The organism is Flavobacterium sp. HJJ, from assembly GCF_015351475.1.
In the GTDB taxonomy this organism is placed as follows: domain Bacteria; phylum Bacteroidota; class Bacteroidia; order Flavobacteriales; family Flavobacteriaceae; genus Flavobacterium; species Flavobacterium marginilacus.
Genome location: NZ_JADKPR010000003.1, coordinates 57,672 through 288,357, shown reverse-complemented (window position 1 = coordinate 288,357; position 230,686 = coordinate 57,672). Strand labels below are relative to the sequence as shown.

130 protein-coding genes and 3 pseudogenes (2 of these 133 only partly in view) are annotated in these 230,686 nt (G+C 35.9%); 23 read left to right on the top strand and 110 right to left on the bottom strand.

Annotation, left to right across the window (positions count from 1 at the left end; genetic code table 11):
• The 4 genes in view from IRZ80_RS04365 to IRZ80_RS04350 are tightly spaced (at most 4 nt apart) and all read right to left on the bottom strand, a layout consistent with a single transcriptional unit that may run on beyond the window.
• Positions 1-399, bottom strand: the 5' portion of a protein-coding gene (locus IRZ80_RS04365) for a hypothetical protein (protein ID WP_194640339.1). Its footprint begins 375 nt before the window's first position; only the first 399 of its 774 coding nucleotides appear in the window; its start codon is at positions 397-399; its stop codon lies off the left edge, out of view.
• Positions 399-5,333, bottom strand: a complete 4,935-nt coding sequence (locus IRZ80_RS04360; protein WP_194640338.1) for a fibronectin type III domain-containing protein — start codon at positions 5,331-5,333, stop codon at positions 399-401. Before IRZ80_RS04360 ends, IRZ80_RS04365 begins: the two co-directional genes overlap by 1 nt.
• 3 nt (positions 5,334-5,336) lie before the next feature.
• Entirely contained in the window at positions 5,337-10,403 is a 5,067-nt protein-coding gene (locus tag IRZ80_RS04355; protein WP_194640337.1) for a T9SS type A sorting domain-containing protein, read from the bottom strand.
• 4 nt (positions 10,404-10,407) lie between these two features.
• A complete protein-coding gene (locus IRZ80_RS04350) occupies positions 10,408-12,396 on the bottom strand; it encodes a fibronectin type III domain-containing protein (protein WP_194640336.1) in 1,989 nt (662 codons plus the stop codon).
• A gap of 480 nt (positions 12,397-12,876) precedes the next feature.
• Here IRZ80_RS04350 and IRZ80_RS04345 point away from each other — a divergent pair.
• The 6 genes and pseudogenes from IRZ80_RS04345 to IRZ80_RS04320 form a co-directional block, all read left to right on the top strand.
• A pseudogene (locus tag IRZ80_RS04345) lies at positions 12,877-13,258 on the top strand (conjugal transfer protein TraG); the annotation flags it as partial.
• A gap of 312 nt (positions 13,259-13,570) precedes the next feature.
• Entirely contained in the window at positions 13,571-13,948 is a 378-nt protein-coding gene (locus IRZ80_RS04340; protein ID WP_194640335.1) for a hypothetical protein, read from the top strand.
• An 80-nt stretch (positions 13,949-14,028) separates the two neighbouring features.
• Entirely contained in the window at positions 14,029-14,943 is a 915-nt protein-coding gene (locus IRZ80_RS04335) for a M48 family metallopeptidase (RefSeq protein ID WP_194640334.1), read from the top strand.
• Between the two features lie 5 nt (positions 14,944-14,948).
• Positions 14,949-15,479 (top strand): stage II sporulation protein M, encoded by a 531-nt coding sequence (locus IRZ80_RS04330; RefSeq protein WP_194640333.1) that lies wholly within the window; start codon positions 14,949-14,951, stop codon positions 15,477-15,479.
• A gap of 9 nt (positions 15,480-15,488) precedes the next feature.
• Positions 15,489-16,046, top strand: a complete 558-nt coding sequence (locus IRZ80_RS04325) for a hypothetical protein (protein ID WP_194640332.1) — start codon at positions 15,489-15,491, stop codon at positions 16,044-16,046.
• Positions 16,047-16,351: 305 nt separating this feature from the next.
• Positions 16,352-16,471, top strand: a pseudogene (locus IRZ80_RS04320) (N-6 DNA methylase); the annotation flags it as partial.
• Between the two features lie 153 nt (positions 16,472-16,624).
• Here IRZ80_RS04320 and IRZ80_RS04315 read toward each other — a convergent pair.
• The 5 genes and pseudogenes from IRZ80_RS04315 to IRZ80_RS04295 form a co-directional block, all read right to left on the bottom strand.
• Positions 16,625-17,070 (bottom strand): annotated as a pseudogene (locus IRZ80_RS04315) (ORF6N domain-containing protein); the annotation flags it as partial.
• Between the two features lie 225 nt (positions 17,071-17,295).
• Positions 17,296-19,032, bottom strand: a complete 1,737-nt coding sequence (locus IRZ80_RS04310) for an alpha-amylase family glycosyl hydrolase (protein ID WP_194640331.1) — start codon at positions 19,030-19,032, stop codon at positions 17,296-17,298.
• Positions 19,033-19,039: 7 nt separating this feature from the next.
• Positions 19,040-19,966: a carbohydrate kinase family protein gene (locus IRZ80_RS04305; protein WP_194640330.1), complete on the bottom strand. Its 927-nt coding sequence runs from the start codon at positions 19,964-19,966 to the stop codon at positions 19,040-19,042.
• Positions 19,967-20,001: 35 nt separating this feature from the next.
• Positions 20,002-21,306 (bottom strand): MFS transporter, encoded by a 1,305-nt coding sequence (locus IRZ80_RS04300; protein WP_194640329.1) that lies wholly within the window; start codon positions 21,304-21,306, stop codon positions 20,002-20,004.
• A gap of 93 nt (positions 21,307-21,399) precedes the next feature.
• Positions 21,400-24,021: a TonB-dependent receptor gene (locus tag IRZ80_RS04295; protein ID WP_194640328.1), complete on the bottom strand. Its 2,622-nt coding sequence runs from the start codon at positions 24,019-24,021 to the stop codon at positions 21,400-21,402.
• A 155-nt stretch (positions 24,022-24,176) separates the two neighbouring features.
• On the opposite strand from IRZ80_RS04295, the gene IRZ80_RS04290 reads away from it, so the two are divergent.
• The gene (locus tag IRZ80_RS04290; protein WP_194640327.1) at positions 24,177-25,205 is read left to right on the top strand and encodes a LacI family DNA-binding transcriptional regulator; all 1,029 of its coding nucleotides are present in this window, start codon (positions 24,177-24,179) and stop codon (positions 25,203-25,205) included.
• A 345-nt stretch (positions 25,206-25,550) separates the two neighbouring features.
• On the opposite strand, the gene IRZ80_RS04285 is transcribed toward IRZ80_RS04290, so the two are convergent.
• A complete protein-coding gene (locus tag IRZ80_RS04285) occupies positions 25,551-25,970 on the bottom strand; it encodes a winged helix-turn-helix transcriptional regulator (RefSeq protein WP_194640326.1) in 420 nt (139 codons plus the stop codon).
• A 101-nt stretch (positions 25,971-26,071) separates the two neighbouring features.
• On the opposite strand from IRZ80_RS04285, the gene IRZ80_RS04280 reads away from it, so the two are divergent.
• The 4 genes from IRZ80_RS04280 (at position 26,072) to IRZ80_RS04265 (ending at position 29,932) form a co-directional block, all read left to right on the top strand.
• Positions 26,072-26,869, top strand: coding sequence for an SDR family NAD(P)-dependent oxidoreductase (locus IRZ80_RS04280; protein ID WP_194640324.1), 798 nt, complete (start codon positions 26,072-26,074; stop codon positions 26,867-26,869).
• A gap of 16 nt (positions 26,870-26,885) precedes the next feature.
• Positions 26,886-27,890 (top strand): NADP-dependent oxidoreductase, encoded by a 1,005-nt coding sequence (locus tag IRZ80_RS04275; RefSeq protein ID WP_194640323.1) that lies wholly within the window; start codon positions 26,886-26,888, stop codon positions 27,888-27,890.
• A 126-nt stretch (positions 27,891-28,016) separates the two neighbouring features.
• Positions 28,017-29,054 (top strand): SDR family NAD(P)-dependent oxidoreductase, encoded by a 1,038-nt coding sequence (locus IRZ80_RS04270; RefSeq protein ID WP_194640322.1) that lies wholly within the window; start codon positions 28,017-28,019, stop codon positions 29,052-29,054.
• A 56-nt stretch (positions 29,055-29,110) separates the two neighbouring features.
• Positions 29,111-29,932, top strand: a complete 822-nt coding sequence (locus IRZ80_RS04265) for a helix-turn-helix domain-containing protein (protein ID WP_194640321.1) — start codon at positions 29,111-29,113, stop codon at positions 29,930-29,932.
• Positions 29,933-29,972: 40 nt separating this feature from the next.
• On the opposite strand, the gene IRZ80_RS04260 is transcribed toward IRZ80_RS04265, so the two are convergent.
• From IRZ80_RS04260 to IRZ80_RS04230, 7 genes are all read right to left on the bottom strand, one after another.
• Positions 29,973-30,713 carry a DUF5131 family protein gene (locus tag IRZ80_RS04260; RefSeq protein WP_194640320.1) on the bottom strand — a complete coding sequence of 247 codons (741 nt, stop codon included), beginning with the start codon at positions 30,711-30,713 and terminating at the stop codon, positions 29,973-29,975.
• A 19-nt stretch (positions 30,714-30,732) separates the two neighbouring features.
• Positions 30,733-31,083: an MmcQ/YjbR family DNA-binding protein gene (locus IRZ80_RS04255; RefSeq protein ID WP_194640319.1), complete on the bottom strand. Its 351-nt coding sequence runs from the start codon at positions 31,081-31,083 to the stop codon at positions 30,733-30,735.
• A 26-nt stretch (positions 31,084-31,109) separates the two neighbouring features.
• Positions 31,110-31,478 (bottom strand): MmcQ/YjbR family DNA-binding protein, encoded by a 369-nt coding sequence (locus IRZ80_RS04250; protein WP_194640318.1) that lies wholly within the window; start codon positions 31,476-31,478, stop codon positions 31,110-31,112.
• An 82-nt stretch (positions 31,479-31,560) separates the two neighbouring features.
• On the bottom strand, positions 31,561-32,457 hold the full coding sequence (locus IRZ80_RS04245) for a helix-turn-helix domain-containing protein (RefSeq protein ID WP_194640317.1): 897 nt from the start codon (positions 32,455-32,457) through the stop codon (positions 31,561-31,563).
• An 8-nt stretch (positions 32,458-32,465) separates the two neighbouring features.
• The gene (locus tag IRZ80_RS04240) at positions 32,466-33,323 is read right to left on the bottom strand and encodes an SDR family oxidoreductase (protein ID WP_194640316.1); all 858 of its coding nucleotides are present in this window, start codon (positions 33,321-33,323) and stop codon (positions 32,466-32,468) included.
• Between the two features lie 18 nt (positions 33,324-33,341).
• Positions 33,342-34,448, bottom strand: coding sequence for an alkene reductase (locus tag IRZ80_RS04235; RefSeq protein WP_194640315.1), 1,107 nt, complete (start codon positions 34,446-34,448; stop codon positions 33,342-33,344).
• A 448-nt stretch (positions 34,449-34,896) separates the two neighbouring features.
• Positions 34,897-35,790, bottom strand: coding sequence for an SDR family oxidoreductase (locus IRZ80_RS04230; RefSeq protein ID WP_194640314.1), 894 nt, complete (start codon positions 35,788-35,790; stop codon positions 34,897-34,899).
• 178 nt (positions 35,791-35,968) lie between these two features.
• Between IRZ80_RS04230 and IRZ80_RS04225 the strand changes: the two genes are divergently transcribed.
• From IRZ80_RS04225 to IRZ80_RS04190, 8 genes are all read left to right on the top strand, one after another.
• The gene (locus tag IRZ80_RS04225; RefSeq protein ID WP_194640313.1) at positions 35,969-36,301 is read left to right on the top strand and encodes a winged helix-turn-helix transcriptional regulator; all 333 of its coding nucleotides are present in this window, start codon (positions 35,969-35,971) and stop codon (positions 36,299-36,301) included.
• Positions 36,302-36,460: 159 nt separating this feature from the next.
• Entirely contained in the window at positions 36,461-37,078 is a 618-nt protein-coding gene (locus tag IRZ80_RS04220; protein WP_194640312.1) for a TetR/AcrR family transcriptional regulator, read from the top strand.
• Between the two features lie 52 nt (positions 37,079-37,130).
• Positions 37,131-38,468 carry a TolC family protein gene (locus IRZ80_RS04215; RefSeq protein WP_228520800.1) on the top strand — a complete coding sequence of 446 codons (1,338 nt, stop codon included), beginning with the start codon at positions 37,131-37,133 and terminating at the stop codon, positions 38,466-38,468.
• Positions 38,469-38,479: 11 nt separating this feature from the next.
• On the top strand, positions 38,480-39,520 hold the full coding sequence (locus IRZ80_RS04210; protein ID WP_194640311.1) for an efflux RND transporter periplasmic adaptor subunit: 1,041 nt from the start codon (positions 38,480-38,482) through the stop codon (positions 39,518-39,520).
• A gap of 12 nt (positions 39,521-39,532) precedes the next feature.
• A complete protein-coding gene (locus IRZ80_RS04205; protein ID WP_194640310.1) occupies positions 39,533-42,598 on the top strand; it encodes an efflux RND transporter permease subunit in 3,066 nt (1,021 codons plus the stop codon).
• Between the two features lie 69 nt (positions 42,599-42,667).
• The gene (locus IRZ80_RS04200) at positions 42,668-43,438 is read left to right on the top strand and encodes an SDR family NAD(P)-dependent oxidoreductase (RefSeq protein ID WP_194640309.1); all 771 of its coding nucleotides are present in this window, start codon (positions 42,668-42,670) and stop codon (positions 43,436-43,438) included.
• Positions 43,439-43,742: 304 nt separating this feature from the next.
• Positions 43,743-44,561: an SDR family NAD(P)-dependent oxidoreductase gene (locus IRZ80_RS04195; protein WP_194640308.1), complete on the top strand. Its 819-nt coding sequence runs from the start codon at positions 43,743-43,745 to the stop codon at positions 44,559-44,561.
• A 60-nt stretch (positions 44,562-44,621) separates the two neighbouring features.
• Positions 44,622-45,518, top strand: coding sequence for a helix-turn-helix domain-containing protein (locus IRZ80_RS04190; RefSeq protein ID WP_194640307.1), 897 nt, complete (start codon positions 44,622-44,624; stop codon positions 45,516-45,518).
• A 227-nt stretch (positions 45,519-45,745) separates the two neighbouring features.
• Here IRZ80_RS04190 and IRZ80_RS04185 read toward each other — a convergent pair whose 3' ends face one another.
• From IRZ80_RS04185 to IRZ80_RS04030, 32 genes are all read right to left on the bottom strand, one after another.
• A complete protein-coding gene (locus IRZ80_RS04185; protein WP_194640306.1) occupies positions 45,746-46,936 on the bottom strand; it encodes a glycosyltransferase family 2 protein in 1,191 nt (396 codons plus the stop codon).
• A gap of 10 nt (positions 46,937-46,946) precedes the next feature.
• The gene (locus IRZ80_RS04180; protein WP_194640305.1) at positions 46,947-48,146 is read right to left on the bottom strand and encodes a glycosyltransferase; all 1,200 of its coding nucleotides are present in this window, start codon (positions 48,144-48,146) and stop codon (positions 46,947-46,949) included.
• A gap of 3 nt (positions 48,147-48,149) precedes the next feature.
• On the bottom strand, positions 48,150-49,313 hold the full coding sequence (locus tag IRZ80_RS04175) for a glycosyltransferase family 4 protein (RefSeq protein ID WP_194640304.1): 1,164 nt from the start codon (positions 49,311-49,313) through the stop codon (positions 48,150-48,152).
• A gap of 106 nt (positions 49,314-49,419) precedes the next feature.
• A complete protein-coding gene (locus IRZ80_RS04170; RefSeq protein WP_194640303.1) occupies positions 49,420-50,616 on the bottom strand; it encodes a glycosyltransferase in 1,197 nt (398 codons plus the stop codon).
• 50 nt (positions 50,617-50,666) lie between these two features.
• Positions 50,667-51,605: a phosphoribosyltransferase family protein gene (locus IRZ80_RS04165; RefSeq protein WP_194640302.1), complete on the bottom strand. Its 939-nt coding sequence runs from the start codon at positions 51,603-51,605 to the stop codon at positions 50,667-50,669.
• A gap of 66 nt (positions 51,606-51,671) precedes the next feature.
• Positions 51,672-53,153, bottom strand: coding sequence for an O-antigen ligase family protein (locus IRZ80_RS04160; protein WP_194640301.1), 1,482 nt, complete (start codon positions 53,151-53,153; stop codon positions 51,672-51,674).
• Positions 53,150-54,541, bottom strand: a complete 1,392-nt coding sequence (locus IRZ80_RS04155; protein ID WP_194640300.1) for a lipopolysaccharide biosynthesis protein — start codon at positions 54,539-54,541, stop codon at positions 53,150-53,152. The genes IRZ80_RS04160 and IRZ80_RS04155 overlap by 4 nt, the downstream gene beginning before the upstream one ends.
• 15 nt (positions 54,542-54,556) lie before the next feature.
• Positions 54,557-56,932, bottom strand: a complete 2,376-nt coding sequence (locus IRZ80_RS04150) for an exopolysaccharide transport family protein (protein WP_194640299.1) — start codon at positions 56,930-56,932, stop codon at positions 54,557-54,559.
• A gap of 4 nt (positions 56,933-56,936) precedes the next feature.
• Positions 56,937-57,686: a TolC family protein gene (locus IRZ80_RS04145; RefSeq protein ID WP_194640298.1), complete on the bottom strand. Its 750-nt coding sequence runs from the start codon at positions 57,684-57,686 to the stop codon at positions 56,937-56,939.
• 33 nt (positions 57,687-57,719) lie between these two features.
• A complete protein-coding gene (locus IRZ80_RS21200) occupies positions 57,720-58,919 on the bottom strand; it encodes a sugar transferase (RefSeq protein ID WP_194640297.1) in 1,200 nt (399 codons plus the stop codon).
• Between the two features lie 47 nt (positions 58,920-58,966).
• Entirely contained in the window at positions 58,967-59,353 is a 387-nt protein-coding gene (locus IRZ80_RS04135; RefSeq protein WP_194640296.1) for a PleD family two-component system response regulator, read from the bottom strand.
• A 42-nt stretch (positions 59,354-59,395) separates the two neighbouring features.
• Positions 59,396-60,334, bottom strand: coding sequence for a UDP-glucuronic acid decarboxylase family protein (locus tag IRZ80_RS04130; RefSeq protein ID WP_194640295.1), 939 nt, complete (start codon positions 60,332-60,334; stop codon positions 59,396-59,398).
• Between the two features lie 4 nt (positions 60,335-60,338).
• Positions 60,339-61,679, bottom strand: coding sequence for a UDP-glucose dehydrogenase family protein (locus IRZ80_RS04125; protein WP_194640294.1), 1,341 nt, complete (start codon positions 61,677-61,679; stop codon positions 60,339-60,341).
• A 687-nt stretch (positions 61,680-62,366) separates the two neighbouring features.
• On the bottom strand, positions 62,367-64,292 hold the full coding sequence (locus IRZ80_RS04120) for an alpha/beta hydrolase-fold protein (protein WP_194640293.1): 1,926 nt from the start codon (positions 64,290-64,292) through the stop codon (positions 62,367-62,369).
• 32 nt (positions 64,293-64,324) lie between these two features.
• Entirely contained in the window at positions 64,325-65,494 is a 1,170-nt protein-coding gene (locus IRZ80_RS04115; RefSeq protein WP_194640292.1) for an alpha/beta hydrolase-fold protein, read from the bottom strand.
• 183 nt (positions 65,495-65,677) lie between these two features.
• Positions 65,678-68,221, bottom strand: coding sequence for a glycoside hydrolase family 9 protein (locus IRZ80_RS04110; protein WP_194640291.1), 2,544 nt, complete (start codon positions 68,219-68,221; stop codon positions 65,678-65,680).
• A gap of 33 nt (positions 68,222-68,254) precedes the next feature.
• On the bottom strand, positions 68,255-69,379 hold the full coding sequence (locus IRZ80_RS04105; protein WP_194640290.1) for an alpha/beta hydrolase: 1,125 nt from the start codon (positions 69,377-69,379) through the stop codon (positions 68,255-68,257).
• Positions 69,380-69,833: 454 nt separating this feature from the next.
• The gene (locus tag IRZ80_RS04100; RefSeq protein ID WP_194640289.1) at positions 69,834-71,123 is read right to left on the bottom strand and encodes a glycosyl hydrolase family 8; all 1,290 of its coding nucleotides are present in this window, start codon (positions 71,121-71,123) and stop codon (positions 69,834-69,836) included.
• A 42-nt stretch (positions 71,124-71,165) separates the two neighbouring features.
• Positions 71,166-72,089, bottom strand: a complete 924-nt coding sequence (locus tag IRZ80_RS04095) for an alpha/beta hydrolase (RefSeq protein WP_194640288.1) — start codon at positions 72,087-72,089, stop codon at positions 71,166-71,168.
• A 53-nt stretch (positions 72,090-72,142) separates the two neighbouring features.
• The gene (locus tag IRZ80_RS04090) at positions 72,143-72,991 is read right to left on the bottom strand and encodes a sialate O-acetylesterase (RefSeq protein ID WP_194640287.1); all 849 of its coding nucleotides are present in this window, start codon (positions 72,989-72,991) and stop codon (positions 72,143-72,145) included.
• A 58-nt stretch (positions 72,992-73,049) separates the two neighbouring features.
• Positions 73,050-74,600, bottom strand: a complete 1,551-nt coding sequence (locus IRZ80_RS04085) for a carboxylesterase/lipase family protein (protein ID WP_194640286.1) — start codon at positions 74,598-74,600, stop codon at positions 73,050-73,052.
• Positions 74,601-74,695: 95 nt separating this feature from the next.
• Complete coding sequence (locus tag IRZ80_RS04080) at positions 74,696-75,934, bottom strand: SGNH/GDSL hydrolase family protein (protein WP_194640285.1); 1,239 nt, start codon at positions 75,932-75,934, stop codon at positions 74,696-74,698.
• A gap of 14 nt (positions 75,935-75,948) precedes the next feature.
• On the bottom strand, positions 75,949-78,909 hold the full coding sequence (locus tag IRZ80_RS04075; RefSeq protein ID WP_194640284.1) for a glycosyl hydrolase 115 family protein: 2,961 nt from the start codon (positions 78,907-78,909) through the stop codon (positions 75,949-75,951).
• Between the two features lie 137 nt (positions 78,910-79,046).
• Complete coding sequence (locus IRZ80_RS04070; RefSeq protein WP_194640283.1) at positions 79,047-80,780, bottom strand: glycoside hydrolase family 43 protein; 1,734 nt, start codon at positions 80,778-80,780, stop codon at positions 79,047-79,049.
• Positions 80,781-80,839: 59 nt separating this feature from the next.
• A complete protein-coding gene (locus IRZ80_RS04065) occupies positions 80,840-82,192 on the bottom strand; it encodes a family 43 glycosylhydrolase (RefSeq protein ID WP_194640282.1) in 1,353 nt (450 codons plus the stop codon).
• Positions 82,193-82,294: 102 nt separating this feature from the next.
• Positions 82,295-83,650, bottom strand: coding sequence for a glycoside hydrolase family 43 protein (locus IRZ80_RS04060; protein WP_194640281.1), 1,356 nt, complete (start codon positions 83,648-83,650; stop codon positions 82,295-82,297).
• Between the two features lie 45 nt (positions 83,651-83,695).
• Positions 83,696-85,009, bottom strand: a complete 1,314-nt coding sequence (locus IRZ80_RS04055; RefSeq protein ID WP_194640280.1) for a glycoside hydrolase family 43 protein — start codon at positions 85,007-85,009, stop codon at positions 83,696-83,698.
• Positions 85,010-85,023: 14 nt separating this feature from the next.
• On the bottom strand, positions 85,024-87,618 hold the full coding sequence (xyl3A, locus tag IRZ80_RS04050; protein ID WP_194640279.1) for a xylan 1,4-beta-xylosidase: 2,595 nt from the start codon (positions 87,616-87,618) through the stop codon (positions 85,024-85,026).
• A 49-nt stretch (positions 87,619-87,667) separates the two neighbouring features.
• Complete coding sequence (locus tag IRZ80_RS04045) at positions 87,668-89,236, bottom strand: glycoside hydrolase 43 family protein (protein ID WP_194640278.1); 1,569 nt, start codon at positions 89,234-89,236, stop codon at positions 87,668-87,670.
• A 29-nt stretch (positions 89,237-89,265) separates the two neighbouring features.
• On the bottom strand, positions 89,266-90,225 hold the full coding sequence (locus IRZ80_RS04040; RefSeq protein WP_194640277.1) for a glycoside hydrolase family 43 protein: 960 nt from the start codon (positions 90,223-90,225) through the stop codon (positions 89,266-89,268).
• 54 nt (positions 90,226-90,279) lie between these two features.
• Entirely contained in the window at positions 90,280-92,871 is a 2,592-nt protein-coding gene (locus tag IRZ80_RS04035; RefSeq protein WP_194640276.1) for a TIM-barrel domain-containing protein, read from the bottom strand.
• 247 nt (positions 92,872-93,118) lie between these two features.
• Entirely contained in the window at positions 93,119-95,575 is a 2,457-nt protein-coding gene (locus tag IRZ80_RS04030) for a glycosyl hydrolase family 95 catalytic domain-containing protein (RefSeq protein WP_194640275.1), read from the bottom strand.
• 529 nt (positions 95,576-96,104) lie between these two features.
• Between IRZ80_RS04030 and IRZ80_RS04025 the strand changes: the two genes are divergently transcribed.
• Positions 96,105-96,770, top strand: coding sequence for an NrtR DNA-binding winged helix domain-containing protein (locus IRZ80_RS04025; protein ID WP_194640354.1), 666 nt, complete (start codon positions 96,105-96,107; stop codon positions 96,768-96,770).
• 685 nt (positions 96,771-97,455) lie between these two features.
• Positions 97,456-101,532 carry a hybrid sensor histidine kinase/response regulator transcription factor gene (locus IRZ80_RS04020; protein ID WP_194640274.1) on the top strand — a complete coding sequence of 1,359 codons (4,077 nt, stop codon included), beginning with the start codon at positions 97,456-97,458 and terminating at the stop codon, positions 101,530-101,532.
• A 381-nt stretch (positions 101,533-101,913) separates the two neighbouring features.
• Here IRZ80_RS04020 and IRZ80_RS04015 read toward each other — a convergent pair whose 3' ends face one another.
• The 27 genes from IRZ80_RS04015 to IRZ80_RS03885 all read right to left on the bottom strand — a co-directional run bounded on the left by IRZ80_RS04015 (position 101,914) and on the right by IRZ80_RS03885 (position 162,490).
• The gene (locus IRZ80_RS04015; protein ID WP_194640273.1) at positions 101,914-102,471 is read right to left on the bottom strand and encodes a transposase; all 558 of its coding nucleotides are present in this window, start codon (positions 102,469-102,471) and stop codon (positions 101,914-101,916) included.
• Between the two features lie 454 nt (positions 102,472-102,925).
• Entirely contained in the window at positions 102,926-104,164 is a 1,239-nt protein-coding gene (locus IRZ80_RS04010) for a cellulase family glycosylhydrolase (RefSeq protein ID WP_194640272.1), read from the bottom strand.
• A gap of 6 nt (positions 104,165-104,170) precedes the next feature.
• Positions 104,171-105,844 carry an endo-1,4-beta-xylanase gene (locus IRZ80_RS04005; protein ID WP_194640271.1) on the bottom strand — a complete coding sequence of 558 codons (1,674 nt, stop codon included), beginning with the start codon at positions 105,842-105,844 and terminating at the stop codon, positions 104,171-104,173.
• Positions 105,845-105,988: 144 nt separating this feature from the next.
• A complete protein-coding gene (locus IRZ80_RS04000; protein ID WP_228520799.1) occupies positions 105,989-106,999 on the bottom strand; it encodes a DUF5627 domain-containing protein in 1,011 nt (336 codons plus the stop codon).
• A 71-nt stretch (positions 107,000-107,070) separates the two neighbouring features.
• Positions 107,071-108,807 (bottom strand): RagB/SusD family nutrient uptake outer membrane protein, encoded by a 1,737-nt coding sequence (locus tag IRZ80_RS03995; protein WP_194640269.1) that lies wholly within the window; start codon positions 108,805-108,807, stop codon positions 107,071-107,073.
• A gap of 29 nt (positions 108,808-108,836) precedes the next feature.
• The gene (locus IRZ80_RS03990; protein ID WP_194640268.1) at positions 108,837-111,860 is read right to left on the bottom strand and encodes a SusC/RagA family TonB-linked outer membrane protein; all 3,024 of its coding nucleotides are present in this window, start codon (positions 111,858-111,860) and stop codon (positions 108,837-108,839) included.
• A gap of 45 nt (positions 111,861-111,905) precedes the next feature.
• Positions 111,906-113,795, bottom strand: coding sequence for a RagB/SusD family nutrient uptake outer membrane protein (locus IRZ80_RS03985; protein WP_194640267.1), 1,890 nt, complete (start codon positions 113,793-113,795; stop codon positions 111,906-111,908).
• A gap of 10 nt (positions 113,796-113,805) precedes the next feature.
• The gene (locus tag IRZ80_RS03980) at positions 113,806-117,009 is read right to left on the bottom strand and encodes a SusC/RagA family TonB-linked outer membrane protein (protein ID WP_228520798.1); all 3,204 of its coding nucleotides are present in this window, start codon (positions 117,007-117,009) and stop codon (positions 113,806-113,808) included.
• A gap of 2,055 nt (positions 117,010-119,064) precedes the next feature.
• Positions 119,065-120,261: a DUF4861 domain-containing protein gene (locus tag IRZ80_RS03975; RefSeq protein WP_194640266.1), complete on the bottom strand. Its 1,197-nt coding sequence runs from the start codon at positions 120,259-120,261 to the stop codon at positions 119,065-119,067.
• A gap of 339 nt (positions 120,262-120,600) precedes the next feature.
• Positions 120,601-122,619, bottom strand: a complete 2,019-nt coding sequence (locus tag IRZ80_RS03970) for a DUF2264 domain-containing protein (RefSeq protein WP_194640265.1) — start codon at positions 122,617-122,619, stop codon at positions 120,601-120,603.
• Between the two features lie 25 nt (positions 122,620-122,644).
• Complete coding sequence (locus tag IRZ80_RS03965) at positions 122,645-125,080, bottom strand: sugar-binding domain-containing protein (RefSeq protein WP_194640264.1); 2,436 nt, start codon at positions 125,078-125,080, stop codon at positions 122,645-122,647.
• Positions 125,081-125,644: 564 nt separating this feature from the next.
• Entirely contained in the window at positions 125,645-126,769 is a 1,125-nt protein-coding gene (locus IRZ80_RS03960) for a glycoside hydrolase family 43 protein (protein ID WP_194640263.1), read from the bottom strand.
• Between the two features lies 1 nt (position 126,770).
• The gene (locus tag IRZ80_RS03955) at positions 126,771-127,625 is read right to left on the bottom strand and encodes a family 16 glycosylhydrolase (RefSeq protein ID WP_194640262.1); all 855 of its coding nucleotides are present in this window, start codon (positions 127,623-127,625) and stop codon (positions 126,771-126,773) included.
• A gap of 129 nt (positions 127,626-127,754) precedes the next feature.
• On the bottom strand, positions 127,755-131,645 hold the full coding sequence (locus tag IRZ80_RS03950; RefSeq protein ID WP_194640261.1) for a glycosyl hydrolase: 3,891 nt from the start codon (positions 131,643-131,645) through the stop codon (positions 127,755-127,757).
• 407 nt (positions 131,646-132,052) lie between these two features.
• A complete protein-coding gene (locus tag IRZ80_RS03945; protein ID WP_194640260.1) occupies positions 132,053-134,035 on the bottom strand; it encodes a RagB/SusD family nutrient uptake outer membrane protein in 1,983 nt (660 codons plus the stop codon).
• Positions 134,036-134,046: 11 nt separating this feature from the next.
• Complete coding sequence (locus tag IRZ80_RS03940) at positions 134,047-137,394, bottom strand: SusC/RagA family TonB-linked outer membrane protein (protein WP_194640259.1); 3,348 nt, start codon at positions 137,392-137,394, stop codon at positions 134,047-134,049.
• Positions 137,395-137,856: 462 nt separating this feature from the next.
• Entirely contained in the window at positions 137,857-139,542 is a 1,686-nt protein-coding gene (locus IRZ80_RS21195; RefSeq protein ID WP_194640258.1) for a S41 family peptidase, read from the bottom strand.
• A 407-nt stretch (positions 139,543-139,949) separates the two neighbouring features.
• Positions 139,950-141,173, bottom strand: a complete 1,224-nt coding sequence (locus IRZ80_RS03930; RefSeq protein ID WP_194640257.1) for a DUF4998 domain-containing protein — start codon at positions 141,171-141,173, stop codon at positions 139,950-139,952.
• A 115-nt stretch (positions 141,174-141,288) separates the two neighbouring features.
• Positions 141,289-142,488, bottom strand: coding sequence for a DUF4959 domain-containing protein (locus tag IRZ80_RS03925; protein ID WP_194640256.1), 1,200 nt, complete (start codon positions 142,486-142,488; stop codon positions 141,289-141,291).
• 19 nt (positions 142,489-142,507) lie between these two features.
• The gene (locus tag IRZ80_RS03920) at positions 142,508-144,478 is read right to left on the bottom strand and encodes a RagB/SusD family nutrient uptake outer membrane protein (RefSeq protein WP_228520797.1); all 1,971 of its coding nucleotides are present in this window, start codon (positions 144,476-144,478) and stop codon (positions 142,508-142,510) included.
• A gap of 41 nt (positions 144,479-144,519) precedes the next feature.
• On the bottom strand, positions 144,520-147,783 hold the full coding sequence (locus IRZ80_RS03915) for a SusC/RagA family TonB-linked outer membrane protein (protein WP_228520796.1): 3,264 nt from the start codon (positions 147,781-147,783) through the stop codon (positions 144,520-144,522).
• A 1,018-nt stretch (positions 147,784-148,801) separates the two neighbouring features.
• Positions 148,802-149,956, bottom strand: a complete 1,155-nt coding sequence (locus IRZ80_RS03910) for a glycoside hydrolase family 88 protein (protein WP_194640255.1) — start codon at positions 149,954-149,956, stop codon at positions 148,802-148,804.
• 47 nt (positions 149,957-150,003) lie between these two features.
• On the bottom strand, positions 150,004-154,038 hold the full coding sequence (locus tag IRZ80_RS03905) for a two-component regulator propeller domain-containing protein (RefSeq protein WP_194640254.1): 4,035 nt from the start codon (positions 154,036-154,038) through the stop codon (positions 150,004-150,006).
• Positions 154,039-154,206: 168 nt separating this feature from the next.
• On the bottom strand, positions 154,207-157,323 hold the full coding sequence (locus IRZ80_RS03900; protein WP_194640253.1) for a glycoside hydrolase family 2 TIM barrel-domain containing protein: 3,117 nt from the start codon (positions 157,321-157,323) through the stop codon (positions 154,207-154,209).
• Positions 157,324-158,522: 1,199 nt separating this feature from the next.
• Positions 158,523-158,858: an L-rhamnose mutarotase gene (locus tag IRZ80_RS03895; protein ID WP_194640252.1), complete on the bottom strand. Its 336-nt coding sequence runs from the start codon at positions 158,856-158,858 to the stop codon at positions 158,523-158,525.
• Positions 158,859-158,879: 21 nt separating this feature from the next.
• Positions 158,880-160,799 (bottom strand): glycoside hydrolase family 97 protein, encoded by a 1,920-nt coding sequence (locus IRZ80_RS03890; RefSeq protein ID WP_194640251.1) that lies wholly within the window; start codon positions 160,797-160,799, stop codon positions 158,880-158,882.
• Between the two features lie 44 nt (positions 160,800-160,843).
• Positions 160,844-162,490 (bottom strand): alpha-L-fucosidase, encoded by a 1,647-nt coding sequence (locus tag IRZ80_RS03885; protein ID WP_194640250.1) that lies wholly within the window; start codon positions 162,488-162,490, stop codon positions 160,844-160,846.
• Between the two features lie 244 nt (positions 162,491-162,734).
• Here IRZ80_RS03885 and IRZ80_RS03880 point away from each other — a divergent pair, with 244 nt between their 5' ends.
• Both IRZ80_RS03880 and IRZ80_RS03875 read left to right on the top strand, forming a co-directional pair.
• Positions 162,735-163,613 (top strand): AraC family transcriptional regulator, encoded by an 879-nt coding sequence (locus IRZ80_RS03880; RefSeq protein ID WP_194640249.1) that lies wholly within the window; start codon positions 162,735-162,737, stop codon positions 163,611-163,613.
• 226 nt (positions 163,614-163,839) lie between these two features.
• On the top strand, positions 163,840-165,783 hold the full coding sequence (locus IRZ80_RS03875) for a glycoside hydrolase family 97 protein (protein ID WP_194640248.1): 1,944 nt from the start codon (positions 163,840-163,842) through the stop codon (positions 165,781-165,783).
• Between the two features lie 215 nt (positions 165,784-165,998).
• On the opposite strand, the gene IRZ80_RS03870 is transcribed toward IRZ80_RS03875, so the two are convergent.
• From IRZ80_RS03870 to IRZ80_RS03705, 34 genes are all read right to left on the bottom strand, one after another.
• A complete protein-coding gene (locus tag IRZ80_RS03870; RefSeq protein WP_194640247.1) occupies positions 165,999-168,899 on the bottom strand; it encodes a sugar-binding domain-containing protein in 2,901 nt (966 codons plus the stop codon).
• Between the two features lie 176 nt (positions 168,900-169,075).
• The gene (locus IRZ80_RS03865) at positions 169,076-170,359 is read right to left on the bottom strand and encodes a bile acid:sodium symporter family protein (RefSeq protein ID WP_194640246.1); all 1,284 of its coding nucleotides are present in this window, start codon (positions 170,357-170,359) and stop codon (positions 169,076-169,078) included.
• A gap of 79 nt (positions 170,360-170,438) precedes the next feature.
• Complete coding sequence (locus tag IRZ80_RS03860) at positions 170,439-171,101, bottom strand: aspartate/glutamate racemase family protein (protein WP_194640245.1); 663 nt, start codon at positions 171,099-171,101, stop codon at positions 170,439-170,441.
• A complete protein-coding gene (locus IRZ80_RS03855) occupies positions 171,098-172,480 on the bottom strand; it encodes a four-carbon acid sugar kinase family protein (RefSeq protein ID WP_194640244.1) in 1,383 nt (460 codons plus the stop codon). The genes IRZ80_RS03860 and IRZ80_RS03855 overlap by 4 nt, the downstream gene beginning before the upstream one ends.
• Positions 172,480-173,721: a ribulose-bisphosphate carboxylase large subunit family protein gene (locus IRZ80_RS03850; protein ID WP_194640243.1), complete on the bottom strand. Its 1,242-nt coding sequence runs from the start codon at positions 173,719-173,721 to the stop codon at positions 172,480-172,482. The genes IRZ80_RS03855 and IRZ80_RS03850 overlap by 1 nt, the downstream gene beginning before the upstream one ends.
• A gap of 243 nt (positions 173,722-173,964) precedes the next feature.
• Positions 173,965-174,507, bottom strand: a complete 543-nt coding sequence (locus IRZ80_RS03845; protein WP_194640242.1) for a PIN domain-containing protein — start codon at positions 174,505-174,507, stop codon at positions 173,965-173,967.
• A gap of 2 nt (positions 174,508-174,509) precedes the next feature.
• Positions 174,510-174,857, bottom strand: coding sequence for an STAS-like domain-containing protein (locus IRZ80_RS03840; RefSeq protein WP_194640241.1), 348 nt, complete (start codon positions 174,855-174,857; stop codon positions 174,510-174,512).
• 4 nt (positions 174,858-174,861) lie between these two features.
• Entirely contained in the window at positions 174,862-175,719 is an 858-nt protein-coding gene (locus IRZ80_RS03835) for an ATP-binding protein (protein WP_194640240.1), read from the bottom strand.
• A gap of 85 nt (positions 175,720-175,804) precedes the next feature.
• Positions 175,805-178,216, bottom strand: coding sequence for a sugar-binding domain-containing protein (locus IRZ80_RS03830; RefSeq protein ID WP_194640239.1), 2,412 nt, complete (start codon positions 178,214-178,216; stop codon positions 175,805-175,807).
• A 118-nt stretch (positions 178,217-178,334) separates the two neighbouring features.
• A complete protein-coding gene (locus IRZ80_RS03825; RefSeq protein ID WP_194640238.1) occupies positions 178,335-181,832 on the bottom strand; it encodes a malectin domain-containing carbohydrate-binding protein in 3,498 nt (1,165 codons plus the stop codon).
• A gap of 92 nt (positions 181,833-181,924) precedes the next feature.
• Positions 181,925-184,657, bottom strand: a complete 2,733-nt coding sequence (locus IRZ80_RS03820) for a glycoside hydrolase family 20 zincin-like fold domain-containing protein (protein ID WP_194640237.1) — start codon at positions 184,655-184,657, stop codon at positions 181,925-181,927.
• A 76-nt stretch (positions 184,658-184,733) separates the two neighbouring features.
• A complete protein-coding gene (locus IRZ80_RS03815; protein WP_194640236.1) occupies positions 184,734-185,627 on the bottom strand; it encodes a sugar phosphate isomerase/epimerase family protein in 894 nt (297 codons plus the stop codon).
• Positions 185,628-185,728: 101 nt separating this feature from the next.
• Positions 185,729-186,877: a sialidase family protein gene (locus IRZ80_RS03810; protein ID WP_194640235.1), complete on the bottom strand. Its 1,149-nt coding sequence runs from the start codon at positions 186,875-186,877 to the stop codon at positions 185,729-185,731.
• A 142-nt stretch (positions 186,878-187,019) separates the two neighbouring features.
• The gene (locus IRZ80_RS03805) at positions 187,020-189,776 is read right to left on the bottom strand and encodes a glycoside hydrolase family 78 protein (protein WP_194640234.1); all 2,757 of its coding nucleotides are present in this window, start codon (positions 189,774-189,776) and stop codon (positions 187,020-187,022) included.
• Positions 189,777-189,804: 28 nt separating this feature from the next.
• Complete coding sequence (locus IRZ80_RS03800) at positions 189,805-190,503, bottom strand: HNH endonuclease (RefSeq protein ID WP_194640233.1); 699 nt, start codon at positions 190,501-190,503, stop codon at positions 189,805-189,807.
• A 110-nt stretch (positions 190,504-190,613) separates the two neighbouring features.
• Complete coding sequence (locus IRZ80_RS03795; RefSeq protein WP_228520795.1) at positions 190,614-192,350, bottom strand: MGH1-like glycoside hydrolase domain-containing protein; 1,737 nt, start codon at positions 192,348-192,350, stop codon at positions 190,614-190,616.
• 260 nt (positions 192,351-192,610) lie between these two features.
• Positions 192,611-195,070, bottom strand: a complete 2,460-nt coding sequence (locus IRZ80_RS03790) for a glycosyl hydrolase family 95 catalytic domain-containing protein (protein ID WP_194640232.1) — start codon at positions 195,068-195,070, stop codon at positions 192,611-192,613.
• A 74-nt stretch (positions 195,071-195,144) separates the two neighbouring features.
• Positions 195,145-196,572 carry an acetylxylan esterase gene (locus tag IRZ80_RS03785; RefSeq protein ID WP_194640231.1) on the bottom strand — a complete coding sequence of 476 codons (1,428 nt, stop codon included), beginning with the start codon at positions 196,570-196,572 and terminating at the stop codon, positions 195,145-195,147.
• A gap of 66 nt (positions 196,573-196,638) precedes the next feature.
• The gene (locus IRZ80_RS03780) at positions 196,639-199,419 is read right to left on the bottom strand and encodes a glycoside hydrolase family 78 protein (protein ID WP_317174718.1); all 2,781 of its coding nucleotides are present in this window, start codon (positions 199,417-199,419) and stop codon (positions 196,639-196,641) included.
• 123 nt (positions 199,420-199,542) lie between these two features.
• Entirely contained in the window at positions 199,543-201,420 is a 1,878-nt protein-coding gene (locus tag IRZ80_RS03775) for a six-hairpin glycosidase (protein WP_194640229.1), read from the bottom strand.
• A 132-nt stretch (positions 201,421-201,552) separates the two neighbouring features.
• The gene (locus IRZ80_RS03770) at positions 201,553-202,527 is read right to left on the bottom strand and encodes a glycoside hydrolase family 43 protein (protein WP_194640228.1); all 975 of its coding nucleotides are present in this window, start codon (positions 202,525-202,527) and stop codon (positions 201,553-201,555) included.
• A gap of 115 nt (positions 202,528-202,642) precedes the next feature.
• On the bottom strand, positions 202,643-204,217 hold the full coding sequence (locus IRZ80_RS03765) for a glycoside hydrolase family 28 protein (RefSeq protein WP_194640227.1): 1,575 nt from the start codon (positions 204,215-204,217) through the stop codon (positions 202,643-202,645).
• 132 nt (positions 204,218-204,349) lie between these two features.
• Entirely contained in the window at positions 204,350-205,741 is a 1,392-nt protein-coding gene (locus IRZ80_RS03760) for a glycoside hydrolase family 140 protein (protein ID WP_228520794.1), read from the bottom strand.
• Positions 205,742-205,864: 123 nt separating this feature from the next.
• Entirely contained in the window at positions 205,865-209,017 is a 3,153-nt protein-coding gene (locus IRZ80_RS03755; protein ID WP_194640225.1) for a DUF6298 domain-containing protein, read from the bottom strand.
• Between the two features lie 129 nt (positions 209,018-209,146).
• Positions 209,147-210,808, bottom strand: coding sequence for a polysaccharide lyase (locus IRZ80_RS03750; protein ID WP_410504212.1), 1,662 nt, complete (start codon positions 210,806-210,808; stop codon positions 209,147-209,149).
• A gap of 79 nt (positions 210,809-210,887) precedes the next feature.
• Positions 210,888-211,559 carry a DUF3826 domain-containing protein gene (locus IRZ80_RS03745; RefSeq protein WP_228520793.1) on the bottom strand — a complete coding sequence of 224 codons (672 nt, stop codon included), beginning with the start codon at positions 211,557-211,559 and terminating at the stop codon, positions 210,888-210,890.
• 80 nt (positions 211,560-211,639) lie between these two features.
• Entirely contained in the window at positions 211,640-213,349 is a 1,710-nt protein-coding gene (locus tag IRZ80_RS03740) for a polysaccharide lyase family 1 protein (RefSeq protein WP_194640223.1), read from the bottom strand.
• Between the two features lie 98 nt (positions 213,350-213,447).
• A complete protein-coding gene (locus tag IRZ80_RS03735; RefSeq protein WP_194640222.1) occupies positions 213,448-215,433 on the bottom strand; it encodes a RagB/SusD family nutrient uptake outer membrane protein in 1,986 nt (661 codons plus the stop codon).
• 19 nt (positions 215,434-215,452) lie between these two features.
• Positions 215,453-218,836, bottom strand: coding sequence for a SusC/RagA family TonB-linked outer membrane protein (locus IRZ80_RS03730; RefSeq protein ID WP_194640221.1), 3,384 nt, complete (start codon positions 218,834-218,836; stop codon positions 215,453-215,455).
• 409 nt (positions 218,837-219,245) lie between these two features.
• Positions 219,246-221,267, bottom strand: coding sequence for a glycoside hydrolase family 127 protein (locus IRZ80_RS03725; protein ID WP_194640220.1), 2,022 nt, complete (start codon positions 221,265-221,267; stop codon positions 219,246-219,248).
• 93 nt (positions 221,268-221,360) lie between these two features.
• Positions 221,361-223,811 carry a polysaccharide lyase family 1 protein gene (locus IRZ80_RS03720; RefSeq protein ID WP_194640219.1) on the bottom strand — a complete coding sequence of 817 codons (2,451 nt, stop codon included), beginning with the start codon at positions 223,809-223,811 and terminating at the stop codon, positions 221,361-221,363.
• A 6-nt stretch (positions 223,812-223,817) separates the two neighbouring features.
• Positions 223,818-226,148, bottom strand: coding sequence for a DUF5703 domain-containing protein (locus IRZ80_RS03715; RefSeq protein ID WP_194640218.1), 2,331 nt, complete (start codon positions 226,146-226,148; stop codon positions 223,818-223,820).
• Positions 226,149-226,322: 174 nt separating this feature from the next.
• Positions 226,323-227,756: a sialate O-acetylesterase gene (locus IRZ80_RS03710; protein WP_194640217.1), complete on the bottom strand. Its 1,434-nt coding sequence runs from the start codon at positions 227,754-227,756 to the stop codon at positions 226,323-226,325.
• A gap of 226 nt (positions 227,757-227,982) precedes the next feature.
• Positions 227,983-230,686 carry the 3' portion of a glycosyl hydrolase gene (locus IRZ80_RS03705; RefSeq protein WP_194640216.1) on the bottom strand. Its footprint extends 689 nt past the window's final position, so the window shows 2,704 of its 3,393 coding nt (coding positions 690-3,393); the start codon falls outside the window, past its right edge; the stop codon is at positions 227,983-227,985.

Here is a 230,686-nt window from a genome sequence, read left to right as displayed (position 1 = left end):
ATAATAACTTTCTAAGAATATTCCATTGATATCAGCAATTTTAGCAAAAAATTCTAATTCTTCATTTATTGATCCTATTATTTCATTTTTATCATTCTTAAAAAAAATGAAAGATGTTGTGATATATTTGTCAAACTTATCAGAATAACTCTTTTTAAGTAAGAGATCTATAAATACCTCATTACTTTTGTTATATTTTCTTTTTAAGAAACTCATATCAAAAGTATTATTTTCAGCAACTAATGATGGTAGATTAATACCATATTTTATTGCAATAGAAAGATATTTATCAACAAATAATTGAATATTTTCTTTTAAGTAGTTATTATCCTTAAAATAATATCCCCATGCAGCAAATAACTCTCCATCAATCCAATATTCATTAGAAATATTTTCCATTACCAATCTGTAGGTTTAATAATTATTCTTTTACTATTAACAATAATATGCAATTCTTCTAAACTTTGAAGCTCTTCTAATGTGAACATTTTTCCATCTCCGAGACCTATTAAACCTTTGTTTTTAATGGCATCCACAAATTCTTTCGCAGAATTTAAATTAGAAAATGATCCATTTGCTATTTCAATTTGCCCAAATCTTTTTGGATATAAATCTTTCCAGTTCTGAGTTAATTTTTTTACGTCTTTAAATTTCTCAATTATTAATTTAAGATTAGCATAAACATTATTTTCAGCATTTGGACCAGGTGTAGCAGGTCTCTTACATTCTAAAATTCCCTTGTTATAACCCGAAGAAAATACTACATCTACTTCGTTTGGAGGATTTTTTCCTGGCGTTAACTCTTTTGAGACTATTACTTCTTCCCCTCTATTCAACCAATATTTCCCTTCATTTAACTCGTTCATTAAAGATAAAGCCTTATCACTTTTAACAGTATTTTTGGTAAAGCAACCATTTAAATTCTTTAATAAATCTTCCGGATTTTTAAACTTGGGATTTTTTGCCAAATCATCTATCATTTTCATCATTTGGTTGTTTCCAATTTCATTATCTATTAACATTGCCTTTTTAATAATTTCATCTACATCAGACGCAGAAACTTTTAAATTAATTAGATTTTTTGTAACTGAATTATTAATCTCATTAGCAACTTCCCCCACTTCATTTACAACACTAGCACCTTCTGCTTTCTCTGCTTCTTTAAACAAAGTTTCCATTTCATTTTCTAAACGACCAGCTGCAGAAGGATTTAAAGATTTGAAATTAAGAAAACCTCCAGAACTTTTATACGATTGCCAAGAAGTTTTAAACGTATTTATTGAAACTTCGAATGTGGCGGCACTTAATTTTAAAGCCATATATGCCAAAAACACCTTGTTAAAAGTTTCCCATCCGTGTAGGAAAGTTTTTCCCGCTTCCGTACCTTCTATTTGTGTTCTATAACTGTCAACTGTAAGTGCCGTAGCAGAGAATGCAATATCAAATGTTGCCCAGGCTGTAGCTGCTCCTCCTTCTGCCAAGTCACCAGAACCAGCTGTACCAACAATGACAGCAACGTTTACTGCATCGGCTGCTTCTTTATTAAATTTTTCATTTACTAAAAAAGGTACCATAAAAGCCGGAGCATACAATTTGTCTCCTTTTTTTGCAGATAAATTTGGTTCATCACTTGCTAATTCAAAACTCAAAATACTGAAAGGTTTAATATCAGTATATTTTGCAATCCCTGAACTTAATAGGAAATTTGACCATTCTGTTTCAAAACTCACTTCACCTTTATCATTAAAAACGGCTTCATCATTTGCAAAATGAATACTATTTAAATCAAATTCGGCAAGACGTTCGAGAAATCCTTTGTTTAACCAAACAACTGACTTTAAAGCTGGAAGATCTGAATAATAAATCTTTTGAGTACCATTTTTAGTTTCATCATTATAAAGTTTCTTTATTTCTTCAATTTGATTTTTAATCACTATTGGATCTGAACCTTCATAAAATATTTTACTCAACAATCTATAAATTTCTCTGTAATTGCCTAATTGGAATCCGTTTTGAATATCTTTTAACAATCCCGTTTCATCTTTAGAAAAAAGATTTAATAGATTCTTAGATTGTTCAACTGGTGCTGTTTGTAAAACTCTTATAATTAAATTTTCTTCTTTATTTGTGACTACTCCTTGTAAAATACATTTCATCAAATTATACCTATCATCTGCAGACAGGTATTTTTTAGCATCTTCATCAGAAAAATTTGTATTTACTAACGAAGGACTACAATTTTTAATTTGAGCTAACAAAGTATTAATACCAATACTAATTTCATTGAGTGGGATTTGCCCATTGTTTTCACAAACAATTATAGGCTTAGCTGCATTAGGTATACTTAAATCTAGTTTTGCATTTGTATCATTTATTTTTTTCGCAATTAAATAATAGTTACAGTCATTCGTCTGAGATTGAACTATTAATCGGAAACTGTTTTTACTGTCAGCAGCTTTATAATTATTATAATAAGCAGGGACAAAAATTTTAGTATCTGTATCGTATTTATAATCTATGCTATTAATTCTAAAAGAATATAATGTCCCATTAGGAAAACCACCATTATTATTTGAAGTAACAAGTATTACATCGCCTGCTTTTTTTCCGTCAATATCGCTAAATTTAAAAGGTTGATTATTTGGAAGAATATAATTACAAACTGTCGTGATTTGCTCCCCACTCTCTTGACTCTGAAACGCATACAGCTTAAACGCAGGATCATTAACCTGTTTCCAGTCCTGATGACTTAAAACAGTTCCTGAACTATAATCCATCAATAAATCGGTGCTTGATTCAGTTGTTTTATACGTTTCAAAAGGATGTTCTAACTTGAAAATTCCGTGACCTAATTCGTGTGCAGGAGTTTTGGTTAATCCCGATTTAAATACATACCCAAACTGCCCGTTTAACCTCATATACCCCTGCTGCCCGGTACTTGAGTTTTTATCGGTTACAAAAAGTACATAACTTGACTCTGTGCTTTGATACAAAGCATTTATTTTTTGCTGGTCTGTACTATAAGTTGATGTAAGTGTATTTTTCTCAGTCTGAATTGTGTTTCCTGAGACAACACTATCAATGTTTAAGATACCCTCTTTTTTGAAGTTTACTTTTACACCAATTTTATCATAAATTGCCTGTGTATTAGTAATAATTCCGTCAAGTTTGCTTTGCGAAACTGCATCTGTAGGCACTAAAGCTACATTGACTTCTTTTGACGAAATATGCACCAGCATAAAAGCTCCTATAACTTTCCATCTATCACCTTGCTTTATAGTGGCCAATATTTGCTCTTCGGCATAACTCAGCTTTCCTTTTACTGTTAATACAAATACTTTATCGGTTCTTTTAAAGTCTATATTTGCTCCGTTTTGGGTTTTAAAAACGATACTGTCCAGTTGTATATTTATATCTGTAAGGGTTACTGTAGCCAATACCGTATCTGAGTAACCGTTTAAAACGGCTTTATAAGGCAAGACAACGTCCCCTACTTTTTTGTAAAGCTTTTCTAAAGCAGTTGGTGCTTTGTCTGGTATTACATCAAAAGCATATTTACTGCCATTACCGCTAAATGCAATCGAAATTCCTTTTGCCGTGAATTCTGTTGCCTGACCGCTTTCATCTACTCCATCGGTATTTTCAGGTGTTGGTTTGCCTCCTGCTGCGGCTATTGCAGGTTCGTTGCTTCCGTTACCGTCTTTATCTACATTGTAAATATTTCCTTTACTGTCTGTAATAACGGTATCTTTTCCACCAGGAATGGTTACCTGTTCACCATCTTTACCGTTTACTATAATATCGCCATTAGGATTGATTACAATTTTATCAACCTCAAACGGAACGGTTTCTTCAATCTGCCCGCCCTGACCTTCGCCAGTAAAATCTTCTACATCGGTAATATTCTTCCAATCCGGATTATAACTTGTCTCTACAACACCGCTAATTAATTGATAATCGGTATTGATCAAAATATTTTTAAACTCAACAGCAATTTTAGTATCAGCTAAGTAAGGCACTATTATGTAACCGTGTCCAGAATACGGGCTGTGTTGTTTCTCCAGCTCTAAAACAGTTACTGGAAAATCTCCTGCTTTAAAGGTTTCGCTTTGTATTAAGTTATCTAGTACTTTTTGATTTTCAATATTGATTTGAGGAATGATACCACAATTATAGGCAGCAACGCCACTGGTCTCTGTAGGTATTGTAAAGGTGCTGATTGCTGAATAGGTAAACGACTGTACTCCTTCGGTTGCGGGATCACAGCTTGAACCTACCCTAAACTGATAGGTGACACCCGGCTCTAAATTGTTAATTAAACTTTGTTTGTTTAAACTATTGGCCGAAAACCATTGTGCATTGCGAACATCCTGTTTTTTGTATTGTACCTGATAGCGTGTATGTTCCGGTGTTCCTTCCCAAGTAATTTTTACACTTTTAGAACTCTGGGATTCGCTTAATAAAAAGGTTGGAGCAGCACAGGACGATGTATATTTAAACGAATAGATCTCGCTGTAGCCATCATTTTTAAAAATGGCATTTTCTGAAAGCCCTGTCGTAGAAACCGCTTTTACCCGCCATGCATAGCGCAATCCCGGGGTAAGGATGGGCATGCCTAAATTATACAGCAAAGCAGTTCCAAAAAGTGTTTCCTCATATAAAATGGGAGACATTTGAAACGCAAATTGTGGGTCTAATGCAGGATCTATGAGCTGTTTTAACTCAAACTTATACGATACATTGGTTGCGTTGATCTGACGCGGAGTCCAAGTAAATAAAATATTAGGAAACTCTGTCGAAGCAATTTGTTCGTTTTTTTGCGGTGTATTTAATATGGGAGGATCATTTAATATCAAATATAAACTGGCACAGCTCTTTTGAGATATTTTTTGATTGGTTACAAAATCATACATCTCAAAACAAAAATTGTACATTCCCTCTGGCAACGGATTTGCATACTGTGCCGGAGTGATTCCTTGCAGGTTTTCTAACCTGAAAAGGGCTGCAATATCAGTGTTGGTTAAGGTTTGTAATTCACCTCCATTTATAAAAATCGGCCTTTGTTCTTGTGCATAATCAGAAGTTTGGATATTTAGTCCGTTACCTTGAATATACAATTTTAAACGTACTCTTCGCTGTGATATCGAAATATCGGTTGGATTAATCAGCAATTTCATCTTAGTATCCATGCTTGTCGCATAATCGGATATTTTGACACTGTATGGACTATTGAAAACTGGCGTTAATTGAACTGGATATAATTGTGCATATCCAACTGCATTAAAAAACAGAAATAGAACAAAGAAATATATGTTTTTTAAAAAGTTCTTCATTTTTTAATTGATGATAATTTTTTTAACCAATGTTTGCTGTCCTGTCTCTAATACCAAAATATAGATACCTGATTGTAATGAAGTATTAAAATCTACTTCATACTTTTTCTTCCCGGATTCTTTTTTCTGAATCATCGTATTTTGCCCGGTTGTTGAGAATAATCTTAAGTTTATGTCACTATTATTTTCTAAAGTTACAAGTGCTTTAAAATTACCATTACTCGGATTTGGCGTTACAATAAAATCTACAATGAATTGCGATGTTGTGCCTGTGTCAGGTAATGTACTTCGTTGCTCCACCGTAATGTTTTTACTGTATGTCGCATAACATTCTCCCTGCGTTTGCTGTAAGCCAATTGCATAAACTCCTGCGGCATCAAACTTTAATGTTATGTATTTTTCTTTTTGTTCTACAATTTTTACTCCGTTAGGGATTATCCAGTTTGTGTTTTCTCCAAAAGGATTACTGGTATTCACTAATATCACTTCTTCATCGGTGTAAGCCTGTGAGCTCAATAAAAACTCTGAGCTAATTAGTGCCTGACTTGTTTTTATTACAATTTCGTCTTCGCCAATACAGCCTAAAGCTGAAGTAACTTTTACATGATAGGTTCCAGCTTTTGATACACTTACTTTTGGCTGGTTTGATGTAAATCCGTTAGATGAAGTCCATGTATATTGTGCAGTATTTTCTGCAATTGTTGCATTTAGTTCTAAAACCTGATCGTTGCACAGTGTTCTGTCTTTTCCTAAATCGACTATAATTGGGTTGGGATCTTTTAGAACAAATTTCTTTTTATACACACAACAATCTGGGCAGGTTATGGCTACTTCATAATTGCCTGCTGTAAGATTGTTTAAATCTTTGGTAGTAGCGCCAGTGTTCCATAAATAGCTGTAAGGTAAATTACCGCCTGTAACATTTAATTCTATCGAAGCATCAGTTCCTTTATAACAAGTTGGATTTTTTACAATTTCAGTTGTGAAAATTCCTTTAGGGTCACCCACAAAAATACTTCCCTGTACGACACACCCTTTGGCATCTGTGGCGATTACAAAATAATTGTTTGTGGTAATATTTTCTATTTTTGCAGTTGTTTCTCCATTTGTCCACTCATACGTATAAGGTGGAGTTCCTCCTGAAACGTGAGCTTCAGCCCAACCATCATCTCCGTTGTTGCAACTTGCATTTAGTTTTGTAAAAGTCAAATTCAGTTTTGTCGGCTGCGGCATATTCTGAGTCACGTCAATTTCTTTGACCAAAACATTATTGGTATATGTCCCAAGTCTTATACCGTTGGCATCTTCAATATTTAAGGCGTACGTTCCGTCAGACAGATTTTCGGCAGTTTCATCATGCTCGTTCCAGATTGCCCACGAACCGTCTTTTTGTTTCTTCTTCCAGGCATAAAAATAAGGCAATCCGTTGTTTTTAGTGTTTTGTAACTGAATACCGCCGGTAACATGAGCCACTAAAATTCCGTCTTGCGATTCATCTCTTTGGCTGTCCAACGGGTTGGCATCGGTCTCATTTCCAAATTCATTGCCTGCATTACAAGAAATAATGCGAACTACCTCAAAAGTAACTTTAAGAGGATCAGGATCGTCTAAGGCTGTAACAGCATTTGCCACGGTACAACTTGTTTTATTTGTGGCAGGATTATAATTGGCATCACGAACTGTTAAACTATACATTTCCTCTGGAAGCCCGTTTAACGAAATGGTATAAACTCCGTTACTGAAATTAGTTGTGGTTGTAGTTTGTATTATTCCTTTACTATTTTTCCATTCAAACCAATAGGTGTTGTCTGAAAAAATGGTACCACCGGTAACATCAACTACAATTTTCCCGTTTGTTGCTTTGTAAAAACCAGGATTAAGAACCTCTGTATATTTTATTGCAAGTGGTGCTTTTGGTTCTACAATCTCAACACTTTCTTGTGTGGTACAGCCTTTTGCATCGGTTACAAACACCCAATATTTGCCTGCTTTTAAAATGGTATTTTTATCAATTTCTACTTCATTCGACCATTTATAGTCATACGGAGGTGTTCCTCCTGTAACATTTGCTGTTGCCCAACCATCGTTTCCGCCGTTGCAAAAAACATCTCCTTTGGTTATACTTACTGATAATTTTGGAGGTTCCTGCATCAATTGGGTAACGTCAATTTCCTGTGTAATCACATTATTGACATAAGTCCCGAGCATAATCCCGTTTCTGTCTTTTATATTTAACGCATAATTTCCATGGGAAAGATTTGAAGCTGTTTCACCTTTAATGTCAGTTAAAGCTGTCCAAGTGCCATCTGCCTGTTGCTTTTTCCAATAAAAATAATAGGGTAATCCATTGTTTTGAGAAGCTAATAAGGTTACTCCTCCTGTAACGTGTGCTACTAAAATACCATCTTGCGATTCGTCACGCTTTCCGTCTTTTGGAGTTGTATCTGTATCAGTCCCAAATTCGTTTCCTGTATTACAAGAAATAGTTCGAACTATTTCAAAAACAACTTTTAAAGGATCTGGTTCATTCAGTGTTACTTTTGACTCTAATACAGAACAATTAATTATTTGATTTTCCGCTTCGTTATAATTTTTATCAGTAATCGTTAAAAAATAGTCATCTGCCGGAACACCATTTAGTGTAATGGTATAAATGCCGTCTTTTATTTGAGCTGTTGCCGTTTGTAATACTCCTGCTGCATTTTTCCACTGATAATTATAGGATTGATCATCCTTTGGTGTTCCTCCTGTTATCCTGGCTATAATTCTTCCGTTAGTCGCTCCTGAAAAAGTAGGTGTAAAAATTTCTTCGTAGTCAATTTTCACCATTTCTGCTGGCTCACTAATGATGATACTACTTTTTATAAAACAGCCCTTTGTGTCTGTTACCTCTACAAAATATTCCCCTGCTGTTAACTGAGCTATTTTGTTTTGGTCAATAGTTCCGTTACCTGTATTGTACCATGTATACGTATAAGTACCTGATCCTCCTGTAACATTGGCTGTTGCCCAACCGTTATTGCCTTCATGGCAGGAAACATTTCCTGAAGTAAATGATAATTCTAATTTTGCTGGCTCTGCAATTTCTTTTGTTGTTGGAACTGCTGTTACTAAATCTATAGTATTGTAAGTTCCCTGCACTATTCCATTGGCATCTATAATGTTTAGTGAATAGTTTCCTTTTGAAAGATTCTCTGCGGTATCTGTTTTATAGTCTGTCAATACTTCCCACATGTTTGTTGCTGCATTATATTTTGACCAGATAAACTTATAGGGCAAACCATTGTTTGCGGGTGCTACAAAAGGAACACCACCAGTAACTGTTGCTTTTAAAATTCCGTCTGAGAACTTATTTACATCCGAATCTAAATTAGCAGTATTACAAGAAATAGCTTGTGCTACTGTTAAAGCAATTAGAATTTTGTCTGGCTGAGATAGCATTTGAGAAGATTCAATAATAGAACATGCTGCTTTATTACTGGCATTATTATAATTTTTATCTTTTACCGTTAGTTTGTATTCTCCCTCAGGAGCATTTTCTAATGTAATATTGTATGTTTTATCAGCAGTATTATATTGGGCTGTTGCTGGCATAACATCGCCAAAACTGTTTTTCCATTCATAATCATACGATTTATCATCATTGATCGTTCCGCCGCTTATTGAGGCTGTTAATTTCCCGTTAGCAGCTCCGTAAAAAGTGGGATCTTTTTTGAATGTGTAATGGAGTGTTAATGGTGATGCGGGTTGCGAAATTGTTTTTTCCAGTACTTTATCATCCCCAAGTTGAATCTTTCCATTAACTACTGTTTGAATTTTGGCAATACAGCCATTCATGTCTTTTACTTTCACTTTGTATGTATCGGGTGCCAAGCTGATAATAGTGTATGGTTTATTATTAGGGAAAGGAATCCAACTGACTCCATTATCCAACGAATAATAATCATTGCCTGATACAGTACGGGTTCCTCCGGTTGGTGCGATAGTTATAGTACCATCCTGAGATCCGTAACATTGCACATTGGTACTGTTTAGTGTAAAATCTAATATAGGAGGAGATGTTATAGTAAAGGTTGTAAGTGCAAATAAATCTTGAGGAACGACAGAAGTGTTCAGTCCATCCTTAAATCCTATTAATTGCAGCATATAATTACCTTTTCTTAAACCCGAAATAACAAAAGTTTTATCTGCTGCAATAGATAATGTGCCATTATAATTAGCAGGCATACCTGTATCCACATCAAGCAGCGTATAATTTAATTGTTCACCCGAAAATAGTGTTCTGTTAAATACAAGTTTTACAGATCCATCTTCAGAATCACTGCAAGTAGGTTGAACTCGTGTTAAAGAATTAATTTTTGGTGCAGATAGACGTACATCGTATTTTACATGGCTTGATACAGTACTACATGCCTTCTGCCTAAAGTAAATTGGCTTGCCTACATAACTTATTACATTAGATCCTAAAATATCAACTGCATTAGCTGAAAAACTTGACATTCCTTTATATTGGGGCAAATCTGTCCAACTGGAAGGATCCGATGTTGGATCTAATGAATATTGCCAATTATAGTAACTGCTGTTAAACCCCGGAATACTTGCAATCGTAATACGCTTGTCTGTTGGCAAATCATATTCTGTCTGAATAATTTGTAGATTAGGTCTAATATCGTATTCGAAAGAAACATCCATTCCATCATAAGCTTTAGAAAAAGATTTAGCTGTAATGCAAGGATAAGTAGAAATATCGAAATTTTCACCTATATTGGATGTACTAGAAAAATTTACAAATAAATCATAGTTGATAGATTTAGGAATTTTTTCAGTGGTGAAAGTATTTATAGAATAATCACTTGTACTCGAGTTATCACCAATACCTGCTCCATAAAGTTTTGTGGTTGTACCGTCCGTATATTTTAATGTCAAATCGAAATGGGAAGAAGTATGATTTTTTACATTTCTATAAACTCTATAATCTAAATTTTTAAATTCAACGGTATAAGTTGCTTTGGTTTGCCCAAAGCCAAATCCCGAAACCAATAAAATTATCAATACGTAAATTTTCTTCATAAGCTCAATAAACAACGGTTAAAACTTCTTCTTTTGCAGGGCTATTACTATCCAGATCGGGAATCAAGTGATACTCGTATTCCATATTTATCTTTAAATTCTTGTCTTCTAAAGTAAAAACATCACCATTTAATTCTCTCCACAATGTTGGAGGCGATCCCTTTACATTTTTATAAATACTCAAGCCCTTAATTTTACCTTTGTTTTTGGTATAGCTCCACGTCAGGATTATTTTTTTGTTTTCCCTGTCCGGTACTCCTTGTAAAAAAGTAATTATTTTAACTGGGGTAAAATCTAAAACCTGTACTGTTATGACAGAATGGTCTAAGGATGACCAAAGATTACTTTTATCCTTTGCCAAAATAGCATACTGATATGTTTTCTTGTTCTCTACCTTATCATCTGTAAATTCTTGAATAGTATCATTAATTTGCTTAATTTCCAGCCACTTTTCTTGTCCTTTTTCTCTTCTTCTTAAGCTATATCCTACTACATCTTCACTGTAACTTCGTATCCATTTTAGATGTACTTTGCCATCTTTATTATCGTAATCTTTGAAAATAGGTGCTGCTGGCGGAATTTTATCTGGCTTGTCCAATATTAAAACATCAGATGGATCTGAAATATTAAAACGCATATCTTCGGCAGCAATTCTATAATATACCTTACTGTTTGTCATCTTCAGACTTACACTGTCTTTATAGTCATTACCAACATAAGATTGATGATAAATATCAACAAACTCTTCATCAGGGTTATTGGCTTTTAAAATTCGATATCCTCGCAAATCTTTTTCCTGATTAGGTTTCCATTTTAATCGAACAACCCCAAGGCTATCAATTACACCTTCAAGTCCTATTGGTTTTGCCGGTGGTATTGAATCTATAGGCTGGACTAACATACTTTGAGATGTTAATCGCTGGTTATTTTTACCAACAACAGATATGGTGAAATAATTTGATGGATATAAATTTTCCTTGTAATTTAATTTTCTTACTGATGGAGGAATAATTTTAGAAACTACTTTATAAGGTCCTTTGTCATTATCTGCCATGTTAATTTCATATCCCTGAATAAAACTTTCTGAAGCTACAGGATAATCCCATTCAAGGTTAACTTCGTTTGAATTAATGATATTATAATCTACAAGCCTTGCCGCAGTAGCTATAGCGGCTACTCCTGTTGCAGTAATTGGTTTTGTTATTTCTCCTTTTTCTCCAAATGAAGTGATGCCGTATAATCGATATTGATAGGTTTTATCGTTTACACTAAGTGTATCAATGTAATACATTGTTTTTGACGGATGTTCGTCTTTATCATTTAAGTTTACTAAAGGCGTAGTTGCTATGGGGCTAAAATTGATTCCATCAGAAGATTTTTCGACCATATAAGAAGTATAAATTCTTTTGAAGGTTTCGTAATCCCAGGAAAGCAATACCTTTTTATCATCTGGAACTGCAATAAAATCAGTTGGAGCTGGAAGTATACTATAGTCTTTTAAACTAATCATATATGATGATTCTTTAACTTTTGGGCTTTCAAAAACACTTACCTGATAAGCATAGACTTCATTCGCTTTTACATTGGTGTCAACTAAACCCCAACCCGCTTTTACTGCACCTGTAAAACTCATATCGGCTGCGTATAAAGCAAAGGTGTAGCGCTGATCCAGTTCATCAGCCATGTTTACTATTTTTGAAAGCTCTCCTTCCTTAGCTGAAGTTATCTCAAAGCTTTCTCCATAAATAGATTGTGCAATTATAGCAGCATTATTATCTTTTTGTACCAAATCCATCCAGGCATCTAGCGGTTCTGGAAGTAATGGCTTTGGAGTAAGCAATATTTTTTCAGGTTTTGGCAGAATTTTGCCATCTCTAAACACTGTACTTCTGGTAATAACAAATCCTTTTTTATTTGCTTTTTGCCATTCACTTGGGGAATTAACTGCCCATCGAATCAAAATTTTGTCTTTCTGGGCTCTGGCGTTGACCATTACTGCAGCCCGTTTGGTTTGTGAAAATCCCAGTGAAATAGATAAAAGAAGTAAAAAAAAGAGTCTAATTTTAGGCATTTAAATTATGTACTTATTTCCGTGTTAAAAAAGAGCAAAAATAATACTTTATATGGACTGACAACTATAAATTGTTAATATTTATTTGTTAAAATGCATTCAAATTTCACCTCCAATGTGAGTACTCAATTGTCCTTACAATTTTTCAAGTTCAACTAGGCTTTTTGTTCCTTTTATTTAGTCTAGTGAGTTGTCGCTTTACTTTGACGGCTACACTGCCGGGAAAGATTTTTCATTCAAAGGATGTTTTTTCTCAAACACTTGTCTTTAATGCTTTCGATAATCTATTCCACTCCCGTTTTCTTACCAATTAGGAATAAGTAATTAATCATTTCATTACAAAGATGTAGGTATAGCCGTAGATCGTGTTACTTATATTGTATCCTTTTTTTTGGGCAATACCATAATAAATCAACTTCAATATCCACACAGTTAGATAGCCTTATACCTGCTTCCCAAATATCTACGCTTACTCAAGGTATGTTTGTGGGTGCTGTTTCACATAATTTTGATGAACGTATCCAGCAGAAAATATTCCACGCTGAAATTGTTATGGATAACGAAAAAGTAACTGCCGAAACCAAGGCATATCAAAAAATACCGAAGATTTTATCCTTTGTAGATGCACAAGGTAAAGACAATATGAAACAGGAAATCGAAGCTAATTTATAGAGAGATAAAACTGGATATCTTACAAGTTATAGTAAATGAACTTGAAAGAATCAAGAATGATCCTGACTTACGGCACTTAGTACAAAAAGATAAGCCCTTAGGCAATGTATAAATATGAATATATCTTTAGTTCGCAATAAGGTTTTACACGTTTTCCTCGTACAAAGATCTTTAAATGATTTACAAAAAAGAGTGTGTTTTTCCACTCAATAAGCTTACACACATACAAAATCCACCAAACCTAATTTTAGTTTATTGAGACATTTTGCAAGCGATACAAACTCATTGCGCTCTGGGCAAAACTGGGAATGCAAAATCAAGCTTAAGCATCATTTTAAAAACATTTTGATAAGATTTTGTAGTGATCTTTGATCAAAGGTGACCACTTGTAAGACTTATATTTGGAGTGTAAAAAATGATTCAAATGTTAAAAACCAAGTTGTTATTAGTTGATGACCATCCAATGACTGTTGATGGGTATGTCAGCATACTTTCTAAATTAGAAAGTAATGATTTTTTGATAGATGCTACTACCGCATTTTCTTGTAAGGATGCATACATAAAAATAATAAATGCATATAAAATTCAAAAACAATTTGCAATTGCATGCTTAGATATTAGCTTGCCGATTTATGAAGAAAAATCTATATATTCTGGAATCGATTTAGCACTTCTAGTCAGAAAGTATTTTCCTTATTGTAAAATAATACTAATAAGCATGCATAGTGAAACGCTACAAGTACAGCTATGTAGGCATGGTCTTGGGTGCTGGTGCAGGGGCATATTAATAAAAACTCTTTAATTGAACTTAGATAGAGCGAATATAATCTTCTTCTTGAAATCTTCGCTCTATTTATTTCAACAAATCTAAAATCATAAAAAATGAATGAAGCAATATTAACCTTGCTAATAAAATCTTTAAAAATAAGTTTCGCTTTTACTTTTCTACAAGTTATCGTAATTTATATTCCTTATCTTTTTGTTGGTAAAATAAAAAGAAAGATTATAAGTCAACTACTATTTTTTAATGTTTTTGATTTTATTCTTTCAGGTATTTATCTTTTTATTGTGATTTTTATTTTTCAACTATTAGGAATTGTGGATGATAATAGTTTGTTCAAAACTCAGCACCCCGTTTTATATTTTATAGTTGGAGGTTTCGCTATGACATTGGCTAATAGCTTCTTTGCACTGCTGTTTCCAATAATATTGAAAAATCAAACCAATCGATTAGAGTCATTGCCAAAATATAGTCAATTGCTGCAAAACAAATTTGGCGTAGATATTCCCGTTTATACGACTAAAAAAAAATGCATTAATGCCTTTGCGATTGGTTTTTTTTCAACAAATAAGATTATTGTATTAGGAAATGAGCTTATAGCTAATTGTAATGAAGATGAAATTGAAGCAATTTTATTCCATGAATATGCACATCATAAAAACAAAGATTTAATACATTTTTATTTGCTTCTTATTACATCATGCTTATTTTTTTTATTTTTCAGGGAAAATTTTATGATGTTCCTGAAAAGTATGCTGCCTTTAATTAATGATGGGCTCGCGATTGCAATTTATGGAGGACTTTATGGCTTAATTTTTAGTATAATTTTTTCTCGTATAAGCCATAATGCAGAATATAACGCAGATTCTTTTAGTGCACAAAACACGAGTAATAGTTCAATGGTTGAAGCTCTAAGAAAAATATCGTTTTTCACCGAACATTTTATTGATAAAGGAGGTATGACACATCCGAGTCTTATAAAACGTATTGATAATATAATGGCAACTAAAAAGTAAAAAAAATGAAGGTCTTAATATGTTTACTTGCTTGGATGTTAGGAGTCTTTATAGCTTTTAATATGCATAATTCTTTTATGAAAAGCAGTGAAAATAAGCAACTAATATTTAATGGACAAAACCAAAATGGGGTTTGTGCTAATATGAATAACCCAACTGAATATCCTTATTTTAAGCAAGTTTCTGACCTTTTTGTTCATAATCTTTGTGTTGCTTTTCTTTTGTCAATTGGAGGCTTGTTTACGGCTGGCAGTTTAAGTCTTTTAGTACTTATATATAATGGCTTTTTAGCAGCATCAACAATACTTTATGTCTCTAATTACCAAAATTTAACTTTTATTTTGTCAAGGCTTTGGCACGCCCCATTTGAAATTGTCGCTCTTATTTGGTTTGCTAGTTTTGGACTATCCGGAGCAACTTTATTCTCTCGTTTCTTGAAAAAAGAAAAAAATTTATTCTATGATTTGTATCTATTTAAAAGCCTTTGGAAACCCATAATTTTACTATTTTTAGCAGCTTTAATTGAAGCCATTTAATACTTTGTTATGCAAAATGAAAGAAAAGGATTAACAATAGTTCTTGTTGGATATATTTTATTGTTATTGATTGACGGCATTATTAGAAATTATATGATTTCGAAAATCCTTCCAGAATCTTACCAATCAATATCAAATGTTATAAATGGATTTAGTTTGTTTTTCTCCACAATATTTATGTCTATAGTAGTCATGTTATCGATGACTTTTACATTTTTATATATTGCGCTTTTTAAAGATGATTTTGGTTATTCTTTTCTAATTAAGGCATGGGTAAATTTATTAACGGTTGATATTATTTTTGGAATTGCTAAATTTTCTTTATTATGGATATTATTGGATAATGAACTTTCAGATGTAGTACTCAATGATTCTGTTCCCTTGACTTTATCTAGGTTGCCTTATACAATTGTTTGCTCACATATTGATATGATAACAATTTATATTTCAATTGCTGTTTTTTTAATTACATTATATCAATCAAATAAAAGAAATCACTTACAATCAATAATACTAAGTTCTTTATTGTTGTCAATGATGTTGCTACTATATTATAAATTTATTTAGGCTAATCAAAAGGATGTAAAGGCAGATAATATTACTCATGAAACAATGATAGGTTTCTAAATGCCGATTAAAATTTGAATATTTAATCAATTTACTAGATAATGTTCTTTATTCATCACAAAATATATCATTATCATATAAAAAAAATTATAATTGCACTAATTTATTTCATATATTTTAAACATTAAAAAATCTTAAACATTCTGTTAATATTATTCGAAGCTGGAATAATGGACTTGGCTTTATATCCTGAGAAGATAAAACTTAGGTATTGATTAGAAAAACCTTAAAGATATGCTCGTAGGGTTTCAATCGATGAGATCGAAAAGAATAATTACAATTTGAACATCTCCCGTTACGTAAGCACATCAGAAGATGAAATACAGATTGATTTGAAAGACGTTAATATCAATTGGCTTCAATAAATGAAAGTATTAAAATAAACACTGATAAACACAATGAATTTTTTAAAAGAATTAGGTTTAGTTAACATTTAATTTCATTAATGTTTGCGTCCAATCTCGATTAAAAATGTGAATCAATATCAATTAATAAGCCCTCTGAAAATTCTAGAGGGTTTATTGTTTATGCAAGATTTGAAGCATCTTACCATTCTCAATATCCATTCTCGAAAAAGCAAACCATTTTTTGCCCAAATCTTTTAGAGATGCTCCAATATGATAAAGTTCTGTATTGTCAAGAATTAAAAATCGGTCGTGAGCATCGGGAAAAATATCAATCTCAATTGGCGGATATTGGCTGTTGTACCGTTGCACATCCAGCTTTAACTGGTTGCAGATATTTTTGGTATAAATGGTTGCAGTAACATCATAATTCCGGTTACCTAATAAGGTCAGCACGGTATCATCCACATAATTATCTAGCAAGATAACGGAGCTTTTGGCATTTCGGATAATATCCGAAACCAAGGTATAAGCATCGAAAATCTGCCCATTGTAGAAAACACCTTTTCACTATGTAATTTATCCGTTTCGAGTGCCTTGAAAATCTCTTCAAACTTTTGGTAATCGAGTAGACGGCTCCGCCCCTAAAAGAACGGAGTGCGCCTCTCACACCACCGAGCATACCGGGTCACGTACTCAGCGGTTCGCAAAGAGATGGGTTAAGCTCGATATAAACATCGGTAAAATATTGATAATCATGTTTTTACAAGCAATATTTTAAACAAATCACTACCTTTTCCCAAAAAACCTCAGCATTGCTTCCATTTACCGCTTAACATAATCTTTTAAAAAATCATTTTTTTAGTAATTTGATTTTCGGTATGATGTATTGTGAACATATTGGTTTTAAGGTCGGCTTCTAAATACGCTATAGTATTATTGTTGGTCCATTTGATAGCTATTGAATCATCAGTCGATGGATTTATTTCAACTTTGCCCAAAAAAGCACTTGAGGTGTTTCTTAAACGAATAATCTCCAACTGTTTCTTTACAACATCAGTTTTTAATCCACGCTCTATGTCTTGCAAACTTAATGTGGTGCGGTTAATTTCTTTGTGCCCTGCACTGCCGCCATGATCTGCTGCTTCATAATTATTCTTTCCTGCAAAAATATCCAGATACCAAACCTGAGGTATTCCTGGCATAAACATTTGGATCGCTCTGGCCAAAAGTAATTTTTGTTCGTCTTCACCTAATGCACTAAAGAAAGTGGCATTTACTTGGTAATAAGAAATTTTTTTCCCTGATGGATCATAAAGATTTTTTACACGGCCTCCACGCTCGATGATTGTACTCATGATGGTTTCTATTTCATCATCTTCTAACAAGCCTTTGTTGTAAACACCATTAATTTCTTTTCCTTTTAAATCTAAAACTGGAATACCGTCGTGACAACCCAGCATGTTTACTGTTTTGTATCCTTTATCAAGAATTTCCTTTGCCCAGTTTAGTAGAGCTTTACTCGATTTGTTTTCAATAGTGTGGATAGTCAAACCAGGTAAGAAAAAATCATAAATAGTATAACCTTCGTTTGCTACTTCGTCATGTAAATGAAGTCCATATTCTGCATGAATTTCAGGCAAGAGCATTAAACTGTTTTTGTTTGCAATTTGCTTGATACGCTCTAAATATTCCCAAGTGCCGGGTTTGTTGAAAAAGTTTGATTCGCCAATTTGCTTATGCAAATAAGCAAAAGCATCCAAACGAAGAATATTGCAGCCATAACCATTTAGTTTTTTTAGGGTCTCTTCATAAAAATCCCATACTAATGGAGATGCTGCATTGACATCCATTTGCCCTAAATAGGAACGATTTTGTTCAGCGATCTGTAGAATTTCTGTTTTGAAAGGAATACAATCTTCAAATTGTATACTGCTAAAATCTTGATTTTGTTCTATTGCATCGTTGATTTTTTCACTTACAATGATGCGCTGCTCTGCTGTTAATTGTTTTATATTTTGTAAATCAGCAGCAGCAATTTTTTTATACGTTATTTGCTGATAAAAGGTGTTCCAATAAGGTTGTTCGGTGCCATCTGGGAAATGCACTTTTAATATGGGCAAACCAGATTTTCTCATGAAAAGTTTGTTGAGAAATTCTTCTTTAGGAATAATGATTCCTTCTTCATTTTTTTGGCCATTGCCCTTCCAGAATTCATTCCAATTGATAAAAAAATCTTTGTATTTCGATTGATTTCCTTTTTTTAGCAAATCTTTAAATTGTGGTGATGCAACGGAGAGATGATTTAATACAATGTCAAATTTTAATTTAATATTGAGTCCATTCAAAGCATCTAAATCTGCTGTAGTAACTAAATCGTCATTAATATTATAATCAATAATAGAAAAACCTCTGTCTAAATCGCTATTAAAAAATGTTGGCAGCACATAGAATAAAGAAAAAACATCCTTAAATTCTGGTTTTTTAAGCATGCTTATTGTGTCACACAGCTTGGTTCCAATACTGTCAGGATAGGCGTTAAGCATTACACCATTAGTGATTGTTTTGTTATTTTGCTCCATGATGATTTTATAATAGTTGAGATAAGATATTGATATTGTCCGGTAAACGACCTACATTTTGCAGTTTTAAAGCAGCTAATTTTAAAGCAATATCCAGACATTCCTGAATTGTTTTTTTCTTGATATAAGCAAATAAAAACCCAGACCAAAAAGCATCGCCAGCACCTGTGGTATCAACAACTTTATCTATTTTAACAGCAGGCAGTTGTATAAGGTTTTTTCCTTTTTGAGATAATTTCACTCCTTTGCTGCCCAATGTAAGACAAACGATATCAACGCCTTCGTTATGGAAAAAATTAAATATTTCTTCATGAGGAAGTTCTTTTTCAAAAAGGCGTAACATGTCATCTTCACTAATTTTTATCAACGGATTGAACTTGCAATACGTTTTGATTACTTGAATCGCTTCGTCTTGACTGTTCCAAAGTTTTTTGGCATAATTGACATCGATACTTAATCGACAGCCTAAATTATATGCTTCTTCAGCTTTTTTTAAAATGGTGTCCTGTGCTGGTTTTTTGCTTAAAGCAAAACAAGTAGTGTGAAATATTTCAGTTTTGGATAATGTTTCTTTTGATATTTGTTCCTCATCAATACAATAATCGGCTTCACGGTATGGAATGAAGTCCGGTGTACTCTCAGATCTTGAAACAAAAATAACGCTGGTAGATTTGCTATCCAGACACTTTATATGATCTGTATTTAAGCCAACACTGGACAGCCTGTCTAAAATATAAGTTCCAAAACCGTCATTTCCTACTGTTGCTACCATAATGGTATTTAATCCTAATCTTGAAGAGTTCATAGCAACATTAGTAGGCGACCCTCCTAAATAGCGATGATAATCTCTAGTGTTGTCAATAAAAACTCCTGATTGATGTCCAATGAAATCTATAAGGACTTCACCAACACAAAGGATATCTATGTTATTCATAATTGTTGTTTTTTAATGGTTTATCGAACCAATTTTTACATCGTCTGCGGTTTTTTACTTTTAATAAAAAGTGTTGCTATTGCGCTTAATATTAAAAGTACTCCCGCAAAAGTGACGGCTAAACGTGCATCATTATTTAAAAAATGTTTTAAGATAAAACCAAAGGATAAATTTTGTAAAATCATTGGTATCACAATCATCATATTAATTATTCCCATATAAACTCCGTATCGTTCTTTAGGGATATTGGTAACAACCATCAGGTAAGGAATTCCCATCATGCTTGCCCATGCGACCCCATAGCCAATGATTACCGGAAGGAATAAATACTGATTTTGTATTATTGGGAAAAAGAAAAAGGAAATTGCCCCAAACAAAAGACAAACAAAATGCACCATTTTGGGACTGTGTCTCTTGGCTAATTTTGCCAGATAAAAAGCTACTGAAAAGGTTATAATAAATCCGAATGCACCAATCAATCCCATCCATTCTACCGCTTTTTCATAAATTTCTTTGTTAGAAGGAGTAACATTCCATACTGACAAAGCAATGCTTTTGGAATTGTTTTGCCAAAAACACATTAAAGCATACCATTGAAATAAATACACTAAAAAAAGCTGCCACATTACTTTTGGCATTTCCAATACAGCATGATAGATATCAACAAAAGGAGAAAGGAGGTTTAAGGGTTCTGATTTTATTTTTTCGATTTCTTCTTTTGCAGGTGGTATTTCTGCTGTTTTTTTCATGCTCCACCAAATCGACGTTATTGAAAGTACTGCTCCTAGAAAGAAAGAGGCATAAATCCAGTTGGGCAATTCCCCATTGTAACCTGTAAAAACGATGGGAAACAGGAATAATGAAATATAGGATAAGAATTGACCAAATCCGGTAAAAAAACTTTGTGCTTGAAAACCTGTCGGCTGCTGATCTTCGTTAAGAGTGTCGGCAATAAAAGCCCGATACGGTTCCATGGCGGTATTATTACCCACATCTAAAATCCAAAGCAGACCTGCTGCCATCCATAGCGAACTACTAAATGGGAAAAGAAATAAGGCAATACTACAAATCACAGCTCCAATAAAAAAGTAAGGTTTTCTTCTTCCCCACCTCGGATGCCAGGTTTTATCGCTCATTGCCCCAATTATGGGCTGAATCAATAATCCGGTTAGAGGTCCGGCTAAATTTAATATTGGAATTTGATCCGGACTGGCGTGAAGAAAATCATAGATAGGATTTACAGCACTTTGCTGCAAACCAAAACTGTATTGGATGCCAAAAAAGCCGACATTCATATTGATTATTTGCCAAAAACTAACTTTAGGTTTAGAGAGTACCATAATTATGTGTTTTTTATGATTTTAAAATCAATTCCTGTACTATAAAAATACAGGAATTGAAAACCAACCAACATTTATGCAATATCTATTTAATTAAAACTTATAGGATAATGCCATAGAAAGGGATCTTCCGGTCATTGATCTTGCTCTCACATAGTTTACTTTGTTTTCAGTGATGCTGCCTTCTTCTGCTTCAGTGATAGCAAGTGTGTTGAACAAGTTGTTTCCTGAAATATTTAAAGACAGTCCTTTTGCAATACCTACTTCTACAAATCCATTTACAATTACAAATCCATCCATCACTAATTGATTGGAATCTTGAGCAAAAGCTTTTGACTGACCAACAAAACTTAAGCCAAGTGTGTTTTTATTCATGAATTTATAAGTAGGGATAAAACTGTACATTAATTTTGGCTGTCTTCTAGGCTGATTTCCATTGTTGTCACCAGAAGTAATTTCAGCTTTTGTGTATGTTAATGAACTTCTAAGGTTTAAATTATCGGTTACATTATAGGCTGATTCTAATTCCAGACCCAGAGATTTATAGTTGTTTTTGATAATGCTGTTTGAAGTAGCTTCGTAACCGCCCTGCTCATCTGTTTTAGAATGGAAGGCTGTGGCGTAGAAATATCCTCTATTAAATTTTTGTTTGTATCCAATTTCAGATTGTTGTAAAAAATCTAAAGCGTTGATTTTATTTCCATCCAAATAATTCAAACCACTAAATAGAATTCTGTCCGCTTTAGCTGAAGCACCTTTACTGATACGTGCGAAAACAGACTGTCTGTTATTAATTAAGAAATTGGCTCCTAAAGTATAAGAATAATAATCGTAATCATAATTTACCGGCGTAGCATTGGCATTATCAATCGCATAAACATTTTGTTCCGGTACTGATATTTTTCCGTCATTGTTGATGTCATAGGTTGTTGAAACGCCTCCGGCAAATGAACCCGTTACTTTTCCTTTGTCATAACGTAAACCTCCTTCAAATGATAATTTTTCAGTTGCATCTACCGTAATATTGATATATGGTGCCGAAACATTGTATTGTGTATCATAATTTCGGGCTAAATTTCCCCAAGCCGGAGTTCCATAAGCATAAAGACCATTTTCTGACAATAATGTACCGGCTGCATTTTTAACGTTTATCAAACGAGGATTCGCATCTGAAACTTCTTGTAAATATGAATTCCACAGCCATGACATAGATACATTTTGCATGGATTTAAAAAATCCGGCTGTTATTCCTATTTTGTCCAATTTTTTCGTCAACCTCAAATCATTCATAAAATTCCCCATGTTGTTTAATTGAGTGTCGAACATGTGAATTCTGGCAACTAAACCATTTGGAGTATTAAAAGCGGCTCCATTATCAGCATAGCTTAAAGTTGATCCAGCTCCAAACGAATTTGCAATTGTTGAAGCTGTGGCTAATTCAGCAGGGAATGGAGAAATAAAACCACCTGTATTTAATGTTAATCGGATGTTGTCATTAATTTTCCAGCCGTCGCCTAAGTCAAATGAAGCATTGGCTCCTATCGATTTTGAAATTGGATGCATTCCATTAGCAACTGCTTCTCTGCGCACATTTCCGTCAGGCCCAAGTCCAAGATTATGAGTTAAGTAGATAGATTGTAAAGCACCAGTTGTGGCATCATAACCGTCAACACTTTTCCAATTTGGGTTGGCATTTGTTCCAGAAACAGCTACTGGCATTGGCATATAAGCGACCGCCCTGTCATTTAAGAATTTAGCGTAAACCGTAATAGAACCATTTTCAAATTCTTTAGTAATATTAAATTTAAATTGTCCACCATTATTGCTGTTAAATCCTGTATTTCTAATTCCTTCACCAGTTCTGTAAAAACCACCGGCGTGAAAGTACAATCCTTCTCCAATTTTTCCGCCATAATCCAAATCGGTTCTAAAATTACCATAATCTAAACCAAAAGCAGTGCTCAAATTACCACCTTCTGTTTTTCCTGTTTTGCTGATAAAGTTGATTATCCCTCCCGGAGAATTAGTTGACAAAGTAGAAGCCGAACCTCCACGAATAGCTTCTATTCTAGCAATATTTCCATCAAATCTTGTAAAAATATCTGCTGTTGCAAATGCAATATCACCAAATAATAATACCGGTAATCCATCTTCCTGAAGTTGTAAATATTTGGATCCGCCAGATGAAATTGGAACTCCACGAACAGAAATATTTGAATTTCCTTCACCTCCTGAAGATTCTGAACGAATACCGGGAATGGTACGGAAAATTTCAGCTGTCGATCTAGGTGCGGATTGTGTTATCTGTTCTGTCCCCAATGAAGTTATGGAAACACTTGATTTTATTTTTGCTTTCGGATTTACAACTCCAGTGATCACCACATCATCTAAAACATTTGCATTTTCTACTAAGGATATGTTTTGTATGGTGTTGCCATCTATAGATACTTTTAATTCGACTGATTTAAATCCGATATAAGCAGCAATAATGTTTATCGTTTCATTTTTTAGATCTGAAAATGAATATTTTCCGTCTGAATCAGTTGCGGTTGCTTTATTACTGTTTTTTATCGTAATATTTACTCCTTGAAGTGGATTCCCCGAAGCATCAGATACTGTCCCCGATAAATTTGAGTTTTGTGAAAAAGAGAAGTTAAAAAGCAATAATGCCATAACTAATCCCATTTTTTTTAATAACGAATTTGTTGTTTTCATGGGTTAAAATTATTTGATTAATAATTTGTTTGGTTATTTTTTATCAAATCTATTTTTAATTTCACAAAACAAGTTAGTGTTTTTAACCGAAAACGTTTTCGAAAACACCGAAAACGTTTTCGGTTTTGTAATTTTTTTTTTCGATATTTGTTTTTATGAGAGAGACGACATTAAAAGAAATAGCCTCAGCCTTAGGCATATCCATTACCACTGTTTCAAAGGCGTTAAAAAACTATCCTGATGTTAGCGAAAAAACAAGGAAAGCAGTAATTGCTCTAGCCGAAGAATTAAGCTATACACCTAACAGTTTTGCCGTAAATCTGAGAACTAAAGAATCTAAAACCATTGGTTTGATAATTCCAGAAGTGGTGCACCATTTTTTTTCCGGAGTTGTTAATGGCATTATCGCTGAGGCAGAACGGCATGGCTATTTAGTTATTATTCTTCAGTCTAATGAATCTTTAGAATTAGAGAAAAAACAAGTAGCCCTTTTAATAAATAAAAGAGTTGATGGAATTATAATGTCGCTGTCCAACGATTCGAATGATGACATTCATCTGAAAGAAATTCTTAGAAAAGAGATTCCGTTTGTGCAATTTGATAAAATTTCCAAATTGATTCCGAGTTCAAAGGTTATCATTAATGACCAGAAAGCAGCAATGGAAGCTGTCCAGCATCTAATTGATATGGGATGCAAAAAAATCGCTCATATTCGTGGTCTTGAAAATCCGCAAAATGCCATTGATCGTTTTTTGGGGTATAAAAAAGTATTGGAAAAAAATGGAATTCCGTTTGATTCTTCATTGGTTTATTCTTGTAAAACGATCACTTTTGAGCAGGGAGTCGAATTCGCAAAACAAATTTTGGAGGAGGACAAAGGGATTGATGGAATTTTTGCCATCACGGATTTAGTTGCTGTTGGGGTTTTGGCTCATTTTAATGAAAAAGGAATTCAGGTACCTGATCAAATTGCTGTAATTGGTTTTAGCAACTGGTTAGTCTCACAGGTAATCACACCAAAATTAAGCACAGTTGATCAGCCTAGCTATGAAATGGGTGTTGCTGCTTTTAATTTATTATTAGAAGAAATCTCATGCCGAAAAGAAGGAAAGTCTTTCGAACCTAAAATAATTGAATTGAATACTGAGGTAATTCCCCGTGAATCAACACTTAAAAAGCGATAAAAAGAGACTAAAAAAAAACAAGATCACTAAAATAGTACTTTATACCAGACGCAAATATAAAATAGTCACTTAGAATAACCTCACCCCTTCCCTCTCCAAAGAGGGCAATAGTGAAATACAAGTATTAGCTGCCATTACTTTCGCTATGAAGAGTTTGCGAAAAATCACCCTCAATTTATCCAACGTTTTTCACAGCATCTTATTGCTTCTTTTTTAGGAATTACTAAAGAAACCTTGAGCCAAATAAAAAAACAAGCCCTCAGGTAAACATCCCTTTTTAGACTAAAAATCGAAACCGCTGACAATTGTCAACGGTTTTTTCACACCCGAATATCCTTTCCTTTTTTAGGCGCTTATTTGCTTCTTTAATAGATTTGCGGTTGCTTTTATAAATTCTTCTTTCCCTTTTTTGGCTTCATTTATCAGTACTTTAATGTCAGCTGGAATCTCAAAATATTTATCAGCCCACAAATGCATTTCTACAATAATGGGCAATAAATCGATTGCTTTTTGGGTGAGTTTATATAAAACTTTTGCCTTACTTTCCGGGTGTTCTAATTTTTCGATAAGTTTATTTTCTTCTAAATTTTGAAGTCTTGATGCTAAAATATTCGTAGCAATTTTCTCTTCCGATTTCAAAAACTCGCCATAAGTTGATTTTTGACGAAACATCATATCTCTAATAATCAGCAGCGACCACTTGTCTCCAAAGACATCTAACGTACAGCTAATAGGACAATCCGATCTTTTTTTTATTTCTTTCATAAAATTATTTTTAAAAAACACTTGCGTATTGAAAGTAATTTATATATTTGCACTTGCAATATGCAAGCAAAAATATGAATTAATTTTTAAATACGATTAAAATGAAACAAAATATTTTAGTAACAGGAGCCTCATCAGGTTTTGGTTTGTTAATCGCAAACAAGCTGCATCAAAATGGCTACAATGTAATTGGTACCAGCAGAAATCCTGAAAAGTACGGAGCAACAGTACCATTTAAAATGATAGCTTTAGATTTGGATTCGGAGCAGTCAATTAGTTCTTTTTCCGAAAGACTATTTAAAGAAATACCAAAATTGGATATTTTGATTAACAATGCAGGCTTTTTAGTAGCAGGTATTGCTGAAGAAATTCCTATTGAATTAGGCAGACAGCAATTGGAAACTAACTTTTGGGGAACTATTAAAGTAACAAACGCAATATTACCACATTTTAGAAAACAAAAATCCGGTAAAATCATTACCGTAAGTTCTATTATAGGGCTTGTTTCTTTTCCTAATACTGCTTACTACGCCGCTTCTAAACACGCTTTAGAAGGGTATTTCAAATCATTGCGATATGAATTGAATGAGTTTAATATTAGTGTTGCAATGATCGAACCAGCTGCATTTAAAACAAATGTTATAAATAATTCAATTGCCACTATAAATAGAATTCCCGACTATGACTCTTTAAGAAATAAAATTCAAAAATTCTCTGACGAATTATTAAGTAAAGCCGAAGATCCAAAATTAGTTGTCGAAAAAGTGATTAAAGTAGTTCTAACAGACCAACCTAAATTCAGAAATATTGTTGGTAAGGGTACTTCAGTTATGATTAATCTACAACATTTTGCTTATGGAATTTTAGAAAAAAATGTTCTTAAGCAATTAAATAAATAAAATATAGAAAATAAATATGAAAGCATTCATAGTAAAAAAATACAGCAAAAAAGAAAAATTGCAACTGACTCAAGTGGCTGACCCCAATATAACCGAAAATCAAGTATTAGTTCAAATTCATAGTGCCGGTGTAAATTTATTGGATTCACTTATTAGAAATGGCAATTTCAAACTATTTTTACCTTACAAAGCTCCTTTTATAAACGGACACGATATGGCGGGCGTTATCACCAAAGTAGGAGCAAAAGTTTCAAAATTTAAAGTCGGCGACGAAGTATATTCCAGAGTTGGCGACCACAGAATAGGCACATTTGCAGAACAGATTGCCGTAAACGAAGGCGATTTAGCATTAAAACCCAAAAATATTACAATGGATGAAGCTGCTTCTATTCCATTGGTTGGATTGACAGTCTGGCAAGCTCTTGTTGAAATTGCCAATTTGAAAAAAGGGCAAAAAGTGTTCATTCAAGCGGGTTCCGGAGGCGTGGGTACTTTTGCCATTCAGTTAGCCAAACATTTGGGTGCATTTGTAGCCACAACAACCAGTTCGGCAAATACGGCTTTGGTCAAAAGTCTCGGTGCCGATTTGGTTATTGACTACAAAACACAAGATTTTGCTGCTATTTTAAAAGATTATGATGTGGTATTGCATAGCAATAGAGAAGCAAAAATCCTTGAAGATTCGTTAAAAATTTTAAAACCAAGAGGTACAGTTGTTTCTTTGACTGGTCCGCCTACTCCAGAATTTGCAAAAGAAATTGGGTTAGCCTGGCCTTTTCGAATACTGATGGGACTATTGAGTAGATCGGTAAGAGGAAAAGCAAAAAAGTTAGGTGTTAATTTTAACTTTTTGTTTATGAGGGCCGAAGGAAGCCAATTACAACAAATTACCCAATTAATAGAATCAGGTATTATAAAACCAGTTATAGATAGGGCGTTCCCATTTGAGCAAACCAACGATGCTATGACTTATGTAGAATCAGGACGTGCCAAAGGTAAAGTTGTCATTAAAATCAAATAATCAGAACAAACAAAATCAATAAAAAAAATGACCTTTTAAACAAAGTAATTCGGACTTTTGAACAAAACGCACTGGCGATACGCATTCTATCTTTGTCTCAATAAAAATTTAAAATGAATTTAAAAAATGGGACAAAAAAATTACAGCGGAGCCTTGCAAAAACCGATAGGTTCTGGCTTCAACGCAACATCAACAACAAAAGATGTTATCAAGGGAATTGACCTTACAGGAAAAACCGCTATCATTACAGGTGGTGATGGAGGTTATGGTTTAGAAATCACCAAAGCGTTAACATCGGCTGGAGCAACAGTTATCATTCCGTCTAGAAATGTAGAAAAATCAAAAGAAATTGTAAATGGAATTGCCAATGTAGAAGTAGAAGCATTAGACTTGGCAGCACCTGCTTCTATCAACGCTTTTGGAGAGAAATTTATAGCCTCTGGCAGATCATTGCATTTGCTTATTAACAATGCGGGCATTATGTGGACGCCACTACATCGTGATTCCAAAGGTAACGAAGGACAGTTTTCTACCAATCATTTAGGTCATTTTCAACTAACGGCCAAACTTTGGGATGCATTAAAAAAAGCAAATGGAGCAAGAGTGGTTAATGTTTCGTCATCATCACATCATTTCTCACCAATTCTTTTTGATGACATAAACTTTAACCAAAGAGAGTACGATAAATTTGTGGCTTATGGACAATCTAAAACTGCAAATATTCTTTTTGCCGTAGAATTAGACAAAAGAGGACAACAATTTGGCGTTCGGGCTTATGCTCTGAATCCTGGTTTGAGCTTGGAAACCAATTTGGGTAAGCATATGACATTTGAAGATTTTGTTACTTTAGGTATATTACATCCTGACGGTACTCCGAACAAAGAGGCAGAAGCATCAATGGATAAAATAAAAAAAACTAAAGAACAGGGAGCTGCAACAGCGGTTTGGGCTGCAACGAGTCCACAGCTTGAAAACATTGGAGGTGTGTATTTGGAAGATGTTGAAATTGCTCAATATGATGCGGCTAATTATGACAGCATTGCAGCAGCCTATAAAAATCCTGCGGGATTTCCTGGTACAGCACCGTTTGCATTGGATGCAGAATCAGCTCAAAAACTTTGGACACTGAGTGAAGAATTAACGCAGATAAAATTTGACATTTAATTAATTGAAAAAAATAAGGTTCACGTCGTTGAGCCTTATTTTTTTACCTTTGTATTATGGCAACAAAACAAATCAATAAAAACGCTGAAATTGTTTTCAGCTGCAGCGGATCTACTCGAAACAATACCGAAATGATTGCGGAGGAACATTGCGTTGTTCGGGTGCTGTCGGGCGAATTAAAAGTTATTCAGTTAAATAAAACCTATGTTTTTGGGTTGGGCGAAACGCTTCTTTTCCCAAGAAATCAACTATCTACATTAATAAAATCCGATAAAGACGGCCTGCCTTACAGAGCCATTGTGGTAAAACTGACACAGGATGTTTTAAGGGCATTTTACGAACAAAAAAAATTGCAAGCCACTCTGGTTTCTAAAACCGATTACATCATTCCGTTGTCCCAAAGTCCTTTGCTTGACAGTTTTTTTGCTTCGATCTTGCCGTATTTCGACCTAAACTACAAATTGCCGCAAGAGCTTTCCCAATTGAAAATTCAGGAAGCGATTACCGTTTTGCGCTCCATAAACAAAGATATCGACAACATTTTATCTGACTTTTCAGAACCTCATAAAATCAACCTTGTCGAATTTATGGAACGTAATTATATGTTCAATATGCCAATAGAAAAATTTGGTTACCTGACCGGGCGAAGTTTGACCACTTTTAAACGTGACTTTAAAAAGGCTTTCAATACAACACCACAAAAGTGGATTACCCAAAAGCGACTGGAACTAGCCCGTTTTCAAATAACTGAAAAAAAGAGAAAACCTATTGATGTTTTTTATGAAGTGGGTTTTGAAAACTTATCCCATTTCTCATTTGCCTTCAAAAAACAATTTGGTAAAAGCCCTACGGAGTTTTTAAATAGCAATCTGCGATAATCAGTTAAAATCAGTTTAATTTGTCTGCCAATCTCAATGATTAAACACTTAAATTGGATTCTGAATTGAAGTTTAATTTTGCTTTTCGAGCTTGAGAAGATTGAAGTTTTCTTGGTATTTTATAGCTTTTACTTTCTTTTACAAACAAGGTACCTGTTTGTTTAAAAATGAAAGAAACATTATTTTCTACACAGGCATTTCTAATTTCGATTATCCAATTATAATTGCAAACACGAGCATTATCACCAGATTCGCCCCCCACAACAACTTGTTCTATCCAATCGCCTTTTAAATGCTGTGAGAGATCGATAGTTCCTAAAAGAGGTTCACAAATGATTCCCTTTTTTGCGAAGGGTAATTTTTTAAATGTTGGGAGCCGTAGTTCTGCCTGTTTTTGGTTTTCAACAGAACAATAAAGCTTTACATTGTCATAACCAGAACCCCAATCATTTGGAAGGCATTGTTGTACTCGGTCTATCCGTTTTGTTGCCATTGAAAAAGTGAGGTCTTGGCGAAGTTTTATCATTTTCCAAGCCTCATCACGCCAATCGTCTGCTTCTTCTATAAAAAAATCAGAAGTGAAGCAAGTCCACACGTGTTCGCCAGAAGGTATTTTGTAGCTTTTGTCCCTTTTTCTTTTTAAAGGTAAATCAAAATTTCGGGTCTTGTACACATTTTTACTGTCGATACCGTATAAGGCATCTCTCCGAAAAACGTAGCAATTTTTACATCCTTCAGTGATTTTAATGCATCCGTGCCATAAATTCCAGATAACCGACATAATTTATTATTCTCTAATTTTATTTATTTCCCTTTGCCCCGCCTTTTGCAACTAATTGATATGATTTTTCAACTAAATCCTTTATAATTTCGTCAGGAACATTGCCTTCAAGACTAACATTAATCCAATGTTTCCAACTCAGATTGAATGGTTTTTCAAAACCTTCCTGTTCTCTGAGTTCTTCAATAGTTTCAGGATTACATTTTATAGTGCAATAATCGAATCTATCAATATCAAAAAAACAAAACATTTTCTTTCCTGCATAAAACACTAAGATAGCTCGTGAATTCTTAAAAAAACCTTGAAAAGGCATTCCGTCGTGCGTATCAGGAAAGGATAAACAGTATGCTCTAAATGTTTCTATATCCATTATTATTTGACTTTTGCTACATTAATCTAATTTAAGCTTTCTTTTTGCTTTTTTGATAGACCATCAATTATAAGGTTATGTGATTTTTGTACCAACTCTTTAATTTTGTTATCTGGAACATCTGTATTGAAATATACTGAAATCCAATGTTTGTGATTCATATGATAGCCGGGGCGGATGCTGTCGTATTGAATGCGTAATTCTTCAATTAAATCGGGTTCTGATTTTAGAACGCAGAAGTCAAAAATCTCAATATTTACAAGGCAAAACCATTTATCACCAATGGAGAAGACAAGTAAATTACGATCGTATTGACTTGTTGCTTTTCCAAATGGCATTTTTTCAGTCACACCATTTAGAGATAGACAATATTTTCTAAAATCCTCAACATTCATATCTTATTGCTTTTAGATTTAAACTACTTCTTTGACAGCACTTTTTTTCATAAATATGCTACAAATGACCGCTACATTTTGTTCAATTCAAAAACCGCTCTCTGTATTCGGTGGGCGTTTGTCCTACTTCTTTTTTGAACAATCTTGAAAAATACGGAGCATTTTCAAAGCCCAATTGATAGGCTGTTTCTGCTACGGTTTTATCGGTACTCATTAATAAATTTTTGGCTTCCATAACCAATGCTATGTGTATGTGTTCCAAAGCTGTTTTGCCTGTTTCCTGTTTCAGTAAATCGCTCAAATACCTTGGCGATAAGTTTAATTGTCCTGCCATATATTTTACGCTTGGCAAACCGTTTTTTTGAAAACTTCCATTTTCAAAATAAGCAGTCAAAACATTTGTAAATTTTGAAACCGTTGTGCCTGAAAGAACTGCTCTGTTTAAAAATTGCCGTTTGTAAAACCGCTGCGAATATTTCAAAATAGAATCAATATGAGTAATCATTATATCTCTACTAAAATCATCCTGATTATTGTAATATTCCGATTTTATTTTATTGAACAAGTCCCAAATAATTTCCTCCTCTTTTGGTGATAAATGAAGGGCTTCGTTTACTTCGTAATCAAAATATCCGTATTTTTTTATTTCGGAATAAAGATTAGAATTGAATAAAAAATCCTCGTGAATATATAGTAAAAATCCTTTTTCAGCATTTTTTAAATTAGCCATTTTTATTTTCTGATGAGGCTTTACAAATGCCATTGAACCATTGTCGTGGTCATATTTAGTTTTGCCATAAGAAAGAGTACCTGTTTCAAATTTATTATATGAAATGCCATAAAATGCCATTGTAAACTCTTTTTCCACAAAGGGGCAATCTTCGGCTTGTTCAAAAGTTAATACCCCCAATAACGGATTTTCTGGAGGCGAGAATCCGTTAGCTTTAAATAATTCACTTATGGTTTTATAATGTGTCATAGATTTTATTATTTTTTTGCAAATTTCGCTACCGTTATTGTTGGCTTGCCCAATTCGTCCCAAGTTTTTTGAGCTTCAAAAATTTCTTTGTTGCTGTTCATTACCGATATTAATGGCACAACATATCGTAAAGGCTTTATAAACAAAGATAAAAATTTAGCTATCCCGATTGGTAATTTTGCAATCGTTAATTTTTCTTTGGTATGGTTTTCTACAAAAATTTTGGCTGCTTCTGTTGTAGTTAAAGGTTCCAAGCCTTGTACAGCATATTCTCTATTCAATGATTTTTCAGTTTTAAAAGCATTTGCTACTTGTTTACCAAAGTCTTCGGCATCTATCCACCATGATTTTTCATTGGATGTTCCGATGATGTTTACCTTATTTCCATCTCTCATTCCGCCATTAAAATTTTGCATAAAATTGGCAGGATAAAATATGGTATATGGAATACCCGCATTTTTAATTTTTTGAACCGCTTGTTTTTTGGCATTCATCACCCACCAATCGCCTTTGTAGTTTCTTGCCAAAAACGAGGATAAAAATCCAACTCGTTTTACAGATGATGTTTTAAGGGCAGTAATAATATTATCCACGCCACCTGCTTCAGGATTAAATCCGTTTTCGGTATCGTTAGGACCTGAAGATATACTGATGTAAACCGCATCTGCATCTTTTATTGCTTTGGAAATGTTCGATACGTTTTTGAGGTCGCCTTGCACAAAATGTACACCCGATGGAAAAATATGTTTTTCTTTTTCAATGTTTCTTACAAAAGCTGTTACTTCAAAGCCTGCTTTTATCAATTCTTTGGTTACAGGAGTACCTATCATTCCTGTTGCTCCAATTACTGTTATTTTCTTAATCATTGTTTAATTTTTTAAAATTTAGATGGAGTTAGAAACTTCAGTCATTTTCGGATAATCAGTATACCCCTTTTCTCCGGAAGTATAAAAAGTGTTTGGGTCAGGTGCATTAAGTACAGCATCGGCCTTAAAACGTTCAACTAAATCAGGATTCGCGATAAAGGGAACTCCAAACGCTGCTAAATCTGCATCGCCAGATGCTATAACTTTATTGGCAGTTTCTTTTGTATAGCGGACATTTGTGATGATAGTACCTTTGTAAAATCCACGGAAATGTTTTGCTACGTTTTGAATAGCTAAACTCACATTAGATACATCTGTAAAAGGCTCTGTAAGATGGATGTATGCTAAATTATAATCATTTAATCGGTTTGCAATATAGTTATACAAAGCAATAGTCTCATCATCAGCTTCAATGCCCATAATTCCGTGAATTGAAGGGTTAAAACGTATTCCTGCTTTTGATAGATCAATTACGGTTTTTAATTCGTCTAGTATTTCAAAAATTATACGAGCTCTGTTTTCTATAGACCCTCCATATTCATCTGTCCTATGATTTGAGTTTTTATGTAAAAATTGCTGTAACAAAAAACCATTGGCACTGTGTATTTCAACACCATCAAATCCAGCCTCAAAAGCATTGATTGCTGCTTGTTTGAAATCTTTTATGGTTCTTTTAATATCGGCAATGGTCATTGCCTGTGCTTCTACCGTATCCTTAAACCCCTCAAAAGTAAATACCTGTTGGTTGGGATTAACAGCCGATGGTCCAAGTGGTTTGTTCCCGTTTTGCAAATCAGGATGGGAAATAGCCCCTGTATGCCATAATTGGGCAAAAATACTTCCTCCTTCTTGGTGTACAGCTTGGGTAGTTAATTTCCAACCTTCTATTTGCTCTTTTGAATAAATGGCAGGTACATTTATATAACCAACGGCTTCGGGACTGATGAAAGTTCCTTCTGTAATGATTAATCCTGCCGATGCTCGCTGTCTGTAATATTCTGCGATAAGTTCTGTGGCAGCGTTTCCTTCATTATCAGCTCTAGAGCGGGTCATAGGTGCCATTACGATACGATTTCTTAATTGTAACCCATTTAAATTGTATGGTTCGAAAATTGTCTTGCTCATTATTTTATTTTTTATGATTATTTAATGTTGCAAAACTACTATCGAAGTTATTCTGGCTAGTTATACAAAAGTGGGAAGGTGTGATACGTTTTTACGGAGGTTTTGTAGGATGATGATTTTGGTCGCGAAGTTTGTAATGTTAACGCTAACACCCAAAATATTATGCACGGCTCAAAAACTTTAAATTAATTAGCTGGCAGAATAAGACCTATACAAATTACAATGCTATGTAAAAAGGCTGACTTTACCTTGTTCCAAGATTTCAAAACAAGTTGCTTACATTTATTTCAGGCATAAAATAATCAAGAATAAATATTCACCCCTACAATTAAAAAGGTGGTCTTGATTTTACAATCCAATAGAATTGAAAAAATCAAAATCACCTTTGCTATCAAGTTAAAATTTGCATTAACTTTAATTGTTACCTCTACAAAAGTTATTACCTTTTTTAGGAAAAATACGCTTTATTCTCATTTGCCCATTGCACCAAAGGTGTCATTTGCACGGGCAGTTTCTCTAAAATCTCATTCATCTTTGGATTGAATTTTGGAGGAAACTCTGTTGCATTTTGAAGGCTTTCATAGTACGAAGTTACTCCTGCTGCACCTGCTTCACCTACAAATGGTTTTAATATATCACCAAATTCTTTGGCAGGTTGCGTATAATAAACAACGTTTTTACCCAAACCTTTAGAAAATTGTTCAGCCAAATCATTCCCTTTTAAATTTTCTAAACCACTTATTTGGAATGTATCCGCTTTTAGTTTGTCATTGTAAACTGCTTCTACAACAAAAGCACTTACATCTCTAGATGCTATCCAACCAATAGGCATAATCTCTGGAGTAGGATAAGCGAGTTTCATTTCGTTTTTTATAAAAGGTGCACAAAAAGGCCCCATCATATTTTCCATATAAATAGTGGGTTCAATTATCACATACTCCAATCCACTATTTTTTAGATACTCTTTTATGTCCAACTTTACATCTTCGCCAGGGATTCCTATTTTTTGCGGAGCTAACCAACCACTTGTGTTCCAAACGATTTTCTTTACACTATTTATCTTAGCTGCATCAATCACATTTTTAGCATATTCCAAGCCATCAAATGGATTGGGCAAAGAAACAGGAATCATAAAAGCTATCGCATCTATGCTTTTGGTAATTTCCAACATTTTATTGGCATCACTCATATTAGCCAAAATAGGTTTTGCACCTGCTTGACTTAATTTTTCAAAACTTGCAGCAGAACTTGTAGCTGCAAATACTTCTGCTCCTTTTTTGATCCCTTCAGATATTACATTGAATTGTTGTGAGCCTGAAGCTCCAAATACTAAGATTTTCATTTTTTTACGTTTTTATGTTATTAAATTGTTTTTGATTAGTCATTGCATCCTAATCTATTTGCTTGTTTCTAGTTGTTTTTTAAAATTACTTGCACAAAAGTATTGTGTTACTTACTTTTGTACAAGTACTTACCTAAAAGTAAAGTACCTACTATACAGTTAGAATAATTGAATATCAATGGGAAAAAAATCTAAAATAATTTTACCTTGTGATGAAAAGTGTCCTGTGAGAGCCTCTTTAACACTTCTTAGCGGTAAATGGACTTTGTTGATATTGTTTCAAATCAACAAAAAAGTGATGCGATATGGCGAACTAAAAAGGGCTATACCCGGTATTAGCGAAAAAATGCTGATACAAGAATTGAATATGCTTGTTGAAAATAAACTAGTCAGTAAAAAAGCCTATCCCGAAATTCCACCAAAAGTTGAGTATACTTTAACTGAATTGGGGTTAAAAACTTTGCCAATTGCAGATAAATTGGCTGAATTCGGTTTAGAGAATTTAGTCTGATTATATCAGTTGGATTTCTTAAGAATCCTAACAGTAATTAAAAATTGGTCTTCAAAAACACAGTAAAATCAAGAGATTTTGTTACTGTGTTTATTTTTTTATAAAAAAAATGAACGTTGTTCAAAAATAAAACATATCTTTGTGAAATAATTTCAAGGTATGAGTATAGTTGACAGAAAAGCAAGGGAAAAAGAAGCACTGAAAGCATTGATTTTAAAAGGTGCAAAAAAACTTTTTATAGAAAAGGGTATTGAGCAAACTACCATTCGAAATATTGCTGACGAAATTGACTATAGTGTAGGTACGGTATATGTTTATTTTAAAGATAAGAATGCCATTCTGCACGACCTGCACTCCATAGGATTTCAGGAATTGGGAGGGTATTTTGAAGAATTGTTCAGCATAGAAGATCCAATGGAACGATTGCGAAAAATGGGTTTTACCTACATAAAATTTGCCTTGGAAAATCAAGAAATGTATGATTTGATGTTTAATCTTAAGGCACCTATGGAATTTTTGGAAAGCTCCGAAAATAAAGATTGGGATGAAGGTGCGGTAACTTTTGGCCGTGTTAAAAAAACAATTGAGGAATGTATTAATAAAGGGCATTTTAAGGGACATAATATAGAACCGCTTTCGTTTATGGTTTGGAGTTTGGTTCACGGTATGTGCTGTCTTGAAATTCGTCAAAGAACCAAAGGCGTAAAATTCACAAATCCCGATACGATCTTACTTGATGGCTATAATGAGTATTTAAAAATAATAGATCGACTATAAATTTTTTTGTTCAAAAAAATGAACAATGTTCAATTAAAAAACAATGTATATTATGATAAAAAATGCAGTAATTCTAACGGTAATCTTACTCGGATATCAAGGATATTCACAAAGTAAGTTAGACGGCTACATAGAAACCGGACTAAAAAACAATGAAGTAATAAAGCAACACCATTTTGACATCAACAAAAGTGTGTATGCTCTTAAGGAAGCACGCTCTTTGTTTTACCCCACAGTTTCCTTAAACGGGAGCTATACAAGGGCTGAAGGAGGAAGAACGATTGATATTCCCGTAGGCGATATGCTCAATCCGGTGTATAACACGCTGAATCAGATGACGAATTCCAAAGCGTTTCCAACCTTAGAAAATCAGTCGGTTTTAATCAATCCTAATAATTTCTATGACGCGAAGATTCATACAACAATGCCCTTGCTGAATTTCGAAATTATTTATAATGAAAGGATTAAAAGTCAGCAGGCATCACTGCAACAGATTGAATTGGAAATTTATAAGAGGGAGTTGGTCAAGGAAATAAAAATTGCCTATTACAAATACCTTCAGTCCATTGAAGGAATTAAAATTTATCAAGATGCCTTGGCATTGGTCAAAGAGAATCAAAGGGTAAACCAATCTTTATTCAAAAATGACAAAATCAACCGTACCGCAGTTTTACGAAGTGATAACGAGGTAATACGGATTCAGGCAAATCTAGAAACGGCAAAACAAGTCAGTAATAACGCCAAATCGTACTTCAATTTTTTGCTCAACGAAAAATTGGATTCCAATATTGAAACAGATGACAATGAGACTTTACCCATTGATGCCGTTACAGAAAATACCCAAAACAGGGAGGAATTGCTAAAACTGACTCAGGTTAAGGAATTAAATGAAACGGTTGGTAAACTTACGCAATCGCATTGGTTTCCTACAGTAAGCGGATTTGCCGATTTCGGTTTTCAGGACTTTGATTTTGATGTGAACAAAGATTCACAATATTATTTCGCAGGATTAGGTTTGCAATGGAATATTTTTTCCGGAAACAAAAACAAATACAAACTCAAACAGGTTGAAGAAGATACTAAAAAAATAAGTTCCCAAACTGATAATGTAAAACAGCAATTACTGCTTCAGTTTCAGGTAGGGCAAAACAATCTAAAATCGGCATTGGAACAATTTTACGCCAATAAAAACCAAAAAGAATCCGCCAAAAAATACAATGATGACATCACCAAATTGTATAAAGAAGGACAGGCTATTTACATTGAACTTCTCGATGCCCAAAATCAGTGGGTAAATGCCCAACTTAATACCAATATTGCGCTTTATAATTCGTGGATTGCTTATGCCGAATTAGAAAGAGCCAATGCCACTTTTACTTTAAAAAACTAAAAATTAGAACAATGAAGAAATTAATAATTATCCTATTCGTACTACCGCTTTTTTATTCTTGCAAAGAAGAAAAAAAAGAACAGAACCCTTTTGAAAATGCCGATGTTATTTCGATTAAAACAGAAACGGCTCAATCATTGGCACTTGCAACTAACATAAACGCATCCGGCTTGGTGAAAACGGAAAATCAAGCCAATTATGGCTTTAAAATTGGTGGTGTTGTCAGTAAAATTTACGTAGAAGAAGGTCAGTTTTTCAAGAAGGGACAACTTCTTGCCACTTTAGATGAAACCGAAATCGGTTCGGGCTTGAATCAATCGGATCTGAATGTTAAGAAATTCGAGCGTGATTATACGCGTACCTTAAACCTTTACAAAGACAGTGTTTATACTTTGGAACAGCTTCAAAACACAAAAACGGGTCTTGACATTGCCCGAAAGCAGAAAGATGCCATTGCATTTAATGCCCGTTATGCAAAAATTTATGCCACTGCCGATGGTTTTGTTACTGCAAAAATTGCCAATACAGGTGAAGTGGTTGGTGCCGGATCTCCAATTTTGGCCATAAACGAAACAAGTAAAAACAACAATTACCTGTTAAAAGCGGGCTTGACTGATACCGAATGGGCTGCGGTGAAAATTGGCCAAAAAGCGGTTGTCACGCTCGATGGTTATCCGGATAAACACTTTGACGCTTTTGTCTTCAGGAAATCACAAGCTGCCGATGCTGCATTAGGTTCGTTTCAGGTAGAGCTGAAATTGGATATGAAGAACAGCAGACCGGCCGTGGGTATGTTTGGAAAAGCAGAAATCAAGGCCGAAAAAGTAGAAGACCGCATCATCATTCCCTATAATTCACTTATTGAAGCCGACGGAAATAAAGCCTTTGTGTTTGTCGTAGAGAATAACAAAGTAAAACGTCAGCCTGTTACAATTGCTAAATTTGAAAATAACAAGGTATTTATCAAGGAGGGACTTCACCAAACGGATCAGATTGTTATTTCAAACAGTGCTTATCTCAACGAAGAATCAACTATCAAAATCATTAAATAACCGAGAATAGTAATGAAAATCACAAACTTTTCAGTTAAGAATTATCAGTTTGCACTGATTATCTTTCTTTTGGTTGCCGTTGTAGGGATTCTTACCCTATTCACGATGCCAAGATCAGAAGACCCCGGAACGCATCCGCCACAATATTTGATTACGGTTATTTATCCCGGAACGAGTCCAAAAGATATGGAGGAACAAGTCGTAAAACCAATCGAAAACAAGATTTACGGATTGGAAAATATCGAAAAAATACTCACAACCGTTGAAGATGGTGTAGCCGCTTTTCAGGTAAAATTCAAATATGGAGTGGATGTTGACAATAAATATCAGGAAATCTCCACCGAAATGAATGCCCTAAAAAACAGTGAATTGCCAAAAGATATTTATATGATTAAGACGGAGAAAATTTCGTCTTCGGATGTAAAAATTCTTCAGGCTGCTTTGGTTTCAGAAAATGCATCCGACAAAAAACTGCGCGATGAAGCCGATGAACTAAAGACAAAGATTGAAAAAATAACCAATCTCAAGGACGTAAAATACAGCGGCATTCCGGAACAGGAAATCCGCGTGGATTTGAATTTGGAAAAATTGGCACAACTGAAAATTCCATTGAACATAGTAATGGGAAGTTTACAAAGTGAAGCTGCTGATATTCCCGGCGGAAGTATCGATTTGGACACCAAAGTATTCAACGTAAAAACAAGCGGTAAATTTAAAAATGCGGATGATGTTGCCAATACCGTCGTTTACAATGCTAATGGAAAAATCATTTATATGAAAGACGTAGCCGAAGTGAGCTACAAATCTGAAGTGGTAAATCACATTACAAGAATTAACGGACACCGATGCGTTTTGGTCACCGCCGGAATGAAGGATAATGTAAACATTAGCGATGTACAAAAGCAGTATTTACCAATTGTAGAAGAATTCTCCAAAGATTTGCCTCCTAACATTAAACTAATCAAGAATTTTGATCAAGCCGATATGGTATCAAAACGTTTGGGGCATTTAGGTTTTGACTTTGCATTGGCCATTCTTTTGGTTGTCATTACGTTGGTACCTTTAGGTTCAAGAGCATCACTTATTGTTATGATATCCATTCCTTTATCATTGGCTTTAGGATTAATTGCAATGAATGCTTTAGGGTATTCCTTAAACCAATTGAGCATTGTTGGATTGGTTGTCGCTTTAGGATTATTGGTCGATGACAGTATTGTGGTTGTCGAAAATATTGAGCGTTGGCTGCGTGAAGGCCATTCAAAAATGGATGCCGTTCTAATGGGAACCAAACAAATAGGAATTGCAGTAGTAGGATGTACGGTAACTTTGGTTATTGCCTTTTTGCCGTTGGTCTTTCTTCCCGATATGGCAGGCGAATTCATCCGCAGTTTACCAATGGCGGTTATTACAAGTGTTTTGGCTTCAATGATTGTAGCTTTGACATTGGTTCCGTTTTTGGGAAGCCGATTTTTAAAAACACACGAGCACGGTGAAGGAAACATTTTTCTTCAGTATTTGCAAAAGTTTCTAACAAGAGCCTACAGGGATATTATGCCAAAAGCATTGAAATTCCCAAAAATTACGATTGCTGTTTCCCTGTTTTTAAGTGTGATTGCTTTTGGATTGTTTTCGGTAACCGGATTCAAATTGTTCCCGAATTCAGAAAAACCAATGTTTCTTATCAATATTAAAATGCCGCTTCAGGCTAATATTTCGGAAAGTGACCGAGTGACAAAAATCGTAGAAAAAGAATTGAAAAACCACAAAGAAATTGTGTATTACACTTCAAATGTGGGAAAAGGAAATCCGCAGATTTATTACAATGTGCATCCACAGGACAGGAAATCAGATTTTGCCCAAATATTTGTACAGTTGGAAGATGAGGCTACGCCTACCGAAAAGACGGCTTTAATTGAAAAATTGCGCGACAAGTTCAAAACGATGCCTTATGCCAAAGTAGAGGTGAAAGATTTTGAGCAAGGAACGCCGTTGGAAGCCAATATCGTCGTAAGGATATTTGGCGAAGACCAAGACGTTTTACGAAAATTATCGGCTCAGGCAGAAAGTATTTTGCGAAATCAAAGAGGCACGGTTTACCTCAACAATGAGCTGAATACGTATAAAACTGATGTCAAAGTAAAAATCAATAAAGAAAAAGCAAGAACATTGGGCGTACTGACAAGCGAGGCCGACAAAGTGATCCGACTTGCGGTAGCAGGACTAACCGTTGGCGATTACATTGATGATCGCGGCGATGCAAGAAATGTGACCATTACTCTCCCAAGGGACAAGTTTTCCAAATTGGGCGCATTAAAAAGTTTGTACGTAAATAACATTCAGGGAACTCCAATTGCATTGAATCAAATTGCGACCATCACTTTTGAAACGGCACCCACAGCTATCAACCATTTTAACAAATCTCCCTTTTCAAAAGTTTCGGCTATGTCTGCAAAAGGTTTTTATGCCAATGATTTGTTGGTAGAAATTATTCCGAAATTAGACAAATTAAAAATGCCAAAAGGATATTATTACAAACTTTCGGGAGAAAAAGAGTCCGAAGGCGATGCGTTGGGAGGCAATTTCCTGTCCGTAATCATATTGAGTGCTTTTTTATTTATAGCCGTTTTATTACTGCAATTTAAAACGTTCAAGGGAATTATCATCGTACTGTCTATCATTCCGTTGGGAGTTCTTGGAGGTGTATTGTTTTTATTGGTGACAGGCAACCCAATGTCGTTAGTATCCATTATCGGTTTTATCGGACTGTCCGGAATTCAGGTGAAAAATTCCCTTCTTTTGGTCGATTTCACCAATCAATTGCGACAAGAAGGAAAGTCCATTGACGAGGCGATTGCCATTGCTGGTGAAACCCGTTTTCTTCCGGTAGTACTGACATCCATTACGGCAATCTGCGGATTGATTCCTTTGGCACTGAATTCCAATCCTCAAATATCTCCGTTGGCGATTGTATTGATTGGCGGTTTGATAAGCTCTACCATCCTGTCAAGAATTGTAACCCCGGTAATGTATAAACTGATTCCTCCATCTTTGGAAAAATCTAACGATAGTATTAACTAAACCGAGAGCTAGACTTATGATGAGTCTCTTTCTTAAATTATATTGAGCAACATAATAAAACTAAAAAAAATGGAATTAAAAGATAAAAAAGTACTAATTACAGGTGCTAGTGGAGGCATCGGATTAGAAGCTGCCAAATTGATGGCTGCAAAAAATTATGCAGTAACACTTGTAGCAAGAAGTGAGAATAAATTAAATGAAGCCAAAGCGATACTTCATGGAAATAACCACTCAGTACTAGCAGCGGATTTAAACAACTCAAAAGATTTGGTTAGGCTGTCTGAACACATTAAATCAGAACGTTATGATGTCCTAATTAATAATGCAGGTGCTGGAATGTACGGGGAATTTATCAATATGCCGCTTCAGGAACAAATAAATGGTATGCACCTTAATATGGATGCATTGGTAACACTGTCTTACGCTTTCCTGCAAAACGCAAAAAAGGGAGACAGTCTGGTAAATGTGGCTTCACTTTTAGGACATTCTTCTTTTCCGGGAGCAGCTGTTTATGCAGGAACCAAAAGCTTTGTTGCTAATTTTTCCGAATCCTTGTGGTTTGAATTTAAAAATAAAGGTATTTATGTAATGGGGTTTAATCCTGGAGCAACTAAATCAGATTTTCATTCAAATGCTGGTAAGGAAACTAATTCGTATCCCGAATTTGTATTGTCCACAGCATATGACGTAGCACAAGATTTAATTACCGGCTTGGAAAGAAAAAGTAAACCAAGAGTCATATCAGGCTGGAAAAACCGCTTAATGTTATTCAACTTCAAGTTTCTTAGCCGTGCAATGGCAATTAAAATAATGGGGCAAATAAGTCCCGGAATGAAATAAGTAATTACACCCTGTTTTATTTAATTGTAAACGAAGATGATGACAAAATAGTTTCTATAAGTAACACATACGAATTAAAAAATCATATGATAAATTCGGAGCTAATTGTTTATAAGGATGCAGGCCACGGTTCCATATTTCAAAATTATGATGAATTTGTAAAAAGCGTATTGAATTTTTGAACAATAAATCAAACCAAATTATCTTTCGTTAAAACGTTTCATTATTGCCCACTTTTGTATCATAACCGTTATCAATAATTGACGGAGATTTGCCTTGATAGTAAAACAATAAAATTATTACAATGAAAAAAACAATTTTTATTACAGGAGCATCCCGTGGATTCGGAAGAATTTGGACAGAAACTTTTTTAAAACGTGGCGATAATGTTGTAGCAACAGTAAGAAATACAGATTCATTAAAGGAATTGTCAGCTGAATTTCCCGAAAATCTATTGGTTCTGCCATTAGATGTTACGGATAAAAAAGCCTCTTTTGATGCTGTTGCAAAAGCAAAAAGCCATTTTGGAGTAATCGATGTATTAATCAACAATGCTGGTTATGGACATTTTGGTGCCATCGAAGAATTGGAAGAACAGGAAATCCGTACGCAGTTTGAAACCAATGTTTTTGGATTAATTTGGGTTACACAAGCAGTTATACCAGTAATGCGTGAACAAAAATCAGGTCACATCATTCAGGTTTCTAGTGTTTTGGGAGTTATTGCATTGCCTACTTTAGGGATTTACAGTGCTTCTAAATTTGCTGTTGAAGGTTTAACTGAATCTCTGGCTGCAGAAGTTACTAGTTTCGGAATCAAAGTCACCCTCATAGAACCAAATGGTTATGCAACCGATTTTGGCTTATCTTCTGCAATACAAAGTAAACCACTGGAACAATATGATATTGTGAGAGCAGCTCTTCAGGAAGGAAATAAAGAAGAAGATTATGGCGTGCCTGAAGCGACTTCAGAAGCTGTTTTAAAACTGATAGATGCAGAAAATCCTCCGTTAAGATTGCTTTTAGGCAGGGCTGGTGTACAATGGACTAAATATGCTTACGGAGAACGGTTAAAAACATGGGAGGAATGGCAGGAGGTTTCTGAAGCCGCACACGGAAAATAAAGTTTAAATTTGCAGAATCCGATTCGTCGGGTTCTGCTTTCTTTTTTAAAACGATATCAAATGAATCATTTCGATACAATAAGCGGTTTTACTCAGGCCATTGGACTTAAACTTCCTGAGCATCCGTTATTCTGCATTTCACATGGCACCAAATTTACTTGTACTGGTGCTAATGATGTAGAATTTACTGCCGATTTTTATATCATCGGTTTCAAAAAACTAGAATCTGGAAGTGTCCTCTATGGCAAAACAAAATATGATCATGACTCTGGAAAAATGTCATTTATCAAGCCACACCAAAAAGTGGCATTTAAAAATATTCGTTTAGAAGAAGATTGCTTCATGATTATTGTTCACGAGGACTTTTTTGCAGGCAATATACTCCATCACGAAATAAAGAAATACAGTTTTTTTGAATATGATGTTAATGAGGCGCTGCACCTTTCCCCTAGCGAGGAGGAAACCATTTGGAATATAGCTCTCACGATGGAAAAAGAATACCACAATAATACCGATGACTTCAGTAAGGCCATTATTCTCAGCCACCTTAGTACCTTGCTTAAATATGCACAACGCTCTTACAAAAGACAATTTATTAATCGGGAGGAATTAACCGGAGCCACATTTACAAAATTTAATAACATACTCTCCTCCTATTTTCAAGATAGAGAAAACACTGATTTTGGTCTTCCTACAGTTAATTATATGGCAGAAAACCTCCATGTATCTTCGCGGTATTTGACTGATCTATTGAAACAGGAAACCGGGAAAACCGCTTTGGAATTGATTCACCTTTATCTAATTTCAGAAGCAAAAAATTTATTAAAAGAAGGAAAAATGAATATTGCAGAGATTTCGATTTCGCTGGGATTTGAAAACGCTACCTATTTTTCCCGTTTGTTTAAAAAAGAGGTTGGGATTTCTCCTAATATTTTCAGAGAACAACAATTGAATTGATCTATTTAATGCAAAAAACATAAGCTTTCAAACAAAGAAAAAGCATTTCTAATTTGAAAACTTATGTTCTTAATCAAACTGTAAAATTAAGTTCCTTTTAAATTGATATTTAACTGATTAATTATTACATCAAGAACACCAATACTCTGATTTAAATATACTAAAGTTTCAACAAAAGGCTGTGTTGGAAAAAAGATTTCAGTCATTTTGTCTTGTCCTGAAAAATATTAACTGGCCCGTTTAGCCCTTTCCCAATTTACGGATTGTGATTTTTTTATGTACCTGAAAAATCCTAAGATTACACATAAATTCATAATGAAAAAATAATAAGGAACAAACAAAATTTTAATCCTTGTCTCTCTATTTTCTAAAAACCAGCCTAACAAAGCGGAAGTATAGAACAGAAACTGCATCCAAAATAATATAGAATAAAATCCAAATGACAAAATTCCTTCATTAAACGCTAGAATAGATAAAACGGGAATTAATAAAATAAGACATAAAGGGGTAAGACTCCAACGCAAAACGCGATGAGAAATGTACTGAAATGAAAGTGTTCCATATTTAAAAATATTCAATAAGGAACGTAATCTTACAATAGACTGAATACCGCCGGCAGAGATTCTGATTTTACGTTTAAATTCTTCTTTTACACTAGCTGAAGCAGTTTCAACAGCATACGCTTCTGGATCATATTGAATGGTATATCCTTCTTGAGCGACTCTTAATGATATAATAAAGTCGTCAAGCAGCGTATCTTTTTCAACATGCCGATACAGTTCTGTTCTAATAGCGAAAAGTTCTCCGGCAGCTCCAACAACAGAATATAATTCGGCATCCCATTTTTTTAATGCCGATTCATATTTCCAGTAGATTCCCTCCCCTGCTCCCGAAGCCACATCACTTTCTTTATTAACAATTCGTTTTTCTCCCGAAACACAGCCAACTGCAGGGTCATTAAATAGATTAACAATGCGTCTGATTGATTCTTTGCCCAGATTGGTATTGGCATCACTAAATATTACAATTGGTGTTTTTACAAATTCCATACCGCGGTTCATTGCCCCTATTTTTCCATTTCTTTCATCTAAATGATAAACCGTTGTATTAGCGTAACCAGTTAATAAGTTGGGGGTTCCGTCATCAGAACCATCTGTAACCCAAATAATGTTTAATTTTTCTTTCGGGTATTCAAGTTCTAAGGTGTTTTTCATTTTTGCATCCACATAATCTTTTTCATTATAAGCAGCTATGAACAATGTAACTTCAGGTTCATAATTGGGATTACTATTTACCTTATTTCCAAGTTTAAAAAAACGCCTTATTTTTATAATTATGAATAATAAAATCCCATATCCAACATAGGTATAAACAATAATAAACAATAGAAAACAGAATATAATTTTTAATGCTGTCATAGCTTTTAATTTAAGATGGATATTTATGTTTAATAATTTTTTCGAGAACATCTCCAAATTCCACCACTCTGCCTTCCCAGGAATTAAGTCTGGCAAAATCAATTCTCTCTTTAATTAATACGTCATTATCATTTTCTAACTCATATTCAATATATGATTTGAAAAGTTTCTTGTTTTCTGCGGATTTAACCATGGATTTAAAATCGGTTAAATTGGCGAAAGCTGTCATAACCACAGGAACACCAACGGCCAAATATTCATTAATTTTTAATGGATATATATTTTTATTAACCTCGTCCATTTTATAGGGTATAATTCCTAAATCATATTTCGATAATAATTGAGGAACTTCGTGTGCTTTTACCGATTTAAAAAAAGCAACATTGTCATATTTTGATAACCTTTCTTTTATATTATGGTTGAGCAAATAGCCTGTAAATTCAAATTGAACCTGAGGTAATTCCTGAATTGCAAATTCCATACTATCGATATCAAACCTAAAATCCAAGGTTCCTATGTAGCCAGCTTTTTTTTGAGAAGAAGGGCTTGAAACAGATTTTTTGGCGTGAGGCTCAAATAACTTAAAGTCAACACCATTTTTAACCACATAGCTTTGCGGATTTAATTGCTGCTTTTCAGAATTTAAATAATCCGATGTTGTTATAATGCCATCAACCTGCCTGCAAAATTGCTGCTCAATAGTATAAATTCTTGATTTATGCCTTTGTGTATCCATACCGTCATAACAGTAATACACATTTAGATATTCGTGTAATTTGCCAATCATGGGCAGGCCATACATTGGGTTATATGCTGTGATGATAATTGGATTATCTAACTTTAATTTCTTTATGGCTTTTCGAAGCTGTGTTTTATAAATAAATGCATTGATACTAAAAAACTTTTGAAAAATTGATTCGTTTTTAATAAAATCTACCGGTAAAACCGGAGGCATAACCAAATGTTTAACCACTGCATTACTATCTGTTTTTTCTTCTATGATTCTTCTTTTAAAACCCAGCATTCTGGATACTTGTGCTCTTTGTTTTCCCAATAAAGACATTATAACATCTTTGACTGTAAATGGATATTCAACAAAAACTATGGTGTTTTTTTCTGCTAAAAGTGATAACAATTGCACCGTAGATTTAGTAAATTCACCATGCCAGGTAGTTTGAGAAATGCAGATAATATTTTTACCTTCAATCATAATCTATTGTTTTTTTGAATATTCTAAATAAATTAGTTCATAAAGCTTTAAATACTCTTTTGCCATATTTCTCCAAGAAAATTGTTTACTACGCTTCATTCCTTTATCGCAAAGAGATTTTCTGTACGCTTCGTTATTTACTATTTCAATAATTCCCTGAATAATTTCTTCGGAATTAAATGGATTTATAATATGGGCAGCATCTTCTGCAATTTCAGGCATCGATGATGTATTTGATGTAATAACAGGCACGTTACAAGACATGGCTTCCAGCATCGGAATCCCGAAACTTTCGCGAAGTGACGGATATAAAAAAATGTCGCATTGGGAATAAATAGCAGGTAAATCGGTATTAATTACATAACCTGTCAAAACAATATGATTGATAAGATTGGTGTCATCAATTTCGACCAAGAGGATATTGAGTTCGGTTTTATCATAATCGAGCATAACCAGTTTATAATCAGTCTCTGTCAGTTTTAAAAAATCAGAAAAAGCTTTAAGGGTTCCTTTTGTGTTTTTTTTGGGGTCTGTATTACCAAGGAAAAAGAAATACTTATCAGGTAAATTGTATTTTTCTTTAACACGTTTCAGTTCTTCTTTATTGGTAACTGGTTTAAAATGTTCACTTACGCCATTATAAATAGCATCGAGTTTTTTATCACCTTTAATTCCAAAGAATTCACCGATTCTGTTTTTTTCAAAATGGGATACTGTAATCACTTTTTTACTCCTTTTTACAACACGCGGTACTACGAGTTTTCTATATATATTTCCAAATTTTTGGTAGGTACTTGCACTGCTTTTGAGTATTTTTAAATAACCGCTTTCCATGTAAATAATGTCATGAAGAATTGTTATTAAAGGAATAGAAGTAAAAAAAGGTGCGGTATTGCTGGTGCAGTGTAATATATCGCAGCCATATTTTTTGGCTGCTTTTGGCAATGCTATTTGTTCCCACGCTGGGTATGGTCCCCCATTTAATTCAATAATCTTAAAGTTTGAAGTTTCTTTAAGAACGGAACTGTCTTGATCTGGTTTTACAAATATAAAATATTCATTTTCGTGGTCTAGATCCTGGAGATTCTTTATTAGTTCTAAAGCTACCATGTCCATACCATGTTTTTTTTTACGAAAAAGCCGCTGTCCTTCTATACCTATTTTCATGATGCTCTTTTTTAGATTAATTGCTTCTGCATCTTGATAAAAATCAGAAGTAATTATTATGATTTTATTTTCCCATCTCTTAATTAGTGTGTTTTACAGTATAATTTCAAGTTTGTTTATTTGAACTTGAAGTATGCTTTGTATGTATAAATGTTTTATTGGCTCCTTTAATTTTTAACAGAGACAGCAGCATCATAAACATACCTTTTGGCAGACTAGCCAAAGCATTCAAAGTATTAATAGTATAGAAATATTTTGGAACTGAAAAAACAAAAGACATTATGCAGGCTGTTACTAAGATAATCCAATAATTAGAGTAAGAATTTTGGACATCTAAAAAATAATTGATTACAAGAAAGCCAATACTGCACAGCATCACAGCTCCTAACAGTAATATTCTAGGTGGCTGTATAAATTGAATTGCCTTATCAAAATAATCAATATTACCATTCAGTAGTAAATGTTTGCAGGCACTTAAAATATCTTTCCTGAAGTAATGTAATTGTGCAGAAAGCCAGCGACGGCGCTGATTGCCAAACACTTCAGCTTTTTGTATTTTTTCGTCAAAAACAACAGCATCATTGAGATAAACGATTTTGTGACCTTCTTTAAGCATTTTGAGTTCTATTTCCTTATCAAATCCTCCAACAGCAGTAACTGTTGCCATAAGTGTTTTAAAATAATTGTACTTAAAAGCCATTCCAGAACCTATTATGGCAGATGAAAGCCCCAAAACCCTGTGTCCTTTCCGAAAAATGTTATTGTTTATTTCTTCGCTAATGGCATCAAGAACAGCCCAGGAGTTATTCGTATTTTTTGCTGTACGATGACCTTGAACCGCAGTAAAACCATATTCAAAAGCAGCATTTATTTTTTTTAGAAAATCATTATTCATCACATTATCCGCATCAAGAACAACTGCAATATCATAATTATTTTCTAAGGCATCCATCGCTTTGTTTAAAGCCTTAGATTTTGTACTCTTTTCAAAACTTACTTCAATAACTATAATGGGTAAGGTCTTTAATACTGCTATTGTTTCCTTTTGAAAAGAATCGGCAATAATTACGATATCATAAAGTTCTTGTGGATAATCTTGCAGCAATGCCGCATTTGCAACTTCAATAATCACCTCATCTTCTTTATACCCCGGAATAAGAACCGCTATTTTTTTTATATTTCCGTTATCTGAATATTTTTTCTGTTTATAAAATAAACTTGCTGCGGCAAATATTAAAATATATAACGTTGCTAAACCCAGAAGGCTTAATAAAACAATTTGTATGATGTTAAATACTAGCATAATAAATTTTATAATTAAAACCGTTAGGACTCAAGATTAAATAGCTCATCTTATTTAAACTTTCTCAGTTTATCCCTAAGTTTTAAAGCGTATTTTCTAAGGAAAGGCAGATGCTTGCCACTTTTAAGGTTATACATAAAAGATTCCGATTCAAATATCATTTCGAAATTCTCTGTACATAAAACCGGTTTTTTTGTTAATCTGTTTATCTCTACTGCCTGATGGTATTCACTTTCTATAAACAGCACATAAGGTTTTGACAGGTAAGCTTTAGCCTTATGATCACCATGATTATTAGCGCGCTGTCTTGCCTCCATATTGGGTAAATCGAGCATAACCAGTTCATTATATTTGATATTGTTAGCTGCTAACCAGGTTTCTGTTTCTTTGCGGTATTTTTCTAAACGAGATGTTACAATTGTTCCAATTTTGCTCCCTGGAATGAACAATGGCGGAGCATTTAAAATAAAATCGGTATATTTTTCTCCGTCATCATTTTGCTCTGGCAAAGGGTCAGCACATAAAACACCATCAATGTCAAAACACGCTTTTTCTAAAGTTGTATGATTGAGAATATTCCATTGAAAATACCTTGGTAAGGGTACAATTTCAAAAAAATAATCCACCATTTTTTCTTTACCTGGAATTACATAAACTGCACAATATTTTATATTGAATTTATCATCAAGATGTTTTAAACTTTCTTTAACCTCGACCATCGCAGCTCCCGAAGCAATACTGTCGTCAACCACAAGGATATTTTTAAATTCTGAGATATCAAAAAACTGGCTTCTGGCACCAGCTTTATAAATATGTCCATTCAAAAATGAATGAATATCGGTATAGGGCTTGTTGAGATATAATGCTAATAAATTTGCAGGAAGCATACCACTCCTAGGAACACCAACTATCAAATCTAAATCACGCGGTATTATACTTAATCTTTTAAGTATAATATTATTCAAATCTTTTACATTTCTGTAATACATAGTGCTAAGTTTAAGGATTACTGGTTGTATTCTGTTTTTCTAAATTGTTTTTGAATGCTTAACTGTTTATTGCTTAAGCAATTCAGCTTGATTTTCTTCAATCTCTTTTTCATAAACATCGGAATTTAAAATAATTGCCATTGTTGCATAGATTAATAAAGCAGTTGGCATTTGCCCTAAGACAGCATTTCCATAAGAAGCCACCATAATTCCCGCCATTCCTGCAATTAAGGAAGCCATTTTAAACTTCAATATTGGATCCCGAATTTTAAACATCACTTTTAATGATGCTTTTATCATTACATAAAAAAGAATTACTAAATGCAGTATTAAGCCAACAATCCCTTGTTCGACCCAGATTAAAACATACCAGCTGTCGGTGGCAACATTGGATAGAAAAGCATTTGGCAGGTATTTTTGAGCTTTAGTGCCTCCGTGGCCAATACCGCCGCCAAATGGTCTAGAAGCTAAATAATTTTTGAGTATTTTTTGATTATCAAGCCTTACCTGCAAAGAAGCATCATTTGGATCAAAGGCAGTTCGCATCCTTCGTACCTGTGCATTTCCCTGTGCAATAGTCGTGTATTTGAAGAATATAAAAACGATAGCTAAAAATGTGACACCAATAATAATAACTTTTACATTTTTACTTAAGATAAAATAAGTCATAAAACCGACTATAGGTACACTCAAAGCACCTCGTGTACCCGAAATGACCATTCCATAAATTCCTAAAAGGCCCACAAAAATGAAAAATATTTTTTTTAATTTTGTTTGCTGTGACATGGCATAAATCAAAAAAACAACTCCTGTATATCCTTGATTTGCACCAAATTGACCAGCATCACTATAAAATGAAAAAACTCTGAGTTTACCAAATAGAATATGTGTTTTGTAACTTCCTTCATTTAGCCATTCTTGTTCTGCACCATCTACACCAAGAGTCATCTGCATAATTCCTTTTAATGTTGCCAGTAACGAAAAGGCGGCCCATATGTAAAAAAAATAGCTGAGTCTCTTTTCATTCCTGATAAACATAAATGTTAACGGTATGAATAAAAACGGGTAAAAAGCAATTCCTCTTCCAGAAATCCAAGCCTGAACACTTCTGGCTTCTGGATTAACCAACTCAAAAACAGAATAACCCAGCCATAATATGGATAAAAATGTAATATCTCTTTTAGCTGGAGTCCAATCAATACGGGTTCTGAACTGATTCATAAACAAGGCTAAATAAGTCAGAACAAGTATACCATCAATTGCAAACCCTAATGGCAGCCCTTTTACATATCTGCCCATGCCGATGATGACAAAATTTAATGCAATTGCAGTATAATACCCTATAACAGGATTGCAAAATAAATAATATAAAAAGACAGATCCGAAAATAACAGCCAATAGCAACCCAATTCCAATAACACCTAATTTTACTATAATCAGAGCAGAAATTGACATTATACTAAAGAGCATAATCAAATTCCCTGGTTTAGAAATATTCAAGGATCCTGAATAACTTTCAAATGGATTTATGTTATTATATTCACTCATGATCTAAAATTATTTTCAATTTTCACACAACTATCATAACGATTATGTGTCAGCTTATTAAAAACTGAGATATAAAACTTTAAACCGCTCCTGAAAATTTCTTTGAATGAAAGGGATAACTCCTGATTGATAAAATACATACCCATCCAAATGCCAATAATGGTAAATATAATAGAAGCAATAGCTACAAAAATTAAAGATTTAAATATAAAAATAGCCACTAAATCCCCTATAACATTGGCAATTACCATAACAAATACTTTGATGGCATTAATTCTTGGCTTATTGATACTATCCAAACCAACTCCTGTCATTCTATCAATAGGTAATAATAATCCATATATGGAAAATACGCGAACGATGTCAACAACATTAAACCCTGTTATAGGATCTGTTTTCAAGAATTGTTTTCCGCTTATAAGCATAACAAAGAATTCAGCAAATACAAATGTGAATAAACTTATTGCGACGAAGAGATAGGTCAAAGCTCCAGAATAAGTATAAAACAAACTTTTAACTTCATTAATTTGATTGTGTAAACTAGCTTTAGACATCTTTGGAAAGGCCGTAGCGACAAAACTGCGCAATGGTATCTGCTGTAATTCTGTCAGCTTCAAAGGAATACTGTAAAGGGCAACTGCTGCACTGCCTAACGGACTTAAACTAATAATTAAAGTATCTACGCTTCGTAATAAATTAGTTCCTATAAGGGTAAAGGTTGTGTATTTGCCAAAATGCAATAAAGTCTTATTGGTTTCTGCACTTGCTTTATTAATGAGGAGAATTCCGTCCCATCCCAGAATAAAACTTACAATTGATGTACCTGCATTTACAATAATTAAACCTATGACTAATTGATTCAGACTTAAATTTAATAGTGAAAAATGCATCAGGATTATTAAAAAAAAACAGCCGCTATTTATTGCTTTGAGGGCAAGAATCTGCTTATACTTTCTATCAGCCTGCAAAACAACTAAAGCAATATTCCACGGAAGATTTAAAAATGCAAGCAAAGGATACCATGTAAAAAAAATAGTATATCCAGAATTTTGAATTGCCTCCGGAAATAATAATTTACAAACAATCAAAACTAAGGCGACTAAAATTGTGGCACCTAAGCTTATTAGCGCGTTAGAACCAATCAGTTTAACTCTCGATGAATCATCAGCTCCGGAAAGATAGCGTATCAAACCGGTATTGGTTATACCAAATCTAAACATTTCTACAAATGATCCTGCGGCCATAAACAAAACCCATTCACCAAATACTTCTAAAGATAAACTTCTGGCAAGCAAGGCAAAACCACCAATGCCTAAAATAGCAATCACAACATTTCCTGATAAAGACAGAAAATTATCTTCGCTTACTATTTTTTTGAGTGTTTTCATTTGAAAGTTAGCTAATTAAATATGGTTTTTAGAAAAAAACTGAAATTTGAACATCGATTTTATTTTTTTTCTGAACATACTTCTAGTTTTGGGCAGATCTCCTAAAACCGATTCAATTTCATTTATCTCTACACCGTTAACTATTACATTAATTTTTGAAGCAGCTGCAGCTAATAAATTATTTACAGCAGATTGATCTGCCTCCGACCATACTCGATTTGAACGGCATACGAGAATATCTAAGTCAGCATTCAAAATTAATTCCGCTGGATAATTGTAATTGATCAGAGATGGTAATTCTATAATTACAAAGTCTGGAGTATAATCCAAAGTAATATTATTCTGCTCTAAAATGTCTGTGAAATTTTTAGCATTATAAAACGAACTATTCATAGCATAAGAATAGTATTCTGATTCATCAAGGTAACTTGACACAGCAGCCAAAAAAGGATTATCAACATCAATGCGCGGATCTGGATAACCTAAAATTTTATTAAGAATTGGGAATTTTCTTTGCTGAGTAATAGGCTCTTGTTTACTGTCATAATTTAAAAATACTATTTTCTTTCCTTCTTGTTTCAATGTCTTGGCAATATTGCCTGCTAAAACAGTTTTCCCTTCCATTTTATGAGTGCTGAACACCACTATAGTTTTTACTGTTTTTTCAGAGTCGTGTGTACCGAAATACTGCAGTATATTTTGAGTAATTATCTCGATTAATCTTTTTTGTATAAAAGTCAGCTTGATATTTCCTGAGTCCAATATCATTTTAGGCATCATTCCTAATGTTTTTAGTCCTAACTGCTTACTGGCTCTGCTAGCATTTTTTATTGTATCATCAAAATACTCCATCATCAAAATAATTCCCAGAGTTAAAAGACCACCCAGAAAAGCTGCTGCAACAATAAGCAATCCTCTTTTAGTTGGATTAGCTGATAATGGATAAAAAGGCGGATCAATGGATTTTATGTTAGAGGACATTTCATTATCCTGCAATTTTAGTTTGGCTAAATTTAATCCGTGAAGCAATTCTAAATAGCCTTGTTCTGAAACTGAAATTTCACGTTCTAATCTTTTTATAGTAGCACCTGCTGGTGCATAAGTAGCATATTGTTCTTGAAAATCTTTGTTTTGCTTGTCCATTACCTTTATTTTGGCCTTAAGGTTTTCAGACTCAACAACAGTATTCATCCAATCTGGAAGTGTTTTAGTCAATGGAACACCATCAACAGTGTTATTATAACTGTATATTTCATCGACACTTTTTTTGATTTCATTATTTAAAGATTCTCTTTCTTTTTTTAAAGTATTGATCTTAGATGAAATATTTTCGCTGGGATCAGATTCTAAATTGGCTTCGTTAAATGCAATTTGATAATTAATGTAACCTAATAATTTCTTTTTTTCAAGAATCTTGTTAGTTTCATTCTGAATGTAATCCTGGACATTAAGTTTTTCTTCAATTCTTTTGGTTGATGCCTGTGTACCGGCAAGCTGTGCTTTTTTGTTGTTATAATCAACCTCCATGTCTTCTTTTACAACTGCAACTGCCTTACTCTGCTCATAATAATTTATGATTTTGTTTGCCTTATTGAATTCAAGAAGTTTATCTTCAGCTAATTTTAAATCATTATTAGCCATAGCAAGTTGCTGTTCAAAGTATTTAACAACAGCGTCTGATCTATTCTCTTTTATGTTTTTATAATTTTTTATGCAAACTGCGTTGTAAATTTCAAGTGTCTGCTGGCAGATACCCGGGTCATCTACTGTATAAGTCATTTTTATTAAATCACTGCTATTGATGCGAATAGCCTGTATACTGGATAAAGCTTTAATAGAATAGTGCTTGTCATTTTCATAATTCAGCAGCTCATAAATATAATTATCGCTGCTGCTCCTCATTAATTTTAATAATCGGTTAACCGTTATCTCATAGTTTTTTCGATTAATCTCTGGAGGAAGCGGACTATTAACCGTTAAACTATCTGTTTTTAAACTCCTATTATTACTCTTTTCAATGTAATTATAAATGTCTTTTGGTACTTTTACTTTTAGTTCATCAAATAATTTTTTTGAAATGTACTTTGGATTGGCCTCAGGCAGCATAAGGTGTGTGGCTAATAATCGTACAGCTACCTCCTCTTGAGTTTCTCTTGAGTTAATAATATTGATTAAATTATCAAAAGCTGTATTAGTAGCAAAATAATTGAATGCTTTATCCATTTCAATAGAGGAACCAGTAGCAAGTCCAGTATATAAAATCGTTTGCGATGTATACTCTAAATGCGGTTTACTAGTAAGAATTAATACTAACAAAGCCAAGAATAATGGAATTACAATCAAAAGCACCAAATGCCTTAATATCAATCTTATAAAATCAATTATTTTCATTTCTCTATTTTGATTTTGTTAGATTAAATACAAACCCTGCCATATCCTCGAGTAATTGTTTAGTAATAATAAATTCAGATTTAGCAGATTCGTAATCTGCCTCTAAATTTGACGTAATACCAGTTATCCTGACATATTCCGAAACTGGAACTATTCCATTTCGAAATTCTTTTTCAACCATTTGCATATTAATTTTACCATCACTCAGGCTTTTGGATCTTATTAGAAGTAACTTTTGTTTTAAAATTAACTCCTGGTACAGTTTTATGACCGTCTGCCTGATTTCATCTTCTTGAAAATCAGCCATATTTTTGGCTTCATCAACCTCAAATTTTGCCAATTTAATCTGATTTTTTCTGTTCAGCGCATCAAAAACTGGAAACTTCACATACACCCCTACGCTATAATTATATTGTGTTGAAAGTGTAGAATAAGCGGTGTTAGAAACTCCATTTTCACTGCTGGAAAAATTGTTCAGCGTACCATATCTGCCATCAGCCTGAAGTCCCATATTTCTTGTCCAGTAGATACGCTCAGATGCTAATACAGATTCCTTAACACCAATATGATCTTTTCTGAATTTTAGCATTGAGTTTCGCTTTAGTACAGAATCGATGACGGTTTTAAGAGGAGGAAACTCAAACTCACTGCCATTTATTGATACATCATTATATTGAAGTGTTTGTGCCTCTGCAGTATTGATTGAAAACATCAGTAAAGCAAAAAGAATATTTATTTTTAATACTTTTTTCATAATTAAAATTTGGAGGCAAACCATATTTTTTTTTTAAACTGAACCTTTTTGAAGCAGTGCAGGAATTGTTCGCAAAATGAGTTTTAGATCATACCAAAAAGAATACTTGTCACCTTTAAAAAGATCAGCGTATTCATTATCAAGACGCATTCTCTCTTCTTCAGACATTTGTCCGCCCTTACCTCTAAGTTCTACCTGCCATAAACCTGTAATGCCTGGAGGAGCCAAAAATCTTTTTGATATATCATCAGCGGTTAACAATTCTGCTTCATATACTGGCAAAGGTCTGTTACCAACGATAGACATATCCCCTTTTAATACATTAATTAACTGTGGCAACTCGTCTATACTGGTATTTCTAATGAATTTACCAACTTTAGTAACACGGGGATCATCAACAATTTTGACAAAAGTTGAATTATTTTTTGCAGCTTCTCGTTTTTGAACATTAAACCAATAATCACAAATCACGTGAGTTTCAATATACATCAAAGGCGAACATGATTCTCCTTCTGGCAGTTCACTGCATTTAGGGCAAGGTGTGTCTAACGGACTATCTGTTATTGCAGCTTCTTTTTTGTACTGGTTTTTTTCTTGAGCTAATTTTTTCAAAAGTTCGTCTGAACCAGTACGCATTGATCTTAGTTTGTAAAAGTCAAATGTCTTGCGGCCCACTCTTTTTGATATATAATATACTTTCCCTTTTGATTCTAATCGTATAGCAAGCATAATAAGAAGCAAAAATGGCGAGACGAATAAAAGTACTGCAGAGGCTACAAAAACATCAAAAATACGTTTTGACAAAGGCATTATATAAGTCTCTTCAATGGCTTTTTGTATTGTTTGTACTCGCAAAGGATTTTTATTGAAGCAAAGGAATTCTATTCTTTCTAAAATATCTTTTGGAGAAGTTACAGAAGTTACATAAAAATCGTCAATTTGTTTTTTAAATGCCGACTTATAAATATCAACATTAAATTCCTTGGATAAAAGGATAAATGGAATACCGCTAAATTCTTTATTTTTTCGGATCCAATCAAAAAGATATATTCCATTGTTTCCAGCTAAATTATAGTCACAAATAATTGCATCAGGATGCTTTTGAGTGTTCAGGTAATTAGTAGCCTTAGCACTATTTTCTAAAGTAATTATTGACCATTTATGTTTTTGTTCTATGATATCAAAATATCCAGAAACATTTCCAATATACAAGACATTAAAATTTGGATTCATATTGATTAGGTCTTTAAATTAAATTTTAATCTTAGTTATCGAAGTCCTTACCACTCAATAGCATAATGAATTGGATATAGATTTTTTTTAACTAATTCATCTAACTCTTCTGGGTTAAAAGGCTTTGTGAGATAATCTTGAGCACCTAGTTTGTAACATTTAATACGTTCCTTGCTTTCTGATTTTCCTGAAAGCATTATGCAGGGCGTATGCTTTGTAAATCCACGCTGACGAAGTTTTGTTAAAAATTCATAGCCATCCATATTTGACATTTGAATATCGCTGATAATTAAGTCCGGAATACTGGTATCCAGCCATATTAGAGCATCTAAACCATTATTAATTGTAATTATGTCATAATTTTTGGAAAGGAAGTTTTCTAACAAAAGACAAATACTAACTTCATCATCTACTACTAAAATTTTCTTCTTCATAATTTTATTGTTTTAAAATTATTATTGCTTATTTAATTCAGTTCAAATGATTGATTTAAAATAATCTATAGTCTTTATTAATCCTTCATCTAGATTTATCTTTGGTGACCAGTCGAGTTCTTTTTTAGCTAAAGAAATATCTGGCTGTCTCTGCATAGGATCGTCCGAAGGCAAAGGCTTATAAATAATTTTTGATTTAGAATCTGTTAGTTCTATTACTTTTTTTGCTAATTCCAGAATCGTAAATTCATTTGGATTTCCAACATTTACGGGGCCTATAAAACTATCTTTAGAATCCATAAGCCTTATCATACCTTCTACTAAGTCATCAACATATTGAAAACTTCGTGTTTGATTTCCTTGTCCGTATACCGTTATATCTTGATTCTGCAGCGCCTGAACAATAAAATTCGAAACTACGCGTCCATCGTTTGGATGCATTCTTGGACCGTATGTATTGAATATTCTAATGATTTTAATTTTGACATTATTCTGCTTGTGATAGTTTAAAAACAAGGTTTCTGCAGAACGTTTCCCTTCATCATAACAGGCTCGCTCTCCTATCGGGTTTACATGGCCCCAATAGGATTCAGGCTGCGGATGAACTAATGGATCCCCATACACTTCGCTGGTTGATGCCTGTAGTATTTTTGCATTAACCCGTTTGGCAAGCCCCAGCATGTTAATAGCTCCCATTACTGATGTTTTCATTGTTTTAATGGCATTATACTGATAGTGTATTGGAGAAGCAGGACACGCCAGATTATAAATCTCATCAGTTTCTATAAAGAAAGGTGCTGTAACGTCATGACGAATTAATTCAAAATAAGGATTATCTAATAAGTGTACTACATTTTGCTTTTGTCCAGTAAAAAAATTATCCAAACAATACACTTCATTACCCTCGTTTAATAGACGATCACATAAGTGCGAACCAACAAAACCAGCACCGCCGGTTATAAGAATTTTTTTTCTAGACATAGCCTTACGATTTTATATTATCTTTAGCTGTATCTATGCCAATACAGAAATAATCGAAACCGCTTTCTTTCATTTCTTCTCTGTCATATATATTACGTCCATCAAAAATTACTGGTGTATTAAGCAATTTTTGAACAATTTTAAAATTAGGAAATTTAAATTCCGGCCATTCTGTAAGTATGGCTAAAGCATCGGCATCAATTAGTGTTTCGTATTGATCTTCATAATATAATATTGTATCCCCAAAGTGATGCTTAGCTTCATTAATCGCAATTGGGTCATATGCTTTTACTACTGCACCCGCTTCCAAAAGATTTTTTACTATACTTAATGAAGGTGCCTCACGCATATCATCAGTTTGCGGCTTAAAAGAAAGTCCCCATAATGCAATAGTTTTACCTTTAATTTCTCCATTAAAATAATTCATTATTTTATTAAAAAGTACTAGTTTTTGGTCTTTATTAACCTCTTCAACAGCTTTAAGTACCCGCAGATCATAATTATATCCATTTGCCGTTTTTATCAATGCCTGAACATCTTTTGGGAAACAAGAACCTCCATATCCAATTCCTGCGTATAAAAACTTTTGTCCTATACGCGAATCTGACCCAATGCCCTTTCTTACCTTATTTATATCAGCACCAACAATTTCGCAGAGGTTTGCTATTTCATTAATAAAACTAATTTTTGTTGCAAGCATTGAATTTGCAGCATATTTTGTCATTTCGGCAGAAACGATATCCATAAAAATTACTGGGTGACCATTAAGGGTAAATGGCTTGTATAAACTCTTCAATAAATCTTCGGCTCTTTCGCTATCTACTCCAACCACAATTCTATCGGGTTTTAAAAAATCATCAATTGCCGCTCCCTCTTTTAGAAATTCTGGATTTGAAGCTACATCAAATTCTACATCACTATTTCTTTTATCCAATTCCTCTTGTAAAGCTTGTTTAACTTTTTTAGAAGTTCCTACGGGTACGGTACTTTTTGTAACCACTAATAAGTAATCATTAATATGCTTACCGCATTCTCTGGCAACTGCTAGAACATATTTCAAATCTGCACTGCCATCCTCATCTGGAGGAGTTCCAACAGAAATAAATAAAACTTCTGCATCTTGGAGAGCTTCTGCAATATTAGTTGTAAAATTCAATCGTCCCTTTTTCATGTTTCTGGCAATCATATCTTCTAGACCAGGTTCATAAATAGGTATAATGCCTTTATTAAGGTTATCTATTTTATTTTGGTCTATGTCAACACATGTAACAGTAATACCTACCTCTGAAAAACAAGCACCCGTTACAAGCCCAACATAACCACTTCCAACAATTACAATTTTCATAATATTTAGATTTTTATAGTTTATTTAAAAATTAAAACCAATTAAATGATGAATGCTGGATTACAAAAATTAAAATTTTGACTACATTCAGACAAGCAAATTATAACATTTTTTTATTTTATATTAACTCAAATATAATAAAAAAAATATTACATTAATAAATTTAGCAACTAAAAATCAACTATGTATCTCAATTTTTATTCAGAAGTCTATTTTTCAAAATCAGATTTTATAATAAAAAACAACATTTATATTATATCATTGAAATTTTTAATTAACAAAAAAAATATGGCAAGTATTTTTTAAAAAAACAGTAATGAAATCTGTGAGAATCTTTGTAATCAGTGGCAAAAAAATTACATGGCATTATTTACGGACAGTCTTATAAAAAAATATAATTAATACCTAGTATAAAGGATTGGAATGTAATTTTTACCATATAAGATGCTGTAATATTAACACTTAGCTAAAAACAGCTCTTGGCTTAATTGAAAAAAGGGCTCAGCTTTAATTAAAAAGTCCAAACCCCATATTTTAAACTTGCACACTTTTTGGGATAGCGTCAAAAATTACAGTAAGCAGCATAGAGTAATTTTATGAAAAAACCAGTGAATTTTATCCACTGGTTTTAACTAATTTATTGTAAAACTTGTCAATCTATTTTAGGACGAGTCACCATAAACAATTTCACTTAAACAATAACGGCGTGTACATAAATAAATCATGTCTCCAAACTGGCCAGCTATGCCCTCCGGAATATTCACTGTATTTGTATTTAATCCCCATCTCATCAAACCTGCTCATCATTATTTTACAATTTTCATAAGCAATATCTTCTTTGCCACCCATTGAAATCCAGAATTCTTTAAGATTTGAATTAATAGCAGCTGTATTATTTTTCATAAACTCATACTGAGGCCCTGACAATTCCTGACTATTTGCCCACCATCCTGAGCTGAATACACCAATACTGGAAAACATATCCGAATTTTTTACTCCGGCATAAAGCGTCTGTAAACCTCCCATCGATAAACCGGCTAAGGCTCTGTTTTTAGCATCTGCCACAACTTTAAAATTGCTTTCTACAAATGGTATTGCTCCATTTTTTAATTCATTTTCAAAAGCTTTCAATGCATTTTCATTAAATCCTGCAATCCCTCCGGTATTTCCCATATTACCGTCAAGCATTGCAATTACCATTGGTCTGGCTTTATTTTCGGCTATTAAATTATCTAAAATTAAATTAGCTTTACCTTGTGCTGCCCAACCCCTCTGGTCTTCACCTCCTCCATGCAACAGATACAATACCGGATACTTTTCGGTGGCTTTATCATAACCTGGCGGTGTGTAAACATACATTTCGCGCCAGGAATTAGTGGCTTTTGAAAAATATTTTTTTATGCTGATTTCACCATGCGGCACATTATTTAAAGCATAAAAATCTCCTTCTTTGTTTGGAATTTCAATGCCGCTGGCCATACGGCCCATGCCATAAAAAGTTTCACTTGCCGGATCGGCAACAGCTACACCGTCAATAAGCAATGAGTAATAATTAAATCCTTTATTAACAACATCGGTAGTAACGTTCCAGATTCCCTCACTGTCTTTAACCATGTCATACTTTTTTCCTAAATCAATTTGAACTTTTACCGCTTCAGGTGCTTTGACTTTAAAAATAACTCGGTTATCAGGCAGTATCTGAGGATATTTGGCATTTCGGATATTCGTTTCTGCCGGAGTTCCCAAAATAGTGTATTTTGCAAAAGTTGAAGAATCTACCGGTTTAAACAAAAACTGTGAAAACATATATAATCCATTCTTCCACACCTTAAAATCATGAACACCCGGCTCAATATAATAAATATGAGGCACATCATTTTTAAACAAATAATCGTGAGTGCGCTTGCTATTATAAATAAGCCCGTCATTATCTCCGCAGGAAATCCAAAGCAGCTTTAATTTCTTTTTTGCATCTTCAGGATTAGGAACCAGCTCTTGCGGCATCTTAGTATTTGGAGCAGATGAAAATCCTCCTACCCAGGCAAATTTATCCAAATTTCCTAATCCAAAATTTAAAGACTGCCCTCCGCCCATAGATAAACCTGCAATTGCACGGTGTTCTCTGTCTTTGAGAGCTGGGTATTTTTTCTCGATAAAAGGAATAAGATCATTTAGTAAATCTTTCTCAAAAGTGGCAAAAGCCTGCACTTTATCCGGAGCCATTATATTACCTGCGGCGCTGTCCTCTTTCATTGCACGGCCGTTTGGCATAACAACAATCATCGGCTCAATCTTGCCTTCGGAATAAAGATTGTCTAAAATCACTTGCGGACTGCCTCCGTTTAACCATTCTTTCTCGTCACCGCCTATACCGTGAAGTAAATACAAAACTGGGTATTTTTTACTTTTGCTAAAACCAGGAGGAGTATATACAGTCACTTTTCTGTTTGTTCCCACAGTTTTAGAGCTGTATTCTAAACTCTCCACTTTCCCGTTAGGAATTCCTGTTCGAACCTGATCAAAGCCTTTTGGCCCTTCTTTTTCAATTTTTTGTGCCAATAAACTGCTCGTCATGATGACTAAAGCAAGAATTGACAAAAGATTTTTTTTCATTTTAAATATGTTTTTAATTAATCGAATACTTATTACTTGAACAATAAGCCGGCATACTGATATAAAGATCTTCTCCAGGTTAACCACTCATGAGCTGTACCTTGAGACTCATAAAACACATATCGAATACCTTGTTTATCAAGCATTTTCCTGAAAGCTCCTATTGAACCGGGAAAAGGATTTGGTTCCTTTGTTCCAAGTCCAAGCCATAAAACTTTAAGCAGTTTATTTACTGCTTTTGCGTCATTGAATTTTCCGCCTAAAAATACAGCTGGATCAATTTCATCAGCACTTGGATAATTTGAAGTACCGCTAAATCCTCCATAATAAGCAAACTTATCCAAGTTATTCATTGCAATTCTCATAGTTTGATTGGCTCCCATAGAAAGTCCTGCAATCGCTCTATGCCCGCGATCTGATATAGTTCGGAACTTTGAATCAATCATTGGAATAACCTCAGTCATCACCACTTCTTCAAAAACCGACACAGACTGAGCAGGCTTATTTGCTGTATTTCCTTCTTCTTTTTTATAAGCATATCCATTATCCATAACAACAATCATAGGAACCGCTTGATTGGAAGCAATTAAATTATCCAGAATCAAATTGGCTTTACCCTGAACTGACCAGCCCGTTTCATCCTCAAAACTTCCATGCTGCAGATAAAGAACTGGATAGCGGTTTTTTGTGTTCTCATTGTAAACCGCTGGAGTATACACAAAACAGCGTCTGAACGAATTAGTCAATTTTGAGAAATAAATATTTTCACTAACAAGACCATGAGGAATATCTTTCAGAGCATAAAAATCTTGATCCGCAGCTGGAATCTCGATTCCGCTGCCTGATCGTCCTGCACCATAAAAATATAATGTTCCCGGATCTGGAACAGAAGCTCCGTCAATATTCAACTGATAATAATGAAATCCTTCGTCCTGCGGAGCAGATTCTCCTGTCCAGACTCCTGCTCCATTTTTTATCATATCATATTTCACTCCTCCAAGATCCAGCTGCACTTTATTTGCATTAGGAGCAGCAATACTCGCACGTACACGCCCTTGAGAGTTAACCTGCGGAAATTCTTTTCCGGGCTGGTTTACTGATGAAGCCTTAAAATCCTGAGTTACGCCTTGTGCTTCCTGACTCCAGCTTGGATGGTAATGCAAAACAGAAATTAAAATGACTGCACTTAAAAATCTTTTCATATTTAGTTTTTTAAAGTTTTAATATTATTTTTTATGACTATTCTTAACTAATCCCAAACAGATCGAATCAGCCACAGATTAAAAAGATTTACACAGATTTTTTTAAAAAACAGTACTGAAATCTGTGAGAATATGTGTAATCAGTGGCAAAAAAATACATGGTATTATTTGCGGACTGTCATATTATTTTTTTTGCTGGCTTTGTGCCAATTCATTTGCAGCGTTTGCTAAAAAAACATACCAGGCACCGCCATCAATAATACACTCATTTTCACCCCAAAAGAAAGGCCAGTCATCTTTGTTTTCTAAAAAGTCGGGTTTCAGAAAAATAAGACCTGGAACTACTCCGCCCGCAATAGTTGTAAAGTCAGCCCGATTACCGCCATAGGCCACTTTTTTGGATTTGTTGCCTACCGCATTCACAAATGACAGATTAGAATACGGATGACATCCAAAAACATAATTCAATCCTTGATAAACATATTCTTTATCAATAATGTCCGGATAAAATTTATAGATATAATAATTAGTACTTGCCCAATTGATAACCTGAGAACTGCCTCCCCAGCCTCTTTTCACTATAGGAACAGCATACGGATTATCTGAAGTTTCTTTGTCAATAGCAATCTTATATTTAATTGCATAATCACGCACTTTTGCTTTGTAGCTGTCATCCATGTATGGTACAGCCAAGAGTGCCGAATTAATATTAAATTCCAAATTTTCATCCAATTGATTCCAGATTTTACTCAAGAAACCTGTTTTGTATTGATTCTCTTTTGTGCTAAGATATAACTGCATCATTGCAATCATATCACTTCCTTTTCCCCATTTGGACATTGGGCTGTCATCAGGCTTAGCATTTTTTGCAATTTCATTTGCTTCATTGAAAAGCTTTATAGCACTAGACAAACATTTAGCTGAAAGTTCATCATTATACCCTTTCAAAGCTCTGCTTGCTGCTGCTAATGCTCCGGCTGTCCTATAATCCAAAAATGAAGTTCTATTTGTAAAAGCCCATCGGTCATCAAGTGTACCGCTCGAAACTCCATTGGACTCATATGGTTTAAGCGATGAATTATACGGCAGATTATCAGTTTCTGTAGACGCGTCCCCCAAGTGATGATACTGATGCAGATTTGGTACAATTATACCTCGTACAGGATGACCAATATTTTCAACTTGTGCAACTAGGTTCAAAACTCCATGCTCAATCTGCTGCAGCAAATCTGGTTTACCATCAGGACGGTGAATATCTACATATTGCGTTTTTTGATCTATATAAGTTTCGTCTCTCTTTACTTTGAATGCTTCCCAAGATTCAACAAAACTATTGATTACACTAACATGTGAAAATGTCTGTATATCAAAATCACCAGCATCAAACCAGCCGCCTACAGCCATACCCGGAATGCGTTCCAAAGGTTTGTACTTGGTTTCTGTAGTAGGTCCTTGTTTATACCCGTCAAAGTGTTCGTGATTTAACGGTGCCTGGAGACAATCATCTAAAAATGGTTTTCCATGCCAAACTCTATATGCCTCATTGACTTCCATGTGATCCATTTGAACAGGAAACCATACGTCCATAGTAGGATGCCATACTTTTGAATAAATATCATCCTCTATCTGGAAAGTGTTCGTTTTTTGATCTCCATATTGGATATAATAAAGACCTTCTTCTTTAACTGAACTAAAATCCAACTGCGCATAATTATATCTTAAATAATTCCCCCAAACCTTTACATCTGCCTTTAATTTTTCAACAAATTCTCCATTTTCATTAAGCTTAAAAATAGATGCTACAGCCAGCGGTTTATCATTTTTGTCAAGTTCAATAACTGCAGCTTTCTTTTGGTTTGGCATATAACCTACTTGAGAAAATCCAATTACTGGTTTTCTTATCCAGTTTGGAATCGCATTTGGTTCTACATACCAAGTAAGCACTTTGCCTGTTTTATTTGCTGGAAAAATACTGCGGGCAACAAACCATCCATTCTGCCCAAGATTTCTCCCGTCAAAAAGCATCACATCCTGATCCTCGGACTGAATTTTTACAGTACGCTCTGGGTTTTCAGGTGCAAAGGTTAAACTCTTGCCAGAATCTAATGGGAGCGTCACTATATATTCATTTTTTCCACGATCGTCAAACGTATTATGCCCGCCAAACTGCGGAATCTTTTGAGCTGAAGACCGAATTTCAGTATTGCTGGCAGGATATCTTGGAAATGTTCCTGCCCTTCCATCAACTAGATAGTTGCTTTCGAAGTAAGAAGTGGGTATGAATTCCATGTTAAAGCCTGCCTTTCCTTCCAATTGTTTTGGTAATGGTTTTTCCAGAAAAACAGAAATTGTAAACCCCTTGTCTTTTGCAGTTACTACTACTTTCGAATCAAAATCAAATTCTTCGTATCGCAGTGCTACTTCAATAGTGCTGTTTGACTTGTCAACTTTTCGACTGATCATTTTTGGAATTAAATCCCATTGTTCCGGTGTATTATGAAGCCTAACGGCACCGCCGGTCACAGTCCTGACACCATGATGTATAAATTCTATCCCAGCCGTTTTCTCATCAAAAAACATCCCATTGTATTCATTATTAAAAACCAGAACATTTAAGCCCTGAGTTTCAAAATATTCCTTTTCATTCAGCACTAATTTTTGGGCAATTGTAATGTTGGAAATACTGCATAAACAAAGAAGCATTATCGCTTTCTTAAGTTTGTCCATGATTTATCTTTTATAAGTTATACAACCCGTTAACTACTCTTTAAATAATAACGGAGCCAGTTCTTTCAAACTACGGCGCCAAGTTTGAAATTCATGTGCGGTACCCTCAGAAACATATGAAACAGCATTAAACCCAGCATTCTTAAGAGCTGTTGCTGATTTTTTTACACCATCGGGATTTTCTTTACTTCCACAGCTCAAAAAGATCAATTTTACTTTAGATTTATCTTTAATATCTTCCGGGTTGTAAAGCCCTCCGCTAAGAAGTGCATAATGAGAAAAAACATCTGTTTTCTTCAGTGTAATCATGCGTGTCTCCATCCCTCCCATCGAGAGACCTGCCATGGCACGGTAAGACTGCTTAGCAACTGTACGGAAATTTGCATCGACATAAGGGATTAATTCGTCAACCATCACAGTCTGGAAAGGAGTAATATCGAAGTTTTTTAATCCGCCAAACTTAATTTCGTTTGTCATTCCATAAGTCATCACAATAATAAATGGCTTAATTTTCTCTTCAGCAATGAGGTTGTCCATAATCAAATTAGCATGACCCTGATTGCTCCATGCCGTTTCATCTTCGCCCCAGCCATGCTGTAAGTATAATACAGGATAGCGTTTGGACTGCTCTTTTTCATATCCTGGAGGTGTATAAACAAAGGCACGGCGGGATGTATTAGTGCTTTTCGATGGAAAAAGTATCTGCTGTACATTTCCGTGAGCGACTGATTTTAATGCATAAAAATCCTGATCATGAGCAGGAATTTCAATACCGCTTTCCCAACGTACAGAGCCATAAAAATTTAGTGCCCCCGGATCGTTAAATGTTCCTCCATCTACATTGACATGATAATAATGAAAACCTTCATCCATAGGACCTGCTGTAGTACCTGTCCAAACACCATCTGCTCCTTTAGAAAGTTTTGTCCCTCCTTTTTTACCTCCTAATCCAAGGCTTACTATTATACTGTCTGCTGCCGGTGCCTCAATACGAAAACGGGCATAACCTTGAGAATTTACCTGAGGAAACTCTTTCCCTGGCTGATTTAATACTGAAGGCTTAAAATCTTCAATAATTTTTGACGAAGCTGTCTGTGCGGTCATTAACGAACTAATTAAAGTCAATGACAGCGCCAAAACAATAGAATACTGTTTCATAATTTTGTTGGTTTTTTGATTAATAAAATAATATTGGCAATATGTTTAAAACTTATTCTGATACACCTGTTCCGTTCAAACAGGAATTATGGCAAGCATATTTCATTCACTTTATATGCTCAATTAATTTTTAACCTGAACCCAATTAGTATTTTTTGGAGCAGTAACATTGGGTATTTTAAGCAAGATTGGTCCCGCTCTTCGCTGCAATCTTGTGGGCTGAACCCCAGCCCACAAGGATTTCCACTGCGATCGGGGCTAAAGAGAAACACTTGTGCTCTTTTGCCATTATTTATAAAAACAATTTAAGGTTTAACTAATTCTATTAATTTATCTTATATAAAAACAACAAGCTTTACTGATAATTCATTAGCTAAATAATAACTCCGATAAATTGTAAACTATGAGAATTCTAATTTTTAATTACTCAATCTAATCGCAGATAATACTTAATCTATTTAGTCTGAGGAGTAATTATCTGATAATTACCGCTCAAATGCATCAGACTAAAAAGATACATTAGACCATCATAATAAGGGTCAAAATAGCCATCCTCATACGGTTCAAGCTTAGCGTTCCAGACTGCATGCACAAAATCCAAGCTTCCCTTTTCATCATTTATCATTGCTGTCGCAGCAGCTGTTGAAACTAACCCAATCGAGTGCCTTAATTTTTTCACAGTACCCGCCTGCAGAATAAATTCTGGAGCTGAACCGTCAAGATTAAACTGATCCTGATACGTATCCATTCCTTTAGATCTCAAAAACTTTTGAAACTTCACGGCATATTCTTTCTGCCATTTTTTGTCTTTACCAAACCAAGCATAATCCATTGCAATATTCATTGGAACACGCCAGGAATCATAACGAAATCCTGCCGGCATCCATGGAGTTACATGGGGCTTACCATCAAATTCTGTATAATCAGAATTCAGACCCGTTACCGGATGTGTCGCTTTATGAAAAAACACTCTTGAAGTATCGGCACAATCCCTATAAAATTGCTCATGTCCATCTTTTGCATATTCAGCCCATATTTCATAAAAAGCGGGTAAATGATAAGACGGATCTGTCCAATTGTAATTTCTCCCTTCAGGTACAAAACTTATTTGCTTATGCTCAGTATTAATCAGATTATAAATATTGCCTGTTCCGTCTTTTTTCCACATAGCATCCAGTATTCGTCTGGCTTCCTTGTAATAATTAATGCCGGTATTATTACCCCATCTGTTTGAAGCAAACAAAAGACTGGTTATGTAATACAGTTCTCCATCAGATGCAGATCCTGGAGAATTCTGCTTCATCGTAACCGGATTAAGACTCCACGCAAAATACCCCTCACGAGGACCGCTTTGATGCTGCAGATAGGCTTTAGAAAATCGCCAGATTTTATCAAAAATATCTTTTTTATTCAGCTGCACTGCCACCATCATTCCATATGACATTCCTTCTGTTCTTGCATCCTTATTTTTCACATCCGATACATAAGCCATCGTATCACCAACTGTGAAATAAACACGGCTGGGGCCTTCAAAAACATCGTGATAAGCTTTAGAAAGTTTTCCATCAATAGCTGCTTTTTTATAGCCTGCTTCTAAAAAAATGTTTCTGTATTTTATATTTTCAAATGCTCCTTTTGAGTTCTTTTTCCCTTGAGCAGAAAGCACATTCGAAGAAACAATAACAGCTAATAAAAAAAAGCCTGCCAGATAAATGCTTTTGTATAGATATTTTTGGTTTGTCATTTTATAGAGTTGATTAGTAATTCAAAATAATGCTGTAACAAATCATTTTTTCAGCCAGGCATTACTCTCCAGCCAGCTAAACAGCGGTTCCATCCATCCCGGATGTTTAAAAATAAATCCATGATCCCCTTTTGGATAGATATGCATCTCAACTGGCACTTTATAATTTCTCAATTTTTCAAAATAGACAATACTGTTATCCACATCTACTACCTTATCATCAGCAGTATGTGTCAAATATGCCGGAGGGGTATTAGCCTGAACCTGCAGCTCATTTGAAAAAAAATTGACAACTTCATCACTTGGATTTTTCCCCAGTAAATTATCCCTTGAACCTGTGTGTGTCAAAGCATTTGTCATACTGATTACAGGATACACCAAAATCTGGAAATCTGGACGAAGGCTTGTATTCTCTTTATTTTCTATATAGGATTTTTCAAAATGAGTTGCGGCGGCAGAAGCCAAATGTCCGCCTACTGAAAAGCCCATAATTCCAATTTTATTTTTATCCAATCCCCATTTTTCAGCATTATCCCTTACTAATTTAATGGCCTGCTGTGCATCTTGCAGCGGACCTATTTTTTTATCCGTCATGATTGCGTCATTTGGCAGTCTGTATTTAAGTACAAATGCTGCAATACCTTTTTCAGCCAAAGCTTTAGCAGTGCTTACCCCTTCTCCATCATAAACCACAACAGAATAACCGCCTCCTGGAATAATAATTACCGCTGCTCCCGAAGTTTTTTCAGCATTCGGTTTAAAGTATTCAAGAGTTGGAACTGTTACATCTTTATACATTCCTATTCCTGACTCTTTTACAGCCGATGGTTTTGAGTTGGGAATTGCAGACGAATATAAAGTGATTATTTCCTGTGCCTGAGCAAAAACTGACAGCAGTACAAAATGCAATACTAGAAGTAGTCTTATATTACTGCTGTCACAAAAAACTTTATTTGGCTTTTTCATTTGGTAAACTTTATTTGGCTGATTGGCAGTAAAATCATTGCTGAAATTCTATATTATTTAGACGCTTTATTTTTTGCTAACGAAAGCATATTCTCAGCATATCGTTTTCCTAATTCTCTATAGCCGGCAGCATCAAAATGCAGATTGTCTTTGGCAACGGTGCATCCGCTGGATGAAATCACATAAGAATTAGGGATTGTTTTTGGGAGAGCCGCAATAATTGTATTCATGCTGGCACATATTCCGCCTTGGTCAGCATTAACGGTTTCTCCAGCTAGCAGCGGTACATTTTTAGGATTCAGCTTAAGATCTTTCATCAAATTGTCATACACAATTTTGACCTTTTTTGTCCAAAGCGTATCCCCAGTATTCGATTCGCCCTGATGCAGTAAAATTCCTTTAATCACACCGTCTTTCTGGGCAATTTTTGCCATTTCAACCAATCTTGCATAAGGATTTCCATCATACTCTTTGACCATTCCTTTCATCCAGTCTGGAGCAGTTGTCATGTATGCTTCATATTTTTCTTTATCAAAAAGCTCAATTTTACAGCCTCCAACTGCTACATTAATAATCCCAACTTTTACATTTTTGGGAAGATTGGCGACCATTGTTCTTCCAAAATAATCGGTTAGCGTCAAACCTGTCTTGCATCGGCATAATGGCGGAACAGCTGTGTACCATTTCCCTTTTTCACGTTTAAGCTCCGGGCAGTTTACTGTTTCCAAAACCTGAAAACGCCCATCAACTTCTACAGTGTCCTGAGGTTCAATTTTAGCATTCCCTTCCATATTAGACTGGCCAAAACTCAGGTAGATCTGGAAATTAGGGTTTTGTGAAAACATTGTGTTTGCGGTAAATAATAAGATGGCAAACATTATTAGGCTGATATTATTCTTCATAGTTTAATGGTCAATTAAGCAGTTAGCATTTATAATTTAGTATAATTTGAAATAGAATTTATTTTGCCCAAGCTTCGCCTTCTGGTGTACGCCTCCACGAAAAATACGAATCTAAAACCTCTAGTGATTTTAAACTTGGAACTGGACCAGTGTAGGCACTATTATTGAAATACATTAACTTGGGATCCGAATTGTTAAAAGCCGGCCAGCTAGGAATATCTTTGCCGTTAGGGTCACCATACTTTGCAAAGTTTGTCCAATAAGTTCCCATTAGATCTGAAACGGCTAAATCTGACTTGCTCGTTTGTGGGTTTGATTTATCTAAATTCTCAAAAACATACGCTACCTCCTGACCATGGTAAGAACCAAAACCATAGTATTGTGAATCTTTAGGATGATCTGGATGCTGATCAAAATAGTAAAAAAACACTTTTGACTTTCCCGTTTTTGCCTGAAGTCTCGCCCAAGACCATGTCTGCCAGCCAAAAGCAGCATCGCGGGATAAATCACGAGCCGTTTTAGGAACTGAAGAATCGCCCACAGGATAAGCTCTTAAAAGATTTTCTGCGAATTTACCATAGCGCGTTTCTACACTCCTGATAAATTCCTTTGGGTCTTTGGTTCGTGTAAAACTTGCCCCTTCATCTGAATTGTAACCAATAAGAACGGGAATATCATTATATCTGCCCGCTTCATATAATCTGTATTGATCGTCTGGAATTACCCACCCGTCAGTAATGGGCCAACCTCGCCCTGCAGGGAGTTTATCAGCCTCAATCGACCTTAATTTTTCAATTGAAGCCACTCCGGCATTTTTCATATAATCCACTCCTTCATTTTCAGCTGTCTTAAGTGTTTTCATGTTTTCACCTGGATACGTTGTAAGTCTTGAAGGACCGAATGAACCGCCGCTTTGTGATATAGCACCATTAAACAGCCCTTTTGCCAAAGGCGAAGCACATAACATACTTACTGCAATACCTCCTGCTGATTCTCCAAAAATGGTTACTTTATTTGGATCGCCTCCAAAAGCAGCAATGTTCTCTTTTACCCACTGCAGACCTGCAATCATATCCAGTAAACCGTAATTTCCTGAAACATTTTTTGGATTTTCAGCGCTCAGTTCCGGATGCGCCATAAAACCTAACTGTCCGACGCGGTAGGCAATACTTACCAATATAACACCTTTTTTGGCTAAGTTTTTACCGTTGTAGGAGGCTTCAGAAGTTGCACCTGCTCCAAATCCGCCTCCATAAATCCATACCAGTACCGGAACTTTTTCTTTTGCAGATTTAGCTGGTGTCCATACATTCAGGTAAAGACAATCCTCGCTTTTTCCAGAAGGCGGATTTCCACCTTGAATTGGGCCAGGCGCAAATTTATTTACCTGCAGCACACCATCCCACTTTTTTACTGGCTGAGGAGCACGCCATCTAAGATCTCCAACCGGCGGTTTTGCAAATGGAATTCCTTTGAAAACCAGTAATCCATCTTCAGCAGTTCCTAGCAACTGACCTTGCTTCACTTGAACTTGTGTTGTTAGCGATTGGGCAATTGTACTCGAAAAAGTCAAAGAGGTTAATACTACAGCTATAAATATATTTCTCATAAGTAATTTTCTTTTGATTTTATAGTATTTTCTATTTAAAACTATTCTTGAATTCAAGTTTTTTATTGATTTTTTACAAAAGCTAACTCATAGCTTTATTTGAATAAACCTAAATCTATGGCTTCGCCCATTCTTTTGTAACCCAATTCATTTGGATGTAAAAAATCCTTATCATGCATATTGGGTAAAATAGTTTTTGAGCCAGGCTCTGAAGCCATTGCTGCATCAAAATCAATTACAGCATCAAAACCATTATTTCCTCGAATCCATGCATTTACAATATCTCTGGCTTCTTGTCGATAAGGCGCATCATAAAATGATTTTTCAAACGGCAGAATAGTACAGCCATACACTTTGATTCCCTTAGCGTGTGCTTTGTCGATCATCACTTTATAGGCAGCAATCAATTCCTGTGCCCTTACTGGAGCTTCTTCAGCAGTTTTAATCCCTCCAATATCATTTATACCTTCAAGAATTACTAACCATTTTGTTCCAGCCTGAGAAAGTACATCTCTGTCAAATCGATTCAATGCTGTTGGACCTAATCCGCCTCTGACAACACAGTTTCCTCCAATTCCTAAGTTCAAAACTCCAATATGTTCTGTTCCTTTATTTTCCAATAAACGTCCAGAAAAAATATCAGTCCATCTGTTCTGTTTATTAGTTCCTGAACCTCGTCCATCAGTAATAGAATTCCCTAAGCAGACAATATTTGCCGATTTTTTAGGTGCAATAACATCCACTCCCATAATTGAATACCAATGGTCTGTCTTCACCGCACCCGAAAAAGCAGCGTTGTTCAGATTATCTCCCTCCAAAATATAAGACGTTGTTCGGGAACCCGGATGCCCGGATGTTTTTTGCGAAGCAGTCCCATAATGAATAGTTATCGCTAAAAGCTGGCCTGGCTGCAGCACAAAATCAAAAGCATCTGAAAACACTTCTTCCTGAGGGTTCATTGTTACTCCCGGATTTCCTTTGAAGCTGAGTGTCTTTTGCGTAGCTGCATCAATAGCCGGAGCATCAGCAACATTTGCAATACTTACCGATTTTAAAACAGTTGGCTGATCACTATATATATTTGAAAAGTGTAACCTCAGCTTTTTCCCTCCAATTGAAACCCTGATAATCTGCCTTAATGTATTTTCAGCCAAACCTGGAGCAGGCGGCATATTATTGGGTTCAACAAGCATTTGTGCCGCAGCCCAAGTTCCTACCCAATTTTGAGTATTGGATTTTTCAATTCCATTTACGGCTGTTTGACTGGATTTACATCCCTCCAAAATAATGAGGAGACTAAAAAACAAAACCCATTTGATATGTTGCTTTTTCATATTGAATCTAAAAATTATTTTGCATTATACTGATTTGGAACTGGTCCAAAATAACTGGGATACCTATTATTTGGGTTGATAACAATGTTGTCAATCACTACTTCTGGATCAATCATAAAGATTTTCAAGGTATGAATACCCGGTTCGCTTACTTCTAATGCTGTATCAAGCCACCTCATATTGTCAAAAATATCGCTTCGCCGTTCCTTACCACTGCCGTTCAAATAACAATCTCTGTTTAAAGGAGGAAGTGGTTTTAACACTTTTGAGTTCGCTAAATTACTTGGGGTATATTCGTTGAACTCATCAACCATACCTTTTCGAGCATCAATAATTTGGGGTGTTTGATTATCTAAAGCAACTGCAATTCTCAATCCACGAGTTGGATTAACATCCTGCACAGGAAGAATACCTAAAAAAACTTTTGCTTTTCCTTTTTCAGAAAGTAAGACTTTATATTCTAATCGAGGAGCTGTTTCTACAGTTGCACTTGGTGCATTTGCTGGATAAATTCCCATACTCGCTTCTGATCTTCCTAAATCTGATAAAGCAATCCATTTTGCATTCTTTCCTGGTATATTAGCATTGTATTTATTTGAAGGAATAGAAAATTCTCCCGTTAAACTCCCAAAATAAGGTTCGTTAATTTTTGGCTGATCTGCTTTTACAGCGTCAAGCTGAACAGATACTATATTATTTCCTTGACTAACTTCAATCACACCATCAAAAGTTCCATCGGCTAAAATATTCCAGTCTATATCTACCTGAATACGTGTTTCTTTTTCAACAACCCCTTTAGACTGACTTAATTTAATCCAAGGTTTATTTGCTTTAACAACAAATTCAAATTTTCCAAGACCACGGTTAAATACGTCAATATAATAACTGGATTTAGCCAATCCGTCAAATACAGGCAATATTGCTTTATCAGTAGCATTCGGCCATGATAATTCAGATCCTTCTATAGCGACACCCATCGTTGGCTCAGCTAATGGAGTTATTTCTTTCATCTCAGGAAGTTGATTAGCTTTAGGCATAGACCACATTGTATACCCCATGTGAACGTCACTCATCATATTCTTCCACTTCCCTTTGGACATTGTATCATTGTAGTAATCACTCATTTTTTTATCTTCTTCAAAAAGATCCTGAGCACGTTTGTAAAAATCATTTGCACTTACTCTGCCTTGTTTTGCAAAAAGCCTGTTTTTATCGGCTGCCAGAAAGATTTCAGCAACGCCGGCCGAAGCTTTCGCTGGATACAATACTAATTGATAATAAGCATCTTGAGCATCTGAAGGAATTTCTGATTTTAATTTTTCTGCTTTATCAGTTACTTCCCTCCATAGTTTTAATACTCTATCCGATTCATGGTTATTGACAACGCTAAAAATATTAGCAACCTGTACTTCAGGTTTACGCCAAAGATTATATTTGGTATACTTTGAAACTATATCTGCAATCTCTTCAGCATGTTCTTTTCCAAAAATTCTCTTAGCCCAATCAACTGTATAATTCCAAGTTTTATCCGCTGGGATTCCATCTGGATTCCAGGCAAAACGCATAATAAAATCAATAGGAAGTTCTTTAGGCTTTAAGTCACCAACATTAACTATCCATAATTTATCAAGACCTGATTGATAAGCCAAATTAAATTGTTCTTGCAGTTTAGGAATTGTAGTAGTGTTAAGCCAACGATCATTCCAAGGACCTCCGTTCATATCAATATGATAGTACAATCCACCCCCTCCTATTCTATTCTTTTCCTTTTCTGGATAAGTACGTCGTATTTGTCCCCAGTTATTGTCACAGAATAAAAGAATAACATCATCCGGAACTGTCATGCCTGCATCGTAATAACGCTGCACTTCTGTAAATATAGCCCAAACTTGAGGGTGATTTTCAGGAGGATGATTATATACTTTTTGAATAATTCCTCTTTGCTTTTTTATAACATTCTGCAAAGTGCTAATGTTCTTTAAATCGTCACCTTGTCCCATTGCCACATCACCTTCGCCACGCATTCCAATGGTGATTAAGTTATCAAAATTTTTATTGCGTTCTAATCCATCGTAAAAAAATTGACTAATATTCTTTTCATTGGTTTCAAAGTTCCATTCCCCAATTTCTTTTTTTCTATCTGTATATTCTTTTTGCGAACGCATCATCGGTTCATGATGTGAAGTTCCCATCACAATGCCATATTCATCAGCAACTACGGGATTCAGCGGATCGTCTTCATTAAATGATTTTCCCCACATTGCTGGCCATAAATAATTGGCTTTCAAACGCAAAAGTAATTCAAACATAGTGGCATACATTTTGGAATTTATTCCTCCGTAATTTCCTCTTGCCCATTGTGCAAATGAAGGTTCCTCATCGTTGATAAATATGCCGCGGTATTTTACTTTTGGCGAATTTTGAATGTATGTTCCATGCTTAATGTAAAGTTCTTTTACTTTTTTAATTGGAACATCAGCCCAAAAATACCATGGAGAGACGCCAATTTTTTCCGAGATATCATAAATTCCATAAATAGTCCCCCGTTTATCACTGCCTGCTACTATTAACTGACCGTCTACTGTCTGAATTAAAAATGATTCCCACTGTCCTTTTATACCAGAAACATCAATTTTTTTAGCAGCTATTAATTTATCAATAATCTGGCTTTTACCGATAGTTCCTACCACAATAGAATTCTTTTCAGATTGTATGCTTTCAAAAACCTGAGAAGATTCCCCTGTTACTTTTCGGACATCATCTCCTAAATCTTTCGCAGCGCGGACAACTCCTTTCCAATCACTTGGATCAACATAAATAGAAGCTGATTTACCATTAGCCGCAATTGTAAAAGCATGTGTTTCCATTTGATGCAAAACATATTGAGGAGGTGTTTGCTGGACACTTTTTTTAATTGACTGACCAAATGTATTTGCCATTAAAAACAATACTGCTGATAACGTATAAAATTTCATTTTCAATTGAATCATAATTGATTATAAATAGATTTAAGACAGCCTATAAGCGAGACTTTACATTAAAAATTACAGTATCAAAGACCCCAAAATTAAAATCCCTTCGGGGTCTGTAACTTAAAAACTGCATCTTCTCTTTACTGAGGCTGAGCATCATTAGCAGCAGTTGCATATAATCCTACCAATGCGCCTGTAAACCCTCCTGCAGCATTAGTTGAAAGAATATCTCCAGAAACTGCTCCTCCTAAATTCTGAAAGTCAATACCATCAATTGAATAGCTAAATTCATAACTGTCTCCTGTTGCTTTTACCTGCAGACGGATTGGTTTTTTGATGTCAATTTTTGTACTTGCAATAATTTTAGACTCCCCTTTTTCTGTTCTTTCTAACAAAATATAAGTATCATTTCCTTTTTTGGTGATACCAAAAACATAATTAAACTTCTCATTTTGCAGACATGTAATACCTGCCAAATCTTTTTCGGAAGCTGGTTTGTAATCAATTGTTGTGGCAAAAGTGAAACTATTGTGCTGCTGTCTGTAAAAAAGCGTCGAAGTAGGTTTAACTTCTTTAATGTTTACTTCAAATGGATTAATCTGCAGTCCTTTTTTAGTTACCGAAATAAAATTTTCGCGTGGCCCTCTTAATCCTATCCATCTGTAATCTAATTTATTGGAAGTAAAATTTTCTTCGAAAGTAAAATTTCCATTAGGAAAAAATCCATCCTTTCCGGTTTTATTTTCAGCTCCGTTTGGCGTTTTTAATTTTGGTTCCATTGGAACTAATCCGTTTTCAAAAACAGGAAACGTTCCAGACCAGTCCACAGGAAGCATAAACGTTTCGCGTCCTGCATTTACTCTGTCTTTTTCATTAGGGCGTATTCCTAAAAATACTCCGTAATACTTATTATCCGGTCCTAATACTAAATCAGCATGTCCTGCCCAATCAATTTTATTAGCTCTGTCTTTTGGAAAATATCTTTGTGTTAGGATGGGATTGTTTGATGAAGGTTTAAAAGGACCTTTTGGGCTGTCACTGATGAAAATCACCTCACTATGATTGCCTCCTGTACCACCTTCAGCGCACATTAAATAATAACGACCGTCTTTTTTGTACAAATGCGGCGCTTCAATCCAAATAGGTTTTTTAGAAAGATCTACTCCTCCGTCAACAATAATTTTATCAGTACCCGGAATTACTTTGTCAGCTGCAGTATCATATTCCCATACTTTAATTACGCGGTGACCAATATAAAGTTCTTTGCCTTTATCCGGAGCATCATTGTGAACGATATAACCTTTTCCATTATCATCAAAAAAAATACATGGATCAATTCCTCCAAAATCTAGTTTAATTGGGCTTTCCCAGCCTTTCATCGGGTCTTTGGTTTTTACTATAATATTTCCCATATTCCCTGTAAAAGCTGTAACAATCATATAAAAAGTATCATTATGCGGATTGTAAGTTATCCCCGGAGCGTAGACTCCTGCACTGATACCCGTATCGTGCGGATTAAATTCGTTAACATTATTTAAAACTCCGCCTAAATCAGTCCAGTTTACTAAATCTTTAGAATGAAAAATAGGTACGCCGGGAAACATTGCAAATGATGAACAAACCATATAATAATCATCCCCTTTCCTTGTAATTGCCGGATCCGGATAACACCCCTGCAGCACCGGGGTATAAAACTCCCCTGCTTTTAATGGATTCTTTTTATATAACTGATCGTCCCCCTGATAAACCACTTTGGAAAACACTGGTGGATTTTTTGCTGTTTTACCTTTGAGCTTGTCTTTATCACCAATATTTGTGAAGGAAAACAAGCACATCATTAATGATGAAAATAAAACAATTTGTATCTTTTTCATTTCTAACTATTTATTTATTATTTATTAATTTTATTCTTTTCTAACTTTAGTTTGTACTGCTATTCAAATTTGATCCAATCAATTTCAATTTGATTATCACCTTTCGACAAAACAATCAAATTTTGAATACCGGATTCCATTGTCAATACTGGCGATTTTATTTCTGCCCAATTACTGCCTTTGGAAACAGTTACTTCAGCGATAATCGTTTGTTTTTTTTCTTTCGAAGCTATCTGCAGAACCCCGCCTTTTTCTGAAGAAACTTTTACAGTAACTGATTTTAATTTTTTCTGACCAAAATCAACATTATTATACTGTATCCATCCGCCTGACTGATTGAAAGCAGTTTTCCATCCTTTAAAGGAATTTTGACTGTCTAAAAATGAAATTGAAACTCTTTTATCGCTTATTTCAGAATATCGGTCAATTTGAATTTGATCCGTTGCTTCGGTGATTCCAACGCCTCTTAAAGTCGGAATCACTTTCTGAATAGTTCCGTCAGGATTGAAATTCAAATAATCAGCTCTGATTGATCTGGCTTTATCAAATTGAGGCAATAAATCGTTGTGGTGATAAAACAAATACCATTGCTTTTTAAATTCTATAATCGAATGATGATTAGTCCAGCATCCGGTAGGCGATTCATCCATAATAACGCCTGCAAATTTGAATGGACCTAACGGATTATCAGCTGTTGCATATTCTAAACGCTCAATTTTGTTTTCGACATGAGGATAGGTAAGATAATAAATTCCGTTTCTCTCAAATACATACGGTCCTTCTTTTAATCCTTTCGCAGGGAGATTCTCAAGTGTTTTCACCTCCGAATCTAATTCGGTCATGTTTTCCTTTAATTTGGCTCCATAAATATTTCCTCCAGACCAGTATAAATAAGCCTGTCCGTCTTTATCAATAAAAACATTAGGATCAATCCCACTGATTCCTTTTATCGGATTGGGTTCCGGCACATAAGGTCCTTCAGGCTTACTGGCAATGGCCACGCCTACGGTAAATCCTTTTTTATAATTAATGGTATCTTTTGGTATACTCGGAAAATAGAAATAATACTTACCCTTTCTTTCAATACAATCTGGTGCCCACATGCTGTAGCTATTGGGTTTAATCCAGGGAACTGAATTTTGCTGCACTATCATTCCGTGATCTGTCCAATGGGTTAAGTCAGCCGAAGAAAACACATGATAATCTTCCATACAAAACCAGTCTTTGCGTCCTTTCCCTTCAGCCGCAAGAATATCATGAGACGGAAATATATAAACTTTATCTCCAAACACTCTCGCAGAAGGATCGGCCGTAAACTGATCTCGGATAAGCGGATTTTGAGCAAAAGAAACTGTATTAATTATAAATACTAACACCATTTCAATTTTAAAAATACAGGTTAAATTCTTCATTTTATTTTACATTAATTGACTAAAATCCCTCCATTACATTTTTTAAGGAAACTGATACTTTAAATTGCTTCTTAAATACATAATTATCTGAATCCTTTTTTATTATTTAGAAAACATCCAATAATCAAAAAACATGATTTTGCTGGAAGCTTTTCCTTTAAACACAAAATAAACATCATGTATTCCTGTGACTTTCTGAATGCCTGTAGTCACTAATGCCCATCTGTCGTTTCCTCCTGTCATTGGGACTTTTATAGTTCCTATCAATTCACCATCCACACCGTCTAACCTTACTTCCATAGATACATCACTGTTGTGAGTTGTACCCATCCTTGCTGTAAATTTTGAAGCTCCATCTTTTCGGAAATCGACATCTTTAACTTTTGTAAAAGCATCATTTTTCATGGCGGTTATAAAAACACCTACTTCATTATTCTGCATAGCTTTTACATCTTTTGACCAAGCCATTGTTTCTGCTTCTGACTTAACATAAGGGTTGACAGTCGCAATTCCTTTTTTAATTCCTTCGGTCATATTCATCTGTTTAATGGTGCCATCCGGATTAAAAACGGCTTCTTCTACACATACTGATCTTGTAAACCCTCCACCTCCAGGCAATGCACCATTATGATAGAAAAAATACGACTTGCCTTTAAAATCAATAACACCGGGATGATTTGTAAAACTTCCTCCCTGAGTAGGCATTACAACGCCTTGATATTTCCAGGGACCTATCGGACTTTTGCTTGTCGAATAACCTATATGTTCTGAAATTGGACCTCCCGCAAAAAACAAATAATACAATTTGTTTCTTTTATAAAGCCAGGGTCCTTCTTCATAAGTTGTAGGCCTGCGGGAATCTTCTTTTCCTATGCGTTTTCCAAATGCTTCAATAGTGTTTGGGAATGTTTTTATTTCGTCATTATAAGAGATCATGTCTTCGTTCAATTTCACATAATGGCATACAGGATTTCCCCATAATAAATAAGCCTGTCCATCATCATCAACAAAAACCGTTGGATCGATATCGGCATTGCTGTTTTGAATTAGTGGTTTTCCTAAAGGATCTGTGAAAGGTCCGTAAGGGCTATTTGACACTGCGACTCCAATACCATTTTTCCCCTGACGATCGGTTATTGGCGCATATATATAAAACTTGCCTTCTCTTTCTATACACTGAATTGCCCAAGCATTCATCTTTGCCCAGCTAAAATCTTTGTATGACAGCACCGCGCCATGATCTGTCCAGTTTACCATGTCTTCGGTGGTGTATAACTTCCAGTCATTCATCGTAAACCAAGTCGATTCATCTTCGTCATGGGAAATATACAAATACACTTTGCCATTATACACCATCGGCGCGGGATCGGCGGTATAACTAGTCTGTACGACAGGATTTTGAGAAAATCCAATCATAGGAATTATATATACCAAAAGCTTAATTTTTTTTAAGTACATTTTTTATTTATTAACTTTTTTAGATTGTTTTTAAATTAAATGGGATTATTCAAATAGCCACCAATCTAAATTAAACATAGATTTCTCATTCCCTTTGAACACAAAAAACAGATTATGCAAGCCTTTTACCTTTTTAACTTTAGCATTAAATTCTTTCCAGGTATTTAAATCCCCGGTACTTTTTATAACACAAACACCCAGAAGTTCGCCTTCTTTAGTATCTAAATGGATTTCTATTTTTCCTCCCAAAATGGAAGAGGCACTAACTTGGAAACTTTTTGGTTCTTTATCAAAATTAACAGCCTGTATATCAATATAATCGTTGTTGTCTATTTTAGTCACAAATACACCTTTTTCATTAGTTGCATCCGACTTCACTCCTTCACTCCATGCCATGGTTTCAGCTTCAACACGTTTAAAAGGATTAATTGTTCCAACTGGTTTTGGTCCATCAACAGACCAGTACGATAAGGCTTGTATTGTTCCGTCGGGATTATAAATGATTTCGTCCATATCCACAGAACGTCTTTCATAAAACGTAGCAGTTTCTCTTTTTATTAAATCATAACTATGACCAAAAACATAAGATTTACCTTTATAATCAATTATCCCAGGGTGATTACCTCTTGTTTTCTCACTGGCTTGAACGACCATTCCTTTATATTCCCAAGGTCCTGCTGGGGAATTACTTATCGCGTATCCAATCCCTTCCGGACAGCAAGTTGAGGCGTAAGACATATAATAATGTCCTTTGCGTTTATAAACCCAAGGCCCTTCCTGATAGTTCCTTGGTTTAGTAGGTTCTTTGACAACTTCTCCAGAGGTCGAAATCATGTCTTCATTTAATTTCACATAATATACATCTGGATTTCCCCAATATAGATAAGCTTGTCCGTCATCATCAATAAGTGGTGTTGGGTCAATATCATTCCAAATATGATTGTCCTCAATCAATCGTTTTCCCAGTGGATCTTTAAACGATCCATAAGGACTATCGGATACTAATACACCTATTCCCTGCCCGTGCATGGGAGCGTAAATATAAAATTTACCATTTCTCTCTATACATTGAATCGCCCAGGCACCATTGTCATGCTTTACCCAGCTGAAATCGTTCAGTGAAGCAACAATACCATGATCGGTCCAGTTTACCATATCTGTTGAAGTATAAAGCAGCCAATCCTTCATTTTGAATCCAGTGGCATCATCTTCATCATGGGATGTATATAAAAACACTGTATCATTATGTACCATCGGAGCAGGATCGGCAGTATATTTGGTTTGAATAATAGGCTTCTGAGCAAACCCCAGCATGGGAATACTACAAAATACTAAAAGGCATTTCTTTTTAAAATTCATTTTTTTTAACTGTTTTATTTAATATAAATGGTAGTCATTTTTAAATCTTTAACATCCGAACTATTACCATAATAAACTTCATATTCACCTGATGCCACATTCATTTTATTAATTTTAGTATCATAAAACTCAAATGAAGAAGCCGGTAAATCGATCGTAACATTTTGTTTTTCGTCCGCTTTCAGATTGATTCTTTTAAAAGCTTTTAATGTTTTTAATGGACCGTTGGAATCATTTAATTTTCGGACATACACCTGAACAATTTCAGTTCCATCACGTTTACTGATGTTTTGTATTGGAAAACTTAACTGCGTGTTTTCAGTCGGTTTTATATTTGTCTTGCTTAATGTGCCTGAGCCAATATTAAATTCAGAGTAACTTAAGCCAAAACCAAAAGGAAATAAAACATCTGTTGTATATCTGTAAGTACGGTTCTTCATTGAATAATTTTCAAAATCACCTAGTATCTCTGAATTTTTATAAAATGAAACCGGCAGTTTTCCAGCAGGATTATAATCTCCAAAAAGTACATCGGCAACAGCCTGACCGCCCGATTCTCCTGGATACCACGCCTGTAAAATAGCATCACAGCTCGCGGTTTCAGGCGTCAAAGCAATAGCCGAACCGGAACAGTTTACAAAAACTACTTTTTTGCCGGCATCTTTGAGTTCTTTCAAACATTTTCTCTGAACAGATGGAAGCTCAATATTTGTACGGTCACCGTCTTTAAAACCCGGATAAGAAACAGGCATTTCTTCGCCTTCAAGCAAAGTCGAAAGTCCGCCTACAAAAACTACCGTATCGATACCTTTTAATTTTTGAACCAATTTGCTGAAATCGATATCAAATCCTTTTCCAAAATCGAATTCTAGATTGGCCTGCCAATTGTTTGACTGAGCATAAAGAATTTCAATTTTATATTTTTTCCCAGCCTCTACAACAAATGGAATATTAGAAGGAACTGTCCGCCAATTATTGGCTTTTGAAATTGATTTCCCGTTCACTAACAATTCAAAAACACCGGTAATCCCAGTTTTAAAAACAAGTGTATCGTTATGTTTCGCTGTATATTCTGTTTCATACTTTGCAGAAAATCCTTCCAGCTTAACCCCTGAAGCAAACTCGTGCTGACCCGCAGTAGTCATTTTTATAGGATTAACAATCTGCTGAGAAATTACACTAGCGCCCTCTCTGTTTGGATTGTTCCAATAAGTGGCTTTCATTCCTTTTTTCCCTTCAAATGAAATTTGGTCAAAATAAGTCTGAGTTACTTTATCTTCTACTAAATCACAGGCTTTATCATAAACGATTTTGTTTGCTCCTATTTTGGATTCAATTCCATCTTTTATCGTAATGGTTCTAACGGGTGTACCATTATAATTTCCCCATAACACAGGTTCATTATCAGCGTTTGGACCAATAACCGCAATTTTGTCTGCTGTTTTGTTTAAAGGAAGAACATTGTTTTTATTCTGCAGAAGCGTCATTGTTTTTTGAGCCATTTCAAGTGCCAACTGCTGATGTTCCTTATTGTTAAGAACCGAAGCAGGAATCTTTGTCCAAGGCACAATGGCATCATCGTCCATTTCACCTAAATCAAAACGCCCCACTAAAACACGAAGCAGACTTTTGTTAATATCAGATTCTTTAATTAAATCTTTTGCAACAGCTTCGGGCAAGTTTTTGAAAGGGTACTTCTCCCAAACACATTCTACGTCAGTTCCTGCAAGTACCGCTTTGGAAGCAGCATGTACCGCATCTGATGAAACTTTATGAGTAGTATAAAAATCAGTAACAGCTCCGCAATCTGAAACCACCATATATTTAAATCCCCACTCATCACGAAGAATACGCTGTAAAAGTCGGGTATTGCTGCAGCAAGGTTCATCGTCCAGACGCTGATAGGCACACATAACTTCCCTTACATCTGCATCCTGCACTAGAGCTTTAAATGCCGGCAGGTAGGTTTCATACAATTCTCTAGGATCTACACTGTTAAGATTTAATTCGTGCCTGCTCCATTCTGGGCCGGAATGAACAGCAAAGTGCTTTGCACAGGCCAAGAGCTTACGGTATTTAGAATCTGCCGGTCCCTGCAGTCCTTTCACAACTGAAATACCCATTCGTGAAGTAAGATAAGGATCCTCTCCATAAGTTTCCTGACCTCGTCCCCAGCGCGGGTCTCTAAAAATATTTACGTTTGGAGTCCATACTGAGAGACTTAAAAACCGTTTGTTTTCATTTCCGTTTTTAATCCACTGATTGTATTTTGCTCTGGCTTCATCAGATACGGCATCAAAAACACGATAAACAAACTGATCGTCAAATGAAGCTGCCATACCGATAGGTTCTGGAAAAACAGTTACATTATCATTATTTGCATAGCCATGCAAAGCTTCACTCCACCAGTTGAATTTTTTAATTCCAAGCCTTGGCACAGCATCAGACTGGTCGCACATTAATGCGGCTTTTTCTTCAAGTGTCAGTCTTAAAATTAAATCCTTAGCTCGTTCTTCTGAACTGAGAGAAGGATTCTGGTAAGGGTATTTCTGCGCATTTATGCTGGATATTGAAAATAAACTTATGATGATGAGACAATTAATTTTCATGCTTTTTTATATTATAATTTAATAGCTAAGCTTGTTATAAAAAGAAAAACTAATTCGTTTTCGAAATTTTATCACTGATATGGAAATAATCAAAATCCGCAAAACCACCTGTATCTTTGGTTGCATAATTGAAAAGCCCAAAACGGTATCCCATAAAATGCGGAAGTGTGTAGGGCAGTTTTATAGCATTCCCGATACTAATCCATTTTTTTCCATCCAGACTATAATAAAATTTTCCTATATCAGCCTTATCTTTGAAATTGCATTCGGCTTTAAAGTATACTTTGTCCTGATTTAAAGGAACACTTTCAATTTCTTTGGAAATATCAATCATTACGATTTTTTTAGAACCGTTTTCAGCTTTTACAGCTACCAGTCCGAAATCTTTCTGCAATAATGAAAGTCCTGCAAAATCGCCGTCTTTCATTTTTGAAACTTCAATCATTATTTCTCCTGAACTTTCCGGTCCAAAAGTTCTTTGTGTCAAAGTATTTTTGGCCTGAAGAAAACCGCTGTCTATTCTGCCTGTTTTTAATCTTAAATATCCTTTCTTTTCTGTAACAGACCAAAGTTTGTTGTCTGGATTGTGATTCCACTGCCACACTAATGGTAAATCACTTTCTCCATTTTTTCGGGTAAAATCATCAGAATTTACAATACCCGGAATAAGACTTTTATTAGCCGGTAAATCTAAATATTCAGGCACTTTTCCGTTTTCTCCTAATACAGGCCATCCATCTTCCCATTTAACAGGCACTAGATAGGGAATACGGCCTACGCCTCCTGCATCTCTAAATAAATAAGAAAACCATTTTCCGTCAGGAGTATCAATAAGTCCGCCTTGGGCAACACCTAAATCCTGCAAACCGATTTTTCCTTCCCAAGGGCCTTTAATATTGTCCGCCCGATGTATAACTACGGTACGCATTCCTCCTTTTGGCCAGGCGATATTAAACAGATAGTATTTTCCTTTCACCTTAAAAAGCTGAGAACCCTCCGAATTAAGCATAATATTACTTCCGGCCGGAGCGCTGGCGTTTTCAATTAATACCTGATCCAATCCTCCTTCTTTAATTCCCGATAAATCAGCATTTAATTCTTTTACAAAAAGTTTTCCGTTACCGTAAACCATATACACCCTGCCATCATCATCAAAAAAAATCGAATGGTCATGGTAAGAAGCATTTAAAACATTTTTTTTCCAAGGATCTTTTTCTAAATTTTTTGTGGAAAAAATATACGTTTTACCTGTTGTCCCAGAAAAAGTACTGACATAATAAGTGCCATTATGATAGCGCAGACTGCTGGCCCATGAACCTCTGCCATAATCATTTTTACCATTATCTAAATTCAGTTTATCATCATTATCCTCTAATGTTTGATACGCATAATTAATAAGTTTCCAATTTACTAAGTCGGTCGATTTCATAATTGGCACACCCGGATTCATGTGCATTGTAGTACTGCTCATGTAGTATGTATTCCCAACTCTAATGATAGATAAATCAGGCACATCTGCATAAATCACGGGATTTTTGGCTGTCGTTTTTTGAGAAAATACTGCCGTCTGCATAATTAAATTCAGGCAGGTAAAAATGATACTAATTTTATTTTTCATTGTATAAATTTGAATCTAAGGTGTATATTTTATTTTACTTTGGCTACGCCTTCAGTTGTCTGCACAATTTTTTGAATCGTTCCATCTTCATTATAATACATATAGTCTACGCAGACAGAACGTCTATAACTTCCTCCTGTAGGCAGACTTCCATTATGATAAAAAAAGTATGATTTCCCTTTATAGTCAATAATCCCTGGATGTGTAGTAAAACTGTTTGTCACATTATCTTGGATGATACCTTGATATGTCCATGGTCCCTCTGGTTTTGGAGCTGTGCAGTATTCTATCATTTCTGGTTTTGTACCAACGCTTGGATAAACTAGATAATACAGATTTTTTCTTTTATAAACCCATGGCCCTTCAATGTAATTTTTAGGTTTAAAAGTGGTGATCTCTCCCTCAGTTTCGATCATATTGTCTTTAAGTTTTACCCATTTACAGCTTCCATTACCCCAAAATAAATAAGCTTGTCCGTCATCATCAACAAATACGGTAGGGTCAATATCATCCCAGGCAAATTTCATGTCAGTAGTCATTTCGTTTATTACAAGAGCCTTACCAATAGCATCTTTAAAAGGACCTGTAGGACTGTCAGAAACAGCTACGCCAATTGCGGCACCGCCCCCGCTTACATCATCTTTTTTATGAAATGTAGAAACAAACCAGTAAAACTTTCCTTTTCTCTCCACACACTGCGCAGCATAAGCATCCCCAGTAGCCCAAGAAAATGTACTTGGCGAAAGCAGTGCTCCGTGATCTTTCCAGGCTGCCATATCTGTTGTAGAAAATACGTGCCAATCGGACATTTTATAATTCGTATCTTGTTCTGTTGCTACATCATGCCCTGTATACAAATACAATGTGCCTTTATGTACAAGCGGCGAAGGATCTGCAGTAAAAATATTTTTTATAATAGGATTTTGTGCTGTCATTCTAATCATTGACAAACCACAGAACACCAATAGAATTTTAATCTTAAATTTCATATTATCCTTTTTTAGTTTCTAATTATCTATTCTGATTTCAATTTTAATCTGAAATCACTTTTTTACCACTGCTTGCTTACCTGTATATTTTATTGTTTTAACAGCTGTATCATTCTGTTTTCCAGACATCCATACAATATTCATGGTATATACCTTTGTCTGGTCTTTGTAATTACCAATTTGTTTACCTATAGTCAAGCTTTGATTCTTTTCATTCCAAATCATTGGAATTTCGATATACTTTCCTTTTTCATAATTGTAATTATCCCCTTCGTCATTATAAAATGTAAACGCAGCGTCCTTGCCTGTATAGACATGTACTTCCAGAATATCCTGTTTTGTCTGGGTATTTTGAACAACATTCCCCATTGGCACAATTGAACCTTCCTTTACAAAAACCGGAATTTTATCCAATGGAGCCGGAACTGTTACTGTTTGTCCGCCTTCAAATCGTTTACCAGTCCAGAAGTCATACCAGGCAGTATTCTTTGGTAAATAAACATCCCAATTGATAACATCTGGAGCTGTGACCGGCGCTATCAAAAATGCTTTACCAAACATGTATTCATAAGCTTGGCTGACAGCAATTGGATCATCATTGAAATCCATAATTAGCGGCCGCATTAATGTTGAATTATTCTTGGATATCTGCCACGCTTCTGAATAAATATATGGCAGCAGCTGATACCTGAGGTTCATCATAGAACGCATATTATTCTCTGCTTTTTCGCCATATTTCCAAGGTTCCGTTTCTGTTTGGTATCCATGAATACGGAATATCGGATTGAAAGCACCCCATTGAAACCAGCGGGTGAGTATTTCATGATACTTTTCGTCAGTATATTGTCTCGGACCCGGGCGGAAAAAACCGCCAATATCAGTTGTCCAATAAGGCATGCCTGTAAGATTGTAATTTAACCCTGCCTCTATCTGACGTTTATAAGTGTCCCAGCTCCAGCCTATATCACCTGACCAATTGATAGTTCCGTAACGCTGCTGTCCAAGAAAAGCTGAACGGGTGAGAATGGCAACTCTTTTTTCTGGATTTGTATTTCTTTGTCCTTCATAAATCGCCTTGCTGACAAATAATGGATAAGTTAAGCGGTAAAAATCTCCCAGGCCAAAATAAGTTTGTTTGCCTCTCAGCGCATCATTTTCTGGTTCAGTAGCATCCATCCACCAAGAATCTACACCAAGTGCAAATAAATTTTTATTGAGTGCGTTCCAATGTGTTTTTTGAGTTTCCGGATTAAAAATGTCTATCCACGGACTATTGGGAATAAATAAATTTTTAGCTAAATATTCCTTACCAATTTCTGATTCTTTATTCAGATTTTCCCAGACAGAAACCGAAAAATGAGCATTCAAATCATGAATTTCCTTTATGAATTTTTCTGGTTCAGGATAATGTGTTTCGTCAAATTTAGGAACTCCCCAGCCATATTTTCCCCAATACTGCCAGTCCTGTACAATTACATCTACAGGCAGACTGCGTTTCCTGAATTCTTTAATTGCAGCAACCAAATGCTCGCCAGAAGTATATCTTTCTCGGCATTGCCAGAAACCAAAAGCCCATTTTGGCAGCATAGGAACATTCCCGGTTAAATTACGGTAACCAGCAATAATTTCGTCTGTGTCTTTTCCCGAAAAAACGATATAATCAAGTGACTTCGCATTTGGCGAATTGAAAACCGTTTCGTTATTAGAAAGTTTTAAACTAAGCGACGGTGTGTTACTCGATTTGCAGACAACTTTTACAGTATGTTCTCCTGCTTTTAACTGAACTAATTTACTCACTGCCGGCGGCAACCATAAATTGGATTGATTGATTACATCTATATTATCAATAATAACCAAATGATTACTATCCATATCACCAAGGTCAAGCATTAGAGAATATTTGCCGTCTTTAGCCACCGAAAAACTGCCCGAATAAACAGACTGCTGTTGTGAAACCCGCTGTGTACCTGCAGTGGTTGTTACTTCTGCTTCTCGATTTTCACCTTGGTTTATACCATTTTTAACCAAAGGAATATTTTGGTTCGCTGGATTAAAATAGGTCAGACCATATTGATGCCATAAAAGTCCATATCCTTTATTAGAAACCAAAAACGGAATGGCAATCTGTGAATTTACCTGAATTAACTTTCGGGCAGAATTTTTTAAATTATAAAAGCCATCTTGAAATTGTCCTAATCCAAACAAATACTCGTCTTGAGGAGATTCAAATCCCTGTTCGGCCACAAAACAAGGTTCCCCCATAATGGTACTCGCTTTCATTAACCTCGAATTTGCTTTCTCGGAAAGAAACACTTTACCGGATTTATCGCTATACTGAATAACAGTTGTTTTTTTATCAAATGATGCTGTTATTGCTTTTGTGCTCAACTTCAAACTCGCTGCGGTTTCTTTTAATGTAAAAGCGGGAACTTTAGGCTTATTAATCAAAACAAACTCTTGGGCTTCTTTTAAATTTCCAATTTGATATTGCACCCGGATTGATTTTTCAGTAACAGGAATTATATTAAGTATGCCTTCAGATAATTCAATTGAAAGCCTATCCGTAGTCAAAATGTGCTTTTTATACTGCTGCGCACTAATTGAAAAGGAGAAACTTAAAATTAGAATGTATATGAATCTTTGCATTTTTTTAACTGCTTAATTTTGTATTGGATTTAATGAAACAACAAAACCGCCCCTGCGAAGTAATTTTACCTCTACTGTTGAATTTTTATTTACTACAATTACTTGTGATTGCAATAGTAAATACTGTGGCCAGACATTAAAAAAGCTGAACACAGCAAACAAGACTATAATGCCTTTTAAGTTTATGATTTTTAATAATTTATTTTTCATATCTCTCTTCTCAGTTCAATTTGGACTGTGTATTTTTTTATTTGCTGACGAATGTATAAACACCGTTTTTTTTTGTTAAAAAGTCAACCAAAACTGTAGGTTTAAGCTCCAGTGGTTTTATATTAGAATTTTCAGACACAATAGGTGATGCCGTTTCATCTGTAAAATAAAACGGGTTAGGATTTTCTCCATTTGTAGCTGCTAATTCCTCTCCTGACTTTTGTTTCATAGCATTTGGCAGGCGTAATCTTAAGTTCCCGCCAAGTGCTGATTTGATAACTAATTTTGTAATTTTAGAATCTTTCCATTTCATCTCAGCAATTTCAAAACCGCCCCGAGCACGTATTCCTTCAACACTGCCATCAGGCCAGGCATCAGGCAATGCGGGAAGCAGATGAACCGCTCCATCTGAACTTTGAACCAGCATTTCTGTAATTCCCGAAGTACACCCAAAATTCCCGTCAATCTGAAATGGAGGATGCGCATCAAAAAGATTATTATACGTTCCGCCCCCGCCAGCATTTACACCTAATGGGGTCAATTGATTTTTTATAAGAGAATAAGCATGGTTTCCATCCTGCAGTTTTGCCCACCAGTTTATTTTCCAGCCCATACTCCATCCCGTTGATACGTCTCCGCGCTGCAGTAAGGTGTTTTTTGCAGCTGCGAATAATTTAGGTGTTCTATAGGCAGAAATCTGATTAGAAGGAAATAATCCATATAAGTGGGACACATGCCGGTGATTATCTTTAGGATCATCAATATCGTCTAACCATTCCTGCAGCTGGCTGTATTTCCCTATATGCATTGGAGCCAGTCGATTGCGAAGCTGTTTCAAAGTGTCTATTAAAGGATTATCCTCTTTTAAAGTTTGTGCTGCCTGAATTGTTGCAGTAAAAACATCATAAACGATTTGATTATCCATAGTTGTCCCTGCATCAAGTGATGAGCCGTTATGTGCTTTTGGTGCATTTTCTGGTGAATTCCCTGGATTTACTACCAGCCATTTGTATTTTGGATGTTCAATCAGAAAATCGGCATAAAACAAAGCAGCACCTTTTATTACCGGGTAAACAGCTGCTAAAAATGTTTTATCACCAGTGTAAAGATAATGCTCCCACAAATGCTGGCTGGCCCATCCTCCTCCTGCAGTCCAAAGCCCCCAGAAAGCACCATCCACAGCACCAGTAGCCCGCCAAATATCAGTATTGTGATGTGCCATCCATCCTCTTGTTCCATACATCGTTTTAGCAGTTTCCTGTCCCGTTACTGATAAATCTTTTACCATCTGTAAAAAAGGGGCATGCAGCTCTGAAAGATTTGTTTTTTCAGCAGGCCAGTAATTCATTTCTGCATTTATATTAATGGTATATTTACTATCCCAAGCAGGATGAAGACTTCCATTCCAAATGCCCTGCAGATTAGCCGGCTGTCCTCCAGGCTGTGAAGATGATATAAGCAAGTAGCGCCCATACTGATAATATAATGCTGCAAATTGCGGATCATTTACATTTCTAAAATTCTTCAATCGTTCATCTGTAGGCAGATCTGCGGCAGGAGTTGTTCCTAAATCAAGTTTAACACGATTAAAATATTTTTGGTAAGCAGCAATATGAGCATTTTTTAATGACTCATACGATTTACCGGCAGCTTTATTCAAATAATCAGCATCACGCTGTCCTTCATTAGCGCTTACATCATGATAATTATTAAAATTAGTTGCTATAGAAATAACGATTGTAACAGCATTTGCCTCTTTAACGGTAAGCATTCCGTCTGATTCAGATAATTTTCCGCTGTCTAATTTAATACGGGTTATACCTTTAAATTTAATCAGCCCCGCTACACCTTCGTGGTCACTTGCAGTTCCGGTAATTTCGAGATCTTTTGAATTGTTTACTGCAAAATTCTTTATTTTATGAGGCGAAGTATAGCTTGCTGCAAATGAAATGCTCCCTTTTTTATTAGCTGTAATTCTCATTACTATTACTCTGTCTGCAAATGACACAAAAGCCTCTCGCGTATATTTCACACCATCAGCCTCATAACTGGTTTTCGAAACTGCCTTTTCTATATCGAGTTCCCTCCTGTAATCAGAATATTTTTCATGGCCTTTAAAGTATAAATTAAGATTTCCAACTGGCTGAAACATCTGTCCCTGAGACTTCTTTGAAATAAATGCTTTGTTACTTAATTCTTCAGCTTCTTTATATTTTCCTTCAAAAATCATTTTTTGAATTTCCGGCAAAGCTGCCAAAGCATTTGGATTGTCATTTCTATTGGGACCGCCACTCCATACCGTATTCTCATTCAACTGAATAATTTCATGTTCAGCATTACCATATACCATAGCACCAAGAAAACCATTACCTATCGGCAGCGCATTTTCCCATGTTTCTCCCGAAGGCTGATTGTACCAAAGTTTAAGATTTCTGTCTTCCTGTGAGTACACAGAAAATCCAAAAAGCAGGAATGTTAAAAAAAAAGTTTTCATTACAAATAATTAATTAATCTGATTTCAGAATATATCCATCATCTGGATGCATTTATATTGTTTGGATCATAACTGCTTATCTGTTCAAGTCAATTTTTTGCTACTTATTTCTGACAATAATTTATTATGACGGTCTTCTAAAAATTATAAATGATTATCAAACTCAAGTACTTTTTACAAAAAATTGCATTTAAAAAAACAGCTATTTATCAAATGAATTAATAAAATTATATACATAAAAATGAATAATGTTTAAAAAAATAGCAAACACAAACGATTGTGTAAAAATATATCATTTTTTTTAATGTAAAAGAAATTAAGTGTTCTTTGTACCATTATTACATTTTCAGCAAAAAAAAAGGACTAATTCGAATTTTAATATAGTCACATTGACAATATATAGTAAGTTTTTAATATTTTTGCTTTATAAATCACACTACCGCAGATTTTATTTTAGAAAAAAAAGACTTTTATAGTGGAAGAAAAGAAAAAAAAGAAAAAAATTGACAGAAATGAAACTACATGGGTAATGAGAGACATCACCATTGACTGTGCAGTATTTGGCTATGACAGCGGAAGCCTCAAAATACTTCTTGTACAGCACGGTGAAGGAGTATCAATAGGCCAATGGGGCCTTCCCGGCGGGTGGATTACTGAAAAAGAACATATAAAAGGCGCCGCACACAGACTGCTCAAAAAAATCACAGGTCTTGACAAAATTTACCTCAAACAGCTAAAAGCTTTTGGCGCACCAGACCGTTATCCTGCGGCGCGTGTAATCACTATCGGCTACTATGCAGTAATCAAAAGCACAGATTACAGCATCACTGCAGGAGGAAACATCTCTGACGCAAAATGGTACAACATTAAAGAAATACCCGAACTAGCCTTCGATCACAGTCAAATACTAGAGTATGCCCTTAAAAAACTTAGAAAAAAAGTCAAAAAAGCACCTATCGGTTTTTCATTACTTCCGAACAAATTCACCTTACTTGAACTTATGCATTTGTATGAAGAAATTTTAGGATACGAAATGGACAAACCCAACTTTAGACGTAAATTCCTGAATATGAAACTACTTAAAACCCTCCCCGAGAAACAGCAGAACACTAAATACAGAGCTGCGCAGCTGTATGAATTTGATACTGAAATTTACGAAAAACTAACAAAAAAGGGATTCAGTTTCGAATTCTAAAAGCAAAACATATTGTTATTTACAAAGCTGACCAATACCGCCTTTTGACAAAAACCAAAATAGAACATCAACAGCAATCTAGTTTTAAACAGAAATTACACCTAAAAAAATATTTAGATAAAAATTACACAATTATCAATAAAAAACAAAGTTATCATATAAATTAAATGTATTTTATACATTTGTAAACAGAAATTAAATATTATTAATTATTTTTATGATTTCATTAAATAAAATAGAATTATAATACTAAAATTTTGAGTCAAATACAAGAAAAAACAAACGCTTATTTAAGAAAAATTTGCTGATATAAAATATATCCCTTAAAATTGTAGTCAATTAGACTATTATGTAAAAAACAATTTTTAAGTATCATTCTCATTAAATAATTTTTTACGCTCTGTAACCGGACTATATAAAAGTTCATTACTTTTTCTTAAAAGGAAAGTAAGCTATTCCGAATAGGCTCAGCCTTATTTTTTTTAAAGATGCCCGCCTATTATAAAGCAATCAAAATGGACTATTTTTAAATTTAATTTATATGGGATAGTACATCGGGTTGTTCGTTTTTATGCTTTAGTACGTTTACAGATTTCTATATTCACCATTTTATAACTTGTCTTCTGCAAGCAGTTTTTAAGAAGACTCTCGTTTTTAGATTAAAATTTTCTAACCTATTATTTTCATGAAAATCTTTAAAATAGTAATAATTATAGCACTGTTTATTTCCTGCCGAGTACAGTCTCAATCAGGAATATTATATACTTCAGATTCGCAGTTATCAAGCAGTCTTATAAACTCTATGTATCAAGACAGTAAGGGATATATCTGGATTGCTACCGAAGATGGTTTAAATCGTTATGATGGAGCAAAGTTTGTTATCTACAAACGCAGAAAAAATACTGCCGGAACTGTTCATAATAACTACATAAAATCAATTTTTGAAGACAGAAACAAGAATTTATTTTTTGGTTTTATTGATGGGTTGCAGATCTACAATCATGCAACGGACTCTTTTACGGATGTTCCGATGACTGGTAATACTGATACAAAATTTAGTCCTCATGTCAGCTGTATGATACAGCGAAAAAATGGTGACATTTTAGTAGGATCTTCAGGCTATGGTATTTTTAAAATTGATTCTAAAAAAAAGAACCTGGCCGCAAAACATCTCGATATCCAGATTTCTACAACGATGATCCACGATCTTTATGAAGACAAGAATCAAAATTTATGGATTTTAACTCAGGACAGAGGACTTTGGAGAATTGACAGCAATAATAACTTAAAACAATTTATCCTTTTAAAAGATCATCTGACCAACATTACCAGTATTTGCGAAGATAAAAAAGGAAACTTATTTTTAGGTACGCTTAACAATGGTCTTTTTATTTACAACAGATCTGAACAGAAATTTGAATCCTTTTTAGATTCAAAATCGCTCCCTATCAAAAAATTATTTCTGATTAAAAATGATCAAATCCTTGTGGGAACAGACGGAATGGGATTGTATAATTATGATTCTGAAAAAAAGAAGCTTTCAGTAGCTAACTTTAATGTTGCCAATTTTGATTTTTCAATGTCCAAAGTGCACTCTATACTTAAAGACCGGGCAGGAAATCTTTGGATGGGACTATATCAAAAGGGAGTACTGCAGATTCCTCCAAAAGAAAATAATTTTAACTATATAGGATACCAATCCGTAAACAACAACATTATTGGTTCAAGCTGCGTGATGTCAGTGTTCCGAGATAGAAAAGGTATTTTATGGGTAGGAACTGACGGTGGCGGTCTTTATGGCATTACAGATAAGAATAAAAAAAAATACCATTACACTTTTGAAAAAAATGGTTTCAGCCGGCTGGCGATTATGTGCATTTTTGAAGACTCAAATGATGATTTATGGATTGGAACTTACCTGCATGGGCTGGCCAAACTTAACCGCAGCACGAACCAATTTGATTTTATAAATACTATTTTAAGCAAAGAAAATAAACCTGTAGAAAACATTTACAGTCTGGTCGAAGATCAGAAAAAACAATTATGGATAGGCACTCTTGGATCTGGGCTGTACTGCATGGATCTCACTACACATAAAGTTGCAGACTATAATTCAAAAGACAGTAAAAATACCTTAGGAAATTGGTGTGTGAACTGTCTTTTGCCTGCTAAAAACAATAAACTTTATATTGGAACTTATGACGGACTGTACTGCATGGATCTGAAAACTAAGACCTTCATTAAAAAAGGCTTGCTAAACCATACATTTCCAAAAAAAATAATTTACGACTTACATGAGGATAAACTTGGAAATTTATGGATTGGTTCATCTGAGGGACTTATTTACCAGCCTATAAAAGGGAAGCCAATTATTTATACAACCGATAATAATTTACCCAGCAATATAATTTCTGCTATACAATCAGATAAAAGCGGCAATCTATGGATCAGCACTAACAGCGGGATATCACGGTTCAGTCCGCGAAGCAAAAAATTCTTCAATTTTAATTTTAATGACGGCATTCAGGGAAATGAGTTCAGCAAAAATGCCTCTTTTCAAGACAGCAGAGGCCAGATCATTTTTGGGGGAATGAAAGGCGTAACATATTTTGACCCTGAAATGATAAAATACAACGAAAAAAGCACAAATGTCTATATAACAGGATTTTATATTCAAAATAAATCGGTAAAAAAAGGCATGAAATCTGATCAGTTTGATATAGTGAACAGTGCGCTTATTGATGCCAAAACTGTCGATTTGGGGCATGATGACAATTCATTCAGTATTGAATTTTCTACTATGGATTTTAACAATCAGCGGCATATAACTTACTTCTACTCTTTAGAAAACAACAAATGGAATAAACTGCAGCAAGGCATAAACAATATCACATTTAACAATCTTGAACCTGGAACTTATAATTTTAAAGTAAAGGCAGAAGTCTATGGCAAATATTCGGGGATTCGCCAATTGACAATAACTGTACATCCTGCATGGTATTTTTCGATATGGGCAAAATTGTTTTATTGGGCATTCTTTTTTGGCGCAGCATATGTTACTGTACAGCAGATTAATCAAAGAAAATTAACTAAAATAAAATTACAGGAACATTTACAGAACAAGCAGGTAAACGAAGCTAAACTTCAGTTTTTAACAAACATTTCGCATGATATAAAATCTCCGATTTCATTAGTTATCAACCCTCTGCTCAAATTAATGAGTACAGATCATGATATTACAAGGCAGAAATCGTACATGGTAATGCACCGCAATTCTGAAAAAATACTACAGCTGGTCAATCAGGTAATGGATGTTCGTAAAATAGATCAGGGACAAATATCCCTGAACCTTAAGCGGACTGAAATCATAAACTCCTTACAGGAAAGCTGTCTGCTGTTTGAAGAGCAGATTCAGACAAAAAATATAGAATTGGAACTCCATTACAAAAAGCCTGAGCTATATGCATGGATAGATCCAAAATATTTTGACAGGATAATTCAGAATGTGCTATCTAATGCAGTTAAATTTGTGCCTAATGAAGGAAAGATTGAAATTTTTATTGAGGGAGATTCAAAATTATATCAAGACAATAAAGAGATTTCCTGTTTTACGATAACTATTGCTGACAATGGAATAGGAATAAATGAAAACGAGCTGGCCAAAATATTTGACCGCTTTTATCAATCCAGTAACAGCAGATTGAATCATACTGAAGGTACTGGTATTGGTCTGCACTTAACAAGATCTATAGTTGAACTCCACAATGGAAGCATAACTGCTGAAAATAATATTGGAGCTTCGGGATGCCGTTTTATTATACAGCTTCCAATGAGAACAGAGGATATGGAAGTAGAAAAAGAGGATGAGGATGATACTCATGAGCGAATTAACAATTTGGTCTTGTCTGCTTTACAGATACCTTCATTAGAACCTGTTGATCAGTCTTTTATTAGTACAACTAGTAAAAAAAGAATTTTAGTTGTCGATGACAATGACGAAATCAGAGAGTATTTATTTAAAGAACTAGCAGCGCATTACAAAGTTGTTACCAGTATTAATGGTAAAGAGGCTCTGGAAATAGTTTTAAAAGATTCTTTGGATCTTATTATAAGCGATGTTAAAATGCCTGTAATGGACGGTGTCACATTTTGCCGTAAAGTAAAGAAAAACATCAACATTAATCATATTCCTGTGATTCTGTTAACTGCAAATTCACACGATCATGATCAGCTAGAAGGGCTCAACATTGGTGCAGATGCTTATATTACCAAGCCGTTTAACATGGAGATATTAAAAAAGACGGTACTAAATCTTATCCGAACAAGAGAATTATTAAAAAACAATTACAGCGGTAATCAGGCACAGGAGGATAAAATCAAAAAAATCACAATGGAATCCTCTGACGAAAAACTAATTCAGAAAATAATGAATTTTGTCAATAACAATCTCAGTGATCCAAATTTAAATGTAGAAATGATCGCGTCTGAAATTGGAATAAGCAGAGTACATCTGCACAGGAAATTAAAAGAATTAACGAATCAGTCATCAAGAGATCTCATACGCAACATCAGGCTGAAACAGGCGGGTGAACTATTGGCTTCCAAACAGATGAATATTTCGGAAGTGGCTTACCTTGTAGGCTTTTCAAATGTTTCTAAATTCTCAACAAGTTTCAAACAGTTCTATGGAACAGCACCAAAAGAGTACATGGAAGAAAAACTTAAAAAAAATGGACAGACTGATAAAGTTTCAAATATTTAAAGCACAAATGTGCCGTTAAGCACTGAATTTACAGAAAATATTAATGAGAAAATGAATCAAACCACCTCTATATTACCCTGAATATTAATGAGTTAGTTTAGCAGACTCAAAGACTGAAAATAATTTTCAGAAGCTAAAGTGAAATGTCGCAAAGTACATAGTTTTAACTTTTTTTAAGACTAATAACCTGAGTTCGATTGTTAGGCTGACTGAAACTGCAAGATTGGATTGCGAAAATTGATGAAATTTTGCCACAGATTCACAGATAAAAAATGATTTTAAAATCTGTGAATCTATGGCAAAAACTTTTTTAGAAGCTAAAGCGAGATGCACTGAAAGTGCATAGTTTTAAACTCTATTTGAGACCAATAAAACGCTGATTTATCGGCTTTGCAGAATAATCATTAACAACATCTTTATAGCCTCATTTATTTCCCCTTCCTCTGTTAGGGTAATATCGCAGACGGCATCAGACTTTTGTCCAAAACTCTTTCCACTTATTTCTGTTCTTCCAATCCCAAAATTATTAATCTGCAGTTTGTCATTCATAGGATCTTTTTTAGAAGCCTTTATAGCAAGTTTTACTTTTTGAATGAATAACCATGCAGTCTTTTGAGTTATTTCATATCGTTTTGCAATATGGATTGACGACACTGCTTGGTTGGTATAAGCCATTTCAAAGACTATACAGAATGCTTTTTGAATTCCAAATTTCACTCTATGAAAAAGAGTACCTGCTGTCGGACTCTCATTATACCTGCATTTAGTACATTCTCTTTTATTATGTTTTTCAAAATAAACATACTTTGTATTCTCACAGCGCTTACATTTATAGCCGTCTTTCCATTTTTCATTGGCAATAAATTCCCGGCAGCTATCGTCGTCTGGAAATATTTTTACAAAGTCTAAAACATTCTCTCCATTTAATGTAATTTCCATATTCTTACTATTTTATTGTAATCAAAAAGTCTTTTATATAATCTGAAATAAATTATTTGATGTTACTTAATTAAGTCTGAACATCATTTCCTGCAGTCCAATCAGTTTTTACTATCTGATTTTCAATACCGTATGGTATTTTTAATTTTGGTCATGGGGGGGTGCAAAACCATTTTTTACTATTTTGGAGCTCATTGCTCCAGTAAGTGGGCATTTGAAAGAATTTGCGGTCTGTCACAATATATTACAATAGCTCCTATTCGGATTTTCAGCCAAATCAGCTTGGTTTGACCAATAAAAGAAACAATAACAAAAAATTTAAATAGAATACCCCTTAAGGCCTTACTATTAAGCAAATTTTATTTTGCTTTACTAATTAAGACCTATGGGATATTCAAACCACACCTACTTAACAACTAATCGTTAGTTAAAACCACAATAAAAAACAACCAGTTTATTTTACCGAACTGCATATGACTGATTTCTTTGCATATTCTTTAAACCATTTATGAACAGGAAAAGCACAAGCCTCAGGGTCACTGTTATAGGCAATTCCTCCATCCAAAGATCCTTTATCAATAAGATTTTCAGGAGACAGCAGGTTCCATATAACATTTCCAGACTCATCGGCCAAAGCTTTAAAATTAGCTCCAAACCCTCTTTGTCCTGCTGTTCCAGTTACTCCGCCTTTACCCCAGACATCATATCCTGCAGGAGCCCAATCAATTTCTGTAACAGCTATCGGGGCAAAATCAGCAACCGGTTTAATATTTTCATTCCAATTTGCCCTAAAAACCATAGGATCATTATTATCTCTGCCCCAGTATCCTGGATAGATATGTACAGCATATCCAATATTTGTCCCTTCAATTCGGTTTACGGCATATCCTTTATACTGCGACTGATATCCGGAACCAGGAATCCAAATAATATTGTTCGCTCCATTTGACCGTATCTTATTAACCATTGGCTGAAAAAACAGTTTCAAAGCATCAAAATGTGGCTGAGTATTACTGCCAAAATCTCCATTTGTACTTTTTATTGTAATAGGTTCATTGGCTAATTCAAACATGACATTTTCTGCATTTTTCAAACTGGAATGATTGGACAAGTAATCCCAGATCTTAAATAAATAATTATAATAATCGTCACCAACATCAATTTTCTGAGGACAAACACCAGGAGGACGGAGTATTACATACATTCCTCTTGACTTAGCATGCTGAATAAGCGGAATAATAACTTGATCAACAGCCAATTTAAATCGCTCAAAATTAAATTGAGAGATATCATCTTCTCCTTTTGTGGCGGCACCTGGATTATTGGACCAATATGGGTCAATATGCAGTCTGATATAATTTAAATACCAATCTTCATTCTTACTATTTGAAAGCTTGTCAATTATACCATTATTGTAATTTAAACAGCCCGTTACATTATAGTTATCCCATCTGCACTGTCCAACAGCACATCCATTAAACCAAGGACTTGGAGTAATGGCAACTCCATGCAGTGAAACTTTATTACCGCATGGATCTTTCAAAAACCTCCCATCTGCCTTAAGCTGCGGTGTTTTTTGAGGCCACGATACCGTGGCCTCAACTGAAGATGAATCTTTTACAGGAACATCATCCTTTTCACAACTTAAAAACACAAGCAAAATTATTCCGGCAAAAAATAAATTGAATTTCATAATTTATTACTTTGCTCCTTTAAGTCCCTCAGCAAAACCTGCATAAGAAAATTTACGTGTGTACTTAAGATCCCACAAACCTTGATGCTGGCCTGGCAGCCATGAAGAATCAGATTTACTGTCTGTTAATCCCCAAACAGTAATTCCGTATCGCTGGCTTACCGGAATATATTTTGCATACATATCCACCACATATTTATACATATCGGCTTGTTTTCTAAGATCAAATTCTGTTGGATTTAACCCAGCAGCAACATCTAGTTCTGAAACTTTTATAAGTTTACCCGTAGCTGCCAGCAATTGGAACATTGTTTCAATTTTGGCTTTATCAGAATTGATTGTAATATGCATCTGAGTACCTATACCATCAACCTTTTGTCCTTTACTTTCAATATAACTAACATATTGGATAAGACCTTTACATTTATCAGTACTATACTCAAGGTTGTAGTCATTGACGAATAATTTATCCGTTGCATTACCACTTTTTCTAGCAAGTCTAAATGCTTCAACTGCATAATCTTTCCCTAGATAATCCTGCCAGTAGAATTCATCAGCAGCCATATTTGCTTTACCTGCACCTGTTTTTAATTCATACGGTTTTCCATCATCCATTGGCTCATTAACAACATCCCATGCGGTGACATACGAAGCACAGTTTTTAACCATCCCTGTTATCCATTTATCCAGTGCATCACCAATGATAGCTTTTTTCTGCTCTGGAGTTTTATCTTTTGTCTGAACACTTCCAGTTGCGCTGTACTTTTCTATTTTGAGATTATCATAATAAAAACTAGTGGCCGTTTTTCCAAGATTAAAAGCAATTGTATTACAAGTTTCCATCTCCTTAGTAACCGTAATCTCTTTAATATAAGTTGTCCATGTGGCAGTATATGAAAGATTACCAAAGAAATCCCAATGCTTATAACCTCCTACATTTAATTGTGCCTGTGTAGGAGATGATGCTGGAGCATCAGCGCGAATATCCATAGTAAGTCTGTATTTTTCGCCTATTTGTACCCCTGGAGAAAACTTTATATAAAGCTGTGCATCCCATTCATTGGCACGCACGCTGGCATTTGTTAATTTAAGTGCTCTGCCTGTTCCATTAGCTCCTTGACCTGCAGCTGTAAACGATGATGTTACATTTCCATTGACCTGATAATTGGATGCATCAGCAGTTTCAAAATCATTTGCAGTTATCACATCCCAGCCTGGCCCTGTTGATGATAAAACATCTGGAGCAATGAGTTTTTTAAGATATGTCGCATTTTGATTCGCGTGCCAGCAGAGTGTATGACCAAAAACTGTAACATTAGCTTCTTTAGCTGTTTTTAGTAATTTATTGACATTATCAAGAGCAAGACTCCCATCTGCCTGTACTATTGCGCCATGTTTCATTTCATAGCCCAAAGTAATCTCATCAAAATTCTTATTAACTAACCTATACATCAAGCTTTTACTTGTATAATCATTCAATGAAATACCAGCACCTAATTTAAAATTAGGATTAGCTGTTCTGTCTACATAGCTTTTTAAATCAGAATAGACATCAATCGCTTCCTGATTGGCAATGCTGGCAGGTTTTTCATAATCGTACTTTAAAACATTATCGTTTGTACAGGATGCAGCCGTCATCAAAACTGAAGACAATAGCAGTACTTTGTATAATTTATTCATCTTCTTTAAATTTTTAATTTTTAATAAAATTTTCAATTATACCATTTAGAAATATAAAATAGTTTTTATTAACCTCCCCCACTCCCTCTCCAAAGAAGGAAAGAGAAATAGGATCGGATTATTTTATATTTCTTCTAAATGGCTTTATTTCTTAACCGGACTATAGACAGCTGCAGTTACTCCTCTATCACGCAGTACCAATGTATCTTTTGTGGTTACATTAAAATCCTGGAAATTAACTTTATAATCAAGATAAAGAGCATCTCTGTCTTTACTTCCCCAACTGTTTTTCTCTCCTTTTTTCACAAACTTGCCTGTACCGCTTGCTGTAAATAATGCACTGCTTCCGGAGACTGTACATTTATTTTCGTTATCAAATGTAAGTGTCAGATTAAAGTTGATATTAACTCCAGATGCATCTTTGACAGTAACTGGAAAATCAATTGTACTTAATGATTTGGTATTAATTTTAGAAACTTGATCAGTTTCTACGTAGGCAGTATGTCTGACAACTGTTTTATTAAGAGCCGTATTTCCATTATTTCCAACAATAACGTCTTTACCTCTTCTCAAATAATTGCCGTCCCAAGGATTTACATACTTTACAGCATATAAAATAAAGTCCTTGGGCTGACTGCTCCAGTCTGTACTTAATACTTTTGATGGATTAGAGACTAAAGCCTTTCCTGAAAGAATAGTATCAGCATTCACTACTTTTTTCATTTCAAGAGGAATAACATAGGTCTTTTTTACAGATAAAGGATCTGCAAAAAAAGCATCAGACAATTGTACCTCAACACCTCCGGTAATCTGGCCTTTTGGGATAACAATCTGATTACTCGCAAGTGTATAGTAATTGCTTGGCATAGCAATAATTTCACTATCGCCAGCATTAAACAAGAAACCGGCTGGTAACGAATTTGCAACAGCAATATCAATGGTTACATCTTTATCATTACTGTAAACTCCACCTAAAGTTCCCATTATTTTGCACTTGTGCTGATTATCTAAAGTGGTATCAAATATGTCTTCTCCTAATGTTATCGTTCTGACAGGGTACTGATAAGCAAAATAAACCGACTGATGGTCAAAATTATCAAACTCTGCATCTTGATTAGTACATGAAACCATAGTGACAAGTACAGCTGCTAGCATTAAAAATATTTTGTTTTTCATTTTTCTTTAATTATTAAATTTCCTAATACATTAAGTAGAATCTTAATGTTCTACCATCCCTTGTTTTGCAGTAAAGCATTAAACTTAAGAGCTTCTGAATATGGAATTGGCCCAAATTTCATATAATCTTTATAAAGTCTGCTTTCAACAGTAATTTTTTGATGGACTCCTCCTTGGATTTTATCACCATCTGCAGAAACATTTAAATTTGAATTCCATCTGCGCAAATCCCAAAATCTGAATCCTTCAAAACATAATTCCAAACGTCTCTCATTTCTGATTAGGTTGCGCATTTCCGTTTTATCAGCTTTAATCGATTCCAAGTAAGGATCAGGCTGCACAATTCCAGCTCTTTTTCTTAACGCTTTAACAACATCATAGGCAGAGAATCCTATAGTTCCCGTTGCGGTTGGTCCCCATGCTTCATTTGCAGCTTCTGCATAAATAAGATACAGTTCAGTATATCTCATACGTGGCTTATAATGTCTCTGATTATTAATTGAAGTTGGATTTAAATTCACATCCTGTCTCAATAATTTTCTCATATAATACCCTGTGCGGGTTGATGTACCAACCTTGTTTAATGCATCATTTGTAGTACCGTCACTAGCTGTAGTAATTACAGAATTACTCACTCCTGCAGTTGACTGGTTTACCAAAATGAATTTTTTCAAACGGGGATCACGGTTGTCATAAGGCTTTGCCGCATCATAATTACTGCCGGCAGCAGAAATAGGATAACCGTTTGCCATTGGGAAAGCATCAACTAAATTCTGTGTTGGATTGACACGTCCTTTTCCAAAAAGAGTTGGAGGAAAATTATCGCTTTCTAAATTATTACTATCACCAATATCACCTCTCCAAAGAATTTCTGGCGGATTAACTCCAGCTCCCATAGCTTTTAACTCATCAGCATCACTGAACCAATTCAATCCATTAGAAGCTATTCCGGCAACTCCGCCGTTCAGGTTTAATAATGCACCAGCATATTTAGCTGCATCATCCCAAGTGGTTGTATTTCCTGCGCTGAAAGCTGGACTAGCAGCCAATAAAGCAGCTTGAGCTCTTACCACTTGTGCAATTCTTGAAGACATTCTTTGTCTCGCATATTGTCCAAAAACACGGTTGTAGTCACTTAAATTATCGTAACCTGGAGGCAGTGTACTTGCATCTTCAAAATCTAACGGCAGTAATTCGGTAGCTTTTTTTACATCACTGTATAATTGTTTCATACAGTCTTCAAAAGAAGAACGTGCCACATTGAAGTTGGAACTTGCTGTTTCTGGTGCCAAAAGTATTGGCACTCCTAATAGCTGATCATTAGTTGCTGTACCAGCATGAGCCTGCAGTAAATAGTACATGTATAAAGCTCTTAATCCATAAGCTTCTCCCATCAGACGGTCTCTAAACAAAAGACTTACTTTTTCATCCTTTGCCCATTGTACTTTACCGGCTTCAGAAAGAAAAATATTCAGATACTGAATGGCTGCTCTTGAATTGGTCCATTGATCTAATGGGTTAAAGTTTGAAGTCCATTGACCTGTAGCTACCTTAAGGTAATTGTTTGCTATATCATTTGATACAGCGTCATCTGTTGCCACATCATTAAATGACCAGCTGTTTCCAGGAAGTCTTGTATAAGCATTTAGAAGAATTCCTTGTGCATATTCAGCTTCTGCATACATATCTTCAAGCCCTCTATTGTTTTCGATTGCCGGATCAATTAAATCATCACAGCTGCAAAAAACAAACAGAACGGATATAAAAATTAATATTCTTATTTTCATAATAATTAAATTAAGTGTGTGTTTTAAATTTAAAATAATGCTTTAACACCCAGATTATAATATCTGGTTTGTGGTGCTCCTCCGATGCTTAATTCCATAATATCTCTGTTTTGAGATATAGTTAACAGATTAGATCCAAGTGCATAAACACTAAGCTCATTAAAAAACGTTTTTTGCAACATCTTTTTGGGAAAATCATAGGTAAGCTGTACTTTAGAAAGATTTACTCTGTTAGTACTATACATCCAGAAATCTGAAGAGCGGAAATTATTATCACTGCTCAATGAAGATAACCTTGGATAGACTGCTGTTTCTTTAGTTTCTTCTGTCCAGCTGTCTCTTACGTTAATAGAATATTTGTCTTCACCATCCATTTGAAAATAGGTGTTGTTTTTCATTGCATAAGCACCTGTTTGTCCTGTGAAAATTGTGAAAAATGTGAAATTATTCCATTTAGACGTAAAATTAATACCAAATGTAAATGGAGCTCCATACCAGCCTGCTTTACCTAAATAGACTTCGTCTTTATTGTCAATAATACCATCGCCATTCTGATCTATGTATTTAATATCACCTGGTTTAACTTGTCCAAAAGTCTGAGATGGTGAATTAGTAATATCAAGTGCATCCGTAAAAAAACCATCGCTTTTAAGTCCCCAAAGTGCATCTAAAGGTCTGCCCTGTCTGTTTTGATAACTGTCATCGTACAATTCTGCTCTCTTAGTAGCTTCTGTATCTACATAAGTACCTGTTAATCCAAGTGCTAAATCAACATTCCCCACTTTTTTATTGAATCTTACATCAAAATCAAACCCAATACGCTTATCATCATTATAATTAATATAAGGCAGGAATGAAGTGTTAGGAAAGTTCGTAACAAAATAATTTGGATATAAACTTGAAGCCTGAATAACATTTCCATTAATTTCATTAATAAAAAAGTTAGTATTTAAGGTTATAAAGTTCTTAAAGAAAGCTCCTTCTAATCCAGCACTCAGCTCATTTCTCTTTGCAAAACCTAAATCTAAATTTTCACCTCTTCTAACATCAGTACTTCTGTTAAGAGCTCCATCTCTCCAGCTGAACCACTGTCCGTCTGTCTGGCTATATATACTTTCATATAAGTAATAATTTGAAACATCTAAATCTGTATTTAAAATACCTCCTGAAACATTCAATTTTAAATTATTAACAGCAGTCACGTCCTTCATAAAATCTTCTTCAGATAATTTCCATCCCAAAGACATGGTAGGAGAAAATCCTTCACGATTACCTTCAGCAAATTTGGCTGAATGAACATATGCACCATTAAATTCTGCATAATATTTCTGGTCGAAATTGTATGATAAGTTTAGACCTAGATTAGCATTGCTTGTTTTATGATAAACAGCAGACTGTGCTTGTTGATATCCTGAACCAATAAGCATTGCTGATAAATTGTGCTGCTCATTTATTTTTTTCACATAATTAAACTGCCCAGAAAAAGCAACCGTTTGACCAAGATTACTCCCGCTGATATTTTCAATACCGGTTTTTGAATCTTTTCCATACTTCGTTAAAGATGTAATCTGATCTATACCTGCATAGTTATTCCAAGATGCTTCATAAGTCGCATATGTGTTATTATAGGACTGGCTGTACGAATTAGAATAATCTACTGCAAAATCAGTATGAAATGTCAGCCCATTGATGACATCACCTAACTCAACATTAACCCCTGTATTGAACTGAAACTGACGGCTTGTAAAGGTAGTGTGGCCTCCAGCATAAATAGCTGCAAAAGGGTTAGTAGGATTAAGCTGCGTACCGCCTAATAAATACTGTCCATCAACTATATAGTTACTGTTTTTCACAAGAGTCATTGATGCATCATCACTTGATTCAATCATGCTGATTGGTACTAATGGACTAAATAAATAAGGTCTCAGAGTAGCAGCACTGCTCCAGTAGTTTGTATTTACTCCTCTGGAATTGCTGTATATCGCATTTGCCCCGATTGTTGCTGAAATGCGGTTATTAATTTGAATATCTACATTTCCTCTTACATTGAATCTATTATTGTTATTATTTGCAGCTTCTCCAAAACTTTGTAAAGGATCCTGCTGAGATGAAAAATTAGCAACAGTATAGTATCGTGCTGATTTATTTCCTCCTGTTATCTCAATATTTGCATCATAATTAAAATAAAACTCCTTAACGTATTTTGGTGAATAATAATTAACATCAGCATATCTATATGGATTTTTACCAGATGCATAATTATAAATGGTTTCATCAGTATATGTTGGATCCAAACCATCATTAACACGGGCTTGGTTATAATAATGCATATATTCGGCAGAACCTAAATATTTTGGAAGGCTCTTTGGTACAAATACTCCGTTATCAAATCTGGTTGTAATCTGCTGTTTTTGTACTTTCCCTTTTTTCGTTGTAATATAAATCGCCCCTTTTGCAGCGCGGCTTCCATAAAGTGCGGCCGCTGAAACCCCTTTTAGAAAAGTGATTTGCTCAACTTCTGTAGACAATACTGTATTTATATCGCGGGGAACTCCATCTAATAGCACTAAAATACCGTTCATTCCCCAGAGATTACCATTAAGTCCTCCAATTATAGCCTGGACTCCATCTAAACTATAAGTTGTATAGTTTTTTTCTAAAATTTCAGGCAGATTTACAAAAGAAACACCTCCCATTAAATCCTTGCTTTCTTCTTTCTTAAAAGCAACCTGAACTAAATTTGAATTTTCTTTGTTTAAATTTATGTCACTTATAGCAGTTGTTGCTTTTAGTATAAGTGCAGTATAGCCAGCAGCGCTAAACTCTATATCTGTATCAGCTGTTACGGTTATTGAGTAGCTCCCGTTCTTATCGGTAGCTGCTGTAACATTATCTTTTTTACTGACAACAGCTGCATTCACAAGTGGTTTTCCTCCTGCTCCGATAACAATTCCAGCTAAATTTATTTTTTGGTCAATTTGAGCGAAAATCTTGGCAGGTAAGAAAGCAAATAGCACAAAACATAACACTATTTTAAGTTGTATATATCTCATTATTCTATAATTTTATTTTTAAATTTTTTAAAATAATCATTTTAATTACCATCCAGGATTTTGTGAAAATTCTAAATACATATTTACATCTGCATTCTTTAACGGAAGCCAGTAATGCTTTTCACTAAAGTTTCTCACCAAAATCACTTCCTCACGAATATTAATAACTCTGTTTTCGCTTGGCTTTGCTGCATCAAATGGAGCAGCACGGTCAAATTCAATAGATTTTTTAATTGTATAAGGACTCTGAATCAATAATAACCAGCGGCGCAGATCATTAAAGCGGTGTCCTTCAAAACTCAGCTCCACAGCGCGTTCACGTCTAACCTCGTTCATAAATAAGTCTAATGAACCTAGGTAATCTGCTGCAACGTGTCCAACACCCGCTCTGTCACGAATTACATTTATAGCATCTACAGCAGTTCCTGTATATTTTGGATCTTTTCCTGTAACTGAGCCATAACCCTGCGCTGCAGCTTCAGCATACATAATGTAGATATCTGACAGACGCATCCAAGGGAGGTGGATATTTAAGTTATTACCGTATCCAAATCCATCATCAAACTTATTTGCACTTCTGGGAATAAACTTATACAGCAGGTAACCTGTTCTGCTTCCTGTGCTTATATTTCTGTAGCTGCCGTTTGTATAAAGGTTTGCATAACGGTTGCTTTCTTCAGCAGCTGGAATAGAGCCTGTAACGCATTTTACACCATCATATACAATGTCATTGTAAAAACGTGGATCACGGCCTTTCCAAGGATATCTTGGATCATATCCTGAATCTGGATCCGCTTTAGTTATATCTTTAATAGGTTTTCCATTCGCCATTCCATAATTATCAACATAATTAGCTGTAGGAAGGAATTTTACATCCCCGTCACATATTTGAGGTGCTGGCTGATACTGCTTAGAAGTACCCCAGTTAGATCCGTTTGCTCCCCAGTACGGACCTCTAAAAATAGCTTCAGTACCGCCTGGCATTTTCCAGTTACTTCCGGTTGTATAAAAATTATCGCTGTATTTTGCAAACGGCATTAATTTATATTGTGAAGTACCGCTTTCAGTAATATTTAATAATTCTGCAAAAGCTGCAGCCGCCTTTTTACAGTATTCTGCATTATAAGAAGCATTCCCTGTAGATACTTTATTCATCAATGGACTTCCTGCCCATAAATAATTTTTACCTAAATAGCCAAGAGCCATTATTTTATTAATACGAAGCTCATTTTTTCCTAATGTTCTTTTTCCAATAACTGTATTATCCCAATTAACAGGAAGCAAGTCAGCAGCAGCTCTGAAATCGGCTGCAGCTTTGTCGGCACACGCTTGGTAGCTAAGTCTTGGCAGTTTAAGCGGCTGATCACTAGGAAGTACTTCATCAATATAAGGAAGGCCTCCAAAATACTGCATAAACTCGAAATGGAACCATCCTCTAAAAAACAGTAACTGTCCTTTGATTAAATCCTTTTCTTCTTGGGTATATTCAGTCATTTTATCAATATTGGCAAGACCAATATTGGCTTTACGGATACCTGCCCAGCCTAATGTCCACAAATCCTTATGCATACGGTCATTATCTGTGCTGACATTATTTCTGTTCATCCAGCCAGCCTGCCATCCGTCATATTCTCTTTGCCAGCCCCAAAAATCTCCTTTATCGATTTTACATATAAAGTGGAAATCACGGGCTGTAGACTGAATTTCATCTTCTCCCCAATTCCATGAATTTGTCCAATATCCATTGGTAAAATCAGGAATGCTTTGATACAATTCTTCAGTGAATCCTTGAAAATTTTCAAAATTTTTGAAAGCCTCTTCAGGAGATATATCTGAATCAGGAGATTTTTCAAGATACTCATTACAGGATCCTGAAAGTAAAAGCAAACTTATAATTAAGCTGTACTTTGATATTATTTTAATATAATTCTTCATAATTGTAATTTTAGAATATAATGTTAGCTCCTAAATTGAACCTTTTTACAGTTGGATAAGCACCTTGTGATGCCCAGCCGGTTCCTGCATAATTTGCTTCTCTGTCATCGGGCATATTAGACCATAAAAACAAATTATTTCCATTTAAATAAAATCGTATACTTTGAAGCCCAGACGATTTAATCCAATTTGTTTTTCCGTCGAAAGTGTAAGCGATTTCAGCATTTTTCAAACGAAGGTAAGATCCGTCATACATATACCTGCTCCCGTTGTTATACTCACTAGCGGTAGCCAGCCAGCGCGGAACAGGCTGAACTGCATCTGTGTTATCTTTTGACCAGTAGGATCCTTGATCGTACACAACATGATTTTGGCCGGATAAACTGGTAAGAACAACTTGTCTGGTAACATTATTTACACCATAAAACTGTACAAAGGCGCTGAAACCTTTCCAGTTAACACCAACTGTATTGTTATAGGTATTTTGCGGTGTTCCTGTATAGCCGAAAGGAATATTATCTTTAGAATCAATAACACCGTCTCCATTATAATCCAGGATATTAAAATTCCCTGGAAGTTTTGCCGCATCATTTGTACTGTGAATGGTACTTGCATATAACTCATCCCAAGTATTGTAGTAACCTTGGCTTACATACGAATGAGCCTGACCAATAGAATATCCTTCGCTTTTTTGGTAATCTGGCAGTAATTGAGGATTATCTGCACTTATAATTTTATTTTTTGTGTGAGTGAAATTAGTGGTCCACCATAAATTCAAACCATTCCCAAAAGTACGATTGAACTTTAATTCTAATTCATAACCTTTATTTTGAACTCGACCTAAATTTGCAACCGGTGCGACAGCTCCATAATAAGAAGGGATTGCCCTGCTTCCTCCGGCTAATAAAATATCCGTTCGGTCTTCTTTATAATAATCAAACGTACCAGTAACAAATCCTTTAAAGAAAGAAAAATCAGCACCTATATCACTTTTCTTTGCTTTTTCCCAGTGTACATCTTCATTACCAACAGTTGCCTGCTTATACCAAGTATAAGGGCTTCCCTCTGCTGACTCACCGGTTGTTCCTAAAACAGAATTACCGCCATATGCCCATTGGGATTGATAAAGCCATCTGCCATTAATATTATCATCACCGATCTCTCCATAAGTGGCTCTAATCTTTAATAGATCAAGAAACGAATCAGTACTCTTCATAAAATTTTCTTTCGAAATAATCCAGCTTAGACCGCCAGAAGAGAAAAATGCAAAACGATTATTCTCGTTGAACTTTTCAGATCCATTGTAAGCTCCATTATATTCAATAAAATATTTATCGGCATAATTATAGGTAGTACGGAATACCCAGTCCTCTCTATAATGAGGAATCTCGCTTCCCGACGCATACTGATCCCTGCTAAAAAGTCCCAAAGCGGTTATATGATGATTATCAGCAATCTTTGCCTGATAATTTAACTGTAATTGATAAAAAAGTTTACGATAAGTATTCCAATCTCTCACTGAACCTCCAGTGGTGCTCCATTTGACACCTTCTTGAAAATCAAACCTGTTATTAGAATCATAAGCTTTTTTGAAAAGTACCACGCCGGTAACTGGATCTATATACTTTTCCTGCGCATCATTATACAAATCACTTATTCCTCTGTCTCCTTCTACAAATGAATTATCTAGGGCAACCATTCCTTTAAAACTCAGCCCTTTTACCCATTTGTCAAAACTTTGTTCGAGTGTAAAATCTGTGTTTAATCTTGTTGTAGTCACATATTGAACACCGCTTCTCGCTAGATTCGCTACAGAATTTGATGCTTTTCCTTGATTTGGTGCATAATAACCCCAAGAACCATCTTCATAATATGGCAGGAAAACATCTGGAGCTGTTGAATATGCAGCATCCCACATGGTATATTCGCCTCCTGATGCACCCCAAGGACTTTTCTTGATACCGCGGGAACCAGCAAGACCAACTTTAAACACTGTACTAGAAGTAATTTGAAAATCTAAATTACTTCTAACATTCAGACGGTTATAACCATATCCGGGATCATACCCCCTATTATTATTATATTTTTTAAACATATCGCCTTCTCTTAAAAAATCTGCTGATGCGAAATATTTAACAGATTTAGTACCGCCGCTTACATTTAAACTTGCATTATAAGACATCGCATAGTCCTTAAATAAAGCATCCTGCCAGTCTACATTAGGATAGCGCTCAGATTCTGCTACATTTGCTGGATATCTATACTTATTAATAATAGCCTGAGGAACGTAATCAGCCCAGCTTGATGGACTCAATGCCAGCTCGTTTTCGATGACACTATTTTTAACCATTAACCCGTCATAAGAATCTAGCTTAGCAGGTAATTTAGAAAGAGTTTTCACGGTCGTATTAAAAGTAGTTCTTATTAATGCTTTACCAGACTGGCCTCTCTTGGTAGTAATAAGTATTACTCCATTTGCACCTCTAACCCCATAAACCGCAGTCGCTGACGCATCTTTTAATACCGAAACAGATTCTACCGAAGTAATCTCAACACTATTAATTGGACGTTCTACACCGTCAACAAGAATAAGAGGCTGTGCATTATTCCAGGTACTTGCACCACGTATAAAAAGCTGAGGATCTTCCTCTCCTGGCATACCTGAACTGGCTGATGTTATCAAACCCGGCACATTACCTGTCAATGCAGCACCAATACTTTGAACACCTCCGGCACGTTCCAGAACTTTTCCGGAAACCTGGGTAATTGCTGCTACTAAACTTGCTTTTTTCTGTTTTCCATACCCTACTACAATAACCTCATCTAAGGAAGTTTTCTCAGGTGTCAGTACCACATTGATTTCTTTATTATTCTCAACTGGTCTTTCAACCGTTTTAAATCCTACAAAACTGAATACCAAAACAGCATCAGACGGCACATTAATGGTATATCTTCCATCGAAATCTGTGGAAACACTCAAATTTTTTTCGCCTTTTACTGAAACTGTAGTCCCTGGAACACCTTTGCCGTCTTCTGACGATGTTACCTTTCCTGTAACTGTAATTTGCTGCTTAATGTTACTGTTTACAACATATCTTGAACCAGAGAAGTCCTTCTCTGCAGCTGATAATTGGGTGATAAACAAAAACTGAAACAAAACTCCTAAAGGCAGATACATAGCTCCGTTTAGAATTTTAGATAATTTTATTTTCATGTTATTTAAATATTTTTGAACTTGATCCATACTTTATACTGTTATCAATACTGCTGATAAACAGATACAGACTTGATTAAATTAATTTTATATTTTTTCCAGCCGGAAATTGATAATATTCTTACTTTAATTCAGGCTGTTATTTATAATCCCATATTCAAATTATCAATGCTTAAGCGAGATCATTTGGATTTGTGGATTATAAATGGTCTTGACAAAGCTCTCTGCATCCAGACTCAAGCTGCTGCTTAAAAAATTTTTGAATCGTTTTTGTGTTTTACTGTTTTTACATTCCTCATAAGGTTTGAGGATTAAAGGCTGGCAAAAAAAACCAGACCTTAAAAAAGTTTTTCGAAAAAATAAAATTTTGGTCATAATGGTTAATAAATTCTTGGTTAATTGTTTGGTTGTTTTTTTTCATTAAATGCAATTTGTTTACTAATGTTTTTATCAAAAATCAAATGTTTAAAATGTTACCTATTTCTGTCTTGGAGACCAATGCTGTTTCTCATTTAAAAAAATATCGCTTTAATAAATTTTGAAAAGAAACAGAAACACCAAATCATGTGATACGAACAATTTCAGGTTTTAAGAACATAATTATTGATATGAGAAATAAAACCTGTTTTTTTTAATAATCAATAAAAAATTAGATAATTCAAAAGTATTTATTAAAAACAGAGGCAGACTATTCGTTTGTTACAGATACTTTACACTACGTTACATATGAAAATAAAATGTAACAAACTGCAGAAAACTGTCCCGCATTAATGAGTTTTACAAGACTAAGCTTATGTTTTATAAATAAGAGGAGAGAAAGACAGATTGCGGTTATTTCTTAAAGAAGCTGTCTAATTTATAAAGACAATATCATTTCAAATTGACAGATGAATTAAAATATACCTTCTTCGTTTTTGAAAACACTATGCTTTAAATAAATTTTAGGTAAAGATGAATCCGTTCCAATGCTTGTGCAAAAACTTAAAAAAAATCTAAATTATATTCTAAATCTCACTATGAATAGCAATTATAAACTAGATGGAAGAAATTTTATAAAAAGTGAATATCATCAAAAGTTAATTTGCATCCATTTATCAATAACAGTTATTAGTCAGGATCTTATTTAGGAATTTGACGAACTTAGATACCGAACTAGCAAGCTCCGGTAACAAGTTCTATTTATTGCGCTAGTGCGGCTTGGGATACACAATAGTAACTGTAAGCTTAAAAAACAATTTAGCTGAATAAATAAAAACAGCTTCGATACAGTTTACTTTAACAGCATCATAAAACAAATAAACGAGTTAAAGTATTTGCAAAAAATACTTTAACTCGTTATTTACTTTTTCGATATAGAGACACGTTAGCATATCCACTTGTTTGTGGCATCATAATCTCTTATAGTTTGTTCAGGAATAAATTTACTAATGACGAAATATATAATCGCCAATATTACACCAAAAAAAGCATACGATTGAATCCTCTATGAAAAATGAATCTCTTTAAAAGAAATAAAAAAAGAAGCAACTGAAATTAAATTAATAAATACTAGTGTTACAAAATTAAAAACTGCTTTTTGATAAGGAATTTGTTTTGTAGTACCTTGATTATAGTATTTAAAAAATAAAAAAACGATATACGACATATAGTTTATATTTAGGGTTTTAATGTATTATCTGATTGTGCTTCCAAGACCTTGATAAATTTTGTCCGATACACCGAACGACCTTGACATGTCGACAACGATAGAGCGGATTTGCAATCCGTTCCCGCAAAGAAGAACAAATAAAACTGTTCTATAAAGCATAAAAAAAACCGAGCAAAATTGCTAGGTTTTTTTTATGCTTTATAGTTTTTCTTTATTGAGCTAATTGCTGAATTTTCTTTCAGTAATGAAAGCATCCAGAAAAGATTTTACAAAATGTTTTTCATCAGAGTTTAGTTTTTCTACTTCCTGAAACTCTTTTATATGTCCATTTCACTCGTTTACGTTTGCAGCGAGTACCATTTATTTGTTTACTGTTTATTTGGTACCGCTAAAAAAGTATTGATAAACTACAGTTTTACTTTTAATGGATTTTGGATTATTTTCGACTGTTTTTCTAACAAGGCGTCCCACTCTTCTGCCGATTTCACCTGACCGCTTTTAAGCCATGCAAAACCTGCATAATAAACTGATACATTATTTACAGGATTTGTAACGATTAAAATCTGGCTCTGATCAACAGCTTTGGTACGGTAATCAAAAGCTTTTGTTACCACTTTTGGATCGATCAGAATTCCTTCTCCTATAAATGAATCATCAATTGGCTCCCAATGACGAAAAATTCCTTTTTTAGCATCAATCTGTACTGTTCCTTTCTCCTGATGCAGTGTAATTCCTAATGTATAATTTGGAATTTTTACAGCAGAGCTGATGCTGTTTTCAAATTTTGAAAAATTAGAACCAAGATCAAGCGATATTCTTTTTGTCTCTTTAACTCCATACCTGCTCCATTCAGGGTATTCCAATTCAAAAACTGCACGCAGCGGGCCTTTGGCAATTACTTTATACTTCTGGAAATTTTTGGAAGTGTACAAACTGTCTTTTTCCCAGATTCCTGTTCCGCCGTTTCCTCTGCTGTAACCTACATGGTATGGATCATATCCTTCACCGTGATCGATGTGATAATAACCCGAAGCAGTACTATTTTTGGCATACCAGGAATCGATAATTGGATAATTTACTTTTTTAAGCCAGATATCTATACCGCTTGAAAGTGTTCCGCCGGCTTTTTTCTCATCAACCAGACGCTGTGCTTCGGGACCGTAAGTTCTAAAAGCGACTTTGTCATTTTCCCAGGCAAAATCATCTATCCGCTCTGGTACAAAACGTGCATAAGTGGTAAGTGCTGGAGCCGGTCTGTTTTTAGCTGCATCAGCATCGGTAAAAACGGTATAAACTGTTTTGGACAAAGCTGCAACTGTAGCCTGAAACAGCAGTTCATCAGGCCTGCCGTCAAGATTTAAGTCAATTAATTGTGTTACAAGCAGATTTCCTTTTTCATCTTTTACCAGTAAGTCCTCATAATTCTTAACCAAAGCAAAAACTTTGTTTTTATGCAGGTCTATCGAAATAATTTCTGCCGTGCGGTCAAAAGGAAGTGTATTTTCGATGATAATCTTTCTGCTGAATTCAGCAGTGCTTCCAAAACCCGAAAACAAACCAAGGATTCCAATAAAAAAGATACTGTTTTTTAAATTTAATTTCATACTAATTATTATTGTTCAAGACATTTACTTTAAAAAATCAAACACTAATTACACGAATTTTCACGAATTATAATCTGTTTTAATTACACAAACTTTTAAAACAAATAGGATAAAGTAACCCGTTGGGTGCAATTATAAAAAAAGAGCTAATAGTTACTTTTTTGTCATTTAGAGGTACGAGAAATCACATTAGTTATTTACGTTATGTGATCTCTCCTGCGTCGAGATGACAAACTTTGTGAATAATTCGTTAGCTAAATTACAAATCCGATAACTTTAACTATAAAAATTCTTTTTTTTTAGTTACTAAATCTAATTGTCCCCAACAGATCATAATAACTATTTTTTATCAAAATCCACAGATTTCTTTAAGCCATTGCTAAATTCAATTATAACCCTGCCCTCTTTCTGCTCAAGGCTTTTAACAGGAGCCAGCTCATTTTTATTCCATTTTTCTCCAGATTTTTTCCAAAGCATTACTGTGGCATAAATGGATTCCTTATTCTCTGGATTAAAATTAGCGGCCACATCAATTACCTTGCTGATCTCACTTTCAGGATGCAGGCCTTTGGCTGTAACTGTTTCTGCTGTGCTCCAGCCTGAAAGCGGTATCATGGCTAATTGGTACTTTCCATTATCAATAATAGTCACAACTTTTCCATTCACTTTTTTAGTTACTGTTGTAATTTCTTTATCGAATTTTGGCAGCGCATAATGTCCTAATCGCATGGAAACTGCCTCGGTACTGTTATTTTTGTCGATTCTTAAAATTCCGTTTGGCAAAGGAATATCAGCCAGACTCATTTTAATTTTATCATTGGTTTCCAAAACTGCATCTCGGTAATAAATGCCGTCTTCAAATCTTTTGAAAGTATATAAACGTAAAGGTTCCCACTCCTGTTTTGCATTTTTAAAAACATAGTTCATGGCAACTTCTCCGTTTACACCATCTGCCTGCCATAGAAAAGCGCTATTATACGACAGACGATTGTAATTTTCAGTTGATCGGAAACCCTGCCAGTCGTCTTTTTTCTTTTCATGGCACCAGGCTCTCACTTCTGAAGCTCCAATATCAGGATAATCTGTAATTAAGATTCCTGAACCTTTTTGAAAATTATTATAAACCTGATCTTTTTTGAATTTAGTTTCCCAGTCTCCTTCATTTTCTTTTGCAGTCCAAAAAGGATTGTCATCCGGCAGTAAAAGCCCCAGAAAAGCTTTTCCCATCCAGTACACGCTTCCTCTGCAGCTATACACCTGCACGGCCGGTTCAAATGCTCCGTAAAAACCAAGTGTCGGTACATTATCTTTCATGAATTCGGGATGCTCCAGAAATTGTTTTAAAACTCCGGATGAAATTCTTCGGAGCCAGCCATTATTTACCGCAGGATCCTTTTCTAATCCCATAAAAGGCAAAGCGGCAATTGTGGCAATTCTATAACTGATACTGCGCCCGAACATAATCATCTCCCCGTTACGGCTGAACATTAACGGGTAATTGGAATTCATATCTTTAAAATTGCTTCGGAATTTTGCGGCATATTCCGGATAATATTTATTTCCAAAATACTCGGACCATAAAGCTCCATACAATTGATAGCCCCACATGCTATAATAATCATAAGCCGGGTTATCATTGTACCAGCCTTCTCCTCTATAATCGTTTAACGATTTCTGCAGATATTCCTCCAGCAGTTTCTCATTTACGGCATATCCCTGATCTTTGAAAAAACTCAATACAAAAATGTTGAAAAACTTCCAGTTGGATGGCACTGTAGGACCGTCACCATAACTCAGCATTGATTTTGCCAATGCATCTTTCTGATCTTGAGGCAGCGGTTTCCAAAGCACCTCAGGATTGGTCATCAGTGATATTGTTATTGCTCCATATTCAACCAAATTCTGGCTCGCCCCTCCGTTTTTAGCACGGGGAACAATATAAGAGGGGCTGTTAGGATCAATTAATTTACTAAACTGATGTCTGTAATATTCAGCCACTTTGATATTATTAATCACTAAATCAGGATTTTCCTTTAGAAGCGGAGAGGCTATAAATAAAGTCCTGCTCAAACCTTCTAATTTCTCTGTAGGCACTCTGCCTTCATCCTGAGGATAACTTTTTCCCGGCTGTTTTGGAAACTTCATCGGATCATCAAGAGTATGAACGTAGCTGAAAGCTCCTTCCAATAAATAAAGTGCAGCATCTTTCCAATGCTTTTTTGTCATTCCTGTATAAGGACTAAGACTGTAATCAGGATTTTTTACCTGAAAAACACCCGAGTTATTTTCTTTTTGCTGTGAAAAAACAGACACACTGAAAATACTGGCTAAAAACAGCATTTTTTTAAATTTATTCATTTTTGAAATAATTGATGTTTACAATTTATTTTTTTTTGGCTGCTTGTATATTAATCACTTTTTTATTTAAATCAGGAGAAGAAACTTCAAGATTAATTACTCCAGATTCGCCGTTACTTTTAATAATTACCAAAGCACGTCCATGCCATGCTTTACGAGTATTGGCAGTATACAAATCGGTATCTTTTAAATCAGCATTATCTGCTCCAGCAATTGTTCCAGCACCCGAAATATTCAATGTAAGCTGATTGGCAGCATTTGGATTTAAAACACCTTTATCATCAGTAATTTCGATACTTACATACACCAGATCCTGACCATCAGCTTTTATTATTTTGCGGTCAGCAGTTAATTTAATTTTAGCAGGCTGACCGGCAGTTTTTAATAAAACCGATTCCGTTTCTTTACCATTTTCCAAACCAACTGCTTTCAATTCACCACTAGTGTAAGGAATTACAAACGTCGCTTTAAACTCCTGCGCTTTTCCCGTTTCTTTCTCTCCAATATTTTTCCCGTTCAGGAACAGTCTTACTTTTGGGTATTTCGAATATACTTCTACTTCAATATTTTTACCGTCGTAACCCGGCCAAGTCCAGCTTTCCCATGTTGGCCAGACAGACCAGGATGTCAGTTTTATTGTTCCGTTTTCAGGATTTGGCTCTTTGACAGCCATGTATAATTTTTCGTTGTTATTATACAGCATACTTCTGTAATGAGAAATTGGTTTTCGCCATCCAGTTAAATCTACATCCCCGCAATAAGCGCCATGCCATGGGTACAGATTTGCTGTCCAATGCTCTCCCTCCGTTTCACCTGGATACACAAAGCGCCCAATACCCGATTCACCCAGATAATCCATTGCCGTCCAGACAAAATCGCCCAGAATATAATTATTTTTTTGAACTAAATCCCAGTTAGTAAACGCATCTTTTGGATACGATTCGGTCTGTACAATAATTCGGGAAGGCACTCTTTTATGATCCGATTCTGCTTCATGAAGCTGATAATTGTATCCTGCAACATCGTGAGCTGCCATCAATGGATCAAAAATATCCCAGCCTTGGTTCCAGGTAGTCATTGCTGATGTTACCGGACGGGATGAATCGATTTTATGGATGGCATCTGCCAGCATTTTTGCCGTTTCAACTGCTTCAGGTTTGGTTCTTTCTATAATTTCGTTACCAATGCTCCACATGATTATTGAAGGATGATTGCGGTCTCTCAACACCATGGATTCTACGTCATGTTTCCACCATTTATCAAAAATACTGGCATAATCATACGTATTTTTCTTTTCTCTCCATCCGTCAAAAGCTTCATCAATTACCAGCATCCCTAATCGGTCGCAAGCGTCTAAAAAAGCTTCTGAAGGCGGATTGTGCGACGTTCTTACCGCATTAAATCCCGCAGCTTTCAGCAGTTCGATTTTTCTTTCTTCGGCACGGACATAAGCAGCTGCTCCTAATGCTCCGTTATCATGATGCACACAGCCTCCGTTTAATTTTATTTTTTTTCCATTTAATAAAAATCCGTTTTGAGCACTAAAATCAATAGTTCTTATTCCGAAATCCGTTATTGCTGCATCCACATTCTTTGAATAAACATTCAGTGTTGATTTTGCCTGATATCTATTGGGTGCTTCCACCGACCATAACTTTGGATTTTCAACCGTAATTATCTGCACTGTTTCTTTTTCTTCATCTGGCTGTAATACTATTTTAACAGCTGCTGCCTTACCTGCATTTTTACCTTTAGCATCAATAATCGCCGTGGAAAGCAAAACATTCTGCTCAACAGCCGTTTCATTTTTTACAATCGTTTTTACCTGAACCTTTGCTTTATTATTTTTAATTTCCAAAATAGTAACTGCAACACCCCAAGTTTTAACATGAACCAGATTTTTAACCGTTAACCAGACATTGCGGTAAATACCAGAACCGCTGTACCATCTGCAGTTTTTCTGCTGCGAATTATCAACCTTAACGGCAATTGTATTCAGCTCTCCGAATTTTAAATAAGGTGAAAGATCATATTCAAAAGAAGTATAACCATAAGGCTGTATTCCAACTGATTTTCCATTAATAAATACTTCAGAATTCATGTAAACTCCTTCAAAATAAATGGAAACCTTATTCCCGAACCATTCGTTAGGAACTGTAAATGTTTTTCTGTACCAAGCTTTCCCCATTGGATAAAAACCGCCGTCACCTTCACTTGGATTATTTTTTTCTGATTTTCCTTCAATACTCCAGTCGTGAGGGAGATTTAATTTACGCCAGCCGCTGTCATTAAATCCTGCATTGCTATACTCCGGCGAATCAGTCAATGAGAATTTCCAATCCGAATTAAAAAGCTGTTTTCTTTCTCCAGCAGTATTTTGTGCATAGCCCATTATTATACTGCCGATCAGCAATAAATTAATTAAAATTATTATCTGTATAAATCTTTTCTTTTTAGTCATTACTGCCTGATTACTTTTGATTATTTAAAAAATGTTTTACACATTAACTATATATAAATTACAATATATAAGTGTAAAAACAACACTTTTCAAATATATAAAAATTACGTTTAATTTCTTGGTCTGAAAACTTCTTTAATTTAAAATTCTGCCCTCCTAAGAATATTAATTTCTATTGTTTAAACCTATTAAAAATATTACTCTATGGCGCATAAGCTTTTAATATCAATAATTTATCACCTGATAAATCGACCTCAAATAATTTCGGAATTCTAACCGTTTTATCACCAACTTTTCGATGGCTGTGAACTGACATAAGCCATTTGACATCAAATGTTTTAATTTCGGTTTCGTCTGCCTATAAATTTATTAATTCACTGACATTAAATTCTATTTTTAATTTTATGACTGTACGCAAATAATACTATGTATTTTTATCGCTGCTGATTAAACAGATTCTCGCAGATTTCAGTACTATTTTTTTTTAAAATCTGTCTAAATCTTTTAATCTGGAGCTAATTAGATCTGTTTGGTATTAGTTAAGTATAGTAATATTTAATTTTATTAATTTTCTTTAAAATCTGATAGATTCCATTTATCAGACCATACTAAAATTGGTTTCTCATCTGCTGTTTTTATTGGCAGCCAAATATAACTTCCGTCGATGGGATTGTCAGGTTTCCATCTGTCTGCCATAAAAATAAACTGGTCTTTTTTGCCCTGAACTGGAAAAACATAAGTGCTTTGCGAATGGAATGTTAATTCTGCATGCGGACCCGTGCACGGATTACCCAAAGCTTTCCACGGTCCCAAAATAGATTTAGAGCTAAACGAACGTGCTTCATTAGGATCCCAGCCTGTGCATCCAGAGGTTATCATATAATACATTCCGCCTTTTTTGAAAACTGCGGGTGCTTCATTATGACCAGCTGGAGCCATTCGTGTCCATTTTTTGGTAAAATCCAAATAGTCATCTGTAAGTTCCGAAATATGAAGCGTCAGATTATCCTCAGATGAGTGAATCAGATAAGCCTTTTCATTGTCATCGACATATACAGTCATGTCTCTTGACATCTGTCCTTTGTCAAAATCCCTTCGTACCAGCAGACCGTTCTGAATTGCTGTCAGCCATTCTGGGCTCCAGGATTTTAAACTGCTTTCATTGGCCGTGGCCGATTTAAATTCATCTTTAAAATCGACTGGCCATACTCCTTTATTCGGACGGTATGATTTCTTAAATTTAAACGGTCCTTTAGGCGAATCACTAATAGCTGTCGCTGCTCTTGCTGCATCGTACCCCTGCCCTTTCAATTCCAAATGAAACCACATCACATACTTTCCTGTCTTTTTATTAAAAACCACTTTCGGACGTTCAATTATACAGCCTTTTGTTATTTCCGAATTAGGATTCTGTTCAGCCTTTAGAACAATACCTTCGTTTTTCCAGTTATATAAATCTTTAGACGTATAGCAGCTGACACCCTTTAAAGCGGTGTTTCCTCCTTTGCCTTCGGTCTTAAATTCTCCATACCAATAATACGTTCCGCCGGCAAAAATAATACCGCCGCCATGAGCATTAATATGTACGCCATCTGTATCCTTCCATTTTTTTCCAGAAAAGAAATAATTGTTTTGCGAAAAAACAAAAGAGCATAGGAAACACAGAACTATCGAATATTTTAATTTCATTTTACTTATTTTTTTGATAAACCCTTATATAATCTATTATGTATTTTGACGGAAAATTTTCTGCCGTATACTGGCCGCCATTATCTCCGCCTACTGCCAGATTTACTAATAAATAATGAGGCTGCTGAAACGGAAGTATCTTTTGGGCAGCGTTTTGGACAGTTCCCTTCACATCGATCTCATTTAAAAGCTGATTATCAACATATAACTTAATCGATTGTGCATCCCAGTCCATTCTCCATATATGAAATTTATCAGCCCAGGAACTGTCTTTAAAATCACTCAGCGGAACCGTTTTACTGTCCCATGCCGTATTCTGCTTATCTGATTTCCATGCCGCATTGGCTAGTATTTTGCCCGTGTAATATTCCATAATGTCAATCTCTCCGTTAGCAGGCCAGTTTCCTTCAATGCCAAGAGTCCAAAAGGCAGGCCACATTCCTTTTGATACCGGAATTTTGGCCCGCATTTCAAACCTTCCATATTTCCAGGAATGTTTTCCCTGCGTAATTAAACAGGAGGAAGTGATTTTTATAGAATCTCTTTTTTTGCGCCAGTCTTTGTGATTATACGAAACGAAATCAGGATTTTTTCTGCTTTCCTTTTTGGCTTCGATTATAAGAAATCCGGTTTGGCAATAGGCATTCTCTTTTTGATACCATTGATTCTCATTGTTTCTGACAAAACCCTCTTCATAGTTCCAATTCTTTTTATCCGGAGTTCCGTCAATAGTAAATTCATCATTCCAAATCAAATGATACCCTTTATACTTTGGCAGTTTTTCCTTATCTGTTACAAAACCATAAATCAAAATCAGGACAATTCCCAATACCAAAAGCTTACCAGCAAATCTCATTTTAAACATATTTCAAATCAAAAATTAATTATGAGCAATCAAAAACTGCTCTATTAAAATGAGGGATCCCAAAAGATCCCTCATTATTACTAAATTAAAAACCCAATACTTTTTTACATCAGCAATTCGTTATTTTTTAATAATTCGGAGTGTTTTATCTGGATGTGATTGAATCTTTACCAGATAAATTCCCGGAGGCTGATTTTCAATATTCAGCTGCACTTTACCGTTTGTATTTAAATGATTCGATGCTGAAATTAATTTACCATCCAAAGTAAAAATTGCAATTGAGACAACATCCTCATTCACTGGTAAAATAACATCAAATAGACCTGTCGTAGAGTTTGGAAACACGCAGATTTTATCAGCAGATTCTTCCGGCAATGTATTCACATCCAAAGAAACTACAGTTTTAACAGCTGTTCCTCTTTGTGACTGTGACAATGTTTTAACCTGCAAAACTGCAGAATACTGACTTTCTCCTCCAGCATTTTCTGATGCAATTTTATAGAAGTAATCTGTATTTGCTGCTAGATTTGTATCGCCAAAAATGGTATCTTTTACATAAGCAGCTAACATTTCATAAGTACCATTTATTGTTGCTGCTCTTTTAATTTTATAAGATTCAGCTCCTGATACTGGCGACCATTTTAAATTAATTGCTGATGTCGAGATGGCCTCACCCTGAAAGCCAGCAGGAATTGCAGGAATAACCGGCTGATCATAAACCAATATGGCTGAGTATGCAGATTCAACATTATCTTTACCTATAACTTTAATTCTGTATTCGGCATGTGTACGAACCAGATCTATTTTTTCAAGAACACTATAGTTTGTTGATTCATAGAAAACTGAAAATGCACTTTCGCCGCTTAGTTTTCTTTCAAGAACATATTTATTAACTAAATCCTTATTAGTCCCTGTCCATTTTACTGTAATATTCTTATAATCAGATGAAAGGGTATAACTCAGCGTTTCTACTTTTGTTTTCCACACAGGAATGTATTCCTTAGCTGAATTATAAGCTTTCGCTGATGCATTTTTAGCATAATACTGTCCTGCCGGAGTTAAAACCGTATAATCAGCTGCTGTACTGGAAATTACTGGTGCTGTCTGAAGCCATACATAACTCTGCCAGTTTGGGTTTCTGGTTTTAAAAGCATCATTTATAGTAACATACATTGCTCTGGCATCCTGTACCCAATTGTAAATAGAATAGCGTTCTACATAATCAGCACTTTCTAAAACAGTTAATATAGCTGCTAAATCATTTTTGTGTTTAGCCGCATTGGCATCAGTAAGCGTATTCACATCATCCGGAAAATTATTAGCAGTCCAGTTAGCTCCAATATTCCATTCTGTAATCCAGATTGGTCGGTGGTACTTATCATATATGTACTGTAAATCACTTTTCCATTGTGCCGCAGTTTTATACCAGTAACAGTGAAGTGCAACATAATCAACCCTGTAATTATTGGCCTCTGCCTGAGTCATAAAATTAGCCATCCACGGATTAAAAGGATCTGATGTTGCTGGAGAACCCACTCTCAAACCAGATTTTAAAAGGCCTGGCCAAGAACTAATCGCTGCCTCCACTGTCATATTCGACTGATCAGGACGGTCTGGTTCATTAAAACCAAGGAAATGTGTATAACCATCTTTAGTATATGCAGGCGCAAATCCAGGCCAATACTGAGTTTGTCTAATCGGGACATATTCTACATTTGGCGTGGTATCCATTCCTGTATTCCAATTGTAATACCATGTAATATTTTCTGCATTTATAGCTTCTGTACTTCCCCCGGCTAGTCCTTTTTTGGTGACCTGGTGCCATTTCATAGTTCTGATAAATGAAATTGTTCCTTTTAAATTAACAGGTAAAACAGGAACTTCCAGATCTTCATTTTCAGCTATATAAACCCTGCTGTATCCTGATCCGTCTGCACTTGTGGCAAAAGTGGCCATATACCCTTTTTTTAATTTAAATGATTTGATGGCATTATCAAATGATCCTAAATTATCAAATGGAGTCACCGTAACATACTGCTGCGATGTTCCTGCATAATTTTCTTCGGTAAAAACCTGCAATGGCTGATAACTTGCAGTATAAGGCGAGACTGCCGTACCTGACCCGTAATTTGTAACATTTACATTGGTGCCATTGACTGCCGCAACACCGTTTATTGAAACATATTGTAACTGCGAACTGATTACGTCACTTGGTTTAATGTTTTCAAAATACAGACGGTTATCTGCCGAACTTAAGTTTACTGTCGAATTAATTAAAGGATTGTATCCGTTTTTAAGATATAAAGAAGCTGTGCCGCTTAACACAACATTTGATTTTGTATAAGCTGCAGCACTCGTATTGGCTGAAATATTTGCAGTCTGCAGTGAAGGACTAATAACTTTTACCGGTGCATAAGCTGTATTTTCAAAAGTCACAGAAGTAACTGCCATATCAACAGCACCTGCCACATAATTTTTTCCAATAACAATATTGGCTGTCTGCTGGCTCTGAACTTTTAAATCACCTATTCCAAAAAGTGCTTTGGCCCCAGTTACGTTAATGTAATATGTTCCTGCAGCTGTTTGAGATTGAAATGACAAATCTCCTTTTCTTAATTTATTAACGGCTCCGGTTACAAAACTTTTTGATGCCAGAACTGTTCCTCCGCCATTTGTGGCTGTAGAAATGGATACAGTCATTTGAGAACCGGGACTTAAATTAGAAATATATTCATAAATCCATGAAAATTGATAGTCTTTTGAAGCTTCCAACTGCACCGGGAAAGAATAAACTGAATTTTCAAGTGCTGTGCTATCCCATCTGATATACAGTAATCTTCCGCTGTAAACGGAATTATCGGATTCAAAAGTATGCCCCGAAGTTACATCCATAAATCGTGTTCCGCTCGTACTGTTTGCTGTATTAAAAATCGTTGGAGAAGCAGCATTAGTCCATCCATAAGCAGCCGGCGTTCCTGCATTATCATTGAAATAACCGTCCCAGTTATTAATTAAATTTGAAGATTTCAATTTTAAATCGGCAATCGCCATAAGTGCGTAATCACCTGTAATTGTCAAATAATAAAGACCGTCAGCATTCGAAACAAAAGATAAATCTCCTTTTCTTAATTTATTGGCATTACCAGTTGTAAATGATTTCGAAGTCAAAACACCCGATCCATCAGCCCCTGACGATATTGCTACATTCAATTTAGCTCCCGGAGCAGCATTGGAAATATATTCATAAAGCCATGAAAATTCATATCTCAGGCCTTGTTCCAGTTTAACAGGATAACTATATACTGATGCTGAATAACTGGCATTGTCCCAGCGAATGTACATTATTCTTCCGCTGAAAACTGTATTATCGGATTCATAAGTATGTCCCGAAGTTACATCCAGATATCTAACACCACTGGTTGAATTAGCAGTATTCCAAGGCAGACCTGCAGCCGTATTAGCCCAGCCATAATCATTAGGTTTTCCAGAATTATTCCCTGTAACTCCAGCCCATCTTCCTAGTAAATTATCAGCACCGTATGCTACAGCGGCTCCCGAATTATCATTTAAAAAATTAAGCGCTTTAGAAGTTAAATAATGTCCATCCTGATAAATATTAGCAACTCCGTCTTTTATTGCATACCGATAAGTTTGTTCCTGAGCATTATCTACTGAAGTACTTAAATTATCAGTTAACGATAAAATTGTTGTATTATTAAAAGTTGTTTTATCTAAAGAGGTTCTAAATCCGAGTCCGCTGGTATTTTTAACCTCAACATCCAATCCTCTTCCGGCTGCCGAGTTAACTTTGGCTTTTACTTCTAAAGTAAATTCGGTTTGATTGGATAATGGAAAAGATATAATATCTGAACTCACAGCGTTTGTAAAAGTCTTAGAACCATTTAAAGTTGTTGCCAAACCTGCTTTAACAGGCAGATTAGGAGCTTGTGCATGTATATTGAATACAAAAACCGATAACCAGAATAATAAAAATGTGTATAGTTTTTTCATATGAAATATTCGTTTTAAAAATTATTGTAAAATTTTTGTTTAATTCTTTCATTAGTAACCAACAAAATTATTTGCTTAAGAAATTGTCTAACCTCTGATTTTAAATTCAAAACAGATAAAATTTCTTTCGCTTTTATTAACAGGTAAAATTGTATTGAAATTATTGTCATTATTTATATTGCTGAATCCGTAATTATTCTTTTGAATCTTACGGTCACAATATTTATTCATGCAGATTATATAATGACTGCCAGCATTATCCCTTACTTCCGGGAATAATGCTTTAACAGTCAATATTTAAAAATAAGTAGTAGAAAAGCTGGATATTTTAAATCCATAAAGATGTATCATCATCCGCAGTAAAAGAAAACAATTCAAATTACTGCAGATGACGATACTTTATTAAATTAAAGCTGCGATTCATTTGCAACAGCATCCTGCCATTTGTCCCAAACCTTAACGTTAGCATCGTAACCGTCATAACCGAAGTTCTGACTTAGTTTACCTTTAATATTAGCCGTTATAGCGCTGTTAGGAATAGGCCAGTAGTTATTGCGTTTGTCCATGGTATAAAATTTAGTACCATTTGGAACCACAATACCAGCTGGATATTTGTTATAAAGAGTATAATGTACAATACGCTGATACCAATAACTTCCTCCTGCTGCATCTACTCCAGACTGCTTATCCCAATTGGTTTTACTGTAAGTCTGGCCCCATTCATCTGGTTTTCCGCTGAGTGCAAGACAGTGCGAGATACGTTTTAACTCGACATTTCTCCATTCTTCAAGATAAAGTTCCCTTCCTCTTTCTGCACAAATATCTCCAATAGTTACATTAGTATACATTTGAGAAGCTCCTGCTCTCGCTCTGATAACATTTACATCCTGAGCTGCTCCAGCAGTATTACCCTGATAGAAACGTGCTTCGGCTCTTAACAGATAAGTTTCGGCTAAACGGTACAGATACCAATGTGCTTTACTTCCGGTACTGGCACCTTGAAAATCAGTCGCATTTGGATTAGTTTCATTTACAACATCATGCAGATAAATTTTATACAAAGGAAAATCAAACCATTCACGCAAAGTGTCCTTCGATAACAGAACGTTATTAAATTTCATTCTAAAATTCTGCTGATAGTAAGCAGAAGTTTTATCACTATATTTAAGATCAGTCATATTTACCCAGTTACCAACAGTGCTGTTGTGTCTAAGATCCTGCTTATCCTCTACACCATTTACAACCCACATAGGATGCTGTGAATAATAAGACGCACTAATAGTAGCGATACCGCGTCCCAATGCTCTTGCATAATCATATTTAGCCTGATAATTTGCATTGTTAGAGGCAAAACGGCCTGCAGCCTGCTTACCATCAGGTGTGGTAAGTGTACCGGAATTCCAGTTAGGTCCAAAAATTCTCATCGAAGCAAATCCTAAAAATGACTGTACTCCGCCATTTGGCATTACCAATATTGCTTCTTTATTACCACCAATAATCTTGTTTTCAGGTCGGTGCAAATCCCAGATTACATTTCTGTTAATTGTCCATGTAGTTGGATTTCCTCCTGGATCAAAAGTTCCAAAAGTACTCTGCATCAAAGAATAACCTGATTGGTTGATAAGAATATTAGCCTGTGCTTCAGCTTCTGCAAATCTGCCTGATGCTAAATAACACTTAATCAATAACTGACGGCATGCACCTTTGTTTACTAAACCTAGATAAGGTAATTTTGACTGATCCGGTACCCATTCTACAGCTTTTTCCATATCTGCTGTAATCATTTCAATAATAGCTTCCTTTTTAGTAGAATAGTAACTCTGTTTTGGAACTTCCAGAATTTTTGTAATCAACGGAATATCTCCAAATTGATACACTAAATTAAGATAGCGGTATGCTCTGTGAAAATAAGCCTGACCAATATATTTATTTTTATCTTCTTGTGATAAATTTGGTACATAATCAATGTATCGCAATATAGTATTAGCATGTTTAATGCCGGTATAACCTTCATCCCAGTAAAACCCAAAATAAAAATCATCATTGGTATCCCTTTTAAAACTCATGGTGGGCACCATGGTATTGGCAAAATCAGAAATAGTACTGGTATTATCCGTTTTTCCATATTTTGCCATATCAGAGAAAACATATTCTGTACCAATAGGCACACTATTACCGGCACTGTTAAAATGGATGTAATTATTACGCAGCCCTTTATCAGCATTTGCTAAAACTGCTTTTAACCCAGCTTCTGTAGTGAATGTAGTTTCCGGTTCGTAAAGCGAAAGTGGATCCGGCTCCAGAAAATCCTTAGAACAAGAAACCAAAAGAGCAGTTGCTGCTACTAAAGGCACAAGTGTTGAGATTTTATTTTTTATATATCTTTTCATCGTTGTAATTATTAAAGTGAAACGTTAAAACCTAAATTAAACATTCGTGTTGCCAATCCTCCTGTTTCCGGGTCTCCATAGTATTTCCATTCGCTGAAAGCTGACCATGTTGCTGCATTCTGAACCGAAGCAAAAATTTTGAAGTTTCGAACATGCAGACGGTCTAAAAGATCTTTAGGAATCGAATAAGCCAGCGAAATATTGTCTAAACGAATAAAACTGCGGTCATATAATTTTTGCGTTCCTGCTCCTGCAGGTCCTCTGGCGTCAAGGCGTGCCCAGTCATTTGTTGGATTATCAATTGTCCAATATGGATTTACAAACGGGTTATAGTTGTTTGTATACAAACTGCCATCGTTGTAAGTATTCATATAACGGCCGTCAAGTGACTTGTGCCCCATGTAGGAATACATATTAATTGCCAAGTCCCAATTTTTATAAATCTTAAATTCATTACGAAGCGACCAGTTGATTGGTGGTGCTGTTTCACCTAAAAACTGTTTGTCTTTTTCGTTATAAACTGGTTTCCCATTCACATCATCGGCAGTGTAACTGTTTTCAACTTTTGGATCACCAGGACGCTGACTATATTTAGCAGCTTCTGCAGCTTCGTCTTTTTGCCAGATTCCAATCACTTTATAATCCCAGATTTGAGAGATTGGTCTGCCAATAAACCATCCGTTAGTTTTATCATCTAACTCTTTTTTTCCAATAACATTACCATTGGCATCCTTAATATCTTCCATATTACCGTAAAGTGCATTTATGGTATTTTTATTATATGAAAATGCAGCGGTAGTAGTCCATTCAAAGTTTGGCTTTTTCATATTCAAAGTAGTAAGGCTTATTTCAATCCCTCTGTTTTCAACCTCTCCAAGATTGGTTGCAATTGATGAAAAACCAGTAAACCCAGGTAAACGCTGACTCATAATCATATCATTGGTAATCATTCGGTAAACATCTATTGTACTCGTGATTCGGTCATTTAAGAATCCAAGGTCAAGACCAATATTTGTTGCTGTTGTTTTTTCCCATTGAAGATTTGGGTTTTTCATTCTGTCAAGTCCTAAATATTTCATGTCAACAATATTTCCTGAACCATCTATGTATCCCATTGTTGCTCCACTACCTGAATTTAAGTTTGCTAAAGCTAAATAAGGATCTGCCAATGATCGGTTTCCGTTTTTCCCCCATGACAAGCGCAATTTACCTGTACTCATAGGTTCCCATTTAAACCAGTTTTCTTTATTGAAGTTCCATCCTAATGCTACAGAAGGAAAAGTTGCATAAGGATAAGATGCTCCAAATGCGGAATATCCATCACGACGTATTGTCCCTGTCAGCATATAACGATTGTCATACGAATAGAAAAGTCTTCCCATTAAAGCATCGGCTGTCTGATGTATGTCAGTGGTAGAAAATGAACTGCTTATCATTGTTGCATTTTGAGTATTGTGAAATCCCAGCGCATCTGAAGGCTGAATATTACGGGCATAAGTAATATCTGACCAAGATTTAAGATCTTCAGCTTCCTGCACAAACGTTGCTATGATATGGTGTTTCTCAGCAAATGTATGATCCCACGCTAATGTATTATTCAGGTTCCAAGTAAACTTTTTACCATTACCTCTATCCACTCCTATATTTGCAGCGCTCCAGCCTTTGTGTCCTGATGATTGAAAATAACGATTATAAAAGAATTCATAGCGTGGCGCAACATTAAATGAATAAGTGATACCTGCAGGCAGAGTTACCTTTGTATTGAAAATGGTATTTAGAATAGTATACCCTTTTTCAAGCTCCATAAATTGTCGGTCATAGTAATAATTATACCCTCCGATAGCTGTTCCCATTGGCTGTCTGGCATAAGAACCGTCTGCCTCTGTAAAGTTAGAGAATGGACTGTTTCTTAACATATTGGCATCCCAGTAATTAGTACCTGTACCCACAGCTATATCTCCGTCTGTACGGTCTTGAAAATTAACATTTGCCCCAAATTCAAGCCAGTCAGTAATTTTAGCATCCACTTTCATATTTGAACGAACTGCTGCATAATCATTACCCTGAATAGCACCCTCAGCTGTTAGATATCCCAAAGACATATAATAATTTACTTTATCACCAGCTCCGGAAACACTTAAATTATTGTCATGATTTATTCCTGTTCTAAAAGTACTGTCATACCAGTCGTGTGTTTTTCCTGCTACAAAATTCTTTAAAAGTGTATCAGGAGCACCAGCAACATCAACAATACCCAAACGGAGTCCCCAAACTTCATTAAGACTCTTTCCTTGTGTCTGCCCAACCGGCTGATAAGCTAACCATTGCGCTTGAGTCAATCCATACTGATCTAGTTCGTTAGGATTTGTATAGTACCCCGGTTTACCCGCAGCCGTACCTCCTATCCATGCCTCATAATTTCCAGTAGCTGTATTTGTACCATAGGTCTTAGCGGTCTCCCAATCTTGACGATATTTTATATACCCCTCTGGAGAATACACATCACGATAAGCACTTTTGTTAACAATCGTAGTGTTTGTAGTAACATTAATGACAGGCTTACCATTCTTACCTTTTTTTGTTGAAATAACAATAACACCCGCCGCAGCTTTAGACCCGTATACAGCTGTTGCCGATGCGTCTTTTAAAATATCTACCTGGCCAATATCATCAGGATTGATTTCTGAAAGCTCACCATAAAACTGCATCCCGTCTAAAATAATAAGCGGTGAATTATGATTCGAACCATTTTCATTGTAAACAGAAGTCTGCCCGCGGATCTGCAAAGAGCCTCCTCCTTTTGCATCGGCAGAATAACCAACTTTCAATCCCGGAACACCTCTTAATATATCCTGAACCGTCTGTGGATTTTGGCTTGCCAGAGCTTCTGCTTTAACCTGAACAATTGAACCTGTTAAATCCTTTTTCTTCATTTTACCATAACCAACCACCACAACTTCATTTAATGAAGCTATTTCACTTAATAATCTCACTGTAATTGTAGTGCTGCCTCTTAATGCTACCTCCTTAGTTGTAAAACCCGTAAAGGAAACTATTAACACAGAATTCTCATCTGCTTTTAAAGTGAATTTTCCGTCAAAATCTGTTGTTGTAGCGACTTTAGTTCCTTTTACCTTAACAGTCGCTCCAGCTAACGGAATTCCTTTTTCATCATTAACCTGCCCATTTATACTTTTTTCCTGCTGTATACTTTGCAGCCCTTTTACACTCGTGTTACTAATAGCGTAGGCGTGAACTTGAGACAAAGAAACTAATGCACAAAACATGATAAGTTTCTTTTTTAAATTAAATCCAGATACGCAATCAGGACCTTTTTTAATCCTAATAAAATTTGTCATTTTTGGTTTCCATTTTTTGGTTAATTAATAATTTGTTAGTTTGCAGATTATAGCTTCATCAGATATAATTAAGTTATCTTAAAGGAATTTTAAGTCGTCTTTAAGATTAACACACCTAATATTAACATATAATTTACATTTACAAATGTACCGTATACACTTAATTTTAAGGGGGGTAATTTCAAGATTAAAAAAGGGGTAAATCAGTATTATTCTACACAAAAGAATATATTTTTATACCAATGATAAAAAAACAACAATAAAAATACACAATGCTTAAAAATTACGACCTAAAAACAAAATACCTATGACTGAGATATTGTCTTTTTTTGCAATAAAAAAATGGCTGTGCCTTAATAAATGCCCAGCCACTTTTAAAAATTATAAGTATAATCATAACATTTTATTAAAACTCATTTTCTGATACTAGAAATAAAATGTTTGCAATAAATTTAATTGTCGTTATTTTTTTGCAGATTTAATCAATTCAATCCCTTTAATCATATATTGATCCTGATTAAAATTCGATGTGTTTTCTTTAACCAAGTAATCTATTTTAAGACCTTTTCTTTGAGCACCGGTTCCGTCTGGATAAAATGCTCCAACACTAGTAAAATTGGTTTCTGTCCCGTCAGGCATTTTGAAAACAGCAACATTCATAACAGCACCCGAAGTGTTTTCGCCTGCAGTTATACAATTAGGAGAAGCCTGAATAGCCATCCCCATAAACTCCATCCAGCTTTGAGTGAAACCATTTACCAATAAAATGATTTTTTTATTATAATATTTTGAGTTTTTTCTGCCGCTTTTAAAAGGGTCAATAACAGAACTGATCAATGGCTCATCAAAGTTTGCCAGCGAAGGCCTGTTCACCATTGGAAAAAGAACTTTGATAAATTTTTTCCTGTCAGGATAAATGTACTTAGTGATATCATTTTCAGAAATGTTTTTAGGAATATTTCTTAAATCAATTATAATTCCATCAGTATTGGTAAACTCTTCGAAAGCAGCTTTTATTTCTTCTTTAGAAATAGTTTTTAAATTGATATAGCCTACATTATCGTCTATAAGCTGCCATTTTTTTTCTATACGAAAAAATGGAAGCGAAGAATTATCCTTAATATCAAAAGTCTTATAAAGATGGATATACTTACTTATAATAGAATCTTTTCTTCTTACTTTAACTTTAATACTGTCTTCTTTATTACAGACTATCCATGATGCAAATCTTTTCAGGAAAGAATCATTTGAGAAAGACAATATTGGAGCAATCTCTTCCTTTAGTATCGATTTAATTTTTTTATCCCTAACTTCAAAAATCAGGTCTCCTAATTTTAAATCATCTTTCTCTCCTAATTTTTTATTATAAATTTTACTAATAACTAAAGTATCATTAACGAGCACTACATTAAATGGAGGCATGCGTTTACATATGGAATCATTTATAAGGCGAGATTTAAATTCAGCATGTGAATCATTCAGGTGAGCAATTAATTTAGTTTTTGCCAGTTCATACTCAAGCTGGGTGCGGGTATTTGAGAAATTTTCAACAAAAGAATCTAACTGGCTAAACCAGTTTTTATCCATCAGATATTTATTTACATAATGATATTGGACAGCATTCCAAAAGCTGAACAGCTCTAACAGCCTGTGGCTTTTTATTTTATAATCAAATGATTTAAATCCTTTCTCATTTTCGAATGTGGGAATTCTGGAAAGTGAATTATTAGAAACATAGTAATCACTAATAACGATATTATCTTTTAATTGCTTTAAATAAGTATATAATTTATCGTTACCCGAATACTTTTCTATCCATTCATAATCCTGATTTTTTTTGAATACATCATCGGTATCATTAGCGTTTTTTATTTTACCGGCTTTAATTGACGAAATAAAATCCTGTAAAAACATATCAAGATTTTTTTGAGTGTCAACGCTGTTAAGTTTTTCAACATTTTCAACAAATACTTCGTCCCAATTGAATTTTCCTTTACTTATTTCAGAATGATGGTATTTCATTAATCCCCATACCAAACCAAATTGCTTGTACTTTTCAGTATCTGTAACCGTTTGTTTTTCCTGAGAAAAAATCTGGCTGCTAAAACAAAGGCAGATAGTAATTACAACAATAAATTTTATCTTCACTTTTTTCAACTATTTAATTATTAATAATTTTCTGACAATAAATTTTAAACCTAAAAAAACCACAAAGTTTTGTATCCTTTGCGGTTTTAAAGATTCACTGTAAGTATTTTTATATAAGTCTAAATACTCTTATTTCACCACGGCATTCGCATTTAAAAAAAGATAAACACGAATTTCACCAATTAACTCTAATTCTTATCAAAATTGAAATCAAATTTTACAACTTTTTACAGTTTCGAATATTTTGTGTAATTAAACAGCAATCTTAATTCGTGCAGATTAGTGTAATTCGTGTCAGAAACTTTTATAAGCGAATGCCGTGAAAGTATTGCTTTTTTTGCCATACTTTAAAAAAAAAGATCCTAAAAAAAGCAGTACAGCAACTGGGTCATTGTACTGCATTACTTTTACTGTTTAACAAGTTTAAAATAATTTATTTTTAAATGCCTGCCTGTAGATGATGTCATTGCAGAAGAACTGCTAACAACTCCCACTGAAACCTGGGTATCTGCCGCTAATGTAAAACTTAACGTTCTTATAAGCGGCGTTACGTTTTTGACTCTTTCCCACTTCAAAGTATTTGCAGATGCTTCAACAGCAGTAACATCAGGCAGCGTATTTCCTTTAGCTATTAAAAAATAGCCCTGATCATTTGCATCAGCGGCATAGCTTGTAGCATTAATACTTATACTGTAAATATAAGTTCCTGCGGGCAGCGTCATTGTTTGATAAACCTTACCGTTAGTAATTGCAGGCTGTCCCCAGCCACTCTCTAAACTAAAATACAATGCATCCAATCCTCCATATGTTACACCTGATACGGTATGGCTTTTTGCAGAGGCACTAACCACCCATTCAGCAGGCACTCCCCATCTTGCATTATCGTAAGCCAGTCTTGTAAATGGATAATAATTATTATTCAAATACTGGATCTCATTTCCTGTAACAGTTGTAGTAACCGATTCAAAAGTATCTATACTGGCAGCATTTGGCCTGAACAATGTTTTATATGTAAATGACGATCCCATTTTAAAGTCATTTATATTTAAACTTGACTGTGCTATAGGAAGCTGTACTTTAGTAGCTGCATCACTAGTATTTGTATAAGTTAGTTCAACTGCATAGGCACCTGAAGACAAATCCATTGAAGCAAAATTTATCGTAGTTAATTTTGGAGAAAAATACTTACTTGCTATAGGCCTGTTATACAAAGACGTTATATAGCGATCTCCATAAACCGTTCCTATCTTATAAACTGGAATTGATGTATTTCCTAATTTATCAAAAGTACGCACTTCAAAGTTATGCACATTTTCTACTAAACCATTAATAATGACATCCAGCACATCAATTCCTTGTGTTCTGGTAACTGGAACCACAACAGAATCTTTTCTATTATCCCAGTATATTCTGCATTCGGTTATTTTTGGGTCTGAAATAAAAAGTCCTTTAACCTGAACTCTGTTTTTTCCTGAGTACACATGCAGAGAATCTATTTTTCCAGTATATGATATTTCACCATCCTTAATGAAATCTTTATAACCATCGTCCATGGAAGTACAAGAGCTGATTGTTACCGCCGCAAGCAGAAAAGCAAATGCATGTACAAAATATTTTTTTATTGTATTCATATGTTGCTATTTATTGTTTTTATCGGTCATATGTAATTCGCATATCATCATTGGTGCTGCGACCAATTTGCATTCATGCTCATTTCATAATACTTTTTTATATTGTTAGACATTACTAATTAGGATTACCATACACCTGGATTTCTGCAATTGCCATAGTTCCAATTCCTGCCCAATTTTTAAGTGATTTAATTCTCAAATAACGAACCTTTGGAGCTGCCACATCAAAGTCCCAGCTGAAACCTGCAAACGCTGTTTGATAATCTTCATCAGATTGCTGACCGTAAGGAAGACCTGAAGGTTTAGTTGCATTATAAGTTCCCAATTTAACCCAGCTCGCATCTAGGCTTCCGTCAGGATTAGGACTTGCGGAACCATAGATTTCAAACTCTTTTAGATTTCCTATGTAATAGTAAGATCTTCCCAAATAATATTCTGGATAATCCCAAATAACTATTCGGCTCATTTTGGCCAAAACACCTGTATCAATTGTTACAATATGCTGCCCCACCACAGAACCGTCTGTCAAGAAAACCTTTGGCCAGTTTAGTAATTCTCCATCCCACATTCCCGCAGGAACTGCTGTAGCATGTGTTTTAGTATCACCCGTCAGCGGAAAATGCTTGTATCCAGATTTTGGAATAACCAGCTCCAAAAGCGGTGTGATAGTCGTGAATAAAGTATCAGTAGTATTCTGCCATCTGTCTCTTACAGTAATTGCATAATTATGTTCAGCTACAGTAAATCCTCTAATTGTTCTAGAAACTAAATCAGTAGAGGTGTAAATACTCTTTGGATTAACAACCCAATCTCCAAGATTGTTTTTTTCCATAACTAAAATAGAGATATCCTGACGATCCAAATTAGATGCATTCACACGAATGCCTCCAAAGGCAGGCTTAACATCAAGACTTTTAAAAACATCCCAAATAGAGGATTTTAAAGGATGGATTTTTACAATAACCGGACTAGATACTGTTTCGCTTCTATTCACAGCATATAGTTTAATATCATATTCAGCATCATTCGCAAATCCTTCTACCTCGAGAGAATTCTTGTAATAAGATGATTTCACGACCATTTCTTTGCCATTGGCAAGAGTGTACTCTGCTTTTACATATAATAAATCCTGATCTGTAGGCAATGTATAAGTGATTTTTGACTTACCTGGTAAATTCTCTACCTTCACATTTTGAACCTGACCTGGAGGAGTTAAATTATTCTCCAGCGGATCCAGACTATTTTTATCACAACTAATAACTAACAAAGCTATCGCGATTATAAAAATACTTTTAAACATTATTTTCCATTTCATATCTAATTTTTTTAAAAAATTACCATCCTAAATTTTGAACTAAATTTGGATTTTGAATCATTGCACTCTCAGGTATTGGCCAAAAATAATCTCTAGGCGCTACAAATGTCTGCTGGTATACGGTTCTTACCTGATAGTAGGACAAAGCATCTACACCTTTAACATTCCAACCCGTAATTGGCACATTCAAATCCTCGGCTGCTTTTTTCCATCTGCGCAAATCCCAAAAACGCTGTCCTTCAAAAGCCAATTCAATTCCTCGCTCTTGGTGAATAATATCACGAAGTCCCAATTGAGTACTTGGTTTAGATGGATTTGTAGAATAATCTGCCCAAGATTGAACCACTCCTGCTAATCCTGCTCTCGTTCTAATACGATCTAAATACATGTAAACAGCCGCAGATGGTCCATTGACTTCGTTTAAGGCTTCGGCATACATTAAATACAATTCGGCCAAACGTATTTCCGGCCACGCATAGTCTTTATAGGATGAGCCGCCCGTTGTGTAAGTAACCTGATTCCAGTCAACCAATTTTTTTATAAAATATCCTGTTTCATTTGTATGATATGAATGGGTTGCACCAGCTGGATCTCCAAACTTACCTTTTAACCCCCAAACTGTTCCATCATCAGTTTTAGAAGGACTATCGTACTTGTACCAAACTCCGCCGTCAAAACATAAGTCAGCATAAAAACGAGGCTCTCTATCAAAATTGATTCTTGCCGTCTGAAACCCTTCTTTAATATTAAACCGTTCTGCATTTGTAGCAGTTCGCATTGCTTTTTCATCAGTAAAATCAAGTGTTTTATCCTCATTAATAGGCACTCCATTTTTAGAATAAAACATTTTTGCTATTTTTAGCGGTGGTGATAGAATTTTTCTAGCATCATTATGATTGTGATTCACATCTAATGGAGCCATGCACAACTGCTGCAATTCAGCGGTTTTACTGTTAGGATTGGCCCAAATAATTTCAGAATTCCATCTTTCACATACAGCCTGGCGAATACTCATCTGCGTCATCGTTCCAGCAGTAAGCACAAATGGAGATTGAGGAAAAACATATAATTTTTTTGCATTTGCTTCAGCAGACTCAATCGCTGCCAATGCTGCATCAGAAGCTAATTTCCACTTATTAGCATCATATGCAGGATTAAACAATTTTGTCCCGTCTTTGTTAACCAAACCTGCAAAATCAGAATTTCCGTTAAACAAAGGACTTGCAGCCATCAGTAAAACTTTTGCTTTTACACTTAAAGCAATAGTTTTTGTAATTCTTCCTGCTTCGGTAGTCGGAATAATTTCATTATCGTTTGGCAATTTTTCGACAGCGGTATCCAATAGGTCTACAATAAACTTTACGCAGGTATCTACGGGCTGTCTTCTTACATTTATCTCATCCTCGGGCGCATCAATAGGAATATTTTTATCAGCCAACGGAATTGGCCCGTACATTCTTAGCAGATAAAAATGAAAATAAGCCTTTAAAAACTCAACCTCGCCTATCCAGCGCTGTCTTTCGGCATTAGTAATATCAGGTACTTTCGTAAGATCCTTAAGATTTTCTAAGAAAATATTACAATGACGTATTCCTATAAATATTTTATATCGGTCGCTGGGACCGCCGCCTGTATAATTTCCATCCCATACATTTACAAATGGATTTGAAATTCGCTGATTTCCTCTTGCTATTTCAAAGGCATCACTTGTAATCGAAGTTTTATACGGAATCCATATTTCATCTCCCGCAAGAAATCCTATATTGTGATACACGCTTCCGTCTTTAGGAAGATAAGAATAACAGGTGAATAAATATTTCTCGGCTTCGTTTTTCAATTTAAACGCATTATCAATAGTAGCAACATTATCCGGAACTACATCCAGAAAATCTTTCGAGCAAGACTCCATGACCAATAACGCCATAAAGCAAGCTGTTATCGGCAAAATAGACTTTCTTAATCTGCTTGTTATTTTATTATTATATTTCATAATTATTCTTTTTTGTTAAAGCTAAATTTTACGATACTACCTTATAAATCAAGTAATATTCCAAAATTATATGTTGCCTGAATTGGATATCCTAAACCATTTCCGCCCATTTCTGGATCCCATAATTTAAATTCGCTAAACACAAAAGGATTTGTTGTGTTAGCATACAGTCTCAAACCTGCGATATGCATCTTTTTGGCATGCTTTTCAGGTAAATTATATCCCAATTCGATACTTTTAAGGCGCAAAAAAGCACCGTTTCTCATCCACCATGTTGATGATTGATTATTGTTTTCAATAAAATTATCACTTAACCTTGGCCAGAAGGCATATAAATTTCTATTGTCCTCAGACCAGTGATCTTCGGCAACAACTTTTAACAATCCGTTTTGTGCACCGCCATTGGTGACAAAAGGAGAAATATTTTTAGGATTAATGAAAATAGAAGAACGGGCAGAACCTTGGAAAAACACACTAAAATCAAAATCTCTATACCCCAGCGTACCTCCAAAACCGTAAATAATTTCAGGAGTAGTAGGGTATCCAATAGGCACTTGATCCAAAGAGGTAATTACTCCATCACCGTTTACATCTCTATATTTGATATCTCCGCCTCCATAAGTTCCAAATTGTTTTGGAGAGTTAGCCGCTTCTTGATCATCAACAAATAATCTTTCAGCTATATATCCATAATTTTGAGTAATTGAATTTCCTTTTTTATATAAATATTCCAGCTCTTCCGGATAGTAATTCTCATCATATTTCAATATTTTACTGGTTGAATATGTACAGTTTCCCCTCAAATTTGTAAACCAATAATTTCCAAATTTTTTATTGTAGGCAATAGACATATCCAGACCTTTGCTTTCTGCCTTACCAAAATTCGTTGAAGGGATTACTGAAAGTCCCAAAGTAGAACCAATATTAGAACGCGCCTGCAGAATATTGCTTCTGGTTTGCTTAAAAGCATCTACAACAATATTAACCGAATTAAACACTCTTAAATCCACACCAAAATTGATTTGCTCGGAACGTTCCCAGCTAATTTTTTCATTAGCATATCTTGAGATAGAAGCTCCGGGACGGTAGTAACCATTTAATTCCCCAAAGCTTGATCCGTAATTAACATCATTCAGATTAACATTGGATAAATAGAAAAATCGGTCTGTAGAACTTCCAATCTGGTCATTACCAACCCATCCAAAACTAGCCCTTAATTTCAAAGAATTTACCACATCGCGTAAGGGTTCAAAAAACTTTTCATTGGATATTAAATATCCCACAGCGAAAGAAGGAAAGAATCCAAACCTATTATTTTCAGCAAATCTTTCAGAACCATTATAACCAAAATTTATTTCGGTTAAATATCTATTATCGTAAGCATAGGTAAAACGGCCTGAAAGCCCCAAGTTTCTGCTTGGCAGTGAAGCCTGAAGATTTCCGGCATTACCAGACTGATTAGACTGCAGAATACCAATCAGCATTCCTGAAACATCATGTTTTTTGTCAAAAACTGCATTATAATTAATTGCTGTCTCTAAATACAGGTTCGAGTTCACTTTTTTATCACCCTCACTATAGTTTAAATATTCTGTACCCGGAATTCCAATAGAACCCTCGCCACCGCTATTCAGTAAACCCAAGCTAATTTCCTGAGTATCCGGATTAATTGTTGCGCTGTAATAAAAAGGATTATATTGTCTTGACACTCTGTAGTAAGAATAGCTTTTTACATATCCCATTGCTCTCGCTTTTAAACCAGGAATAACATCTTTAAGATCTTGTTTTAATTCCACCTGAGTCTGAACTGTCGAAGCCTTGTACTCTTCATATCCTTTGACCATCTCGGCATAAGGATTCGTTAACAGAGTAGTACTTCCATTCCCTGTTACAGCTCCTCCAAATAATGGGTGTTCAATATAAGGAAGTAATTCTCTTGGATAGGCCGCAGGAAAAGCTACCGGATTAGACCAAACTGCTTTATTAAAAATATTTCCTCCTCCAGAAACCCAATTCCCATTAGCATCATTCCCTCCTAACGGTCCGGTATAATCATCAAACTGTCCATACAATCTAACAATAGCTTCGGTTGTAGGTGTCAGCTTCATATTGACATTAGACCTAAAGGAATAATTTCTTAATTTAATATTGCTGTTAAAATTATTCAGATTGTCCACGCGCAATACTCCATTATCAATATTATAAGTACTTGCAACATAATATTGAGCTTTCTCACTGCCTCCGCTGGCACTAATATTATACCCTTGATTGAAAGTGTAATCTTTTATCAGCTGATCAATCCAATTATTATTTGGATACATATATGGATTAGAACCTGGCTGTCCCGTTCTATCAATTTTTGTCTGCGAATAAGGCAGAACACCTATTGAATTTCTTGTCAGGACAGCTTCATTAGCCAATTTCATATACGTAATATTGTCGGCAAAATTAAAATTCTGAGTATTGGTTGAGACCTTGCCCTCCATTCTGAATTTCACTTTAAGCTTTCCGTCCTTACCAGATTTTGTAGTAATCAGCACTACCCCATTAGCCCCTCGTGCACCATAAATAGAGGCTGCAGAAGCATCTTTCAAAACCGAAAAAGACTCTATATCATCCGGCTGCAAACGTGCCATATCTGTAGAACTTGATTCAATCCCATCAATTAAAATTAGAGGATTCACTTTTCCTGCTCCAAAGGAACCTAATCCACGAACAAAAAAATCAGAATTATCGGAGCCTGGCTCCCCGCTTCGCTGATACGCAATCATCCCTGATACTCTTCCCGCCATCATGGTTGTTAAATTGCTTGAAGGACCTTTAATTTCCCCCACGGGAATTGATGTAATAGCACTCACCATACTGGTTTTTTTCTGAGTTCCATAACCAACAACAACCACTTCTTTTAATCCTTCTGAAGTTGGTTTTAATTTTATTTCAAAAACTGATTTGTTTTGAATCAAGACTTCCTGGGTTTCGTACCCCATAAAAGAAATCACTAATACTTTGTCATTCTCATCGATATTCAAAGTAAATTTTCCGTCTAAATCTGTCAATACAGAATTTGTAGTTCCCTTTACCAAAACACTTGCGAGAGGAAGCGGTAATCCAGCCTCATCTATTACCTGCCCTGTAACAGTCTTTTGTTTTTGATATATTCTTTCTTTCGTTACACTCGTAACGTTCGATTCATGTGCTTGAATTTGTGACAGCGAAACCAAAATTAACATTATGGTAATTTTCATTTTTATATCAAATTCTAAAACACTATGAGTCCTTTTCTTTAATTTAATAAAGTTTTTCATGTGGTTTTTTTTGGTTAATTAATAGTTCTCATCTACTGCAATAGTATTTGTAGATGTTTTTTTGAGAGTTAGTGTTCTATTTCATATGCTCATAATTAAAATTGGAGTTAATAAAAAGTTTAGTTTGTGAAATAGACACCAAACACATTCATATTCAATGCTTTTGAAAACAACAGAAATAAGTGTTTTTAACACACTTGCAAAAAAAGACGTAGAATTTCTAACTATTTATCTCTTGCTTAATAAATCAATTTAAAAGAGACAGTATAGTTTTAAAAAAAATTCAAACGTTTTCGCTGCTTAAATATGAAGTATTAACATAAATTTCACATTACAAATCTAACGTAAGCACTATAGGTGAAAGGGGGTATTTTTAATATAAAAAGAGGGGCAAACAGCACATTATCAACCAAAAGACGCAATTATTTACATTATCAAAAAAAATAATGCCAAAAAATTACACAAACAAAAATTTTATACGCAGATAAATACTGAAAAAATAGTTAAAAAAGGAGTTAAACAGATATTAGTCTTTTAAACTTATTCGAAACATTAAATATAAGTTAATAAAAAAGCGGCTGTACTTTAACTATGGACTCACGGCATTCGCATTTAAAAAAAGATAAACACGAATTTTACCAATTAACACTAATTCTTATCAAAATTGAAATCAACTTTTACAACTTTTACAGTTTCGAATATTTTGTGTAATTAAACAGCAATCTTAATTCGTGCAGATTAGTGTAATTCGTGTCAGAAACTTTTAAAAGCGAATGCCGTGCTGTGGACTAAAAGTCCATAGATTTGGATAGGCAGACTGAAATCTGGAAGGTTGGATTTCGAAAATTGATAAAATTTTGCCACAGATTCACAGATAAAAAATGATTTTAAAATCTGAGAATCTGTGGCAAAAACTTTTTTTGAAGTTAAAGCGAGGTGCACTGAAAGTGCATAGTTTTAAACTCTATTTGAGACCAATAAAACACAGCCGCTTGAGGCCTATTATAAATTAATCACGTCATTTCACAAAACGGCTCATTTCTGATGCTGCCAATAAAAATGCACCAACACCAAAATCAGCAGTTGAGTTTTTATCAACTACCTGTCCGGGAATTGCTTTTTCTCCAATTGGCTGAATATATCCAACTGTACCATCTGCCTGAAGTGCAAAATTCGTTAAGTAATTCCATGATTTTTCTACTACCGGCAGATATGTTTTTTTATCTAATATACCATTATTGATTCCCCATAAAAAAGCATAGGTAAAAAATGCCGTTCCGCTGGTTTCCGGCCCGGGAGCATGTTCTGGATCTAAGATACTTCTAGTCCAATAACCTTCTTTTTGCTGAGCATCTGCCAATGCTTTTGCCATATCTTTGAAACGGCTGATATATTCTTGTCTGTGTTTAGCATCCTTTGGTAAATCCTGAATAATTTTAGCATAACCGGCAAAGATCCATCCGTCTCCCCTAGCCCAAAAATCTTTTTTGCCATTGGCGCTTTTGTGTTTTGGATATACGTATTTTGCATCACGAAAATATAGTTTTGCCTCATCATCGTACATAATACTATTGGCATGCGCTAAATAAACATGCAGTTTTTCTAAATACATTTCATTGCCGGTTACTTTGTACAATTTGGTCATTACCGGCATTACCATATACAAACCGTCTACCCACCACCAGTAATCATTAGCCTCAGTACCCATTTCATACTCCATAACTTCACGGGCACGGGCAATTTTTTGAGAATCATTCTTTCCTGTAAAATTGTACAAATCAATATAAGTCTGAAAACAGATCTGCCAATCGCCAAACAAGACATGCTTATCATTTTCCCCATAGTTGTGCTTCCATTCTGATTTGTTATTCGATTTGGCGCCCATCCACTGATTTTTTTCGGCCCAAGACATCGAATAATCCAGGTATTTTTTATTTTGGGTTACTTTATACGCTTCCATATTTCCAGTATGATAAGCCGCAACATTCCAGAAAGCATTTCCCTGTTCAGAATGTGTATCCTGCCAGCGGTTATTTACTTTATCAATAATAGCAATTACTTCTTTTTTTGATTGTTTTATTGCAGTTCCCTGCTTTACTGCACCGCTTTTACAGCTAATGGCTGATAAAGAAACAACAGCTATTAGTATAAAAAATGAGTTTTTAAAATTCATAATTATTTTTAGTTTGATTTTTATTTTTTTTGAGTCAAAAACTATAATTAGGTTGACTTCCAGAAACTTTCATTCAATATGTATTTATTGTCCTTTACATTCTGATATTTCTTTTTAAACTCCGAAGGATTCATATTATAGAACTGCTGAAATTGTTTTCTAAAATATTTGATATCCCCAAAACCAGCCATCGATGCTGCCTGGCTTATCTGAAAATCGGTAGTGATCAATAAAGTCGCTACTTTTCTTAACCGCACATTACGCGTAAATTCATTCACCGATTTACCCGTAATTTTTTTAATTTTTTTGTAAACCAAAGAATGACTCATTCCCAATTCACTTGCCAAATCTCTAATATTAAAATTTTCTACATCTAAATTTAAATCGATAAGCTCTACAATTTTGTCCAGCAGTTTTTTGTCTTCATCAGAGAGTTTTGGACTTGCTCCTTTTTTGGTAACTGATTTGAGCATGAAATTCTGTTCACTGTCGCGCCGTGTAAGAATTCCATTTATTCTTGCTAACAAATAGTCATTATCAAATGGTTTTGTAATATAATCGTCAGCGCCAGCTTCGGCTCCTTTAAGCTTGACCTCTTCAGAAGTTCCTCCTGTAAGCAGTATTATCGGAATATGCTTCAGCTCTTCATCTGTTTTTATATGTTTGCAAAAAGCAACACCGTTCATTTCGCCCATTACCACATCAGAAATAATTAAATCGGGCTGCACATTTCGAATTATTTCCAATGCTTTTTCTGCACTTTCGGCAACAGTAACACTATATTTAGACGCTAAGATTTTCTTTAGATAATTTCTTATCTGAGGATTATCATCTACCACTAAAATACTTTTTGCAGTTTTTATTAAATCGCTTACATTTTCCGGTTCTTCGATTGTCTGCAATACATTTTCCAGTACCATGGTATCTTCCAGAGCATCTTCCAAAAACAATGTTCTGTCACTTAAATCTTCCCTGATTTCTATATCGCCAAAATGTTCTTTTCCCAGCAGCAGTTTAACTTCAAAAACTGCTCCTCCATTTTCATTGTCACGGCACGATACTTTTCCAAAATGCTGGCTGACAAACTGTTTAACCAAATAAAGACCAATACCAAAACCTTTTCGATTGTTTTTTACATTGTTATTTGACTGATAAAACAGATTAAATATTTTGTCTTTATCAGCATCCTGTACTCCTTGTCCATTATCGATTACCTGAATAATGACTTCACCATCAGTAGAGCGCAGATTAACGGTAACCTTTCCGTTTTCCTTTTCGGTGAATTTTAAAGCATTTGAAATCAGATTAAATAAAGCAGTTTCGATCTTTTCCCTGTCTACATAAACAAGCAGCTTTTCTTCGGAAATACTGAAACTATAATCTATTTTCTTTGTTTTGGCATGAAGCACAAAACAGCTGAAAACCTCTTTACATAATTCAACAATATCGATCTGTCCTATTTTAAGTTTTCCAGTTTCGGTTTCCGTTTTTCTAAAAAGGAGCAGCTGGTCAACTAAACTCAGTAATCGTCTGGAATTGCTGTACACCATTTCGATAGCGCCAGGGTCAATCTGCTGATCGGTGCTGTAGATTATTTCCTTCAAAGGATTGATAATCATCGTTAAAGGTGATCTGAACTCATGTGAAATATTTGTAAAAAAGGTCAATTTTTTCTCATTCAGTTCCTTTTCCTGCTTTGCCAGATCCTGAGACAGCCTTACTTCATATTTGAGCTGTGACTGCTGACGCTGGTATTTATCTACTACATAAATTATAAAACCGATAAGAATAAAATATACCAAATATGCAAAACCGCTTCTGTACCAAGGCGGCAGTATTGTGATAGGCAGTGAAATTGATTTAGAATTCCATACCCCCTCAGCATTGGTAGATTTAATTTTCAGCACATAATCCCCTTCAGTCAGTCGGGAATAATTTGCATTTCGGATATTATCAACATAATGCCATTGCGAATCCCATCCTTCTAAAAAATAAGCATACGATATTTTTTCGGGCAGACTGTACTCTAATGCAGCAAATTCGATACTCAACATTGATTCATCGTAAGGCAGTTTTAATTTATCAATCCCAAATACTCCTAAACCTGCCTGATCAAAAGCCTTATTATTTACTTTTATCGAAGTTATTATCAGTTTTGGAAAACCATGAACCTGACTGTTTATTTTAGTATCAATAACATTAAAGCCTTTAATTCCTCCAAATACTATTTCTCCAGTAGAGAGTTTCAGACCGGCATTGTAATTAAACTGGTTGCTCTGCAGTCCGTCAGCATCATGATAACTGGTGATTTTACCGTTCTGTGCATTATATACAAATATTCCATTATAAGTACTGCACCAATATGTACCCGGCTTATCCTGAACAACATTTAAGATGGAATTATTCGGCAGGCCGTTTCTCTGAGTCAGGAACTTTCCTTTAAAAGTTTTAGGATCAAAAATCATCAGACCTCCACCCTCAGTACCCACAATCATTTTTCTATTGGAATACGATACAATAGAGCGCACCGGATATTTTATTTCAATCTCTTTCCGCTGCATTGTTTTAGGATTCAGCTGAAATAATTCTGAAAAGTTTCCTATCCAGAGATTACCATTCACGTCTTGTGTCATCGAAATGATTCCTCTGATTTTCGCATCTGCAAAATCGAACTGATCCGTTGATTCATTATAACGGTACAATCCTTCCTCATCTGGCGAAGCGGCCCATAAAACATTGTCTTTACTGCGAAACAGCACCCAGATATTTTTTTGAACTGCTTGTATTTTAGGATTAAAAAGCTTATATTTTTTAAAACTTCTGGTCTGAGCATTAAATAGACACACGCCTCCGCCATAAGTTCCAAACCATGTCCCTTTATTGTCTTTTACAATTGCTGTTACGAAATTATTCGTTAGCGAATTTGGATTGCCTGCATCATACGAATAATTGGTAAATGTATTATTCTTCCTGTCCCATAAACTGGCACCGGCTCCGTCTGTTCCTATCCAAAGATGACCGCTGTCCTGTTCTGATAGCGAAAGAATAAAATCACTCGGTAAGCTATTTTTAGTTTTTTCATTTTTTGAGATCGTTGTAAAAGGACTTTTCCGTTCTTCAATAATATTAACGCCTCCGCGTAAAGTTCCAATCCAAACACGATTTTCATTATCCTGGTATAAAGATGAAATAGCATTACTGTTTAGCTTTTCTTCATCCAGCCCGGCATTTAACAGAGAAAAAGAATCCGAAGCATAATTGTATTTTACTACCCCGTTACCATTTGTAGCAATCCACAGCTCTTTACGGTCCGGCTTATACATCAAGTCTGAAACAGGATACTGAATTTCCTGATTAGTATAAACGTGGTATGCTTTACTTATGGTATTGTATTTCAGCAGGCCTTCATCAATTCCGACCCAGATATTTGAAAGCTTATCATACGTAACACAGCCTGCTGTTGTAACAGCAGAAAAAACTACAGAAAGTTTTTTTGCCGATGCATCCATAATCGCCAGCCCAACTCCCGGAACAGAACACCACAACTTACCGGAAGAATCAAAATCCATTCCCTGAACATGATAATCCCACTGCAGTTTTCCGTTTAAATATAGCGGAATCTGGATTATTTTTTTATGTTTCTCTGCATAATACAATAAACCGTTACCAGCAGTTGCGATATACATTTTTGACTTATAATCCTTAATCTGATTGACAACAAAATTTATTGGTTCACTTTTAGAAGTCTTAGCATTTACATATTTTTTTGTTGTAAACTGACCGCTCAGATAATCATAAACGCTTATCCCTCCTTTTGTCCCAATCCAAATCTCGTTTTGGGTCCCGCAAATACTATTAATTCTATTGTTAATTAACGAATTAAAATCATTTGGTTCGTTTCTAAAACTCAAAAAATTATATCCGTCATATCTGCTTATCCCGTCATAAGTACCAAACCACATCAGACCCCGCTTGTCTTTATATACAGAAGTAACTGCGTTATTGGCAAGACCGTTTTTGATTCCAATATACCCAATATCATATTTTTTTTGTCCAAATTTTGCACTGGACGATCCTGCCATCTGCGGTTTAACTGCAAAATGGACAAAAAACATTAAAAATAATAGAATGCTTCTTTTCAAAATATACTATGCTTATGGTTACAGAGGTTCTTAAAAATCATCAAAAATTAGAAAAACCTATGAATAAATCATAGGTTCCTCAGTACAAACATAAAGAAAAACATTAAATTAATTGATTAATGATATTGTATAGGAATAAATGTATTGTTTATCCAATAATCTATAGGCATCATGAGGCAGGCGTCCCCAGCTGTCATCACCTCCAACACCTCTCTGCTTGTAATCTATATGCAGATAAACCGCTTCTTTAGAATCTAAATCCAAATCAAAAGGGTGGCGCTGCGCCTTTGTTTTTCCCGGATCCAAATCTTCTGCTGAAATATTCAGTGCACTGAAACCAAGTGCCTGCTGTCCTTCGATTTTCAAACCTTGCCCCGTACTGTTTTTTAAAGTAATCCATCGTACATCTGTTTTATAACCGCCTTCCTGCGGACGGATATAATTTCTGGTGTACTGATTGATCACATTATCCGAATATTCGCCAATAAAAGAAGCCGAATTTCTATCTGAATAATTCTCCCAAGGTCCTCTTCCGTAATAACTCAAATTATCAAATGCTCCATTTAACTTGGCGCGCATTCCAAAACGAGGGATTTCCGGAAGTTCTTTTCCTGCCAAATCAATAGCTGCAGTAACTTTTATCGAACCATCATTTTGAATAAGATAATCAACTGTATAAGGAACATCTGCTTTAGCTAATTGATAAGCAACTTTTACAAGCAAACCTTCTGACGATTTTTTATCCAAATTAACGCTTATAACTTTTGGATCTTTTGAAGCTTCTTTCCAAACCGTCAATTTATTTTGCATCCCGCTTCCAAAATCATTATCTGTTGGAGCACGCCAGAAATAAGGTGCTGGAAAATTAGTAAAAATGGCTTTATCTGCATTTTTCAGATTATATTTTAAAATCTCTCCTTTTTGAAGATCAAATTCTCCAGCGATACTTTCAGCTTCAAAAGAAAGCACATTGTTTTTAACTGTATATTTCAGTTTTGAAGCACTCTTGGTAGCAATATTATTTTTAAAATAGGAACCTTTTCCAACTGCAAACTGTTCTCTTGCAAATTCATGTCCTTTGGCAACCAGAGGTGCATCATTTTTTGAAACAGCATAAACATTCACAAAATATTCTGAATTATCATCAATCGAACCCAGATCTAAAGCAGCTTTTTTGCTTTCCTCAGGTGCTGCATCCAGACTAAAATCTCCAGACTTCACTTTTGACCCGTTTTTAATCAATTCCCATTTAAAATCATAATCAGAAAGATTGGTGAAATTATAATGATTTGTTACTGTCAATTCAGACTGATTATTGAACTGAAACTGAATGTTCTGATATACTTTCTTAACCTCCAACAATCCCGGATGCGGAATTCTATTGGCAGACACCAAACCATTAGCACAGAAATTTTCATCATTATGTAATTTAGCACCGCCTAAATCTCCTCCGTATGCCCAAAATTCAACTCCTTTTTCATTTTTAGTTTTTATTCCCTGATCCACCCAATCCCAGATGAACCCGCCCTGCATGTGTTTACTGCTATTGATAATGTCCCAATACTCTTGAAAATTTCCGCTGCTATTCCCCATGGCATGCGCATACTCACACATAATGTATGGACGTTTTTTATCAGCATTTGCATAATCCTTCATACTTTTAATACCAGGATACATCGGACAGACAATATCAGTATCTCTATTTTCCCCTGCCTGCTCAAATTGAACCGGACGAGTCGAATCGACTTGTTTTAACCAATCGTAGGCATCATAAAAAACAGGACCATTACCACATTCATTTCCCATTGACCAAATTATAATCGAAGGATGGTTTTTATCAAATGCAAACATTCTTTTTATACGGTCCAAATGCGCAGGAGCCCATTCTGGTAAATATGCCGGATGCTTTTTCTGATCGAACCAGTTTTGCCATTCGGCTCCCATTCCATGTGATTCAATATTCGCTTCGTCAACCACATAAAAACCGTATTCGTCACACAAATCATAAAATTGAGTATCATGCGGATAATGACACATACGAATTGCATTGATGTTGAACTGCTTCATTAACTGAAGGTCTTTCAGCATTAGTTCTTTGTTTGGTACGTGCCCGTTTACTTCATCATGCTCATGGATATTCACTCCTTTTACCATAACGGCTTTTCCATTTACCAGTAATTGAGCATCTTTGATTTCTACTTTTCTAAAACCAGTTCTTTTAGAAACGATTTCAAGAGTTTTTCCTTTACTGTCCAATAATGTAATAGTGTATCGGTACAGATTTGGTGTTTCAGCATTCCATTGTTTTACATTTTCAATAGTTTTTGAGAAGCTGATTTTTTCTTCTTTAGCATTTACTTTTTTACTTTCAGAATAAACTGTTGTTCCTTCTTTATCAAACAGTTCTACTTTGACTGAAGTATTCTTTATTTTATTATTTACAAAAGACTTTAGAGTAACATCCAGATTGAAAATCCCGTTTTTATACTGATTATCCAAATCACTTTTTACAAAATAATCCCAGACAGTAGTTCTTGGCATTGCCTGCAGATAAACATCGCGCTCAATACCGCTTAATCTCCAGAAATCCTGATCTTCCAGATAACTTCCGTCATGCCAGCGGATAACCTCAACTGCAAGTACGTTTTCACCTTTCTTCAAAAGAGAAGTAATATTAAACTCGGCCGGTGTTTTAGAAGCTTTGGTCATCCCAGCTTCTTTTCCGTTTACATATACTCTGGCATAACCGGAGATAGAACCAAAATGAAGTATAATTTCTTTGTCACTCCAAGAATCTGCGATGGTAAAAGTACGTCTGTAAGCTGCTACAGGATTATAATCACCATTAATAAAAGGAGGATTTTTTGGAAACGGATAAGTAATATTAGTATAAATAGGAATATCATAACCCTGCAGTTCCCAGTTTGAAGGTACCTGGATATTTTTCCAGCTGCTGTCGTTCAGCCCAGGCGAATAAAAATCTGCTGTTCGCTGTGATGGATTTTTAACAATATTGAATTTCCAAAGTCCGTTCAAACTCTGATACAATTCTGATTTTTGTGGATTATTATCTTTTAATTCAGCTTCATTACCGAATAAAAGAAAGGAACTTCTGCCCGCTTCTTTTCCTCTGTCTAATATTTGAGGATTTTCCCATTCATTATTCTGGGCAAAATTACTTTGCATGCCTAAAAACAGAACAGCTGCTAAAAAAATTTTCTTCATTTAACTTATCTTGATTATTTAAATTTTAATTCTGAGAAATCATAAAAAAATGTCACTCCAAATCGACCTTATACATGATTATATACAAAAACCTTCCTAAATATTTGACTAAAACATAAAAACAAAGTCTCAAAGGAATGACAAATCCTGAATCACAAATTTAGATAATCAAGTAAAAGTCAAGAGGGGCATTCCGACATACTATAAGGGACATATTGGTATTTGTCCCCCTTTTTTAAAAAAAAACGCCTCAGTTTACAAAACACTTTCTTTAACTTTAAATAATGACTCCCAAATAAAAAATTTACTGCCATCATACTAGATAGCAGAATTTTTCATTTTGTATAAAAAATGCTTTTTACAAAAGCAGGCGATCAGATATTTACATCTGTTATTTTACTGTTCAGATTCTAAATTGATTTATTTATGAAAAAAATCATTACTGCATTTATATTTCTTTTTTTTACTGTCAAATGCAAAGATGCATACACAGACAGTTAATCCAATCAGCTGACAAAATCTGCAGACAGTTTACTTACCAGCCCGTTTATACCGAATGAACCGGGCATCTCGATTTTAATTGCCAATAAAAATGGTAATTATTTATAAAAAAGCTTTTAGAAGTGCAACCATTAAATAACTCATTGACAATGAATTAAAAACAAAACGGATTCACCATAGAAGACCAGGTAAGCGGTTTTACTGCACTGGAAGAATATTATCCGAATAATGAAACTTATATCGCTATTTTAACCAATCAGTTATCCGGCGAAGACACTACCGACTTCACCGATAAAAGATTCCGTTTATTTGATAAGATTTTAATTGGCAATCGGAAAGGCAGTTAGACAAAGACATTGTCTTAAATGATTCAGTCAGTGATAACTATTTAGGCATCTATTCGATAACTTTCAATAACATTACCGAAATGCTTACCATTTATAAAAGAACAAAAAATTATACATGGCTCTTTCGAACGGATCAGGCAGATACATGTTACTGCAGTCATTATCAGAGACAAGTTTTATTTACCTGATGTAAAAAGAATACGCACTATATGTGAATTTTTACTTGAAAACGGCAGTGTGCAAAACTTATTTTTACTCAGGAGAAAAAACATGAATGGGAAAAAATTAAATAATATTCAAACAATTAATTAGACACCAATACTGCATCCGATAAATTGACTAAATAATCCATCATAATTTAAAAATCTGTTCCATTGGCAGCCATTTTTCACCGTCTTTCGCTCCCGGAGGTGCCTGCTGAAATTTCCACATTAATTCCTCCCACTCCTGCACTTTTGGATTAGCCGCATCCATCATCTGTTTGCGTTGTGGAGTATAAGTTTCATCTACTTCCATAATCATAAACAATCGGCTGGAAAGGATGTAAATCTCCATATCTATAATCCCAGATTCAGAAATACTTGCTTTAATTTCAGGCCAGACTTCCTGATGATACTTTTTATACTCCTCAATAAGAGCAGCGTCATCTTTTAAATCACAGGCGTAACATAATCTTTTTGTACTCATAAATTAAATTTTACTACACATTTATTTTTTTTCCAGAACAGCAGTAAATCCTCCTCTCGGAAGACATTCCACATTCAAAACATCTCCTTTTTTTACTGTTTTAGTTTCGACAGCAAATGACTTATCATTTTCTCCGTCCTTAATAAGCTTTAATTTAAAATTACCTGTACCAAGGAAATCAAAATTTATTTTTAATGTTTGCAATTCGTCTTTGCCATTCAATCCTCCTAAGTACCATAGATTCCCTTTTTTTCTGGCAGTTATAATTCGCTCTCCTGGATAACCATCAACAAGTTTTATATCATCCCAGCTTACAGGAACATTTTTTAAAAATTCTTTTGGCTCCAAAGGCAGACTATTATAAGCTTCGGGTGTATCTGCAAAATGCTGAAACCCTGATTCGAAAACAACCGCCAATGCAAGCTCATGAGCATAAGTGGTAATATGAGGATGCTGTGTATTTGAGAAAGTTACCGGAGTATAATCCATAGATCCCACAACATTTCGTGTAAAAGGAAGCGTTGAATTATGCTGAGCCGCCTTGGCCGTAAGTGTTGATTTATTATTATACCATTCGGCTCCATAGACTGCTTCGGTAGTCATTAAATTTGGATAAGTCCGAGCCCAGCCTCTTGGAACAGTTGCTCCATGAAAATTTACCATTAAATGATATTTTGCAGCATCTTTTAAAATATCAATGTAATATTTAATCATGTCCTGCTGGTCTCCTGCAAAAAAATCAACTTTAATGCCATAAACTCCAATTTTATTAAGCCACTTAAATTCTTCAGCCCGCTTTTCAGCTGTTAACATACGGTCAACTGGAGTTGGTTCAAGCCATGATGTTCCTGAATTATACCACATCAGTGGCTTGATTCCTTTACTTTTGGCATAATTTGCAGCATCAGCTATATTTCCTCCATTACTCATAGCATCCCATTCCCAATCAATTAAAGTGTAAGGCCATTTCATTTCTGCGGCCAAATCTATATATTCAGCCACTTTTTTATAATCTTTTGATCCATGATTATTAGCCCAATAATTCCAGGAAACTGCACCTGGTTTTATCCAATTCGTTTCCTTCAATTCATTAGGTTTACTAACATCTGTAATTAAAGTCGACTCAACAATATCAGACAGCTGGCCAATTATTAGCGTATGCCATTGTGAATTCCAAGGCAGCATCGCTTTAACTCCTGTCTGCTTGAAATTATCTCTTGGAGAAGCATACGTTACTTTGTACTCATTTGAATTTTTAGAATTGTTCAATTTTGCTGCACAGTTATTTTCAGAAATACCTGCTTCAGAAATCAGCATCCATACATTATAATCATTTGATTTCAATAAAGCTGGAAAACCCCATTCCTGCTTATTTGCCTGGCCGTTTTCCGAAAAAGGAAAAAAATCCTCATAAGACTCCGTATATTCCTGCATCCAGCGTTTAGCCGCTGAAGCAAAAACATAAGTCGTGGCCTCATCAACAATAGCAACCGGAGAATCTGATTTATCAGGAAATTCATAGCGAAATGCTACACCATCGTTATAAACTCTAAAAACAATATTTATCGGCTTACTATTTGAATTTACATATTTAAAAACTTTTTCAATACCCAAATTAGTACACACTTTTCGCTTTCCGGTAATCATCTCATATTTCTGGTTTACCTCTTTAGACGGAGATACACTTACAAATTTAAGGTTATCGGTAAACTGCTGATCATCTCTGACAATACCCATTGGTGAATTGGGCAGGACTTCAATATATTCTAATTTATTTTTATACAAAACTTTAAAATATACCTGACCAGACAATTTATCATCTGATACTTTTTTTGAAGTAATGATTACCTTAACTTTTTGATTTGGAGACAAAATTTCCTGAGCATTTATTGAAAACAGACCCGAAATAAAGAGACAGAATGTTAAACAAATGTATTTCATAGTTTTTTATTTTAATGCTTTAATAAATTTGAAATTCGCTCACCTTATGAAACAATCTCCAATGCATTCGCAAAAGAAGCCTCAGGTTTTTGATTTGGAAAACGAACTTCTAGTCCATTGTCGTTCTGTGTAAATTCAAGCTTCTGTCCTGTGCTTACTAACTTAACCTGTTTTATGTTTTTTGTATAATAACCCGCATTTTTTCCTAAACTTTTAATCAAAACAGCGCCATTTTCTGGCCATGCCATTACCGTAGCAAAAAGGGTTTTACCTTTTTGCACAAACCGAATATCTTCGGCTGTATAAGGTTTTCCTTTGCCTTCGTTAAAACCCTGAGCGGTCAAAGCTCCTGCGCTTTCCTGCTGCGGACCTTCGCCAAATATTTTCCATGGACGCGTACCGTAAATACTCTCGCTGTTTGCTTTCATCCAGACACCTATTTCTGCTACAATTGCACGTTCTAATTCGTCAATACTTCCATCACCGCGCACAGGAATATTCAGCATTAAATTTCCGTTTTTGCTCACTACATCTATCAGTGTATGAATAACAGTTTTAGCCGATTTGTATCGTTTATTATTATACACACCACGGTCATAATGCCAGTTACCGATACAAGTATCTGTCTGCCAAGGCAAAGGCTCAATTGAATTACTTTGTCCTTTTTCGATATCCCAAACCATGGTTTTTCGTTGCTGTTCCGTTAGTATTTTACCAGTAACAACAGTCTGTACCGTTTTATTTTTCTTTAAACTTTTGTTATACAAATGTGCCGCTATACGCAAACCTGCATCACTTACAGGCCATAATGGCAAAGCTGTATCATCAAAATAAATTAAATCAGGATTGTACTTATCTATTAAATCGATGGTTCTGTCATGAAATTTTTCTGAATAAGCTGAAGAAGGCACTGAAGCTCCATCACCCCAATCCCATTGGCTGTGAACAGATGACTTTTCCGAAGGTTTGGCACTTACCGGATGGTTCTGAGCATATAAATCCTGAGGATCTAAACCATCCCACCAAGTTCCTGCTCCATCAGTCTTAGTCAAAGTTCCATCATAGGAAACTCCTGCTAATGGACCTTCTTTGTCAGCTCCCTTTGAAGTATCAAACCAATTCCAAGCATGTGCGGCATGAACACTTACTGCAAAATGGAGATTAGCTTTGCGCGCAGCTTTTTCCCACCCGGCAATAATATCTTTTTTAGGTCCCATTTTTGTTGAATTCCAATTGGGCTGATATTTACTGTCATACAAATCTAAATTATCATGATGGTTTGCCATTGCCATAAAATATTTAGCTCCGGCATCTTTATATAAATTAACCAGTTCTTCTGGGTTCCAGTTATCGGCTTTCCAAACATTGATAACATCTTTAAAACCAAACTTTGAAGGATGTCCATATTTTTCAACATGAAATTTATACTGTCTTGATCCTTCCTCATACATTCCTCTCGCATACCAATCTCCAGCTTCCGGCTCACATTGAGGTCCCCAATGTGCCCACATTCCAAACTTAGCATCACGGAACCAATCGGGAACTATATATTTACTGAGAGAATCCCAAGTTGGTTCAAAAGGACCTTGAGCAGCTACCGCATTTAATATATGGGATTGTCCCAATAAAGGAGATAAGTAAAGTCCAGCTAAAGCTGACGCACCAAGTTTTAGAGCATTTCTTCTGTTCATCTTTATATGATTTTAAAATAATTTATATATTTCCGACTTTATTAATTGTATGCTTAATTTTCATTTTAACATCAAAAAAAAAATAAAACTTCTATTACAGCAGTTATTTAATTAATAAATTTGATTATCAGTTTTTTTAAACCAATATATTTTAGAATAAAAAAACAAATTTAATCCACGAAAACTATTTTCTTTTATCCAAAAACGATTTTTTATTACTCAAAAACGATTTTTATAAATTATTATGTCTAAAAATACTTTTAAATATTCTTTTTCATTACTGCATATTGATTACGTGAAACTCAATCATCATTGGAATTATTACAATGTTATCAGTCCATACTACCGCTTGTATTATATAGATGAAGGAACTGGATTTATTTCTGACAGTTACGGCCAGTTTACATTAGAGCCGGGTTACTTATATCTTATTCCTAGTTTTACAATATGCAACCTCAACTGTGATGACTATTTGAGTCAGTATTTTATTCAATTCTTCGAAGAATCAGCGGACGGAATTTCTTTATTCAACAACAACCGAAGCGTAATGAAACTGCCTGCATCAGATATTGACATCTGTCTTGTCAAAAAAATGCTGCAGAGCAATCCCGGAAGAGGAATTAACCGCTCGGACAATCCAAAAGTTTATGAAAGAGAAGCTTATTATAAAGAATACAGTGCTCTGAATGATGCAATGAAAACGCATCTAAAGTTTGAAAATCAAGGAATTATTCTGCAGCTTCTTTCCCGATTTCTGAACACCAATAACTTCAAGACACAACAGCCGCAGGTTACACCTTCTAAAATACTTGACACAATGAGTTATGTGCAGCTTAATTTGGACAAAAACCTCACAGTGGCGGAGTTATCAAAAAGAGTAAATCAGAATCAGGATTATTTTTCAAAACAATTTCTGATTCATACGGGACAAAGACCTTTAAATTATATACATGAAAAAAAAATAGAAAGAGCACAATATCTAATTGCCACCACTAATAAAACCTTTTTAGAAATTGCTTTGGATACCGGTTTTTCTAATTTGCCTCATTTTTCAAAAATATTCAAACTGATCGTAAGCCTTACTCCCGGAGAATACCGAAATCAGATTAGTCATTTGAATTAAATTTACTTTCATTTAAACCCTCTTTACATGACTTCCGCTTCAACGGACTTTAACACACTGAAAAACAACACACAACACAAATAATATCAACACATTACACTCTAAAAATAAATTAACATAACACATTAATTTTTTTCAATATCATTTTTTTAAGTAAAAGTGTTATTTTTACACTTATATTTGCTTTTTTAAAACACTGTTTTTACTAACCAAAAATACTGTAACAATGAGATTTCTTCTAATTAGTCTTTTTTTTATTTCTCTTTCAAATTCATTACAAGCGCAGTCAGTGTCAGCTTTAAGTCCTGATAAAAATTTAAAACTTGAAGTTTCAGTAATAAATGGCAGTGCTTATTACAATCTGTTTTATCAAAACGAAGAATTCCTAAACAAGTCGCCTTTAGGTCTTGTAAGTTCAGTAGGTGACTTTACAAAAGGTCTTAAACTCGCTGGAAGCACTTCCAGTAAAATACAGGATTCTTATAAACTTAACCGCTCTAAAGTCAGCCAGGTCAATTATAAAGCCAATGAAATAAAATGCATTTTCACAAATACAGCGAATGATACTCTAAATGTAATTTTCAGAATTACAAATACAGATGCCGCCTTTAGTTATCTTCTTCCAAAAAGTAAAAAGAACGCTGGCGACTGCACTATTGAAAAAGAAATAACAGGTTTTAAACTTCCAGTGGGAACGACCACTTTTATCACTCCTCAGGCACCGCCATCAAGCGGCTGGGAGAAAACCAAACCGTCATATGAAGAGGAATATACAAGAGAAGAGCCGGTAGGAACAAAATCACAATACGGACTAGGTTATACTTTTCCGGCACTTTTTCATCTGGGAAATAAAGGATGGCTGTTAATTTCTGAAACCGGTATCAGCGGTAATTATCCAGGAACCCGATTGAGTGATGCCAATGCCGATGGAATCTATACTGTTGCTTTTCCTCAGGAAGGCGAAAACAATAATCAAGGTGCCGCTACTGCTGTTGCTGTATTACCGATGCAGACTTCATGGAAAACAATTACGCTTGGAAAAACATTAAAACCAATTGTTGAATCAACTGCTTCAACTGATGTTGTTAAACCGCTTATAAAAACTTCTAAAATATTCGAAACAGGCCGTGCAAGCTGGAGCTGGATTGTTTGGCAGGATGCAAGCTGTAACTATGATGACCAAAAAACTTTTATTGATCTTGCTGCCAATATGAAATGTGAATTTATATTGATTGATGCGCTTTGGGATGTCAATATTGGAAAAGAAAAAATGACCGAACTGGTAAATTATGCCAAATCCAAAAATGTCGGCGTTATACTTTGGTACAATTCTAATGGCAATTGGAATACCGCACCGCAAACTCCAAAAGACAGAATGAATACGCATGAAGCGCGGCTGGCAGAAATGCAGTGGTTACAGCAGATTGGCGTAAAAGGATTAAAGGTTGATTTTTTTGGCGGTGATAAACAAGTCACGATGAAAATGTATCATGACATACTTACCGATGCAGCAGAATTTGGATTAGGCATCAATTTTCATGGTACTACCCTTCCGCGCGGATGGGAAAGAATGTATCCAAATTATATGACGAGCGAAGCTGTGCTTGCGTCTGAAAATCTAGTTTTTCAGCAGACCTTCAGCGACAGATATCCTACAACCGCAACTATTTACCCTTTTACCAGAAACGCAGTAAGTTCAATGGATTTTGGACCAGTTTTTCTTAACAAACGATTAAACCGTAATCCTGACAAAGGCACAATACGTAAAACTACAGATGCATTCGAAATGGCTACTGCGGTTGTCTTTTTTTCTGCCGTGCAGCACTGGGGATTAACACCGGAAAACTTAAACGAAAAGCCAGCCTATCTATTTGATTATTTAAAAAAGATACCAACAGTATGGGACGAAACCCGTTTTATAGATGGCTATCCTGGTAAATACTGTGTTATTGCCCGCCGAAAAAATACAAAATGGTATGTAGCAGCAATCAACGGCGAAAACGAAGCAAAAAAAATAAGCGTAAATTTATCCATGCTTAAAGGCAAAGAGGTTTCTATTATCTCTGATGGCGAAGGCGCAGAATCAAAATTCGGCACTAAGAAATCAGATAACGGCACATTCAGTCTGGAGCTTTCTCCAAATGGAGGAACCGTAATATTTATGCCTTAAATAATAGCAAAAAAATTTTTAGAAACATAAAATATTTTCAGCTCACCCCAACCCTCTTCAAAGAAGATTGAATCGGATTATTTTATGATTCTAAATGGTATTATAAAGCAGTTGCTTCTGAACAATTATAAATTAAAAAAGTCCCAAGCCGGATAAAACACAACTCGGGACTTTTTAAGTCTTTTAATATTAATGAAGACTTGAATATTCAGGTGCTACTTCACTTTATTTTGGTTCGAATTAGGTTTCAATTCATCCGGACTGTCTTTCGTATAGGTATTAAACACTTCGTGGGACGGACTTACAAAAACATCTTTTATTACCTCAAAATCCAGTATGCTTTTCGGATTGAATTTATCCGAATCCATATATTTTATAAGCGAGAAAAACAATTGCTTTGCTGCAGGTTTATTTACCATATCAGGACCAATATTGGCACTGCTTACAATAATTTTTCCCTTTCCTGCCTGAGCTTCAAATACTAAAGCCAGTCTGCGGTTCATAAACCAAGTATCTATTGGCTGTACCAATGGACGGAAATCTGCCGGGAAATCTTCCAGATTCATGACCTGTGAACGATTTTGGATTTCCCACCACTGCAGATCACTATGAAAACTAGTCGGAAAGTCTTTAAACGCAGGACTTTTATCCTGAATCAGCATTCCAGTAACATGCGGCGGACGCATTTTGAACCAGGAAGTATTCCAAAAAACAGGAAGAAAATGCATTTCAACTTCTTTTCCTTTTATCACTTTGCCTGAGGCATTCAAAAATACTTTTCCGCCATTTTGCAGCACCTCTTTTGCCTTATCATCTAACTCTGTTGTGTAATAAACTGAAGAAGGAATTTCTATATTTTTCTCTGGATATACCCAAAAATTCCAATCGTTGGCAAAGACTGTATCTTTGATTTTTACTTCAAGATTTAATTTGGATGCAGCGGTAATTCCGCTTAGCGAAAAATCTATATTTCCTGCGAAAAGACCATTCCCGTTTTCGAATGTTTTAGGCTCAAAACTTCCGGAGGAAAGAATAGTACCCTTTTCATTTTTGATTGTCCAATTAATTACGGCATCTTTTAAAGGTTCTTTACCCGAATGGGAAAGAACAATTGCTGCATTAAAAGTTTCTGCATTAGTATAAACAAACTTTGAAATTTTTGCCAAAGGAACAGTTTCGTTACAAAATCGGGCATATTCTTGGGCAGACACATATCCTTTTTCCTGAAAAAATGCATCAAGAACTCCCACTAACGCAGTTCCCTGCCCAGGAAAATCCTGCAGCCCCAGCATTTGAAAACCAGCATAACCAGGTGTTCTCAATATTTTCTCAATTTCATTTTTATAACACAAAACCTGTAATTTACCAGAAGCATTTAAAAAATCTTTTGCCTGATTGCCCATCTTATGGTCTTCAAGATCCTGACGGAACATTTCAAAATTTTTGGCTCTGTAAACACCTTTGTATTTTTTAATTTCTTCAAAATTTGGGAAAACACAGTACTGCCCTATTTCGTGGGCTACAAAAGGAACTTTAAAAGGAGCAATCCCAGTACTAAAATCCGATTCTGTTTCAGGCATTTTGTCCCATTTTAATCCTCTAACGCCTCCTCTGGCTTGATATTCTGCATTTGGAACCACAGGCCAGCTTCCGCCTACAGTCATACCAGTATAAACCCTTCTGCTGTCTTTTGCTTTCCAAAAATCCACAAATTGATTTAGGTATTCCACTTGCTTTCCAGCAGGCTCATTTCCGGCAGATAACATCACAAATGATGCATAATTCCCATACTCTTTTGCCATTCTCATGGTTTCGTCATATAAATATTGATCCACAGGCTGTCCCAATCCTATCTTAGGACCATGATTAGGCCAGCTTGGACCTTCGGGCTGCAGATAAAGACCAATTTTATCAGCAGCAATAAAAGCGGCTTCGGGCGGACACCATGAGTGAAAACGCACGTGATTTAACCCGTGCTTCTTGATAATTTTAAAAATTTTAGTCCAGGCTTCTACTGTTGCAGCGGGATAACCTGTTAGCGGAAATTCACAATTGTGAACCGTCCCCCTGAGAAATACAGGCACATCATTTATTAAGAATTGGTTTTCTTTAATTTTAAATTCACGCATTCCAAACTGAACGATTTTTGCATCGCTTGTTTCTTTCGAAAAAAGTTTTGCTTCCAAATGATACAAAGCAGGATTAAATTCATTCCAAGTCAGCATCCTGTTTCCAAAAGGCAGTTCAAGTTCAATTGACTTTTCTTCCTGTTTTGACACAGAAAGACTGCTAGTGATCTCTTGCGTTTCATCAGATTCTTTAGAATTAAAACTTTTAGCAGCTATAGAAATTTTGCCGCTAAATTGATTTTGAGTACTGTTATTAATGGTGATTTTTACGCGGGCTTTTCTATTTTTTACATCCGGATAAATTTGAATATCATCAATATAAACCAGTGAACCGGACTCTAATGCGATTTTTCCAATGATACCATTCCAGTTTCCTTGTGTATGATCAGTTATACTATGAGAATCAGGACCTACATTAATTTCTTTAATACGATTATCAATTCGAATAGAAATTCGCTGTTTACCCGCTGCGAGATATGGACTTAAATCATAAACATGAGGTGCAACCAATGAATTTCGCAGCCCCACTTCTTTATCGTTTATCCATACTCTGGTTTCTATATGCGTTCTTTCCAAATGGAGCAAAACCCGTTTACCTGTCCAATTTGCAGGAATGTTTACCTCTTTTTGGTACCACGCTGCGCCAACATAATGCTTTGCGGGAGTCAGCCAAAAAGGAATATGTATATTTCCCGGCTGACGATACTTTGCTAATCGCGGCATGTAATAATAGGAACTGTCATAAATAGAACCAGTCCATTTTGTTTTCAACGTTATCTCATCCCCTTTTAAGAATTGTGCCATAGAGCCTGGAAGCTTTATCGCATCTGAAAGATTTTTATTGTACCATTTTCCAGCTACGCCCTCATCATTTCGGTCAATTTCAAAACGCCAAGTACCGTCAAGCTTAATTTCTTCCTTTTTGAAACTGCTTAAGAAAAACAAAGCCACAAATAACAGGCTGAAATAAGTGTATTTTTTTATCATTTTATATTTTTATATTGAATACATAATCGGCATAAAAATAAAATAATGACATGCAATTGTTATCCTGTAGCATCCTGCTATGAAAAACATAACAACAATAACAGTCAGCAAAAAATAACATTGCATTTTATCAAGCAAAATAAGAGCATTCGCTAAACAGCAGTTACATGGTGGTTTTAATTTATAACTGCAGTAATTTCTGTCTCTTCCTCATTACCCTTCTTTCGCCAGTAATTAGCCAGTAAAGAACCTGAAACATTCATCCATGGACTGAATACCGCAGAAGCCAATCCAACCGTTGCAAGTTTCCCCATAGCACCTGCCAATCCAGAAGCCATACCCCCATTTTGAAGACCGACTTCGAAAGCAATTGTCTGACTGCTCTTTTTGTCGAGACCGCTGATTCGGCTGAACCAGTAACCAAAAAAGTAACCTGCTCCATTGTGCAGAATTGAAGCCAAAAAAAGCAAAAAACCAATCTGAATCAGATTGTCTCTTCCTGCAGCAGTGGTCACCAAGGTAAAATAAATGATTCCGAACATGGAAAAATACGGCATGATGAGATCAATTTTTGAATAAGCCTTATACAGCAGGTGATACAATGTCCCAACGACAAAAGCGCCACAGCTGAAATTTACGATTTCTAAAACGTGAGCTGCCGTACTGTCATCTGCAATTGTGAAAAAATTTCCAAACAATACAACAACCAGCCAGATTGCTGACAGAGTAGTCAGAAAATAAATCCGCTTCCTAGCTGTTTCTCCATAATTTTTAAGGATATCATGAATCATCGCTGCCATCAAAGGCACAAGAACAATTTTTATAATTTCCATCATCATATTGAAGAACTGTACTTCAACCATAGTTCCAGCAAATATTTTCATCAGAAACGGAGTCATAATCGGTGCCGCTAAAGTGGACATAGCCGTTACGGTTACAGACAAAACCAGATTCCCTTTGGCGATATAAGTCATCACATTCGAAGCCAGTCCGCTGCTGCACGAACCTATTAGGATAATTCCTGCAGCGATTTCGGGTTCAAAACCAAACGTTTTGGCGATTAAAAAACCCATAACCGGCATGATGGTAAAATGCCCCAGCAGGCCAATCAAAACGCCTTTGCCCGATTTTCGGATACCTGTAAAATCCTCGATACTCATCTGCGTTCCCATTCCGAACATTACCATTTGAATGATAATCAGAATAAGCCATTTGTTGCGCATATCGAAACTGCCTACATGCAGGAAAAAGTCGGGATAAATCAATCCTGCGCAGACAGCGGTAATAATCCAAAAAGTGTATTGGTAACCGCTCAATATTTTCAGATGTCCTGCTCCAATGGCAATACTCGAAAATCCAAAGATTAATCCGATTTTCCAAAGGATATCTATTTGCTGTAACCAGCCAAACATAACCAAAATAAAAAATATCGGAGCAAGCAAAAGAAAATATTTACGCATATAATTTTGTTTTAATGTGTTTTTTATAGTTTTCAACACAGACCTAACAGGTTTTAAAACCTGTTAGGTCTAACTTTATTTAAAAATAAAGCTCTGCTAATTTTTTCATAGCAATAGCAGGACTTGCCAAAATAGGCACTAATTTTTCATCGGCACTTAAACCATCGACCACTCTCGCCATCGAAGCCTGCGCCAGCACAATTACATCCACTTCTTTCATTAATTCTTTCAGGGCTTTGGCTACCATTTCGTCATGTTTGGGAGCATCGCCGCTCATTAAAGCCTCAAAAGCACCTTCGCATAATTTAGATGAAATCGTTACCTTTTTGCCCGCCGCTTCGGCTCTTCGCTGCACTAAATCGCTGGTTGGTTCCAAAGTCGTTGGCAATGTGGCGATCACACCAATTTTACTGCTGATCTGTACCGCTTCATCTGCCATGGCCTGATCTACGCGAATCACTGGAACGGCACTCAAAGTTGCCGCCGTTTCGATAGCCCTGCCAATGGACGAACAGGTTACCAGAATCACATCGGCACCTGCAGCTTCGGCAGCCTGAACGTGGCTCACGACTCTCGCAGCTGTGTTCGGCATTAATTTTCCTTTTTTGATTACGTCTTTTATCAAGCTGTCATCGACAATATTGAAGGTTTCCACCCCGCTTAAAAATTCACTGCTTAACTGCTGAAATAACGGAACCAATGTTGCCGATGTATGTACAAAACCTAAAACTTTTGCGCTCATAATTTTTCTCCTTTTAATACTTTTATAAAATAATCGGCGGTACCTACCTGTCCGCCTTTAAAATTCATTTCTATTCCGTTTACCCATTCCCTGTCCGAAACCGCCCTGCAAAGCGGTGCTCCAGGTGCGATTGGCGCAATCATTTCCAGCGCCAGAATATCCAGCTCGGAAGCGGCATAACTCGATGTATCGCCACCTGCAAAAAGAATTCTTTTTAACGGAACTACTTTTAATACTTCATTAGTGATTTGCCCCAAAACACTTCCATAACTACTGCTGCACTGTTTCTGAATTTCGTCTGCCGAAAAACCTTTAGCAATAAAAAAAGCTTCTGTTTCAGCAATACGAGAATCATCTGAACCTGTACTGGTGTGCAGAATTGTGCTTTTTCCGTTATTGAAATTCTTGATAATCTCAGCTACGGTATTCTTTATAATTTCGGCTTGATAATCGTTATCAACAGCCTTGCTTTCTAGGGCAATTTCTTGAAATCCATTCTGCAGGGCATATTCAATCTGACCTGAAGTTACTGGCGAACAGCTTCCCGACAAAACCAATAAAGGCGAAACTTCTCCCGGAGCTTCGAATGTGGTTTTGTTTCCGATAACTTTTTCATCTTCCCAAGCCAGTCCTAATGCCATTTCGATTCCAGAAGAACCAACAGAAAACAATGTTTTTTCGAAAGCCAATTGGTTAAAAACAGTTCCAATTGTTTTGAGATGTTCCAAATTGAAACCGTCAAAAAACAAAATTTCGGCTTGGTTACTTTCAACCGCTTCCTGAACTTCTGAAGTCCCTTTTTCGATTGTTGTTAAATTGATAAGACTGATTGATTTGTCTGTTTGTTTTGCCAGATGAATCGTCAAATCCCCTTCCAGCATTGGCGTAACAGGATGTTTACTCATGGATGGATGACGATCAATGCGGTAAATTTCGCCGTTACCGATAGTTCCCATTCGGGCAAAAAGGTTTCCAAAAACGCAAAATCGTCCTAAATGTGGTGCTGATGGTGAAACCAAAACTGTTTTTTGATCAAAAACTTCGCTTCCGATTTCGATTGCTTTTCCGATGTTGCCCACGTGTGGTGCAGAATCGAAAGTGGAACAGACTTTATAATGAAAATGATTTGGGGCAAAACTTTTCAGATTTTCAAAAGCAGTATAAAGTTCTGTTTCCATTTCCGATGGTGACATCGACCTGCTTTTTCCCGCCAGACCAATGGCCTGAATTCCCGGAAAGCGGTCTAAATCTTTTTGATTCGGTTTTTGAAGAAAGAGTATCGTTTTTACTCCGGCCAGCGTCAGAAATTCTAGAGCATCAGTTGAGCCTGTGAAATCGTCGCCGTAATAAGCCAATAGCAGTTTATCCTTTGAACTCATTACTTCGAGAATTTTTTAACCGATTCAGCAAATTCGGGATATTCCGATGCGGTTTCTGCTACAGATAAACCATCAACAGCTCCTGTCCAGGCTTGCTGCAAGGCATTTACTCCGGCTTTTGGTCCCATTGGATGTGCCAAAATTCCTCCTCCTGCCATATACAGCAAATCGGTGGTTTGGGTTCTTCGATAAGTTTCTACCGCTTGTCCGCCCCATTGTCCGGAAGATACTACCGGCAAAATTTCGTTTCCGCCCAAAAAGGGTTTTAAACAGGATTGTATCGAAGTAACCACTGAATCATCGGATTCCCAAAATTTATTCTGGATTCCGTTAACATGCAGCTGATCCACACCTGCCAGACGCTGAATTTTTTGGTAGGCCGGAAATTCAATTCCCAACAAAGGATGTCTGTTCAGCATTCCCCAGCCGTTTCTATGGCCGTGAATAACGAGTTCGCCCTGATCGCAGATTTTCTTTGTTCCTGACAAACCAACGCTGTTGATGCTAACCATAGCACAACTTCCTTTTTCCTGCAGAATCAAATCGTATTTACGCTGCATTTCGTCAATTTCATCGCTGACATTGAACGCATACATTACTTTTTTACCTGTTTTTTGTTCGTTGTCACGAATGACTTTCATAATCGCTTTTACACGGTCATCAAAAAAAGAATTCGCCGCCGATCCCATCAATTCATCGTCTTTGATGAAATCGATTCCGGCTTCGATTAAGGTTTTTACTAAAGCAGCGGTTTCATCAACACTCATTCCGATGCTTGGTTTGATGATGGTTCCAATCATTGGTCGGTCTACAACTCCACAGGATAGCTTAGAACCTTTGATTCCGAATTTTGGTCCGCTATAATGAGTTGCAAAAGAATCCGGAACTTCAAAATCCATTAATTTCAAACCGGTAAATTGTGTGATTTCGTATAGATTTCCCTGTAAAGTACTAATCAGAACCGGCAGATTGTAGCCAAAATTTTCTATCGACCAGCTTACTTTTACTCTTGCCTTTTGGTATTTTTTTCCTGGAATACTGCCTCCCGGAATGGACGGTTCGTCTGCCACATCCAATAATTGAATATCCTCAACCCTTGCTGCAAAACGCTTTTTCAGTTCTTCGGTTTCACCTGGAACAGACACAAATGTTCCCGATGACTGCTCCCCCGCCAACACCGCCGAAGCTTGTTCTACATCATAAGGCGTTTCTATGAGATATTCTGCAAAAACTCTTTCCATTATAATTTATTTTTTAAGATTCTAAATTAAATGAATTTATGAAAAGGAAGTGTCCTGCGGTGTGCTGTATTGCGAGAATTATTTATTGCTTGGGGAATGAGGTAGAATGCAAAAAAGTACAGCGGTGGACTGTACTTTTTTGATACGATAAATATTTTCAACGCAACATTTTCATAAACGTATTATCTAGTAATTAAAACAACAAGCACTCGTTTGCAACGAGTACCTGATTTAACATTTAAACTATCTCAAAATTGCAGGATTTGAAGTTAAAATATCTATTGCTACGGTTTTATAATCAACGTCATTAGTAAGTAATATACAAGCATTTTCTTGACAAGTTGATAGAATGGCTTTATCACCAAAATCTAGTGAATCAATATTTAAGAAAGATTGAATATCCGATTTTGTAAATGCCTTGCCAACTACAGTAAAGCGACATAAAATTTCCGTTTCAACCATTAAATAAATATCCACCAATGCTTTTTTGCCTTCAATACTGTTTCTATAATCTTTAAATTTCAATGTAGTTTTATTGAAACCATTTGACAACAGAAACTTATCATATTCTAGACGAATTGCACGGTTTATAATTTCAGAAATAACAATAAAATCGACAACCAATTCATTTCCTTGCCTTAATAATTTAGCATAAGCCGTAGAATAAAATCTTTCCCAATTATATGACCCTGATGGCCAAAAAATATAGAGTAATACATTAGCATCAAAAAAAACTTTTCTATTTCCTATTGCTATTATATTCTGAGTAGTATATTTTGTTGCCATTACTAATCTCCTAATATATCATTAATACTACGTTGCATTGCTTCTGGATCTTTATAATATAATTTAGCCGTCTCAACTACTCGCTTTAGTGCATTTAGACCATTTTGAGACATATCTTTAACGCTTAAAGACTCTTTTATTTTCTCTTCAGAAAAATCTCTATATAATTGTCCGATTGCAGTATTCAAAAAAGCAGTTGTGAGCATTTCAACATTAAGAAAAGATAAAACAACTTTTTTATTTTCTAAGATCGCTTTATTAATTAACGAAAACACTTTCTCACCATCTTCAGCTTCAATACAATAAGAATCACCTACGACATTAATAATATTAATTGTATTACCTTCCATCCTTTTAAAATATATCGTTACTATTGATTTCTTTTTTTAATAAGTACGAATTATTATCGTCCGTTCTAAATTGCAAATTTACAATTGTTCCAGGAAATGATCCAACAAAACTATTGGTGATTTCTATTTTACCATCAAACTGATAAAAACCATCATCACTTACAATTTGCATTTTCCCTTTATTTTTAGTTATAAATTCTTTTAAAAACGCCAATCCAATTCCTCCTGTTATTCCAACTTTTGTGGTATGTTTATCCTTTATTGCCCATTCAATGGCTTGGACAGCACTAAGATTTTTATTAAATCTCTCATTAATTTTTCTTTTAAATCCTATTCCTATATCAACAATAGTAAATTCAATTTTATTATCTCTGGGAAAAAACTGCCCACACGTATAAATATTATCTGTATTACTATGTATTTGAGCATTTACGAATATTTCATAAATAGCTTCGGTCATTTTTTCTTTAAGTAAATTAGACATCTGAGGCAACTCTGAACGACCTATCAATTCTTCAATCACATACCGCTTAAAAAATTTACCATCTGTAGGCTTTAATTTTAGAAACTTTATTGTAGTATGATGATTGTCAACAATCCGAGTTCTTCCGTAATAAGAAAGAAAATCATTTTTGAGTAATATTCTCTCAATGTCTGAACTAATATAATCTATTTTTATATCATTGAGTTCATCAGTAAACTTATCTAAAATACTGCCTAAAGTTGCACACATATTAGCCGCAAACCAATTTCTTATTTCAAGATGAATCGTTTCAAAAAATTTGTTTTTATGTTCTTCATAAAAACTAATTAGCCTTTGATAACTTTCAAATGTATTATTAATATGGGTTAATTGTGACATTTTAAATATTTTTCACTTAAACAAACATACAACAAAAAAAGCACGAATAAAATCCGTGCTTATAAAAACTAAGTATATCTAACACTTATTCCACTTTCACATCAATGGTTGAAGGTGCAATCCCATTCCAAGTAGAAGTTTTTAACTGAATCTTTTCTTTCTTACCATTCGATTGGATAATGGCGATGCATTTTCCGTTATAGACTTTGCAGGAACTCGCCTTGAACGAATCCAAACCTGCCTGATAACCGTTGTCAACACCCACTAATTTTCCACCTCCTGTCACTTCAAAACGGATTAGTTCATTGGCGTTTGGAATTAAATTTCCGTCTTTGTCAACGACAGAAACGGTCACGTAAACTAAATCGTAAGTATCATTTTTGACGATATTTTTATCAGCTTTCAAATCAATTTTGGAAGCTGTCCCTGCAGTGTGGATTTCCTTTTCCAACACCACTTTTCCGTCTTTTCTAGAAATGGCTTTCAGCGTTCCCGGTTCAAATTTTACGCGCCACGAAATATGCAGATCGTCATTTTGTTTGGATTTTTTTCCCAATGATTTTCCATTCAAAAACAATTCCACTTCATCGGCATTGTTGTAATACGCCCAAACGTCAACTTCCTGATCTTTTTGCCAGTTCCAATGCGGGAAAATATGCAAAACAGGTTTAGCCGACCATTCGCTTTGGTACATATAATAGACATCTTTTGGAAGTCCCGCCAAGTCGATGATTCCGAAATACGAACTTCTCGCAGGATACGGATACGGATCGGGTTCACCAATGTAATCAAAACCGGTCCAAATGAAAGTTCCCGCCATAAAATCCTGTTTCTTGATCGTTTTCCAGTTTTCTTCGTGCGTTGCGCCCCAATAGGATTTTACCTGATCGTAAGCCGAAACTGTCCAGTCGGCATTTCCGTCAAATGAAGCGCCATACTTGGTCGGCCACGCTTTAATTCCATCCGGAAAATCATAATGCCCGCGGGTTTCTAGAGCCGAAACACTTTCAGAAGCCAATATTTTTTGTCCTTTAAATTTAGTCGGGAAATCTTTGTAATCTTCGTGTTTGTAATTGAACCCCAATAAATCCAAAGCACCCGACTGATATATGAAATTTTTCTCGATTACATTTTCTGTCAAAGCCGAAGTTACCGGACGAGTCGTGTCCAGCGATTTCACGATTTTGGCCAATTCCCTTGTAATCGCGATTCCGGTGCTGTCAAATTGTTCGCGAATTTCGTTACCGATACTCCACATCATCACCGAAGGATGGTTGCGGTCCCTTTTGATAAAATCTTCCAAATCCTGTTTGTGCCACGCATCCCAGTCTTTGTGGTAATCGTTGGTCACTTTTTTCTTTTTCCAAACATCAAAAGCTTCGTCCTGAACGATAAAACCCATTTCGTCACACAGTTGCATCATTTCCAAAGAATGCGGATTGTGTGACATTCTGATGGCGTTGCAACCCATTTCTTTGAGCAAAGTCAATTTTCTTCGAACGGCGTGAATGTTCTCCACCGATCCCAAAGCACCATTATCGTGATGCAAGCAAACGCCCAAAATTTTGGTTGGTTTTCCGTTTAAAGAGAATCCTTTTTCGGCATCAAAATTGAAAAATCGGAAACCAAGAGGCGTTTCGTAATTATCCACCAATTTCGAATTTTCATAGATTTTAGTCACGACTTTGTATAGGTACGGGTTTTCGGTGTTCCATAATTTTGGCTGATTGACCGTTAAATTATGAATAACTTTCGCGGAGGTTTTGGCTCCTATTTTTTCTGTAGAAATCTTATTGCCAACTTCAACGTTATTTCCATTTACAATCGAAGTTACCAATTTGATTTCTTTTGCGGAAGCGTTATCATTATCAATACTTACTTCAAAGTGAACAGTCGCTTTTTCAGCCGAAACTTCGGGCGTGGTTACATAAGTTCCCCATTTCGCAACGTGTAACTTCTCCGAAGCAACCAATCGTACATTTCTGTAAATTCCGGATCCGGTGTACCATCTTGAGTTGGGTTGTGCGTCGTTATCTACTTTTACGGCGATAATATTTGCTTTACCAAAATTCAAATATTGCGATAATTCATAAGCAAATGAAATGTATCCGTTTGGCCTGATTCCCAACGAATGCCCGTTTATAAAAACTTCGCTATTTTTGAAAACACCGTCAAACTCAACTGACACGGTTTTGTTTTTCCAATTGGCGGGAACGGTAAAAACTTTGCGATACCAGCCTTTTCCAGCAGGCAAAAAACCTTGTGCTTGTTTGGTTTTACTGTCTTTGTCGAAAGCTCCTTCAATGCTCCAATCGTGAGGTAGTTGCAAGGTTCTCCAATCGGCAGTACTGAAATTGGCATTAATAGCCTGTGGATAATCTCCCAGCTTGAAATTCCAGTTTTTGTTGAAGTCTTCGACGATTCTTGCCTTCTTGGCTTGTGCGAAACAGGCCGTTGAAATCAATAATACCAATACAATTCCTATCCTTTTTACCATTCTAATTATTTTTAAACCATATAAGTCATTTAAGTTTTAAAAGTTTTTGTACGCAGATTTGCGCAGATTTCTTTTTACTATGACGTCTATTTTCTTTATTCTTTCCTCTATTCTCTTCTTATTGAAATTCAAAATTATCCAACAACAATCCTTTCATATCGTCTGATTCCAATGTTATTTTATAGGTTCCCGCGTTGATGTAACCGCCGGAAGTGGTACTTACTATTTTCCATTTTTCGGTAGCAGACGGAAACTCGATGGTGTCATTTCGCATCAGGATTCCATAAGCGTCTTCCATTTTGAACTTTACTTTGATTGGTGTTGCATTTCTGTTCATAAATTTAAAACGCATCAGGTAAATTCCGGCCACTCCAGGTTTTACTTCAAACTGAATACTATTGTTTGTTTTTTCCTTAAATTCGATATAATCGGCTTTTTTGAAATTTCCTTTTTCAATTCCGGTTCCGGTTGTTGTTGCTTTTTCAGCTTCGATAAGTACAACGGGTCTCGAATCATTTTTTTCTCCCATATCGTAAGTCGGGACAACTGCCATTGTATAATTTTCGAAACCTACTATCTCTCCTTTTTTTGCTTTTTTATGGAAAACAAAAAATGTTTCGGATTTTGAATTCTTGGCCGTTTCCGTCATTTTTTTGTACCCTGAAATCGAATCTTTGGATTTATTAAAGAGATATATTTCCGAATCTTCCTTGGTCACAAAAGAACCTGAAACCGAACCATTAGAAGGGATTTGAAGATAATTGGCTCCAAACAATTCCGAAGGCAATTGGGTAAATACCACTTCGGAATCTAAATATTGTTTCGAATTGATGTCCATCCAAGAACCGACTTTAGTTTGTGAATTCGCCACAACATACTGAATATTTTTAGGCGAAGCCGAAGCTCCTTTAACTGTTTTGTCTTTGGTTGCAATCGCAATGGCTGAAATAATCGCCTGACTCGCTTTTACGTTCGGGAACGAAATTGTGATTTTTCCGTTTTTGCTTTTTACAACAAAGGTTTTCTTCAAAGCAACATCGTGACCAACCTCACTCCAAATATCCAAATCTTTCAAAACCACATTGTCATTGATGGCTACGTCAAACAAACGCCAGCCTTTGCAGTCCAAACCTCCTCCGGTTCCGTACCAAGGTTCCGTAAAATACAATTCGACCAAATATTCTCCATCGGGAGCAGGAAATTCGTAACGAAGTTTGTCGATTCCGTATCTAAAACTTTGGAACAAATTCCAATCTTTGGTTCCTGAAATCGGGTCAAAAGTGCTTCTTTGGCTTGCATAAAAATCAGGCAATTGCTTAAAACCGTCTGTCCACGACAAAGAACCCCAAGTATTTTCTCCGCTTTTGTGAACGTCGGCATTCCAAATGTTTCCGTTAGCATCCTTGATTTCACTGCCTCCGGCATTAACCCTGTAAACGTAATTGTAGCCTTTTTGAGGTTGCAACAAAGTTTCTTCTTGGGTTTCCAATGCTTTGAAATTTGGCGCTTTTGGCAACGAATTCAAAACAATGTAATCTTTGGCAACGGCTTTTCCATTTACGTAACCCACGGCATATAAGACATTGTACTGAATATTGACGTTATTAAACTGAAAATGCTGTCCGATTCCCAGATTTTTCAATTTACCTAATGATGATTTATTCACATCATTGAACAATTCCACTTCCTCACAATTGGAATACACATCGATACCATTTTTGATTCCCGGCGTATCCCAACGGCTTGGCCAAGTGTGAGAAACGATATAAACCATCGGGTTGGTTTTGCTCGAAACGTAATTGGCACGGTACATATAATAGGCATCCAAAGGTTCTCCCCAAATACTGAAAAGCCCTTTGTAATTCACGGGACCAACCTTGTCAATATCCCTAAACCCTTCGCCATTTTGAACACGACCCGGATTTTCGTGTGAGGCAAAAATCCAATTGAATTGCCCTGCGATTTTATTCTTTACCGATTCGGCTTCGCGGACTTTTATTTCCATGAGTTGTGAAAAACGGTTCTCGCTCAAAGTTCCTTTTTGATCAAATTCGCCTTCGGTATGAAGGTCGTGCGAACGCCAGGCACCGTATTCGCCGTTTAATAATTGGGAGCTCATTTCGACATCATAATTGAACGGATCGCCACCATAAGTTCCCGACCAGTTTTGCACCACATTCCAATCGGTTCCTTCGCCTCCATTACAGGTGGTGACGATGCGTTGTTGTGCTGACATCGGGTCCATTTCGCGGATGATTTTGGTACATTCTTCGGCAAATTCCTTCGGAATGGTGCTTTCGTTTTGCAGTCCCCACATAACTACCGACGGACTGTTTCTGCGTTCCTTAATCCATTCTCTCAATAAGGTTTTGAAATTTTCTTTAAATTCGGGTGTGTCATACCAAATATGTGCCGAAAACTGACTCCAAAACAGGATTCCGTTTTCGTCTAATTCTTTTTGGTATTCCAAATTATGCGGTTGGTGCGCTTCACGAAAAGCGTTGAAACCGCCCGCTTTTATTTGCTCAATTCTCGAATGAATCTGCTCGTTTGAAAATGAATGGCTGTTCCCTATCAAGTGTTCGTATTCGCAGGTACCGTTGATGAATAACGGTTCGTCGTTGATGTAAAAACGGTTGTCTTTTCCGTCACGACTCACCGGCCAGCTTACCCAACGGATTCCATAAGGAGTTTTTATCTCATCAATCTTTTTGTCTTTTTCCAAAATGATAGTTACCAATTGATACAAATAAGGACTTGAAGGTGACCATAATTTTGGATTTGCAATTTCGGGAAGTGTTTGCGCTATTTGTTTAGTTTCTCCTGTAACACTATTTAGTTCTGTTTGAGAAGAAGCGACATTCTTTCCTTCTTTGTCAAAAAGTGTATTTACTATCGTTAAATTTCGATTGGAATTTCCGTAGTTTTTGATTTCGGTAGTAACGTTCAAAATCGCTTTTTCTTTGGAAGTTGTTTTGTCATTCCAAACGTGAACGCCGAAAGGCTCTATTCGAACTTCATCAGTAACGACCAAAGTTACAGGCCTGAAAATCCCCATTGGCTGAGAACCTTCTGAAAATCCCCATTCGCCTGAACAGCCTCCGCAAACCCAAGGCAAGTCGGCAATGAATGACGGATGAGCAGCTTTGACGATTATAGTATTTTCTTTTTCGAAAGAAACGGCTTTTGTAATATCAACTGTAAAAGTGGTTCTTCCGCCTTTGTGTTCGCCTACTTTTTTACCGTTTACCCAAACCATTGCATACGAACTTACGCCTTCAAAAAACAAAAACAATTGTTTTCCTTTATCATTTTTATCTAAAACTAAACCTTTGTGATACCAGGCAGTTCCGTGTAAATTGCCGTGTTTGGTTCGACGGAAACCGTAATATTGATCCCAATTGTGGGGTACGTTTACTTTTTGCCATTGTGCATCCACTTTTGGATTTTGGACAAAACTTTCTTCCTGTTCAGGAAGATTGTTTATCACAATGGTTTCCCAAGAGGAATTCAGCGAAACTTCTTTACGAAACTTCGCTGATTGCTTGTTGCCTTGACTCCAGACAAGGCAAGACATTGAAAAAAAATAAAAAATAAAATAAACTAGTTTCTTCATACTTTATATTGAACCATATAAGTGATATAAGGTCATTTAAGTTGATTTAAACAGACCTAACAGGTTTTAAAAACCTGTTAGGTCTAACTATTTTAATAAAACAACCAATCCACCGCTCCTTTTTCGCCAGCGTCGATATAACCAACATCACGGGTTGTAATGGTTTGATTGGCATCTATGAAGCCCAAAATCAGTACTCTTCCTTTGCCCAAATCCAGTTTGTTTTCGCCCGGCTGAAAGGTGTAGGTGTGAATGTTTATTCTTGGCAATTCTTTTAAATTCATCGCACTTGCTAGGATAACTTCGGCCTGACCGTGTGCATTTCCGGCTGCGTCTGTCTCTAAACTTGGCGGGAATAAAAATCTTTTCTGGTCACTGTTGAAATAGCCTACCACCAGTTTTACAGCTTTGGTATTTTTGAATTTCAGGTGTGTTCCGTTTTCGTTTTGTGATGCTTCCTCGAAAGCAATCCCTTTTAGGTTTTGCAACTCAGGAGCTATTTTTGTCAGTTCCGAAATGGGTGTTCCGTACACTTTTGTTCCGTTTTTGACTGCGTAAGTTCCTTTTGTTTCGCTTAACAAAGTTACCTCAACAGGCTGCCACGGCTTGCCTTCTTTGGTTACTATTTTACCATCTTTAGATGATTTCAGCAACTCTAAATTTCGTTTGAAATTCGCCAATTCTCTTTCGTAATGCGGCAATAATTCTGCCCAGGTTTTATTGTTTCCGTCGTCTCCTCCAATCGGGATTCGGCGTTGCGCGGTCTGCATACTATTGGCGTACAAATAATGATCTTTTGTTAAATTGACCAATAATTCGTAATGTTTGATACTTTTTTCCAAATGTGGAAGCGCTTTATCCAAGTCGGCAATATCGTTGGAATAGCTGTAACGCAATACCAAAATGGCAGCTTTTACCTTTTCTGAAAAGAAATCGGCGAAAGCTTTGTAAGCATGCATATCGTTTTTCAGACGCAGAAATTCTTCCTTGTCTTTCGTCACTTTTGGTTCTGCTTTATCGATGGCTTCAACGGCTAAACGACCGTGTTCCGTGATTTCGGCAATAATCTGCGTTGGTAATTCGCCAACGTGTGGTTCTTTGTTCCACTCTTTTTTGGCGTATTCCAAAAGCAATTCTCCCGCAGGTCCGCAGGATTCGTGGAATCCCGGATAAACACGCCATTTTGAAGGATTGACCAACTGGCTTTCGAACATTCCTAGCAATAAAGTCTGACGGTTTCCTTCGGTGATTCCGAAACGTCTTAAGGTTTTTGGAGCGATTTCTCCTGTTTCTTCGTAAGCTTTTAAGATATTATTGGCTGCTTCCTGATCTGTTCCGTATTTTGCAGCCAGATCTTTGTCCCAATATTTTACTTCTTCGTTTCTGTCTCTTTTACTGTCCCAGGCGTATCTTGCCCAGGCTTTGTACCAAATCCAGTCTCGATCCATTTCCAGAAGTCGTTCGCCTGTTTTGGTTTTATCGGCAGAATACGGCCAATCCCAGTACGAAGCCTGTGGATACAAGTGTAATGCATTGGCTCCGTGGACGCTGTGCATCGCTTTTACGGTTTTTTGGATGAAGTCCGGCGATCCGTAACGGAAGGGTTCTAGGTTGGCCAGAATGTGAACGTTTTCGATATGAATCGATTTTAACGAACTTAATTGTTTGTGTGTTTCACCCCAAGGTCCGCCCGGTGTGTAAGTCGTTAACGATTCCCCGGTGTATTTGCTTTCTGTGTACAGGTTTTTGTATAACGGAAGTGATTTTTCCATTACCAAAGGCCCGTCGGTATCATGAGAACGCAGAATAATTGGCGGTTCGTCGGTTCTGCCTAAAGCTTTTAATCCGTCCTGAACGCCCGGAATAATGGTTTTGGTAAACCATTCTACGTCGTCATCAACTGTATTAATGGCTTCTCCCAGACAAACCAGTAAGCCTACGTTTGGATATTTTTCGATAAAAGCACTAATTGATTTTCGGGTATAATCGGATAACAAAGGTGTAATCGGTCTTGAACGATCTTGAGTTTTCATATTATAATGCTCCGCAAATGGCTTGGAAACAATTATATTATAGAACATTTGGATGACCCAGATTCCTCTTTTGTTGGCTTCTACAGTTAGGTATTTATAGATTTCTTCGTTTTTTTTGAAATCTTCATCACTTACTTCAACGGCAAACGGATAGTCTTTCAATTTTACCAAAGAAGCAAAAGGATGTCCGTTCCATAAATACAAGGAATTCATTCGGTTTTCGACCATCATATCCAGATACTTTGTCCAAAGTTTTTTATCGTAAAACCAAGGGAAAGTTTCAGGCGTGTATGGATATTCGTAAACGTCACGTCCCGGAAGATAAACGGGCTTCTGCATTCCGATACAGGCACCTCTCAAAACCATTTCCGGACTGTCTTCGATATTTATTTCTGACGGAATTTCGCCCGAAGATTTGATTCGGTCAGCCAATTCCATTGCACCATACAAGGCTCCGGTTGCATCGGTTCCTTCTATGTAAATAATATTTTTTTGAGTGCGGATTTGGAAGCCTTCTTTCTTTGTTAATTTCGAATCATCGATTTTAGCAATTTTGGAATTGATTTTCCAAAAGTCAGTTCCTTTTTCGCCAATGATAATTACTTTTTCTTTTGATTTTTTAGGTACTTTGTCGGCAAAAACTACTTTAAGTCCTTTTGCTGATGCTGTTTCAGATAGTTTTTCAGCTCCGTATTTCGCTCTTGGGGCATTGGCATCACGAACAATGGTGATGTTTTGTGCCGATGTAAAAGTGGCGTATAGTCCTAAAAAAAGTATGCTTAAATATTTCATTATGTGTTTTTATAACCGTAAAGACACAAAGTCGCAAGGTTTCTTTGTGCCTTTGCGTCGTTGCGGTAAGTTATTTTTAATTCTGAAAAATTTTCTTCAAATACGCTACGTTAGCTCCGTAATTGGCTTTTACATTATGCACTTGCGTAACATCTCTGGAGCGTTCTACAATCAGCCAGCCGCTCCATTTCATTTCGTCCAGCGCTTTTTTGATTTTTGGCATATCGACATTTTTATCGTTTTCCAGCCAGACGTTATCTGTTACGGATGCGTGAATTTGTGCCAGGTGTTTTTTACCCAGAATCTTTAATTCGGTTGCAATGTCTCTTCCGTTGTCTACGGCATTGGCAAAATTGAAAGAACTTTTGATGTGTTTACAGCCTATTTCTTCCAATAGTTTTTTCTCTTCGGTAGCGTTCAATGAAGTTTCAATAGCGATTACACCTCCTATTTTACCGACTTGCTTTCCTGCCCATTTTAATCTTTCAATTACTATCGGGCGTAACTCCGGATTTTTTGTCAAATCGCTTTCTGTTCCCAATGGAAGATAAGCGACTTTTACCTTCATATTTTTCATGGTTGCCACACAATCGTTAATCATTCGTGCGATTGAATCTCGTTTGGCGAAAGACTGTGCATAGAAACCTGACATGGCAATCGAACTGATTCCAACTCCTGTTTCTTTAGACTTATCCAGAAACTTTTGTCTTTCGACAGGGTCACCTAATTTACTGTCGAAGGTTGGTCTTTTTCCTAATCCGCCCATATCGAGTTCGATTCCGTCTGCTTTTATTTCGCTAGCCAAACCGAATGCTCCGAGTTTTTGTCTTTTTAAAATCATCCAGTCGCAAACCGCTACTTTGTATTTTTGCTTTTTGCCGGATTGCGCTGAAACTTCACTATACAAAGTACTGCACAAAACAGCAAGGAATAAAACAATGGCGTTTCTTTTAAAATAAGTTGACTTCATATTTTTACTTTTTTACCATTAAGATTTTAAGAAATTAAGTATGTTCCTTAATGAAACTTAATATCTTAATGGTAAATTTAATTAATGGTTCATTTTTAAATTTATTCCTCTTCCGCTTTAACAGCCTTCACTTCAACTCCCTCCTGCCCAGGCCAGATTCCGTTTTTGATTGGAATAGCAACTAATTTACTTGGATCTATTTTTACATATTTCAGTTTTTCTCTTCTCCAGGTATACACAATATGTACCATTCCGTCTGAACTTTGAATAATGGAGGGATAGGAATACTGGCTGATTTTTGAATCTTCCAAAACTAATGTCGCTTTCCAATTGATTCCGTCATCAGAGATAGAAAGATTCAAAGGTGTTCTTGGACCTTTGGTTTCTTTTCCAGGAGGCAGAACGTGGTTGTAAACCAATAAATGCTTACCGTTTTTCAAGGTTACAGCATCAGTGCCGGAGTTATTATTTGGCAACCCGATTAATTCTAAATCCGACCATGTTTTTCCATTATCTTTAGAAAAAGTGCTGAAAATGGCTCTGTTTTTGGTTCTTCCAATCGCCTGAATACTTCCGTCTTTATGAAACAGAATACTCGGCTGGATGGCGTTGATTTTTTGTTTTCCTCTTGAAATGGTATCGCCCATCACCCAGGTTTTTCCCAAGTCTGGAGTGGATTCCATCCGCAAATGCCATCCATTTCCTTCGGTACTTGAAGGAAGTAATAATGTTCCGTTGCTTAATAAAACCGGTTTGTTTTTAATTGGTCCCAGAAAATCTTTACTCGGCATATCAATCTTATCAGACCAGGTTTTTCCGCCATCAGAAGAAGTTCTGTAAACACCCCACCACTCGGATGGTTTTGGGCCTATTTTATAAAACAGCATCAAATCGCCGCCAGGAATTTGGTACAAAACCGGATTCCAAGTTGGAAATCTTTTCCCATCTGGCATTACACCATCAGCGACCTTAATGGCTTCACCCCATTTATCGCTTCCTTTTGGTTTTATGGCTGAATAAATACAAACATCCGGATGTCTTTCGTGTGTTCCTCCAAACCAGGCTGACACCAAATCTCCGTTAGTTGCTTCTACAATGGTTACTGCATGACAGGAGGGATAAGGTGCTTTATCGTAAATGAATTCATCTACCAAAATTCCTTCTTTCCATGTCTTTTTTTCCAAAGCAGATTTACAGCTTCCCAAAAGCAACAGTCCAAAAAAGGCAATCGTTATGTGTTTAAATTTCATTATTTATTCTTTAAAATAGTATTAGGTTTATTTTTAATACGTTACACAAATATCAAAATGCAAAAATCTTATTAAGTGTAAAAATGACACTAAAAAACAAAAGAGGCATCCTGTACAGTGCTGAAATAAAGGAAAAGTGTTTTTACTTCACATTCAAAACATACACACCTGACGGTAAAGTCAGTACAATATCGCTATTTTCAGTTTTATAAGAAGCCGAAAACTGAGCCAGTTTTTGATTGTTCACCGTAACCGAAGAGGCGTCTTTTGCTGGCAAATACACTACCGCAGATGAATTGGCAGGAATAGTAATTTTCCACTGCAGGCTATTTTTGTTTTTCTTCCAGTCACTTTTAATTGTGCCGTAAATCGATTCGTAAGACGCATTTACATAAGTTAATCCTGCATTGAAATCCGGTTTCATGATAATTTGTTTGAAGCCCGGAGTTTCCGGATTGCTCTTGATTCCCGCCATATTTTCGCAATACCAAATCATTAAATCGCCCAAAAGCATCACGTGATTTTGGGAGTTCATTGACGGATCTGCAGTATTTCCATTCCATAATTCCCAAATAGTTGTGGCACCGTTTTCAACCATAAAGCCCCAGCTTGGATAGGTTTTGTTGGATGCCAATTTATAAGCCAAATCCCCTCTACCAAAATTGGTCAGCGTTCGCATCAAGAATTGCGTTCCAATAACACCTGTACTGATATGACCTTGTTTTGTTACCTCAACTTCGTGTGCCATATTCTGGAAAACTTTCTCTTTCAAGTCTTCTGAAACCATTCCGAAAGCTAAAGGCAGGACATTTGCAGTCACGGTATTATTGGCATAATAGTTTTTCTCCGTATTCAAAAATTTGGCGTTGAAAGCTTTTTTGATTTTTGTTGCCAAATCATCATAATAAACAATATCTGTAGCATCTGCATTTGAGATTTTGGCAAACTTTTTCATAATGTTCAAAAGCTGATAATAGAAAGCACTTGACAACAATTGTCCGTCCGTCATACGAGCTGGATCTTTGGAACGGATTAATTCCAACGATTCCGGCGGAACGCACCAATCACCGTATTTGTCCTTGTCCATTAGATCATTTTGCAGATAATTTTCTTCCATATACAGCATCCATTTTTTCATAGATGGGTACTGTTTTTTAATCACTTCTGCATCTGCAAATTGCTGGTACAGCATATCAGCAACTGTGATATAGGTTCCCGGCCAGGTCACATTATCGCCGTAATAACGCCAAAATGCCGGTGCTACATCTGGCAATCCTCCGTCTTGGGTTTGCGAATATTTAATATCATCAAGCCATTTGGCATATAAAGTCTGATTGTTGAATAGAAAACTTTCGCCATAAGCGCCCGTAGTTCGGTCACCCAGCCAAGGCTGACGCTCGTTTCGCTGTGGACAGTCGATTGGCATTCCTTTGTAATTTCCGCTGATGCCCCACCACGCATTTTTGAAAATCTGGTTCATCGTTGCATCCGAAGATTCAAAAGTTCCTGTTGTTTTGATATCGTCATAAACTACTTTCCCAACAAAATTATCTAAAGTTGGTTTAGTCGGAAAACCCGAAATCTCCACAAATCGAAATCCGTGAAAAATAAATCGTGGTTCCCAGATTTCTTCGCCTTCCCCTTTTAAAGTATAAACATCTGTCGTTTTCGCATCACGCAAATTCGCAATGTACAATGAGCCGTCTTTCTGCAGTGATTCGGCAAATTTCATTGTGATTTTGTCTCCGCTTTTTCCTTTTACTTTCAGTTGCAACCAGCCCACCATATTCTGACCCATATCCAAAATATAAGTTCCCTTGGCAGTTTGCTTGATTGAAATTGGTTTTACTTCGCCTTTGATTTTCATATTCGGCGTCATTTGTGCTTCGTAAAAACCACCCGGCTCCTGAACATATCTGGCATTTACCCAAGATTTATCATCAAAATTGGTCGTCGCCCAGCCTTTCATTTCCTTTCGGGCATCGTATTCTTCGCCGTCGTATTCGTTGTTGGACAAAATTGGTCCTTCTGTCGTTAACTTCCAGGTATCGTCTGTTCGGATGATGTCTTTGGTTCCATCGGTATATTCTACAAACAACTGCAAAGCCATTTTCGGGAAACCAAAAGATTTGATTTTATACGGTTTGTAATCCTGACGCATCGCAAAAAAACGTCCGTTTCCTAAAATTGTTCCGAGCATATTTTTGCCTTCTTTCAACTGCGAAGTCACATCAAAAACATTGTATTTTACATTCTTGGTATAATCCGTCGGAACGGGTGCCAATACCTGATCGCCAATTTTATTTCCGTTGATGTACAGCTCGTACAAGCCCATTCCCATAAGGTAAACCTTGGCAGATTTGACTTGTTTTTTCAGATTGATTTCTTTTCTTAAATAACGGGCGGATAACCTCGAATACTGGGAAACACTATCCTCTTTCGATAATTTTTCATAACCAATCCAGCGTGTCAATTTCCAGTCGGCATAGGTTAAAATCCCAATGCTGAAATGAGCGTTTTCTGTAGATTTTATTTCGCCTTTATTTGTAAAAAGGATTACTTTCCAAAATGCATTGTCTCTGTCTTTTAGCTTTTTTCCGTTGTAAATAATATTGACAGATTCACTGCTTTGTACTTTTCCGCTGTCCCATAAATCGGCTTTGTTGGCATTCAGGTTTTCTAAAGTCGAAGCCACTAAAATTTGATAGGCTGTTTGTTTTACAGCATTCTCATCTGACTTCATCTGCCAGCTCAAACGAGGTTTCAACACATCGATTCCTTCCGGATTGTTGAGCATTTCGCATTGCAGGTTGGTGACGCTGATTTTATTTTGAGCTTTCGCCGAAGAAAAACAGAGTGAAACAATGAGGATGAATGTATGTAGAAGTGTTTTTTTCATAATTTTATTTTTTGCTCACAATAATATTTTATCTGTTTCTTTTTTTAATTCCATCTAAAAATTCTTTTTTCGATGCAATTACAATTGAACATAAATTTTTGTGGTATACAAAAACTCCAATAACACAGAGTGAATTTTCAATATCACCATTATCAATTACATATTCCGAATCTGTTGGATTCATTGTTTTTATATTATACATAAAAATATCTTCGTGACCAGAAATTAAAAACTTATCATTTTCAACAACATAATCATAAAACAATTTACCAATACCCATCAATTTTTCATCTTCTTCATCTCCTTCAGCAATTATTTCAACTTCAAAATCTTTTGGTAAGGGTCTTCCATATTTTGCATAAAACACACCTTTGAAATTTTTAATATGCAATTTTTTAAAATCATCATAACTAAAATCAACACTTAAAACTTTACCTTCAGAAAAATACAATCTATCGGCCCAGTTTTTCTTACGCATAATAGATTTAATAGATTTCCTAGTCAATTCAGTTTGCTCATCATTACCGTTATTCATTACGCCAATTGCATCTCTTATTTCCTGATCAATTTGAGAATATTGATTATTGCAATCGAAACAAGCTGGAACAACTAACCTATTAACTTTATATTCATCACCATAACCAAAAAATAAGTTTTGGGCTGGTATATGTTCTCTAGTTATATTTTCTTCCGGAAATTCATTTCCGCAATTATAGCATACTTGCATAACATCTTTATTTAGTTAAGTTTTCAAAAATATCACAAACACATATCGTATCTATCATATTTTAAAACATCATTACAATTTAAATCTCTTAAGAAAAATTCAATACAAAGTTACTCAGAAACTAATTTCTCCAATTTCTCCGAAACCGCAATTTCCTTCCCATTCTTAAAAATTCTAAACCCTTTTCCTTTACCGTATTTCTCCCCTGTTTTATCCCAAAGAATCGTAATGATATTCCCGTGATACAACACATTATCCAAACAAAACCAATCCCATTTTTCTTGTGGAATCAACGGATTTACTTCAATTTTTTCATCCGCTCTTGGGCGTAAACCAACTAATCCTGTAATCATCAAATCATTAAAAGTCGAATGGTTGTAATAACGGCTTCTTTCCCTGTCGCCCATTAGCCAATAGCCCGTGATTTCGTCCAGATATTCCCCTAAATACGGTTTTCCACGGTAATATTGTGACTGTACATACAATTCCATCTGTTTGAAATAATCGGTTTTGGCAACAAAATTCTGATTGTAATCATTCAATACATTTGCCAAAGCCGTCAACGTCTGTGAAGTGGCAAAAGGCCAGATTGCACCGTCCCATTCGCAGGTTCCGGTTCCGTGAGTCCTGAAACGCGGACTTCTGCGCTCGGCAGTCGTCAATCCAAACGGTGCCGAAAATCCTTTTTCATCCTTAATCTGCTCCCAGGCTTTTTCAAAACCTTTGTTTTTTTGTGGCAGGTTAAAATACCACGGAATAAATCCAATCGCTTCTCTCACCTGCGCCAGCGTATCTTTTTCTGTAAAAGTTTCAAAAAATTCACTTTTCGGATTCCATAATTTGGTTTCTACCAATTGTTGCAAAACATCGGCTTTGTCTTTGAATTTTGCTTCCGCTTCCTTATCGCCTTTCATCCCGGCCATTTTTGAAATCGCCATCGCATTGCCATACATATAACTGTTAATCGTCGGGCGTGCATTCTGAACTTTACGTCCGCCACTCAGCGATTCTTCCATTCCGTCCTTTACATCGTGTTGCCAAAACAAACCATCCTTGCGCTGACGGTCTTTTTCCCAAACCGCATAATCCGTAACCATATCCGGGTACATATCCAGTAAGAATTTGGCATCCTTATTCACCAAATACCGATTGTACAAAGCATCGGCAGTCCAGCTGCTGAATTTATACAACTTATTCATTGGTTTTCCATCATTGCCACGGTACCAGATTTTCACATCCTGCTCAATGTATTTTGGATCGTGAACCCAGCGAAATTCATTGATATGATGCCCAACAGCACAAGCAATCAAATTATATTTATCGGCATACGAACGATCTACCAAAAACTCTGTAATTCCGAAACCAAGTGGTGTTTTCTTAATGTGCTTGCGCGCGCTCCACCATCTAAAATAATAGATTTCCTCAAAATTCTGCTGAGGACATTCAAACAACGGAATATTCTTTTCCATCCACGCCCACGCACTGTCATTCGGAATCGCAAATTTCAGATTCTCATCTTCCATCGTGTTGAAATAATCCACATAATGCTTAAAGTCCTTTTGCTTTAAAACCACTGCTTTCCCTTTCTGCGAATGTCCCGCACCCGATTTACAACTGCTTAATGAAGCAATCAAAATTGTAAAAGCGATTATTTTATATTTAAAATGATATAACATATTCAAAATGATTATTTTATTTATTTGGGCGTGCCCCTCCGTGAAAAACTCCGGGTCGTGCTGTACGTTCCCGCTTTTTTTTGTTCGGCTGAAAAAGCCTCTCAAAAAAAGAGCTCCACTGCCATCACTCACGCGGAAGACGTTCTCGGTTTTCCACTTCTTTTTTGTCATCCTGACGAAGGAAGGATCTCCGCAAGTAACTCTACAATCTAAATCTTCAATCTTTGTCGATCTTGCAACGGAGATTCCTCGTTCCTCGGAATGACAAACTAAACTTATTATTCATACTATTAATGTTTTGAAACCTCTTTTCTCACAGTTTTGTCATTTCGACGTAAGGAGAAATCACATCCGATATTCCTCAACAATAAGTCCTCAACTTGTGTGATTTCTCCTCCGTCGAAATGACAAACAAGACTTGCTATTTATATTTAATTTGCAGAAAAACTATAAGTCTCCCCAGCTTTCATCTCCACATCATACACATTGTACTTCGGTAACTGCACTTTAGGCAGTTTCGCTTCTTTAGAAATAATCGGCTTTTTCACCTCAACATCATAAAACAGCGGATTCGGGTTTTTGCCTTTTGCTTTTTTAAGCGTAATTCCTTTGTCAGCTTTCAAAGTGTTTTCCAGTTTCAATCGGCAGTTTCCTCCTAGTTTGGAATATATTTTCAAAGTCGAAACTTTATTGTTTTTCCAGGTCATATCAATTACAAATCCGCCTCGGGTTACCAAACCTTTTATGCTTCCATCTTTCCAGACTGTTGGCAAAGCAGGCAGTAAATGAATCGCATCTTCCTGGCTTTGCATCAGCATTTCGGCAATTCCAGCAGTGCATCCGAAGTTACCGTCAATTTGGAACGGTTGGTGTGCATCGAGCATATTTGGATACGTTCCGCCACCTTTTCTTTGGTCTGCGGTTACCAAATGCAATTGATCCTGAATAAGTTTGTAGGCGTGATTGCCGTCTAATAATCGTGCCCATAAATTCACTTTCCAGCCCATTGACCAGCCTGTGGATTCATCTGTTCTGTAAATTAAAGATTGTTTTGCTCCTTCAAATAATTCAGGTGTCTTAATTGGCGAAATCTGATTACTCGGAAACAAGCCATACAAATGTGAAACGTGTCTGTGATTGTCTTTTGGATTGTCCCAATCGTCCTGCCATTCCTGCAACTGACTGTGTTTTCCGACTTTCATCGGAGCCATTTTATTTAATGCATCCTGAATTCTTTTCGTAAAATCAGCATCAGGTGAAACCAGTTTCGAAGCTTCGATTACGTGTGTAAACAAATCAAAAACCAATTGATTGTCCATCGTCGTTCCTGATGCAATAGTAGATTTTCCTGTTCCGCCTGCGTGTGTATTTTCAGGAGAACTTGACGGTACTACTACCAAATAACCCGTATTTGGATCGGTTATCATAAAATCCAAAAAGAAATCGGACGCCCCTTTCATAATCGGATAAATCTCTGCTAAATATTTTTTATCGCCTGTGTACAAATATCTTTCCCATAAATCCTGACAAACCCAAGCACCACCAGTCATCCACATTCCAGATGCAGCCGAATCAACCGGAGCCGTTACACGCCAAATATCGGTGTTGTGATGCAGAACCCAACCGCTGGCGTTGTACATCATTTTTGCTGTTTCTGCTCCCGTCACGCTCAGCTCTTTTGCCATCTGGATAAAAGGCTCGTGCATTTCGGAAAGATTGGTTACTTCTGCCGGCCAGTAATTCATTTCGGCGTTGATGTTGGTCGTGTATTTACTGTCCCAAGGCGGAGTTACCATATCGTTCCAGATTCCCTGAAGATTTGCTGGCTGTCCGCCCGGCTGTGAACTTGAAATCAATAAATAACGTCCAAACTGGAAATACAAACTCGCCAGTTGCGGATCGAATTCTTTTTTGAAATCCCTAATTCTTTCGTTGGTTGGTTTCTTAGCGTTTTCATTGGTTCCTAAATCCAATACAACTCTATTGAAGATTTTTTGGTAATAGGTAACGTGTGCTTTTTTAATCTCATCAAAGCTTTTTGGCAATGCCTGCTCCAAATAGGATTTACTTATCGCAATTTCATCACCTGTGATATCCTGATAATTTTTGAAATTGGTCGCTATCGAAATGTAAAGTGTCACTTCATCGGCTTGGTTGATACTCAGGATTCCGTTGCTTGCCGAAACTTCTCCGCCTTTATTTTTAGCTTCCAGTCTGCCCTGAAATTTTACTTTACCCTTTACATTTTCAAAATTGGTTCCAGTTCCCGAAAGGATAATTTGGTTTCCTTCTGTTGATGGAACGGTTTTGTCAATCGGGCTGTTCATAAAAACGTTGCAGGTAATTTGTCCCGGTTTACTTGCCGAAAGTTTCACCACAATCACCTGATCTGAAAATGCTGTGATGATTTCGCGGGTAAATTCTACACCGTTGACCGTGTATTTCACTTTTGCGGTAGCATCACCAATATTCAAATCACGATAATAATTCGAATATTTTTGATGCCCAGGAAATGAAATATAAACACTTCCAAAAGTCTGATACGGCATTCCGTCATTGGTCTGCGACATTATATCACGAGTCGCCAAATCCTGTGCTTCGTCAAATTTACCGTCAAAAATAAGTTGTCTTACTTTTGGCAAAGCCTCAATTGACTTATTGTGCGCGTTGCTGTTCGGTGAACCTGCCCAAATGGTTTCTTCGTTCAATTGCAGACGCTCCACAGCCGGATCGCCAAAAACCATTGCACCCAAACGTCCATTACCCAAAGGCAAGGCTTCGTTCCAAATGGATGCAGGTTTATCATACCAAAGTTTTAGTTCGCTGTTTTGCGCTGTTGCAAAGGAAAAAATCCCAAAACAAATAGCAGTAATTTTACTTCTTAACTTCATATTTTTCATTTTATATTTTAGCCACTGATTCACAGATTTTAATCCACATAATCTGTGAATCAGTGGCTAAACATTTACTTCTTAACCTCGTAAACCTTCAGATTTTTTTCCCCGAACATTTCATACAATTTATTAATGTCCTTTAATGCGTTTTTCGGCAAATTTTCGGCTTTGTTGCCAAAAACATATAATTTATCGTAAGGTTCAATCACGCAGGTTGATTCGTCGATTTCGCCTTTTTCATTTTGTAATTTCTTTAAATCCAGACCTAAATATTTTGCCATAAAGGGATACAACGCCATACGTTTTGAAACCCCAAAATCGTGTCCTTCATTGGCAAAATGGGCATTTTCAACCAAATCTTTCTTGCCGTAAAAATCATAAGTTCTTTGAATAAAAGGGAATTCCAATTCGGGAACGGCCAGTGTCCAGTCTTTTCCGTCGGAAACAATCAATTGTGGTTTTGGTGCCATCATTGCCGAGATTTCGGCATTATTGGTTCCGTTACCGCAAAGGTGAATTCCCCGACCGCTTTCGCAGGGACATCCTCCAGAAAAATGTGACGAAACCATCACCACGGGTGCCGAAACTTTAATTCGGTCATCCAAAGCCACCAAAAACATCGTATGCGAGCCTCCGCCAGAACCACCGGTAACGCCAACACGGGTCATATCGACGTTTTTCTGAGTCGATAAATAATCCAATAAACGTATTCCGCTCAAAACCTGAACGGTCGATGCAATGCTGTTTCGGTGTGTTTCTTCGGGAAATTGAAGCAACGATTCGCCCCAGGCAAATAAATCATAACTCACTACGATTGCTCCCATTTTGGCCATTATGGCACAACGGTACTGCTCGTCTTTTCTATATCTTCCGTCACCAAAATGTCCATCGGGCGTTAAGATAACTGCCGCTTTTTTGTTTAGTGGATACGGTTTATAGATCGATCCTGTAGTATAAACGCCCGGAAGAATTTCAAGTGCGATGTTCTCAATACTGTAATCTTTGTAAATTCTTTTTGGAGTTAAAATTGGTTTTGATTTCGGCATTGGCGGAGCCTTGTCCAAACCAAATGACGTAATCATACAGGCTTTTATTTCTTTTTTGCGCGCTTCCCATTCTGCTGCATTCGAGTACAAAGTCGTCAGATAGTTTAAACGCTCTCTGCCTTTATCGACCGAAACTTTATGGTTTTCATATTTACGGATGATGTAACTCCCATCCGGCTGTTTGAAGTACATCAACTCAAACGGAGCCAAAATATTCGTTAGTGAAATTGGCAAATTTCCCGGTTCAATTCTCCAATCGGCATAATCGAGTTCCTTTCCTTTTAGCAAACCGCGATCGTCATTGATGGTAACCTTAAAAATGGTTGCAATTTTTTGAAGCGTTTCCGAAACCGGTCTCCTGAAATTGGTATCCGAAGTGCATTGCGCGTTTGCTAAAGTCAATGTAAAAATTGAGATTAGTAACGTAAAGGTTATGTTTTTTAAATTTTTCATTTTTATTTATTGTTAACTTCAAATCAGACCTGATAGGTTTTAAAAACCTCTTAGATCTCCCGAAAACTATAATTTACATTCAATTGTATAAATTCCTGAACCTAATTCTAAAGTTGTTTTTTTGGTTTTTTCATCAAAAACTGTACTAACTGATTTTTTATTCACTTTTATTTCCGAATCTTTCGAAACCGGCAATTTTATGGTCGCCGATGTATTGACAGGAATCTCCACTTTCAGGATTAATTTTCTGTCTTTCTTTTCCCAAGCCGAAGCAATTTTTCCATAAATCGATTTATATTCCGCTTTCGCGAAAGTCATATCGCCCACAACTTCCGGCTGAATAAAGAAATGTTTGAATCCCGGATTGTTGGAATCAGGCACAATTCCGGCAAGGCTTTGGTAAAACCATTCTTCGATTTGCCCCATCATAAAATGATTCCACGAATTTCCTTTTCGGGGATCCCATTGTTCGGTCAGAGTCGTCAAGCCAAATTTTATCTGAAAACCATAACCCGGCGCATCGTAATGATTGTTCATTTTGTACATCGTTTCGTTTTCGCCATTTTGTGCCAAAGCCTGAAACAAGTAACGGTTTCCCACATCGCCTGTCGTCAATCGGTCGCCTTTGGCTTTGATATCGGCCAATAAATTCTGCATTACCGCTTGTTTGTACTGCGGTTCCACTATATCCATAAAAACAGGAACAGCGTTACTAAACTGACTGTTTGTCCCGTATTGTTTGGTTTCGGCATTAAAAAATTTGTCATTAAATGCCTTTTTAATGTCCGAAGTCAAAGCTTCATATTTCGCAACATCTTCCGTTTTATTCAACAGTTTCGCCGCTTTTGCAGCCAAACTCGCTCCATAAAAATAATGTGAAGTCGCTGAAAGCGCAATCGGACTGTTTTTAGAATATCCGGCAGCGTGTGTCCCGTAATCGTACCAATCGCCCAATCCGTGCGAAACAATGTGGTCTGTTGCTTTTGTCCCTAAATAATCGACATACTTTTTCATTACGGGATAGTATTTTTCGATTAACGATGCATCGCCGTAATATTCGTAATACATCCAAGGTAAAATCACACCGGTCACACCCCATTCCGGAGAATCAGTAAAATCGCCTCCAAAGACAACATATTCGGGAACAATCGTTGGAATCAAACCATTGTCACGTTGCGAATCGGAAATGTTTTGCATCGTGGCAGGAATAAAACTTTCCAAATTGTAATTAAAAAGTAATCCAGGGCCGTTCAAATGAATTTCTTCAATCCAGCCTAATTTTTCGCGTTGCGGACAATCGGTGAAAACGCTTTGGAAGTTACTTTTTATGGCATTATTAATCAGCCAATGTGCCTTGTTGAAGATGTCATTGGAACATTCAAAACTTCCTGCTTCTCCAGCCGAATTGTATATAAAATTTGATTTCAAATCAACCAATGTCGGAAGATTTTTGTCCTTGTCTTCTTTGTAATTGATGTTCTCAATCTGAACATATTGATAGCCGTAATAACTAAAATTAGGTCGCCATTCTTCGATGCCTTCCCCTTTCAAAGTATAGTTATAATAATATGGTTTTCCTGTTTTTCCCTGTCCAACTGTTCCGTCTTCATTCAAGCTTTCACCCACCCAAACACGAACCGTTTGCCCTTTTTTTCCTTTAACTTTAATAGTCGGAAAACCGGAAAGATTTTGCCCCATATTAAAAATATAGAAATTAGGTTTCAGCTCTTTGGCCTCCTTAACTTCAAATTGTTTTTGAACGATAATTGGTGATGTCGTTTGTGCTCTCAACTTTCCTTTTGGGGCTTCCTGAACGACTACTTTTTTCCAATTCGAATCGTTGAATCCCTTGTTGTTCCAACCTTTTTGTTCCAAATTGGCATTATAATCTTCTCCACCAAAAATACTGTTGTAGGTGATCGGACTTTTGCTGTATTTCCAAGTTTCATCTGATTTTATAATGTCTTCAGAGCCGTCTTTGTAAACCACTTTCATTTTTAAAAATAAAGTCGGCGGTCCAAAACTCACATAAAACTTCGAATAACGTTCGGCAAGCGTATTGTACATTCCGTTTCCTAACAACACACCGATTACGTTTTCACCATTTTGCAGTTCTTTCGCAGTCAATTCATAAGTGTTGAAATTGACCGTTTTGTCATAGTCTGACCACAAAGGAGCAAACTCACTGTTGCCGATTTTCTTTCCGTTAATCGTCAGTTCGTAATGTCCTAAACCTGAAATGTAAACTACGGCTTCCTTGATTTCTTTTTTTACTTCAAAAGGTTTGCGAATCATAATACTTCTGCGTGACAAAGAATCGGAAGCGTTGATTAAAGACGATTTTTTCTCTTTGTTGAAAGTAGCCGTATGATAATTTCGGCCTTCCGGCAAATGACTGTCAGCCTTTGTAATCGCCCCAATCCAAGTTGGATTCAAAGCCGTTTCTAAAGGTGCAATTCGGAAAGAATTAATTTTACTCCAAACCGAAGATTTCCCATTTTGATTCCAGACTTTAACTTTCCAAAAATATTTGGCTTCGTTTTTTAAAGAAGTTCCTCCATAATTTATTTGAAGGTTTTTATCGGAATTTACTTTTCCGCTGTCCCAAACATCGCCTTGGTCTCTTTTTAGCTTTTCTTCCGAAGAAGCAACTAAAATCTGATAAGCCGTTTGCAAAACGTTCGCTTCTTTTGAAACCAATTGCCAACTTAATCTAGGTTGATTTGTATTAACAGCCAAAGGATTTTCGACCATTTCACAAGTTAAATGCTCGGCAGAAATTTGGCCGTTAGAAATAAAAACGAAAAAAAGAAAAATAAAGGTTAATATGGATTTTGAAATATTCACTTTGTAAATTTTTAATTGAACCATTAAGATATTAAGAAAATTAAGTATTAGCGTCTTTATTCTCTCAAAATAAGCTCATTAAGCATTCAACTTAATTTTCTTAATATCTTAATGGTAAAAAAATTATTGTTCCTTTTTAGTAACCAACGATTCAATATTAAACACCGCCTCGGGGATTAATTTTCCTGTATCCGGCAAATCTGTGAAATCCGGTGTATCCGGTTCTGTGTCTGCATTTGGTGTATAACGTTGCTCTCCCGTGCGGAACATAATGCGTGAAATTCCGTCAACCGGAGCATAAAATATCTTGTTGGTTTCCTTGCCGTCATTTACTTTTACGGTATAAGAACGGCTAGCCACATTCAGTTTAACCGTAACAGTATATTCCTTTCCGGCTTCATATTTCATAATTCCCCCAAAACGGGCGCCATTTTTCGCTTTCAATTCCCCATCCGAATCGAATTCTAAACGAATCGCAGGAAGTCCTTGCGCATTTTGAAATTCAACCTGCAGTAAACCGTGATTGTTTTGTTCGGGCTTAACGGTAAAAGTGGCTTCCATTTTTTTGGCAAACGGAATCACACGCTCGGCACGGGAATAATCAAAAGCATCTTGGTCTCTTAAAGTTAGGCTTTTTTTGCCGTCGGTTTTCTTTTCCACTTTGGCGGAAGCCCAAGCCAAATCGTAAGTGTTCCATAATTTTAATTCTTCGCCATTTGGTAAATCATTGAAAACATCATTAGCGTTTTCTTTTACTTCGCTAGTCACCGGAACCGGAATCGAAGCCACCCAAATATCTTCTTTGTTCATACTGTAGCTTACCCAAAGTTTTCCGTCAGGCGGAGTTCCGTCAGTTTCGGAAATTCCTCGAACGTATTGTGGCCCTGCCGATTTGTAGTTTCCGCCATAACGCATCGGACTCACTTCGCCGTGAACCAACAATAAATCTTTGTAGTTCAATCCGTCATCAGAAGTTGAAATAGCCAATGGCCAACGATATTCTGACGGATTATAAACAGTTGCATAACGGTTATCCGAAGTTTTTTGTCCCCAAATCTTGGCATTGCTGTTGACAAAACCGGGCGCTCTTGTCGGGATGTATTGCCAAGTTTTTCCTTCGTCTTTACTGATGGATGTCAAAGCAAATTTCCATAAACCGACTACATTTCCGTTTGGCAAATGGTAATAATTAAAAGCTTTGTATTGTTTTTTTAACGGAATCAATTCATCATCACGATCGGCTTCTTCCACCCATTGTTGCATCAACAAAGGTTTAGACAATAATTCGTCACAAGCTTTGATAAATTTCTTGTCCTTGCTTTTGGTGTAAAACGGAAAGGTTGTTGGCAACGGATTTCCGGTTTTATTATATCGGATAAAATAAATTGGTCCAAAAGTCCCGTCTTTGTAGATTTCGCGAACGACACGGCCAATTCCTTTTCCGTCATTTGGGTCGTCTTTTTTATCCAATGCTACGCCATAATACCCCATAGCAATCAATTTTTTGTCGGAAGTAACATAAAAGCCAATGCGTTGGTGCATAATCGCATCCAGATTTTTGGCAACGCCTTCCATTCCTTCTTTTTTAAAACCATCGGGAACTTTGTAAATTGGGAAAAGTGTTTGTGGTTTTGTCCAAGTCACACCGTCTTTCGAAGTCATTAAAAAAGTTTGACTTGGCGGAATATGTTCTCCCGTTGGATCGCTCAAATAATTCAAATAAAAGGTATTGTTCCAATACGCCATCATCGGTTGGTGGTTGTAGGTCCATCCCAAACCATCTGCTTTTTCGGGATGTTCCCTGCTTGCGCGCATTATCTGTGTCGCGTGAACTCCAACTGCGGGAGCTAATTGCCCGTGGTGGTAATCGACATTCGAAAGTGTTTTGCCTGTATAGCGTATGGTATCATTTTGTGCCAATGCAGAAGTTACAGCTCCGCAAGTCAATAGTATTGCTGATGCTGTTACGATATTGGTTTTTATGTTTTTAAATGCAGTCATTGTTTTTCTTTTTTGCCACAGATTTTATTCTTGAATTTGCTTGCCTAATTTTTTCACGCAGATTTCGCAGATTTACGCAGATTTTTTATTTGTATTTTCTTTTCTAATCTTTGAAATCTATGGCATTATATTTTACTTCTTTTCAATTAATCCTTTTAAAACTGCTGACGAAATAGTTGTAATCGTTCCGTGTTTGTGTCCTTCTGGAAGGCTTATCTTTGAGGAAACATCTTCAAAATGAACAAAGTCTGAAGTACTTGAAGCCTTGTAATTTTTCTCACCGTAGTTGTCGTAATAAATCAGCCATTTGTTTTTGATTTTTACAACCGTAGGTCCTTCTGACAAATGGGCTGTAAAAGGCTCTGAGCTTTTGCCGAAAGGCCCTAAAACCGATTTCCCAAAAGCCACTTTGATGTTTCGCATCGGCCTTGTGTTGTCTTTCAAAACCAAAACATAATCCTTTTTGCCTTTTTTGACAATCACACAATCAATGACACTAAAACCGGGCTCGTAAAACAATTTGGTATCCGAAAATGTTTTGAAATCTTTGGTTGTCACGTAATACATCCTGTGGTTGTTTTTCTCCTCTTCCTGACCTTTTGCATAACGAAACGGAATTGTTGAAGCCCAAATAATGATGTATTCTTTCTTGACATCGTCATAAAAAATTTCGGGAGCCCAAACGTTTACCACTTCCGGCTCGTTCTTCATCACGGGAATATATTGTTGTTCTGACCAATGAATCAAATCTTTTGAACTAGCGTATCCAAAACCGTTTCCGCCTTTCCAATCGGTTGTCCAAACCAAATGATAGGTTCCGTCTGCGCCTTTTGTGATTGATGGATCACGCATAATTTTGGTTTCGCTTCCGCCAATTTCGGGTTTTAGAAACGATCCTTCAAGGCCTTTCCAGTTGTAGCCGTCTTCGCTGTAGGCGAGATACAAACCTTCGGTAGCTGGTTCCCTGAAAGATGTGAACAAGTAGATTTCTTTCTTTTTTTGGGAAAAACTTAATAAAGTGAAAAATAATAAAATCCCCACCCCAACCCTCCCCAAAGGAGAGGGAGCCGAGATGTGATTATTGGAATGTTTTTTTATTGTGAACATTATATTTTATATTATTTCCAAAATTGGAATAGTATTACAAATCTTGTTTCTGTCTTTTTCGCCACCAACAATTTTGTTTTGGCTCCCTCCCCTTTGGGGAGGGTTGGGGTGGGGATTATTCTACAATTGCTTTTTTATCTAAACTCGCGCCTTTTTTAACCACCGTCGAAACGTTATTGAAAACATTATTTTTTACAAAAATATTTTTCGTTTCTTTTCCGTCAGCTTCAATGAAAATATCGGTTGCATTGAAAGGGAAATTATTGTTAATCATTACATTCGAAACATTGTCCAATTTGATAACCGGAGTTCCCTTTATAGGAGTTGACGAACCTGAATTGTCAAGAATCAGATTCTTAGAATCGCTGATTTTGAAAGAGGATCCCACTGTCGCATTCACTTTTACATCGTGAAATTCAACATCAGATGCCGTGATTACAGAGAAACCTTCTTTTCCATCAATGTTGATGTCTGAAAAAGAGATATTCTGAATTGGCATTTCGGAAATTCCTCGAATAACTCCGGCTTTATTTACATTTCCGCCGGTAATATTGCTCATATGAATGTTTCTGAAAATCGGAGTTCGCTCGGTAACCGGTTCCACCGCATTGTCTTTATCGTAAAATAAATCCAAAACAAAAACTTCCTCTTTGATGTTTTTCATCACGATATTATCAACGCGAATATCTTCGACAACACCTCCGCGTCCACGAGCCGATTTGATACGGATTCCCCTGTCGGTTCCATCAAAAACACAATTGGAAATCGTCACTTTTTTGATTCCGCCAGACATTTCGCTTCCGATAACGACCCCTCCGTGACCGCTTAACATTGTACAATTCGTAATGGTTACGTTCTCACAAGCTTTCCCGTATTTTCGTCCGTCTGCGTCACGACCCGATTTGATGGTAATACAATCGTCTCCAACGCTGATATGACAGTCCGAGATGTGCACATTCTTGCAGGAAGAAGGATTGATTCCGTCTGTATTGGGTGAATACGGATTGAAAATCGTGATTCCCGTAACGGTAACATTGTCACAGAATTCGGGATTTATTGTCCAAAAAGGCGAATTTTGGAAGGTCACACCCTTAATCAAAATGTTTTTGCAATTGTAAGTTTGAAAGAAAGAAGGTCTGAAAAAATGTTTGTCAATCGTTCTTTTGTAGTAAGGTTCATAAACAATTCCTTTGTTTTGTTCTACCCACATTTTTTGGTATTTGGTTTCCGGAATCGGGCCTTTGGCAGTTTCGATTCGATAGACTTCATTCCACCACGCTTTTCCCTGTCCGTCGATTACACCTCGTCCTTTGATGGTGATATTTTCGACATCCTTGGCATAAAATAATGGAGAAAATGACTGCATTACGATTCCTTCATAACGCATTTCTACATATGGCAGGTAATCATCAAAATTATCGGAAAATTTCAAAAGTGCACCCGAATCCAAATAAATTGTAATGTTGCTTCTTAGTCTTAATGCTCCAGTTAAGTATTCACCGGCAGGAAAAAAGATAGTTCCTCCACCATTTGCAGAGGCTTTTTCGATTGTCTTCTGAATGGCTTCAGTGCATTTTATTCCTTTGTTATTTCCGCCTTCATTTAGGATATTGTACCAGCCGTCATTTGCGAAAGCGGTATTTAAACCTGTTAGGAAACAGAGTATGATTATGATGTTTTTGATTTTCATAGTGTTTATTTTTGCACGCAGATTCCGCAGATTAGTGCAGATTTTCAATTTTAGCCACTCCCGATAACTGTCGGAAGAAAAGATTAACACAGATTTTTCTGCGAAAATCTGCGAAATCTGCGTGCAAATTTTTTATTTATTCGAACTTAAAATTAAAACCCAGTCGTTTCCGTCTTCTTTTTTGCCTGAAGGCTGAAATTCTTTGGTTCCTTTATTATCAAAAATTCCAATCTTTGTTTTTTGTCCGTTGCTTGGATTGTACCAAGTTGCCGTTACTTTATCTCCTGCAATTTTCCCCATATTAACAGCAATTTTTCTGCCATTATAAGTATAAATCAAAGCGTAATTTTCCCCTCTTGTCGCTACCAAATAATCGTATTTTTCACCTTGATTAGCAATTAAAGATTGATCCGGAACTCTTTCCAAATAAGGAAAACTCAACATTAATTTTTTGATGTAAACCATTTGCCCTGCACCAGGTGCATTAATGGCATCGTACCAAAACACTTTGTTTCCATAAGCGGGTTTGTCGCCTTTTCTAAACATTTGCATCACCGCATTATGTCCGTAAGTATAACCTGCACCACCAGCAAGAACAGACCAATAGCCATAACGTCTCACATCACTAGCTTTCCATAATGGTTGCAAAGTATCGTGCAAACCGTGTGGAATTCCTTCGTAAGATGGTTCTCCGTCAAGCGTTGGTTTTGTTGGTTTTAAATCCCAGTCTCTGTGAACAAATTTGTAATTGTCTTCTTTGAAAGCGGTTTTCGACGAATCCTGATCGTATCTTCTGTGACCTGATTGGAACATATTGAAATCTAACCAAGATGCATTGTGATAATCGTCAGAAGAATCGGTTCTTCCGAAAGGATGGAAAGTCACCAGCTGATTTGGGTTACTCGTTTTTAATGTGTTTCCGATGGCGTTCCAAATGTCCTGAAATTCGTTTCCGTGGGTATCGCCTCCATTTAGCCAAATTACATTGGTTTTGTTTTTATATCGGTCGGCTAAAAACTTCGCGTATTTAACTGCCTGTTCCTTGCTCACTTTATTCCCTTTTGAAACATTGGTTCCCCAAACCGGAACCATTGCAAGATAGATTCCGTTTTTTTGAGCTACTTCCAAAGTGTAATCTATGTGATCCCAATAATCATATTCGGGAGCATTGTCTGGATCATTGCCAGGCGAAGTAATCTGATCCGCCAGATTATCATTCATCAGGGCCTGATCGCCATACGCATTTACAGCATTCAGATTATGCAATACCATTACTTGAACGACATTGAATCCTTTTGCTTTTCGATCCTGAAGGTATTTTTCAACACCTGCTCTGTCCAGTTTGCTAAATGTCAGCCAGCCTGTGTCGCCTAACCAGAAAAATGGCTTACCGTCTTCGGTAACAAAATAATGTTTGTTTTCGGAAACTTTGATTCTAGGTAAAGCTTTTGACTTTTCAGATTGAGAAAATCCACTTTGTGCTGTCAACAGAAAGTTTATGCTCAGAGCAAATAGGTATTTCATTTTCAGGTTCATCTTGTTTTTATTTTGAATTGTGTATTTATTTGTCATTGCGAGGAACGAAGCAATCTTACTTAGTTGCTCTCGTTATGTGATTGCTTCGTTCCTCGCAATGACAAACCTTGATTAATTTTTCTTTACTACAAAAAGTACTTTTTCCTTGATTTCAGCCTGCGGAATTACAACTTGTTTTCCCCCGCTGATACTTGCTTTTTTAGTTACATTTCCATTTGAAGCATTGATTGCATATACTTCAAAAGTTCCTTTGTAATTTGATAAATCTATTGAAACATCCTGATCGTTTTTTAGATAAAACAAATAGGCATTGCCTTTATTTTCAAGTGTCCAAAGGTTATCTGAAAAAGTAGTTCCTTCTGCAAATTTCATACCAATAAGGGCAGAATGAAAGGTCGAAAGTTCAATTTTTGGAACATTTGCCAAAGAAGCTCCGGCCATTAATGCCGGCCATCCAAATCGGGGTGCTCCCATCGTGGAATACAGCACAGCTTTTTCCGGATATTTTTCACGGTACTCACGAACGGCACGATAGACCTGATCATCTGTTTCTTTTCCAGTTTTGATTTTACGAGCGTGCTGGCGCGGTGCTAAATTTACGCCACCTTCCGGAGCATATGCCGTTCCGTCTTCTCTGTAATACCAATATCTGATATCAATTACATCAACAGTTTTAGCTCTTTCAACATCATTCAAAATAGCATCCTGAACATCTTTAGTAGCACTCAAAGCTATTTTCGATTGGTTTTGATGCGACTTTTCGTAATTGGCTATAACATCAATCCAAAATTGCATAAAGCTTAAAGGACCTGTATATTCGGCACTTGTGAGTTGCAGAACGTTGGCGTTGTCTTTGAAATTTTCGAGATTTTTTTCAATGAATGCTGCGTGCAATTTACGTATATCGGTATTTTTTATATCATAAAATTGTTCGGCAAGAAAAATCCTTTTATCACCTGCATAAGGCGGTGGTTCGGGTAATCCTGTAGTATTGACATTATTAGCTGGACGCCAAGGAGAACTTGCCCAGTGTGCTCCGGCTTCTAGAATATTATGCTGAAAATAATTTTCGTTTAAGAGAATCTTATTTTTTTGTCCTGCTAATTCTGCAAAGGTTTTCAATCGGTTCCAGTACCAGGCGTTGTATCGCGTCAAATCGTATTTGCTCAAATGATCCCACGCAATTCCCTGACCGCTTCTGTCAAAAGGCTGTTCGTAAAAAGGTGCCCATACATCAGGATCTATTCTGCGGATGCGTTCGTGATCGGCCATTCTTTGTTCGTACCAAAGTCCGTAATTATGGTCAATCGCCGATTTATTATTTTCGACTAAATAATTTACGGTTTCTTCCAGATTATCGGTGTAACCCAATCCATAATGTCCAGGCACAAATCGGGTAATATGCGGTCTGGATTTCGAAACTTCGGATTCACGCAAACTGCCTCTCCACCAAGGCACATCAACCACTTCTCCGGTAATAACACCATTTTCAGCAGTTAATAATCCGTTGGTCAGAACAATTTTATTGGAATTCGCATTTGCAACGGCATCAGTTTTTACTTCGTCAATTCTTTTGGCTTTGCCATAATCAATCGAAATTGGATTTCGGGCTGATGCTTTAACGATAAACTCTTTTAAAGTTTCGTTTAATTTATAAGCTTCGGCTGTTAATTCTTTTGCCTGTTCCAATGTCGGACTTGAAGAAGGTTCTGTACCCAAATCCATAATCTGAGCATTCATAGGTAATTTACCGAAACGCTGTTCCAACAAAGCATAAAACAAACTTCTCGGGCTGATGTGATTGTTCACGTCTTTCCAATGACCGTTTCCTGCCCATTGCGCCCAAACTCCAAATGCCCAGTTGTTTGCCGTTGGCGGACTATAATTTTCTATTTTGGATGCTGATGTTTCCCAGATTACGCTATTAGCAACATTCCATCCCAAGCCTCTACCGTCTTGTTCTTTATTTTTAAAACTGATCGCATTTCCGTCAATTAAAGAAACATCGAAGAGGATTCCGGTTGCCCAGCTTCCAACCGATCCGCTGAAACTAAAAGGCTGATGCGATTCGCATTGCAAAAACACATTTGGACCGGCCGTAGCGTAACCTCCGACTACAAAATCATTATATCCAAATTCCGAATAACAACGCTGAAATAAAGTTTGCTGACCTTCTGTATAAAAAGTGTTTCTTCTAAAAGATGCGATTTCCGAAATTGGATTCAATGACAAACAATCTTCGACTGTAATTCTTTTGGCTGTTTTCAAAACCGAAACGGCACTGCCTGCAAATTGTTCAAAATTGACTTGCCGTACCCAAACATCTTCAGCATTTTCAACAGAAATTCCTGTCCAACGGTGCTGTTCATCTTTGGTATTCGTTGTATCATATTCTGATTTCAAAGTGAGATTTTCAACACCTGAATTATTTATTCTTCCAGACCAATTGTAATTGACTACAGTTGATTTGGATAATTCTTCATCTAATGCATTCGTTAAAGGCGCATCAATAGTGATTTTATTTCCCTGAACATTTATAATTTCCCTGTCGGCACGAATCACGAAATCATCCGCTTTCCATCCGATCCATCCGCTTTCTCCGCCAAAATCATTCATTGATAAAAGATCAATCCAGTTTTTGGTAATCGGTGTATTGATTGTAATATGATCTCCTTTTTTTAGAGAAGTTCCATTTTTTACATTTAAAACTATTGCTCCTAATGGCGTGAAATTATCGGCTAATTCGAATTTATCTTTTAAAATTTGATTGTTGATTCCGCTGATGCTGATAATGGCGCTTCTGTTAATGGAAGTTCCTAACAGCATTGTTCCGTTAGTATCAGAACCACTTCCTCTTAGTACAATTCCGCTTTCTTTAATATTGATTACACCCGAAACTTTGAAAGTACCTTTGTCTAAAAGTACCGTTCCTTTGAAACCGTTTTTATCGGCTTTCAATTTGGCTGCGTAATCTATCGCTGTCTGAATAGTTTTTGTAGCATCACCATCAATATGAGGTACAAAAACTTTAACCGCAACATCAGGAATGGCAACCGAAGAAGCTTTATATCCGGCAAAAGAAAAATCAGGAATCTGGTTTCCTTTTGCGTCAGTGGTCCGTTCCAGTTTTCCTTCTTTGGATTTTGTAATATCAGGAAATGTGTTTTGTGCCGTACTAATATTGGCACTAAAGAAAATAACAAAACAGGATAGAACGAGTAAATCCTGTTTTGTCATTATATTTTTGAGTTGAATAAAATTCATTTTAATTTTAGATTTCTTTAGAACATAGAAAACAGAACAAAAAATATAGATTTTCTCATGATGAGTTCTCTCTTTTTTCTATTCTCTATATTCTATTTTCTATAATTTTTCTTCTATTCTTTATTAATCTTACTGCAGTAAAACTTTCGATAAAGTATCCTTATTATTTTCCGGTTTTGTCCAATCTGTTTTTCCTTTTGGATCTATACCGTTAAAATATTTTTCAATATTGGTATAACCATCTCCATTTGAATCTTTATTTGCATCAGATGCATCGTTTGGATTCAGACCAAATTTCTTTTCCCAGACATCCGGGATTCCGTCATTATCAGAATCTTTATACGCTTTTCCTTTGTATTCCGGATAACCGCCTACTTGGTCAGGATGTGTGATAATTCCTTTTTTATAAGAGTCGGCAGGCAATCTTCTTTTGATATATTCTTTTCCGATTGTGTTTTCCAAACCGTCTTTCACTTCTATTTTTCCGGTGCGAACCTGTTTAACAATTCTCTCATCAACTGCATCACGTTTTGGCAAAGTTGCTCCTGCATTATTCAGAACAAATTCATAGGCTTCTTCTGCTTTCATTATTGAAAACTTAGGCATTGAAAAAGCTTTCGGCTGTTTGATCAATTCTAAGAAATCTTTTGTTTCTTCTGCCGATTGGTCTTCGAGTTGTACACCGCCATTCCAGTTATCAGCTGTAACTTCTGGAGAACCTACGATGAAATTTCCGGAAACATAAGCTCTTCCGTAAGTTTTAGGTTTCATGTAACCTGATTCCGGTTTCAGAATTCTGTAACGAATCGGCTGATCTGTGGGAGTTATTGGTCCCGGTTTAAAATAATTATTAATGATATTAAACATCGAGCGATAATCTCCTCCGTCCAGTGTACGATTCCACCAGTTGAAGATCACGTTATTCACAAAATTAAAATCGCCGTACATTCCGATAGAAGCGTTTCTTGAAATATTATCTGCCCATAAATTACGCATAAAGGTACTGTTTAATCCTCCGATAGTACTTCCAAATGCATGATTATAAGTATCTAAACCTTCGGATGAAATTGTATTTTGAATGGTAATGTTACAAGCCGGCAGTTTCTCTAGCTTTGATTTATCGTTAGCCTGAAATTGGTGTCTGTATAAAGAGATATTTTCGTCCAGTCCCCAGCTCATCGAACAGTGGTCAACAATAATATTTCCCATTGGATTTCCTCCCAACGCGTCGTCTCTTCGGGTTACCTCTGTTGCACCTCTGCGAAAACGCATGTGACGGATAATTACGTCATGTGTATCAATTTCCAAGGTTTCGCCAGCAATGCAGATTCCGTCACCTGGAGCAGTTTGTCCTGCAATGGTTACGTAAGGCGCACGCATGCTGATTCTTTTCTTCAACTGAATAATTCCTGAAACATTGAAGACAATAGTTCTTGCTCCAACGGCTTCACAAGCTTCACGGAAAGTGCCTTTTCCGCTGTCTTCCAGACTGGTCACGACAAATATTTTTCCGCCACGGCCTCCTTGAGTATAAGCTCCTCCTCCTTCGGCTCCAGGAAATGCCGGAATATCAGCCTGAACAAAATCTTTTGGATAGGATGCCCAAGGCAAATATGGTTTGCCGTGTTTGGCTTCTTCTTTAAGTATGTTTTCGTTGTTTTTCCAAATCTCAGCCAATCGAACTTCCTCTTTTGCAAGAATGGAATCTGTTTTTGCCTGTAATGCAGGAGGAATTATAGGATATTGGGCAAAAGCTGATGAAAATGAAAAGCCTAAAATAACCGCCATCATCGTTTTTTGGAAACTTTTTTTTTGGAAAATATGCAGCATTTGAATTTTTATTAAGAATTGAATTTACGAAATTAATCGCTTATTTACCTGATTTAGCTTTTTCTCTTTCTTCAATACGCTTGTGCCAGTCAGCACTTTCTTTGTTAAGATCGTAACCTTCTTTTGATAAATAGTTGTTGATTCTACCTTTGTATTTACCAAACCAGCCATGTTTTTCCTTAGATGAACCTCCGTCCATAGCATGCTCTCTTGCTTCAACCAAGGCATCGTAAATGTATTTTTTTTGTGCTTCTGTCAAATTTGGCAGCATATCGTTATAGCCTGCAACAGTAATAGGAAGCACTCCATAAGTCATTCCGTCTTTTACTTCAATGATTTTAGCTTCGTTTAACTGAGTACCTAATTTTTTCAAATAGGACTTGTGCAGTCTGTCAATTGATTTATCAGCATCTGCTTTCAGCTTATCAATTTTCTCATTTTGTTTTTCTTTGACTAAACTGCTGTCTTCTTTTATTTTTTTAATTTCAGCATCTCTAGCATCCTGGATTTTACTCAAATCACGGAACTGCTGTGCAATGATATCGGTTACAGCAGTTTCTTTTTGTTTGTTATTCAAGGCTAATTTTTCGACAATTTTAGCTGCTCTTTCATTGGTAACCTTGATATACTCGGGGTCCGCATATTGCTGTGCGCTTAGTTTGCAAAAAGCAAAAAGCAAAAACATCAAACTTATTTTTTTTATTGACTTCATCTTATTTTATTTAGTTTTTGATAACAATCTTGTTTCATAATTCGGTAATCCTGAAACAAGATTATTGTCAAAAATCATTTTTAGTTTAAATCTAACAAAGGTCTAACTAATGTTTCTTTGTTATTGGCTAAATCTGTCCAATCCACTTTGATAGCCGGGTTTACTCCGTTAATATAGTCTTCGATATTAGAATATCCATCACCGTTTAAATCTCCTTTTGCATCAGATGGATCTTTCGGATTCAAACCATATTTTTTCTCCCATGCATCCGGCATACCGTCTTTATCTGTGTCAACATAAGGCTTCCCTTTGTATTCTGGATATCCTCCTACTTGTGAAATATCCGTGATGATTCCCTGCTTGTATGAATCCATCGGTAAACGGCGGTGTTCAAATTGATAAAATTCTTTTTTCTCCAATCCTTTTGCATATTCAGGAACACCAGTTTTCACGGTTCTTACGATTCTTTCATCAACCTTATCCCTGATTGGCAAAGTTGCTCCTACATTTTTAAGAACGAATTCATAAGCTTCATCTGCTTTCATGAAAGGACGGAACCATGGCATTGGGAAAGGTTTGTCACTTTTCATTTTATCGAAATAAGTTTTGGCTTCATCATACCCCATTAATTCTCCTTTTTTATTTTCGATCTGAATACCGCCGTCCCAGTTGTCTTTGGTTATTTTATCATTATTATTAACGATATTTCCGTTTACATAAGCTCTTCCAAAAACCATATAAGGCAATTTGCTTCTTCCTGATTCCGGTTTTAAAATTCTGTAGCTGATTGGCTGAGTCAAATCAGTAACTGGTCCTGGTTTGTAAAAGTTATTAATGATATTATAGTTGGCTGTATAATCGCCGCCATCTGTTGATCTGTTATACCAGTTGAAAACTACGTTATTTACAAAATTGAAAATCCCATTCCAGCCGATAGATGGATTTCTGCCTGCATTATTTGCCCACATATTTCTCATGAAAGAGCAGTTTTCACCGCCTAAGGTACTTCCAAAAGCATGGTTATAGGTATCCAAAGCTTCTCCGAACAGACTGTTTTGGATGGTAATGTTTACCGTACCCAATTTTACATCCGGATAACCTGCACCCGGACTGTACATGTGTCTGTACATGGACATATTTTCATCTAATCCCCAAGTAGCAGAAACGTGATCAATCATGATATTCCCAACAGGATTTCCTCCAATTGAATCATCTCTGCGTCCGACGAAAGTTTCGCCTCGACGAAAACGCATATGACGAATAACGACATCGTGAGTATTGATCCAAATAGATTCTCCCGCTACACAGATACCATCGCCTGGAGCGGTTTGTCCTGCAATCGTAATATAAGGCGCACGAATAATTAACGGCGTTTTAATTCTAATAATTCCTGATACATTGAAAACAATGATTCTGGCTCCGCCCTGTTCGCAGGCTTCACGTAAAGTTCCCGGACCTTTGTCTTCAAGGCTTGTAACGGTGTAAACATTTCCGCCACGGCCGCCATAAGTGTACATACCTCCTCCTTCAGCTCCTGGAAAAGCAGGTATAGACGCCTGTGGTAAATCGTTTGGTCTTGATGCCCATGGGATATAAGGCTTTCCGTGTTTAGCTTCTTCTTCAATAATAACTAATGCTTTTTCCCAAGCTTCGTCCGAACGTTTATCAGCTTCATCTATAAAAGCTTTGGATTGCGCCGCCATTTCAGGGCTTATTTTTGGGTACTGTGCAAAACATTGGATACTTCCCAAGAACAATAGAGAAATAGCCGATAAAGTGAAATTTTTCATGTTAATTTTTGATTATGATAATCTTTTTAAACAAATCACCTGTATCTTATGAATACAGGTGATTGGTTTTATTGTTTTTCAAATACTTTATATTATTACTATTCTTGATAATTAAAAGTACCAGCTGCACTAATGTTACTCAACCATCCTATAGTTTGCGATAACCATGGGTTTACGGTTAAAACATCTGTTTTAATACCATTTATGTAATAATTTGGATTAAATTTAATTTTAACAGCAGCTCCACCAACATTATCCATAGGGGTAATTAAATTTGCACGTACAAAATTTGTATTATAAAAAGTCGCTAAAGCTGTCAATTGTGTTTGGAAATTAGCAGCATCTGGATCAACTACAATACTTGCTCGTAAAGTTGCCAAAGGATCGGCAGCAGTTGCAGTCGTTTTGTACTGTAAAAAACTTCCTGTACGCTGTGTCCCATTGATAGGTGCTAAACCTAATTTACTAACAGTACCTCCTACAATTCCAGGCAATGATGCATCATCATAAAGCATCCAACGCTGAACATCCCAAAAACGTTTACCTTCATAAGCCAACTCAACTCTGCGCTCGTATAAACAAGCTTCGATAGCGGCATATTTATTTACCAATGTGCCTATTCCATAATTATTTGCCGAAGGAATACCGACACGAGCTCTAATTTTTCCTAAATAGGCTAAAGTATTTGCCGTTTGTCCTAATGCTGCATAACATTCAGCAATGTTCAATAACAATTCAGCATAACGGTATTCAAAAATATCAGTTGGCGAATACTGGTAATTGGTTGCGTTTGATGCTGTTTGATTACTCATTTTTCGAACAAATGCAGGACTTGATACTGTAGTATTAAGATCACTGAAATATGCTTTACCAGCACTATCTAACCAACGATAAGCCCAAACAACAGGTCTGTAAGTAGCATTAACTACGCTTTCTTTATATGCCCACGTCATACCTGAAAAAGCAAACGTTCTGTAAAATCTAGGATCTCGGTTCATAAAGAAAGTAAAATCGTTATATCCATTGGCAGGAGTAGGTCTTCTGCCATCTGCAAGCGGGAACAAATCAATCATCTCCTTAGGTACATTAACTCCTCCTGTTCCTCCTTGACCCGGTAAACGCATCGATTTTTCCCAGTTGTTGTTTAAGTTAAAGTTTACATCAGTATTTGTATTACTTAAAAGCTGCACTGTGATTGCTTCTTTACACTTAAGGTTATCAATTAAAAACATGTTATCCCAGTCTTTTATTGTAGTTCCATATAATCCGTAACCATCTTGCGTTAATTGTGTCTCTGCTGCCAATCCGGCATCTAAAGCCGCTTGCCAGCGTTCATTAGAACCATCCCAGTTTTTATTAAACAAAGGACTTGCAAACGTTAACAGTACACGGGATTTTTGAGCCAATGCCGCACCTCTTGTAAAACGTCCATAGGCACCAGACCAATCTCCCGGCAGCAAACTGGCTGCCATATCTAAATCTTTTACTATTTGAGCCACTACCTCAGATACTTTTGCTCTTGGAATTTGAATAGCTGGGTTATCTAAAGTCGCTTGTTCAACAGTTGTTACAATAGGAACCCCTCCATAAGTACGCATCAAATCAAAATATTGTATGGCACGCATATAATACATTTGACCTTTTGCCCGATCACGGAATGTTTTATCTAGAGCAGCGCCTTTTACGTCAATATCCTCCAGTAAATTATTGCATTCTCTTATCCTAGTATAAGGATTATTATTAACAGTAGTGCTTATTTTGGCACCATAATAACCATTGGCCAGATCTGAAGTATTAAGGGTTTTACTTGGATTAGTAAAATCCTGAACCCCTCCTAACTCTTCAGTCAGTTTGGTATTGGTATCTGTATAAAGTCCGACCACACTTGATGTTGGTGATTTATAAGATGAAAAAAACTCATAGTACTGATTATCAACATACGCCTGTACGCGCTCTTGACTTTGATAGAATGAATCATCATACTGACCGATAGGCTCAACGTCTTCCAGAAAATTATCATTACAGGAAGCACCTAAAACAAGCAACAGTCCTAAAGCTATATATATATTAAATTTTGTTTTCATAATTGTCATCAAATTTAAATTAGAATGATACGTTAAAATTAATCGACCATGTTCTAAGAGTAGGATACCCAACAGAAGAGTCGTCGTACATATTACGGTAATGACCAGGATAAGGATTGTAAAGATCCCAAAGATTATTACCGGTTACACCTAAAGATATATTTTGTATTTTGGTATTCACAAAACATTGTTTTGGAATATCATACATAAGAGTTAAATTTCTGATAACACAACGAAAAGTATTCAATTGCCAAAAATCTGAAGGACTTGTTGCACCATCGGCCGCTAAATTAGGATATTTTCCGTTTAAATTATCAGCTCCATACATATCGTTCCAAAAAGGTTCGCGTGCCCACATATTACTGGCACTACTGGTTGACTGACTTACCAAATCTACAAAAGTAGCTCCTCCCCAAGAAGTTGCAATTTGGGTTCTTAAAGAAAAACCTTCGTATTTAATTCCCAAGTTGGTATTAATTGTATATGTTCTGCTGCTATTCGCTAATTTAGCATAATCAGCTTTATCAATAATCTGACCATCTGGTCCTGTCAAAGTTCCGTCATTTTGAAGCGTACCTGCAACGTCTTGAAAAGCCATAGAACCTTTTTTAATTTTGGTAGGATCAGTAATTGTTAAATAGCTTGGAGAACCGCCTACTGCCTTCGCATTATCAGTCAAATATTTCCAATAGTTAGCAATATCGTCATCTGTACGCAAAATACCGTCACCAGTAGAAGTTCCTTTCCATGTTTTGAATCCCCATACAGGATTATATCCGCTTGAATATCCTTCTCTACTAGTGTTATTAGAAGGAAGAAGGTTTCCTTGATTTGGATATTTCACTATTTTATTATCTCCATAACCAAAATTTAGGCCCACATCGTAACTAAGTTTACCTTTTATTTTATCGCTCCAAGTAACGCTTAGCTCTGACCCCCAAGCATCAACGGCTGCATAATTCTCTTCTGCAAATCCTCCTCCAACAGAAACCGGCACACCAATTGCACTGCTCAAGTCAGTAATCATGTCTTTTGAAATATCATAATAGAAATCGGCATTAAACTGCAGTCTGCTGTCTAAAAAAGCCATATCAATACCAAAATTATTTTTTAAAGTACTATCCCATGCTGTCTCTCTGTTTGGAACCACTTTGGGAGTCACTGAAGACCCTAATTGACCACCGCCAGAACCAAATGTAAAACCTTTATTAGGAGTTAGTCCATAGAATTGCATCCATTTCCAAGGCGGAAGGTTATCTTTTCCGGTTTTACCGATTGAATAGCGCAATTTAAAGAAATTCACAGCTGACACATGATTCGCAAACCAATCTTCTTTAGAAACTACCCAACCCAACTGAAGTGATGGAAAAGTTCCCCAAAAATGCTCAGGCGCAAACTTCGTGGAAGCATCGCTTCTCATAAGAAATTGTGCCAAATACTTTGATTTATAGTTATAATTTAAAGTACCGAAATACGACATCGTTGCATTATTTCCTCTAAATTCGGTAGAGTTACCTGAATCAATTGTTCCAGCAGTATTCCAATCCCCTTGGTAATCTTTAGGAGTATTTGTATAAGCTAAACGAGTAGTGGCCCAACTAGACTCGGACCTTTCAGCTCCAAACATTGCACTAACTTGATGACTTCCAAAAGTTCTGTCATAATTGGCAAAAAAGTCCATTTGAGTGCTTTTAGAAAAACTTGTATTATAATACACTCTTGCGTTTCTAACATTAGTTTCTATTGCATAGTCGACAACACCACCCACCTCTGGGTTTTTAATAGTTGAACTAGGATATGCTGCACTTGCAAGGTGGTTATCCTGCAACTGATAATTGGTAATTCTTGCCAAGTCATAAGGCAATTGAATTTGCTCTGCATTACTGGAATTATGAGTTCTTGCAAAACTTCCCTTAAAAGACAATCCTTTAATATTGGCTACTTTGTAGTTCAACGAAGTAGTAAAGTTGTAAGAAGCATCATCAGTTGTCTGATGGGATCCATTATTTAGATTCGCAAAATAATTCCACCCTGCTATATTAGCATTGGCATTTGCACTTCCAAAATTTTTATTCGTATTAGGAAATGGTGACATGTAATATTGTTTGCCATCGACTGTTGTTTGCCATGGAACAAATTTTGGCATATGCAGCAGGAAGTCATAATCAGATTGTTCTCCTGCATTAGTATCATAGCCGCTAACATTTCCTGCTGCTTTGGTAAACGATTTATCCACAAACCCTGAATTTCCTGACATAGAAGCAGAAAAATCTAAATTATTTGCAATTTTAGCGGTAATCCCTGTACGATAATTCCATTTCTCATATTTTTGATAACCAAGATTCGCATCTTGGCTAAATTTGGTTACCCCTGCAAAATACGTAATGTTATCAGAGCCCCCGCTTATATTAAGCGTATGTTTTTGTTGGATTGCAGGTTTCCAAGCCTCTTCTAACCAATCATAATCCAACCCTTTCATTTCATCCAGTTCCTTTGCAGAAAACAGCACTTTTGGATCAATCGCAACTCCTGGAACTAATCCTCCTGTTAAAAATCTATTATTAAAAACTCCAAACTCATAGGCATTCATAGTTTTGCTATGGCTAATTGCATCATTAACAGCAAACTGACTACTATAATTAAACTTAGCTTTACCGGCTTTTCCTTTCTTAGTTCTTATAACTACTGCCCCTTGTGATGCACGGGAACCATAAATAGCGGCAGATGCATCTTTCAAGATAGTCATACTCTCAATTTCCGAAGGATCCAATCTGTTAAAAGTATCCAAAGTAGCCAAACCTGTGGCAGGATCTACTTGTACCATATCATCAATCACGATTAGCGGTATTCCTGAATTTGCATCCTTTCCAAAACCAAAAGATTGACGGATTGAAATAGTACCAGCATCTCCAGGACGACCTGTTGCGCTTGTAACAGAAAGTCCAGCAACCTGTCCTCTCAATGCATCAGATAGGTTCGTTACCGGCAAATTCTCAAGATCCGTAGCCTTTATTGTGGCAACAGCCCCCGTAAGATCTTTTTTCTTCTGAGAACCATAACCTATAACTACAACGTTCTCTAATTGATTAGAATCATCTTGCAGTTTTGTATTTAAAACAGTACGTCCTGCTATTGGAATTTCTATTTTTCTCATTCCTATAAAAGAGAAAACCAAAGTTGCATCACTCTTTACAGTAATCTTATAATGACCTGTGAAATCTGTAGTAACAGTATTCTTCGATGATTTTTCGGTTACGTTAACACCTGATAAAGGTATTCCTGCATTATCAGTAACAGTACCTGTGACATTAATTTGACTGACTGCAGTTTGAGCATAAGTAAACATACTCATCAGTACAAATAAAATAACACTGCATCTTCTCACTACTAGTGTTTGTTTCATAAAATTTGTTTTTAGTTAATTGTTAATTTTCTTGGTTAGGTTAAAAAAAATAAATAAATGTTTAATAATTATCTATATCGTTTTCGATGTTTAAATGTAAAAACAACATTTATCATTTTTGTTCAAATTTATAATGATACATATCCGCATGCATCCTGTACTATGCTGTATTTGATCAATTATTAAAATAAAAGGATAATAAAAATATTTATTGCAATACAAAATTGATTTTTTTACACATATTAAAAATAAATCAAAAAAAAATCGCACAATATTATAAAATATTCAATATTTAAAATAGCGCATTTTAATCATTTATGCTATAATAAATTCTAAAATAATTATTTTTCTCACAAAAAAATTGAAAGAGTATTACATCCAAAAATTTAAATAATAATAACACTAGAAATTAGTGCGAAAGCCACACAGCCATCTCTCCTTTCCCGTGGTTTCCCCACGCATAATAAGGAATAAATTTTATAGAAACCTTCACTCCTTCGTTAGTAGAAATGGGTTGATATAATTTTTTATTCCAAGAATTATCTGATAATATTGACGAGCTGGCCGTTATACTCAATAATTCTCTATTGTTAATTTTTATAAAATCTGTCGTGAATTTAGAATTCACATTTAAAACAATATTGTTCACACTAACATTGGCCGGAAGTTCATTCGATTCCAAACAATATACCAAGGGACCGCGTTTTACGGCTACCTGATTTTTTACTTCTTCCACCAATGGATTCGCCTGCATCAATTCGACCGGCATTGGAATATTCAATTCGATAACATCTCCTTTTTTCCATTTTTGTACTATTTTTTGATATGCACCAGAAACTATAGTTTCATTCCTATTTTTACCATTAACCGAAATAGCAGCTCCCGCACTCCAGCCCGGAATTCTCAATAAAAAAGCGTAAATGTCTTTCGGAGCTTTTATAACTTTCAAAGTAACTTTTCCATCCCATGGATAATTCGTCTGCTGTTCGATTTCAATTTTTTCTCCCGAAAGCGTAGTGGAATTCAAATTATTACTTCCGTATAAATTCACATACAACCCTTCTTTCGAAAAGCTGTAAGCATAATTACTTACTTCGGCAATCGTTCTGGTTACGTTCGGTGCACAGCAGTTCGACAAAGCGATATAACCTTCGCGTTCTTTGCTCCATCTTTGTTTGAAAGGCAGGTCATTAGAAACATTCAGCGGATTGTTATAAAAAAATTCTTTTCCATCCAGACTAATTCCGGACAGCACACTGTTATACAATGCCAATTCAACTATGTCTGCATATTTGGCATCACCTGTAATCTGAAGCATTCTCCAGTTCCACAAAACGTTTCCAATATTGGCACAGGTTTCTGTATGTGCAGTAGCATTTGGTAATTGAAAGGGCCTTCCATACGCCTGATGAATTTTCTGAACATCGGCAGGATTGTACGAAGTTCCGTCTGGCGAAACACCATCGTACAATGAACCGCAGGCTCCAGTAATATACATTTTTCTGTAGGCTACATCATCCCAAATCGATTCCAGATTATCCAATAATTTTTTCTCTCCCGTTTCAGCATACAAATCGGCTACACCGGCATACAGGTAATTCGCTCTTACGGCGTGACCCATGGCAGTTGTCTGCTGTCTAAACGGAATTCTGTCCTGATTGTCATCCGTTCCATCATTAGTAGTTCCTCTGATATCGATTAGATTATTGACCAATTCCAGATATTTCGGATTTTTCGTGGTACGGTACATTTCAACAATCCCCATATAATGAGAAGGACAAATGGCGTTTCGGGCTAATTCAGGCGAAGCTTTTTTGTAGAAATCATATAAGAAATCAGCAACACCTTTTGCTATTTCCAAGAAATTGGTTTTCCTGGTAGCACGATAATGAATACAGGCTGCAGTCATCAAATGCCCCATGTTGTATTTCTCAAAACCCAATTGTTTTTTTACTTCCTCAGGCCCCAAAGTTCCCCAGCGCTGGTCTATCAAAACCGGTGTGTGGATGTAACCGTCTTTACGCTGTACTTTTGCAAAAAGAGCAATGGCTTTATCCATTTCGGCATCGAGTTTTTTATCGTTAGTAACGGCATAAGCCGCGGCCATCCCTTCAAAAATCTTGTAAAAATCACCATCATGAAAAGAAGGACCTTTGAAAGTTCCTTTGCTTTCTCCAGCTGCAATTTCGAAGTTTTTATAAGCATGCGAAATCGAATCGTTATGATACAAATCCCACATATACGGAAGCGTGTTTTTGGTTTCGACATCAAATTGTTCTTTCCAAAAACCATTCGTCCACTTTACATCCTGTAATCCTACACTCTGTAATTTAGAATAAGGACTTTCGGAATTGGCAACCAGACCTTTGTTCTGCGCCAATAACGCAGTTGAAAAAAGTATGGCTGATAATATGATGCTATTTTTTTTCATTTTGATTAAATTTTAAAACCTTCATAATCTGCAAAATCTACTTGAAAAATAATTAGCGAACATTTTGCAGATTGAACAGATATTTTATTCCTCTTACTTTACAAAGAAATTTATAGTTCGGCTCATAGAATCGCCATCGGCATCTTTTACTGTGATTACAAAAGACGCTAATCCTTTCTCTACAGTTGAAAACTGAATTTCTTTTCCTTTTAAATCTACTTTCCCGTTGTTAAGATTAGAGAAAGTATAAACTGGTTTATTCTCATATCCTTTAAAATAATCAGAAGCGCTCAAAACTGTTTTTTCTCCCAAATTCACAAAAAAATGAGGCTGTGCCATCCAGTCTAAATAATTGTCCAATTGTGTAAATCCATCTTTATCAGCATCTGAATTAGCTTCTGAAAAATCACCAGCTTTCGAATTTTCGTTTAGACCAAAAGCTTTTTCCCACCAATTTGGCAGTCCGTCGTGATCGGTGTCCCAATCCGCAGGACGGGTTTCGGAGGCAAAATTTGGCCATCCTCCCTGATCGGCTTCGTTATCAATCATACCTCCCAAACCGCTTTTGCTTCCTTTGTAAGTAAAGGTTCCTTTTAGGGTTTCATCAATGATTCGGTTATCGTGTTTGTCAAAAAACGGCTGAGTAGCCCCAACATCAGAAAGCACATTCTTATATGCTCCATTCGCAGATTGTGTGTTCACAAAAGATTCAAAAAACGGTTTATCGACAAACGTCAGATAGTTGACAATTTCATTATGAGTTATTGTCATTTTTCTTCCTTTATCCTGCGTTTTTTCATCAAAATATCCAGGCATAACGTTTCCGTCAAAATAATAACGCTGCATTCCTTTTCCAACCCCTTCGTGCTGTGCATTCAGTGCCACAAAAATTTTGGTTGAAGCACCCGGCTTATAATAATTACCCACAAAATTAACCTCATTTGCTCCTCCGTCTGTTGCTCTTTGTCCCCAGTTGTAAACCACATTGTTTCTGATATCTACTCTTCCCGTGTAGAATCCATCACCGCTTAAACCACCGCCAATACTCCAGTTACGTCCTTCATTATGTGCCAATAAATTGTGGTGAAAACTGCCAATATCTCCTCCAATTGTAGCAGCGTATCCATGCATTTTTCCAGCTTCGTATTTATCATGACCTGCTACATTTAATGCTTCAGAAATTAAAGTTCTCTGCAATGTAATGTGGTGTGCACCACGCGAACTAAATGATTCATCAATTGTCCAGCTGATAGAACAGTGGTCTATGATACTGAAGTTGGCACCTGTAAGCCCCATTCCGTCATAGGTTTTTCCGCCACCAATTCGGACTTTCAAAAATCGGATAACACCATCATCACCGGTCAACCCGATTGGCGCTCTTGTAATTGTGATTCCTTCACCCGGAGCTGTCTGTCCGGCAATCGTAATATAAGGCTGGTTCACCACCAATCTTGAATCCAGTTTGATATCTCCAGAAACGTTAAATACAATCGTTCTTGGACCAATTTGCTGATTGACTGCATCGCGCAGACTTCCTGGTCCGTCATCGTTTAGGTTGGTTACTTCAACCACTTTTCCGCCACGGCCTCCAACAGCAAAACGGCCATAACCTTCCGCTCCTGAAAAAGCCAGCTGAGCCGGTTTGAATGACCAGAGATTTCCTAGGGTTATATTACCATTGCTATCAATTTCATCCACACGCCAGTAATACGTGGTACCGCTGTATAAATCCGAAACCGGAAATATTGTCTCTATTGATTTTGTTCTGAATTCCTTTGAAGATTCATTGGCATTTGCAACAGCATTTTTATCTTCTCCAAAATACAATTTGTGAGCTACAGCATTCTTTGAGGCATCCCATTTTAAAATAACATTTTTAGCTGCCTCAACGTGTTCGTCTCCATTTTTTGGTTCCGGAGTACGCGCTTGATTCATTAAATTTGGTGTGTCCAGCTCAAATCCATTAATTACAATCTGCTTTACGACATCAGGGTTTGATATCGGATCGATTTCAAAACGAATGATTACATCCTGAGCTTTTACGGCATTAAAAGTCAAATACGCCATTGTCGCGTCAATTTTGGCATTGGCCCTCTGACTGGCATTTACAGTTTCTGCTAATTTTCCGTTTACAAAGATTTTTATCGGAGAAAAAGTTTTTCCGGTTATAACGTCAAAAGCATTATGAAAAGTCAGAAGCGTATGTTTTCCTTCTTTCAATCCACTGATTTTCAGTTCCAAATTTTCGGAAGTAACCAAGCCGTCGCTCGCTAATTTGTTGTAAAAAGGAGCGCTCATTCCCACCTTGTTCCATTTGGAAGTGAAATTCCCTTTTAATTTAAATACCACTCCATTAAAAGTTTTTTGGTCTTCCTTCATTTCATTCACCACCCACGAATCATAACTTGGATCGTGCACTTCCTCCAATCTTCTCTGAAAAAAGTCAAAATCAACTTTTACAATTTGCTTGTCGTTGTTCTGCGCCTGTCCATTAGTTCCTAAAATCATTGCCAAAGCAAAAGAACTCACTAACTTCTTTATCATTTTCTTTTAATTTAATTTCATTTTTTCTGCTTCAGATTTTCCGAGCAGGTTTATAATGTCTTTGTTTCTTTCTTCCGGAATTACTTTCAAAACTTTTAATTCACCACTTACCAGTTCAGCTTCCACTGTTGTGTTTTGGGAAGCGTGCAATTTGAAATGCACATTCCAGTCTTTTGGCCAAGCTGGAAAAAGATATATTTTTCCGTTAACTTCCTGCAAAAGCATTTCCTGCATGCCAATCATCCCTGCTCCTCCCCAATTATGATCAGGAACCCAATCATAACCCGGACCCCAAAATGCAGGAAATCTTCTTTCTGAATTGGACATTTTCAAAAGATTGTATTTTTTTGCTTCTTCTGTTAAACCTAATCGAGCCGAAAAAATATTATCCTGTTTCCATCCAATATGACTTCTGAATTTAATAGCATCCGTATCATACTTCCATGTGTTCAAAGCGGTTTCTAAATCGGGTTTTCCCACTCCATAAATTCCCCAAGGATAAACTGGATATAGTTGCGGAATCTCAGAATTATTAATGCGTTCCCACGATTTTGCCGGAACCAAAACTTTATGATTTTCAATGATGCCAAAATTTAAAGGAGGAATACGTTTTTGAAAGCCTCTTAAATATTCAATATCTTCTTCCGACAATTCTTTTTCGGAAAGATTTAAAAACTGTTCTGTAATAACTTTCAATGCCGAAATAGTACTGTTTGAATTATTCGCCATTTTATACGTTTCCGCTCCTGAACCCGGAAAAAGAATCAAATGTCCGTTTCCATCCAAAACTTTTCTGCCTCTTTGTTTGGCTAAATACTGATAATGTTCATCAAAAAAACGAAGACAGCTAATGATGAACGAATTGTATTTCTGAATATCCTCTCCAGCATATTCTTTCTGCTGCAACATCATTTGACAGAATTCTAAAACAGTGTCCCATTCGTACTCCAGCCAAGCGTTGTATTCCATTCCCGGATCGTAATCTGCGGGCCGTTTCCATTCATATTCCGCTGGATTTGGAAGTCCAAAGTTTTCCAATTGCTCTGTGAAAGATGCTCCATTGTGTTTCCAATAGACTTTACTGCGTAATTCGGCATTTTTTAGAATACTTAAATAATAATCCAGCTGCGATTTCATCATATCGAAATCACCGCTTTTTACCATCGGATGATAAACCAATCGCTGGTTTTGAGCTGTCATCGTTCCTCCTCCCCAGTTTCTAAAATCAGGAGTGAAACTCAGGTCTTTGTTGGTATAAACGGGATCAACTGTAAAAAGTCCGCCGTTAAATTTGGTGGGGTACTTTCCGTAAGCATTACATCCGAGCATGTAACGGAACAATTGATAATTCTGCCCGATTTGATACACCGAATCTTTTGCAGTCGATTGATTTTTTTGCGTAAAAATAAAACTGCGGTTCCAGAAATTATTCCACCACTTTATGGTGTTTTTCTCTGCTTGTTTGGCTGTGTTTTTATTTGAAACAATCAAACTTTGCAAGCCATTATTCCAAGTCGAAAAATCAGATTGGCTGGTGTTTAAATAAATTTCCAGCGACTGTCTTTTTGAAGGCTTAACGCTCGTTAAACTAAACCCTTTGAAATCCGTATCCTGATATTTTCCTAAATAAGTTCCGTCTGGTTTTAGGTTATCGCCTTTCATGAATCCGCCGAAAGTCAGATTGGCAATCGGATTCATCATCTGGTCTTTAACCGATTCCATTTTCTGCTGTTTTATGGCAACATCAAAAACAGTCTGCTCGCGGTTTCTGTGATAGAATTTAAGTCCATTATTTTCAAAAGCAATCGAATCTTTAAAATTGACAAGATCTCCCTGAGGTGCCCATTTATAAGAATTGGCATTATTTTCTTTTCCTTTTGAAATACGATTCTGATAACGCCAGCTTTCATAAGAAGCCGTCATTTTCAGCGGATTTTTATTTTCTAAATCAACATGAATAATCGGTTTAAAAACATCGACCCAAAGTTTGATTTTAGTCTCATTTTGTCCAACTAAAATATAACCGTCTTTGAGTTTCAATTCCTGATGAAAACCTTCATTATCCTTAAACGGATTCGGAGTTAAAGTAATTTTCACTCGACCTAATTTCAATAATGTATTATGTTCATCAAAAGTTCCGCTTCGCGAAAAATAGAAATACAGATCGCCTTTCTCGACCCAGACATTCATACCAATATCACTGCCTCCCAAAGGCATAGATTCTGATGAATTGTTGCTTTGCGTTTTCCAGACCTGGTTGTAAGTATCAAGCACAGGAATTTGCGCTTTGATGCAAAGCGTGAAGAAGAAAGAAAATATGAATATTAAATTTTTCAATTTTATTGTTTTTAAAGTCTTGCTTGTCATTCTGAGGAACGAAGAATCTCCGTTTACAGCATCGACAAAGATTGGCGATTTGATTGTGGAGTTACTTGCGGAGATTCCTCGTTTCTCGGAATGACAAACTGAACGAAACTCATAACTTATAATTCATAATTAACAATTATACTACTACCACTCATCCGTTCTAAACGAAGAAACCGGCAAACCGCCTCCACTAAACAATTCCGCTTTTGCGAAATCTTTCCACAAATATCTGACAGCAACTGGTTTCGTTACTTTATCCGAAGTCAAGACCACTGATTTTCTTCGTACTACGGTTTTAGCCGGATAAAAAACTTTGTCTTCACCTGCAATTTCAAAGCCTGTAACTTCTTTGTCGTAAGATGTAATTCCATTGGCGGCATCATCAAAAGAAACCGTTACTGAACCCTCTTTTATTTCCATTGATTTGTATTTAGGACTTTCGAATTCGAAACCTTCAATTCCGTATGTTCTTGCCAAAGCCTGAAACGCCAAACGGTTTCCTCCTTTTTCCTTGTCCATTGGATGAATGTTATTTTCTTCACCAATATCCATTAAAACTGCCATTGCCGAATTCGGAATTTCCTTCGAAGCTTTAAACTGCGCCTCTCTCAAATAAGCCGAATTGTATTTTTCTACATAATCTTTCGGATGAAAAGAAGCGTAATTAAAGGGTGCAATCTGAGCGAAGTAAAAAGGAAAATCCCCTTCATTCCACATTGTTCTCCAGCTGCTTACCATTTTCTTCATCAAAGCCGTATATTCATTTGCTCGTTCGTAATTTGATTCTCCCTGATACCAAATACAGCCTTTGATTCCGTAACCTATAACCGGCGAAAGCATTCCGTTAAACAAAGTTGTTGGGATACGGTTTGGATCTTTTGCCAACTCCTCTTTTGTGGTCGGAATTTTAGCACTAGCGAAATCTTTCAGCATTTCCTGATTCATCCAGGCTTCCATACTTGAACCTCCGTACGAAACGTGAATCAACCCAACTGGGACATTTAAAACTTCCTGCAAAAGCGATCCAAAATACCAGGCCGTCGCACTGAAATTTGAAGTCGATTTTGGAGAAGCAACTTCCCATTTTCCTTCAAAATCATCTTTTGGTTCTAAAACCGTCGCACGCGGAATCGTAATCAAACGAATGTTTTTATTGGTTGATCGAACGATTATTTCGTTTCCGTTTTTAACGGGTTGACCCTGAAATCCTTTCAAAGGCATTTCCATATTGGATTGCCCAGAACAAAGCCAAACTTCGCCAATTAAAATGTTTTTAATCGTTACTTTTTCAGCTCCTTCAGTTACTTCAATTGTAAATGGTCCGCCAGCAACAGGTGTTTGCAACTCCGTTTTCCATTTACCAGAAGCATCGGCTTTAGTTTTGTAAATTTTAGAATCCCAAGATGTTTTGATTGTAACATTTGCACTCTTTTCTGCCCAGCCCCAAATTGGCGCATTTGATTTTTGCTGCAGCATCATATTGTCGGAAAACAATGCTGGCATTTTGATTTTCGCATTAATTTGCAGACTTGATAGAAATGCAATTACAATTAAAAAAATGTGTTTAAAATTTTTCATTTGTTTTTATTCTTAAATTCTAAAAAGATGTGTCGCTCCGCTGTAGCTAAACAACTCTTATACTATTATTTTCTATAAATATTCGCTCTTCCAGAGCTTTTTTTTCGTCTTATTAAAACTGTCTTTCATAAATATCCCAATCTTACTGAGAAAGTCCCAGAGGGACGAAATATTTATAGAACAAGCATCACCATCATACAAAAGCTCCAGAGGAGCGACATATCTATTATTTCTCTTTTAAAATTGAAACCGGCCCCAACAATCCTGCCTTCAACAACGGATTTCCTTCCAATCTAAATGGTGCTGTTGTCCACGTTAATCTTTCTTCTTTTGGCAATTTTTGATCGCCGATTAAACGGTTTGCCCACGTATTTGTCACTTTTATTACGATTGTATTTTTTCCTTTTTGTAATGCCTGCGAAATATCTGTTTTGAAAGGAAAAGTCCAAAGCGTTCCGCAATCTTTACCGTTGATTGTAATCTCGGCAATGTTGGCAATTTCACCTAAATCAATCCATATTTTATCAGAAGCTTTTCCTTTCCAGACAAACTCTTTTTTATACGAAGCTGTTCCCGAATAATATTTTATGTTTTCATTTTCTGATGTTGACCAGTCAAAAAGTTTATTGATTTTCACAATCTCTTTTGGACCTTTATATTCCGAATCAAATTGTAATTCCCAGTTTTCATCTAAAATCTGAACAGTCTCAAATTCTGAATTATTCTGTGTCGCTTTTACAGAAATCATTTCGGTTTTGTCCTTAAAAATCACAAAACCGGATTCGTTTTCAACTAATGAAATTGTAACAATTGTTCGTCCGTTTTCAATTTTCCAATTATTTAAAATAATGGTTTTATCCTTCACAGGATTGTACCATTGCGGAATTTTTCCTGAAATTCTAAAAGAAGCATCAAATGTTCTTTTTTCTCCTTTTTGATTCGAAAGAAAATATACTTCTTCGTTTTCTGCTTTTCGGTGTGTCCAGGCAATCGTTTCAGAATCCGCTCTGTTTAGATTTGGAAAATAAACGTCCTGTGTAATTCCGATAGAAGCAAAATCGTTTCCTAAATAAGGTAGTTTAACAACCGTTCCTTTTCCGATTTTCCATGAAGATGAATTGCCATTATTCCAGATTTCATCAATCACGTGCTGCCATTTCTTTTGATTTTCTTCAGATTGAATTCCCGGCTGAATCGTTGGTTTTTCATCTACAAAAATGGTCGCTCCATCTTTTAGCAACTGCAGGATTTTTTCGGCGGAAGCCAAAGACAACATTTTATTCGGCGCCATTTTATGACTTCCCGGAAACAATAAAGCGCCGTATTCAATTCCATTTTCGAAAGTAACTTTTCCGTTTACAACTTTCCCTCTGTTAATTAAAACATCAGCATTAAACGAATCGTATTGATAACCGTTTAAAGGATTTATCCATTGTGATAAATCTGTGATATTTTTTGAATAGGTCACTTCTTTCGGCATTTTGGCTGTTGGCTGACCTTCATTTTCCAAACGGATTTTCTCGCTTTCCAATCTTTCCTTTCCAAAAACATTCGGAATAAAAGGCACCAATCTGTCCGGTACAAAAGAACGCGACGGAAAATCTTCTCCGATAAAAACCGCCAGATCAATTACTGGTTTTCCTTTTTGCAATTGAAACTGCACTCTCTGGCAATAATCAAACCATGCTTTTCCGGGTTTCCACCAGGTTTGGTCTCTTTGGAAAAAAGTTCCGATATCGTCTAAGGTCATTCCCGGTTTTCTATCTGTCCACGGATTATGAACAAAAACATGGTAGAACAAACGGTTGATTCCTAATGCATAATTTCGGTCTGCCGTAGTTTTTAGATTTCCGGGATGTTCGTCCCAATCCATTCGCAAAGCCGTGAAAGATTCTGCCTGAATGATATCTTTTCCATAAATGTGGCCTCCCGAAATGGCATCGACCATATCAAAAGGTTTGTCATGAGTTGGGCTTTTCAGCCAAAATTCACCACCCGGATAATCAACATATTTGTAATGAAGCAACGCATCACTCATCATTGTCGGTGCAACGTTTTCAGAACTTAACTTAACGTTATATTCTTTGGCAATCTGAGCAACAGTTCCGTAGAAATTATCGGCAACTAAATCGGCAATTGTTTTTCGGACATCGTATAAAACTTTCTCAGAGAAATCCGCACTTTCTACTGGAATTCCTGCCATCACAGGCAGATAATCTACCAGATCATAACCGCGTCTCTTTTTAAATTCGTCCCTAAAAACCGAAGACCAGTTTTGGCTTCCGCATTCCCAGCTGTCAAAATGCAGGATTTCCAAAACTCTTGAAGCCACTTCCGGACCAGCAGAACGAACGGCTTCTCCAAACCAGTGATCCAATTGAAAACGGATTAATTCAGGATTGAATTTATCTACTTCCAGTCCTTTTCCTGCTCCGCCTGTTGCATTTTCATGACCTGTAGAAGTATGTCCCATTCGGATAATTCTCCATTTCCCTTTTGGAGCTTTCCAGTTCAGATTCCCATTAACATCAACAAAATTGGAAATATTAATGATTTCTGATTTTTTAAATGATTCAGAATTCGGAATTTGTTTCTCGGTTGTCTGTGGAGTCAAACGCCAGATTGCTCCGGATTTTCCTTCGTAGTTATTAATCAATGCCTGATTCGAAAGTGTGATTTTACTCAATTTCAGGTTTTGTTTCCATTTGGCAAAATCCAAATCTTCAGCTCCTGGTTCTGTTCCAACAGGATCAAACACAAATCTGAAATATTTTGCCGTAACAGGCGCAATGGTATGCGTATTTGGAAAATCCATATCCTGCCAGCCGTGGCGCGGTGTAATCAGTCTTTCATGGAATCTAAAATGAACTCCGTCATCGCTCACTTCGACAATTAAACGCTGTGCCTGATAATCTCTTCCTTTGGTTTCA

Bases quoted from the DNA above. Each gene is read 5' to 3' on its own strand.
- IRZ80_RS04355 (WP_194640337.1), bottom strand. From the start codon at position 10,403: ATGAAGAAAATTTACGTATTGATAATTTTATTGGTTTCGGGATTTGGC.
- IRZ80_RS03820 (WP_194640237.1), bottom strand. From the start codon at position 184,657: ATGAAATATTTAAGCATACTTTTTTTAGGACTATACGCCACTTTTACA.
- IRZ80_RS03855 (WP_194640244.1), bottom strand. From the start codon at position 172,480: ATGAGTTCAAAGGATAAACTGCTATTGGCTTATTACGGCGACGATTTC.
- IRZ80_RS04190 (WP_194640307.1), top strand. From the start codon at position 44,622: ATGAATCATTTCGATACAATAAGCGGTTTTACTCAGGCCATTGGACTT.
- IRZ80_RS04080 (WP_194640285.1), bottom strand. From the start codon at position 75,934: ATGAAAAAGCAACATATCAAATGGGTTTTGTTTTTTAGTCTCCTCATT.
- IRZ80_RS04270 (WP_194640322.1), top strand. From the start codon at position 28,017: ATGGGACAAAAAAATTACAGCGGAGCCTTGCAAAAACCGATAGGTTCT.
- IRZ80_RS04100 (WP_194640289.1), bottom strand. From the start codon at position 71,123: ATGACAAACCAAAAATATCTATACAAAAGCATTTATCTGGCAGGCTTT.
- IRZ80_RS04095 (WP_194640288.1), bottom strand. From the start codon at position 72,089: ATGAAAAAGCCAAATAAAGTTTTTTGTGACAGCAGTAATATAAGACTA.
- IRZ80_RS03870 (WP_194640247.1), bottom strand. From the start codon at position 168,899: ATGATAAAAAAATACACTTATTTCAGCCTGTTATTTGTGGCTTTGTTT.
- IRZ80_RS03805 (WP_194640234.1), bottom strand. From the start codon at position 189,776: ATGAAAAAAACACTTCTACATACATTCATCCTCATTGTTTCACTCTGT.
- IRZ80_RS04245 (WP_194640317.1), bottom strand. From the start codon at position 32,457: ATGACACATTATAAAACCATAAGTGAATTATTTAAAGCTAACGGATTC.
- IRZ80_RS03965 (WP_194640264.1), bottom strand. From the start codon at position 125,080: ATGACTAAAAAGAAAAGATTTATACAGATAATAATTTTAATTAATTTA.
- IRZ80_RS04210 (WP_194640311.1), top strand. From the start codon at position 38,480: ATGAAGAAATTAATAATTATCCTATTCGTACTACCGCTTTTTTATTCT.
- IRZ80_RS03750 (WP_410504212.1), bottom strand. From the start codon at position 210,808: ATGATGGCGGTTATTTTAGGCTTTTCATTTTCATCAGCTTTTGCCCAA.
- IRZ80_RS03880 (WP_194640249.1), top strand. From the start codon at position 162,735: ATGTCTAAAAATACTTTTAAATATTCTTTTTCATTACTGCATATTGAT.
- IRZ80_RS03930 (WP_194640257.1), bottom strand. From the start codon at position 141,173: ATGAATACAATAAAAAAATATTTTGTACATGCATTTGCTTTTCTGCTT.
- IRZ80_RS04025 (WP_194640354.1), top strand. From the start codon at position 96,105: ATGAGAGACATCACCATTGACTGTGCAGTATTTGGCTATGACAGCGGA.
- IRZ80_RS04130 (WP_194640295.1), bottom strand. From the start codon at position 60,334: ATGTCTAGAAAAAAAATTCTTATAACCGGCGGTGCTGGTTTTGTTGGT.
- IRZ80_RS04215 (WP_228520800.1), top strand. From the start codon at position 37,131: ATGATAAAAAATGCAGTAATTCTAACGGTAATCTTACTCGGATATCAA.
- IRZ80_RS03845 (WP_194640242.1), bottom strand. From the start codon at position 174,507: ATGGCAACAAAATATACTACTCAGAATATAATAGCAATAGGAAATAGA.
- IRZ80_RS04350 (WP_194640336.1), bottom strand. From the start codon at position 12,396: ATGGTCAACGCCAGAGCCCAGAAAGACAAAATTTTGATTCGATGGGCA.
- IRZ80_RS03760 (WP_228520794.1), bottom strand. From the start codon at position 205,741: ATGAAATACCTATTTGCTCTGAGCATAAACTTTCTGTTGACAGCACAA.
- IRZ80_RS04175 (WP_194640304.1), bottom strand. From the start codon at position 49,313: ATGAAAATAGGTATAGAAGGACAGCGGCTTTTTCGTAAAAAAAAACAT.
- IRZ80_RS03835 (WP_194640240.1), bottom strand. From the start codon at position 175,719: ATGTCACAATTAACCCATATTAATAATACATTTGAAAGTTATCAAAGG.
- IRZ80_RS04035 (WP_194640276.1), bottom strand. From the start codon at position 92,871: ATGCAAAGATTCATATACATTCTAATTTTAAGTTTCTCCTTTTCAATT.
- IRZ80_RS03775 (WP_194640229.1), bottom strand. From the start codon at position 201,420: ATGACTGCATTTAAAAACATAAAAACCAATATCGTAACAGCATCAGCA.
- IRZ80_RS04015 (WP_194640273.1), bottom strand. From the start codon at position 102,471: ATGGAAATTACATTAAATGGAGAGAATGTTTTAGACTTTGTAAAAATA.
- IRZ80_RS04330 (WP_194640333.1), top strand. From the start codon at position 14,949: ATGAAGGTCTTAATATGTTTACTTGCTTGGATGTTAGGAGTCTTTATA.
- IRZ80_RS04195 (WP_194640308.1), top strand. From the start codon at position 43,743: ATGAAAAAAACAATTTTTATTACAGGAGCATCCCGTGGATTCGGAAGA.
- IRZ80_RS03795 (WP_228520795.1), bottom strand. From the start codon at position 192,350: ATGACAAAAAAGAAGTGGAAAACCGAGAACGTCTTCCGCGTGAGTGAT.
- IRZ80_RS04220 (WP_194640312.1), top strand. From the start codon at position 36,461: ATGAGTATAGTTGACAGAAAAGCAAGGGAAAAAGAAGCACTGAAAGCA.
- IRZ80_RS04180 (WP_194640305.1), bottom strand. From the start codon at position 48,146: ATGATTGAAGGTAAAAATATTATCTGCATTTCTCAAACTACCTGGCAT.
- IRZ80_RS03745 (WP_228520793.1), bottom strand. From the start codon at position 211,559: ATGAAGTCAATAAAAAAAATAAGTTTGATGTTTTTGCTTTTTGCTTTT.
- IRZ80_RS03920 (WP_228520797.1), bottom strand. From the start codon at position 144,478: ATGAAATATAATAATAAAATAACAAGCAGATTAAGAAAGTCTATTTTG.
- IRZ80_RS04265 (WP_194640321.1), top strand. From the start codon at position 29,111: ATGGCAACAAAACAAATCAATAAAAACGCTGAAATTGTTTTCAGCTGC.
- IRZ80_RS03955 (WP_194640262.1), bottom strand. From the start codon at position 127,625: ATGAGATTTGCTGGTAAGCTTTTGGTATTGGGAATTGTCCTGATTTTG.
- IRZ80_RS03790 (WP_194640232.1), bottom strand. From the start codon at position 195,070: ATGAAGTTAAGAAGTAAAATTACTGCTATTTGTTTTGGGATTTTTTCC.
- IRZ80_RS03800 (WP_194640233.1), bottom strand. From the start codon at position 190,503: ATGCAAGTATGCTATAATTGCGGAAATGAATTTCCGGAAGAAAATATA.
- IRZ80_RS04005 (WP_194640271.1), bottom strand. From the start codon at position 105,844: ATGAATAAATTATACAAAGTACTGCTATTGTCTTCAGTTTTGATGACG.
- IRZ80_RS03980 (WP_228520798.1), bottom strand. From the start codon at position 117,009: ATGAAAATAAAATTATCTAAAATTCTAAACGGAGCTATGTATCTGCCT.
- IRZ80_RS03770 (WP_194640228.1), bottom strand. From the start codon at position 202,527: ATGTTCACAATAAAAAAACATTCCAATAATCACATCTCGGCTCCCTCT.
- IRZ80_RS04020 (WP_194640274.1), top strand. From the start codon at position 97,456: ATGAAAATCTTTAAAATAGTAATAATTATAGCACTGTTTATTTCCTGC.
- IRZ80_RS03895 (WP_194640252.1), bottom strand. From the start codon at position 158,858: ATGAGTACAAAAAGATTATGTTACGCCTGTGATTTAAAAGATGACGCT.
- xyl3A (WP_194640279.1), bottom strand. From the start codon at position 87,618: ATGAAAATTAATTGTCTCATCATCATAAGTTTATTTTCAATATCCAGC.
- IRZ80_RS04165 (WP_194640302.1), bottom strand. From the start codon at position 51,605: ATGTATTACAGAAATGTAAAAGATTTGAATAATATTATACTTAAAAGA.
- IRZ80_RS04000 (WP_228520799.1), bottom strand. From the start codon at position 106,999: ATGCTAGCAGCTGTACTTGTCACTATGGTTTCATGTACTAATCAAGAT.
- IRZ80_RS03850 (WP_194640243.1), bottom strand. From the start codon at position 173,721: ATGGAAAGAGTTTTTGCAGAATATCTCATAGAAACGCCTTATGATGTA.
- IRZ80_RS03810 (WP_194640235.1), bottom strand. From the start codon at position 186,877: ATGAAATTTAAACACATAACGATTGCCTTTTTTGGACTGTTGCTTTTG.
- IRZ80_RS03995 (WP_194640269.1), bottom strand. From the start codon at position 108,807: ATGAAAATAAGAATATTAATTTTTATATCCGTTCTGTTTGTTTTTTGC.
- IRZ80_RS04085 (WP_194640286.1), bottom strand. From the start codon at position 74,600: ATGAGAAATATATTTATAGCTGTAGTATTAACCTCTTTGACTTTTTCG.
- IRZ80_RS04205 (WP_194640310.1), top strand. From the start codon at position 39,533: ATGAAAATCACAAACTTTTCAGTTAAGAATTATCAGTTTGCACTGATT.
- IRZ80_RS04250 (WP_194640318.1), bottom strand. From the start codon at position 31,478: ATGAATGTTGAGGATTTTAGAAAATATTGTCTATCTCTAAATGGTGTG.
- IRZ80_RS04145 (WP_194640298.1), bottom strand. From the start codon at position 57,686: ATGAAAAAAGTATTAAAAATAAATATTCTTTTTGCTTTACTGATGTTT.
- IRZ80_RS04260 (WP_194640320.1), bottom strand. From the start codon at position 30,713: ATGTCGGTTATCTGGAATTTATGGCACGGATGCATTAAAATCACTGAA.
- IRZ80_RS03900 (WP_194640253.1), bottom strand. From the start codon at position 157,323: ATGAAGAAAATTTTTTTAGCAGCTGTTCTGTTTTTAGGCATGCAAAGT.
- IRZ80_RS03885 (WP_194640250.1), bottom strand. From the start codon at position 162,490: ATGAACAGAAGAAATGCTCTAAAACTTGGTGCGTCAGCTTTAGCTGGA.
- IRZ80_RS03985 (WP_194640267.1), bottom strand. From the start codon at position 113,795: ATGAAGAATTATATTAAAATAATATCAAAGTACAGCTTAATTATAAGT.
- IRZ80_RS04075 (WP_194640284.1), bottom strand. From the start codon at position 78,909: ATGAAATTTTATACGTTATCAGCAGTATTGTTTTTAATGGCAAATACA.
- IRZ80_RS04230 (WP_194640314.1), bottom strand. From the start codon at position 35,790: ATGAAAATCTTAGTATTTGGAGCTTCAGGCTCACAACAATTCAATGTA.
- IRZ80_RS04150 (WP_194640299.1), bottom strand. From the start codon at position 56,932: ATGAAAATAATTGATTTTATAAGATTGATATTAAGGCATTTGGTGCTT.
- IRZ80_RS04160 (WP_194640301.1), bottom strand. From the start codon at position 53,153: ATGAGTGAATATAATAACATAAATCCATTTGAAAGTTATTCAGGATCC.
- IRZ80_RS03710 (WP_194640217.1), bottom strand. From the start codon at position 227,756: ATGAAAAATTTTAAACACATTTTTTTAATTGTAATTGCATTTCTATCA.
- IRZ80_RS03975 (WP_194640266.1), bottom strand. From the start codon at position 120,261: ATGAAATTAAATTTAAAAAACAGTATCTTTTTTATTGGAATCCTTGGT.
- IRZ80_RS04325 (WP_194640332.1), top strand. From the start codon at position 15,489: ATGCAAAATGAAAGAAAAGGATTAACAATAGTTCTTGTTGGATATATT.
- IRZ80_RS04010 (WP_194640272.1), bottom strand. From the start codon at position 104,164: ATGAAATTCAATTTATTTTTTGCCGGAATAATTTTGCTTGTGTTTTTA.
- IRZ80_RS03875 (WP_194640248.1), top strand. From the start codon at position 163,840: ATGAGATTTCTTCTAATTAGTCTTTTTTTTATTTCTCTTTCAAATTCA.
- IRZ80_RS03720 (WP_194640219.1), bottom strand. From the start codon at position 223,811: ATGATAAAGAAGTTAGTGAGTTCTTTTGCTTTGGCAATGATTTTAGGA.
- IRZ80_RS03725 (WP_194640220.1), bottom strand. From the start codon at position 221,267: ATGAAAAAAAATAGCATCATATTATCAGCCATACTTTTTTCAACTGCG.
- IRZ80_RS04090 (WP_194640287.1), bottom strand. From the start codon at position 72,991: ATGAAGAATAATATCAGCCTAATAATGTTTGCCATCTTATTATTTACC.
- IRZ80_RS04275 (WP_194640323.1), top strand. From the start codon at position 26,886: ATGAAAGCATTCATAGTAAAAAAATACAGCAAAAAAGAAAAATTGCAA.
- IRZ80_RS04185 (WP_194640306.1), bottom strand. From the start codon at position 46,936: ATGACAGCATTAAAAATTATATTCTGTTTTCTATTGTTTATTATTGTT.
- IRZ80_RS03865 (WP_194640246.1), bottom strand. From the start codon at position 170,359: ATGCGTAAATATTTTCTTTTGCTTGCTCCGATATTTTTTATTTTGGTT.
- IRZ80_RS04155 (WP_194640300.1), bottom strand. From the start codon at position 54,541: ATGAAAACACTCAAAAAAATAGTAAGCGAAGATAATTTTCTGTCTTTA.
- IRZ80_RS04065 (WP_194640282.1), bottom strand. From the start codon at position 82,192: ATGAAGAATTTAACCTGTATTTTTAAAATTGAAATGGTGTTAGTATTT.
- IRZ80_RS04360 (WP_194640338.1), bottom strand. From the start codon at position 5,333: ATGAAGAACTTTTTAAAAAACATATATTTCTTTGTTCTATTTCTGTTT.
- IRZ80_RS03905 (WP_194640254.1), bottom strand. From the start codon at position 154,038: ATGGCAGGATCGTCCAGTGCAAAATTTGGACAAAAAAAATATGATATT.
- IRZ80_RS03755 (WP_194640225.1), bottom strand. From the start codon at position 209,017: ATGAATTTTATTCAACTCAAAAATATAATGACAAAACAGGATTTACTC.
- IRZ80_RS04040 (WP_194640277.1), bottom strand. From the start codon at position 90,225: ATGAAATTTAAGATTAAAATTCTATTGGTGTTCTGTGGTTTGTCAATG.
- IRZ80_RS03910 (WP_194640255.1), bottom strand. From the start codon at position 149,956: ATGAATTTTAAAAACTCATTTTTTATACTAATAGCTGTTGTTTCTTTA.
- IRZ80_RS04240 (WP_194640316.1), bottom strand. From the start codon at position 33,323: ATGATTAAGAAAATAACAGTAATTGGAGCAACAGGAATGATAGGTACT.
- IRZ80_RS04135 (WP_194640296.1), bottom strand. From the start codon at position 59,353: ATGAAGAAGAAAATTTTAGTAGTAGATGATGAAGTTAGTATTTGTCTT.
- IRZ80_RS04045 (WP_194640278.1), bottom strand. From the start codon at position 89,236: ATGAAAAATAAAATTAGTATCATTTTTACCTGCCTGAATTTAATTATG.
- IRZ80_RS03740 (WP_194640223.1), bottom strand. From the start codon at position 213,349: ATGAAAAATTTCACTTTATCGGCTATTTCTCTATTGTTCTTGGGAAGT.
- IRZ80_RS03765 (WP_194640227.1), bottom strand. From the start codon at position 204,217: ATGAAAATCAAAAACATCATAATCATACTCTGTTTCCTAACAGGTTTA.
- IRZ80_RS04105 (WP_194640290.1), bottom strand. From the start codon at position 69,379: ATGAAACAGTATTCTATTGTTTTGGCGCTGTCATTGACTTTAATTAGT.
- IRZ80_RS03830 (WP_194640239.1), bottom strand. From the start codon at position 178,216: ATGGTAAAAAGGATAGGAATTGTATTGGTATTATTGATTTCAACGGCC.
- IRZ80_RS04335 (WP_194640334.1), top strand. From the start codon at position 14,029: ATGAATGAAGCAATATTAACCTTGCTAATAAAATCTTTAAAAATAAGT.
- IRZ80_RS04305 (WP_194640330.1), bottom strand. From the start codon at position 19,966: ATGAATAACATAGATATCCTTTGTGTTGGTGAAGTCCTTATAGATTTC.
- IRZ80_RS04280 (WP_194640324.1), top strand. From the start codon at position 26,072: ATGAAACAAAATATTTTAGTAACAGGAGCCTCATCAGGTTTTGGTTTG.
- IRZ80_RS04060 (WP_194640281.1), bottom strand. From the start codon at position 83,650: ATGTACTTAAAAAAAATTAAGCTTTTGGTATATATAATTCCTATGATT.
- IRZ80_RS03940 (WP_194640259.1), bottom strand. From the start codon at position 137,394: ATGACAAATTTTATTAGGATTAAAAAAGGTCCTGATTGCGTATCTGGA.
- IRZ80_RS04255 (WP_194640319.1), bottom strand. From the start codon at position 31,083: ATGGATATAGAAACATTTAGAGCATACTGTTTATCCTTTCCTGATACG.
- IRZ80_RS21200 (WP_194640297.1), bottom strand. From the start codon at position 58,919: ATGAATCCAAATTTTAATGTCTTGTATATTGGAAATGTTTCTGGATAT.
- IRZ80_RS04125 (WP_194640294.1), bottom strand. From the start codon at position 61,679: ATGAAAATTGTAATTGTTGGAAGTGGTTATGTTGGGCTTGTAACGGGT.
- IRZ80_RS04110 (WP_194640291.1), bottom strand. From the start codon at position 68,221: ATGGACAAACTTAAGAAAGCGATAATGCTTCTTTGTTTATGCAGTATT.
- IRZ80_RS04340 (WP_194640335.1), top strand. From the start codon at position 13,571: ATGTTAAAAACCAAGTTGTTATTAGTTGATGACCATCCAATGACTGTT.
- IRZ80_RS03815 (WP_194640236.1), bottom strand. From the start codon at position 185,627: ATGAAGTCAACTTATTTTAAAAGAAACGCCATTGTTTTATTCCTTGCT.
- IRZ80_RS04310 (WP_194640331.1), bottom strand. From the start codon at position 19,032: ATGGAGCAAAATAACAAAACAATCACTAATGGTGTAATGCTTAACGCC.
- IRZ80_RS03890 (WP_194640251.1), bottom strand. From the start codon at position 160,799: ATGAAATACATTTGTTTAACATTCTGTCTCTTTATTTCGGGTCTGTTT.
- IRZ80_RS04115 (WP_194640292.1), bottom strand. From the start codon at position 65,494: ATGAAAAGATTTTTAAGTGCAGTCATTTTAATTTCTGTTTTGCATTAC.
- IRZ80_RS03970 (WP_194640265.1), bottom strand. From the start codon at position 122,619: ATGAATAAATTTAAAAAAATGCTGTTTTTAGCCAGTATTTTCAGTGTG.
- IRZ80_RS03840 (WP_194640241.1), bottom strand. From the start codon at position 174,857: ATGGAAGGTAATACAATTAATATTATTAATGTCGTAGGTGATTCTTAT.
- IRZ80_RS04300 (WP_194640329.1), bottom strand. From the start codon at position 21,306: ATGGTACTCTCTAAACCTAAAGTTAGTTTTTGGCAAATAATCAATATG.
- IRZ80_RS04170 (WP_194640303.1), bottom strand. From the start codon at position 50,616: ATGCTAGTATTTAACATCATACAAATTGTTTTATTAAGCCTTCTGGGT.
- IRZ80_RS03960 (WP_194640263.1), bottom strand. From the start codon at position 126,769: ATGAAATTAAAATATTCGATAGTTCTGTGTTTCCTATGCTCTTTTGTT.
- IRZ80_RS03735 (WP_194640222.1), bottom strand. From the start codon at position 215,433: ATGAAAACAAAATTTAATATATATATAGCTTTAGGACTGTTGCTTGTT.
- IRZ80_RS04030 (WP_194640275.1), bottom strand. From the start codon at position 95,575: ATGAAAACTTTTTTTTTAACATTCCTGCTTTTTGGATTTTCTGTGTAC.
- IRZ80_RS04055 (WP_194640280.1), bottom strand. From the start codon at position 85,009: ATGAATTTTAAAAAGAAATGCCTTTTAGTATTTTGTAGTATTCCCATG.
- IRZ80_RS03925 (WP_194640256.1), bottom strand. From the start codon at position 142,488: ATGAAATGGAAAATAATGTTTAAAAGTATTTTTATAATCGCGATAGCT.
- IRZ80_RS04200 (WP_194640309.1), top strand. From the start codon at position 42,668: ATGGAATTAAAAGATAAAAAAGTACTAATTACAGGTGCTAGTGGAGGC.
- IRZ80_RS04235 (WP_194640315.1), bottom strand. From the start codon at position 34,448: ATGAGCAAGACAATTTTCGAACCATACAATTTAAATGGGTTACAATTA.
- IRZ80_RS04285 (WP_194640326.1), bottom strand. From the start codon at position 25,970: ATGAAAGAAATAAAAAAAAGATCGGATTGTCCTATTAGCTGTACGTTA.
- IRZ80_RS03785 (WP_194640231.1), bottom strand. From the start codon at position 196,572: ATGAAAAATTTAAAAAACATAACCTTTACGTTACTAATCTCAATTTTT.
- IRZ80_RS04120 (WP_194640293.1), bottom strand. From the start codon at position 64,292: ATGAAAAAAAATCTTTTGTCAATTCTTGCTTTAGTCATCATGACGAGC.
- IRZ80_RS03915 (WP_228520796.1), bottom strand. From the start codon at position 147,783: ATGAAAAACTTTATTAAATTAAAGAAAAGGACTCATAGTGTTTTAGAA.
- IRZ80_RS03950 (WP_194640261.1), bottom strand. From the start codon at position 131,645: ATGAAAAAACTATACACATTTTTATTATTCTGGTTATCGGTTTTTGTA.
- IRZ80_RS04295 (WP_194640328.1), bottom strand. From the start codon at position 24,021: ATGAAAACAACAAATTCGTTATTAAAAAAAATGGGATTAGTTATGGCA.
- IRZ80_RS04070 (WP_194640283.1), bottom strand. From the start codon at position 80,780: ATGAAAAAGATACAAATTGTTTTATTTTCATCATTAATGATGTGCTTG.
- IRZ80_RS03860 (WP_194640245.1), bottom strand. From the start codon at position 171,101: ATGAGCGCAAAAGTTTTAGGTTTTGTACATACATCGGCAACATTGGTT.
- IRZ80_RS04225 (WP_194640313.1), top strand. From the start codon at position 35,969: ATGGGAAAAAAATCTAAAATAATTTTACCTTGTGATGAAAAGTGTCCT.
- IRZ80_RS04290 (WP_194640327.1), top strand. From the start codon at position 24,177: ATGAGAGAGACGACATTAAAAGAAATAGCCTCAGCCTTAGGCATATCC.
- IRZ80_RS03945 (WP_194640260.1), bottom strand. From the start codon at position 134,035: ATGAAAAGATATATAAAAAATAAAATCTCAACACTTGTGCCTTTAGTA.
- IRZ80_RS03730 (WP_194640221.1), bottom strand. From the start codon at position 218,836: ATGAAACAAACACTAGTAGTGAGAAGATGCAGTGTTATTTTATTTGTA.
- IRZ80_RS03825 (WP_194640238.1), bottom strand. From the start codon at position 181,832: ATGAAGAAACTAGTTTATTTTATTTTTTATTTTTTTTCAATGTCTTGC.
- IRZ80_RS03990 (WP_194640268.1), bottom strand. From the start codon at position 111,860: ATGAGATATATACAACTTAAAATAGTGTTATGTTTTGTGCTATTTGCT.